Here is a 230,686-nt window from a genome sequence, read left to right as displayed (position 1 = left end):
GGCAGGCGCTCCTGGAGGAGCCGCGCGACGAACCGACCGCGCCACCGGTCGCCCGGGGCGCGATCGTCGGCCGGGAGCTGGAGGCAGAGGTGCTGACCGACGCCCTCGCCGTGCACGGCGACCGGCTGGTCACCGTGGCCGGCCTGGGCGGGGTCGGCAAGACCCGGCTGGTCCTGGAGGTCGCGAGACGGCTGCACCTCGCCCCGGGGTGGTCGGTGCGCTGGATCGACTGCGGCCGGCAGCCCGCCGCCGGACTCGAACGCCGCGCCGACCTCGCCCGCGCGATCGGGGAGCGGCCCACCCTGCTGGTGCTCGACGGCGCCGGCACCGGCGTGGACACCGCCCTGCTCGACGAACTGTTCCACCGCTGCCCCGGCCTGCGCGTGCTGATCACCGCCCGGGTGGCGCAGCCGCTGCCCGGCGGGCAGGTGATTCCGCTCGCCCCGCTGCCCACCCCCGGTCCGGAACTCGACCACGACCCGGTGGCGCTGGCCGAGGTGGGCGCCGTACGGCTGCTGCTCTCCCACCTGCGCCGACTGCGGCCCGGCTTCCGACTGGAGCCCGAGGAGGCCCCGGCCGTGGCCTCGATATGCCGTCAGCTCGACGGGCTGCCGGGGGCGTTGGAGCTGGTGGCGGGCTGGTCGACGGTGCTCTCCCCGCGCCAGCTGGTGGCGCGGCTGACCGACGGGCCGTTCCATCTCGCGCCGCCCCCGGCGGGGTTCGGCGGCAGGGCGGACGTGGGGGCGGCGCTCGGAGCCGCACTGGACCGGCTGACGCCGGCCCAGCGGGACCTGCTGGAGCGGCTCGCGGCCACCCCGGGGGACTGGTCGGGCGAGGACGCCGTCGAGCTGAGCGGCAGGCCGCCGCAGGAGTGCCTGGCGGCGGTGCACGAGCTGCTGGCGAGCGGACTGATCCGCGGCGTCCCGGCCCGTGACGGCGTCCGGTTCACCGTGCTGAACCTCTGCCGGCGGCTGTGCGGCACCGGCGTGTACGCGGAGCTGGCGGCGGCGAGCTGAAACCGGACCCGCGGTCTCCCGCGAGGCCGCGCCCGCCGTCCCGTACGCCCGCTGCGGCCTGGGCCGATACTGCCCGCATCCTGCCGGACGAGCTGCCGGTGCGGTGTCCGGAACCTCCTTAGCGTTCTGTCCACGGCCGGGCGAGCCGGACCCGTACCGCGGAGGTCCGACCCGACCGGGCACCTGGAGTCCCGCCCCTGGCCGGGGCTCCCCACCACCTACCGACACAGAGGGTTTGCGCCGTGGAGCAGCATGCCGTGGAGCAGCACGGAAAGGCCGAGCCGACCGGTCTGGACGTCGTCGTGACGACCATGGCCTCGGACTCGCACACCTGGAACCTGGTCTTCCTCCAGCTGCTGCTGGAGGAGCTCGGCCACAGGGTCACCAACCTGGGCGCGTGCGTGCCGGACGAGCTGCTGGTCGCCGAGTGCCGTCGGATCGAGCCGGACCTCATCGTCCTGAGCAGTGTCAACGGGCACGGCTACAACGACGGACTGCGGGTGGTCGAGGCGCTGCGCGCCCGCCCCGAACTGGCCCGCACGCCGACCGTGATCGGCGGCAAGCTCGGGATCTCCGGGTCCGGCACGCCGGCCCGGCAGCGGGCGCTGCTGGCGGCGGGCTTCGACGGGGTCTTCGAAGAGGGCGGCTCGGTGCTGGAGTTCCAGTCCTTCGTCGGTTCGCTGCCCGGCGCCGCGTCGCGCACGCTGCCCGCCGTGGCCGACGGGTCCAGGGCCGCGCTGCCCGCCGGGTCCGGGGTGTTGCTGTGACCGGCTACGGGGGCGGGGCGGGGGGCGCTCCCGCCGTGCGACCGGAAGTCCCTGCCTCCCCTGCCGCCTTTGCTGCACCTATCGCCCCTGCCTCCCCTGCCTCCCCTGCCGCCTCCGCCGCGCCCGCCGCCCCGGCGTCCGGCTTCGGCGCCTTCGTCGCCCGGTCCCGCGCTGCCGGTGCCCTGGTCGTCCAGCCCCGGATGGGCATGGCCGATCCGCTGCGGATGCGCGACGGCCTGCGGGCCACCCGGGACGCGGACGCCGTCTCAGTCGGCACCATCACGCTCGACAGCTACACCCGCACCGGCGACCTCGAAGCCGTCCGGCGCGCGCTCGCCGAGGGCGTCGCCCTGAACGGCTACCCGATCGCCACCCACCCCGCCGACACCACCCGCGCGGTCCTGCACGGCATCGCGGACGCCCACTTCCCGGTACAGGTCCGGCACGGTTCGGCGATGCCCGAGCACATCGTCCGGGCGCTGCTGGCGGTCGGCCTGGACGCCACCGAGGGCGGCCCGGTCTCGTACTGCATGCCGTACAGCCGTACGCCGCTGCGGGAAGCGGTCACCGCCTGGCAGCGCAGCTGCGAACTGCTGGCCTCCACGCGTGAGTACGGCGCCTCGCCCCACCTGGAGACCTTCGGCGGCTGCCTGATGGGCCAGCTCTGTCCGCCGAGCCTGCTGATCGCGGTCAGCGTGCTGGAGGCGCTGTTCTTCCGGCAGCACGGGCTGACCTCGGTCTCGCTCAGTTACGCCCAGCAGGCCGATCCGCGCCAGGACGAGGAGGCGCTCACCGTACTCGGGAGGCTGGCCGGCGAACTGCTGCCGGACGTCGACCACCACGTCGTGCTCTACGCCTACATGGGCGTCTTCCCGCGCTCACCCGGCGGGGCCCGCCTGCTGCTGCAGGACGCGGCCCGGCTGGCGGTACGGGCCGGCGCGGCCCGGTTGATCGTCAAGACCACGGCCGAGGCCCACCGCATACCGACCGTCGCCGAGAACCTCCGCGCCCTGGAGACGGCGGCCGCGGCCGCCGCCGACGAACGCGCCCGCCCGGCGCTGACCGCCGGCGCGCCCGGCCCGCACGCCGCCGACACCGGCATCGAGGCGGAGGCGCGGGCCCTGATCGGCGCCGTGCTGGAGCTGGACGCGGACGTCGGCCGGGCGCTGGTACGGGCCTTCGCCGCCGGCTACCTGGACGTCCCCTACTGCCTGCACCCCGACAACGCCGGCCGGGCCCGCACCTCGCTCGCGCCCGACGGCCGCCTGCTCTGGTCGAGCGTCGGCTCGATGCCGATCGCCGGACTCGCGGACGGCGGTGGCCCGCGTCCGCCGATCCTCGGTTCGGCCGGGCTGATCTCGGCGCTCTCCCACGTCCAGCGGACCTACGACGACCGCGCCGCCGACCCGGCCCGCGCACCCCTGCCTGCGCCACCCGTGCCCGTTCCGCCACGTACGACGTCCACGCCACGACGAGAGTTGGGACTGACCACACCATGACCACCGACGGGCCCACGGCCCCCGCCGCCTCCGCCTCCTCCTACGCCTGCGCACCGATCCCGGATCCCGGGCGCCACCTGACCGCCCCGACCACGCGCAGCGCGCTCCGGATCCAGCACCAGCTCCTCTTCGCAGCCCGCGAATTCCTGCGCGGTGCCGGCTTCACCGAGTTGCTCCCGCCGATCATCGGGCCCGTCACCGACCCCGGCTCGCGCGGCTCCAAACAGGTCGACGTCGACTTCTACGGACACCGCTACAAGCTGATGACGAGCGCCATCCTCTACAAGCAGGCCTCGCTGCTCGCCTTCGACAAGATCTTCTGCATCGCCCCCAACGTCCGGCTGGAGCCGCTGGAGACCGCAGGCACCAGCCGCCACCTGGCCGAGTTCCACCAGCTCGACGTGGAGATGGCGGGTGCCACCAGGGACGACGCCGTACGGCTCGTCGAGGAGCTGGTGGTGCACATGGTCGACAGCGCGGTCCGTGAGCTGCCGAAGGAGTTCGCCGAACTGGGCCGGGACGTCGACGCCTTCACCGAACTGCTGAAGGGCTCGTTCGGCCGCATGCGGCACGCCGAGGCCGTCGCCGAACTCCAGGGGCTCGGCCACCCGCAGAGCCCGGACGCAGAACTCGACTGGGACGGCGAGGCGTTGCTGTCCGCACGGCGGGACCGGCCGTTCTTCGTCACCGACTACCCCAAGGGCTCACGCGGCTTCTACGACCGGGAGGATCCCGAACAGCCCGGCCTGCTGCGCAACTTCGACCTGGTCGCAGCAGAGGGCTACGGCGAGCTGTGCAGCGGCAGCCAGCGCACCAACGACTACGCGGAGATCGTCACCCGGATGCGGGAGACCGGCGAGAACCCGCAGAAGTACCGCTGGTACCTCGACCTGGTCCGCGAGGGGGTGCCCGGCAGCGCCGGCTTCGGCATCGGCGTCGAGCGGCTCACCCGCTACGTCGCCGGGCTGGACGCCGTCTGGCAGGCCAGCGCCTTCCCGAAGCTCGCCGGGGTGGTGTCGCCGTGAGCGACCTCTCGGCACCCGGCTTCCCCGAGGAGGAGGTCCGGCGGCGCGCCCGGGCCGGCGCGGCGGCGGCGTTCCCCCCGCCCGGCGAGTACGGCCGGGTCCTGTTCGGTGCGGAGCACGGCGGCGCCCGGTGGTCGGACGGCGGGCACGACCCGCTCGACACGCTGCGGATCACCCCGCCGGTCCTCATGCCGCAACGGCTCGCCCGGCTGATCGACCTCGGCCGCGAACCCGACTACCGGGACGTGGAACTCACCACCGCCATGGGCGGCTTCACCTCCGCGCTGCCGGTGTACGTGTCGGCGCTCGGCTCCACCCGTGCGGCCGGCGGCGATCTCGGTCTCGCCCTCAGCCGGCAGGCGGGCGCGCTCGGCATCCCCATGGTGATCGGCGAGAACGTGGTCCCGGTGAACGGCTACGGCAGACAGGGCGAGCCGGCCGATCGGGCGCTCCTCGGCCGGCTCCGCGCCTACGCCGAGCAGCTCCCGGACGGGCGGGGCGGGGTCGCCGTGCAGCAGTCCACCGAGGACGCCGACGCCGAGGTGTGGAACCTCCTCTACAGCGACCCGGCGGCGCTGCCGCTCCTCGAATCCGGGCGGCTCGCCTTCGAACTCAAGCTGGGGCAGGGGGCCAAGCCGGGCCTCGGCGGGATGACCGTACTGGACGCGGAAGCCGCCGCCCGGGTCGGCGACCGGTACGGGCTGGACGACGTGTTCGGCGACGGCCGGGTGCTGCGCTCCAGTACGCCCGGCACCTTCACGGCGGAGATCCTGCGCCAGCAGGTCCGGCTGATGCGCAACAACTTCCCCCGGGCCCGGGTCTGGGTGAAGCTGCATCCGGGCCGGGACGTCGCCGAGGCCGCCCGGGTGGCCGCCGAGGCCGGGGCGGACGCCGTCACGGTGGACGGCGCCGAAGGCGGCACCGGCTGGGCGCCGGAGGCCTTCCCGGCCCAGGTCGGCCTGCCGCTCGGGGAGTGCCTGCGCCGGCTGGCGGCCGCCGGGCCGCCGCCCTGCCTGCTGGTCTCCGGACGGATGTGGGAGGGCGGCCGCGCGGTGAAGAGCCTGGCGCTGGGCGCCCGCGCGGTGGGGCTGGGCCGGGCGGCCCTGCTCGCCACGGCCGAGGACCCGCAGACCGGGCTGATCCGGTTCACGGAGTGCCTCGCGCTCGAACTCCGAATGCTGATCAGCGCCCTCGGGAAATATGCTCCGGCCGCGCTCGACCGGGACGACGTATGGGCCCCGCATTTCCCTGGAATTCCCGCCGCCGGATAGAATCGAATAGCAGAGAAGGCTTTTCCCGCAGCCCGTCCAGGTGCCTTTGTGTGCCTTTACGGGCTGTCGTGTCTGCACGTCATCCGCATGATTCGAGCGGCAGTTGAAACTGCCGATCGCCTTCCGGGCAATCTGCCGATCGGCCCGGAACGGCGGGCCTATCGTCGAGACCACTACCCGCAGCGTCGTTAATTCATCGGGGTTGGATGATGGAATCTCGCGGTTTGCCCTTCATATCCGTCGCACGCCGGTTCCCGGACCGCCCGGCCCTGAGGCTGGGCGCCCGGACCGTCGCCTACCGGGAGCTGGACGAGCTGAGCGGCGCCCTCGCCGCCCGGATCGCCGCCCGGACCGCGCCCGGCGCGACGGTGGCCGTCACCGGCAGGAACCGGCTCGACCACGTGGTCGGCCTGCTCGCCGCGCTCCGCGCCGGCGCCACCTACCTGCCGCTGGACCGGGAGGCTCCGCAGGAGCGCAACCGCTGGATCCGTGCCGACGCCGGCGCCGCCCTCGCCTACGCCGACGGCGAACTCGACCCGGCCACGGACCCGGCCCCGGCCACGGCCCCGGCCACAGGCCCGTCCACGAGCCCGGCCGACGCCCCGGACCGGCAGGGCCGCGACTGCGCCGCGGGTTACCTCGTCTACACCTCGGGCACCACCGGCCGCCCCAAGGGCGTGCACGTCCCCCTCGCCGCGCTGACCGCCCACCTGGCCGCCGCCGTCGAGTCCTTCGGCCTCACCGAGGACGACGTGGTGCTGCACCTCGCCCGCCCGACCGTGGACGTGGCCGTCGAGCAGGTGCTCACCGCACTCTCGGTCGGCGCCTGCGTCGTCGTACCGGAGGAGCAGCTCCTCGCTCCCGCGGCCCTGCTGGAGCTACTGGACGCCGAGCGGGTCACCGTCGCCAACCTCGCCGCCGGCTACTTCCAGGAGGTGGTGGCCGCGCTGCGCGAGGACGCCCGCCCGCCGCGCACCCTCCGCCTGATGATCTCCGGCAGCGACAGGCTCTACCCGGCCGCCGCGGCCCGCTGGCGGGCCGGCACCGGGGTGCCGCTGCTCAACGCCTACGGGCCCACCGAGACCGTCGTCACCGCCACCGTCCACGAGCCGGCCGCCCCCGCCGCCGGCGGGGCCGAAGCCGGGGCCGAGGCCGACACGGTGCCCATCGGCCGGCCGCTCGGCGGACGCCGCGCGTACGTGCTGGACGACCGGCTGCGGCCGGTGGCGCCCGGCGACTCCGGCGAGCTGTACCTCGGCGGCCCGGTGCAGGCCTCCGGCTACCACGGCCGCCCGGGCCTGACCGCGGGCCGGTTCGTCGCGGACCCCTTCGCGCCGGAGCCGGGCGCCCGCATGTACCGCACCGGTGACGTCGTCCGGCGGTCCGGCACCTACGCCCCGCTGGAGTTCGTCGGCCGTACGGACCACCAGGTGAAGGTCCGCGGCTTCCGGGTGGAGCCCGGCGAGATCGAACAGGTCCTGGCCGGGTACCCCGGCGTTGCCGCAGCGGTCGTGGTGGCGTACGAGGGCCGGCTCGCCGCGTACGTGACCGGCTCCGGCAGCGCCGCCGACGCTCCCGATCCGGCCGTGCTGCGCGCCCACCTGGCCGAGCGGCTCCCCGAGCACATGGTCCCCTCGACCGTCACCCCGCTGGACGCCCTCCCGCTGACCGCCGGCGGCAAGGTGGACCGGGCGGCGCTGCCCGAGCCCCGGGCCGACGCCGCTGCGCCGCCCGCCGCCCGCCGAGCCCCTCGCACCCCCGCCGAGCAGCTGATCGCCGCCGTCTGGGCCGACGTACTCGGGGTGCCCGAGGTAGGCGCCGACGACAACTTCTTCCACCTGGGCGGCGATTCGCTCACCGCAGTGCGCGTGGTCGGCCGCGTCTTCGACGTGTTCGGCATGATCTCCCCGTACACGATCTTCGACGCGCCGACCCTCGCCGAGTTCGCCGCCGCGGTCACCGCGGCCTCGGACGACGGCGAACGACCGGCCCTGGCCCGGGCCGGTGCCACCGAGGCGCCGCTCGCGAACTTCCAGCGCGGACTGTGGTTCCTGGACCAGTGGAACCCCGGCGCGCCCACCTACATCGTGCCCTGGGTGTTCCGCTTCGCCGGACCCGTCGACCCCGAGCTGCTCCGCCGGGCCCTGGCCGGCGTGGTCGACCGGCACGAAGCGCTGCGCACCACCTTCGAGCTGGGCGAGGACGGCCCCCGGCAGGTGGTCCACCCGTCCGTGGACCTGCCGTTCACCGTCGAGGAGACCACCGCCGCAGCACTGGACGACCTGCTCGCCGAGGCCGCGCTGGTGCCCTTCGACCTGGAGAACGGGCCGCTGCTGCGCGCCCACCTCTACCGCACCGGCGGGACGTCCACCCTGCTGCTGCTCTGCCACCACATCGTCTGGGACGAGGGATCGCTCCCCGTCCTGGAGACCGAACTGGCTGCCCTGTACGCCTCCCTGGCCACCGGCCGGCCCGCCGGCCTTCCCGAACTCGCGATCCAGTACGCCGACTACAGCACCTGGCAGCAACAGGACGCCACCGCAGAGCGGCAACTCGACCACTGGCGCGAACACCTGCGCGACGCACCCACCGAGCCCCCGCTCCCCACCGACCGGCCCCGCCCCGAACTCCAGTCCTTCCGCGGCGCGTTCCACCGGTTCGCGATGCCCCGGCCGGTCGCCGAGGCCGTCCGGGCGCTGGCCCGCAGCGAGGACGCGACCCCGTTCATGGTGCTGCTCGCCGGGCTCGCGCTCACCCTCCACCGGCGGACCGGCCTGCGCGACCTCGTGCTCGGCTCCCCGGTGAGCGTCCGCGGCCGCGCCGAACTCGACGCCCTGATCGGATACTTCGTCAACCTGCTGCCCCTGCGCGTCCGGCTCGACGAGGGAATGGACTTCCGCGACCTGGTCCGCCACGTCCGCGAGGTGGCCATCGACGGCTACCGGCACCAGGAGGCGCCGTTCGACGCCATCGCGGGCGCCGTCATGGAGGAGCGCCCCGACGACCGGACCGAGGACCGCAACCCGCTGTGCCAGGTGCTGCTGGAACTGCACCCGCTGGACGACCGCCCGCTGACCATCGGCGGCACCCCGGTCACCCGCGAGCTGCACTCCAACCCGGTCTCCCGCTTCGACCTGTCGATCTCCGTCGACGACCGGGGCACCGGCTTCACCGGCCGCTTCGAGTACGACTCCGACCTGTTCGACCCCGCCACCATGGCCGAGCTGTGCGAGGCCTGGCTCGGCACCCTCGCCACCGCCGTCGAGGCGCCCGTACACGCGCTGTTCGAGGACCGGGCCGCCCGCGCCCCGCATGCCCCCGCCCTGGTCTGCGGCGAGGACCGCCTCGACTACGGCACCCTGAACGAGCGCGCCAACCGCCTCGCCCACCACCTCGGGGCCTTGGGCATCGGCCGCGGCGACACCGTCGCCGTCCTGGTCGAGCGCGGACCGGACCTGGTGGTCGCCCTGCTCGCCGCGCTGAAGGCCGGCGCCGCCTACACCCTGCTCGACCCGGACTTCCCCGCCGAACGGCTGGCGGCCGCGGTCACCGAGAGCGGCGCCGCGCTGCTGATCACCCACCGCGAGGCGAGCCCGCCGTTCCCCGTCGCCCGCCACCTCGACCTGGACGCCGCGGCGGCCGCCGTCGCGGGCCGCCCCGGCCACGACCCGGGCCTGCCGGTCACCGGCACCGACCTCGCCTGCGTGATGTTCACCTCCGGCTCCACCGGCCGCCCCAAGGGTGTCGCCGTCCCGCACCGTGCCCTCACCGCCACCTACCTCGGCCAGGACTACGCCCGCTTCGGACCCGACGAGGTCTGGCTGCAGTGCTCACCGGTCTCCTGGGACGCCTTCGCCCTGGAGCTGTACGGCGCGCTGGCCTTCGGCGGTGTGTGCGTGCTCCAGCCCGGCCAGCGGCCCGACCCGCAGGCCGTCACCGAACTCACCCGCCGGCACGGCGTCACCCAACTCCAGCTCTCGGCAAGCCTGTTCAACTTCCTGCTGGAGGAGTTCCCGGAGACCTACGACGACCTCAAGGTGGCCTTCACGGCCGGCGAGCGGGCCTCCGTCACCCACGTCGGGAAGGCGCTCGACCAGTACCCGGACCTGGTCGTCGCCAACGGCTACGGCCCGGTCGAGAGCCTCGGCCTCACCACCTGCCACCGCGCCACCCCCGAGGACGCCGCCGGCGCCTCCATCCCGATCGGCCACCCGCTGCACGGCAAAGCCGTCCACGTCCTCGACGCGCGGCTGCGGCCCGTCCCGGAGGGCGCCACCGGCGAGCTGTACGCGGCCGGCGGCGGACTCGCCCTCGGCTACGTCGGCCGGCCCGGGCTGACCGCCGAGCGGTTCGTCGCGTCCCCGTTCGGCCCGCCCGGCGAACGCCTCTACCGCACCGGCGACCTCGGCCACCGGACGGCGGCGGGTGTGCTGGAGATCACCGGCCGGATCGACGACCAGGTGAAGATCCGCGGCTTCCGCGTCGAACCCGGCGAGATCGAGGACGCCCTCACCCGCCACCCGTCCGTGGGCGAGGCCGCCGTCAGCGTCCACGAGCCCGCCCCCGGCGACCGGCGGCTCGCCGCCTACGTCACCGCCGCCGCCGGTGCGACCCGGGCGCCCGACCCGGACGCCCTGCTCGACCACCTGGCCGGGCTGCTGCCCGAGCACATGGTGCCGGCCACGCTCGACGTGCTGGACGCGCTGCCGCTCAACCAGAACGGCAAGGTCGACCGCCGGGCCCTGCCCGCCCCGGCCGATCGCCCGCCAGCCGGCTCTGCCGACCCGCTGACCCGCGACCAGCGGCTGGTCGCCGACGCCGTGCGCGACGTCCTGAAGCTGGCCGAAGACCTCGGCCCGGACGCCGACTTCTTCCGGATCGGGGGCAACTCGCTGGCCGCCGTACGGGTCGCCATGCGCCTCTCCCAGGAGACCGGCATCCGGGTTCCGCCGCAGGTGGTCTTCCGCGGCCGGACCGTCGGGGCCATCGCCGAACGGCTGGCCCCGCGATGACGCGACCGGCATCCCGCCCACCCGCCAGCCCGCCCGTACGACCGAAGGGAACGAGGCCGTGAGCCCGTCCGCCGACCTGCCCGCCACCGCGACCGCCGACCCGGGTGCCGTCCCGCCCGCCGGTGTGCTCCGTACCGCCCCGGTCACGGGCCTCCAGCGCGGCCTGTGGTTCCTCGACCGGTGGAACCCGCGGGCCGCCACCTACACCACCCCCTGGACGTACGACGTCACCGGACCGCTCGACCTCGTCCTGCTCCAGCGGGCCCTGGACGGCGTGACCGCCCGGCACGAAACGCTGCGCACCACCTTCGCCCTGCACCCCGAGGGCCCGCGCCAGTACGTCCACGCCGACCTCGCCGTACCGCTCGCCGTCACAGACCTCCGCGCACTACCCGAGGACGAACGGGCCGACCGTGCGGAGCAGCTGATCGCCGCGCGCGCGGCCGAGCCGTTCGAGCTGGCCACCGGACCCCTCCTGCGCGCCGAGGCGTTCCGGCTCGCCGACGACCGCACCACGCTCCTGTTCGTGGTCCACCACATCGTCTGGGACGGCTGGTCGGCGGAACTCTTCGACCACGAACTCGCCGAGCTCTACCGTGCGTCCGCCGAGCGCCGGGCCCCCGTCCTGCCTACGCTCACCACCCAGTACGCCGACTGGGCCGACGAGGAACAGCACACCTCCTACGAGGAGCACCTCGCCCACTGGAAGCAGACCCTCGACGGCGCACCCACCCTGCTGGAGCTGCCCGGCGACCGGCCCAGACCCGCCGAGCGCAGCCACCGCGGCGCCACCGAGCCGTTCGACCTCACCCACGGCACCGCCGCCCGGGTCAGGGAACTCGCCGAACGGGAGGGCGTCACCCCGTACACCGTCCAACTGGCCGCCTTCGCCCTGCTGACGGGCCGCTGGACCGGCAGCGACGACCTCCTCGTCGGCACCCCCGTCACCACCCGCAACCGCCCCGAACTGGCCGACCTGCTCGGCTACTTCGTCAACCTGCTGCCCCTGCGCGTCCGGCTCGCCCCCGACGCCACCTTCCGCGGGCTGCTCGCCGACCTCCAGGACGGCGCCTTCGACGCCTTCGGCTACCTCGACGTCCCCTTCGACCAACTGGTCGACCTGCTCGGAGCCACCCGCACCCCGCAACACCCGCCGCTGGTCCAGGTGGTGTTCGGCGCCCACACCGAGGACACCACGCCGCTCGCGCTCGGCACCGGGGTCACCGCCCTGCGCACCGTCCGCTCCAACGGCACCAGCAAGTTCGACCTGACCTGGTCCGTCTTCGAGGACACCGCCGGCGGCGTCCTGCGCGGCGAAGCCGAGTACAGCACCGACCTCTTCGACGCCGGCACCGTACGCCGCCTCGCCGCCGACTACGCCGACCTGCTGGACGCCGCCCTCGCCGACCCGGACGCCACCGTGCTCCGGCTCACCACGGCCGGGCCGCCGCACCGCCCCGCACGGCTCGCCCCGGGCCACTGCCTGCACCACCTCTTCGAGCGCGCCGCCGACGCGTACGGGCACCGGCCCGCCGTGAGCGATCCGGACGGCACCCTCGACTACGCCGAACTCGACCGCCGCGCCAACCGGCTGGCCCACACCCTCATCACCCGCGGCGTCCGCCCCGGCGACCGGGTCGGGCTGCTGCTGGAACGCACCACCGCCGTGCCCGTCGCGATCCTGGCCGTGCTCAAGACCGGGGCCGCCTACGTACCGGTCGACCTGGCCGCCCCGGCCGACCGGGCGGCCCTGGTCTTCGGCGACACCGCCGTCACCCTGGTCCTCACCGACCGGCCCGACCGCGCACCCGACGGCCCCTGGCAGACCCTCGACCTCGACGCCCACGCAGGCGAGATCGCCGCCCACCCGGCCGTCCGGCCCCCCGCCGCCGGCCGCCCCGGCGACATCGCCTACCTCATCTTCACCTCCGGCTCCACCGGTCGCCCCAAGGGCGTCGCCGTCGCCCACGAACACGTCAGCCGCCTCCTCGACTCCGGCCGGGAACACTTCGGCTTCGGCCCGGACACGGTCTGGACGCTCTTCCACAGCTACGCCTTCGACTGGACGGTCTGGGAGCTGTGGGGCGCCCTGCTGCACGGCGCCCGCCTCGTCGTCGTACCCCACCTCACCAGCCGCTCGCCCGACGAGTTCGCCGGCCTCCTCGACGAGGAACGGGTCACCCACCTCTGCCTCACCCCCTCGGCGCTGCGCCAGCTCGAACCGGCACTGCGCCGCCACCCCCGCGCCCTGCCCGCGCTGCGCTGGATCATGCTCGGCGGGGAGGCGCTCGATCCCGGCGTGGTCCGGCGCTGGCACGACCTCGACCCGCTGCCGTCCGCCCGGCTCTGCAACCTCTACGGCATCACCGAGACCACCGTGCACGTCACGACGCACGACGTCGCCGAAGGCGGCGCGGGCTTCGAACGCAGCCTCGTCGGCGAACCGATGCCGCACCTCACCGCTCTCGTCCTCGACGACTGGCTGCGCCCCAGCCCGCCCGGTGTCCCCGGCGAGCTGTACATCGGCGGCGGCAGCCTCGCGCACGGCTACTGGAGCCGCCCCGGCCTCACCGCCGGCCGCTTCGTCGCCGACCCGTACGGGCCGCCCGGCGCCCGGCTCTACCGGACCGGCGACGTCGCCAGACGGCTGCCCGACGGCGGCCTGGAGTACGTCGGCCGGGCGGACCTCCAGGTGAAGCTGCGCGGCTTCCGGATCGAGCTCGGCGAGATCGAGAACGCCGTCGCCGCACACCCCGAGGTGGACGCCTGCGCGGTCACGGTGCACGACGACCGGCTCGCCGCGTACGTCACCGGAAGCTGCCGGGCGCAACCGGCGGACCTGCGGGCCTTCCTCGGCCGCTCGCTGCCCGAGTACATGATCCCGGCGAGCGTCACCGTGCTGGACGCGCTGCCGCTCACCGTCAACGGCAAGGTCGACCGGGCAGCGCTGCCCGACCCCGACCGGGCCGCGCCCGGCACGGCCAGCCGGCACGTCGAGCCGCGCACACCGGAGGAGGAGCTGTTCGCCGGAGCCTGGAGGGAGGTGCTCGGTGTCGGCGGGATCGGCGTCCACGACGACTTCTTCCACCTCGGCGGGGACTCCATCCGCGCCGTCCAGCTCGCCGGGGCCCTGCATGACAGGGGCTGGCAGGTCACCCTGCGGGACGTCTTCAACGCACCGACCGTCGCCGAACTCCTGCCGCTGGCCCGGCCGGTGGCCGCCGACCCCGCCGCGGACCGGCCGTTCGCGCTGATCGCCGAGGAGGACCGGGCCGAGCTGCCGCCGGGGATCGCCGACGCCTACCCGATGGTCTCGATGCAGCTCTCCATGGTCTTCCACATGGAGGTCGCCGGCGGCACCGACAGCTACCACAACGTCAACTCCTACCGGATCACCGGCGACCTCGACGAGAGCGCGCTGCGGCGCTCGGTCGAGGAGGCCATGGCCCGGCACGCCGTCCTGCGCACGGGCCTGGACCTGTCCGGATACGGCGAACCGCTCCAGCTGGTGCACGGCACACTGCCCGCACCCGTCGAGTTCGCGGACCTGCGGGGAGCCGGCCCGGCCGAGCAGGACGACACGGTCCGCGCGGTCTTCGAACACCACCGGGACCGGCCCTTCGACCTCGCCGAACCGCCGCTGTTCCGGATCACCGTCCAGCGGCTGGCGGACGACGCCTTCCAGCTCACCATCTCCGAACACCACGCCATCCTCGACGGCTGGAGCTTCACCTCGCTGCTCACCGAGATCCTCGAACGGCACACCGCACTCACCGCCGACCCGGCCTCCGCGTCCGTCCCGCCGCCGCGCACCGCCTTCCGGGACTTCGTCGCCGTGGAACGCGAGGCAGCCGCCGACCGGGACTCCCTCGCGTACTGGCGGAGCCGGCTCGACGGCGCCACCGGTCAGCTGTGGCCGGGCAGCGAGGACGTCCACGAACTGCCGCGCACGGTGGAGCGGGTGCTGCCGGACGCTCCCGGGCAGCTGCGCACGGTCGCCGACGCGCTCGGCGTGCCGGTCAAGTCGGTCGCGCTCGCCGCCCACCTGTACGCGCTGGCCCGGATCACCGGGCGCCGCCGGGTCACCACCGGGCTGGCGATGAACGGCCGGCTGGAACGGCTGGGCGGTACGGAGGTGTACGGGCTGTTCCTCAACACCGTGCCGCTGGTCGCGGAGCCGGACGGGGACGACCTGGCCGCGCTGGTACGGCACGTGCACCGGGAGGAGCTGGACATGATGCCGCACCGCCGGGTGCCCTTCGCCCGGCTGGCCCGCATGATGGCCGACACCGCGCTGGACAGCCAGTTCGGCTACCTGCGGTTCCATGCGCTGGGGCGGCTGAGCGCCGCCCGGATCGAGGACGGCCGGATCGGCTGCGAGCCGACGCTGCGGCACGAGCCGAACAGCTTCGCCTTCGGCGCATCGCTGATCCAGGACCCGGTGTCGCAGCGGGTGCTGCTGGCGGTGGACCACCGGCGGACGCTGGTGGACGACGCCACGGCGGACCGGTTCATCGACCACTACGCGGAAGCCTTGGCCCGCCTCGCGGCCTCCGCCACCTGACCGTGCCGCGCCCCCGCCCGAACCGCTCCACCGACCGGCCGCGGGCGCCCGTACCGGGGCCCTCCGCACCCGCCGCCGACCGCCCCGGGGCCAACGCCCCGGGCCCCGCAGGGCCGACCGCCGGGGGCACTGCTCCTACGCCGCCGGGCCCGCAGGGCCGGTCCGGCTAACCGGCCGGTGCGGAACCGCGGGGCACCGGGCCATCGCGCCTGCGGGCGGCGGCGTCCGACCCCTGAGGGGACCGGGTTGCGGAACCCGTCCGGGAGGCCCGTGCCGGGGCCTCCGGCCGACACTGCGGGGACGGACTCGGGCGGGCCCGGGGACGTGGAGCCGGTACCGCGGGCCGTCCCGCCGGCGGCGGGTGGCGCCGGGCCCTGGGGCCGGCGGCGCAGGGGCGGTACCGCCCCGTCAATGCGGGGACGCCGGGTCCGTCCGGGCGGTCCGGGTGGGGCCCGACCGGGGGGTCGCCCCTCGGGTGGAACCTGGCGGTTCCGTGCGGGGTGCTGCTCCGGCGTCCGTGGGCACCGCGCCTGCGGGTGGTTGGTGCCGATCCCGGCCGGGGGCGGGTCCGGGCAACCGGTCCCGCCCCCGGGGGACGGATCCGCAGGCCGCGCCGCCCGCTCCGGCCGGGGTCGGTCGGTACCACCCCGCACTGCGCAATGCCGGGTACGTCCGGCCGGGTCGGGCCCGTGGCAGCGGGCCACCGCTGCGGCGGTGGCCACCCGCCGCCGTCCGGCCGGGCCCGCCCGTGCGGAGTACGTACCAGCAGGCCGCCCGCCTGTGGATACGGGCGCGGAGTTCGTGCCCCCATACAGCTTGATTCGTCCAGTTCATACCAAACCGAGACGCTAGGAGTGCCTCGCATGACCACCTTTGCCGAGCCGTCCACCACCTCCGCCTCCCCCTCCACCGTCACCGCCGACCTGCTGGCCCGGCTGCGCGGCGTCGTCGACGCCCATCCCGGGCGGGTCGCCGTGCACGCCGTGGACGGGCGCCTCGACTTCGCCGAGCTGGACCGGCGGTCCGCCGGGCTGGCGCGCGCTTTGCGGGGGGCAGGAGTACGGCGGGGGAACCGGGTCGGGGTTCACCTCGCCCGGACCTCCGACCTGCCGGTCGCGCTGCTCGCCGCCTGGCGGGCCGGCGCCGCGTACGTTCCCCTCGACCCGGCCTACCCCGCCGAGCGGATAGCCTTCATGGCCTCCGACGCCCGCCTCGCCGCCGTCGTCAGCGCCGACGCCGAGCCTCCCGTACCGGCCGGCGTACCGGTGCTCCGGCCCGGCGCCCACGCCGACGGGGACCGGTCGCCCGAGTTCGCCCCGCACCCGCTCGACTCCGCCTACGTCATCTACACCTCCGGCTCCACCGGCCGCCCCAAGGGGGTGGAGGTCCCGCACGGCGCCGTCGCCGACCTCGCCGCCGCCCTGGAAATCAGCGGCGCCTACCGCCCGGAGCCCGGCGTCGTCGCCTGGAACGCCAGCGTCTCCTTCGACGCCTCCGTCCAGCAGTGGATCCGGATCTGCCGGGGCGACACGCTGGTGGTGATCGACGACACGCAGCGGGCCGAACCGGCCCGCCTCGTGCGGCTGCTCGCCGAACACGGCGTCACCGACCTCGACCTGACCCCCTCGCACTGGCAGCTGCTCCGCGAGCCGCTGGCCGGCGCCCGCGTCCCACGCCTGTTCATGGGCGGCGAGCCGGTCCCCACCCGGACCTGGAGCGAACTGGCCGATGCCGGGATCGACGCCCTCAACCTCTACGGGCCCACCGAGTGCACCGTCGACGCCGTCACCACCCCGATCACCGGCCCCGGCCCGCACCTGGGCGAACCGCTGCCCGGCGTACGCGCCTACCTGCTGGACGCCCGCCTCGCCCCCGTGACGGCGTCCGGCGCGGTCGGCGAGCTGTACCTGGCCGGGTCCGGCCTCGCGCACGGCTACCCGGGCCACCCCGGCCTGACCGCGGGCCGGTTCCTCGCCGACCCGTTCGCGCCGGAGCCGGGCGCCCGCATGTACCGCACCGGCGACCAGGTGCGCCGCTCCGCCGACGGCCTGCTGGAGTACGTCGGCCGGGTGGACCGCCAGATCAAACTGCGCGGCTTCCGGATCGAGCTCGGCGAGGTCGAGCACGCGCTGGGCGCCCTCGCCGGTGTCACCGCTGCCGCGGTCACCCTGCACGAGGCCGCGCCCGGGGACCACCGGCTGGCCGGCTACGTCACCGGAGCGGCCGTCCGCCCCGCCGACCTGCTGTCCGAGCTGCGCCGTACCCTGCCCGCCCACCTGGTGCCGTCCACCGTGACCGTCCTGGACGCCCTGCCGCTCACCCCGAACGGCAAGGTCGACCACGCCTCGCTGCCCGCCCCGGCGGCGGCGCCGGCCGCGGCCGAACCGATGACCGTGCGGGGCGGGGTCGACGAGCAGGTCGCCGAGGTGTGGCGCACCGTGCTCGGCGTGCCGGACGTCGAGCAGAGCGACGACTTCCTCTCCCTCGGCGGCCACTCGCTCGCCGCCCTGCGCGTCGTCCACCTGCTGCGCCGCAAGCTCAACGTCGAGCTCCAGCTCCGCGACCTGCTGGACGCGGCCGACCTGGCCGGCTTCACCGCCGCGGTCCGGCGCGCCGCCGCGGCCGGCCCGGCCGCCGCCCGCCCCGCCCTCACCGCCCGCCGCGAGGCCGTCCGATGACCACCGCCACCACTCCCGCCGCGCGGACCGCGCGCCCCCGGGTCGAAGGGGACTGGCTGTTCGTCCCCGCACCCCAAACCCACCGCCCGGTAAGGCTGTTCTGCTTCCCGCACGCCGGCGGTGACGCCACCGCCTACACGCCGCTCGCCCGAGCCCTGGCCCCCGTGGCCGAGGTCTGGGCGCTGCGCCCGCCGGCCCGGGGCGGCCGCAGCCGGCACCCCATGCCGCCCGACTTCGACAGCCTGGCGGCCGCTGTCACGGAGGCGATGGCCCCGCACCTGACCGGCGGCGACGGCGGCCGGTTCGCCTTCTACGGGCAGAGCTTCGGCGCGCTGCTCGCCTACGAGGTCGCCCGCGCGCTGCCCGCCGACCGCCGTCCCGAGCTGGTGGTGGCCGTGGGCGCGCCGAGCCCCGCCGAGTGGAGCGAGCGCGAGACACGGGACCTGGACGCGACCGAACTCCTCACGCTCACCGGGCTGGAGGAGTCGGTCCGGGCCCACCCGGACCTGGTCGAGCTCGCCCTCGGCGCCATTCGCGCCGACCTCGCCGTCAGCGCCACCTACCGCCACCGGCCGCACGCGCCGATCGGCTCCGCGATCCACGCACTGGCCGGCGCCGACGACCCGATGCTCGCCACCACCGGTCTCACCGGCTGGGCCGCCCACACCCGCGGCGCCTTCGACCACCGCGTCGTCCCCGGCGGGCACCTGCTCGCCACCGTCGACCGGCCCGGACCGGCCGACCTCCTGACGTCCCTCCTGGCCTCCGGCCCGACTTCTCACCCGAGCTGTCACCCGAGCTCTCGCCCCACCTCTGGCCCGACCTCTGGCCCGACCTCTCTCCCGGCGGACCGCCCGGTGCCCGCCGCGCCCCGCCCCGCCTCCAGGGAGCAGTGATGCTGACCACCGCCACCGCCACCGCCGGTACCGCCACCGTCACCACCGGCACCGGGGACCTCACCGACCCCGACCTGTGGGCCCGGCCCGGCACTCCCGCCCTGATCGCCGAGCTGCGCCGCGAGGCGCCCGTACACCGCACCGAGACCGTCGACGACGGTCCGGTGTGGTCGGTGCTGACCTACCGGGAATCGGCGGACGTACTGCGCAACGCGGCCGTGTTCAGCTCGGAGTCCGGCTCGCTGCTCGGCGCGGGGGAGGGCAACGTGCCGGTCGGCTCGGGCCGGATGATGGCCCTCACCGACCCGCCCCGCCACCGCGAACTGCGCGCCCCCGCCAACCCGTTCTTCTCCAAGGGCGGGGTGCGCGGCGCCGCCCGATCGATCGCCGAACGGGCCGGCGAGCTCTTCGACCGGGCCGTCGAGCAGGGCGACGTGGACCTCGTCGACGTGGTCTCGGCCCTCCCGCTCGCGGTCATGTGCGATCTGCTGGACGTGCCCGAGAAGGACCGCGACATGGTGGTCAGGGTCTGCGACGTGGCCTTCCTCGGCCGCACCCCGGAGGAACGCCGCGCCGGACACCAGAGGTTGATCCCCTACCTGATGCACCAGGTGATGCTGCGCCGCGCCGACCCGCGCGACGACCTGATCTCCATGATGGCCACCTACAAGGTCGGCGGCCGGCTGCTGCCGATCGAGGACGTCGTGCTCAACCTGGACAACATCGTGGTGGGCGGCGTCCAGACGGTCCGCCACACGGCCGCCATGGGCCTGCACACGCTGGTCCAGCGCCCCGACCTGTGGCGCAAGCTCCAACAGGGCGAGGTGTCCATGGACTCCGCCGTGGATGAACTCCTGCGCTGGACCTCCGTGGGGCTGCACACGCTGCGCACCGCCACCCGGGACATCGAGCTCGGCGGACGGCAGATCCGCCGCGGCGACCGGGTCGCGGTGTGGGTGTGGTCCGCCGACCGGGACCCGGAGGCCTTCGAGCGGCCCGAGGAGATCCTGCTCGACCGCTCGCCCAACAAGCACCTCGCGCTGGGCCTCGGCGCCCACTACTGCATCGGCGCCCCGCTGGCCAAGGCCGAGCTGGGCGCCCTCTATTCGGCCGCGCTGGAGAAGGCCGCCGCCATCGAGCCGACCGGGCCCGTCACCTACAACCGCTCGATCATCAACTTCGGCCTCGACCACTTCCCGGTCCGCCTGACCCCCCGCTGAGCCGGGATCCGGCAGTGCCGCAACTGCCGCTCACCTGCCGGAGCTTGTGCCGCTCGGGCCGGTACGGCGCCCATACCTTCGAATCGCACCCCAGAGCACCTCTCACGCTACGGAGACCACCATGAGCAACCCGTTCGAGGACGACAACTCCGGCTACCTGGTCCTGGTCAACGACGAGAACCAGCACTCGCTCTGGCCGGTCTGGATCGACGTGCCGGCCGGCTGGACCACCGTCCACGGCGAGGCCCCCCGCCAGGAGTGCCTCGACTGGATCGAGACCAACTGGACCGACATCCGCCCCGCGAGCCTGCTCGCCACCCTCGACCAGCGGTGAGTGACGCCATGCCGAACTGGGAGCTGAACCCCGGCCGCCCCGCCCTCACCCGCGTGCCGGCCACCACCGACCTCGCCGAGGCGTGCGCCTGGCTGCGCGAGAACGAGACCGCGCTGACCGCCGCCCTGCACGAGCACGGCACGATCTTCCTGCGCGGACTGCCGGTGGCCCAGGCCGCCGACGTCGCCGCCGTCCGCGACGTGCTCCTCCCCGAGCCCACTCCGTACCGGGAGAAGGCCACCCCGCGCAGCGACTTCGGCGACGGCGTTTTCTCGTCCACCGACCTGCCGCCCGCGCAGTCGATCCGGATGCACAACGAGAACAGCTACACCCTGACCTTCCCCGGCCGGCTGCTGTTCGCCTGCCTGACAGCCCCCGCGGCGGGCGGCGCCACCCCCACCGCCGACGTCCGCAAGGTCCTCGCCGCTCTCCCCGCCCACCTGGCCGAGCGGGGCCGGTCCTCCGGCTGGACCCTCACCCGCAACTACTCGGACTACATCTCGCTCGGCTGGCGCACCGCCTTCGGCACCGAGGACCGCGCCGACGTCGAGCGGTACTGCCGGGAGAACGGCATCGCCTGGGAGTGGCAGCCGGACGGCAACCTGCGGACCAGCCAGGTGCGTTCGGCCACGATCCACCACCCGCAGACCGGCCAGGAGGTCTGGTTCAACCACCTGGCCTTCTGGAACGAGTGGTCCCTCGACCCGGACATCCGCGAGGCCATGGTCGAGGAGTTCGGACCCGAAGGCCTGCCGTTCAACACCGGTTTCGGCGACGGCGAACCGCTGTCCAGGGAGGACGCGGACGCCCTCAACGCCGCCTACGACGCCGCCACCGTCCGCGAGGCCTGGCAGGTCGGCGACGTGATGCTGGTCGACAACGTGCTCTGCGCACACGGCCGCGACCCCTTCGGCGGCGACCGGAAGATCGCCGTCGCGATGGGCCGCCCCGTCGACCTCTCCGACTGCCGTCCCACGGTGCGCCCGACGACCGCAGTCCCCGCCTGACCATCCACGCCGTGACGTGAGCAGAGGAAGCACCGTGATCCCGGTTTCGTACGCACAACAGCGTCTCTGGCTGATCGACCAGATCGAAGGGCCGACCGCGCTCTACAACCTGCCGTTCGCGGTCCGCCTGCGCGGCACGCTCGACACCGACGCCCTGCGCGCCGCGACGGCGGACGTGGTCGCCCGGCACGAGGCCCTGCGCACGGTGTTCCCGGTGGCCGGGGGAGTCCCGGTGCAGCGGATCCTGCCGTCCGCGGAGGCGGAGATCGCCTTCGAGACGGTGGACTGCGCCCCCGGCGAGTACCCCGCCCTGCGGGACCGGGCCGCCGCCCGCACCTTCGACCTGAGTGCCGAACTGCCCATCCGGGTCACGGTCTTCTCGCTCACCCCCGCCGAGCTCAGGCCCGCCGAGCTCACCCCCACCCAGCTCAGGCCCGGTCGGCCCGCCACCGGCCGGTCCGCCACCGCGTCCCCCGCCGAGCACGTGCTGCTCGTCGTGCTGCACCACATCGCCGGCGACGGCTGGTCGCTCGGCCCGCTCCTGCGCGACCTCGCCACCGCCTACGCCGCCCGCCGCGCCGGCCGCACCCCCGACTGGGAGCCGCTGCCGGTTCAGTACGCCGACTACACGCTCTGGCAGCGCGAACTGCTCGGCGACGAGAGCGACCCCGGCAGCGTGCTGAGCCGGCAACTCGACTACTGGCGCGAGGCCTTGGCCGGCCTGCCCGAGGAGCTGGAGCTGCCCACGGACCGCCCCCGGCCGCCCGCCCCGACCGGGGCCGCCGACGCCGTCCCGTTCGGCTACGGCCCCGAACTGCACGCCGCCCTGGCGGGCCTGGCCCGCCGGCACCGCGCCACCCTGTTCTCCGTCCTCCAGGCCGGTCTCGCCGCACTGTTCACCCGGCTCGGCGCGGGCACCGACATCCCCCTCGGCACCGGCGTCGCCGGCCGTTCCGACGAGGCGCTGAGCGACCTGGTCGGCTTCTTCGTCAACACCCTCGTCCTGCGCACCGACACCTCCGGGGACCCGTCCTTCACCGAACTCCTCGGCCGGGCCCGGGAAGCCCAGCTCGACGCCTTCGCCCACCAGGACGTGCCCTTCGAGCGGCTGGTCGAGGAGGTCAACCCGGCCCGCTCCCTCGGCCGCCACCCCCTCTTCCAGACCCTCCTCGTGCTTCAGAACCACGAGGAGGGCGAACTCGGCCTGCCCGGACTGCAGGCGCAGCCCGAGGAACTCGGCCTGCGTGTCGCCAAGTTCGACCTCAACATCGGCATCACCGAGCGCCACAGCCCCGAACGCGCCCCCGCCGGACTCACCGGATCCGTCGAATACGCCGCCGACCTCTACGACCGCGCCACCGTCACCACCCTGTTCGAGCGCCTGGGCCGGCTGCTGGCCGCCGCGGCCGCCGACCCCGACGCGCCGATCGGCGCCCTCGACATCCTCACCCCCGAGGAGCGCGGCCGCCTGCGCGACGAGTGGAACGCCACCGCCGCGCCCGTCCCCACCGGCTCGCTGCCCGAACTGTTCCAGGCCCAGGCCGCCCGCACCCCGGACGCGGTCGCGCTCGCCCACGACGGCGCCGACGTCTCCTACGCCGAGCTCGACGCCCGCGCCAACCGGCTGGCACACCACCTCGCCGCCTGCGGCGTCGGCCCCGAGTCCCCGGTCGCCCTGCTGATGGAACGCTCGGTCGACCTGGTCGTCGCCACCCTGGCCGTCCTCAAGGCCGGCGGCGCCTACGTACCCCTGCACGCGAGCCTGCCCCCGGAGCGGATGGCCGCACTCCTCGCCGACACCGGCGCCCCAGTCCTGCTCACCGACCGCACCGACCCGGGCTTCGCACACGACGCCGTCGTGGTGCGCCCCGGCGACGAGGAGGACGCCCCGGAGCACGCCCCCGGCGTCCCCGTCCACCCCGACCGGCTCGCCTACGTGATGTTCACCTCGGGCTCCACCGGCACCCCCAAGGGCGTCGCCGTCCGCCACCGCGACATCGTCGGCCTCGCCGCCGACCGCCGCTGGCAGGACGGCAGGCACCGGCGGGTCCTGCTGCACTCCCCGCACGCCTTCGACGCCGCCACCTACGAACTGTGGACACCGCTGCTGGCCGGCGGCACGGTGGTCGTCGCCCCGCCCGGCAACCTGGACGCCGCCGCCCTGCACGCCGTCGCGACCCGGCACGAGGTCACCGCCGTCTTCCTCACGAAGGCCCTCTTCGACCTGGTCGCCGAGCAGGCCCCGGAGACCTTCCGCACCCTGCGCACCGTCTGCACCGGCGGCGAGGCCGCCTCCGGCACCCTCATGCGGCGTGTCCTCGACCACTGCCCCGACCTGCTGCTCGCCCACGTCTACGGGCCGACCGAAGCCACCACCTTCGCCACGCACCACCCCCTCGCCCCCGCCGACCTGAGCGGCCCCCGGCCGCCGATCGGCGCCCCGCTCGACAACATGCGCGCCCACGTCCTCGACACCCGGCTGCAGCCCGTACCGCCCGGCGTCCCCGGCGAGCTGTACGTCGCCGGCGCCGGCCTGGCCCGCGGCTACTGGCGCCGGCCCGCTCTGACCGCCGAGCGCTTCGTCGCCGACCCGTACGCGCCGGGCGAGCGCATGTACCGCACCGGAGACCTGGTACGCCGCCGGGCCGACGGCGCCATCGAGTTCCTCGGCAGGATCGACGGCCAGGTCAAGCTGCGCGGCTTCCGCATCGAGCCGGGCGAGATCGAGGCCGTGCTCTCCCGCCACCCCGCCGTCCGCCAGGTCATCGTGGTCCCCCGGGAGGACCGCCCCGGCGACACCCGGCTCGTCGGCTACTGCTCGGTGCGCGGCCCCGCCCTCGACGGGAACCCCGGACTCGACGCCGAACTGAGGCAGTTCGCCGCCGCCACCCTCCCCGCCTACATGGTCCCGTCAGCCGTCGTCGTCCTGCCCGCCCTGCCGCTCAACGCCAACGGCAAGGTCGACCGGCGCGCCCTGCCCGCCCCCGCACTGGCCGCCGACACCACCGGCCGACCCCCGCGCGACGAACGCGAACGCGCCCTGTGCACCCTCTTCGGCGAGATCCTCGGCATCGACGACATCACCATCGACGACGACTTCTTCGAACTCGGCGGCCACTCGCTGCTGGCGACCCGCCTGGTCGGCCGGGCGCGCACCGAACTGGGCGCCGAACTGGCCATCGGCGACCTCTTCCAGGCCCCGACCGTCGCCGCCCTCGCCGACCGGCTCGCCACCGACCCGGCCCGCCCCGCGCTGCGGCCCGAACCCCGGCCCGATCACCTGCCCGTCTCCTTCGCCCAGCGCCGGCTGTGGTTCCTCGGCCAGGCCGAAGGCCCCGCCGCCACCTACAACGTCACCCTCGCGCTCCGCCTCACCGGTCCGCTCGACGCGGCAGCACTCGAAGGCGCCCTCGGCGACGTCGTCGCCCGCCACGAGAGCCTCCGTACGGTCTTCGGCGCCCAGGACGGCGTCCCCCACCAGCGGATCCTGCCCGCGCCCCCGGCCCCGCTGCTCACCGTCACCGACCGCCCGGTGCAGGAGCTGACCGGCCACACCTTCGACCTCGCCCGCGACGTCCCGCTGCACGCCTACCTGCGCCCCGAGGCCCCCGACGAGCACGTCCTGCTCCTCGTGATGCACCACATCGCCAGCGACGGATGGTCCTTGCGGCCGCTCTTCCAAGACCTCGCCGACGCCTACACCGCCCGGCTCGGCGGCGAGGCACCGATGTGGGAGCCGCTGCCCGTCCAGTACGCCGACTACACGCTCTGGCAGTACCGGCTGCTCGGCGCCGACACCGACCCGCAGTCCCAGCTCTCCCGCCAGCTCGACCACTGGAGGCAGGCGCTCGCCGGCCTGCCGGACGAACTGCCGCTGCCGCTGGACCGCCCCCGCCCGGCCGCCCCGAGCCACCGCGGCGACGTCGTGCCGCTGGAGCTGGACGCGGACCTGCACGCACGGCTCGCCGAGCTGGCCGCCGGGCACGGGGCCACCCTGTTCATGGTGCTCCAGGCCGCCTACGCCACCTTGCTGCACCGCTTCGGCGCCGGCGAGGACCTGCCGATCGGCACCCCGCTGGCCGGCCGCCTCGACCCGGCCCTCGACGAACTGGTCGGCTTCTTCGCCAACACCCTCGTCCTGCGCACCGACCTCACCGGCCGGCCCACCTTCGCCGAACTGCTGACCCGCGTACGGGAAGCCGACCTGGCCGCCTACGCCCACCAGGACGTGCCCTTCGAGCGGCTCGTCGAGGAGCTCAACCCGGTCCGCACCCTCGCCCGGCACCCGCTCTTCCAGGTGATGATCGCCTTCGACAACACCGCCGGCGGCGGCCCCGAGTTCCCCGGCACCCGCACCGCCTACGAGCCGCTCGGGCTGCCCACCACTGCCTTCGACCTCACCCTCAACCTCTCCGAGCGCCACCACCCGGGCGGCGCCCCCGCCGGCATCGAGGGCGGCCTGGAGTTCGCCACCGACCTGTTCGACCGGGCCACCGCGCAGCGCCTCGCCGACGCGCTGCTGCGCCTGCTGGCCCAGGCCGCCGCAGACCCCGACCGGCCGGTCGCCGAACTCGACGTACTGGGCGAGGCGGGCCGGACAGCGCTGGCCGCATGGCACGACACCGCCCGGCCGGGTGCGGCGGACGTCCTCCTCCCGGAGGCCTTCGCCGCCCAGGCCGCCGCGACCCCCGACGCCACCGCGCTCGTCTTCGGGGAGACCCGGCTGACGTACGCCGAGCTGGACGCCCGTGCCGACCGCCTCGCCCACGGCCTGACCGCCTCCGGGGCGGGCGCCGAGGACGTGGTCGCGCTCGCCCTGCCCCGCTCCGCCGAGTCCCTGGTCGCCGTCCTCGCCGTACTCAAGGCCGGTGCGGCCTTCCTCCCGCTGGACGCCGACCACCCGCGCGAGCGGATCGCCCACATGCTGGCCGACGCCCGCCCCGCGGCCGTCCTCACCACCACCGGATGGCCGCTGCCCGAGGTCCTCGACGGGCTCGCCGGTGCCACCGTCCTGGACGTCGACGAACAGGGGCGGGCCGAGCGGCCCGCCGGTGCCCCGCCCGTCCGCGTCACCGCCGCCAACGCCGCCTACGTCATCTACACCTCGGGCTCCACGGGCCGCCCCAAGGGCGTCGTGGTCCGCCACGGCGGCCTCGCCAACCTGTTCGCCTTCCACCGCGACGAGACCGTCGCCGCCGCCCGACGGGCCCACCCGGGGCGCAGGTTCAGGTTCGCCCAGGCCGCCTCGCTCTCCTTCGACACCGCCATGGAGGCGCTGCTGTGGATGGTGGCCGGCCACGAACTCCACCTCCTCGACGACGACGTGCGCCGCGACGCCGCCGCGATCGTCCGCCACGCCGAACACACCGGCGCCGACGTCCTCGACGTCACCCCGGGCCAGGCCGAGCGGCTGGTCGAGGAGGGTCTGTTCGACCGCTGCCCGCCGGCCCTCCTGATGGTCGGCGGCGAGGCCCTCGGCCAGACCCTCTCGGCCGCCCTCACCGCCGCCGCGGACACCGTCGTGCTCAACATGTACGGCCCCACCGAGTGCACCGTCGACGCGCTGTACCACCGGCTCTCCGGCGACCCGCGCCCGCTCATCGGCCGCCCGCTGCCCAACGTCCGCGCGCACGTCCTGGACACCGGCCTGCGGCCCGTCCCGCCCGGCGTCCCCGGCGAGCTGTACCTCAGCGGCGCGGGCCTCGCCCGCGGCTATCTGGGCCGGCCCGCGCTGACCGCCGAGCGGTTCGTCGCCGACCCGTTCGCGCCGGGGGAGCGGATGTACCGCACCGGCGACCTCGCCCGCCGCCGCCCCGACGGCCGCGTCGAGTACCTGGGCCGCACCGACCACCAGGTCAAGGTCCGCGGCTTCCGCATCGAACCCGGCGAGATCGAAACCGTCCTGGCCGCCCACCCCGACGTCCTCCAGGCCGCGGTCCTGCCCCACCAGGACGGCACGGACGGCCCGGCCGGCACCCGACTGGTCGCCTACCTCGTGGCGCGCACCCCGCTCGATGCGGCCGCGCTGCGCGCCCACGCGGCCGCCGCGCTGCCCGACTACATGGTCCCGGCAGCCTTCACCACGCTCGACGCACTGCCGCTCAACGTCAACGGCAAGCTCGACCGGTCCGCGCTGCCCGCGCCCGACTTCGCTGCGGCCACCGGCGGCCGGGCCGCCCGTACGGCGCGCGAGGAGATCCTCTGCGGCCTGTTCGGCGAGATCCTCGGCCTCACGGGACCGGTCTCGGTCGACGACGACTTCTTCGCCCTCGGTGGGCACTCCCTGCTCGCCACCCGGCTGCTCAGCCGGGTCCGCGCGGTGCTCGGCGCCGAACTCGGCATCCGGGACGTCTTCGAGACGCCGACGGTGGCGGGCCTGGCCCAGCGGCTGGACGGTGCCGCGGCCCGCCTCGCGCTGACCGTCCGTGAACGCCCCGAACGCCTGCCGCTCTCATCCGCCCAGCAGCGGCTCTGGCTGATCGACCGGATGGAGGGCCCCAGCGCGCTCTACAACATGCCTCTCGCCCTGCGCCTCACCGGTCCTCTCGACGCGGCCGCCCTGGAACTCGCCCTCGGCGACCTCGTCGCCCGCCACGAGATCCTGCGCACGCTGATCGCCGAGCACGACGGCGAGCCGCACCAGCTGGTCCTCCCTGCGGCCGGCGCGGACCTTCCCGTCGAACTGCGCGACTGCGCACCGGAGTCGGTGGACGCGGAAGTGGACCGGGCCGCCCGCCGCCCCTTCGACCTGGCCGCCGAACCGCCCGTACGCGTCACCCTCCTGCGGGTCGGCGCCGAGGAGCACGTCCTCGTCGTCGCCCTCCACCACATCGTCGGCGACGGCTGGTCGATGGGCCCGCTGCTGCGAGACCTGGCGGACGCGTACGCCGCCCGCCTGGACGGCTCGGCGCCCGACTGGCGGCCGCTGCCGGTCCAGTACGCCGACTACGCGCTCTGGCAGCGCGAACTGCTCGGCGACGAGGCCGACCCCGACAGCCTGGTCTCGCGCCAGCTCGCCTACTGGCGCGACACGCTCGCCGATCTCCCGGAGGAGCTCACCCTCCCCGTCGATCGGCCGCGCGGAGTCCGCGCCGACCACCGGGGCGACCGGGTCGCCCTGCCCATCGACGCCGAACTGCACCGCGCGCTCGCCGGGCTGGCCCGCGAGCACCGCGTCACGATGTTCATGACCTTCCAGGCCGCGCTGGCGGCGCTGCTCACCCGGCTCGGAGCCGGTACCGACGTGCCGATCGGCTCGGTGGTCGCGGGCCGCTCGGACGAGGCCCTGGACGATCTCGTCGGCTTCTTCGTCAACACCCTCGTCCTGCGCACCGACACCTCCGGAGACCCGACCTTCGCCGAACTCCTCGGCCGCGTCCGGGAGACCGGACTGGGCGCCTACGCCCACCAGGACGTGCCCTTCGAGCGGCTGGTCGAGGAACTCAACCCGGCCCGCTCCCTGGCCCGCCACCCGCTCTTCCAGGTGGCGTTGGTGCTGCAGTCCGGCACCGGTGGCGAGCCGGAGCTGTCCGCGCTGCGCGCCGAGGCGCTGCCGGCGGACACCGGAGTCGCCAAGTTCGACCTCAACGTGACGCTGGAGGAGTTCTTCGGACCGGACGGCGAGCCCGCCGGACTGGACTGCGCGATCGACTACGCCACCGACCTGTTCGACCGGGAGACCGTCGAGGCCGTCGCCGCCCGCTTCGGCCGGCTGCTGACGGAGATGACGGCCCGGCCCGAGCGGCGGATCGGCCGCGCCGACCTGCTCGCCGACGGCGAGCGCGCCGTACTCCTCGGCGGCCACCGGCCGCTGCCCGCCGAACTGCCCCTGGTTCCGGACGCCTTCGCCGCACAGGTGGCGGCCACACCCGAGCTGACGGCCCTGGTCTTCGGGGAGACCCGGCTGACGTACGCCGAGCTGGACGCACGCGCGAACCGCCTCGCCCACGGCCTGACCGCCGCCGGCATCGGCCCCGAGGACGTGGTCGCGCTGGCCCTGCCCCGCTCGGCCGAGACGGTCGTCGCCCAGCTCGCCGTACTCAAGGCCGGTGCCGCCTTCCTCCCGCTGGACGCCGAGTACCCGCTGGAGCGCACCGCCCACATGCTGGCCGACGCCCGCCCCGCGGCCGTCCTCACCGACCCGGGATGGCCGCTGCCCGAGGCGCTGGACGGGCTCGCCGGAGCGACCGTCCTGGACGCCGGCGAACAGCACTGGGCCGACCGGCCCGCCGCGGCGCCGCCCGTCCGCGCCACCGCGGCAGACGCCGCCTACGTCATCTACACCTCCGGCTCCACCGGCCGCCCCAAGGGTGTGGTGGTGAGCCACCGGTCCATCGCCGGCCTGCTGGCCGCCCACCGGGCCGAGACCTTCGCCGGGCCCGAGCGGGCCCACGGCCGGATGCGCGCCGCGCTGACCGCCTCGCTCTGCTTCGACGCCTCCTGGAACGGCCTCCTGTGGATGGTCGCCGGCCACGAGCTGCACCTGATCGGCGACGACCTGCGCCGCGACCCCGCCGCCCTGGTCCGGCACCTGCGCACCGCCGGAGTCGACGCCGTCCAGTTCACCCCCACCTACGCCGAACAGCTCATCGCCGAAGGCCTCCTGGACGCCCCCGCCCCGCGCGTGGTGCTGCTCGGCGGCGAACCGATCGGGCAGGCCCTGTGGACCCGCCTGCGCGAGGCTCCGGCGACCACCGGCCACAACCTCTACGGGCCCACCGAGTGCACCGTCGACACCCTCCTCCAGGCGTACGCCGACTCGGAGCGCCCCACCATGGGCCACCCCGTCCTCGGCACCCGCGCCCACGTCCTCGACGCCCACCTGAACCCCGTCCCCGCCGGCGTCCCCGGCGAGCTGTACCTGTCCGGGGACGCCCTGGCCCGCGGCTACCTGGGCCGGCCCGCCCTCACCGCGGAACGCTTCGTCGCCGACCCGTTCACGCCGGGGGAGCGGATGTACCGCACCGGCGACCTGGTCCGCCGCAGCCGCGAGGGCCGGATCGACTACCTGGGCCGCACCGACCACCAGGTCAAGATCCGCGGCTTCCGCATCGAACCCGGCGAGATCGAACAGGCGCTGGCCCTGCACCCGGCCGTCCGCCAGGCGGTGGTCACCCCGCACGAGAGCGCCGACGGCGACCGCCGCCTGGCCGCCCACTGCGCGGTCGCCGCCCCCAGCCCCGAACTCTCCCTCGAACTGCGGCGGTTCGTGGCACAGTCGCTGCCCGCCCACATGGTCCCCGCCGCCGTCGTCACCCTCGACGCGCTGCCGCTGACCGGCAGCGGCAAGGTCGACCGGCGCGCCCTCCCCGCCCCCGACTTCCAGCTCTTCGCCGGCGGCCGCCCCGCCCGCACGGCACGCGAGGAACTCCTGTGCGGCCTGTTCGGCGAAGTCCTCGGCGCGACCGGACAGGTCTCGATCGACGACGACTTCTTCGCCCTCGGCGGGCACTCCCTCCTCGCCATGCAGCTCGTCAGCCGGGTCCGCACCGTGTTCGCCGCCGAGATCGGCGTCCGGGACGTCTTCGAGGCGCCGACGGTGGCCGGCCTCGCCCAGCGGCTCGACGGCGCCGGCGCGCGGCTCGCCCTGACGGCCGGCGAGCGACCGGAAGGCCTGCCGCTCTCCTTCGCCCAGCAGCGGCTGTGGCTGATCGACGGGATGGAGGGCCCCAGCGCCCTCTACAACCTGCCGCTCGCCCTGCGCCTGAACGGCCCGCTCGACCCGGCCGCGCTCGAACTCGCCCTCGGCGACCTGGTCGCCCGGCACGAGATCCTGCGCACGCTCATCACCGAGCAGGACGGCGAGCCCTCACAGCGGATCGTCCCGCCCGCCGAGGCCCGGATCCCCTTCGACCGCCGCCCCGCCCGGCCCGCCGACCCGGCGGCCGCCCTGGCCGAGTGCGCGGCCGTCCCCTTCGACCTCGCCCGCGAACTCCCCCTCCGGGCCCACCTGCTCCCGCTCGCCACCGACGAGCACCTCCTCGTGCTCGTCCTGCACCACATAGCGGGCGACGGCTGGTCGATGGAGCCGCTGCTTCGCGACCTCTCCGCCGCCTACGCCGCCCGCCTGGACGGCGCGGCGCCCGACTGGCAGCCGCTGCCGGTCCAGTACGCCGACTACGCGCTCTGGCAGCGCGAGCTGCTCGGCGACGAGGCCGACCCCGACAGCCTGGCGTCCCGCCAACTCGCCCACTGGCGCGAAGCCCTGGCGGGAATCCCCGAGGAGCTGTCCCTCCCCGTGGACCGCGCCCGGCGGGCGGACAGCAGCCACCGGGGCGACCGCGTCGTCGTTGCGTTCGGCGGCGAACTGCACCGCGCCCTGGCCGGGCTGGCCCGCGAGCACCGCGTCACGATGTTCATGACCCTGCAGGCCGCGCTGGCGGCGCTGCTCACCCGGCTCGGGGCCGGCACCGACGTGCCGATCGGCTCGGTGGTCGCCGGTCGCTCGGACGAGGCCCTGGACGATCTCGTCGGCTTCTTCGTCAACACCCTCGTCCTGCGCACCGACACCTCCGGCGACCCGACCTTCACGGAGCTGCTCCACCGGGTCCGGGAGACCCAGCTCGACGCCCACGCCCACCAGGACGTGCCCTTCGAGCGGCTGGTCGAGGAACTCAACCCGGCCCGCTCCCTGGCCCGCCACCCGCTCTTCCAGGTCATGCTGCTGCTCCAGGGCGCGGGCCGGGCCGGCGGCCCCGGCGAGGCCCCGCTCGACCTGGCAGGCCTGCCGGCCGCCGTCGAACCGGTCGGCGGGTGCGTGGCCAAATTCGACCTCTCCATCGCCATGGGCGAGTCCTTCGACGCCGACGGCGCGCCCGCCGGGCTGGAGTGCGCGATCGACTTCGCCACCGACCTGTTCGACCGTGAGACCGTCGAGGCCGTCGCCGCCCGCTTCGGCCGGCTGCTGACGGCGGTCGCCGCCCGCCCCGACCGGCCCATCGGCCGCGGCGACCTGCTCGGCGCCGGTGAACGCGCCGAACTCCTCGGCGAAGGTGAGGCTTTGCCGCCGGCCGTGCCGCTGCTGTCCACCGCCTTCGAGGCCCGGGCGGCCCGCACCCCCGACGCGATCGCGCTGGTCGCCGGGGACACCCGGCTCAGCTTCGCCGAGCTCAACGCACGCGCCAACGACCTCGCCCACCGCCTGACGGCCGCGGGCGCCGGCCCGGAGACACTGGTCGCCCTGGCCCTGCCGCGCTCCGCGGAGACCGTGATCGCCCTGCTCGCCGTGCTCAAGGCGGGCGCCGCCTCGCTCCCGCTGGACGCGGGACACCCCGCCGACCGTACCGCCGCCATGCTGGCCGATGCCGCGCCCGCCCTGGCCGTGACCGGCGACGGCTGGCCCCTGCCCGAACTCCTCACCGGCCTGCCCGTCCTGGCCGCGGCCCCGGCGGCCGGGAACGACCGCCCCGCCGCCGACAACCCGCCGCCCCGGGCGTCCGCCCCCGACGCCGCCTACGTGATCTACACCTCCGGCTCCACCGGCCGCCCCAAGGGCGTCGTGGTCAGCCACGGCTCGATCGCCGCGCTGCTCGCCTCGCACCGATCCGCGACCGGCCCGATCGGCGCCACCGAAGGCGAGCACGGCCGCAGCCGCGTCGCGCTCACCGCCTCGCTCTGCTTCGACGCCTCGTGGGACGGCCTGCTCTGGCTGATCGCCGGCCACGAACTGCACCTCATCGGCGACGAGGTCCGCCGCGACGCCGCCGCCCTGGTCCGCCACCTGCGGACGGAGTCCGTCGACGTCATCGAGGTCACCCCCTCCTACGCCGAACAGCTCCTCGACGAAGGCCTGCTGGACGCGCCCGCCCCCCGTGTGGTGCTGCTCGGCGGCGAGGCCGTCGGCCAGAGCCTGTGGACCCGCCTGCGCGAGGCCCCCGCGACCACCGCCCACAACCTCTACGGCCCCACCGAGTCCACCGTCGACGCGCTCACCCAGCCCTTCACGGCCACCGGGCGCCCGGGCCTCGGCCGCAGCGTCCTCGGCACCCGCACCCACGTGCTCGACGAGCACCTGAGCCCCGTACCGCCCGGCGTCCCCGGCGAGCTGTACCTGGCCGGCGCCGGCCTCGCCCGCGGCTACCTCGGCCGCCCCTCGCTCACCGCCGAGCGGTTCGTCGCCGACCCGTACGCCGCCGGGGAGCGGATGTACCGCACCGGCGACCTCGTCCGCCGCACCCGAGACGGACGACTCGAATACCTCGGCCGCACCGACCACCAGGTCAAGATCCGCGGCTTTCGCATCGAACCCGGCGAGATCGAGCACGTGCTCACGCGCCACCCCCGGGTCCTCACCGCAACCGTGACGGTCCACGACGACGGCACCACCGGCCCCCGGCTCGTCGCCCACGTCGTTGCGGACGGCCCGCTCGACCAGGCCGAACTGCGCGCCTTCGCCGCCGAGTCGCTGCCCGCCCACATGCTTCCGGCCGCCTACGTCCCGCTCGACGCGCTTCCGCTGACCGCGAGCGGCAAGGTCGACCGGCGCGCCCTCCCCGCCCCCGACTTCACCGTCCCGCCCACCGGTCGGGCACCCAGGACACCGCACGAGGAGCTGCTCAGCGGCCTCTTCGCCGAAGTGCTGGGCCTGCCGGGCCCCGTCTCCGTCGACGACGGCTTCTTCGACCTCGGCGGCCACTCCCTCCTCGCGATGAAGCTGCTCGGCCGGATCCGTACCGCACTGGGCGCCGACCTCGGCATGCGGGCGCTCTTCGAGGCCCCCACCGCGGCCGCCCTCGCACGGCGACTGGCCCGCCACCTCGACCCGGCGGGCACGGCCCCCGCCCCCAGCGCCGACGTCCCCAGCGGCCACAGCGCCCTTGACGTACTCCTCCCGCTGCGCGCGGGCGGCACCAAGGCCCCGCTGTTCTGCGTCCACCCCGCCGCGGGCATCAGCTGGGTCTACTCGGGGCTGCTGCGCCACCTCGATCCCGACCGCCCCGTCCACGGCCTCCAGGCACGCGGGCTGCGCGGGGGCTCCCCGTCCTCCGTCACCGAGATCGCCGAGGACTACGTACGCCAGATCCGCGCCGTCCAGCCCGAGGGCCCGTACCACCTGCTCGGCTGGTCCTTCGGCGCGGTCGTCGCCCACGCCATGGCCGTCGGCCTCCAGGCGGCGGGCGGTCAGGTCGCCCTGCTCGCCCTCCTGGACGGCCTCCCGGCCGACCCCGCCCGGTACCGCGCCGACGCCACCCCGCCCTCCGACGACCCGGTCGACACCCTCGCGGCGCTGCTCGCCTCGCTCGGCCACGACCCGGCCGGCGGACGCGGGCAGGCCGACCTCACCGCACTCCTCGGCGAGGCCGCCGGCGTCCTGCCCGACGTCTTCGAGCAGAACGCCAAGCTGATGGCCGAGCACGTCCCCGACCACTACCGGGGCGACGCCGTCTTCTTCGGCGCCACCCTCGACAAGCCCGCCGACTGGCCCTACGGGGAGGCCTGGCGACCGTACGTCGACGGCCGCGTCGAGCAGCACCGCATCACCTGCACGCACGGCGCCATGACGCAGCAGGAGCCCGTCGCACGGATCGCCGCCGTGCTCGCCGACAAGCTTGGAGAGTGACCCGCCATGACCACAGCCTCCGTGAAGCCGCCGTCGCCCCCGGAGGGCGACGCGCCGCCCGAGGGCCGCTGGGGCCTCTGGGCGCAGGCCAACTTCCGCAAGCTCTGGATCGGTGAGACGACCAGCGGCCTCGGCACGGCCGTCGGCAACGTCGCCCTCGCCCTGGTGGCCGTCGTCACGCTGGAGGCCTCGCCGTTCATGGTCGGCCTGCTGACCGCCTCCGCCTGGGTGCCGTGGCTCTTCCTCGGCCTGGTGGCCGGCGCCTGGGTGGACCGCTGGCCCCGGCTGAAGGTGATGCTGATCTGCGACCTCCTGCTGCTGGTCCTGTTCGCCAGCGTGCCGGTCGCCGGCTGGCTGGGCCTGCTGACCATGGCCCAGCTGGTGGTGGTGGCGCTGCTGGCCGGCGCGGTCAAGGTGTTCCTGTCCACCGCGAACAGCGCCGTGCTGCCCGTCCTGGTCGCCAAGCCCGACCTGCTGGAGGCCAACGTCAAGCTGCGCTCGGGGGACGCGGCCGCCGAGATCGCCGGCCCCGGCCTGGCCGGCCTGCTCTCGCAGGCGTTCGGCGCCGTCAGCGGGCTGCTCGCCGACGCGGTCACCTACCTGGTGGCGGCGGTCTGCGTGGGGTCCATCCGGGCCGAGGAGAAGCCTCCGCCGGTCTGCGAACGGCGCGGGATCCTGCGCGAGATCGGCGAGGGGGTCCGGTTCCTGGCCCGCGACCCCTACCTGCGCACGCTGGCGAGCTTCGCGGCCGTCGGCAACCTCGGCCTCAACGGCATCCAGGCCGTGCAGACCATCTTCCTCGTCCGCAGCGTGGGCGTGACCCCCGGCGGCGTCGGAGCCGTCTTCGCGGTGGTCTCGGTCGGCGGCCTGGCCGGCGCCGCGCTCGCCGGACGGATCGCCCGCCGGTTCGGGACGGCGCGCGGGCTGCTGCTCTGCGAGCTGGTGGGGGCGCCATTCATCCTGCTGCTGCCGATGGCCGGGGACCGGCTGCCCCTGGCGGTCAGCGCGGTGGCCTGGTCGGTCGCGGTCTGCGGGGTGATCGCCGGGAACGTCATCGCCGGCAGCTTCTACCAGGCCTACTGCCCGCCCGCGATGATCGGCCGGATCCGGGCCAGCGCCTCCACCGTCAACTTCAGCGCCATCCCGGTGGGCGCCCTGCTCGGCGGCTGGCTCGGCGAGGTGCTCGGCGCCCGCACCACCCTCTGGATCATGGCGAGCGTGCTGCTCTCCGCCGGCCTGGTCCTGCTGGCCGGCCCCCTGCGCGGCCTGCGCAACTTCCCCGAACGCCCCGCGCTGTCCTGACCGGCCCCGCCCGCGGTTCCCCTCCGTGCCGTCCCCGCCCCGCCCGCACTCCTCCCGGAGCCCTCGATGACCCGCACCGCCCGCCCGCGCCGCTTCCTGATGTGCCGTCCGACCCACTTCGAGGTCAGCTACGCGATCAACCCCTGGATGGACCCGGCCAAGCCGGTCGACACCGGCCTCGCCGTCACCCAGTGGGAGCGGCTGTACGAGCTGTACGCCGACCTCGGCCACCGCGTCGACCTGATCGACCCGCTGCCCGGCCTGCCCGACATGGTCTATGCGGCGAACGGCGCCACCGTCGTCGACGGCAAGGTGCTCGGCGCCCGGTTCCGCAACGCCGAGCGCGCCGCCGAGGCCCCCGCCTACCTGGAGTGGTTCAGGCGCAACGGATTCACCACCCACGACCCGGTCCACGTCAACGAGGGCGAGGGGGACCTGCTGCTGGCGGGCCGTCACCTGCTGGCCGGCCGCGGTTTCCGCAGCGTCAGCGCCGGCCACGCGGAGGCACAGGAGTTCCTCGGCCGCCCGGTGATCGGCCTGGACCTCGTCGACCCGCGCTTCTACCACCTCGACACCGCGCTCAGCGTGCTCGACGACGACGAGGTCATGTACTACCCGGGCGCGTTCTCCGCGGGCAGCAGGCAGGTGCTGCGCCGCCTCTTCCCGGACGCGGTGCTGGTCGAGGAGGCCGACGCGGCGGTGTTCGGGCTCAACCTGATGAGCGACGGGCTGAACGTGGTGCTGCCGGAGGCTGCGACCGGGGTCGCGGCGAGGCTGCGCGAACGGGGCTTCCGGCCGATCGGAGTGGACCTCTCCGAGCTGTTCAAGGGCGGCGGCAGCGTGAAGTGCTGCACCCTGCACCTCCGTGAGGCCGCCTGACCGGCACCCCGCCAACGCCCCGATCAACGGGGCCGATCGACGCACGGTGCTCGTGCGTCGATCGGCTGTTGAACGCGCCTTGCGATGCTCTTCCCATCAGCCCGGAACACTCCGGGAGGAACCGAAAAACCCCCTTCCCGCCTGGGAAGACGTCCCTCAGGAGCATTCATGGCGAACCGCGCGAACAACACCGTTGCCACCCGGGTCTGCCTGGCCGTCGCCGGCCTCGGCCTCGGCACGCTGATCGCCCTGGGCGCGGCCGGCGCGGCGATGGCCGACGACACCACCGGCACCGGCACCGGCCAGGGCGGCGGGACCGTCAGCACCAACCAGGCCCCCGCGCCGACCCCGACCCCGTCCGACGACAAGGACTGGAACAGCACCGGCTCCTGAGCCGCGGCCCCGCCCCCTCGGCTACGCCTCCAGCCCGCAGCTCTCCACCATGGCGAGTGCCGGCTCCTCCAGCAGACAGGCCACCTCGGCGGCCTCCGGAAGCCCCAGCCGGCAGAAGACCTCGTACGCCTGCCGCAACCGCGCCCCCGCCTCGGCCCCGCGCCCGAGGTCCAGCAGCGAACGGCCCAGTACCACCAGCGCTTGAGCCTGGTCCCGTTCGGCCCCCAGCTCCTCGCAGAGCGCCAGCGCCCGCCCGGCGTGGTCGAGCGCCTCGTCGGCCCGGCCGAGCGAGCGCAGACTGTCCGCCAGCCGGTAACGCGCGTGCGCGGCCCGGTCCCGCAGACCGGCCCCCGTCGCCACCGTCAGGCACTCCCGGAACCAGGTCACGGCCTCCTCGTGCCGCCCGAGCCCGTGCAGCGCCAGGCCCAGTACGTACAGGGTGTACGCCCGCCCCGGATCGTCCTGCCGCGTCCGCAGCTCGGCGAGCGCCTCGTGGCAGATCTCCACCGCCTCCTCCGCCCGCCCGCTGCGCACCCGTGCCAGCGCCGCGTTCACGGTCGTCACCAGGGCGCCCGACCGGTGCCCGAGCGCGTTGGCCAGCACCAGGGCCTCGTCGTAGTGGTCCACCGCCTCGTCGTAGCGGCTGAGGAACTGGCAGATCAGGCCGAGGTCGTTGAGCGCCTGACGGAGGATCACCGTGTCGCCGGCGGTCCGCGCCGCGTCCACCGCCTGGCGGGCGGCCGCCTCGGCCGCGTCCAGCCGGGTCGCGGCCAGGGCCACGTTCCCGCGCAGGAAGTGCGCACGTCCCGTGGCCCGTACGTCGCCGTGCCGCACCGCCGCCTCCGCCAGCGCGTCGGCGGTGGCGGCGAACTGCCGGCTCGGAGGGGTGAGGACGAACGGGGTGAGCGCGATCAGCAGGTCGATCGAGGCCCGCAGCGCCGTGCCCTGACCGCCGTCGGACAGGAGCGGCCCGCCTGCCGCGGGCCCCGCGGGGCCCGCGACCGCGTCCGCGGCGACCTGGGCCGCCAGAGCCACGGCGCCGGCCCGCTCCGTCGCCGTCCACTCCCGGGCCGTGTCCCATCCGGTCAGCGCCACACCGGGGGAGCGGGCCGGACCGAGCGCACCAGCCGCCGGGTCGCCCGGTACCGCGTGCTGGAAGGCTGTGCACGCCGTGGCCAGCAGGTGGTCCAGCAGCCGGTCCCGGGCGGCCAACGCCTCACCGCTCTCCGCCGGACCGCCGGACCCCGGACCGCCGGACGCCGTGGCCGCCCCCCGCGCCGGGCGCCGTCGGGCGAAGGAGCGCAGCAGGTCGTGATAGCGGTAGCGCCCGGGGAACGGCGACTCCACCATCGCCACGTCCACCAGGGCCTCCAGCAGGTCCTCGGCGTCGTACTCGTCGAGGTCGAGCAGCGCCGCCGCGGCCGGCAGCCCGATGTCCGGCCCGTCCACCGAGGCGACCAGCCGGAACGCCCGGGCCTGGTCGGCGGTGAGCTGCCGGTAGCTCAGTTCGAAGGCCGCCGCCACCGCGAGGTCGCCGATCCGCAGCTCGTCGATCCGGCGCCGCTCCACCTGGAGCCGGCGGCTGAGCGTCTCCACCGTCCAGCCCGGCCGGGCCGCGAGCCGGGCCGCGACGATCCGGACCGCCAGCGGCAGGTACCCGCAGGCCACCACCAGCTCCAGCGCCGCGTCGCGTTCGGCGTCGAGCCGGTCCGTGCCGATGGTGCGGCCGAGCAGGTCGAGGGCCTCGGAGGGGTGGAACACGTCCAGGTCGACGTGGACGGCGGCCGGCAGTCCCGCGGGCCGTGTGCGCCCCGTGGTGAGGACCGCGCAGCCGACCGTTCCCGGCAGCAGCGGCCGGATCTGCGCCGTGTCCTTGGCATTGTCGAGCACCAGCAGCAGGCGCCGCCCGTCGACGACGGACCGGAAGAGCGCCGAGCGGGCGTCCAGGCCGTCCGGCACCGCGTCGCCGGGGACCCCCAGGGCGACGAGGAAGCCGCTGAGCACCGCTTCCGGATCGGCGGGCACCGGGTCGGAGCCGCGCAGGTCCGCGTAGAGCTGGCCGTCCGGGTAGGACTCCCGGACGCGGTGTGCCACGTGCAGGGCGAGCGCCGTCTTGCCGACCCCGCCCATGCCGACGACGGTGGCGATCACCAGTGCCTGCGCCGCGGGGGTGCCGAGTGCCTCGTCGAGCACCCGCACCGGGGCCGTACGTCCGGTGAAGTCGGCGGCGTCCGGTGGGAGCTGGGCCGGTCTTGGTGCCGCCGCCGGTCTGGGGGGCGCCTCCCGCCCCTTGTCCGCCTGGTCCCGGCCCGCTACGGGCGCCGCGGGGCCGGATCCCTGGCCGGATGGCTGCCCGGTGTCGTGCCCGGAGTCCTCGACGGCGCGGATCTCCCGGGGCTCGTCGGCGGGCGGCGATGCCGGCGGGCTCGGTTCCGGGGCGGCCAGCGCCGGATCGCCCTCCAGGATCCTGCGGTGCAGGTGCTCCAGGTCCGACCCCGGCGCGACGCCCAGTTCCGCGAGGAACAGCTGCCGCACTCCGCGGTACACCGCCAGCGCGTCCGCCTGCCGTCCGGCCTGGTAGAGCGCCCGCATCAGCAACCCGTACGCCCGCTCGTGCAGCGGGTGCTCGGTGGTGAGGGAGGTCAGCTCGGGGATGCAGCGCGAGTAGCGGCCGAGCGTCAGGTCCAGCCCGATCCGTTCCTCCAGCAGGGTCAGGCGCAGTTCCTCCAGCCGCTGGCGGTGCCGCTCCGCGAACGGGCCGGGGACCCCGGCCAGCGGTTCGCCCTGCCACAGCTCCAGCGCCTGGTTGAGCAGGTCGCGGGCGCGCAGCGGATCGGTCCGCGCGGTGCGCTCCGCCTCGGCGGCCAGCGACTCCGCCTCCGCGGAGTCGACGGCCAGCTTCGGCAGGACCAGCCGGTAGCCGTCGCCCATGGACACCAGCACGCTCGACGCGGGCCGTTCGCCCCCGGCCGCCGCGTCGCCTTCCTCCGCTTTGCCGCCCGCGTCCAGCACCTTGCGCCACCGCCACGCGTACGTGCGCACCGTGGTCATCGCTGCGCTCGGCGGCGCCTCACCCCACAGCGCGGAGATGAGGTCGGTCGCACTCGCCGAGTGCCCCGGCCGCAGCAGGAGGACGGCCAGCATCGCCTGCTGCTGCGGGCTCCCGATCTTGAGCGCGGTAGCGCCCCGGTGAGCCCGCATCAGACCGAGTAACGAGAAACGGAGATCGCCCAAGTTCTGCCCCCAGCCCCCAGAACACGGTGCCCGCCCCCGCAAGGCGCCCATGTCTCGATTTGTGTCACCTTTTTAACCACAGCGTCGTACTCGGTGTCGAGAGTCCGTTGAGCCTGTGGTGATCAGGTGTTGAACCTTGCGGTAGAGAATCGCACCGTGCCGCGGGCACGCCGGAGACCGTCCGGGCTCGCGCCCGCCCCCTCGGTCGCCGGTGGCGCCGGGCCCGACCATACATTCGGAGGCGGACGTCCGTGAACACCCCATTGCTGTACCGGCTGCTCGACACCGACCCCGCCGCCGGGCCGGCGGAACTGCTGCACCGCGCCCGGACCGGCCGCCATCTGCCCCATCTGGTGCTCTCCGCGCTGGCGGGCGACGGCGTCCGGATGGGCGAGGCCGCCCGGGCCGAGCTCGGCCGCGCGCGCGACCGCGTCGCCCGGTACGCCCGCCTGGCCGCCGGCCTCGCCCGTTCCACCGGCGTCCACGCCATCCGGGGCCTCCCGCTCGCCGGGTACTACCCGGCCGGTCTGCTGCGCCCGCTGGACACCCTCGATCTGGTCGCCCCCGACGAGGCGGCGCTGTGGCAGGCCGTCATCCGGCTGGCCACCGACCACCCGGTGGAGCACATCGACGTCTCCCTGTTCGGTGAGCGCCCCCACCACACCGCGGTCACGCTCCACTGGCCCGCCGAGGACCCCCTCGTCGACCCCTGGTACCGCGTCCACGTCTCCACCGCGGCCCTCCCCGGCGACGGGCGGGGCGTGCCCGTCCGGCCCTTCCTGGTCGCCGATGCCCATGTGGAGTGCTTGATCGCACTGGCCGAGTCCCGCCTCGGAGGGCCGGGCCTGCCGCCCGGCGCGCTCACCCTCCTCGACGTCGCCGCCCTCACCGGCCGGCCCTTCGAGGCCGCCGAGACCGCCGCGGTCGTCGCCGCCTACCGGCTGGCCCCGGAGGTCGCGGCCCTCCTCGACCACGCCGCCGAGCACGTCCCGCTGGGCCCGCTCGCGGCCGTCCGCGCCGCGCTCGCCCCGGAGCTGGCCGCCGAGCACCGCCGCCGCGGCGGGGCCCCCGCCGCCCGGCGCGTCCCGGCCCGGCACGGCGCCCTGCTCCGCCGCACCGCCATCCGCCACAGCTGGGGCGAGGCCCGCCTCCTCGGCCACACCCCCGACACTTCCCTCCTCCTCACCCCCGTCGCCGACTACCTCCTCGCTCCGGCCGCCGACGCCGTCGCCGACCCGGCCACCCGCACCGCCGCCCTCGACGCCCTCCACCACTGGGACGCCCTCTGCTGACGCGAGGAATTCCGTATTCCGCCCGGCGGGCCCCGCGGCTCCACCAGGTTTCCCCGCCGCGGCCTTCATCACATTTCCGAACCCGCCCACCAGCTCCGCTAACATGTTCGAGCGAACAATGATCAGGTTGAAATATGAACATCGGCTGAAAAATTGATATCTGCGGTTTTGCGAGTGTTTTCGCGAAAGGGCGGCGGAGCCGAGTCCGCCGCGTGGCGTCGGCCACGCGTCGTGCTGTGGGCCGCGGCGGGCGCGGTGGGCCTCGGATTCCTCATCGCGCTGGAGATCGCCGCGCGCGGCTACGGCGTGCGGGGGCCGATCACCGACCAGGCGCGCGAGGTGGTGTTCGCCCCCAAGTCGGGGACGGTGCTGTACGCCAGCATGGCCTTGATGCTGGTGGTGCTGACCTGGCGCCAGCGCCTCATCGCGATCGGCGCCGCGGTCGGCATCGACCTCGTCTTCTGGCTCGTGCGGTGGACGGTCGGCGCCGAGATGATGTACGGCAACGGCGCCCTGCTCGTCACCCTGGGCTGCGCCGTCATCGCGCTCACGCGCCGCACCGGACGTGAACGGATCCTGCTGCTCCAGGGCGTGGGCCTGGCCCTGCTGCTCGTGACAGGCCGCAAGACCGGCTACACCTGGCTGCTGATCACGTCCAAGACCCGCCCGACGGTGCTCGACCAGTACGTGGCGACCGCCGACCAGGCGCTGGGCAACCCGTCATGGGTGGCGGGCCGGATCGTCGAGGCCACCGGGGCCGCCGGCTTCCGCGTCCTCGAATTCGTCTACATCCAGCTCGCGGTGATGGCGGTCCTCGTCGCGCTGTACCAGCTGCGCAACGTGGCGGTCGAGCGCCGCTTCCCGCGCCACCACCTGGTGCGCACCTTCCTGGCCATCGGACTGCTCGGGCCGGGCATCTACATGGTCTTCCCGGTGGTCGGGCCGATCTTCGCGTACGGCGCCGACGGCGGGCAGTGGGCGCTGGCCGAGCTGTGGCCGAACACGCCGCCGCCCGTAGCCGTTCCGCAGCCGATGCCCTTCGACGAGTTCACCCCGCGCAATTGCATGCCCAGCCTGCACACGGCATGGGCGACCGCGATCTTCATACATTCCCGCAAGGCCCCGCGGGCCCTGCGATGGGCGGGCACGTTCTGGCTGATCGCGACGCTCGGCGCGACGCTGGGATTCGGTTACCACTACGGCGCGGACATCGTCGCCGGCGTGGTCTTCACCCTGACCATCGACATCGCGCTGCGCACCCTCGACCACGGCTGGGACCGGAAGGGGATCCGCCTGGTCGCCCACGGCGCCGCGGTCTTCGTCGCGCTCCTGCTGTCGTACCGCTTCCTGTCCCTGGAAATGGCGGGACACCCGTGGGTGTCCGGGCCGCTGGTCGTCCTGTCGATGGTCTCGGTGATCTACGGCTACGTACGGATCACCAAGCGGTGGGAACGCCGGGCCGCGACGGTCTCCGTGCCGCAGCCGCGCCGCGAACCGCAGCCCGAACTGGTCTGAGGACGCCGCGCGTGCCCCGGTACGGCCGGGGCGCGCGCGGCAGGACGGACGTGCCCGGCGGGCGGGCCGGCCGGCGGGTCAGACGATGCCCTCGGCGATCTCGGCCTGCTCCCGGGCGTTGCCGTACGCCGACGGGGTCCCGTACGAGCGCCGGGCGGCGTACCACCAGGCGCTGGCCAGGACCAGGACCACGGCCAGGGCGATCACCGCGTAGTTCATCGAGTCGATGGTCACCGGCGACTTCTGCGGCAGGCAGAACAGCACGGTGACGACGGCCACCCACACGACGGCGATCCAGCCGATCGGCTTGCTCCAGCGGCCCAGGTTCCACGGGCCGGGCTGGAACCGGTTCCCGGCGCGCAGCCGCAAGTAGATCGGGATCGCGTAGGCCGGGGTGATGCCGATGACGTTGATGGCGGTCACGGCCCCGTAGGCGGTCGCGGAGTAGAGCGACGGGAGCGCCAGCACGGCCGCGACGGCGACCGAGAGCCACACGGCCGGGACCGGCGTCTGCGTACGGCTGCTCACCTTGCGCCACAGGGCGGAGCCGGGCAGGGCGTTGTCGCGGCTGAAGGCGAAGACCATCCGGCTCGCGGCGGCGACCTCGGCGTTCCCGCAGAAGAGCTGCGCGACGATGACGACGAGGAGCAGGGCGGTGGCGCCGCCGGAGCCCAGCGCGTCGATGAAGATCTGGGCCGGCGGTACACCGGTGGCGGTTCCCTGCACGGCCGCGTAGTCCTGGATGGCGAAGGTCAGGCCCGCGAGCAGCGCGAAGCCGGCGACCCAGGAGACCCAGATGGCCCGGACGATGCCCCGGGCGGCGGAGACGGAGGCGTTGGAGGTCTCCTCCGAGAGGTGCGCGGAGGCGTCGTAGCCGGAAAAGGTGTACTGGGCGAGCAGCAGGCCGACCGCCGCCACGTAGAACGGGTTGGCCCAGCCGGTGTCGTTGACGAACTCGGTGAAGACGAACGACGGCGACTGGTGCTGGTCGGGTATGAAGGCCAGGGCGCCCACGATCAGGGCGACGCCGCCCAGGTGCCACCAGACGCTGACGGAGTTGAGCACGCTGACGAGGCGGACGCCGAAGAGGTTGAGCGCGGCGTGCAGCAGCAGGATGCACAGGAAGATCACGAACGTCAGGCCCGGGGTGGGCACGACGCCGTACTGGAGGTTGAGGAAGGCGCCGGTGAAGAGCGCGGCGCCGTAGTCGATGCCGGCGATGGCGCCCAGCAGGCCGAGCAGGTTCAGCCAGCCCGTGTACCAGCCCCAGCGGCGCCCGCCGAGTCGGTCGGCCATGTAGTAGAGCGCTCCCGAGGTGGGGTACGCGCTGGTCACCTCGGCCAGGGCGAGACCCACGCAGAGCACGAACAGGCCGACGCCGGCCCAGCCCCACAGCATCACGGCCGGACCCCCCGTGCCCAGGCCGAAACCGTAGAGGGTCATGCAGCCGGACAGGACGGATATGACCGAGAAGCTGATGGCGAAGTTGCCGAAGCCGCCCATCCGGCGGGCGAGGACCGGCTGGTAGCCGAGTTCCCTGAGCCGTTCCTCCTCGTCCTGCCGGGGCGGGGCCTTGCTGTCCGGGCGGACGGTCGGCGCGGTTCGGGACATGGGGGAGTACCTCCGGGGGTCGTGGGGAACGGGGACGGTGAGCGGGGGTGGCGTGCTGGAGTGGCCTGCGGGAGTGGCGAGCGGGGCCGGGACTGCGGAAGTCAGTCCCGGACCGCCAGGCTGCGGGCCCTGGCCCGCAGGAAGACCTCCATGGCCAGTTCCTGGTCGGCCGGGTCGCGGGTCCGGTAGGCCCACGGCAGGGTGGTCCAGTACCGGTCGATCGCGTCGAAGACCTGAACCGCCTCGCCGAAGCGGTGGGCTCCCCACAGCGCGTGGGCGAGGTGGTTGAGGTCGAGCTGGGAGGCGCGGCGCAGGTCGCTGTAGCGGAACCAGGTGTCCAGGGCGTGGCCGGCGTCGCGCACGGCGTCCTCGGCGACCCAGTGGAGGTCGAGCGCCTTCTCCTGGCCGCGCTCGCGGCGGTACCGCTCGACGCTCAGATAGAGCGGCAGGAGGTGGACGGCCGACTCGGGCGGGGCCGAAGCGGACGCCCAGTGGACGAAGTTGGCGGCCTCGGTCAGCGGTCCGGGCGTACCCGCGCACACGAACTGGAGCATCCGGTGGTACGCCTCGCGGTTGTGCGGGTCGCGCTTGTCGACCTGGGCGAGGATGCCCCAGGGGCCGCGGGGCAGCATCAGGGCGGGCGGCTGCTGACGGTGCTCGTCCATCGCACGGTGCTCGTCGAGCAGGGCCAGCGCGAGCAGGCAGACCCACGGCACGGGGTCGGCGGGGCTCAGCTCGGCGGCGTCCCGGCAGGCGGCCCACGCCTCCTGCCACAGCTCGTGCGTGCGGGGGTGGCGCGCGCGGTGGGCGCGGACGGCGCGTTCGACGACGACACGGGTGTGCATGACGGACGCGGCGACGCTGCGCGGTTCCTCGGAGCGCCACGCCTGGACCACGTCCGATCCGGCGGCGACCGCGGCGAGCACCTGGGTGCGCTGGGTCCACAGCCCCCAGCCGTCCGTCCGGTCCAATAAGTGCGCCATCGCCAGCCACCGGCCGGTGCGCAGGTCCTGCACGGCCACACGCAGGTCGTTGTCGTGGCCGGCGGGGTGGTAGACGGGCCGGAAGTCGCTGCCCGCCATCACCTCGTCCCGGTCGACGGGTAGCCGGGACGGGCGCGTCTTGCGGTGGTCGTCGTCATCGGTCCTCGCATCGCATGGCCTTCGCGCCTGGTGATCGGCGATCACTATAGAGTGACTATGAGCGTTCGAGTCATGAAACTTTTTCGAATGCAATGATCAAGCCACATACAAGAGATGAATTCGCGTCAGCTGTGTCGCCGCCCGGGCGGAAGGATCTTGACGGGGCCGCGTCCGCTGGTGAAGGCTTCCGCGAGACGATCGCGCATGCCGACACCAGGGACGGAGTGGTGATGACGGGCCCGGTGCTCGCCGTGGACCAGGGCACCTCGGGAACCAAGGCCCTCGTCGTCTGTCCCGTACGGGGCGTCATGGGCTCCGCCTCCGCCCCCGTACGCCCCCGGTACCTGCCGGGCGGCCGCGTGGAGGTGGACCCCCGCGAGCTGCTGGCTTCGGTCGTCGACGCGGGACGCGCGGCCCTGGCCGCCGCCGGGGAACCGGTCGCCGCGGTGGGCCTGGCCAACCAGGGCGAGACCGTCCTCGCCTGGGACCCGGCGAACGGCGAGCCGCTGACCGAAGCGATCGTCTGGCAGGACCGCCGCGCCGAGCAGCTCTGCACCGAACTGGCGCCGCACGCGGCGTCGTTGCAGGAGCGGACAGGACTTCCCCTCGACCCGTATTTCGCCGCGCCGAAGATGGCCTGGATACGTCGCAACCTCACCCGGCGGGGCGTCGTGACGACCAGCGACGCATGGCTGGTGCACCGGCTCACCGGCGCCTTCGTCACCGACGCGGCGACCGCCGGCCGCACCCAGCTCCTCGACCTCGACACCGTCGACTGGTCGCCCGCAGCCCTGGACGCCTTCGGCCTCACCGGGGAACCGCTGCCGGAAGTCGTCGGCGCGGACACCCGCGTCGGCACCACCACCGCGTTCGGGCCCCCGCTGCCGCTGACCGGGCTGCTCGTCGACCAGCAGGCCGCACTGCTCGCCCAGCGCGTCACCGAACCCGGAACCGCCAAATGCACCTACGGCACCGGGGCGTTCCTCCTCGCGCAGACAGGCCCGCGCCCCCGCCGCAGCACCACCGGGCTCGTCGGCTGCGTCGCCTGGCAGCTCCGCGGCGAGACCAGCTACTGCCTGGACGGCCAGGTCTACACGGCCGCGTCCGCCGTCCGCTGGCTCACCGACCTCGGCGTGATCTCCGGCGCCCAGGACATCGACACCGTGGGCGCGACCGTGCCCGACGCCGGCGGCGTCACCTTCGTCCCCGCGCTCGCCGGCCTCGCCGCCCCCTGGTGGCGCGGCGACCTGCGCGGCTCGGTCACCGGCCTCGGCCTCGACACGACCGCCGGCCACCTCGTGCACGCCCTGTGCGACGGCATAGCCGCACAGGTGGCCGAGCTCGCCGACGCCGTCGCCACCGACCTGGGCGCGCCCCTGTCCACCCTCCGCGTCGACGGCGGACTCACCCGGTCCGCCCTGCTCATGCAGGCGCAGGCCGACCTGCTGCAGATCCCCGTCGAGGTGTCCGCTCTGCCGGACGCCACCGCGCTCGGCGTGGGCGCCGTCGCCCGGCTCGGCCTCGACCCCTCCCTCCGCGTGCACGACGCCGTCCCGGAGTGGAAGCCGTCCGCCGTCTATGAACCGAAGGCCGGCGCCGGGCACGCCGCCGAACGCCGCGCACGGTTCCGCACGGCGGTGGCCGCCCTGCTCGGCGGCCCGGCATGACCGTCACCCGGCACGGCCCGCTGCCCGGCGGCGGAGACCCGTACGACGTGACGGTCGTCGGCGCCGGCGTGGTGGGCTCGGCCATCGCCCGCGAACTGGCCCGGCTGCCCCTGCGCACCGCCCTGATCGACGCGTCCGACGATGTCGGCAACGGCACCTCCAAGGCCAACACCGCCATCCTGCACACCGGTTTCGACGCCGTGCCCGGTTCCCTGGAATCCCGGCTCGTCCGGGAGGGACAGCGCATGCTGGCCTCCTACGCCGCCGACAGCGGCATCCCGGTCGAGCCGGTCGGGGCCCTGCTCGTGGCCTGGACCGAGGAGCAGCTCGCGGCCCTGCCGGGACTCGCCGACAAGGCGGTGCGCAACGGCTACCGCTCGGCCCGGATCCTCCCGGCCCCCGAGGTGCGCGCCCGTGAACCGGAGCTCGGCCCCGGTGTGCTGGGAGCCCTCCACGTACCGGACGAGTCCCTCATCTGTCCCTGGACGACCACCCTCGCCCACGCGACGCAGGCCGTGCGCGCCGGCGTCCACCTGCACCTCAACTGCCGGGTGCGATCGGTCACTCCGGGTGAACCGCACACCCTCACCACCAACCGGGGCCCGTTGCGCACCCGCCACCTGGTCAACGCGGCGGGCCTGTACGCCGACGAGATCGACCGGTTCCTCGGGCACGCCGACTTCACCGTCACACCCCGCCGCGGCCAGCTCATCGTCTTCGACGAACTCGCCTGCGGCCTCGTACGCCACATCCTGCTGCCGGTGCCGGACGCCCGCGGCAAGGGCGTGCTGGTCACACCGACCGTCTACGGGAACGTCATGCTCGGGCCCACCGCCGAGGACCTGGACGACAAGACGGACACCGGCTCGACCGCCGAAGGACTCGCGCTGCTGCGGGAGAAGGGCCGGCGGATCCTGCCGGCGCTCCTCGACGAGGAGGTCACCGCCGTCTACGCGGGGCTGCGCGCGGCCACCGGCCAGGAGGACTACGCCATCCGCCCGCATCCCGACCAGCGGTACGTGAGCGTCGGCGGCATCCGGTCCACCGGCCTGAGCGCCTCGATGGCGATCGCCGCACACGTCGTCGAGCTGCTCGCCGAAGGCGGCCTGCCCCTCACCGGCGCCCGCGAGCCGGAGCCGGTGCGGATGCCGAACCTCGGCGAGGCGTTCCCCCGCCCGTACCGCGACGCCGCGATGATCGCGGCGGACCCGGAGTACGGCCGGATCGTCTGCCACTGCGAGCGCGTGACCCGCGGCGAGATCCGCGACGCGCTCGCCGCGACCGTACCGCCCGGCTCGCCCGACGGCCTGCGGCGGCGCACCCGCGCCCGGGGCGGCCGCTGCCAGGGCTTCCACTGCGGGGCCGCCGTCCGCGCCCTGTTCGAGGAGGCCCGCCGGTGAACCGTACGGACGCGCGGGGCGACGTACGGGTCGACGTACTGGTCGTCGGCGCCGGCCCCGCCGGACTGGCCGCGGCCACCCGGCTGGCGCAAGCGGGCGCCGGCCGGGTCGAGGTCCTGGAACGCGAGCAGCACGCGGGCGGCATGCCGCGCCACCTCCACCACGGCGGCTTCGGCAGGCCACCGCGCCCCTGGCTGGACGGGCCCCGGTACGCGCAGCGGTCGGTACGGGCGGCCGTCGCCGCCGGTGCCGCGGTCCGCACCGGCGTCACCGCCACCGGGTGGGCCGGCCCGCTCTCCCTGGAGACGACGAGCCCGACGGGCCTGGAGAGGATCACGGCCCGGGCCGTCGTCCTCGCCACCGGCGCCCGCGAACGCCCCCGCAGCGCCCGGCTCGTCCCCGGCTCCCGCCCGCAGGGCGTGCTGACCACCGGGGAACTGCTCCGCTCGGTCCACGAGCACGCACTGCCCGTCGGCCGCCGGGCCGTGGTGGTGGGCGCCGAGCCCGTGGCCCGCCACGCGGCCGCCGTGCTGCGCGGGGCGGGCACGGACGTGGTGGCGATGGTCACGCAAGCCCCGCGCGCCGCCGCCGTGCCGGGAGTCCCGCTGCTCACGCACACGACCGTCGGCGAACTGCGCGGCCGCGGCCGGCTGACCGGCCTGGCCATCCACCACCGCGACGGCCGCACGGGCCTGCTCACCTGCGACACCGTGGTCTTCACCGGCGACTGGATCCCCGACCACGAACTGGCCCGCCGCGGCGGTGTCCCCCTCGACCCCGGCACCCGCGGCCCCCGCGTGGACGCCTCCTTCCGCACGGCGGCGCCCGGCGTCTTCGCCGTCGGCAACGCCCTCCGCGGCATCGAAAGCGCGGCCGCCGCGGCCGAGGAGGGAGCCGCCGCGGCGGCCCCCGTACTCGCCCACCTCGCGGGCGCCCCCTGGCCGCAGCCCGGCCCGCCGCTGGAGGTCCGGGCCCCGCTCCTGTGGGTGACCCCGAACCGGATCACGGACACCGCCGGGCGGCCGCTGCTGCTGCGCTCCGGGGAAACCGTCACCGCCCCCGTGGTCACCGCGACCCAGGACGGCCGGCCGCTGTGGCGCCGCCGCTTCCCCGGCCCGGCGACCCCGTCCCGTTCCCTGCTCCTTCCGCCGCACTGGACGGCCCGCGTCGACCGCACCGGCGGCCCGGTGGTGCTGGCCTTCGGCTGACCCGCACAGAGCCGACGGCGTCAGGTTCTGTCTGTTCCTCCGAAGGTCACCTCGACGGCGGATGGGCCGCTGAGCCGGGGGCAGGCGCTCACTGCCGTCACACGCCGCGATTCGGCCCCGCGGGCCGCACGAGAAACCGGAGGTACCAGGTGTCCAGTACGACCTTCACCCCGGGCGCGCTGCCTGCGGGTCTGATCGCCCTCCCGGGTGTGTACCGGCCACAGGCGGACACCCGGTTCCTCGCCGAGGCACTCGCCCACGAGGACCTGGGCCCCGGCCGGGACGTACTGGAGATCGGTACGGGCACCGGCGCACTCGCCCTGCACGCCGCGGACCGGGGCGCCCGGGTCACCGCGGTGGACGTCTCCTGGCCCGCCCTGCTCACGGCCCGCCTGAACGCGCTGCGCCGGCGACTGCCCCTGCGCCTCATGCACGGCGACTTCGCCGCCCGCACCGCCGGGCACCGCTTCGACCTGGTCATCGCGAACCCGCCGTACGTCCCCGCCCCCGGGAACGGGCTGCCCACGCGCGGGCCGGAGCGGGCCTGGGACGCGGGCCCCGACGGCCGCGCCGTCATCGACCGGATCTGCGCGAGGGCCCCGGCGCTGCTGCGGTCCGGCGGATCCCTGCTCATGGTGCACTCGGGGATGTGCGGACCCGAGGAGACCGTCGACCGGTTGTCCGGGGCGGGCCTGACCGCCGAGGTCACCGCGAGGACGGCAGTGCCGTGGGGCCCGGTCCTGCGGTCACGGCGGGCCTGGCTGGAGCGGCGGGCGCTGGCGGCCCCGCACGAGGAGTGGGAAGAGCTGGTGATCATCCGTGCCGTGTCCGCCTGACAGCGCCACGCCCCCCGCCCGGCGGGTGTCCGTGGACCCGCAGGGGCCCGTCCTGGTCGAGGGCCCGGTCGAGATCGCACTCGACGACGGGACCGTCGTCCGGTCCGACCGGTTCGTGGTCGCGGTGTGCACCTGCCGCCGCAGCCGCACCTACCCGTGGTGCGACACCAGCCACCGACCCCGCGAACGGGCCGCTTCGCCGAACGAGGAGGGGAACCCCTGATGACAGCAGGCAACCGGAACATGGCGACGGCGACGGGCACGCCGACGGCGACGGCGACGGCCACGGCGACGGCCACGGCCACGAAGCCGGCGCCCGCCGCCCCGGCCACCGGGCCCGGTCTGGTCGAGGCACGCGGCGAGCTGTCCTCCGCCGTGATCCGGGCCCTTCGGTCGGGCGGCCCACCGGCCTACGCCCCCGGATCCGTGCTGCGGGCCGACCCGTGGGGCGAGGACCTGCAACTCGCCCTCTACCTCCTCTACGAACTCCACTACGCGGGCTTCGACCGGGTCGACGACGAACGGGAATGGGACCCGGACCTGCTGCGGCTCCGGCAGGCCATGGAAGCCCGCTTCCTGCACGCCCTGCGCACCGAGCTCGCCGACGGGCCCCGGACGGTGCAGGACGCCTTCGCCCCGCTGCTCGTCGAGCCCGTGGACCTCTCCGGAAGCCTCAGCCACCAGCTGCAGACCGACGGCGAGCTGTGGCAGCTGCGCGAATACGCCGCCCTGCGCTCCCTCTACCACCTCAAGGAGGCCGACCCGCACGCCTGGGTCATCCCCCGGCTGACCGGCCGCGCCAAGGCCGCGATGGTCGCCATCGAGTACGACGAGTTCGGCGCCGGCCGAGCCGACCGCATCCACGCACGGCTCTTCGCCGATCTGATGGCCGACCTCCGGCTGGATCCCTCCTACGGCCGGTACCTGGACCAGGCGCCGGCCCCTCTGCTCGCCACCGTCAACCTGATGTCCCTCTTCGGCCTGCACCGGGCGCTGCGCGGCGCCCTCGTCGGCCACTTCGCATGCGTCGAGGTCACCTCCTCACCCGGCTCCCGCCGCCTCGCCCGCGCCATGCGGCGCTGCGGGGCGGGGCCCGCCGCCGAACGCTTCTACACCGAGCACGTGGAGGCCGACGCCGTCCACGAACAGGTCGTCCGCCGCGAGGTGATCGGCGGCCTGCTGGCCGACGAACCGGAACTGGAAGCCGACGTCGCCTTCGGCTGCGCGGCCACCGTCCTGGTGGAAGACCGGCTCGCCGACCACATCCGGCGGTCCTGGGACCGGGGCGGCAGCGCACTGCGCACCCCCCTGCCGGACCTGTGACGGACTGAGGGGACGGATGCCACAGCGACGGAGGATGCCACTGCGAGGGAGGATGTCACCGTGACGGAGGACGCCACTGCGAGGGAGGATCTCACCGTGACGGAGCTGGACGCCTTCACCGACGTGCTCGACCACCCGATGTACGTGGTCACGGCGGCGGACGGGGACCGGCGGGCCGGCTGCCTGGTGGGCTTCGCCTCGCAGTGCTCCATCGACCCGCCCCGCTTCATGGTGTGGCTCTCCAAGGCCAACCACACCTACACGGTCGCCCGGACGGCCTCCCACCTCGCGGTCCACGCCCTGCGCGACGACCAGAAGGACGTCGCCGAACTCTTCGGCGGCCGGACCGGGGACGACACCGACAAGTTCGCGCACCTCGCATGGCATCGGACGCCGCACGCCCCCGCGCCCGTCCTGGACGACGCCGGTGCCTGGTTCGTCGGCCGGATCGAAACGCGCGTCGACGGCGGAGACCACGTCGGATTCCTCCTCGAGCCCGTGGGCGCCGGCCGGCCGGGCCCCGAACGGCCGTCCCTGCTGCTCCTCGGCGACGTCGTGGACCTCACGCCCGGCCACCCGGCCTGACAGGCGCAAAGCCGCCGCCACGCCTCCGCGGATCCGCGCGGCCGGCGCCGTCGCACGCGCGGACGCACCGCCCTCCTTTTGCGGCCCCCACCGACCGCGCCGAGACTGAACCCGCGTGTGATCGGCCAACCGACGAACGGACGATGGGAGAAGACATGTCCGCATACGGGAACGGATTCGCCTGCACAGCCGGTGCAGAGGACTTCACCGCCACGGCCCACCGGGCCGGCAAGGGCGGGCGCCGGGTCACGGTGAAGGGCACGTGCGCGTGCCGGACCCCCGGCTACCGGCTCCAACTGGCCCTGGCGTCACCGCCGCTCGTGCCGGTCCCCGAGGAACTCCACCTGGAGCTGACCGAGGTCGCGCCCTCCGGGACCGTCGCCCAGGTCATCACGCCCACGGACGTCGAAGGCGAGTTCGAGATCACCGACGAGGTCGAACGGGTCCTCATCCGCAACCGGAACATCACCGTGCTGCTCAAGGAGGGATGAGTTTGAGCCGCCGGACCTGGGCCCTGCATCGCTGACATCCGGTCAGGCGGGGCGACCGCCTCGCCTCCCGGGGTACCGAATTCGCCCGCACGGGTGAAAATGGTGGCTGGGTGCGGACGTGTGGGGGGCGGCATGCCGGTGTTGCTCGTACGAGAGAACGGCCGGGCGCGCGGCTGGCCGGCCTACCTGGGGGCGGTCGGCCTGGGCGCGGCGGCGCTGGCCCTGGCCACGGTATGGACCAGCGGGGCGTGGGCCACGGGCATCGGCGCCGCCGTCACCACCTTCTCCGGGCTCGTCGCCGAGCGGCTGCAGCCGCAGCGCGGGGCGGCCGCAGGAGCGGACACCGCCCGGAACGGAGCCGACGCACTGCTGCGCACCGCCCAGGGCCGGATCCCCTCACTGCGGCAGGTGGACCGCCCCGAACTGGCCGGCGCCCACCACGCGGACGGGCACCCCGCCGACGGCAGCCGAACGCCGGGCGCGGCCCCCGCGTACATCCGTCGCGACGTCGAACCCCAGCTGCGCGAGGCCCTCGGCCGGGCCGGATTCGTCCTGCTGGTGGGGGAGTCCACCGCCGGCAAGTCCCGGCTCGCGCACGAAGTGGCCCGGGCGCTCTTCCCCCGGCACGCTTTCGTCCGCCCACTGGACAGGGCCGGGCTCCCGCAGGCGCTGCGCGTGGCCGGCGCCCGGCGGCGGTCCGTGCTGTGGCTGGACGACCTGGAGGAGTTCCTCGGCGCGGGCGGACTCACCACCGCCATGCTGGCCGCCCTGTCGACCCCGGTGCCGGGCCGCCGGGTGGTGCTGGCGACCATGCGCACACAGGAGTTCCGGCGCTTCGACGCCCCCGAGGAGAGCCGTCTGACGGGCTCCGACCGCGGCGCCTGGCGCACCCAGCGGGACGTGCTCCGGCAGGCGGAGGTGGTACGGCTGGCCCGGCACTGGTCGGCCGGGGAGCGCCGGCGGGCCGCCGCCCACGCGGAAGACCCGAGGATCGTCGCGGCACTGCGGGCCGGCGAGCGCTTCGGCATCGCGGAAGTCCTCGCGGCCGGACCCGAATTATTGGCGACCTGGCACAACGCCTGGACCCCCGGCGCCAATCCGCGCGGCGCGGCCGTGGTCGCGGCCGCCGTGGACTGCAGGCGGGCCGGCCTGCGCAGCCCGGTGAGCCGCGACCGGCTGCGCGAACTGCACCGGCCCTACCTGGTGGAGCGCGGCGGCGGCGACCTCCAGCCGGAACCCTTCGACGACGCGGTGAACTGGGCCTGCACCGCCGTCTACGCCACCAGCGGCCTGCTCATCGGCAACTACACCCAGGGGTACACGGCCTTCGACTACCTCCTCAACGCCCCTGGCCTGGCACCGGTCCCGGAGCACCTGTGGCAGTCCCTCGTCGCCAGGGTCACGGCCGCCGAGGCCTACGACATGGGCCTGCTGGCCCACCAGGAAGGACGGCCCAGGCGGGCCGCCGAAGCGCTCTCCCGGGCCCGGCTGGGCGCAGTCCCCGGCGCCGACTTCCTGCTCGCCATCACGGTCGGGGACGCCGGCCGGCCGCGCCGGGCCGCGGCCGACCTCGCCGGGATCACCCGGCGTCGCGAGGACCGGCTGGGCCCCGGCCACCCCGACACCCTCGCCGCCCGCCACCAGCTGGCCTTCTTCACCGGCGAAGCCGGCAACCCGCACGCCGCGGCCGGGCGGTTCGCCGCCCTGGCCGCGGACGCGGCGTCCGTCCTGGGAGCCGAGCACCCGGACACCCTCGCCGCCCGCCACGAACTGGCCTACTTCACCGGCGAGTCGGGCGCCCCGGCCGAGGCGGCCCGCCAGCTGGCCCGGCTGCTCGCCGACCGGCTGCGGCTACAGGGCCCGGACGATCCCCAGGTGCTGGCCACCCGGCGCAGCCTGATCTGGTACCGGGCCGGCGAACCCGCCCGCACCGAGGCCGACCTGGCCGAGCTGCTCGCAGACGCCGAACGCTGCCTCGGCCCCGACGACCCGCACACCCTCGCCGTCCGCAGCAGCCGCGCCGCCCTCGCGGCCCGGGCGGGCCGCACCGCCGAGGCAACGGTGGCCTGGGAGTCGCTGGTGGCCGACCGTACCCGGGTCATGGGCCCCGACCACCCGCACACGATCTACGCCCGGCTGGAATGGGCCCGCGCCCTGACCTCCTCGGCCCGCTCCGACGAGGCCCGCGCCCTGCTGACCCGGACCCTCGGCGACGCCCGGGCCCTGCTGGAGCCGGGCCACCGCCATCTGCGCCTGGCCCGGGAGCTGCTGGCCGGCCTCCCGCCGCCGGGCCGGCAGCCGGCATAGCGCGCGGCCCGCCTCGGGCACTCCGGCGCACGGGGACCGTACGATGATCCCGTGACCCACACCTGCCGGCCGACGAACCGACGCCCCTCGGCGCGCGGTGCCGCCCTGCTGGTGTTGGTGCTGGCGGTGCTGGCCGGGATCCTGGGCATGCACGCCCTGGGGCCGGACCCGGCACGTGCCGCCGTACCGCCGGGCGCCCACCATGCGACGGCCGTGGACCACGGCGCGCCCGCCGTCGAGCCGGCGGGCGCGGACTGCTCGCACCCCGACGGCGGATCGGGCCATTCCGGCCACGCGGACGCCACCTGCGCCGCCGCCGGTATCGCCTCGGCGTACACGCCCCCCGCGCTCGTCGAGGCGCTGACCGGCGTGCCCGCGGTGTCCCCGGCGGATGCCGTCGAGCCGCCGGCCGTGGCCGCCGCCCGGGCTCCGCCCGATCTGGCCGAACTACAGCTGCTGCGGATCTAGAGCCGCCCGCACGGCCCGTCCCCCCTGGCATCCGCCGGAGGCCGGCCGTGCCAGGTCGCGTCCCTCTCCATCCGTTCTACCCGCATGCCCGAGAACCGGGCCGCGGATCAAGGAGCAGCACCACCATGACCAGCAAGCGTTCCCTCGTCCGCCGCGCCGCCTTCCGCCGCGCCGCCGCCGTCGTCTCGGCAGGAGCTGCCGCCGTCGTGCTCGCCGCCTGCGGTGGCGGCGACGGTACGAGCGGCCACGACGGCCACGCCACCACGTCGCCCACGGCGTCCCCGTCGGCCCCCGCGTCGGCCCCGGCCCCGTCCGGCCAGGGTCAGCACAACGCGGCCGACGTCGCCTTCGCCAAGGGGATGATCCCCCACCACCGCCAGGCCGTGGAGATGGCCGACCTGGCCCCCTCCCGCGCCCGTTCGGCCGAGGTGAAGAAGCTCGCCGAGGACATCAGGAAGGCACAGGACCCCGAAATCAAGACCCTGTCCGGGTGGCTGACCTCCTGGGGTGAGCAGGTGCCCGCCGAGGGCGCCACGGACCACTCCGCACACGGCACGGCCGGGATGATGACTTCGGAGCAGATGGACAAGCTGAAGACCGCCTCGGGTACGGCGTTCGACACGGCCTTCATGGAGCTGATGGTCGAGCACCACGAAGGGGCGGTGGCGATGGCGAAGACGGAGCAGGCGCAGGGCGCCTTCCCCGGCGCCAAGGCGATGGCGGAGGCGATCGTCACCTCCCAGTCCGCCGAGATCGCCCAGATGAACAAGCTCCTGGGCCGGAGCTGACCCGTACAGCCGCCGGACCGGCCGGGGCGCACGACCGCCCCGGCCGGTCCGGCCCGTACGGCGCGGAACCGTTCTCCGAAACCGTTGCTTTCCTCGGGGGTAGGGCACAGATGAATGCGGACAGGATCCTGGTGGTCGGGGGCTACGGCGCTGTGGGGGTGACGGTGGCCGACACGCTCGACGGCTGGTTCCCCGGACGGGTCGTCGTCGCCGGGCGCGACGAGGCCAGAGCACGCGCGCTCGGTGGAGTACGCGCCGACGTGACCGACCCGGACGGGTTCCGGCGGACGCTGCAGGAGCTGGGGGACGTGGCGGCCGTCGTGCTGTGCGTGGAGCCGCCCGACAGCCGCGTCGCACGCGCCTGCCTGGAACGCGGCGTACACCTCGTCGACATCGGTGCCACCGGGCGGCTGCTCGAAGGGACCGCGGACCTGCACGACTTGGCGGCCGGGTCCGGGGCCACGGCCGTACTCAGCGTGGGCGTCGCCCCCGGTCTGACCAACCTCCTCGCCCGCCGGGCGCACGAGGCCGTCGGCGGGGCCGACCGCATCGACCTCACGGTCATGCTCGGCGCCGGTGAGCGGCACGGCGCCGACGCCGTGCGCTGGACGGTCGAGGGCCTGGCCGAACCACTGGCCGGAGCTCCGCTGCGGACCACGCTGCCCGGCCACGGCACGCGCACCGCGCACCCGTTCCCCTTCTCCGACCAGCACACGCTGCCCCGCACGCTCGGCGTGGAGCAGGTGACCACCCGGCTGTGCCTGGACTCCAAGCCGCTGACCTCCGCGCTGTTCGGCTTGCGGCCGGCCGCTCGCAGGCCCGCCGTGCGGCGGGCCCTGACCGCCTCCTTCAGCCGTGTCCACCTGGGAGGCGACGGCTTCGCCGTCCGCGCCGACGCCCGGCGCGGCGACCTCCACGCGGCCTGCGCCGTCACCGGCCGGGCGCAGAGCCGCTTCACCGCGCTGGTCGCGTCGTACGTCACCCGGGAACTGCTCGCCGGCTCCCCGGCCCCGGGGGTCCGCCACATCGAGCAACTGCCCGCGCTGGCGGGCCTCCCGGAGACCCTCGCCGCGCACGGCCTGGCCGTGTGGCGGCTCGGGGAGGCGCCCCCGGCCTGATCCGCCGGCCGGCCGCCCGATGGCCGGCCGGCGGGCTGTTGCCTGCCGCGTCCGCTCCCCTACAGTGCGTGATGCCGAAACCGGTCCGTGACGACGCACAGCCGCCGAACAGGAGCAGACCCGTGGCCACCCACGCCCGCCCCGGCCCCCTCCCGATCCCGTCCCCGGCCGGCCGCCCGGTCCCCGAGCTGGATCCCGCCCTCGTACAGGACTGGCAGGCCGGGGGAGGGGAGCTCATCGACCTGTTCGCCCGGGCCCGCGCACGGCTCGGCGGCATCGCCGCGTTCCGGCTCGGCCCCCGCCCGACCGTCCTGGTCACCGCTCCCGACGCCGTCCAGCACGTCCTCGCTCAGCGGCCCGACCTGTACGTGAAGCGCTCGCACCGCGCCCGGCTGCTGCTCGGCGACGGCGTCCTGTCCGCGACCGGCGACGCCTGGCAACGCCAACGGCGGCTGCTCCAGTCCCAGTTCACCGGCCGCGGGATGCGCCGCTACGAGCAGCGGATCTCCGGCGCCGCGCGGACCGCCGCGGCCCGCTGGGCGCAGTACGCCCGCAGCGGGCAGGTCTTCGACGTCGGCGAGGAGATGCGCCGCTTCGCGCTGGACACCATCTGGCGCTCCCTCACCGGACATCCCCTCGATCCCGATACGGAACGGGAACTCGCCGCCGTGCAGGCCGTCGTGGCCGCACTCCCCACTCTGCCCGCCGACGGCGCCACCGCCCAGGGCGCCGTGGCCGTCGAACTGGCCCGGATCGACGCCGTGTCGAGCCGCGCCGTCGAAGCCGCCCGCTCCGCCGGCGCGGGACCCCACGGCCCCGGTCTGCTGCAGGTCCTGCTGGACGCTGCCGGGACCTCCCCCGAGTACACCGACCGGCTGATCCGGGACGAGCTGGTCACCCTGCTGGTCGCCGGGCACGAGACCACCGCCGGCACCCTGACCTGGCTGTACCTCCTGCTCGACCGCCACCCGCACGCCCGCGGGCGGGCCCTCGCCGCCGGCGCGGAAGGCTCCCCCGAACGGAGCCGGGCGCTACAGGCCCTCGTCCACGAAACGCTGCGCTTCTACCCGTCCGCGTGGATCCTGCCCCGCCACGCGGCCGCGGACGACGTCCTCGCCGGGTACGCGGTCGAAGCAGGCACCGACGTCCTGGTCTGCCCGTACCTCACGCACCGGGACCCCGGGGTCTGGGAGGATCCCGGCCGGTTCGACCCGGACCGCTTCGTCACTCCCGGCCGGCGGCCCACCCGCCCGGGCGGCTACGCCCCGTTCGGCCTCGGCCCCAGGGCCTGCCTGGGCCTGCAGTTCGCCCTGCGGGAGTCGACCGTCCTCCTCGAACACCTGCTGCCCGCCCACGTCCCGCACTTCCGCTCGGTCCCGGCCAAGGCCGCCTACGGCCTCACCGTCCGCCCCGACGGCCCGACTCCCGCCACCCTCGCCGACGTTCCGTGACCCGGGGGGTGTCTCACCCTGCCCGGTCGGCCGGAACGGCCTTGCGGAGCTCGCCCGGGGTCTTCCCCGACCAGCGGAGCACCGCTCGGCGCAGCACCCGGACGTCGCTGTAGCCGACCCGGCCGGCAACCGCCGGGAGCGGCAGGTCCGTGCTGCGCAGCAGGTCCAGGGTGTGTTCGTGTCGTACGCTCTCGGTCTGCTCGCGCCATGTCGTGCCGTGCTCGGCGAGCCGCCGCTGGAGCGTACGGGGGCTCATCGCCAGACGGCAGGCCACGTTCTCCAGGCTCACGGTGCCGTCCCGGAACGCCGCGGTCAGAACGGCCCGGAAGCGGTCGAGCCAGCCGAGTACGGGCCGGGAAGCCGCCAGGACCAGCTCCGCGTGGTGCGCCAGGATCCGGTCCACCCCAGGCTGGGCCCTGGGCAACGGCGCTCGTACGTCGTCCTCCGTGAAGGAGATCGAGTTGTACGGCGCACCGAAGTGGATCCGGTCGGTGCCGAACAGCCGGGCCAGCTCCCGGGCCCGGCGGGGCGGCCGGTGGGTCACCGTGACCCGGGAGGGAACGATGTCGCGTCCGGTCGCCCACCTGGCCCGCGTCAGGAACAGCGAGAGGGCGAAGAGGTCGACCGCCTCGACCACGTCCGGTCCCCAACCGCCCGTCGCGTGGCGGACCGTGAAACGCCCCCTGCCCTCCTCGACGACCAGCTTCTCCGCAGCCGGATCGCCGATCACGGCGATGAGGTTCACGGCCTGTGTGAGCGACTCCCGCAGGGTGGACCCGCTGGTGATGAGGTAGTCCCAGAGTCCGAAGGTGCCGATCGGGGCCTCTTCGAGGATCAGTGGGCCGATGAGGGTGCCGGGTTCGCCCAGGACCAGGTTCTCCCACACGGTCAGGAGCGACGAGGTCGAGACCCTGGCCATGTCGTTGCCGAGCACGTCGGCGCCGAGGTCGGGCAGGCGGGCGAGCCCGCCCGTACGGGCGTCGGCCACGGCTGCGACGAGGGACCGCGTGAGGTGGGCCGAAACGGTGCCGTTGATCGCGGACGGATACATAGGAACAGGGAGGTTATCAGCCGCCTCGAACGGCCCTTCGGCGTGAACGCGTCGTGGCCCTTCCGAGCCGGCCGCGGCGGCCGGAAAACACGTGGACCGCCCCGGCGCCCTTACGGGACTGACCTCCGGCGCTACCGGCCGACGGCGGTCACGCGGCCGCACTGCCCGACGTGAAGGCACCCACGACGAGATCGCCATACGCGATCACCGGGGGCGCCCCCTTCTTGCCGAGGCCGCAGCGCGCATACCACACCACGGAGTTCGCCCCCTGTCCGGCTCAACTCCTGCGCTCACGGAGCGGAGGTGTCCGCCCACGGCGAGATCATCAGTACAGGGCCTGCCACGTATCCCTGCCGAAACCGGTCGCAGCCAGCAGCAGTTCAAGCACGGGTTCCCCCGTCCGGTCGGCAAAGCAGTTTGCTCCCTTGGCGTCCGATGACTTCTCATGATCTCGGAAGCCGTACGGGGAGGGTGGGATCATGAAATGGCGATGGAACAGGAAGCACCGAACGCAGAAGGGGTTCGGCGGAGCGGAGGCTCCGGAGAGCCGGGTACTGCGGCACTGGGGCCTTCAGGGCGTGGCGTGGTGGCCGTGGCTGCGCCGCTCGCCGGTGGCCGTCGACCTGCTCGCATGGTGGGGGCACGGGGAGGCCTACCGGGCCCTGGTCGGCGAGGATGCGTACCGGGAGCGGGGGCGCGAGCTGTTGTCCCGGGCGTCCCCCCGTGACTGTGCGGCGGCGGGCATGGGGTGCGAACGGCGCATCGACCGGGCGTGCCGCACTCCGGAGATCTGCGCTCTGGAGCCGGCCGCGCCGGCCCGTCGCGAGGGCCCGATGCCGGGAGCGTGCAGCGGTTTCTACGGGGACACCTGGCTGAGGGTGAGGTTCAGCCCTGACGACCGGCATCGTGCGGTGTCCTGTCGTGAGGACGAGAAGTGGGCATCTCGCTTGTGGGTGGACGGCGTCCAGGTGGAAGCGGAAGTGGCCCTGGACTTCGGGGGCTACTGGCTGGGGAACCGGTTCTACGTGGTGCAGGCCATGGGCCCGCACGACCATCCGATGCAGAGCTGGGGCCCGGGAGGGGGCGCGATCGCCTCGCTGCTGATCCACGATATCGATCGGGGCGCCTCTCACCTGCTCGTGCCGGAAGACACCGAGGCGTGGACCGATCCCCTCGTCGTCCTGACCGGGGACGAGTTGAGGGTCTACGCGGACCGGGCGGCCCATGACGCCGATGAACCCGGCCGTGTGCTCCGCCTCGGCGAGGCCGTCGTCGACGACGGCACGGAGCCCGGGACCGACGGCTACTGAAGGAGGGCAGCCGGAATACGCCGGAAAGGTGCCGTAGGGAAGCCGAGCCGGGTGGCCCCGGACTTGTTCCGCACCCGCTTCACGTCGTCTTCCAGCAGCGCCCCCTCTCCACCATGTTCAGCCACGACGCGCTGCTGGGTGTGAAGTGCAGGTGGAGCCGCGGGTGCGCCGGCAGCCAGTTCTTCCCGTCCGGTGTCGTGTGGGTGGCGTAGTTGTCGAGGATCAGATGGACCTGGAGGTCTGCGGGCACTTCCTTGTCGAGCTTGGTCACGAACTTCTCGACCTCGGCGGCCCGGTGGCGGCGGTGGAGTGATCCGATGACTTGCCGGTGGCGACTTCCAGGGTCGCGTAGAGGGTGGTGGTGCCGGCGCGGATGTAGTCCTGGCTGCGGCGTTCTGGAACCCTGGGCATCATCGGCAGGACCGGCTTGGACCGGTCCAGGGCCTGGATCTGCGACTTCTCGTCCAACAGAGGACCAGGGGCCTTCTCCGGCGGGTCGAGGCCGAGCGCGACGACGTCGCGGGCCTTGTCGATCAACAGCGGGGTCCCCTCAGACAGCTTGAACGTCTGTGACCGGTGCGGGGCCAGGGCGAACGCCGCCAGATCCATGGGACCGTCCACTGCGACATGCCCGTGGCCGCGGACATCGACCGGGTCGACCAGTGCGTCGCGTTCTTCGGCTCCTCTTCGAGCGTCTTGACGATCACCCGCTCGACATCCGCGTCCGTGATCTTCCGTGGGATACCCGATCCGCAGCCGCCGCGACACCTCCATGACCGAGTGCCCCTCTGCGCACTCCAGCACGATCCGCGACCGCTGAGAAGACAACGGCGGAATCTTCGGACCAGGACGACTCATACCCAACTCACGACACACCTCAGACCCAGGTCACTGGCGCAGGGCAGGCACGGACGCTGCCGGTGTGCTGGCAGCTGCCGCTCCGCTGCCGGATGTGGAGCTGAACTGGCGGTGGCGCGAGGGGTTGCAAGACGTTAAAGGGGAGCGCCACCGACCGGTGCTTGCCGCTCAGCCGACTCGTGCAACCCTGCCGTTGTACGCTTCCCAGCCGCCGACACCAGAGCCTGTATCACTGCTTGGTCGGCACTCATCTCGGGGTGCCACTGCACGCCCAGGGCGAAGTGGTGCCGGATGCTTTCGATGGCCTCCACTGTGCCGTCTTCGGCGTAGGCCGCGACCGCCAGGCCTGCGCCGAGGAGGTCGGCTGCCTGGTGATGGTGGGTGGCCACTTGCCTGGTTCCGGGCAGGAATGCGGCCAGACGGGTGCCCGGCACAGTGGTGATGGCATGCGGCGCGAAGAACCCGAGATGGGCGTTGTGGGCGTCGTGCCCGACCTTCTCGGGCAGGTGCTGGATCAACGTGCCGCCCGTGTGAACGTTCATCAGCTGCATGCCCCGGCAAATTCCGAGGACGGGAATGTCGCGGTCCAGACTGTTCTTGAGGAGTGCGCACTCCCACCGGTCGCGGGCCGGGACCGGAGTGCCCGCAAGCGGGTGGGGCTCGGCCCCGTAAAGGGCGGGATCCAGGTCCTCACCTCCGGCGAGGATGACGCCGTCCAAACGCGCGACGACGTCGGCCGCCGCGCCCGGCGCATCGGGCGGCAGCAGGACGGCCCGGCCTCCGGCAGCCTGAACGCATGTGGCGTACGCCGCGGGGAGCAGTGCGGCGGGCAGCTCCCACTCTCCCCATCGCGCGTCGGTGAGGTAAGTGGTGATTCCGACAAGTGGCTTGCGCACGCAGCGCCCCTTTCCCATGCATCAGTCAGATCACTGACCGTCCGCCTGAACTCCGGAGCCGGCGACAGCTGCGGGCAGCGCTGCGCGGTGGGGCGGCAGGGCTCCGTTGCACGGCACGGCACTGCGGGTGCACGGGCGCACCTCGCGGCGTGGGAAAGGGGACGGCCACGGCAGGGAGCGAGACGGATCACGCTTTGCCCGGTGGCAGAATCCTGCTGGCGTTCCTCCTTAAGCACAAGAAATGACATCTTCCCGTCAGGTAAGCCAGGCTTAACCCATGCAGATGCCAGACCCCCGCTTGCTCGCCACCTTGGAGTCCGTGGTGCGCCACGGCTCGTTCGCCGCCGCCGCCGGCGAACTCGGCTACAGCGCCCCCGCCGTCTCGCAGCAGATCGCCGAACTCGAACGCCGCGCAGGACTGCGAGTATTGGAGCGCCGTCCCGTGCGCCCCACGCCCGCCGGCCAGGTCCTCCTCGATGCCGAACAAGGGGTACGCTCCGCGCTGGCCGCAGCTGCCCTGGAACTCGACGCCCTGCGCGCCGGCACCTCCGGCCGGATCCGGCTCGGCGCTTTCGCCTCGGCCGCCACGAGTATCGTCCCGAAGGCTCTCGCGCAGTTGCAAACGTCGTACCCCGACGTCCGGGTCAGCCTCTCGCAGCTGGAGCCCGAGGCCGGCTACGGCCGGATCAAACGGGGAGACGCCGACCTTGCCCTGACTTATGACTACGACTTCATTCCCCAGCCGCCGCCGCGCACGCTGCGCCGGACCCTGGTTGCACGGGACCCCGTCGTGGCGGTGCTTCCCGCCGGCCACGAGCTGGCCAGCCGTAAGGTCATCGACTTGGCGAGCCTGGCCGGCGAGACGTGGGTCGCCGCGCCCGAGGCCGCGCTGCGGCTGGAGCTGCTTGCCCAGATGGCCAAGACATCAGGCTTCGAGGCCCGACTGGAGTACGAGGGCGACGACTTCAACACCATCCTGGGCTTCGTCGCCGCGGGCCTGTGTGTCGCGGTACTGCCCCGCCTGGCCCTGCCCCGCGGTGTGGCCAATGTTGTCGCGAGACCGCTGGCCAACCCGGAGCTGACACGGTTCATCTACACCGTACGCCTCGACACCCGCCACGCCCCCGAAGCACTGCTGGCGCTCGAACGCATGCTGACAGCGCAGGTCCGGGCAGTCATTGCCTGAGCCCCCGACCAGCCGTTCTGCGGTGCACTCACACATTCGATCATTTGTGGATGCATACATCGTGGCGCCCGTCGCCCAGGTCGAGTGCTGCCAAACAACCGCCCTCGGGAGGCTCCTGGGGTGCTGACCGCTGTCGTGTGGTGACGCGACACAGAAACCTCTTTCCGCATGAGAGCTGCCGTGATTCGACGTTGCGACATCGTGGCGCTGACTGATCACCGGTGTCGTGGCCGCGAACATGGCAGCCCGGCGTGCACGTCGCCCTCCGACATGCACGCCTCCGCGGTGGAGGAACACCGCCGACAGCCGATTACGCCGGTGGGCGGTCGAGCTGGACCGGTCGACGTGATCGATCAGGACTGGCCATGGGCATGAAGACCCGATCTCCGCCGGCCACGACCGAGTCGAGCCATGTGCCCGCCACGACGAGTACTCCCGCCGTGCCCGGCCGTCCGTGCCGGCTCGCAACCCGAGGCCCAAGCACGCGCAGGAAACGGGTGGCGGCTGTGAGCGGGCGCATCATGAGGGTGAGGCGTCGGATGCGGCCATCGTCGTCGAGCTCGAGATACTGGGTCTCCTCCAACCGCAGGCGACCGACGTGACCCGCGGCGCGCAGAACCGCGTGCTGCCCGTCCTGGAACTGCGCCTCGTAGCGGATGCCGGTGAACACTTCGAACACGCTCGTCAGGAGTTCCTCGAGCTCACGGTGCCCCCGAAACGTGAACCGGTCCGTCAGTGGCGAAACGAGCTCAACGTCCTCGGACATAGCGGCCACTGCCGCTCTCGCATCCCCCGCCTCGCAGGCCATTCGCCAAGCTGCGACGTGATCAGTCATGCCATCCCCGCAAGGCGCTCGGCAACGGCGAGAGTGCCGGGCGCGGCGCGCCCGCCCGGGCCCGGCTGGACCGGGACCCCCTCCGGCTGAACCGCTCCACTGCAGGTACGACACGTGATCGACACCTCCAGGACCTCTCCGCAGTGGTGCCGAAACACGATCGGTGGCCCTTCCGGCGCGTGCCAGCGGTCGCCCCACTGGGTGAGTGCCAAAAGCACGGTCACGAGCTCCCGTCCTGATGTGGTGAGCAAGTAACGGAACCGCTGGGGACGCGCGGAGTACTCGACCCGTTCCAGCACATCGCCGTTCACGAATTTCTCGAGCCGATCCTTCAGCAGTGCGCGGGACACGCCAAGGTCGCGGACCAGCTCCTCAAAAGTGTCAATGCCGAGAGAGATGTCGCGCAAGACCAGTGGCGACCACCAGTCACCCATGACATCCAGGGAGCGCGACAGCGACCAGTGGAACGCTGTGAATGAAGGACGAGGCATGGCCCGCAACCTAGTGCATTCATATTCTGAACGCACTCGCCAAGCCGTTCGGAGGCTGCTGCGCTGGGCCGGCTCTTGGAATTGCCATCACCCCCACGGGCGCGTGCACTTTGCGTGCGACCGGTGGTCTGCCGTGGGCTGCATCGGGCGGCAGCTGCCTCATGGTGTGATAGCGCTTTCGGCGAGGGGGATGCCGGCACTTCGCTGGCGGGGACGCCAATCGTCCTGCCAGCGCCCACGATCAGTCCGTGAATAGTGCCGCCCGACTCGTGTGGTGATCAAGTGGGAGTTTCCGAGTAATACCGTTGGAGAAAAATGACTGTTTATGGCCGTGTTATGTTTGCCGGGCTCCAGCGGCGGTGGGCCTCGGATCGGTATTCGGGGCGCGCCCCTGACGGAGCTACAGCGGTTGGGTGGTAACCGTGCGCGGCTCCCTCCGTCGCACGTCTGCGGACCGGGCCGAAGCAGGTTTGCGGGGCGGTATCCGCGCGGAAACCAGAATGCGGGACGACCGCCTACCGTGCCTGAGTGGCCCGCTGAAGCAATGCCCGACGCCCTACCCCGATTCTGGGTGGGTGATAATGACGAAACGAAATGACTGGAATGACTCGCCATCAATACCGCTGCTCAGTCCGTTGGTCGGACATGGACGTCTACGGGCACGTCAACAACGCCGTCTTCCTCACCTATCTCGAGGAAGCGCGCAGCGACATACTCGGCAGCCAGGCCCTAATTGCCGGTGTGGACACCTTCACGGCGGGCTGCGTGAGCGCGAAGCACGAGATCGAGTACAAGGCGCCCTTGGAGTGGCGTGACACGCCCGTCACCGTCGAGGTCTGGGTTACCGGCCTCAGGGCGGTGTCCTTCAGCCTTGCCTACGAGGTGAAGGACGAAGGGACCCTGTACGCGAGGGCCGCCTCCACGATGGTTCCCTACGACCTGGAGGGCAAGCGCCCGCGGCGCCTCACCGAGGCTGAACGCGCCTACCTCACAGGATTTCTGACGCAGCAATGACCGCCTGACCGAGCCGGCCGGAGTCATGACCACATGGGCGACGACCGCCGGCCACGCCCGAGGGGCCCGCTGAACAAGCGCCATCGCCGTCCCGTGATGCCGGGCAGGGAAGAACGACGTAATGAAATGACTCGAATGACGCCCGGCTGCTCGGACTCCTCCGATGAGGCAGGAAGTCCGACCTGCCTCACTCACACAAGAAAGAAGCAAGTGAAGAATCGCTTTGTCCCCTTCTGTGCTGTGTTTCTGTTGAGTCTGAGTGCGTGTTCCGCAAATGGTCAGGGAATTCAACCCACCGAGACGCCGTCGAGCACAAATCAGTCGGTACAATTCCCGAACACCGATGCAGGTTTCCGAAAGCTGATCATAGCTGCACGTTTTGATAAGGATGTGGTGGCTTCGCTGGAGCCGAACGCCGCTGACTATGCGGTGGTCTTCGAGCCGGAGTTCGCGGCCGAAGCCGAGAAGATGTATGAACGGTGGATCTGGTCCAAGCCCCTCGCCACACTTGACGTCGACCCTGAAAAGACCGAGATCAAGGTGGCGAAGGCTACCACGGACGCCCTCAGGGATTGGCCGAATGAGGCTACTGAAGAATTCCCCGGCGGATACGAGAGGGTGGCCCCTCACTTCAAACCGGGAACGACGATCTACCAGTGGGAGTATCTGGAGCCGGGCGAAGTTCTCGGTAAGGCGTACGACGGAATGGCCCACGTCAATGGGCGCTGGGTATGGTTCCCGAAGCCGTGGCGCGTCCTCGACTAAGGGCTGTCCCGTAATCCCCGGTGGATCGGCGCGCGGCGTCAGACGCGGTGCATCGCAAGGCGGAGGAGCGTGCTGTACTGGGCGTATCCGGGCGTTCCGACAACGCGGCGAGGTGCCGTGGCTGTCGTCGTGCGACCGCCGGGGATTACGGGACAGCCCTTAGCCTGACCCGAGAACGTGTCCACGTGGTGAGGCGTCATTGGTGTCGGTCCGGGGCGGGGACGTCCTACGCGCTGGGCAGTGGTTGCGCCTGGCGGGCGCCCGGACCGTGGGCGGCGACGGAGGAATCACGGCAGGCAGCGTCCAGAGGTCACGATGTGGCGGTGAGGGGAGGCAGCCCGCGCTGTGCGCTGCGCGTTGATCAGGCACCTCATCGACTCCATGGCCCGGGCGGCCGTTCCGTGGACGGGCCCGGTTGGCGGCGGTCGGGTCACGCGCCGCTGGTGCGGCAGGCTGGGGTATGGCCCGCTGCCCGTTGATGTCGCCTGCGGCGGTGCCGAGCTGGTTGAGCCTGTTTTGTCAGGCCGGCTCCGCCCTGGTCGTCGACTGCAGCGCGGTTCCGGGCACCCGTGGAGAGGCGAGGGACGGGGGATCTACCGCCCGCGCGCGGTAAGCATGGCTTATCCAAGACAAAGGTGTCTTTACTTGCGCTTACTTCTGTGCGATTGCAGGATTCTGCCGCGGGCAGGAGCGTGAGTCGCACGTGCCACCTGCCGCCACCTCTTCGTCGAGCAGGCCCGTGGTTCCCCTGTGTGATGCCTGCTCCCGAGTCCGAATATGTCACCCCCTCACAGGCCGAGGCGCACCCGACACCCGGGCGGAGCCGGAACAGACAGAGAGCACCGGCGAGCGCCCTGCGTGCAAGAAGGGACAACGAATGCACCCACCACTACGGTCGACCGTTCCCGCCCTGTCGGCCGTCAGCCGCGGGGGAGTCGCCGCCGGTGACGGCAACCACCTTGGGGGAGTGGTGACTTGGGTTTGGTCCTCTTCATCGGAGCGGACGGGTGCAGGCGCCCCGTGAGTGCGCCGGGACCAGTTCTGACGGACAGCGTCGGCGGCAGGAGTCGGGGCAACCAGTGAGTCCTGCCTGTAGCCGAGAGTAGTCATCGACGCCTGGTGGGCTGCGCCCAGTCCGTCTCGTGACGGGGGGCCGAACCAGCAGGCGAGGAGACGGCTTGCCGTGCCGGCTGCCGGATTGATGCTATCTGTCGCCGAATTCTCCAAACAGTTGAGCGTTTGACCTCTGCTGTTCACGCTTTACCTGTCAAGTGCCCGGAGGCACGGCCTCGGGCCCCACCGATTCAGAAGCGAGTCGAGCATGGTGCGTGTCCGTTCATCCTTGGCACAGTTGCCCGCCTATGTCCCGGGCCGCAAATTGCCCGGCGCGGTAGTGCTGGCCAGCAACGAATCCCCGTACGGGCTGTTGCCCGGTGTAGCCGCAACGCTTACGGAGCTGGCCGGCGGCATGTCGCGCTACCCCGACCTCAGCGCCACCGCACTCGTGCAGGCGATAGCCGGGCACCACGAGGTCGAGCCGGAGCGGATCGCGGTGGGCGCCGGATCCTCGGAGGTCTGCGGGCAGCTGCTGCACTCGGTCGTCGGCTTCGGCGACGAGGTCGTCTTCGGATGGCGGTCCTTCGAGGCGTATCCGATTCTCACGGCGGTGGCAGGCGGTGTGGCGGTACGGGTCCCGCTGCGCGACCATGCGCTGGACCTTGACGCCATGGCCGCGGCGATCACCGACCGGACCCGGCTGGTCTTCGTCTGCAACCCGAACAACCCCACCTCGACCGCAGTCGGAGAGTGGGCACTGCTCGACTTCGCGGACCGTGTCCCGGAAGACGTGCTGATCGTCGTCGACGAGGCCTATCGTGAGTACGCGGATCCGGCGCTGGTCCCCGATGCCCTGGCCCTGCTCGGCGACCGCCCGAACGTGGTGGTTCTGCGGACGTTCTCCAAGGCCTACGGACTGGCGGGACTGCGCGTCGGCTACTGCGTGGCGCCGCCGTGGATCGCCGCTCATGTGCGCAAGACGCAGGTACCGTTCAGCGTCAGCGCCCTCGCCCAGGAGGCCGCCGTCGTCGCCCTCGACGAGCGCGCGGAAGTCGCCCGGCGGGCCGCCCTCACTGTCGTCGAACGGGCGCGCGTGACCATGACGTTGCGCGCGCTGGGCTTCGAAGTCCCCGACTCTCAGGCCAACTTCGTGTGGCTGCCGCTCGCGGACGAGAGCGCTGACTTCGCCGTCCACTGCCTTGGGGGGCACGTAGTGGTCCGCCCGTTCCTCGGGGAGGGTGTCCGGGTGACGATCGGACTGCCGCAGGAGAACGAGGCTTTCCTCGATCTCGCTGCGACCTGGAGAGGCTGAAGGCCGTGCGCCCCAGTCCTTATGAGCGGCATCGCGAACTGCTTCAGCAAGCCGTGCGGGCCCTCGCCGCCGGTGAATGCCGGCGGCCCTTCACGGAGGCGACCGGACAGGATGCTGCCGACGCGGGCATGAGATCGGTCCGAACAGCTGTGAAGGTCTTCGGCTCACTGCTGGGACGGCCCTTCGAGCTCGACCAGCCCGGCGAGCTGGGCCGGGTGTGCACCGAGTCCTCGCCATACGGGATCGGCATGGGCATCGGTTACCCGCGATGCGACCCCGCAGCTCTGGTGGCGGCTGCCGCCCAGGCGACGGCCGGGTGGCGCGTCGCCGGCCCCCACCGGCGCGCCGGGCTGGCCGTGGAGATGCTGCGCCGGCTGAACACCCGCAGCCATGAGCTGGCCCTTGCGGTGCATCACACCACGGGGCAGCCGCCGCAGGCGGCGTTCCGGTCCGCGGGGCCGCGCGCCCAGGACCGTGCGCTGGAGGCCGTGGCCCTTGCCTTCGCGGAGTCGGAGCGCGTTCCAGCGGACCTGAGCTGGGAGAGCGGTCACGGGACCCAAGGGAGCGGGCAACCGTCGCCGATGCGGGGCACCAGCACCCTGGTGCCCCGCGGTGTGTCGCTGCTCATCGGTTGCCCCGACTATCCGCTCTGGAACGGCTACCCGGGTCTGTTCGCCAGCCTGGTGACCGGCAATCCGGTGATCGTCGCCCCGCATCCGCGTTCCGTGCTGCCGCTGGCCATCACCGTGCGCGTCGCCCGGCAGGTGCTGGCGGAGGACGGCCTCCCACCGGACATCGTGACCCTCGCGGTGGCGGAACCAGCGGAACGGCTGCACGAGAGGCTGGCCACGGACCCGGGGGTGCGCATCGTCGACTTCACCGGACCGGCGCAGTTCGCCGGCTGGCTGAAGGAACACGCCCGCCAAGCCGCCACGTTCGTCGACCGGACCGGCCTGAACACGGTGATCGTCGACTCCACCGGTGACTACCGGGATCTCGTGCGCGGCCTGGCCCACTCCCTGTGCCGGTGCAGCGGAACGGTCCGCACCACGCCGCAGAACATCCTGGTGCCGACGACGGGCATCGCGACCGATGAGGGGCGCAAGAGTCTGGGGGACTTCGGCGCCGACCTGGGCGAGGCCGTGGACCGGCTGCTCGGGCATCCCGCACGTGTGGCCAGGCTGCTGGGCGCGATCGCCAGCGATACGGTGCGGGCGGGGCTGGCGGAGGCCACGCGGTACGGCACCGTGCTCCATGCCTCCGGAGCGCTGCGCCATCCGAATCATCCGGCCGCCGATGTGCGCAGCCCCCTGCTGGTCCGGCTGGCGGCGCAGGACGAACGGATCTACGCCAGGGAGTGGCCGGGGCCCGTCTCATTCCTTGTCGGTACCGACTCGACGTCGCACAGTCTGGCTCTCTTCCGCCGCACAGTGGGCCGGCACGGGGCGTCGTACGCCACGGTGCACTCGACCGACCCGCTGGTGCTGGCGGTCGCCGAGACGGCAGCACTGGACGCCGGGGTGCACCTGGTGCAGAACCTCGCGGACGACTTCCCCGCGGACCCCTCCTCGGCAGGCGCGGATTTGCCCTGCGAGGGCGCCCACTTCGTCACCGGGCGGTTCCGGGTGGTGCGGTCTCGGCAGCATGCGGCCGGGACGGCCCCGGCTCCTGTCGTGGAGGCAGCGCCGAGACCGACCCCCATCGGGGCTGCGGAGTCGCCTCGGGCTCCGGCGCCGGACGCGGGTTCCGCTGCCGCGCTGGTCGACGTCTGAGTCACCGGGCAGTCAGGCAGTCCAGTGCGTTCCGCGTCCCCGCACCTCGTCGAAGACCAGCCAGGTGCGGGTCGAGCGCACCCCCGGTACTGCCTGGATGCGCTCCAGGACGACCTGGCGCAGCACCGAGTTGTCCGGAGTGCGGACCAGCACCAGGACGTCGAAGTCGCCCGCAACGAGGGTGACATGCTCGACGTAGGGGATCTCGCGCAGTTTCCGGGAGGTGTCCCGCCACGCATTCTGGTCGATCGTCAGCGTCACGTACGCGCTCGTGCCGAGGCCGGCCCGCTGCGGATTCAGCTGCGTGCTGAAGCCCGTGATGACCTCCTCGGCCATGAGCCTGTTGATGCGCGTGTACGCGTTGGCACGCGAGATGTGCAGCTTGTCCGCGAGTGCCTTGATCGACACCCGGCCGTCGTCGATGAGCCCCGCCAGGATGTGCCGGTCGGTCTCGTCGAGTCGAACGGCAGTTCGTCCGGTCATCGACTCCGAGGGTGAGTTTTGCTCGGACACTTTGCCCTCCCAGAGCGCTTGATTCAGCAGTCCGTCGCCGGTTTGCCGCAAACCTTGAACACATATTCAGCAGTGGTGACGATACTCGCGTCAAGTGTCCAGAGAAAGTGAGTGCCCTCCATGTCCGTGAAGAGCCTCCGCCAGACCGTCCAGGGCCTCCTGCCGTCCCTCGAGCCGGTGCGGTTCGTGGCCGTGGACGGCGCGCCGGTGGCCAAGCCCACCGCCGACTACACCGAGCCTCCGCCCGAGGCGCTGCGCGAGGCGTACCGGCGGATGGTCCTGGGGCGCCGCTTCGACACCCAGGCCACCGCGCTCACCAAGCAGGGGCGGCTCGCGGTCTACCCGTCCAGCCGGGGCCAGGAGGCCTGCCAGATCGCAGCCGTACTCGCGCTGCGCCCGGACGACTGGCTGTTCCCGACCTACCGCGACTCCGTGGCCCTGGTCACCCGGGGCATCGACCCGCTCGAGGTGCTGACGCTGCTGCGCGGCGACTGGCACTGCGGATACGACCCGGCCGCCACCCGCGTCGCCCCCCAGTGCACCCCGCTGGCCACCCAGGTGCTGCACGCCACCGGCATGGCGGAGGCGTTGCGCCGCACGGGCGGGGACGGTGTGGCGATGGCCCTCGTCGGAGACGGCGCTACGAGTGAGGGGGACTTTCACGAGGCGCTGAACTTCGCGGCCGTCTTCCGTGCGCCGGTCGTCTTCTTCGTCCAGAACAACAAGTACGCGATCTCCGTGCCGCTGGCCCGGCAGTCCGCGGCACCCGCCCTCGCGTACAAGGGCATCGGACACGGGATGCGTTCCGAACAGGTCGACGGCAATGATCTGGTCGCCGTGCTGGCGGTGCTGACCGCGGCGGTCGAGCACGCCCGTGCCGGGCACGGACCGGTCCTGGTCGAGGCGCACACCTACCGCATGGACGCACACACCAACGCCGACGACGCGACCCGCTACCGGGACGAGGCGGAGGTCGAACGATGGAGCGCCGCCGATCCGGTCAGCCGTCTTGAAACGTATCTGAGGGCCCGCGGCGCCCTCACCGACCAGGACGTAGCGGCGGTGCGGGAGGAGGCGGAGACCCTGGCCACCGAGCTGCGCGCGGGCATGAACGAGGAGTCCGTGCCCGACCTGCTGGAGCTCTTCGACCACGTCTACGCCGAGCCGACTCCGCAACTGCGCGAACAGCGCGCCCTGCTTGCGGCCGAACTGGCCGCAGACGCCGCTTCCCCCGCACTCGACACCCAGGAGAACTGACGGCCATGGCCAAGGTCACGATGGCGCAGGCGCTGAACACCGCACTGCGCGACGCACTGCGCGAGGACGAGCGGGTGCTCGTCTTCGGCGAAGACGTCGGTCCGCTCGGCGGCGTCTTCCGGATCACCGACGGGCTGACCCGCGACTTCGGCGAGCAGCGATGCTTCGACACCCCGCTGGCCGAGGCCGGCATCGTAGGACTGGCCGTCGGCATGGCGATGGGCGGCTTCCGGCCCGTGGTGGAGATGCAGTTCGACGCCTTCGCCTATCCGGCGTTCGAACAGATCGCCTCACACGTCGCCAAGCTCCGCAACCGGACCCGGGGGCGGCTCGCGCTGCCGATGGTGATCCGTATCCCCTATGCGGGCGGCATCGGGGGAGTCGAGCACCACTGCGACTCCAGCGAGGCGTACTACGCGCACACCCCGGGCCTGAAAGTGGTCACCCCGGCGACGGCCGAGGACGCGTACTGGCTGCTGCGGGACGCCGTGGCCGACCCCGACCCGGTGGTCTTCCTGGAGCCGAAGAAGCTGTACTGGTCGAAGGAGGAAGCCGACCTGGAGCGGCGCGGAGCGCTGCCGTTCGGGCGGGCGGCGATCCGACGGGAGGGCCGCGACGCCACGGTCGTCGCGTACGGGCCCTCGGTTCCGGTGGCCCTGGCCGCGGCCGAAGCGGCGGCGGCCGATGGCATCGAGCTGGAGGTCGTGGATCTGCGGACGGTGGTGCCCTTCGACGACGAGACGGTCACGGCATCGGTTCGCCGGACCGGGCGCTGCCTGGTCGTACAGGAGGCCCAGGGCTTCGCCGGCGTAGGGGCGGAGATCGCCGCACGGGTGCAGGAGCGCTGTTTCCACTCGCTGGCGGCGCCGGTCCTGAGGGTGGCCGGCTTCGACATCCCGTACCCGCCGCCGAAGCTGGAGCACGCGCATCTGCCGGGCGTCGACCGGATCCTCGACGCCGTCGATCGTCTCCAGTTCGGCGACGAGCCGGACACCCGGCATCTGCTGAAGGGAACGGCCGCATGAGCACCGCAGCGCTTCGGGAGCAGCTGTTCCGGCTGCCCGATCTCGGCGAGGGGCTGACCGAGGCCGAGATCGTCGAGTGGAAGGTCGCGGTCGGCGACACGGTGACGATCGACCAGATCGTCATCGAGGTCGAGACGGCCAAGGCCGCGGTCGAGGTACCGGTCCCGTACGCGGGGACGGTGCTGCGGCTGCACGCGGAGGCGGGCACGGCGCTGGAGGTGGGGAAGCCGCTGATCACGGTGGGTGCGCCGGCCTCCGACCGGTCCGGCGGTAAGGGGGAGGGCCCGGGGGGCCGGCCTTCCGGCGAACCTCCAGCCGATTCGATGTCGGCCGATCCCGCGGTTGAGCGATACCGGGAGGAGGAGCAGGCCGGGTCCGGCAACGTCCTGATCGGCTACGGCACCGGCCATGGTCCGGCACCGCGCCGCCGCCGCCGACGCGGGGGCGCCGCGACGGGAGGCGGCACTGCTGCCGAGGCGGCGCCGTCCGGAGAGCTGCACGCTCCCCGCGTCATATCCCCCCTCGTACGCAGGATGGCGCGGGAGCACGGGATCGACTTCGCCGGGTTGGCGCCTTCGGGTCCCGCAGGGGTCGTGCTCAGACGAGATGTCGAGCAGGCCGTGGGGCGGGCCGGTCAGCCGGCGACGGGCCCCGATACCGCGCCGGTCACCCCGGACCGGCAGCAGTCGGCGGACCGCGCACCGCACGCTCGGCCGGCGCCGGCCGGCCCTGAGCGCATCCCGTTGCGCGGCGTCCGTCGCGCGGTCGCGGACAAGCTCTCCCGCAGCCGCACCGAGATCCCCGACGCCACCACCTGGGTCGACGTGGACGCGACGAGCCTGCTCCAGGCCCGGAAGGCCATGCAGGCCGCAGACCCCGGCCGCCCCATCGGGCTGCTGGCCCTGCTGGCCCGTATCTGCGTCGCCGGACTGCACCGCTTCCCGGAGCTGAACTCCACCGTCGACACCGAGCGGCGGGAGATCGTCCGCTTCCATGAGGTGCACCTCGGTTTCGCCGCCCAGACCGAACGCGGCCTGGTGGTCCCCGTCGTCCGCGACGCACAGCGCATGACGACCGCACAACTGGCCGCCGAGCTCGCCCGGTTGACCGGGCTGGCCCGCGACGGGGCCCTGCCGCCCGACCGCCTGACCGGCGGGACCTTCACCCTCAACAACTACGGCGTGTTCGGTGTCGACGGGTCCACGCCCATCATCAACCACCCTGAGGCCGCTCTGCTCGGCGCGGGCCGCATCGTGGACAAACCCTGGGTGGTGGACGGCGAGCTCGCCGTCCGCAAGGTCATGCAGCTCTCCCTCAGCTTCGACCACCGGGTCTGCGACGGCGGTGTGGCCGGCGGGTTCCTGCGCTTCGTGGCCGACTGCGTGGAACGCCCGGCGATCCTGCTCGCCGACGTCTGATCCACCCCCGCTTCCCCCGCGTCCGCCCGGGCGCCTTGCACCCATCAACCTACCGAACGTTCGGCCAGGAGCTCTCAGTGACCACCGACCAGCATCCCGACTTCTTCGTCCGCCACGCGGGCCTGCTCGACCAGGCGGTGGAGTGTGCCGCCGACCGCACCTACTGGACGCCGTACCCGGAAACCCCCAGCGCCTCTGCGTACGGAGCCCAGGCATCCGAGCTGGGCGAGGCCGCCTTCCGCGGCCTCCTCGGCCGGCCCTTCCGCATCGAAGGGCATCCGGCCACCGGCACCGTGCCCGCCACCGAGGTTTCGCCCTACGGCTTCCCGCTCGGAGTCAGTTACCCGTACCTGGCGCCCGATGTGGCCGTCGCGACGGCCAAGTCAGCCGCGGTGACATGGCGCGCCGCGAGCCCGGACACCCGGGCCGGCGTCGCCGCCGAGATCCTCGCCCGGCTGAACGAGGCGAGCTTCGAGATCGCGCACGCCGTGCAGCACACCACCGGCCAGCCCTTCATGATGGCGTTCCAGGCCGGCGGTCCGCACGCCCAGGACCGGGGCCTCGAAGCGGTCGCCCACGCATGGAACGAGCAGACCCGCCATCCGGTCGCGGCCCGCTGGAGCAAGCCGCAGCGCAAGGGCGGCCCACTCGTCATGGACAAGACCTTCACCACCGTGGGACGCGGTGTGGCAGTACTGATCGCCTGCAACACCTTCCCCACCTGGAACGGCTATCCGGGACTGTTCGCGAGTCTGGTCACCGGCAACCCGGTGGTCGTCAAGCCTCATCGACGTGCCGTGCTGCCCCTGGCGATCACCGTGCGGATCGCCCGTGAGGTGCTGGCGGAGGCCGGCTTCGATCCGGATGTGGTACTGCTCGCCGCCGCGAAGCCCGAGGAGCGCACCGCTCCCGCCCTGGCCACCCACCCCGATGTGCGCATCGTGGACTTCACCGGCTCCAGCGAGTTCGGTGACTGGCTGGAGACCAACGCCCGCCAGGCCGTCGTCCACACCGAGAAGTCCGGACTCAACACCGTCGTCGTGGACTCCACGGACGACTACGCGGGGCTGCTGCGCAACCTTGCCTTCTCCCTGTCGCTCTACAGCGGCCAGATGTGTACCACCCCGCAGAACTTCCTCGTCCCCCGCGACGGCTTCCCGACCGACCAGGGGCGGCGTACGGCCGACGAGTTCGCCGCCGACCTGGGCGCCGCCCTGGACAGGCTGCTCGGCGACCCGGCCCGTGCGGCCGCCACCCTCGGCGCGATCGTGAACGACGGTGTGCTGAAGCGCGTGGCGGAGGCGGCGGAACTCGACCGTACCGCCCATCCGTCGAGGCGACTCGCCCACCCGGACTTTCCGGATGCGGCCGTCCGTTCCCCGCTGGTGGTCCGGCTCGAGGCCGAGGCCGACGAAGAGACCTACACCAGCGAGTGGTTCGGTCCGGTCTCCTTCGTCATCGGTACCGACTCCACCGCGCACGGCCTGCGTCTCCTGCACGACACCGTACGGCGCCACGGCGCGCTGACCGCCTCCGTGTACGCCACCGACGCGGGTGTGCTGGAGGCGGCACGGGCAACCGCGCTGGAGGCGGGCGTACACCTGTCGGAGAACCTGACCGGCGCGGTCTTCGTCAACCAGTCCGCCGCCTTCAGCGACTTCCACGGCACCGCGGCCAACCCCGCGGCCAATGCCGCCCTCACCGACCCGGCGTTCGTCACCGGACGCTTCTCGGTCGTCCAGGCCCGGCGCCACGCACCCGCAGAGGAGCACGTCGATGCGTGACGAGGTCTATCTGATCGACGGAGCCCGCACTCCGCTCGGTCGCCACCGAGGCGCCCTGGCCTCCGTACGCCCCGACGACCTTGCCGCCCTCGTGGTCGGCGAGGCGGTACGGCGCTCGGGCATCCGGGCCGACACCGTGGACGAGGTGATCCTCGGCGCCGCGAACCAGGCGGGCGAGGACAACCGGGACGTGGCCCGGATGGCGGTCCTGCTGGCCGGACTGCCGGACACCGTGCCCGGATACACCGTCAACCGACTGTGCGCGTCCGGGCTGACGGCCGTCGCCTCGGCCGCCCAGGCGATTCGTGCGGGAGAGGCCGACCTGGTCGTCGCGGGCGGAGTGGAGTCCATGACCCGTGCCCCCTGGGTGATGGCCAAGCCCGGCACGCCCTGGGCCCGGCCCGGCGAGGTCCACGACACCTCCCTCGGCTGGCGCTTCACCAACCCGCGCTTCCCCGCCGCGACCGCCCTGTCCATGGGCGAGACCGCGGAGGAGGTCGCCGCCCTGGACGGCATCACCCGCCTTGAGGCGGACACTTTCGCGCTGCGCAGCCATCGCCGGGCGGAGGCCGCCCAGAGGGCGGGCCGCTTCAAGGAGGAGATCGTGCCGGTGCGGGCGGCGGACGGCGAGGTGACCCAGGACGAGGGGCCTCGGCCCTCCACCTCGTTGGAGAAGCTCGGCGGACTGCGCACGTCCTTCCGCAGCGACGGGATCGTCACCGCGGGCAACTCCTCGCCGCTGTCCGACGGGGCCGCGGCCCTGGTGGTGGCGAGTGGCGCGGCGGTCCGACGGTACGGGCTCACTCCCCGGGCCCGCGTCGTCACCGCCGCCTCGGCCGGGGTCGAGCCCCGCCTGATGGGGCTCGGGCCCGTGCCGGCCGCCTTGAGGGCGCTCGACCGGGCGGGCTGGCGGGCCGACGACCTCGACGCCGTCGAGGTGAACGAGGCCTTCGCCGCCCAAGCGCTGGCGGTCGTCCGCCGCCTGCAGCTCGACGAGGACCGCGTCAACGCCGACGGCGGCGCCATCGCCCTCGGACACCCGCTCGGCTGCTCCGGCGCCCGCATCCTGCTCACCCTGCTCGGACGCATGGAACGCGAGGACGCCCGACGGGGACTGGCGACCATGTGTGTGGGGGTCGGCCAGGGCGTGGCGATGCTCGTGGAGCGCGTATGAGCACGCGGGAGGACACGGCGTACGAGACCCTGCGGGTCGAGGAGCGCGCGGACCGGCTCGTCGTGACCCTGCACCGGCCCGAGGCGCGCAACGCCATCAGCAGCGGCATGATCGCCGAGCTGCACCGCGTGTGCGAGGACCTGGAGCGCGAGCCGAGACTGCTGCTGCTCACCGGGCACGGCGGGGTCTTCGCCGGCGGCGCCGACATCGCCGAACTGCGGCGGCGTGGCCGGGAGGAGGCGCTGCAGGGAATCAACAGCCGTCTGTTCGAGCGGGTGCGCAGGCTGCCCATGCCCACCGTGGCCGCGGTGGACGGCTGGGCGCTGGGCGGCGGCGCCGAGCTGGCGTACGCCTGCGACATCCGGATCACCGGGCCGAACGCCGTCTTCGGCAACCCCGAACCGGGCCTGGGCATCCTCGCCGCCGCCGGGGCCTGCTGGCGGCTGCGGGAGCTGCTCGGCGAGTCGGTGGCCAAACAGGTCCTGCTCGCCGGGCGGAACCTCGACGCACCTGCCGCGCTCGCCTGTGGGCTGGTCATGGACGTCGTAACGGCCGAGCGGCTGATCGCCGAGGCACACACCCTGCTCGACCGTATGGCCCGCTCCTCGGCGCTCGCCCTGCGGCTCACCAAGCTCGTCACGGACGCCCCGGGTGCCCATCCGGTGGCTGACGACCTCGCCCAGGCCGTGCTGTTCGAGGGCCGCGACAAGGAGGAGCGCATGACGCGATTCCTGGAGAAGAACGAGAAGAACGGAGGCCGGGCATGACTTCGGCATCAGCACCACCCGCCGTCGTGGGGGTGATCGGCGGCGGCCGGATGGGGACCGGTATCGCCCAGTCCTTCGCGGCCGCAGGGTCGTCCGTGGTCGTCGTGGAACACGACGAAGCGGCCGCGACCGTCGCGCTGAACCGCATCGCCGACGGGCTGCGGCGGGCCGCCGAGCGCGGGGGGCCCGGCGGATCCGTCACCGGTCACGTACCGGACCGGGTCACCGCCGTGACCTCGATCGCCGAACTACCCGCCGACGCCGATCTCGTCGTAGAGGCGGTACCGGAGGACGCCGCGCTCAAGGCCCGGCTGCTCGCCGCCGCCGAGCGGGCCGTGGGGGAGCGGTGCGTACTCGCCACCAACACCAGTTCCCTGCCGGTCACCGAACTCGCGGCGGCCCTGAAGCGGCCGGGACGCTTCCTGGGCATGCACTTCTTCAACCCGGTGCCCGTCTCCGCGCTCGTCGAACTGGTCCTCACTCCCGACACCACCGGGGAGACCCTGACGGCGGCGGTCGGCTGGACACACGCCCTGGGCAAGCAGAAGGTCGTCGTCCAGGACTCGCCGGGATTCGCCAGCAGCCGTCTCGGCCTGGCCCTCGGTCTGGAGGCGGTCCGCATGGTCGAGGAGGGGGTCGCCGAGCCGGAGGCCATCGACACGGCCATGCGCCTGGGATACCGGCACCCGATGGGGCCGCTGCGCCTCACCGACGTGGTGGGTCTCGACGTACGGCTGGCCATCGCCGACCACCTGCACAGGACGCTCGGCGAGCGGTTCGCCCCGCCGGCATTGCTGCGGGAGAAGGTCGACCGCGGCGAGCTGGGCCGCAAGACAGGTCAGGGGTTCTATCCATGGCCGTGACCGACGGTGCGCCCACCGACGCCCAGGAGCCGGGCCGCCCCGTCCCTTATGGGGTCGCCTACGACGTTACCGACGCCGTGGCCGTCATCGAACTGCGCGGTCCCGGGAGCGGCAACGCTCTCGACATCCACATGCGCAGCGCGCTCCTCATGGCGGCACGCCGCCTGACCACGGACACCGCACGCGGTGTACGGGCGGCCCTGATCACCGCCCGAGGAAGCCACTTCTGCGTCGGCCAGGACCTCAAGGAGCACGCCCGGCTGCTGAACACCGCGCCCGAGGCGGCCTTCGCGAACCTTCCCAACGACTACAACCCGCTGCTGAAGGAGCTGCACGGGCTGCCGGTCCCGCTCGTCGTGGCCGTCGAGGGCGCGTGCGTCGGGGCCGGGCTCGGCATCGCGCTCTGCGCCGATGTACGTGTCGCCGCCGAAGGAGCCCGCTTCGCGACCGCCTTCACCGGCCTCGGCCTGGCCTCCGACTCCGGGGTCGCCCGCGGCCTCGCCCGCCAGCTCGGTCCTTCGCGGACCGCCGGACTCATGCTCCTCGGAGACCGCTTCTCCGCCCAGGACGCCGAACGCTGGGGCTTGGTCCACCGCGTCGTGGCGGACGGCTCGGCCACGGCTGAAGGGCTGGCCGTCGCCCGCTCCCTCGCAGACGGACCCACCGCCGCACACCGAGAGATCAAGGCACTGCTGCGGTCCGCGGCCACCGCCCCCCTGCCGGCCGCGCTGGAGCGCGAAGCCGTGATCCAGCGCCGGCTCGGCGCCACCGAGGACCACCACGAAGCCGTCACCGCCTTCCTCGAACGCCGCAGCCCCGCCTTCCGCGGCCAATAACCCACTCACCGAGTACGACGGGACACGCACACCCCATGAACACCCCCACCCTCACACCAACCGGGCCCCAGGGCCCCGAGGCCACCTTCGAGGAGACCATCGCCCGCGACCAGCGCATCGAGCCCCGGGACTGGATGCCCGACGGCTACCGCACCACACTGATCCGGCAGATCGCCCAGCATGCCCACTCCGAGATCATCGGCATGCAGCCCGAGGGCGAGTGGATCACCCGGGCGCCCTCGCTGCGCCGCAAGGCCATCCTCTTCGCCAAGGTGCAGGACGAGGCCGGGCACGGGCTGTACCTCTACTCCGCGGCCGAGACCCTCGGGGCGGACCGCACGGACATGACGGCGCGTCTGATCGACGGCCGCCAGAAGTACTCGTCCATCTTCAACTACCCGACCCACACCTTCGCCGACGTCGGCGTGATCGGCTGGTTCGTGGACGGCGCGGCGATCTGCAACCAGGTACCCCTGTGCCGTACGTCGTACGGCCCGTACGGGCGCGCCATGGTGCGCGTGTGCAAGGAGGAGTCCTTCCACCAGCGGCAGGGGTACGAACTCCTGCTGACGATGATGCGCGGCACCGACGAGCAGCGGGAGATGGTGCAGGACGCGGTGAACCGCTGGTGGTGGCCGTCGCTGATGATGTTCGGCCCGCCGGACGCCGACTCGCCCAACTCCGCGCGGTCCATGGCCTGGAAGATCAAACGGCACTCCAACGACGAACTGCGACAGCGGTTCGTCGACATGACCGTGCCGCAGGCCCAGAAGCTCGGCGTCACCCTGCCCGACCCCGTCCTGCGGTGGAACGAGGAACGCGGGCACCACGACTTCGGCGCCCCCGACTGGGACGAGCTGACGCGCGTGGTCTCCGGCGACGGGCCGTGCAACGCCGAGCGGATCGCCCGGCGCCGGGCCGCCCACGAGGAGGGCGCCTGGGTGCGGGAGGCGGCCTCGGCCCATGCCGCCAAGCAGGCGACCCGGGTGCGGGAAGGAGCGGCGGCATGAGCGGCACCGACCGGACTTCCGCCGGCGGACCCGTCCGCATACGGGACGAGTGGCCGCTGTACGAGGTGTTCGTCCGGGGCAAGCGCGGACTGAACCATGTCCACGTGGGCTCCCTGCGCGCGCCCGACGACGCGATGGCCCTTGTCCACGCCCGCGACCTGTACACCCGGCGCAACGAGGGCGTGAGCGTCTGGGCCGTGCGATCCGACTCCATCGCCGCCTCCACCCCCGCCGAGAAGGACCCCTTCTTCGCGCCCAGCGGCGACAAGGTCTACCGGCACCCGACCTTCTACGACATCCCCGACGACGTACCCCACATCTAGGAGCGGCCGCAAATGAGTGACGAGGACCTGTACGTCGACCACGACGACGCGCAGTGGGCGTTCGGCACCGGTTTCACCGACCCCCTGCACGGCATCGACCAGAGGGTGCCGGACGGCGTCGACGCCGGAGACCTGGCCGCCTGCTGCCTGGCCCTGGGCGACGACGCCCTGGTGTCCGCCCAGCGGCTCGCCGAGTGGTGCACACGCGCCCCGGAACTGGAGGAGGAACTCGCCCTGGCCAACATCGGCCTCGACCTGCTCGGCCAGGCCCGGCTGCTGTACGCCAGGACGGGACGGGCCGACGGTACGGGCCGCGGCGAGGACGCGTACGCCTACTTCCGTGATCCAGACGACTTCCGCAACCTACGGCTGGCCGAACTGCCCGGCGGCGACTTCGCCTTCACGATCACACGGCTGCTCGTGCTGTCCGCCTGGCGGCTGGCCGTCTTCGAGGAGCTCACCGGCGCTCCTGATCCGGTGCTCGCCGCCATCGCCGCCAAGAGCGTGAAGGAGCTCTCCTACCATTGCCACTACGCCGCCGTGTGGACCGTGCGCTTCGGCGACGGGACTCACGAGTCCCGTAACCGCCTCAGAACGGCCCTGCTCGACATCGCGCCCTGGCTGGCAGAACCACTGACCGACCGGACCGCAGCCGGTCTGGGTGCCGAGTCCGCGGTGGTCGCCGATCGGACACTGCGGCGCCTCGCGGACGTCCTGGTGCGAGCGGGATTCGACCCCTCCGAGGTCCTGCCTCTCGGCCCGGCGTCCGCCCCCGCCATACCCGGCTCCGGCCGCGACGGTGACCGTACCGAACACCTGGCGCCGCTCCTCACCGAACTCCAGAGCATCGCCCGCGCACACCCGCAGGCGCAATGGTGACGCTCGCGGATGCCGGCGAGCGCCGCCGAAAGGCGGCGCACCGCGCCTGGAGTACCGTCTGCGAGATCCCCGATCCCGAACTGCCCATGCTGACCCTCGCCGACCTCGGAGTGCTCCGCGGCGTCGAGGTGGAGCAGGACGGTACGGTGGTCGTGCGGCTCACCCCGACCTACTCCGGCTGTCCCGCCGTGGCCGAGATGCGGGCCGAAGCCGCCAACCGGCTGCAGGCGGCCGGCTTTCCCGCCGTCCGGGTCGTCACCGTGCTGGACCCGCCCTGGACCACCGACTGGATCACATCCCAGGGCCGCCACAAGCTCGCCGAACACGGCATCGCACCACCGGGGCCTCGGCGCCGCAGCGAATCCGGGCCGGTGTGGCTGTCCCTCGGGCCCGCCCCGTCAGATGTGCCCTGCCCGCGCTGCGCCTCGGTCGACACCGAGGAGATCTCCCGGTTCGCCGCAACCGCCTGCCTGGCGCTCCGTCGCTGCGGCACCTGCCTGGAGCCCTTCGAGCACCTCAAGGACCTTTGATGACGACCCCCTCCCGTCCCCCCGGCACAGCGCGGACCCGTCTGCGTCCCGCCTTCCACGCCCTGCGCGTCGCAGCGGTCGAGGGGCTGTGCTCCGACGCCGCCGCGCTCACCCTCGCGATACCGGACCGCCTGGCCGAGGAGTTCGCGTTCCTCCCCGGCCAGTGCCTCACCGTGCGCCGGGAGATCGACGGCCGCGACGAGCGCCGCTCCTACTCCATCTGCTCCCCCGTCGGGGAGCCACCGCGCATCGGCATCCGCGTCGTACCCGGCGGCCTGTTCTCTTCCTGGCTCGTCCACGGTGTGCGCCCGGGAGACATCCTTGAGGTGATGGGGCCGGCTGGTGCTTTCACCCCCGACCTCACCGCAGCCGGACAACCCGGTGATTCCGGTCAACCCGGTGGCCTCGGCCACTACGTGCTCATCGCCGCCGGATCCGGGATCACACCGATGCTGTCGATCGCCGCCTCCGTACTCGGCGCCGACGGCTCATCCCGCATCACCCTCCTCTACGGCAACCGGCGCACCGATACGGTCATGTTCGCGGACGAACTGGCAGACCTGAAAGACCAGTACCCGGCCCGCTTCCAGCTCGTTCACGTGTTGTCCCGCGAGCCGCGCGAGGCCGAAATGCTCACCGGCCGCCTCGATGCGGCGCGGCTCACCGCCCTGCTCGCTGCCCTGGTCGACACCGACGGCGTCGACCAATGGTGGCTCTGCGGTCCGCACGGCATGGTCCGTGACTCCAGCGCCATCCTGGCCGGGCTCGGCGTCCCGGCCGACCGAATCCACCAGGAACTGTTCCACGCCGATGAAGAGCCGCCCGCCGCCCGCCACGAGGTCTCGGCGATCGGTCTCACCACGAGCGAAGTCACCGTCGTCCTGGATGGCAGGGCCACCACGTTTCCGGCCCCCCGGGACCGGACCGTGCTCGACGCTGCCCAACAGCTCCGCCCCGACCTGCCGTTCGCCTGCCGAGGCGGCGTCTGCGGGACGTGCCGCGCCCTGGTGACCCAAGGCCGGGGGGACATGCGCCGCAACTACGCCCTGGAGCCCGCGGAGGTGGCCGCGGGATACGTCTTGACCTGCCAGACCCGCCCCGCATCGGACGAGCTCACCGTGGACTTCGACATGTGAGCGCGAACATGTCGACAACGTTCGGTTTTCTCGACGATGAACGATCGGAAACCTGCGCTGGAAAAGGCGCATGCCGTTCGGCACAGTAAGCCCGGGTCGATCAATGGCCTTTCCCGAACGGACGTTCGGTAGAGCGCGGGGGAAGCCAGATTGCCGCCTTGGTCCCCGACGCGGGAGACCGCGCGAACCCGGGCCGTCCGCAACGTTCGTTGACCGACGGCGTGCGCCTATCGAAATCTTCAGCGGACCGGCAGTAACGGACCGCACTGAATCATTTTATGGAAAGTGAGAGCAAGGCGTGAGTGAGCAGTCGCTCGTAAAGCCCGCAGCGCCATCCGGACCGGCCCGGCCCAATGTCGACGCTGGAGACGCCGGTTACAGCAAGTCGTTGAAGTCCCGGCACGTCAGCATGATCGCCATCGGCGGTGCCATCGGCACCGGCCTCTTCCTCGGTGCCGGCGGCCGCCTCGCCGAGGCCGGCCCGTCGTTGTTCGTCGCGTACGCGGTCTGCGGCGTCTTCGCCTTCCTCGTCGTCCGCGCGCTCGGCGAACTCGTCCTGTACCGGCCTTCGTCCGGCGCCTTCGTGTCGTACGCCCGGGAGTTCCTCGGCGAGAAGGGCGCCTACACCGCAGGCTGGATGTACTTCCTGAACTGGGCCACGACCGGTATCGCCGACATCACCGCGGTGGCCACCTACACCCACTACTGGGGCATGTTCTCCGACATACCCCAATGGGTGATCGCGCTGATCGCCCTTGCGGTCGTCCTCGCGGTCAACCTGATCTCGGTGCGGATCTTCGGCGAGCTGGAGTTCTGGTTCGCAATCGTCAAGGTCGGCGCCCTCGTCGTCTTCATGTGTATCGGCATCTTCCTGCTGGTGACCCAACACCCCGTCGACGGTCACCACCCCGGTCTGTCCGTGATCAGCGACAACGGAGGCGTCTTCCCCAACGGTCTGCTGCCCATGCTCCTGATCACCCAGGGCGTCATCTTCGCCTACGCCGCAGTCGAGCTGGTCGGCGTTACCGCGGGTGAGACCGAGAACCCCGAGAAGATCATGCCCAAGGCGATCAACTCGATCATGTGGCGCGTGGCGCTCTTCTACGTCGGCTCGGTCATCCTGCTCTCGATGCTGCTGCCGTGGAACAAGTACGTCGCCGGCGAGAGCCCCTTCGTGACCGTGCTGTCCAACATCGGTGTCCCCGCCGCGGGCGGCGTGATGAACCTTGTCGTCCTCACCGCGGCCATGTCCTCGCTCAACTCCGGCCTCTACTCGACCGGCCGCATCCTGCGGTCCATGGCGATGTCCGGCTCGGCACCGAGGTTCACGAGTGCGATGAGCCGCAGCCAGGTTCCCTACGGTGGCATCCTGCTCACCACCGGTATCTGTGTGCTCGGCGTCGGTCTCAACTTCGTCGTGCCGGCGGAGGCGTTCGAGATCGTCCTGAACTTCGCGGCGATCGGCGTCCTGGCCACGTGGGGCATGATCATGATCTGCCACCTGCTCTTCTGGCGGAAGACGCAGCAGGGCGAGCTGACGCGTCCTGGCTACAGGCTGCCCGGCTCGCCGTGGACCGAGATCGTGACCCTCGGCTTCCTGGCCTCCGTCCTGGTGTTGATGTACGCCGACGGCGGCGCCGCACGCACCACCGTGCTGTGTCTTCCGCTGATCGTCGGGGCCCTCGTCGCCGGGTGGTTCGGCGTGCGCGGCCGGGTGGCCGGCATGCGCAAGGCAGCCGAGGACGCCGAAGCCAGGCCATGACCTCGACGACGCCACATCCGGAACGGCTCGCCCAGGCACCAGTGGCGTGACATCACCTGCCTGAAACGGGCCGTGCCGGCGACCTGCCCAGGACGCATTCAAGCGTGACCTCGTAGCGCTTTTCAATGGCCCGGTGGTCGCCTTACGATCCGACCGCGCCCAAGGGATTCCTGGCCACCGCGCACCCCTCGATACGGCACCCAGCCCAGAACCGGCGGCGCTGATCCTTGCAATCCGCCGCCGTCAGCCCGAGTGGACCGCGAGGCGTAGGGTGACATCACACTCTGCGCGTCCGGAACAAGCTCTCCCACGAGAAAGCCAGCTGTTTCAGGCGCTGTCATGTTCGATCTTCACCGGCTCAGACTTCTCAGGGAGCTCAAGCACCGCGGCACGCTGGCCGCCGTTGCCGCTGCCTTGTCCTACAGTCCATCGACCATTTCTCAGCAGTTGTCGCTGCTGGAATCCGAGGTCGGCGTCCAGCTACTGGAACACGTCGGTCGGCGGGTACGCCTCACCCAACAGGCGGAGATCCTCGTAGCCCACACCGAGGCTGTCCTGGAGCGGCTGGAACGCGCAGAGACCGACATTGCGACATCTTTGACCGATTTGACCGGAACGCTCCGCATCGCTTCCTTTCAGAGTGCGGCGCTTGCCCTGGTCCCCACCGCGCTGAACCTGCTGCATGCCGCTCATCCGCTGCTGCGTGTCCATCTCACTCAGATGGAGCGGGAAAGTGCCATTTCTGCTCTGCTGGCGCGTGACTTCGATCTGATCATCGACGTGGAGTACCCCGGTATCCCCGGTCCTCGGCCCGCGGAGGTGGAACAGGAGGAGTTGTGTGAGGACACCCTGCATCTGGCTCATCCGGCCATTGGGGGCGTGGCCGACCCCATGGAAGCGCTCCTCAGCCTGGCAAAACTGCCGTGGATCATGGAGCCCGAGGGAACCATCGCTCGCCGCTGGTCGATGGCACTGTGCCGCGAAGCAGGCTTCGAACCGGACATCCGGTACGAGTCCACCGATCACTTCCTGCATCTGCGGCTCGCCGAACAGGGTCATGCGGCCGCGCTGCTGCCGGGCTTGGCATGGCACGGCCGTCCCCCGACCGTCCCCATACAGCCACTGCCACGGGCTCATCACAGGCGCAGACTGCTCACTGCCGTGCGTCGCGGAGGCGGCCAGCACCCCACCATCAAAGCCGCCCGGCAGGCACTGCTCCAGGCTGCTGAGCAGCTGGTGCTGTGACCGCATGAGCCGCTGGGCCCCTGCTCTCGTCAGGCCAGACGTCCAAGTAAGTCTTCGACCGCGTCGATGAGCGGATCGCCTTCCGTGCCTGTGCGCCGAATGAGACCCAGTTCGACGTGAGGGAGTTCTGGCGTGCCGCCGTATGCGGCGGTGCCGGGTTCCACGCAAGCGGGCGGTAGAGCCGCAGCGCCGAGGCCGGCCCGGACGGCGGCTTGCACGGCGGCCAGGCTGGTGCTTTCGAAAACAACACGCCATGGACGCCCGTTGGCTTCCAGCGCGTACAGCACCGGCGTGCGCCAGCGGCACGGCGGGGAGAACAGCACGGGCGGTAGGCCGGGCAGGTAGGACGGATCACACAGGGCGATATGGATACGTCCGGAGGACCAAAGGCCTCCCTCATGTACGGCCCGGGAGCGCTGACCACTTCCAGCGTCGCTTCGGGGTCAAGGCGCGCAAAATCGGCAAGGGCCTGGGGGAACGGTGCAGCGGCGAGGTCTTCGATCAGTCCCACCCCGCAATGCCCCGTAGATCGCGGTCGAAGGCCATAACCGCACGTTGTACGGTCCCCTTTCCATCGGGTAGGTCCATCTGAAGGAGCGAATCATTAGCGTCAGTCCCATGCACTACTTCCACGTCGATGTGTTCAGCTCTCGCCCCTTCGGCGGCAACAGCCTCACCGTCTTCCCCGATGCCGCCCAGCTCAGCAGCGGCCAGATGGCGGCCATCACGCGGGAAATGCGCCACTTCGAATCGATCTTCCTGACAGGTGAGGACGCGGGAGACAGAGCTTGGCGCGCCCGCGTCTTCGACCTCGTCGAGGAACTCGACTTCGCCGGCCACCCTGTCATCGGGGCCGCTTGTGTCCTGCACGCGCTGCATGGCAGTGGCGACAGTGAGACGTGGAAGATGAAATTGACATCCCGCACGGTGGAAATCACCACACATCGGCGTGGGCCTGGGCGGTACGCGAGCGTGCTGGATCAGGGCGCTCCCTCCTTCCTCGGCCGGCCGGACCGCAAGGACCTGGCGTCTTGGTTTTCGCTGAATGAAGAAGATCTGGATGCGGATCTCCCGCCCGAGGTGGTCTCCACCGGTCTGCGCTACTTGGTGCTGCCGGTACGCAGCGGCGCACTCGAACGGGCCCGGATCGCTTTCGATCTCGACACGCCGCTTTCCAGTCTCGGCGCACAGTTCGCCTATCTCCTCGATGCCGACACCATGGAGTCACGGCACTGGAACAACGACGGCATCGTCGAGGATGTGGCGACCGGAAGCGGAGCCGGATGTGCCGCCGCCTATCTGCGCCGCCACGGCCGCATCCGCGACGGGGAAAAGGTGGTCCTCAGACAGGGCCGGTTCACTGGCCGTCCCAGCCAGATGACGATCAGCGCGCACGGCCCAAGTGGGGACGTCCGCTCGGTACAGGTCGGCGGCGAAGTCTCGTTCGTCGCGAATGGACGTTTGGAGGAGCTGCCAGCATGATCGGCTTGCTGGAATCCTTCGGGTCCGACAGCCGTCGTCTGGTCGCTGCCGGGTGGACCAGTCCGGGGGAGCGGGCGAGGTATGCAACCCTATTTTCTTGCGGAGTCGGTCACGACTTCTCTGTGACGGCTCGGCCGGTAGAGCGTTGGCGATGTCCGGGTTCTTGCAGCACGCGTCCGTCTCGCCGACCTGAACACACTTGCCTACGCGCTGGTGGAGGCAGAGCGCTTTTGCGAAGCGACAGTCGTCTTCCAAGCCCTCGCAGGCGTGGTGACGTCGTGGCCGCGGCGACACCAGGAGATGCCGTGCAGCGATATACCAAAGTGGCCGAACCTGCCAGACGGTGCCAGGCGGTCTGAATGCCGCCAGTTTGGATCCTCAGGTCGGAAACGCCTCTGCCGGACCCAGCGAGTGACACTGGCACAGCAAACGAAATCCGCATCTCGTCACAGAGGATGACCCATGCTCAGATTCCTAGCCGCCGAGGCCGATCCGACGTCCATCAGAGCAGGACAACACGGGCCTGACTCGGATGCCGAATTCCGTGATGGCTGGTCAGCTGCACAGACTGGATCAATACACTCATGAACGCTGAACTTCCTACCGGATATGAGATATCCACAGACCCTGCCCGCCTCGATCCTGCGCTGATCCACCAGTGGCTGTCACAGGACTCCTACTGGGCCGTTGGTCGATCCAGGGAAAAGCAGGACATGGCGATCGCCTGTTCCCTCAACTTCGGCGTCTACGACAGCGTCTCAGGCGCCCAGGTCGGTTTTGCCCGTGTTGTCACCGACTCGGCCACCTTCGCCTGGTTGTGTGACGTCTACATCGCACGCGACGTACGTGGCAAGGGCCTGGGAACCGCTCTGGCCACTGCGATCCGGGACCATCTTTCTCCTTACGGCCTGCGCCGAATCCTGCTGGCCACGGCGGACGCGCACGCGGTCTACGCCAAGGTGGGCTTCGCATCACTGGAGAAACCGGAGAAGTGGATGACTCTAGGGGAGCAGTGAGCCCCCAAGCACCTCGGCGCAACGGGCCTCCAGCCGCGATGCGGGGAACGCGAGACCGGACCAAGGCAGGCGGTACGAGCTGCCGCAATGCGGTGCGCGGGGAAGCCAAGCGCCTCGACGTAGTTGCGGTTCGACGGATTCGGAACACCGCTCCGCCGACTCGTCCCCACATGCTGCGACGCTCTTCGGCGTGTGGTCCTATGAGACCGGCCGGGATCAGGGGGATAGATGCCGGAAGACCAGTCGGGCCTGTATCAGGCAGGCGAAACGGTGCTGTTGGTCAAGGTGCCCGAAGCCGAGCCGCTCGTGGGCCAATGGCGCCAACGGTTCGACTCCTCGGCCGGAGCAAGGCTTCCGGCGCACGTGACGGTGCTCTATCCATTTCTGGACCATGGCCGCATCGATGCCGACGTGCTCGGCGCGCTCGAGTTGGTCATTGGGGCCCACTGCGCCTTCGACGTTCGGTTCGAAGGCTTCGGGCGGTTCCCCGACGTGCTCTTCCTGGTGCCGACGCCGGAGGGTCCGCTGCGGGCTCTTACTCAAGCCGTCTGCGAACGATGGCCGGAGGTCCCGCCCTATGGGGGCCGGTTCGTCGAGGTCGTCCCGCACCTGACGGTGGCCCATGGTCAGGAGCGGAGCGTATGTGACGAGGCCGAGGCCGCCCTCACCGGCCGTCTGCCGGTCACCGCCCGCGTCTCGGCGGTTCAGCTTTTGGTTTGCGACGGCGAGTCCTGGCATGAACGGGCGGCCTTCCCGCTGCGCGGCCGGGTGGCACCCCCCGGGCCGCCCTCCACGGGCGCGGCGTCCACGCGCCCGGAGCGCATCCTGCGGGAGCGGACATAGGCGTGAGCCCCGCGGGCGAACGGCTCAACTCCGCGCAGGGCCTCGTAGGGCGGAGAACAGCCGCCACAGATGTACCTGCTCCTGGAGACGCTGGACGGTGCGGAGGAGGTGCGGGTGCCGGCGGCGACCAGGGGCTACACCTGGGCTCCGCGCTCAAGCGGTTTCGGCGTGCCACCGCTGTGGTCCCGGCTCCAGCGGTCCTCGGTACAGGCGCGTGGCCCGGACGGCATCCGGGCGTGGCCGTGGTCGATCCGGAGCGGACCGGCACGCACGTCAGGAGTCAGCCGTGGCGATGGTAGGACTGTCCTGGATTACCGAGGACTCGCTGTACGCCGCTCACCATCCCCGGCGCCGCACACCTCACCTTCATGGACGGCCCCCTGTGCCTGCCGCCTGTTCCTTCGATGGTCGGCTCTCTGGGCCGCATCGAGAGCCCGCACGCTCTCGCCGCAACCACTCTCGCCTTCTTGAACGCCACCCTGCGGCACGAACCCGGTGACCTGGCCGGCGTTCTGTCAGCCTACGGCGACCTCAGCGTCTCAGGTCCGACAGCGCCCGGCGTGTAGCGGGCGAGAGGGAGCCCCCCGATCAGTGGAAATCGGGGGGTCGCAAGTCGATGCGTTCGGTTTCTCCCTGCTACTACAGCTCTTGGTCTTCCTTGAGTGCGTCGTTGTACTGCTGCTCACTGACGCGGGCGACCCTGTTGGTGGCACCCCCGGCCGTCACCTCGGGGTGGTCTCCGTTGGAGGCCCGCACCCAAACCACCCCGTTATTGAGGCCTTCGACCCTGAGGGTACTGACGGTCTTCACTGCCACCCCATTGACGTCCCCGCGGACCGTCAGGATGTCGGCGGACTCCACGTAGATCGAGTTATTGCTGCCGCTGACGGTGACGGTCCCGCAATCCCCCTCGATGAAGAAACTGCTGGAGTCAGCTTCGATGGTCGTGTCGCGTCCCCGGCAGTCGGCGGACTGCACATTATTGGTGCCGGTGAGCTGAAGCGGCTTGGCCGTGCTGGACGGAGGCGAACCGGAAGCCCCGCCGGCACTACTGTCGGCGGCGGCACCTGTGCTGGGGGCTCCGGTGGTCTGCAACGATGACGACGCCCCCTCGGCCGGCGTCGTGACGTCGACTGCGCAACCGGTCATGACCGAGAGTGCAAGGGTCATGACAGCAGCGGGCAGCAGTTTCGAGACATGCATGGCGATGTGTTCCTTGTGGTGGTAACTGCGGGCCCGGAATGCCGAGGCGCTTTGTTGATCAAAACTTCACAGAGGAGAAGTCGTTTCACTTGGCGAGTCGGCCGCAGTTGATGAGGGCTGCGGCGATGGGACGAAGGCCAGGAAGTGGGCCTTCCGGTTGAACTCCAGCCGGGTCCCTGCCCCCTTGGGCTGGGTCCGGAGCGAGGCGTGCAGCGCCTCCAGGATGTGCCCGCCGACGCCGAGGGCCGGGACCGCTGGTTCGTCACGCAGCCCGGGGACAGCGTCACGCTCCCCCCGGTACTCATCGGCAGCATGTCCGTGCAAGGTCACCCTGGCGATGTTTCGCCCGGCACCGCCGGGCGTCTGCGGCCGATGAAGAGAACCACTGCCCCTGCGGTCAGTGCTGAAGCTGAGGCAAGGCCCAACCACAACCTGGTCTGCCGCTGGACCTCGAGCTCAACCGATTCTTCGTGCACCCAGAATTCCGCATTCCACGCTTCGTCCCGAAGTTCCCATTCGCGTTGCACGTCCGCAGCCTGATCCGCCTCGCGCAACCTGCGATCCGCCAACGCGCGATTTAGGTACCCGTAGTTCTCGGTCTCGTTGACGCGTGTGTGAACCTGCATGGCCAGGGCGCCGACAAGACCGCCGACGACCAGTAGCGCCACACCGATCAATCCCGCCGAGGCTTTGCTTGGCACCACTGGGCGTCGGTGACCGAGCATGAGGATTACGGCGCCTGCGATCAGTGACGAAGCCGCGATCGCGCCGAACCACAACCTGCTGTGCTTCTGGTCGTCCAATACAGCCAGTTCAAACTTGGAGGACCGAGTCCAAGACCGAGCCTCCTGAAGCAAGTGATGCCGATGAAGGTTGACGGCCTCATTCGCCTCGAGCATGTAACGGTCCGCCAGGTCGAGATTGCGGTCCGCGCGGGCCGCGGCTTCCTGGACGTGCATGTCAACGTATTTGGTCAGGGCGCCGAGGAGAACTGCCGCGAACAGCAACATGACACCGGATATAAAAAACTTGCGACTCACCGTCAAACCTCAAATGTCGGTTTCGGGCATGCCCCTCTGGCTTCCTGGAGGATGGCGAAGCTGTGTTCAATCCTCCATGTGTAAGGGGTCCTTTCAGAACAGGGCCGGCCCCGGCGCGGTGGGTTGCCAAGTCCCCCATCCTCCCTATGGCGCCGCAGGCATCAGGAGAGACTGCTCGCCAACGCGGCTCTCACTTTCCATGGGTAATGTGGTGCGGTCCGTACTGCCGTCGGGCAGGTCAACGGGATTGCAAGCGGACAGGGTTGGTGTCGCGCGATCGCTCGCGTTGCGGACCGGGGCGCAATCAGGCTCCGCAAGACCACCGGCCGTTGAGTGATTGATCGACTCGAAGCTACTCTGCCGATCGGCCAGCACTTTTTCTAGCGCAAGTTTCCGATCATTCATCGTCGAGGAAATCGAACGTTAGCCTCAAGTCAGGTTCAGGCGCTGACGGTTTCCGTGAGCGGTCCGTCGCGACCGCCACGTTACTCACGTTGATCCCCAGCTTCGAAGAGTTCCACGGATGTCACGGGGGTGGGCACGAAGCCGGTTGTCACCCCGGCGACGCCACCGACCGTGACGAGTGGGTCCGCCACCTTGTCGCCCTACAACCAGCTCGGCCGCACCTGGCCTCCAGCACCATGCGGCAGCCCGCCGTGCCCACACGCCCGCTGGGGGAAGAGCAGCCCCTACGTGACGGCCTCCCACCTGCGACAGGGAAGATCCCAATCGTGGCGAGGCTTGATCTGTGGCGCGAACGCGGCCGACCCGGCGTTCCTGGCGCTTCAGCCGTGACCACCTCCAGTTCCTTGACAATCGCGACGGGGCACCCCGCGGGAAAGCAGCCGATGCCCGAGCCCGCGCCGGATCACCAATGCACGCTGCCACGGTGAGAGCCGGCCTCGGCCCTGGCCTACGGGCTGGTGTATCCCGTTGATGCGGCTGCCGTGATACGTCGGTGGTGGGCGGTCGAGAGGCAGGTTATGCGGGACAACCTGCCGCCGTACTGCGGATGTTCAGGTAGAAGTCGATGAGTTTGACCGTGGCGAAGGCTGTGGCCCCGATGCGCAGAGCGTTGACCCCGAACCAGGCCCAGGCAAGTGTGTCGACGCGCGCCGGGTCGTTGATCGGAGGCCCGAAATACAGCATGCCGTTGATTTGCGTGACGGCGACGAGGGTGAGCACGGCCATGGCGAGATGGCCGCAGGTGGCGAGTCGCAGGCGAGTCTGGTTCGCGGGCGACAGACCGCTCCGCTTCAGCCAGAGAAAGGCCAGCGAGCCCAGGGCCGGGACAGCCACGATCGCATAGTAGAAGACCGGGTTGGTGACCGAATGGTACGGGTCCCACAAAGCCTGGGCTTCCACAGCATGTGCGCCGATCATCATGTTCGGGACATCGACGATCTCCTCATAGAGGAAGCCGAAGAAGAACCACGCGTGGCACAGAACCGCTGTGCCCGCAGCGGGGCCTATACGGGCATGCAAGGGGAACGCCTCCTGGATGGAAGAATGAAGCCGACCCCCATCAAATAGTCAAACTCTTTGCATATCAACTTGCTTGAAGACCCGCGCGTAGGGAGGGGGGCGACCTCCCTCGCCTGCTGACGGGGGAACTGACCGACCTCAGCACGGCGATCAACTTGATAGGCGGCGCTGCGGTAAGCCGGGCCGGCAACAACCAGACAGACCTGGTTGGCTTGCAATGGCCAGCACATCAGGGGCCCATGAGCGCGGGTCAGGTCGTCGGCCGCCGTGCTGACGACCGCCGCCATCAGCGCCGTGGCCTCCCGGATGGAGGCTCGGGGGTATGCGCGTCGTGAAATGGATCCGACGACAGACGCAGGGTGCTGCTGCCCGGCCTCTCGGTGCTGGCCCGGCAGGTGTCGGAGGCCCGCACGGGGGCCTAGCGGCGTCTGTACGAGGCGGTGGCCCGCCGCGCGCCGAGCCGATGATGCGCTCGCGCCGACGCCGGCTGAGCTTGCTGGTGGTGCCGTAGAACAAGCGGGTCGCGGAGCTTGAGCGGTGGCTGCGTACGCCGCCGACGAAGTCGACGAGGACCGCGATGGTGCGGGCGATGGAGCGGGTGGAGGTGATTTCCGCGTTCGCGCTGGGGCGGGTGAACCTGTCGAGGGTGCCGGTGAACCGGCTGTCCACGCTGGCCCGGTACGGGTAGCTGAGCAAGGCGCAGACGAGCGAGCGGGCGCCGGAGCCTCGGGCGCACGGCCTTGTTGACGGCGGTGGTGCGTCAGCCGGAAGCGCAGGCGGTCGATGACGCGCTGGACTGGTTTGGCACTGGGATTCACCGCCGTCGCAGCCGTAGGCATCGGCTCCATCGCCACCGCTATCGCCTGAGCGGGAGTGCCCGCCGGGGGTGAACAACGGTGTCGAGGCACCCGTGAGCAGGCCACTCACCGCTCAAGAGAGTGCTGGCCATGTAGGGTCTCAGTCTCCGCGGCATACGCCGAAGTTGTGAGCTGTGGCTTCTCGCGCTGTCTCACGTCGTATCATGCGGCTGGAGTCTCAGATCCGTGGCATTTTTTCCCCGACACACCGGCAGCTGATGGGCTCGTGGTCTGCGCCGCTCAGTGGTCGCACCAGACCACGGTCGGACATTGTGGTCTAACCTCGCGACGTATGATCACGGTTGCCAGCTGGAACGTTCTGCACCGCGTCCACGCCGAGAACTGGGGCGAGGACGTCCTGAGGGGTTGCCCGGACGAGTCGGAGCGGATCGCCGCGGTTACGGCGTTGCTGGTGGGACGAGACGAGCACGTCATCGCCCTGCAGGAGGTCAGTGGTGACCAACTGACCAGCCTCCGCCTTGCCCTGACTGGCCGAACCATCCACGCGTTGAGGTACCCGCGCGTCCCAGTACCGCGCCACGGGAGCTGCTCGCTGCGGGAGCCCGAGGAGTACCTCGTGCTCCTGATCGACGGACCGAGCCGGGAGGTCGCTGCCGAGTCCTTCGAGGACGACCTGGGGAAGGGTGCGCTCGCCGTCGAGACCGCCGGAATGCTGATCGTCGCCACGCACGTGAGCGGCGATCAGCGGCGCACGCGCCAGCTGGCAAGCCTGGCCGAATTGGCCACCTCTCCGCGGGGATGCGCAGCAGTGCTTCTCGGGGACTTCAACACCGATCGTGCCACCGTAGCATCGGCTCTGGGTACTGGCTTCGCCGTCGGGGACCTTCCACCAGACGGCCTACCGACACGGCCGCGCACGTCAGGTTCGAAGTCCCAGTGGATCGACCACGTGGTCGTGCGGGGCGCTGAGGTCAGCAACGCAGCGGTCGAGAGCACAGAGGGCCTCTCCGACCACAATCTGGTCCGCGCAACCGTCACCATGTGAGCTACCCGCCCCGACCCTGGGCAACGAGCTGGGGAAGAGACCCGACAGCGACTAACGGCCCGTTGCTCGACAGGCCCGCCCATCTCCCAGGAGAAGGTACTGACCGCCATGCCCGGCGGGGCAGCTCGCACCGAAGCCGAGACGGAAGACCTGCGGCTCGCCCTGCGCCAGTACCGGCACATCACCTTGCGGCTACAGCGCATGTGAGCGTCCCTGTTCCGATCGGCCCCTGACAGCCGGTGGGGACGGCCCATCCTCCCCGATGAGCTGCCTCGCCGGCCTCTCGTCGTCACCGCACGAACGAAGCGAGCGGTCCCGGACTCCACCGCCCGGCGTGCTGCGGCCTGACCGCTTACCACGCTGAATGGTCACCGCCAACCAAGGAGACGCCTGTCCATGACACAGGTAGGCATGTACAGCACCCGCCGCAAGTACTCTCACGATCGCGAGGTGAAGCGGCATGCTGTGGAAGCACCAGTCGGGGGGCTTCCTCCACGACGCGGTCGCGGACACCGGCAGCCGGGCGCACTCCGAGCTGAGCTGAACCCGGGCCGTGTCCTGTGGAGCAGGTCAATCGAAAATGAATAGTTTGTTCCGATGTGAGTGTCGAAGCTGAAGGTGAAGAAGGCCCGGGACGGCGTCGGCTGGCCCGGGCGGTACTGACGGGCATGGCCGCCGTGGGCGCCGGGCTGATGGCCGGCTCCTCCCACGTGCCCATGGCCCCGCGCATCAGGGGAGGGGCCGGATCGCGGCCCACCACCCCCGAGACGGCGCTCCGTGAACTGGTGGCGGGAAACGGGCGGTGGCGGACCTACCACGAGCGCCACCCCGACCAGACGCGGACCGTGCGGCGCACACTCGTCGCCGGACAGCACCCGTTCGCCGTCGTCCTCGGCTGCGTCGACTCCCGGGTTCCGCCGGAACTGGTCTTCGACCAGGGCCTCGGCGACCTGCTGACCGTCCGCTCGGCGGGCGAGGTCCTGGACGAGGCGGTCCTCGGGAGCGTCGCCTACGGCGTCCTCGAACTGCGGATCCCGCTGATCGTCATCCTGGGGCACCAGTCGTGCGGGGCCGTGGCCGCGGCCGTGCGGGCCGCGGAGGGCGGACCACCGCTCCCCGGCCACATGCAGTACCTGGTCGACCAGATCCGCCCCGCCATCGACCGCGGTCTGCGGGGTGCCGCACGCATCGACGCCGCGATCACCGCCAATGTCCGGCTGGTGCGCGAGCGGCTGGCCGCCGAGCCCGAGATGGCCGCCAGGGTCGCCGCCGGTGCGCTGGCCGTCGTGGGAGCCCGGTACGAACTCACCAGCCAGCGGGTGCGCCGGGTCCGCTGAACCCCGAGCGCCCCGAACCGAAACCCCGTTCGTCAATCGCGGGGGCCCCTTCCGCACGTCCAGGTGATACTTCCCCGCCCGGGCCCCTTTCGGCGTCCAGGGCGCCCGGGGGGCTGGAGAGTGGGTTCATGATCATCGAGTCTTCCCCCGCCCCGGACGCCACCCCCGACCCTGCGGACGGGCACGCCCCGGACCCCGCCCGCCGCCCCTCGCGCCGCACCCTCATCGCCGGGGCCGCCGCGGTCGCGGGAGCCGGCGCCCTCACGGCCGCCACCGCGTCCGCCGGGACGCCGCAGACCCCGTCCGGCCCGGCCCGTCCCGACTGGCTGACCTGCCTCACCGTCGCCCGGGCGGTCCTCGTACGGGACGACGACGACCAGCCCCTGGTGCCCGGTTACACCGACGTCCTCCTCAGGAACGGCCTGCCGCGCTCCCGGATGCCCCGCAGGAAGGTGCTGGTCGTCGGCGCCGGGCCGGCCGGCCTGACCGCCGCCCACCTGCTGCGCGAGGCGGGCCACGAGGTCACCGTCATCGAGGCCAACGGCAACCGCGTCGGCGGCCGGATCAAGACCTTCCGCACCGGCGGACACGAGAAGTCCGCCGCGGCCTTCGCCGACCCCAAGCAGTACGCCGAAGCCGGCGCCATGCGGATCCCCGACAGCCACCCGCTGGTCACCGGCCTGATCGACAGCCTCGGCCTCAAGCGCAGGCGCTTCCACCTGGTCGATGTCGACGGCTCCGGCCGCCCCGCCTACCGCACCTGGATCTTCGTCAACGGCATCCGCGTCCGCCGCGCCGACTACGCGCGCAGCCCGCAGACCCTCAACCGCTCCTTCGGAGTGCCGGCGGCCTACGAGTCGATCCCCGCCGCGCAGATCGTCCGCAGCGCCTTCGCCCCCGTACGCAAGGAGATCGACGGCAAGAAGGACAAGGAACTCGTCGAGGGCTGGGCCCGCGTCATCCAGCGCTACGGCCACATGTCGATGTACCGCTACCTCACCGAGGAGGCGAAGCTCGACGAGCGCACCATCGACCTGATCGGAACCGTCGAGAACCTCACCTCCCGCCTCCACCTCGCCTTCGTGCACAGCTTCATCGGAGCCTCGCTCATCAGCCCCGACACCGCCTTCTTCGAACTGCCCGGCGGCACCGCCACGCTGGCCGACGCGCTCTACGCCCGTGTCGAGGACATCGTGCGGCTCGACCGCCGCGCCACCCGGATCACCCACGGGGAGGGACGCGTCACCGTCGACACCGTCTCGGAGGGCCGCGACGGCCGCCCCGTGCAGCGCGAGACCTTCACCGGCGACACCGCGATCATCACCGTCCCCTTCTCCGGGCTGCGCCACATCCCGGTCACTCCCGCGCTCTCCTACGGCAAGCGGCGCGCGATCACCGAGCTGCACTACGACGCGGCCACCAAGGTGCTGCTGGAGTTCAGTCGCCGCTGGTGGGAGTTCGACGAGGCCGACTGGAAGCGCGAACTGGAAGCCGTGCAGCCCGGCCTGTACCGCAAGTACCAGCTCGGGCAGACCCCGGAGGACGGAGCGCTGCTGGGCGCCCACTCCTCCGTACCGCGCAGCGGCATCTCCGGTGCCCAGCGGGCCCACTACGCGGCCTGCCGCAGCCTCAGCCGCGACCAGCCCGAGGCCGCCGGGGTCATCGGCGGCGGCTCGGCCACCGACAACCCCAACCGCTTCATGTTCCAGCCCTCCTACCCCGTCGAGGGCAGCCCGGGCGGGGTCGTGCTCGCCTCCTACAGCTGGTCGGACGACGCCCTGAAGTGGGACTCCCTGGACGACGACGAGCGCTACCCCCGCGCCCTGGCCGGCGTCCAGGAGGTGTTCGGGCAGCGGATCGAGGTGTTCTACACGGGCGTCGGACGCACCCAGTCCTGGATGCGCGACCCGTACGCGTACGGCGAGGCCTCCGTGCTGCTGCCCGGCCAGCACACCGAACTCTTCCCGCACGTGCGCGGGGCGGAGGGGAACCTGCACTTCGCGGGCTGCCACACCTCCGTCAAGCCGGCGTGGATCGAAGGCGCCCTGGAATCCGCGGTGCGCACCGCCCTGGAGGTCCACACGTCGGCGTGACCGACGGCCGGACGGTCTGACGGCCTCGTGCCTCAGTTCTCGGCGAGTACGACCACGCAGTCGTGCTCGCCGAAACGGACCCGCTGCCGCTTGTCGGGATTGAGCCGGACGCCGTACGCGGGAGCCGTCGAGGTCTGGCCGCGCAGCCGGTAGCCGACCGCGCACTCGCGGCGGCGGCGCGCCGACTCGACCACCGTGGCGAAGGCCACCTCCCGGTCGGTCCGGACGTAGTCCGCCACCGGGCGCAGGTAGAACTCGCTCCCCTCCGCCCTGAACAACTCCTCGAAGACGTCCGCGAGATGTCCGCTCTCGGAGATCTGGGTCATCAGGAGGCTGATCAGACGGCCGCTGACGATGAAGTCGGCGCCGGCGCGGGCGGGGGCGAGCAGCCGGTTGCCGTCGTCGGACATCTCGGTGGTCAGCGGGAGTTCGCAGCCCGCCGCATCCCCGATCGCCCGCAGGTGCAGCAGCGTCACCAGGGTCCTGTCGTCCGTGCCGCTCCCGGGCTCCGCGGCGCGGGCGGGCGGGTCGGCGTCGGGGGGTGCGGCGGCCGGGGCCGCGCCCTCGCGTTCCCTCTCGCCGATCACGATCACGCTGTCGTACGAGGGCACGTCCAGCTTCGCCAGGACGTCCGGGTCGGTGATGTCCCCGCTGTGGAAGGACACGTCGAGACGGCTGCGCGCCGCCGCGACCTCGGCGGCGGTCCGCCGCGTCGCCGCGTCGCCGAACGCCACGACGTCCAGGGTGGTGCCGGGGCTGACGAACTCGTCGAGCTGCTCGACGACGAGCGGAGCGCGCCGGTTCCAGCCGAGGAGGAGGAGCCGTTCGGCGCAGCGTGACCGGGGGCGGGCGGTGACGATCGCGTCCTCGTCGACCCAGGGGCCGGCCGGCTCCGGCACGGCCGTGTCGTCGTCCTCGGAGACCAGGATGATCCGGTCGCCCGCGTCGATCTCCGTACCGGTGTCCGGGTTGAGCACGACGCGGCCGTCCGCGTGCAGCAGGCCGACCACCGAGGACGTGGTGAACGCGAGCAGGGCTTCGCCGAAGGTGCGTCCGGCGAGACCCTCCGCGCCGGCGGTGTAGAACTCGTCGCCGTCGAAGTCCAGCAACTCCTGGTACACGAGGGAGAGTCCGGGCTGGCGTGCGGTCTGCACGAGGAGCCGGGCGATGATCTCGTCGGCGCACAGCACGTGTCCGCCGGGTCCGGCCGCCAGCCTGGCCGTGAGGTGGTTGCGGGCGTCGCGGACCGCGGCTACCACCACCGTGTCGCGCGGCCGGGGGAGCGCGGCGTCGAGGGCGAGCAGGGTCTTCACCACGTGGGCGTCGCCCGCGTCCCCGTCGGGAGGCAGCACCAGGACCGCCTTCGACGTCTGCGGGCTCACCCGGGCCAGCACGGTCGGGTCGGTGGTGGGCCCGCTGCGGCAGATGATCCGCGTGGCGCCCGTCCCGGTACGGGTCCCCGTACGGTCTCCCCGGCCGCCGAGGCTCGTGGCGATCTCGTCCTCCATGTCGACCTTGTCCTTCGGGGCGAGGACGGCGACGGCGCGGCGGCGCTGGTTGGCGTTGGCCGCGACGAGCTCCGCGACCACCGGCAAGATCTGGTCGGACCAGCCCAGGACGACGGTGTGCCCCGCCTCCAGGACCGTCGAGTGTCCGCGCCGCAGCGACATGATGCGCTGGTTGATGCCGGTGGTGATCAGACTGACCAGCGTCGAAACGAACAGCAGGGCCACCAGGGCGAGCGTCACCGAGGCGAGCACGTAGAGCGGGGAACCGACCGCGCCTCCGACCTTGAGGGTCTGTCCGACGCTGACCCATACGGCCGTGAGCCGCCCCGAGAGGGTCGTGGGGGCGGCCCGGTCGGCCCAGACGAGGACCGCGCTCGCCGGGACGACGACCGCCAGGCAGGCCACCGCCAGCCACCCGATGAGCGGGGCGGTTCCCCCGGCCACCAGGTTGTCGAACCGGTACCGCAGGCGCAGCCGCAGGGACGTGGTGTGCTGCTGTGCCATGCGTACTCCCTCGTCTTCCGGGCTGCTAACCCGCGGGAGGCCCAGGAGTTACGGGCGGACCCGGTCGGAAGCGGACCCGGCCGGAAGCGGACCCTGCGTGCAGCGGGCCGGCCCTGAGCGGTCACGGGCGCAGGGCCGATGACCTCGCCGGTGGTGGTCACCCTGCCGATGCGCGGGAAGATCTTGCCGAAGGTGTGGGCGTGGGAGCCGGGGTCGGTGTCGGCGGTGGCGTCCTCCGGGAAGACCAGGTCGTAGCTGAGTTCCCACGCCGTACGGGCGGTGGACTCGACGCCGACGCTGGTGGAGATGCCGGCCAGGACGATGCGGTGGATGCCGCGGCGTCGGAGCTGGAGGTCCAGCTCGGTGCCGGTGAAGGCGCCCCAGTGGCGTTTGGTGACGACCACGTCGCCGAGGGCGGCGAGTTCGGCGGGGATCTCGGAGAACGCGGCGGGCGGCGCCGCGGCCGGACCCGGCCGGTCCGCATGGGCGGTGGGGAGGTCCCCGCCGTCGGGCGACCAGGCCGCCTTGACCAGGACCACCGGCAGCCGGCGGGCGCGGAACGCCGCGGCCAGCGCCACTCCCCGCCCCAGGACCTCCGGGGCGGGCCTGGTGGTGGGCAGGGCCAGGATGCCGGTCTGCAGGTCGATGAGGACCAGGGCGGTGTCCCCGCCGAGGACGAGGTCGGTCGGGTCGGCGGACATGCGCTCTCCTTCGGGGCCGGGTGCGGTGGGGCCGTCGGCGCTCGGTCTGAGGTGAAAGCCTGTCAGACGGGGCCGTTCCCGCCCCGGCTGACCACCGGCATGTCGCGTACGGCCGGGGATCGCCCCGACACTCCCGTAGAATGCGAACATGAGTACGAATGTGGCGGAGGTGCGCCCCCCGCTGTCGACGGCACTGACCGGCGCGGAGCTGCTGCGCTGGTACTGGACCCTGGCCGAACTGAGCGGGCTGGCACGGCAGATGGGGGTGCCGGCCCGCGGCGGGAAGGCCGCCGTCACCGCCCGGCTCGCCGCCGCGCTCGACGGCCTGCCCGAGCCCGTGTCCGCGGCGCCCGCCGCACCCCGCCGCGCGGGAAGGCAGCTCGCCGCCCCCGTCGACGGGACGACGGTGATCCCGGCGGGGCAGCGCTGCAGCCAGGTGCTGCGGGAGTACTTCGTCCGCGAGATCGGCCCGGGCTTCCACTTCGACGCCTTCATGCGGGAGTACGTCGCAGGCCACGCGGGGCACACCCTCGCCGAAGCCGTCGAGCACTGGCACGCGACCCGTGCCCGGGCGGCCGAATCCCAGGAGGTCGGTGACCAGTTCGAGTTCAACCGCTTCCTGCGCGACTGGCACGCAGACCACCCCGGCGGCGCCCGTGCGGACGCCATGGCCGCCTGGCGGGCCCACCGGGCCCGCCCCCGCGACCGGGACACTCCCCATGGCCGCCCGTAGCGCAGGTCGACGACCCCGGTGCCGAAGGTGCGGCTGCTCTCCGGGATGATCTTCCGCATACCGCCTCCGCCGGTGCCGCGGACATACTGATGGCCGTGAAGACCGAACCCGAGACCGACGCAAACGGCCCCTCCGACGACGGCACCGTCCTGTTCCACGTCGACGGCCGGACCGGCGTGGTCACCCTCAACCGCCCCCGGGCCCTCAACGCCCTCACCCACCCCATGGTGCTGCGGATCGCCGAGGCCCTCGACGCCTGGGCGGACGACTCCGCCGTCAGCCAGGTCCTGATCCGCGGAGCCGGCGAGCGCGGGCTGTGCGCGGGCGGCGACATCCGGGCCATCCACGACGATGCCAAGGCCGGCACCACCGCATCCGCCGGCTTCTGGCGCGACGAGTACCGGCTCAACGCCCGCATCGCCCGCTACCCCAAGCCGTACGTCGCCCTCATGGACGGCATCGTCATGGGCGGCGGCGTGGGGGTCTCCTCCCACGGCAGCGTCCGCGTCGTCACCGAACGCTCCCGCGTCGCCATGCCGGAGACCGGCATCGGCTTCGTCCCGGACGTCGGCGGAACCTGGCTGCTCGGCCGCGCCCCCGGCCGGCTCGGCACCCATCTCGCCCTCACCGGCGCCGCCGTGGGCGCCGCCGACGCGCTGCTCTGCGGGCTCGCCGACCACTTCGTACCCGCCGAGCGGCTCCCGGAGCTGACCGCCGCACTGGCCACCGCCCCCGCCGGCGAGGTGCTGCCGCGGTACGCCGCCACGCCCGCCCCCGGGGTCCTCGCCGACGGGCGGCCCTGGATCGACCACTGCTACGCGGCCGCCACGGTCGAGGAGATCGTCGAGCGGCTGCTGAGCCATGGCGAGCCGGCCGCGAAGGAGGCCGCCGAGACGCTTCTGGCCAAGTCCCCGACCGCCCTGAAGGTCACCCTCGCCGCGGTGCGCCGGGCCGCCGCCCTCCACACGCTGGAGCGGGTTCTTGCCCAGGAGTTCCGCGTCTCCTGCAACGCACTCGCCGCGCCCGACCTGGTGGAGGGCATCCGGGCCCAGGTCGTCGACAAGGACCGCACCCCGCGCTGGTCCCCGCCGACCCTGGCCGAGGTCGCCGAAGCCGACGTGGAACGCTTCTTCGCCCCCCTCGGCGAAGACCGCGAACTGCGTCTTTCCTAAGGGCTGTCCCGTAATCCCCGGTGGATCAGCGCGCGGCGTCAGACGCGGTGCATCGCAAGGCGGAGGAGCGTGCTGATACTGGGCGTATCCGGGCGTTCCGACAACGCGGCGAGGTACCGTGGCTGTCGTCGTGCGCCCGCCGGGGATCACGGGACAGCCCTTGGGTCGTCAGGCGCGGGCGAGACGGGCCTGGAGGCCGTCCAGGATCCGCTGGAGGCCGTAGTCGAAGTTCTCGTCGCGGAGCGCACGCGGGCTCCGCTCGCTCTGTCCGCTCCGGGCGGTCCGCGAGAGCTGGGCCGCCTCGCCGCTCGTCGCGCCGACGATGTACGAGACGACGGCCCTCATCGCGGGGACCGCCTCGCTCGCCGGGAAGCCGGCCGTCTGGAAGAGCGCCAGCATCCGCTCCGACATGCGCAGCAGGTTCGGGCCGAAGCGCGCCGGCCCCGCCTGCCCGAGCACCGATGCCACCCAGGGGTGGCGCAGGGTCATCGCGCGCAGGCTGTGGCCGCTGCGCGAGACGGCCTCGCGCCAGTCGCCCGGCGCGTCGGCGGCGGGCACCACCAGCTCGCCGCAGACCTCGTCCAGGACCAGCTCGATCACCTCGTCCTTGCCGGTGACGTGCCGGTACAGCGAGGTGGCGGCCGCGCCCATCTCGCCGCCGAGCTTGCGCATGCTCAGCGCCTCCATCCCGTCGGCGTCGAGCAGCCGCAGCGCCGCCGCGACGATCTGGGCCCGGCTCAGCGCCGGCTGCCGCTCCTTGCGGCGCGGACCCGTCCAGGCGGGGGCGACGGCGGGCGCGACGGGGTCGTGGTGCTGCTCGTCTGCTGACATGGCGGCAGCCTAGCGGTCGGTGCGAACGCCGTACGCACCCTGCGCACGGCGTCCCGCTGCGCGTCGTCCCCCGCCGCGCCGTCCTGCCCCCGTCGCCCCGCTACGCGTCGGCCCCGACGTACTCCCGCAGGTGACGGGCGGTCAGCGTGTCCGCCCCGGCCACCAGGTCCGCCGGAGTGCCCTCGAAGACGACCCGGCCGCCGGAGTGACCGCCGCCGGGGCCGATGTCGATCAGCCAGTCGGCGTGCGCCATCACCGCCTGGTGGTGCTCGATGACGATCACGGAGTTGCCGTCGTCGACGAGCCGGTCCAGCAGAGCCAGCAGCTTGTCGACATCGGCCATGTGCAGGCCGGTCGTCGGCTCGTCCAGGATGTACGTCGAGGACTTCTCCGCCATGCTGATCGCGAGCTTGAGCCGCTGCCGCTCCCCGCCCGACAGGGTGTTGAGGGGCTGGCCGAGCCGCACGTACGAGAGGCCGACGTCGGCCAGCCGTCCGAGGACGGCCCTGGCCTGGCCGGTGGAGAAGAACTCGAACGCCTCCGCCACCGGCATGTTCAGCACCTCGCTGATGTTCTTGCCGCGCAGCCGGTACGTCAGCACCTCGGGCGTGAACCGCTTGCCCTCGCACTCCTCGCACACCGTGGCCACCCCGGCCATCATCGCCAGGTCCGTGTAGACGAGCCCGAGGCCGTTGCACTTCGGGCAGGCACCCTCCGAATTCGCGCTGAACAGCGCCGCCTTGACGCCGTTGGCCTTGGCGAAGGCGGTCCGGATCGGGCCCAGCAGACCGGTGTAGGTGGCCGGGTTGGACCGGCGCGAACCGCGGATGGGCGACTGGTCGGCCACCACGACCCCCTCCCGCCCGGACAGGTAGCCGTGGATCAGCGAGCTCTTCCCGGATCCCGCGACACCGGTCACCACCGTGAGCACGCCGAGCGGCACGTCCACGCTGACGTCCTTCAGGTTGTGCAGGTCGGCGCCCTTCACCGACAGGTGGCCGCGAGGGCTGCGCACCGACTCCCGCAGTCGCGCCCGGTGACCGAGGTGGCGCCCGGTGAGGGTGCCGGAGGTGCGCAGCCCGGCCACGTCCCCGCTGTAGCAGAGCTGCCCGCCCGCCGTGCCGGCGCCCGGGCCGAGGTCGACGACGTGGTCGGCCATGGCGATGACCTCGGGCTTGTGCTCCACGACCAGCACGGTGTTGCCCTTGTCGCGCAGCCGCAGCAGCAGGTCGTTCATGCGCTGGATGTCGTGGGGGTGCAGGCCGGTGGTGGGCTCGTCGAAGACGTACGTGACGTCCGTGAGGGAGGAGCCCAGGTGCCGCACCATCTTCACGCGCTGGGCCTCGCCGCCGGACAGCGTGCCCGAGGGGCGGTCCAAGCTGAGGTAGCCCAGACCGATCTCGACGAGGGAGTCGAGCAGGCCCCGGAGGTTGGCCAGCATCGGGGCCACGCCGGGGTCGTCGATCCGGCGTACGAAGCCGGCGAGTTCGCTGATCTGCATCGACGCGCACTCGGCGATGTTCACGCCGTGGATGCGCGAGGACAGTGCGGCCGCCGAGAGGCGGGTGCCCCCGCAGTCGGGGCAGGCGGTGAAGACCACCGCACGGTCCACGAAGGCCCGGATGTGGGGCTGCATGGACTCGCGGTCCTTGGCCAGGTAGAGGCGGGTGATCTTGGTGATCAGGCCCTCGTAGGTGAAGCCGTTGGAGCCCGCCTTCACCTTCACCGCGCTTCTGTGCAGGAAGTCGGCCCACTCCTGCTCGGTGAAGTCCTTGAGCTTGGTGTCGGGGGAGTAGAAGCCGGAGTTCGCCATGTTCTGCCAGTACCAGGAATCGACGGCGAAGCCGGGGACGGTGATCGCGCCCTCGTTGAGCGAGAGTTCGCGGTCGACCAGCTGGTCCACGTCGATGTCGGAGACCTCGCCGACGCCTTCGCAGCGCGGGCACATCCCCTCGGGGTTGTTGAAGCTGAACGCGCTGGACGTGCCGATGTGGGGCGTGCCGACGCGGGAGTAGATGATCCGCAGCATCGTGTAGGCGTCGGTGGCGGTGCCCACGGTGGAGCGGGAGCCCGCGCCCATCCGCTCCTGGTCGACCACGATGGCGGCGCTCAGGTTGTGCAGGCCGTCCACGTCGGGCCGACCGAGGCTCGGCATGAAGGACTGGATGAAGGCGGTGTACGTCTCGTTGATCATCCGCTGCGACTCGGCGGCGATGGTGCCGAAGACGAGGGAGGACTTCCCGGAGCCGGAGACACCGGTGAAGACCGTCAGGCGACGCTTGGGGATGTCCAGCGATATGTCGGCGAGGTTGTTCTCGCGGGCTCCCCGTACCTGGATGACCTGGTGGTTGTCGGCGGCGATGTGCACGGAACTCCTCGAGGTGCGGCGCGGCGGCTTACTCTCTGAGCTTTACTCTATACACTGTACTCTATACGATGTAGCCAATTGTCGGCGAAGACTCGGAGGCGGGGACATGTCGAAGGACCGCAGCGGCGCGGGAGATCCCGTCCGCACGCTGGAGCTGCTGTGGCGGGAGCCCGGGCATTCGGCGCAGCCCGCCCGCCGCGGTCCGCGGCAGGGCCTCAGCGTGGACGCCGTCGTCCGGGCCGCGACCGCACTCGCCGACGAGGAAGGACTGGCCGCGCTGACCATGCGGGCGCTGGCGCAGCGGCTCGGCGTGACGCCGATGACCGTCTACACGTACGTCCCCGGCAAGGCGGAGCTGCTCGACCTGATGCTCGACGACGCGTACCTGCACATGGAACGCCGGCCGGCCGACCCGGGGGAGCCCTGGCAGGTCCATGTCGCCCGAGTGGCCGAGGACAACCGGGACCTGATGCTCCGCCACCCCTGGATCGCCGACCTGGCCGTCACCCGCCCGCCGCTGGGCCCGGGGGTGATCGGGAAGTACGAGTACGAGCTGGCGGCCTTCGAGGGCATCGGACTCACCGACACCGAGATGGATGCCGCCCTGGCCCACTTGCTCGGCTTCGTCCACGCCAACGCCCTGGCCGCCGCCGACGACGCCGACCACAACAGCCGTCAGAGCCAGGAGGACTGGTGGGCCGTCAGCGCCCCGCTGCTGGAGCGCGCCCTCGACCCCGAGCGCTACCCGCTCGCCGGCCGCGTCGGCAGCGCGGTCGCCGGCTACCACCCCGAGACGATCTGGTCCTTCGGCCTGCAGTGCGTCCTGGACGGCCTCGCCCACCGCCTGGCCTCCCGCCCCACGCCGCAGACCGCGGACCGGCCCGAGGCCGTCTAGCGGTAGCCCGTGGTGTCCGCCGGGTGGCCGGGGTCCTGGACCTCGACCAGGTAACGCCAGGCGTCCGGACGGCTGCCGTCCAGGTCCGTGAAGCCGTACACCTGTGCCAGCCGGCCGCTGGAGAGGGACTGGCCGTTCCAGCGGGAGACCTCCGGGTCCGCGGCGAGGGCCGCGACCGCGCGGCCCACGTACGCGGGGGTCTCGGAGATCGCGAAGTGCGGGGTCTTGGCCAGCGCCTCCCGCCAGGTCTCCTCCGTCACGCCGTAGGCGTCGAGCATCATCTCCGAGCGCAGCCAGCCCGGGGTCAGCGCCACCGCCGTGGCCCCGCGCGGGCCCAGCTCGTGCCCGAGCGCGAACGCCATCCGCAGCACGGCGGACTTGGCGATGTCGTAGAAGAAGGAGACCCGGTAGCGGGTGGCGTTGTAGTCGGCGGTGCCGTCCGTCATCTCCACCACCAGACCGCCCGGCTCGCGCAGCAGCAACGGCACCGCGAAATGGCTGGTGATGGCGTGCGTCTCCACCGCCAGCCGCAGCAGTCGCAGCCCCTTGTCCAGGTCGTGCTCCCAGACCGTGCTGTCCCACTCGAAGAGCAGCTCCCCGCCCCAGATGTCGTTGACCAGGACGTCGAGACGGCCCTGTTCCGCGTCGATCCGCGCCACCAGGGCCTCGACCTGCGCCGGCACCAGATGGTCGGCGACCACCGCGATGCCCCGGCCGCCCGCCGCGGTGACCAGTTCGGCGGTCTCCTCGATCGTCTCGGGCCGGTCGTACTCCGAACGCCGGCCCCTGGTGCTGCGCCCCGACACGTACACGGTGGCGCCCTGCGCCCCCAACTGGACCGCGATGCCGCGGCCCGCACCCCGCGTCGCCCCCGCGACGAGGGCCACCCTGCCTTCGAGACCTTCGAGAGTCATGCGCCGACCCTACGACGGCTGCCGCGTCCGCAGGCCGCGGACACGGAGACGAGCGCCAGCGACAGCAGCAGCCCGAGCGCCGCCGCACCCAGCGCCGCGCCCGGTCCCCACATCGTCCAGGCCGCCCCGAACAGCAGGGACCCGGCGAACCGGGCCAGCGCCTGCGCCGTCTGGAGCACCGCCAGCCCCGTCGTGCGCAGTTCCGGCGGGAGCAGCGGCCCGGCCGCGGCCATCAGCACCCCGTCGGTGGCCGCGTAGAACAGGCCGAGCGCCGCGAGTACACCGGCGACCAGCAGTGCCCCGGCCGGCAGCGGCGCCAGGAGCAGCAGGCAGGCGCCGAGCAGAGTTGTGTGCCCGCCGAGGAAGACCCGGCCGCGCCCGACCCGGTCGGCGAGCCGGCCCACAGGCACCGCGGCCAGCAGGAACACGGCCGCCGTGCCGACGGGCAGGAGCGGGAACCACACGGCCGACAGGTCCAGCCGGCGCTGCAACAGGAGGTAGAGGAAGGCGTCGCCGACGGTGAACAGGCCGAGCACGGCGGCCGTGAGGCACAACCGCCGCAGGCCGGCGATCCGCAGGAGGGAGCGCACGGGCGGCGGCTCCGGCGGCGACGGCCGCGCGACCGCGGGCGCGGGGGCCTCCCGTACGAACAGGGCGAGCACCACCACGCCCAGGACGGCGACGCAGCAGCTCACGGTGAACACCGCCGCGTACCCGTCCACCGCGACCCACAGCACCCCGAAGGCTGCCAGCGGCCCCAGCAGCGCACCCGCCGTGTCGAGCGCCCGGTGCACCCCGAAGGCGCGGCCCTGCATCCCGGGCGGCACCGACAGCGAGATCAGGGCGTCCCGGGGCGCGGTGCGCAGCCCCTTGCCGGTCCGGTCGGCGGCGAGCACCGCCGCCACCGACCAGGGGGCGGTGACGGCGAGCAGGGCCGCCTTGCACGCCGCGGAGAGCGCGTACCCGGTGCCGGCGACGAGCTTGTGGCGGCGGGTCCGGTCGGAGATCCGGCCGCCGACGAGGCGCAGCAGCGCGGTGGCGCCCTGGTGGAGACCGTCCAGGGCGCCGAAGGCGAGCGGGGACATGCCGAGTCCCGCCATCAGGTACAGCGGCAGGACGGCGGTGACCATTTCCGCGGAAACGTCCGTGAGCAGACTGACCAGTCCGAGCGCGAACACCGTGCCGGGCACGGCCCGCAAGGGGCCCTTGGGGGCCGGGGTGTCCGCGCAGACGTCCGCGGCCCGGCTGGTCGACAGGTACACGGATGCCTCCGGGGCCGGGTCAGAACCAGTTGACGGTGAGCGGGAAGGCGGCCGTGACGGTCGTGCCCGTGGAGTCGGTCGCCGTCGCGGTGACCTGCACCGTGCCGACGGACCACGGCCTGCCGCTGATCCGGCCGCTGGTCGTGTCGAGGGTCAGGCCCCAGGGCAGCCCGGTGGCCGCGTACCGGACCGGTGGCTTGCCGCCGGTGGCGCTGAGTTGGACGGTGCAGGACTGGTTGAACTTGCAGGTCTGGGGGCCCGGGTCGGCCAGCTTCAGACCGCCCGGGGTCGGGGTGGGCGTGGGAGTCGGCGTCGGCGTCGGCGTCGGAGTGGATGTGGGTGTGGGTGTGGGCTCGGTCGAGGTGTCGAACACCTCGCTGATCGGCTGGACGTTCGCCGCGTTGCCGGCGTGCGTCGCCGTGCCGAAGAGGTCCTCGAGGGTCCGCAGCAGGTGGTGGTGGTTGAAGGCCGTGGCGTACTTGCCCGTCTTGACCTTCGCGCCGTGGAAGACGGTCGCGATCTGGTTCGACCCCAGGTAGTTGTCCTCGTCCCAGGTGAGCACCAGCAGGCTGTTGTTGGCCTTCGCCCACTGCGCGTAGGCGTCGAGGTTGTTCCTGGTCCAGGTGTCCCCGGTGCCGACGGAACACGAGTGCATGTCGTTGCACTGGTTGGGGACCACGAAGGACAGGTCGGGCAGCGCCGCGAAGTTGTTCTGCGGGAACTGCGTCCACGTCTTGCCCGTGTTCAGCGGCACGTTCTTGAAGGCGAACCACGGGTTGTGCTTCTGCGCGTACTGGCCGTTCGTGCACGCCGTGGAACCCTCGCCCGGCAGGTCCTCGTTGTACGTCGCGAAGGTCTTGCCGGCCGCGATCAGCTCCTGGCCGAGGTTCGGCGCCGTCATCGACTGCGGGGTGTAGCAGCCGTCCCCCGTGATGCCCTGCGTGGAGCCGGAGAAGAGGTTGAAGTAGTTCGGCTGGCTGGGGTGGGTGAGCGCCTTCATGCCGGTCAGGCTCGCGCCGCCGTTCGCCAGCTGGTTGATGTACGGGGCGTTCGCGCTGCCGATGATCTCCCCGTACTGCTTGTTCTCGTACACGACCACCACGACGTGGTCGTAGGAGGGCAGGGCCGCTGCCGCGGCCGCCGGAGCGGCCGAACGGTGCTCGGCGGCCTGGGAGTTGGCCACGGTGAAGGCGCCGAGCAGGCCGAGCGTGCCGATGCCGGCGACGGCCGCGGACCACAGGGCGCGGCGTCTCGTGCGCGCCGCCGGTGAGGGTGGGTGCGTGGGCATGGGGTTCTCCTTGTCGTTGTCGTCGGCGTCGTACGGGCCGGGGATCGGGCGGGTCATCCCTCGCGCCGGGCCGCGCCGGCCACGGCGATGTTCAGGAACCGCGGTACGGGCAGCCCCCGCCCGCGGAAGTCCTCCGCGACGGCGGACCGCACCGCCGCCAGCCGTGCCTCGAGCAGCAGCACCAGCACGCTCCGCCCGGGCCGCTGCCCGGGCGGCCAGGCGCTCAGGGCCCCGGCCCGGCGGGCGCAGGACACCGCACGCACCAGCTCCCGGGGACGGTCCGCGGCCTCGCCGCGCACGGCCATCAGCACCAGCCGTGCCCCCGAGGCCGCCGGGTCGAAGGCAACGTACCGCTGCCGCCGGCGCGGTTGCGGCTTCGGCTGCGGGTGGACGCCCAGCAGCAGGGCCCGGCCGGGCCGGGCGAAGAACACCGCCCGGCGCAGACCGTCGTCCCCCTCCGGCAACGCCTCGGCCAGCAGACGGGCGAGGAGCGCCCGGTCCGGCTGCTCCTGCGCCCCCGAGTGGACGTCGGCCACCGCCAGCGCCACCGCGCAGTCGGCCGGTTCCGCCGTCGCCAGTCCGGCGGCCGCCGCGAGCGAGCCCTGCACGTGCAGGTCCGTCCCGCCGCGGCCGTACCCGGCGCGCGCCAGGGCGCGCAGTACGGTGTACGGCCGGACGGCCCAGGCGGGAGCGTCGGGCAGCGGCCCGGACAGGGTCAGCGGCAGGTCGCAGCTGTCCGCCGGATGACCGAGGGAACTGAGCCGTACCAGGCCGTCGTCGCGGGGGGCCGCCGCTGCTGCGGTCGGCCAGCCGGCCGCGGCCACGAGCCCGGGGGAACCGAGCCGGAAGGCGTACGGTGCGCTCCACACCGCGGCGGGGGGCCGGCCGTGCGCGGCCTCCAGGGCGTACGCGACCAGGCGGAACAGCGGATCGGCGGTGGCCCGCCGAGCCAGGTCGCCTCCGGCGCGGTCGGCCGGCCCACGCGCGGCGGAGCCCGCGGCAGGGGCCGGCGCCGGGGCCGCCGGGGCCGCTGCGCCCGCCGGGACGGAGGGGCCGGACGCCGGGGTCATGGGGCGTCCTTCCGGGCCAGCAGCCGGTAGGCGTTGCCGCCGTCCGTACGGCGGGCGGCCGCCGTACGGAGGGTGTCCAGCGCCGCCGCGGCCGCGAAGCAGGGCAGCGCCGCCAGCCGCACGGCATGGGCCAGGGCCCGGGTCCGGCGCGTGGCCGGCGGGCCCCACGGCCGGTCCGGGTCGGGGGCCAGGCGCGTCGCCGTGAGGGCCACCGCGCCGAAGAAGTCGTTTCCCTGGTGGGCCGGCCCGTGTTCCTCGGCGACGACAGTGAACCCGCGGTCGGCCAGAGCCTCGCGCAGGTTCGCGGCGGGGGCGAGGTGCTGGTGCTGCGGCTGGAACCAGGGCAGCCAGGCCGGGCCGAGGACCCGCGCCATCCGCGACTCCGGGTCGGGCAGCTCGATCGCCAGGAACCCGCCGGGGGCGAGCACGGCGGCCGCCGCGTCCAGTTCGGCCAGCGGATCCCGGGTGTGCTCCAGGTAGTGGTACATGCTGACCACCTCGTACTGGCCCGCCAGCTTCGGGGCGAACTCCGGGAACTGGCCCTGGTATCCGGTCTCCACCCAGCCGCGCCGCTCCGCCTCCCGGACCCCGTCGCCCATGTCCAGCCCGTCGAAGCGGGTCCGCGGCCACACGGCCCGCGCCGCGTTGCAGAAGTGTCCGTGCCCGGTGCCGACGTCCAGCCAGGACACCGGGTCCGCGTGGGGGAGGAGCATCTCGGCGCGCCCCCGGTAGGCGGCGCCCAGTCTGCCGAAGACGGTGCCGGCTCCCTCACCGCCGCTTCCGTCGTAGAAGTCGCGGTAGTAGAACTCCAGCCCCTCCGGGGTCAGCCGGGGGTTCTGGAAGACGTGCCCGCAGTCCCCGCACTGCTCCAGGGTGAACCGGCCGGGCTTGCCCTGGAGCAGGTCGGGCACCCGGACGCGGACCGAGAGCCGGGCGGAGCCGCACCACGGGCAGTCCGGACGGCGTGCCTCCAGGAAGCGGTCGGTGCCCCCGGCCAGGTCCTTGCGGTAGGCGGCCGCCCGCGCGCCGTCGGGTGCGTCGTCCCGCCCGGCCGCCCGGGCCGTACGCAGGCCCGCCCTGAGGGAGCGCACCGGCCTCGCGGCGGTGGCCCGGACCAGATCGGCCGGCCGCAGCGGCGAGCCGGACCCGCCCAGCACCAGGTACGGCTGGAGCCAGTACAGCCCGGCCGCGGCCGCACCCCACCGGCCCTGGCGTACGGCGACACCCGCCAGCAGCGCCAGCCCGCCCAGCTGGGCGGCGGCCAGCGCGCCGGGCGGCAGCCCCTGGGCCCGCAGCTCCGCGGCGCGCGCCGGCCCGCCGGAGTCACCGGGGCCCCCACAGCTCAGGCCAGGGGCGACGGCCAGCCCCGTCGCGTCGGAGGCGTACTCCTTCAGACGGCGCGCCAGCGCCAGCAGTTCCGCCGGGTCCGGGCACGGACCGCCCGGATCCACCCCGGCCCGGTCCAGCACCTCCTCGGTGACGAGGACGGCGAACCCGGCCCCGCGCCCCTCGCCCAGCCGGTCCCACCGGTAGCGCGCGGGGTCGACCAGACGCAGCAGCCCCAGCGCCCGTTCGGCGGGCAGGTCCGCGGGCAGCAGGTCCAGCACCCGCAGCCCTTCCCCCTCCGCGTACGCGCAGGCGGCCAGGAAGGTCGCCGGATCGGGCTCGACCCCGCCGGCGGTCAGCAGCCGCCACCCGGCGGGCCGCGGCACCCCGGCCGACGTGGGCGGGACCACCGGCAGCACGGGCAGGGCACGCAGCCGGAGCGCGGCCCGTACGGTGCCCGCGCCGAGGGCGGCCAGTAACACCGCGGAGGTCCAGCGGACCCCGGAGAGCGGAGGGTGCGTCATGTCAGCTTCTCCAACCGGTCGGCCGCGGCGGCGGCCCCGCCCGCCGCGGCGAATGAGGCCTGAATCCGCCGGGCGGCCCGGCGGGGGCCGGGGTCGTCCAGTACGGAGGTGAGCGCGTCGCGCAGTTCCTCGGCCCGCGTCCTGCCGAACCGCACCCGGATCCCCGCCCCGGCCTCGACGACCTGACGGGCCACGATCGGCTGGTCGTCCCGGATGGGAGCGACGACCAGGGGCAGCCCGTGCGCGAGGGCCTCGCAGACGGTGTTGTGCCCGGCGTGGCAGACCACCGCGTCCAGGTGCGGCAGCAGCGCCAGCTGCGGGACGCTCTCCTGCAGCAGCACGTGCTCCGGCACCTCCCCGACCATGGCGGCGGGCGCCGCCAGCACCAACTGCACCTCGTCGGCCAGGCGTTCGGCGGCTCCCAGTACCGCGTCGTAGAACCGGGACCCGGCCTGCTGGTTGAGGGTGCCGAGGGAGACCAGCACCCGCCGCCGCCCCGGGTCCAGGCGCTGCCAGGGGAAACCGGGCGGGGCCGGGCGTGCCCCGAACGCCGGACCGACGTACGCGTGGTGCGGGGGGAACTCTCCGGTCGTTCCCACCAGTTCGGGGGTGGAGAAGACCAGTACCAGGCGCTCGGAGAACCGCGGGTCCCATCCCCGCCGCTCCCCGCCCGCGCCGTACTCCGCGAGCAGGCCGGAGATCTGCCCGGCCACCCACTCCCCGACCTTCGGGAAGTCGGCGAAGGGACGGGTCAGTTCGGCCGAGGTGCTGGCGGACGTCACCCAGGGGACGCCGAGCCGGCGGGCGGCCAGCGGCCCGGCCAGCGCCTGCTGGTCCGCGACCACCACGTCCGGTCCGAAGGTGCGCACGGCCCGCTCCACGCCCGGCACCATCGCCCGGGCCAGCGGCACCAGCGCCTCCTCCCACAGGAACCGCAACGCGCCCACCCCGCGCAGGTCGCGCCAGCGCTCATGGAGCTCCGTGTACACGCCGCCCGCCTCCTCGCCGGCGGGCAGGATCCGGGCCTGCGCGGGCAGCAGCCGGGCGAGCGCCGCGGCCGGCCCGGTCCAGGCGGTCTCATGGCCCCTGGCGGTGAGTTCGGCTCCCACGGCCACGGTCGGATTGACGTGCCCCGCGAGCGGCGGCACCGTGAACAGCACCCTCACGGGACCAGAGCTCCCACCTGCGGCCGGACCGCCGTCGCCGTCGGCGTGGGCGGCGCTGCCACTGTCGCGGCGACATGGGCGAGCACGGCTTCCCGCAGGACCCCGCTGCTCTCCTTGAGGACGTCGTGCCCCAGGTCCGGCAGGATCCGCAGCTCGCACCGGGCTGCGTGGCGGGCCGGCTCGCGCGCCCCGGGCACCAGCTCGGAGTGCTCCCCGCACACGATCAGGGCCGGGCAGTCCAGCCGGGCGTAGTCGGCCGGTGTGAAGGGGCGGCTCGCGGCGACGTCGTCGATGAGCGACGTGCGGTTGAGGAGGGCGTCGGCGATCGCCGTCAGGTTGGCGGCCTTGCGCAGGCGCAGCGTGCGCAGCTCGGCGGGTACCGGGCTGTCCTCCAGGCCGAGGGCGGCGGCCGACAGTGTGTCCACCATGTTCTCCACCCAGCCTCCGCCGAGCGGGGGTTCGAGGAGGGTGAGCCCGCTGACGAGGCCGGGCCGGGCCAGCGCGGCGTGCAGGGCGAGGGTCCCGCCGTAGCTGTTGCCGACCAGGTGCACGCGGCGGTGCCCCAGGCCGAGGGCGGCGAGCAGCGCGAACAGGTCGCGTACGGCGGTGCGGCTGTCGTAGCCGGTGGCCGGGCGTTCGGTCCTGCCGTGGCCGCGCAGGTCGTAGAGGACGACCTCGTGACCGGACCTGGCCACCGGTACGGCCAGCGGGCAGTAGAAGGAGGAGAGGTTGTCCACGACCAGACCGTGCAGGAACACCACGACGGGACGGTCGGGCGCGTCGGCGCCGGCGGCGGCCGGGAGCCGCTGGACGTGGAAGCGCAGGGAGTTCGCGAGGACGACGGCCATGGCGGGCTCAGCCGGCCGACGCGGACGGGCCGCCCGCCGAGACCCGGGCCAGGGACGTCCGGGTGATCCGGGCGATGTGGGTGACGAGTTCGCCGACGGACATGGCCAGGATGGCGTCCATGTCCTTCTCCGCAAGGAAGCCCATCAGGTCCACGTCGGCGCCGTAGCGATGGTGGAGCAGCTCGGCGAGGGCGACGAACTCCACGCTCTCCAGGGCGAGGTCCTCGTTGAACGTGGTCTTCATCGTGACCTCCTCCGCGAGCAGGTACTCGTCGCCGACGATCTCCACGAGCATGCCGGTGATCTCGGCGAGGATGTCAGGTGCCATGACGGGTCTCCGTGAGGTGGAAGGGGGCGGCGGGCGTCGCCGCCGCGGGGTGCGGGGTCCAGGCGACGACGTGGTCGGGCGGTGTGCCGGCACCGGTCGTGCCGGGGGGCGGCGTGCCGGGGAGCAGGGTGGTGCGGACCGGGTACGGGGTGCCGGCGGGGGACGTCACGACCAGCCCGCCGGCGTCCGGATCGCCTGCCACCCGCCAGTCCCGGGGCCGGCCGCCCAGCCCGGTGCCGGCCGCCTTCGCGGCGGCCTCCTTGGCGCACCACAGCGCGGTCAGCGCGGCCCGCAGGCCGGTGTCCCCGTGGTCGGCGGGCTGTCCGGCGAGCCGTTCGGCGAGCCTTTCGGCGAGACGGAGTTCGTCCGGTCCGAGGGCGATCCGGACCAGCGCGTCCGGGTCGGCGGTCACCGACTCGACGTCGATGCCGACCGGGCGGCCGGGGTGGGCGAGGGCGACCGCGATCCGGTCCTTGTGGGAGATCGACAGCCGGAAGCCGCGGGTCAGCGGCCCCCCGGCCACCGGCCGGCCGGCGGGGTCGTTGCCGACCGGCACCTCGGCCGGGAACACCGGCCCGGCCCCGCCGTCCCACAGCAGCCCGCGCAGCGCGTCCTTGGCCGCGATCCGGCCCAGCAGCCAGGGCGCCCGGGCCCGCGGCGCGAGCCGCTCGTAGGCCTCCCGCTCGGCGGCGCCGAGGTAGCGGCGCATCACCAGCTCCTGCGAAGCGGGGTCGCTCCAGCGGCGCCGGGCCAGGCACCAGCCCTCGGGCCGCGGTTCGCCGATGCCGCAGACCTCGGGGGTGAACTTCATCGGCCACACCCGCTCGTCGGCGCCGAAGCGGCGGTACGTCCACCCCTCGATCCGGGCCCACACCCCGCCGCCGGGCCGGCACAGTTCGACGTCCCCGCGTACGGTGACGTCCTGCACGGCACGGATCCGGGCGGTCGCGGAGATCAGCTCCGGCGGGGCCGGAGGCGGGCCGTGGAACCCGATCCGGTCCACGGTGGCCGGGAACACCAGCCGGTCCACCGGCAGCCGCAGCTGCATCCAGTGCCCGAAGAGCTGCCCGGCCGCGTCGAGGAGCGCGCCCGGGTCGGGCAGTGCCCGCAGCACGCCGTGGATGCCGTCCGCGCCGACGGTCCGGACCTCGTGGACCCCGGCGAAACGCGGCCCGTGGAACATCCACCGGTCCCGGTAGAGGGCCGCGGCGCTCACCGGGGCCGGCCCGGCGTCGCGCAGCGGCCTGCCGTCGGGGGAGGGCGGCGCCCCGTACCCGTCGCCGAACAGCACGACCGCCGAGGCGTATTCGCCGAGCGTGGCGCGCATCCGACCGGGCCCGTCCGGGCGGACGGAGATCCGGACGTCGACGGCAGGCTCGACGGCGAGCCACCGCAGGGCCCGTACGTCCTCGTAGCCGACGACGGCGAGGCCGGCCGGGGCGTACCGCCGGGCGGCGTCGGCGGCCAGCTCCAACATGGTGGTCATGGGCACGACGGGGAACCGGTCGGAGTCCTCGGCCCAGTCGTCCGGCTGCAGGTACACGCAGTGGTCGCGCACGTAGGGCAGCGCGGCGAGGGAGAGCCGCAGCGTCTGCGACCCGCCGGCGGCCGGCGCCGGCCCGCCCCCGTGGCCGGCCCGGACCCCACGACCCGGTCCCGTTCCGGTACCGGCCTCCGGCTCCGCTCCCACGCCCGGACCCGTGCCGGTCCCGGCCTCCGGTTCGCCTCCCAGACCCGGCCCCGTGCGAGTCCCGGCTCCTGGCTCGGGCCGCCTGCGGCCCGGTCCCGTGCCGGTCCCGGCCTCGGGTTCGCCTCCCAGGCCCGGCCCCGTGCCAGTCCCGGCTCCTGGCGGCCGCGTCCGGCCCGGTCCGGCGGTCGGCTCGGGCACAGCACTCCGGTCCGGCGCGGCCCCGGGCCTCCGGCTCGGTCCTGGCGCGGTTCCCGAGGCCGCCCATGCCTCGGTGACGGCGCGGGCGGCCGCGTCGGTGTCGGCGAGTACGGCGTCCAGCGCGGACAGCAGCACCGGCCGGTCCACCGGCGGCGCCGCCGGTGCCGGTGCCGGTGCCGGTGCGAGCATGCCGGCCAGGGAGGCCCGGGCCGCCTCCCCGAGCCGGACCAACGGCGACCCCAGGTCCAGGGGGACGGCGCGGCCCGCACCGGCGCCCGCGGGGCGGTCCGGTGCGGCGGCTCCCAGCCGGCTCTGCTCGTCGCCGGCCCGGGCCGTCTCCGGCCGGAGGTCCGCGCGGCACGCGGCCCCCTGTGGCACGGGTGCGCCGGCCTTCGTGGAGCCGGGCCCGGCCCCGACCGGGGCCGGGCCTCCTCCACCGCCTGCTGAGCCCCGAGCCCCGGGGCCGTCGCCGGGCCCGGCCCCCGCCTTGGGCCCCGTCGAGCCTCCCGCAGGGAACACCGCGTGGCCTTCCGTCCAGAGGGCGGCCCGGGTGCGGTCGAGGGCCGCGAGACCGCCCAGCCGGGGTGAGGAGGTGGACACCGACAGGTGGGGGCGGTCGCGGAGGGTGTCCTCGACGAAGCCGTGCAAACTCCCCGGCCCCAGGGTGACGAAGGTCCGCACGTCCTGCTCCTCGTACAGGGCGACGGTGAGTTCGCGGAAGCGGACCGGCTCCAGCAGGTGCCGCACCACCAGGTCCCGCACGTCCTGCGGCGCCGACGGGAACGGCGCGCACGTCGTCGCCGACCACACCGGGAGGGCCGCGGGCCCGAGCGGCAGCCGGCCGAAGGCCGCACGGACCTGGCCGAGGTACGGCTCCCACATCGGGGTGTGGAAGCCCGAACGGAACGGCAGCTCCTGGCCGAGGACCCCGGCGGCGCGCAGACGGGCGACGACGGCCGCCACCTGGTCCGGATCGCCGCAGACCACCGACTGGTGCGGGCAGTTGTCATGGCTGACCACCACCCGGTCCATGCCGTGCAGCGCGGCCTGCGCCCTTGGCGCGCCGCAGCCCAGCGCCGCGTACACGAGGTCCGGGACGCGCAGATCACCCGGCCGCAGCGAGTCCAGGAAGGTGTCGGCGGCCTCCTGCGGATACATGCCGGCGGCCACCATCGCCGCCCACTCGCCCAGGCTGTGGCCCGCCAGTACGTCGGCCTCGAGGCCGAGGAGCGGCAGGACCCGGGCGAAGAACCGGCCGGTCGCGATCGCGTCCAGGGCCCGTTCCACGAGCGACGCACCCCGGGTGAGCCGGGGCGGCGCCAGCGCGAACCGCTCCGCGACGTCGTCGACCACCGGCGCGAACTCCGGCTCCAGACCGGGAAACAGGAACGCCACCCGGCCGCCCAGCGGTTCCGGCGCGAACCACACGTCGCCGCGCCCCCGCCACGCACGGCCGCGCGCCACCACCTTCGCCGCCAGCGCGAGCCGCTGCGGCGTCGGCCCGGCCACCGCGACCCGGCAGGGCCCCTCGCCGCCCGACCCCGGGGAGGCCGCCGCCAGCCGCGCCGACAGCTCCGCCGGGGTGTCCGCCCCGATCAGGAGTACGTCACCGGGCGCGGCCGGGCCCACCGGCGCGGCCGCGCCGCCCAGCGGCAGGAACCGCCGGACCGGCAGCCGGGGTCGTGCGGCGGCGGGGGCCTCCTCCAGCACCACGTGCGCGTTGATCCCGCCGAAGCCGAAGGCGTTGACCCCGGCCCGGCGGGGGGCCGGACCGCGCTCCCACGGCTGCGCCGCGGTCACCGGCCGCATCCGGGTCCGGGCCAGGTCCGGGTGCGGCTCCTCCAGGTGCAGCGTCGGCGGCAGCACCCCCTCGTGCACCGCGAGCGCGGCCTTGATCAGCCCGGCCATGCCGGAGGCCTGCATCGTGTGCCCGAGCATCGACTTCACCGAACCGAAGCCGATCCCCGGCCCGTCCGGCCCGGGCGGGCCGAACACCTGCGCCAGGGTGTCCAGTTCCGCGGCGTCACCGACCGGCGTGCCCGTGCCGTGCGCCTCCAGCAGCCCCAGCGCGCCCCCCTCCCGCGGATCCAGGCCGGCTTCCCGCCAGGCCCGCTCCAGCGCCCGTACCTGGCCCGCCACCAGCGGGCTCATCAGGCTCGCCGCGCGGCCGTCCCCGGCCACGCCCGTCCCGCGGACCACCGCGTACACGCGGTCGCCGTCCCGCTCGGCGTCCGCCAGCCGCTTGAGGAGGACCACCCCGGTGCCCTCGGACAGGAGGGTCCCGTCGGCCCTGCGGTCGAAGGGCCGGATGCGTTCGCTCGGGCTGAGCGCCCGCAGCTGGGTGAAGACGCTCCACAGCGTCGCGATGTGGCAGTGGTGCACCGCCCCTGCGACCACCGCGTCGCAGCGCCCGGCCGCCAGCAGTCCCACGGCCTGGTCCACCGCCAGCAGGGAGGAGGCGCAGGCCGCGTCGAGGGTGTAGGCGGGCCCGCGCAGGTCCAGCCGGTTCGCGGTCCGGGCCGCGGTGAAGCTGGGGACCAGTCCGATCGACGCGTCGGGCCGTTCGGGACCGAGCGCGTCCTGGAACGCCGACCGCACGGCCGCGATCCGCCGCTCGCCCAGCTCCGGCGCCAGCTCACGCAGGGTCTGCGCCAACTGGTGCGCCGTACGCACCCGTTGGTCGAGACGGGCGGTGGCCACCCCCATGAACCCGCCCCGGCCCAGTACCACCCCGACGCGCGAGCGGTCGGCCGGCAGCCGGTCCTCGCCGCCGGCGTCGGCGATCGCCTCGGCCGTCGCGTGCAGGGCCAGCATCTGGTCCGGCTCGGCGCCGTCCACGGCGGCCGGCATGATTCCGAAGCGGGTCGGGTCGAAAGCGGCGAGGCCGTCGACGAAGCCGCCGCGCCGGCAGTAGAAGCGGTCACCCGCCGCAGGTCCGGTGGCCGCCTCCGGATCGAAGTAGACGGCCGGGTCCCAGCGTTCGGGCGGGACCTCGCCGATGGAATCCGTACCCGCGAGGAGATTGCGGCGGTAGGCGGCCAGATCGGCGGCTCCGGGGAACACGGCGCCCATGCCGACGATCGCGGCGTCGGTCGGGCGGGGGCCGGTGTTCTGCCGTCGCTCACTCACCGCCGCGGACCTCGGCCGCCGCCGGTGCCATCAGGACGACCTGGACGTCGTTCCCGCGGGCCAGTTCGTCGAGGAAGGCGGAAGTGCCCGCGTCCGGCGCGAGGAGCGGTACACCGCGGTGGGCGTAGGCGCGCTCCAGCTCCGGGGTGACCATGCCGCCCGACTCGGCCGACCAGGGCCCCCAGTCGACGGACAGCACCCGCCCGGGGAAGGACTCCGCCCAGGTGTGCGCGAGCCCGTCGAGGGCGTCGTTGGCCGCGGCGTAGTCGCTCTGCCCGCGGTTCCCGTACACCCCCGCGACACTCCCGAACAGAGCGAGGAAGCGGGGTGCGGGCCACGACCCGTGCTCGGCGGCCGCGGCGGCCAGGTGCCGGGCGCCGGCCACCTTCGTGGTGAACACCTCGGCGAAGTCAGCAGGCCGCTTGTCGCGCAGCAGCCCGTCGCGCAGGACCCCGGCGCCGTGCACGATGCCGTCCAGCCGCCCGTGGCGCTCCCGTACGTCGGCCACGACCGCCCGTACGGAGTGCTCGTCGGTGACGTCCGCGCAGTGGTAGCGGACGGAGGCCGCCACCGCGGCGAGGGCGGTGAGGGTGGCCCGTACCTCGCGCTCGGCGAGGATCCGCGAGGCCGCGGCCTCGATTTCCGCGGGCTTGCGCAGGCCGGAGGCGATCAGGGCGGCGCGCAGCGCGACGCGGTCCTGTGCCTGTCCGAACCCGTCCTCGGCGGTGGGAGGCCGGGGCGTACGCCCGACGACTTCGATGTGGCAGCCGGTGGCGCGGGCCAGGGCGAGCGCGGTGCGGGCGGTGATCCCGCGGGCCCCGCCCGTGAGGAGGACCACCGAGCCCGGGTCCAGGAAGGCCGGCGGGGAGCCGGGCCCTTCGGCGGCGGGCAGGGGAGCGGGCACCGGGCGGCGGGCGGCGCGGGCACCGTCGAGGGTGTAGCCGACGGAGGCAGGGCCGTCCGTGTCGGCCGTGGCGAGCTCGCGGACGAGTTGTGCGGCGACGCGCTCCGGGTCCTCCTTGGGGTGGACGTCCACCGAGCGCACCAGCGCGGCGGGGAATTCGAGGGCGGCGCTGCGGGCGAAACCGTGCAGGCCGGCTCCGCCGGGGCCGCCGGAGGCCGCGACGAGCAGGAGCCGCGGGGTCCCGCCGGTCAGGGCGTCGCGCAGGCTCCGGAAGACTGCGGGCAGAACCGGTTCGGTCCCCGCCCGCAGCGAGGACAGCTCCACGATCCCGTCCAGCCCGGCACCGTCCCCGGCCTCCTGCACGATCTGCGGCTCGGCGCCCAGGGCCTCCAGGGCGTCGGCGAGGGCGGACGCGAGACCCTGGTCGTCCTCGACGATCCCGATCCGCAGACCGTCCAGGGACGCCGGGTCGCCGTCGGCAGGCGGGACGGGGCACAGGTCCACGCGGAGTCGGGTGACCGGTGGGGTGCCGGGGGGCGGGGTCGGCGCGGGTGCGGTGGGCTGCGGCTCGGCGGTCGGGGCGCCGGGGGCGTGGCCGACGACCCAGTCCACAATTCCGCGCAGGGTTTTGATCCGGGACAGCTCCTCGACCGCGGACTCGGCGGAGCCGCCCGGGTCCTGGGGGAGGCCGATCCGGTCGGCGAGGGCTCCGATGATCTCCACGCGCTTGATGGAGTCGATGGAGAGGTCGGCCTCCAGGTCCAGCTCGGGGTCGAGCATGTCCAGGGGGTATCCGGTCCGGACGTGGACGATCTCCAGGACCGCGTCCATGACGTCCTCGGCGGAGCGGGGGGCGGGAGCGGGGGCCTCGGTGGGTCCGGGGGCTTCGGCGGGGACGGGCGCGCGCGGGGGCGTCTGCACGGGCGCCGAACGGTGCCCGGGGCCGGACAGTGCGTCGGCGGTGCGTTCGGCGCCCTGCGGGGATCGCCCCGACACCCTCCCGGCCCCACCGGAACCGCCTTGGCCGTCGGGCAGCCGCGAGGAGCCCACATAGGCCAGCAGGACGTCGCGTTGTGCTTCCACAAGGGCGCGGGCGCCCCGCAAATACTCCAGTACCGCCTCTTCGCGGCCCTTCCCTTCGTCCGCCATCGCCGTCTCCTTCTCCGTGGCCGGGTGGGCCTGGACTCGTCGGGCCGGGCGGAGGCCGCCGGGGACCGGGGTGCCGTTCGACGTGCGGACCAGGTGGCCGTCGACCAGCCAGCCCGGGCGGCGTGGGGCCCGGTCGGGGAGGCGGGAGGTGCGCCCTCGGAACAGCGCGTCCGGCGCCACCGGTACGCCCGCCGCCGCCAGTTCGGCCAGCGCCGTCACCAGCCGGACCAGGCCGTGCTCGCCCGGCACGTCCAGGGGGACCACCGTGTGCGGGCGCTCGCGGAGGATCCGGCCGACGAGTCCGGTCAGGACCCGGCCGGGCCCCGCCTCCACGAAGGTCCTGACGCCGGCCGCGTACATGGCCTCCACCTGCTCCACGAACCTGACCGGCTCCGCGACCTGGCGCGCGGCAAGGCTTCGTACTCCTTCGGCCGTCGCCGGATACCGCTCGGCCGTTGTGTTGGACCAGACCGGGATGCCCGGAGCGGTCACCGCCGTCCCGTTCAGTTCGGCGGCCAGGTCGGCCGCCGCCCCGGCCACCACCTCGCTGTGGAACGCGCAGGCCACCGGGAGCGGCTCCGCCGACAGGCCTGCCTCCCGCAGCGCGGTCACCGCCGCGGCGACGGCCGACGAGGGGCCCGAGACGACGCACTGCCGGGGTGCGTTGTGGTTCGCGACTACGCATCCCGCACGGGCGGCGAGGTCCCGGACCTCCTCCGGTGCGGCCGACACCGCCGCCATCGCCCCCGGGTCCGCGCCGGCCGCCGCCAGGATCGCCCCGGCGCGGCGTTCGCTCAGCCGCAGCAGGCTCGGCATGTCGTAGGCCCCGGCCGCCCACAGCGCGGTGAGCTCCCCGTACGAATGCCCTGCCACGCAGTCCGGCCGTACGCCGAGCCGGCCGAGCAGCAGGTGCGCCGCGGCCCCCGCCAGGCCGAGGGCCGGCTGGGCCACCCGGGTGTCCGTGACCGCGGCCCGCTGCGCCGCCCGCCCTTCGGCGGTGAACGCGGCCGGCGGGAACATCGCCGACACCACCTTCGGGGGAGCCGTGTCCAGCAGGACGCGCAGAGCGGGGAAGGCGGTGAACAGCCGGCCGAGCATGCCGGGTCGTTGGCTGCCCTGTCCGGGGAAGAGGAAGGCCACCCCGCCCGGCTCCGTTCCCTCCGCCCGTACGTGGACCCCGTCGCAAGGGGTGAAGGACCGGGCCCGTTCCAGCCGGGCCGCCAGCTCGTCCAGGTCGGCGGCCACGACCGCCACCGCCACCGGGCCGGTCCCGTCCGCGGCGGTCTCGGCGGCGAGGTCCCGCAGGGTCCAGGGGCGCCCGGCCGTGTCGTTCTGCTCCAGGCGCGCCGCGAGCCGTGCCAACGCGCGGGCCGCCGACCGCCGGTCCGTGCCGCGGAAGCAGAACAGCTCGGCCGGCCACTCCTCCAGGCCGTGCCGGGGCTCGTCCGCGCCCCCGTAACCGGCGAGCACCGCGTGGTAGTTGGTACCGCCGAAGCCGAAGGCGCTCACCCCGGCGACGCGCCGCCGCGCCGGCACGGCCCAGGGGCGGGCCTCGTCGTCGAAGGAGAAGGGGCTGGTCTCCGGCCGCCAGGCAGGGTTCGGGGTGTCGATGTGGAGGGTGGGCGGCCGTACGCCCGCGTGCACGGCCCGGGCGGCCTTGATCAGGCCGGCGAGTCCGGCCGCGCATTTGGTGTGCCCGAGCTGTGATTTCACCGAACCCAGCGCGCAGGCTCCGGCCGTGGCCCCGGACGCGGTGAACAGATCGCTCAGGACGCCCAGTTCGGTGCTGTCGCCCACCACCGTGCCGGTGCCGTGCGCCTCGACGAGACCGACGTCGGCCGGGGCGATGCCCGCCCGCGCGTAGGCCCGTTCCAGAGCCCGTCGCTGGCCCTCGGGGCGGGGGGCGGTCAGGCCGAGGGACCGGCCGTCACTGGCGGCTCCCACCGCCTTGATCACGGCGTACACCCGGTCGCCGTCGCGCTCGGCGTCAGCCAGCCGCTTCAGCACGACGGCACCGACGCCCTCGCCGAGGGCGATCCCGTCGGCGGCCGCGTCGAAGGGCCGGCAGCGGCCGCCGGGGGACAGGGCGCGGACGGAGGCGAACATCAGGTAGTCGTTGATGCCGTTGTGCACGTCGGCGCCGCCGCACAGCACCATGTCGCTGTCCCCGTCGCGCAGTTGGCGGCAGGCGAGGTCGAGGGCGGCGAGGGAGGAGGCGCAGGCGGCGTCGACGGTGCAGTTCGCGCCGCCCAGGTCGAGGCGGTTGGCGACCCGGCCGGCGATGACGTTGGCGAGGATCCCGGGGAAGGAGTCCTCGGTGAGTCGCGGCAGCTGCTCGTCCAGGTCGGCGGGGAGGTCCCCGAGGTAGGCCGGGTGCAGGGCGCGCAGCCCGTAGGCGCCCGCCAGTTCGGTGCCGGCCTCCGCGCCGAAGACCACCGATGTCCGGGAGCGGTCGAAGGCGCGGTCCTTGCCGTAGCCGGCGTCGCCGAAGGCCCGTGCGGAGATCTCCAGGGCCAGCAGCTGTACCGGTTCGATGGCGGAGAGGGAGGCGGGCGGTATGCCGTGCGCGAGCGCGTCGAAGGGCACCGGGCCCAGGAAGCCGCCCCAGCGGGAGGGCGTGCGCTCCCCGGCCCGGGCCGGATCGGCGTCGTAGTAGAGCGCCGGGTCCCAGCGATCGGGCGGCACCTCGGTGACCGCGTCCGTCCCGGCGAGGACCATCGCCCAGTAGGCGGCGAGGTCCGGCGCACCCGGGTAGGCGCAGGCCATGCCCACGATGGCGACGTCGAGCGGGTCCGCGCCTTCGGGCGGGCGTCCGGCCGCCGTCAGTTCCTCGGCGCGCCGTTCCAGCCACGCCGTGGCTCCCTCGGTGACCTGGCCGTGCAGCGCCGCGACCGTGGTGGTCCGCGTGCGCAGGGTCGCCGCCTGGCCGAGCATGAACAGCCCGTCCGCCGCCTGGAGTTCCTCGGCGACGGGCTCCGGTGCGCCACCGCCGGGGGGCCGCCGCAGGCCCTTGCTCGCTATCCGCAGCCGGCCCAGGTTGAGCCGCTCCAGCTCCTCCCACATCGCGCGCGGTTCGACGCCGCTCTCCGCGAGCCGCCGCCGGGTCGCCTCGAACGTCGCGGCGTACGGGGTGGACGCGCAGCGGGTGGCGTGCCCCGGCGCGGTGTGCAGCAGCACGGTGTCCGTGCACTCCACCGCCGCCCGCTGGAAGCCGGGCAGCACCGCGCCGGCCGCCACGGCCTCCTGGGTGAACAGGTACGCGGTGCCCATCAGCACCCCGACCCGGGCGCCCCGCGCGGCGAGTGGAGCGGCGGCCGCCACGGCCATCGCGGCGGACCGCTCGTCGTGGATCCCGCCCGCGAACAGCACGTCCAGGGAGGCCGGGTCGGGGCAGGAGCGCAGCAGCAGATCGATCTGCTCCTCCCACAGGGGGAACGAGGCGCGCGGTCCGACGTGTCCGCCGCACTCCAGGCCCTCGAAGACGAACCGCCGCGCCCCTTCCGCGAGATACCGCTCCAGCAGGCCCGGTGAGGGCACGTGCAGGTGGGTGCGGGTCCCGGCCGTCTCCAGCGGGGCGGCCTGCGCCGGGGTGCCGCCGGCGATGACCGCGTACGGGGGCCGGGCCTCGGCCACCGCCGCGAGCTGCTCCCGTCGCAGCTCGGGCGGGGCGAAGCCGAGCAGGCCCACGCCCCACGGGAGGTCCCCGAGCCGCTCGGCGGTCTCGGCGAGGAGGCGGCGTACGTCCGGGCCCTCCATCACGGCCAGCGCGAGGTAGGGGACCCCGCCGGCGGTGGCGACGGCCTCGGCGAAGGCCGCCTGGTCGCTCACCCGGGTCATCGGTCCCTGTGCGACGGGCAGCGGCTGCCGGAGGGGCTCGGCCCGCACGGCGGCCCTCAGATGCCCGGTGACGGCCTCCCGTACGGCCTGCAGCACGCCGCCGGTGGTCCGGTGCCGGGCGGCCAGCCGGGCCGCGGACGCCCCGTCCTGCCCGACGGGCAGGAGCTGCGTGCGCAGGTTCCGGGCGCCGAGCAGGGCGGGCGCCGGACCCTCGGGCGGGGTCAGGTCGGGTCGTGCGAACACCCGGTGCCCGTCGAGGAGCCGGGTCTGCGACCCGTCCATCGCCCGCAGTGCCGCCGCCACGTCGTACGGCAGGTCGGCCTCGCCCTCGGCGGTCAGGGCCAGTTGTACGTCGAGCAGCACCCCGGCGGCCCCGCCCGCGACGGCCGCGGCCGCCGTGTGCGGCCCGATCCCGCCGAGGGCCAGTACGGGCAGGGTGATCGCGGGGTCCCCGAGGAGCTGCTGGAGCAGTACGAAGGTGGTGCTCGCGCCGACCCGGCCGCCGGCCTCGTGCCCCTTGGCGACGAGGGAGTGCGCGCCCGCGGCCACGGCGGCGGCGGCTTCCGCCGGGCCGGTGACCTCGGCCCAGATGCGGGGCCGGCCCGCGGCGGCGGCCCAGTCGGCCACCTGACGGGCGGTGAACTCCGCGGGGTCGGCGAGCAGCACCGTGTCCACCTCCGCGGGGAGGTCCCCGGGGCCGAGGGGGCAGTGGGCGGGGATCCGCACTCCGTAGCGGCCCGCGCCGGGGCCGTAGGAGGCGCTGGCGAGGCGGCGGCCCGTCTCGGCGAGCGCGCGGCGGGCGGCGCTCGCGTCCCGCCCGAGATCGAGCAGCCCGAGGGCCCCGGCCCGCTCGGCGGCGGTCACGATCCCCGGGCGGGGCTCCTCGAAGGGGCAGACCGCGACGACCAGGTCGCGGACGGCGGGTGGCTGTGGGGGATGGGGGATCACGAGCGCTCCTCTTCCAGTGCTGTGTGACATGACGCGAGGCAGGACGGAAGAACGGGAGAACGAGCGGGCCGGCGGGCGGCGGGCGGGGAGAGCGGCACGGCCGGGAGACGCGGCGGGCTTGAACGATGGTCAAACACCCGGACGCCGCGTTGCATGGTGCGGGGCCCGCTGTGCACTGTCAACAGCCATACGGAGTAAGGCGCTTCGCATTATCAGCACCCCCACCCCGCCCGGCGTGCCCCGCGGGCGGACTGACGCCCCGCCCCCGCCGGGCCGGTGACCTGCGGCGATCGGCGCCGGGCCGGGGCCGGTCCGGCCGCACGGGCCGGCGTGCGGCGAAGGCGGGGGCATGCCGCACCGGTATGCCTGGCCGCCCACCGGGCATGAACGTCACGCCCGGCGCGGAAAGTTGTTCACCGGACGAGCCCTTACAGGTACAGCCCCGCGCGGTTACCGTCCGGTCATGACGCCCACCCTCGCACAGCTCCGGTACCTCGTCGCCGTCGCTGACTGCCGGTCCATCACCGGCGCCGCGGCCTCGGTCTTCGTCGCCCAGTCCGCCCTGTCCCGGGCCGTCCAGGCCATGGAACGGGACCTGGGCGTCGAACTCCTCGCCCGCCGGGGAAGGGGGGTGGACCTCACACCGGAGGGGGCCCGGGTCGTCCGGTTGGCCCGTACCGTGCTCAATGCGGTGGAGGCCATCGACGACATAGGGATCTCCCACGGCAAGGACACCGGGTCGGTGCTCACGCTCGTCAGCACGCCCACCCTCGCCCTGGACCTGGCCGCCGACCTGATCGTCGCCTTCACCGAACGCCATCCGAACGTCGACGTACGGCTCCAGCAGCACAGCAGCCGGGAGGCACTGGTCGAGGCACTGAACCAGGGGCGGTCGGAACTGGCCCTGGTCGACCTGCCCGTCGACAAGGAGCTCTCCACCCATTTCATCCAGGAACGCGAAGTGGTGCTGATCTCGCCGGCCGGCTCCCGGCTGCCCGACCCGGTGCCGTTCCGCGTGCTCGACGGACTGCCCATGGTGCTGCCCACCCCGGGGACCGGCCGGCGCACCGAGATGGAGGCCATGTTCAGCTGCCTCGGGGTGCGGCCCGTCCCCTCCCTGGAAGTCGACGAACGCCTCGCCTGGGTGACGGGTGTGACGGACGGCCGCGGTTCCCTCATCTGGTACCGGGACGTGGTGTTGAGGGCGTTCGGGAACCGGGCCGAGATCCGCTCCTTCACCCCGCCCCTGCTGCGCCCGGTGGGCATCGCCCACGCCCGGCGGCCGCTCAGCCGCGCCGCTCGCGCGTTCATCGCGCAGGCCGGGCACAAGGCCCCGGTCCGGGAGCCCGTGCGCTGACGGCGTGCGCAGACTGCTTGGGCCGGCGGCGCCGTGCGCCCCATGCCCGCGCGGCATTGAACGATGCTCGAACGGGAGGGGGTCGGGCCTGGCACCGGGCCGTGCCTGCCCCCACATTGTGCGCATGTCCCCACTCCTGACAGCTCCACGGGCCGCCGCCCTCGCCACCGCCGCCCTCGCCACCGCCGCCCTCACCACCGCGGCCCTCGCCACGCTCCTGCCCGCGGCGGCCTGGACGACCAGTGCCACCGCCTCCACCGCAGCCACGGCCCCGGCCGACCCCGCGGTGGCGGCCGCCGCCTCCCTGGCGCCGGAGAAGAAGTGCACCCTGCCCGGCGGACTGGCCGAGCTCAGCGGCCTCGCCATGAGCCGCAGACACCCCGGCGTCTTCTACGCCGTCAACGACAGCGGCAACACGAACCAGGTGTTCGCCGTCGACTGCAGCACCACGACCGGCCGGCTGGCCGCCACCCTCACCGTCTCGGGCGTCGGCAACACCGACTGGGAGGGGCTGGCACTCGGCACGGACGCCTCCGGCGCCCCGGCGATCCTCGTCGGCGACATCGGGGACAACCTCGGCGGGCGCACCGAGATCGCCGTCCACGGCTTCTCCGAGCCGGAGCCGCTCGCCGACGCCACCGTCACACCGGTGACCTACCGCTTCTCCTACTCCGACGGCAGACACGACGCCGAGTCCCTGCTCGCCGACCCGGTGTCCGGCCGGATGTACGTGGCGAGCAAACTCGTCGGAGCCGCGGGCCGCCTTCACCGGGCCCCGCTGCCGCCGCTGACCGGCCAGGTCAACACCCTTACGGCCGTCGGGTCCGCGCCCGTGTTCGCCACCGACGGCGCCTCCTCCCCGTCGGGCGCCTCCTACGTCCTGCGCAGTGGCGGGCCACTGGGCGCCAACACGGCATCCGTCCACGACACGGCCGGGGCCAAGCTCGCGGACGTCGCCCTCCCGGCCAGTCGCAGGGCGAGACGGTGACGTACGCCGACTGCGCCGGTCTGCTCGTCGGGTCGGAGAACGACCCCCGGATCTGGCGGGTGCCGCTGCCCCCGGAGGCGATGCCGGGCTGCGGCATCACCCCGACGCCCACTCCCACACCGACCCCGACGCCCCCCTCCGGTGACCTGAGGCTCACCGACCCCGGGCCGCAGACGTGCAAGTTCAACCAGCCCTGCACCATCCGGCTCACCACCACCGGCGGGAAGCCCCCGGTCCGGTACGCCGCCACCGGCCTGCCCTGGGGGCTGACCCTCGACAACACTGCGGGGCACATCACCGGCCTGCCCTGGGGCGGCGGCACGACCCGGATCACCGCCACCGTGACCGACTCCACCGGAGCCACCGCGGGCGCGGCCTTCGCCCTGACCCTCAACTGGTTCTGAGGGGACGGGGACGGTGGGCGGACTTGTCCAACTCGCATGCTGAGCCGCACTGTTGACCGTGTTCCGTCCACCAGGTCAGGAGATCCGGCTTGTCGTCGCACACCGCACCCGTCCCGCACGTCCCGGTCGGCCCGGACGCCCCGTACGCGATCGACCCAGCCGGCGGCTGCCCCCACGCCCTCAACGCCCGGCTGCGCGCCGAGCACGGTACGGTCGCGCAGGTCGTGCTCCCCGGCGGGGTCCCCGGAGCGGTCGTACTCGGCCACGACACGCTGAAGGAGTTCCTCGCCCACCCCGAAGTGGCCAAGGACGCCCGCCATTTCCCGGCCCTGCACGACGGCAGCATCCCCCGGGAGTGGCCCCTGCGGGCCTTCGCCAACGCCCGGGGCATGCACACCGCCGACGAGGACGACCACCGCCGGCTCCGCGCGCTCGTCGGCAAGGCGTTCACCGCCCGCCAGGTGGAACGCCTGCGCCCGCGCGTCGAGGCGCTCACCGCCGAACTCCTCGCCGACCTGGACCGGGCGGCGGCCGCGTCCCCCGACGGGACCGCCGACCTGCGCGAGCACTTCGCGCTCCCGCTCCCGATGGGCGTCATCTGCGAGCTGCTCGGCGTGGACCCGGAACACCGGGGCCGCCTGCACCACCTGTCCAACACGGTGATCATCGCGACCGACACCACCCCGGCCGAGGCGATGGCCGCCGTACGGGAACTCGTCGACCTCATGGGCACCATAGCGGCGACCCGCCGGGCGAACCCCGGCGAGGACCTCACCAGCGCCCTGATCGCCGCCCGCGAGGACGACGGCGACCGGCTCAGCGAGGCCGAACTCACCGGCACCATGCGGCTGGTGCTCGTCGCGGGCCACGAGACCACCCTCAATCTCATCAGCAATGCCGTCCGCGCCCTGTGCACGCACCGCGACCAGCTCGCCCTCGTCCTGGAGGGCAGGGCGACCTGGTCGGACGTCGTGGACGAGACGCTGCGCTGGGACGGTCCCGTCAGCTGGTTCCCCTTCCGCTATCCCACTCGCGACCTGACCGTCGACGGCACCGTCATCCCGCGGGGCACCCCGGTCCTCGCCGGCTACACCGCGGCCGGCCGCGACAAGGGCTTCCACGGCCCGGACGCCGACCGTTTCGACGTCACCCGCCCCACCGCCGCCCGCAACCTCTCCTTCGGACACGGCGCCCACTACTGCGTGGGCGCCCCGCTCGCCCGCCTGGAGGCCACCACCGCTCTGGAACGGCTGTTCACGCGTTTCCCGGACCTCGACCTCGCCACCCCCGAGGCCGAACTCCCGCACCAGCGCAGCTTCATCGGCAACAGCGTCGAGACGCTGCCGGTCCGCCTGAGCCCCCTGACCCCCTGACCCCTGAGCCCTGACCCCCTGAGCCCTGAGCCCCAGCCTCCTCAGCCCAGGCTGAGGGGGCGCTCCGGGGCCAGGTGGCCGGCGATCGCCCGGAGCACGTCCGTACTGGCGTTCTCAACGGTGCTGCCGAGACCCTGCGTCGCCACCGTCGCGATGGCGAGCTTCCTGGAGGGCAGGTAGGCGACCGTGCCCGCGTAGCCCGCGAAGGACGGGTTCTGCAGGATCCAGGTGTTCACCACGGGCAGCCCGAGGGCGAACGAGGCGTCTCCCTTGACCTTGACGACGGGCGTGAGCTGGAGCTCGTGCGACTCGGGCGTGAGCAGTTCCCCCTCGCCGATCGCCGCGAAGGACTTCGCCATGTCCTCCAGCGTCCCGGTCATCACCGCCCCCTCCGCCACCGTCCACGACGGATCCCAGTAGGTGGAGTCCTCGAACACGCCCCGCTCGTTGTCGAAGCCGTGCAGCACCGGCGCGGGGATCTCGGCCTTGGAGGAGATGGCGGTCCGGGTCAGGCCCATCGGTTCGAGGACGTTCTCACGCATCACCTCTCCCAGAGGCCGCCGCTCCACCTTGGAGATGATGTCACCCAGCAGCACCCAGTTGGCGTGCGAGTAGGCGAAGCCCGAACCGGGCGGCCGGGCCATGGGCCGCGAGACCGCGATCCGTACGAGCTCCTCACCGGTCCAGTGCCGGAAGGGGTTCTCGTAGAGGTCGGCGATGAAGGCCTTGTCCGTGACGTAGTCCGCGTATCCGGAGGAGGCGGACGCCAGCATCTTCAGCGTGATCTCGTCGGCGTGCGGAAGGTCCGGGCGCCAGCGGGAGAGCTTGTCGTCGAGCGCGACCTTGCCCTCGTCGACCAGCTTGAGCAGCTCGGTCGTCATATAGGGGATGGCGACCGAACCGATGCGGAACCGCATGTCCGTCGTCGCCGGGATGCCCGTCATCGTCTCCCCGGCCGCGGCGGTCGCGACGCGTTCCCCGTCGACCCACACCCCGGCCATCGCCGCGGTGAGCCTGTACTTCTTCAGCGCGTCGGAGACCTGCCGCGCGGTGAACTCCTCGGTGTCGCCCGGCAGGCACGAGCCGCCCCGGGAGATCTGGCCCGACGGGCACGGCGGGGCGGCGCTCTCGGCGAGGCCGGCGGCGGCGCCGCCCGCCAGCGAAGCGGCCAGCATGAGACCGCCCAGACAGGCGAGGGCGAAGGTCCTGGAGTGTCGCACGGCGTGCCTCCATGCGGGTCGAGGGCGAAGGTCCCCCGCCTCGCGAGGGCAGGCCTCGTCCCGGCAGGCTAACCGGCGGCCCCGTCCGCCGCATGCGGGAGCCGTCGCACGGGTGACCTGCGCGGGGACTCAGCCCAGGGCCCGGACGTGCACCTCCACCCGGTGCCACCCGGTCGCCCCGTCCGGCACGGTCCCGGCACGGACCCCCGTCTGGACGGCGCCCGTCCCGTCCGTCGCGCGGACCTCCAGCGCGTGCGGCCCGGCCGTCGCCTCCCACGGCCACACCCACTGCCGCCAGGTGTCCACGCCGTCCGCGTCCCCGAGCCGCGCCTCCTGCCACGGGCCCCCGTCGACCCGTACCTCGACCTGCCGGATCCCCCGGTGCTGCGCCCACGCCACCCCCGCCACCGCCACCCGGCCGGGTCGCAGGGCGGCGTACGGGCGCGGGGTGTCGATCCTCGACTGCGTCTTGACCGGGGCCTGCTGCGCCCAGGACCTGCGCACCCAGTAGGCGTCGTACGCGGCGAAGGTGGTCAGCCGCAGCTCGGTCAGCCATTTGCAGGCCGAGACGTAGCCGTACAGGCCCGGTACGACCATCCGGACGGGGAAGCCGTGCGCGAAGGGCAGCGGCTCGCCGTTCATCCCCACGGCCAGCAGCGCCGCCCGGCCGTCCATCACCGTCTCGACGGGCGTGCCCAGCGTCATGCCGTCGACCGAGCGGGCCACGAGCTGGTCGGCCGGGCCGCCGCGGGACGGCGGCCGTACCCCGGCCTCGCGGAGCAGGTCCGCGAGGCGTACGCCGAGCCAGCGGGCGTTGCCCGCGTACGGGCCGCCGACCTCGTTCGACACGCAGCAGAGCGTGACGTCGTGTTCGACGAGGGGCCGGGCGAGCAGCTCGCGCAGGCCGAGGGTGAGGGGACGCGACACCCCCTCGCCGTGGATGCGCAGCCGCCAGGTGCCGGCGTCCACGCGGGGCACGACCAGGGCGGTGTCCACCCGGTAGAAGTCCCGGGCGGGGGTGAGGAAGGGGGCGAGTCCTGGCACCCGCAGGTTCGCGCCGGCCGGCACCGGCGGCGCGGGCACGGTGGGCGGGGGGAGGACCAGGCGGGCCCTGGAGGCGGTGGCTCCGGCCGAGCCCTGGGCACCGAGGCGCCGTCCGGCGAGACCGGCCGCGGACGACACCGCAAGGACGCCGACGACCAGCCGGCCGAAGCCGCGCCGGTCCATCGCCCGGGCGCCGCCCGGCGGCGCCCGGACCGGCCGCGGTCGCGTGGCCTCCGTGACCAGCAGCGCCAGCACACCGGCCGCGGTCAGTCCGCCCGCGAGCGAGGGCAGCGCGTCCTGCCAGGAGGCCTCCGGCCGGCTGAGCGCTGCCGCCGCTCCCAGCAGCCCGAACCCGCCCGCGACCGCGATACCGGCCGACAGTCGGCGTACGGCGAGCAGCCCGGCCCCGGCGGCGACCGCGGCGAGGACCGCGACGATGCCGAGCGTCAGTACCGCCTTGTCGGTGGTGCCGAACAGGGCGATGGCCCACTCCCGGACCGCCTGCGGCGTCAGGTCGACCGCCGCCGCGCCGACGGCGGCCACCGGGGAGGCCTCTGGCCGGGCCGCGGCCGTGACCAGCTCCGCCACGGCGAGGCCGGCGAACGCGGCGACGATCCCGCAGACGGCGCCCACCGGCCGGCGCGGCCTCCCGGAACCGTTCGGGTCTGCCCTCACACCGCCAGTGTGCCCCCGGCCCCGGGGCGGCGGGCGGCGCCACGGGGGACCGGCGCCCTTCGCGGGGTGACGGCGCCGGTCACACGGGCGTGCTCAGTGCACGGGCGTGCTCAGTGCACGGGCGTGCTCAGTGCACGGGCGCCGGCGGCACCCAGCGCCCGGTGCGCGGCGCCTTCACCCCGTAGTCGCCCTTCAGCTCCGCCGGGATGGCGTGGTGCATGACCCGGCCCCGGGTCAGGGAGGCCAGCTCGAAGCCGGAGAGCAGGGAGCCCGCCTTGTCGAGGGCCCACTCCGCGTACGGGCTGCTGTCCTCGATGGTCTCCAGCAGCCCGAGGAACACCGGCACCGCCTTGGCCGCCGTGTCCCAGGCCGTGCGCGGGATCTCCAGCCAGTCGCCGATGGTGTCCCCGACGAGGAACCGGACGGTGGCGGGGACCATCGGGTCGAAGAAGGTGCCCGGGACCACGTCCTCGTACATGCGCATCAGCTGGGCGTTGAGGCGGACCCCCTCGGGGGAGGGGCCGAGGTTGCGCAGGAGGTAGAGGTCGCAGTAGTCGCGTGCCTCGGCGAGGGTCTGCGGCACCGCCGACATGTCGCAGCCGAGCATGGCGCCCACGACCCGCCAGGCGTAGAAGTAGGCCTCGGCGCCGTCCTCGCTCATGTGGATGCCGAGCCGGTGCATCGCGTCGAGGACGAGGAGCGAGAAGCAAATCTGCCCCCCGATCATGTCCTCCTGGCAGATGGGCACCCCGTCCTTCTCGACGTCCCAGTGGCCGCCGTGGCGCAGGTGGTGGCGGACGGCCGCGTGCAGCAGGCGCACCTTCTGCGCGGCGGGGATGAACTTGCTGCCCTCCGCGAAGGAGTTGGTCTGCATGAGGTAGGTGACGAACTGCCCGGTGTTGGCCATCCGCCGCGAGGGGTACGCCATGGAGTGCGTCGAGGCGAGCAGCCGGGACAGCCGGGGGATGGCGTAGGTCGCGGGCATGGCCGCGAAGGACAGGCCGGTGTTGATGTGGGCCGCGTTGTCCATGAAGAACAGCCGGGCCTGCTCCATCACGTCCCAGTCCACCCAGCTCGGAGGCATGGCGGTCGCCTCGAAGTAGGCGCGCGCGGACTGCGGGAGCTGCTCGGGGAGTTTGTCGCCGGTGGTGGTGAAGAACCGCATGAGGGTGTTGAGGTCGCCGACCTCCTTGCGGCGGAACATCTCGGCGACGGTCTCGTCGGCGAGCGGATCGCCCTGCGTGCTCAGGGCGTCGAGCGCGGCGTGGTCGTAGCGGGCGCGCGCCGGGGCGGTCTTGGTGGCGTTGGCGTTCACGTCGGTCGTCCTTGTCGTGTCTTCGGGTGCGGGACAGTCCGCCCGGTCCGGGGGCTGCCGCCGCTGCGGGAGCGCGGCGGCGGCGCGGCGAGGAGGGCGGTGGTGGCAGGCGCGGTCGCGCGGCTACAGGGAGCGGTCGGCGGCGGTCGCGGCCAGCCCGCTCAGGGCGGACCGGGCTTCCGAGGGCATCGCGGCGAGGTCGAGAGCGGCTTCGGCCCGGCCGATGCGCTCGCGGATCATGCCCTCGACGCGCTGCCGGGCCCCGCACCGCTCCATCAGCTCGCGGACCGACGAGGCCTCCTCCTCGCCAAGCTCCGGGTTGCCGACCAGCTTCGTGAGCAGCCGGCGGTCGTCGGGCCCGGCCGCGGCCACGGTCAGCGCGAGCAGCGCCGTGGGTTTGGCGTCCCGCAGGTCGTCCAGGTTTGACTTGCCGGTCCGTGCCGGGTCGCCGAAGGTCCCCAGCAGGTCGTCGCGCAGCTGGAAGGCCTCGCCCAGCGGGAGGCCGTAGCCGGAGAAGGCGTCCAGCAGGGCGTTGGAGCCGCCGCCGAGGGTGGCGCCCAGGTGCAGCGGCCGCTCCACCGTGTACTTGGCCGTCTTGAAGCGGGCGACCTCCAGGGACTCCGCCACCAGCGGTTCCCGGTCCGCTCCCGCCTGGGTGCGCAGCACCTCCAGGAACTCGCCGGCCATCGTCTCGCGCAGCAGGGTGGACCAGAGCGGAACGGTCCGGGCCAGGTAGGCCCCCGGCAGCCCACAGGAGGTGAAGACGTGCCCGGCGTACCCCATCAGCAGGTCGCCGAGGATCATGGCGAGGGCGGTGGAGCGCTGCCCGTTCGCGGCGAAGGCGGCGTGCGCGGTGAGCTGCCCGTGCCGCATCCGGCTGTCGTCGATGATGTCGTCGTGGGTGCAGGCCGCCGCGTGGACGAGTTCCATCGCGGCCGCGGCCCGGATCACCCCCTCGCAGTCCGGCTGGCCGGCCGCCCGCCACCCCCAGTACAGGAACGCGGCCCGGATCCGCTTGCCGCGGGCCAGGGACCGGCGTAACTGCTCCGAGAGCGGGGTGAGTTCGGCGTGCAGCCCGAGCAGGGCCCGCTCCTCCTCGTCGGCCAGCCGGACCAGCACCTCGTCGATGCGTTCCTTGAAGCCGGTGTGGTCATGCACAGGGGCGGCCCTCGGAGGCGATCTGCTCCGCGGCGCGCCGGGCGATGGTCTCCAGGTAGTTCTCGTCGGCCATGCCCGCCCGGCGGGTGGCCAGTTCTCCGCGCTTGCGCAGCTCCACCACCCCGTCGGTGAGCAGTTCGCGCAGGTCGGCGCGGCGCAGTGCGTCCTGTGCGCGGTCGGCGGTCTGCCGCAGCTGGTCGAGGGCCAGGTCGGCCACCCCGGCGGCGAGCAGCGTCAGCAGTTCCAGGGATGCGGCGGCGGAGCCGGCGCCCGCGGGCCGCTCCTGCTGCTGCCGCTCCTGTTCCCCCTGGTGCGCGGTCTGGTCGTGTTCGGTCTGGGACATGCTCGGGTGCACTCCTGGTCGCGTCTCGTGGCATCGGAAGGGGCGGCCCGGATCGCTCCGGTGGCCGCCCCTGGTCTTCTCCGGGCCAGTCAACCGAGTGCCGTCCCCGCGCGACGAACCGCGGCGGGAGATCTCCCTCGCACGAGCGCGGACTTTCCTCCTGGAGGGTGATCATCTCCGTATCGGACGATCACCACCGCCCCGGTGGTGTAGGTCAGCCGGTGGCTGCCGCCGGGAGGGCCGCCGCCACGGCCGTGGCCAGCCGGTACGGGTCCCCGCTCGGCCGGTCCGGGTGCCGGGTGGTCCGCCCGGCCCACTCCTCCTCGAAGGCGTGCCAGTCGATCTCCCGCGGCGCGGCCCTGCCGACCAGCGCCTCGTCCAGCGTCACGAAGTAGGCCGCCCACCGCCGGGCGTACAACTCGGAGATCAGACCGCTCCATTCCCGGTTCGCGTAGTCGTGCAGGAAACCGCCCTCGCTGGTGCTGCGCCGGCCCCACACGCTCAGCAGCGAGCGGGCGTCGTACTCGTACCGGCCCTGCTCGGCCCGGTCGGCGCCCTGCGAGCGGGCCCGGGACAGCCACGTCCCGAGGAGGAGGTTCGGGTCGGATCCGGTCACCTGGTCGAGCAGCCGCATCCCGTCCTGCCATTCGGCCGTCAGCGTGCGGAAGCGGGCCAGGTCCCCGGCCTCGTAGGCCGCCTTGATCTTCGGCAGCAGTACCCGCGAGTGGTTGGCGAGGGCCTGCCGCGCGGTGTCCACCAGGTCGAAGCGGTAGGCGCTGGAGCCGCGCAGCGCCGGAGCCACCCTCAGCAGGTGGTCCAGGGCCCTGCGCACCGAACCGGCCGGATAGCGCATCGACTTGGGGCTCCAGTACGCCGCGCCCGCCGCGGACAGGCTGGGCCGGGCGCTGAACAGGCTGTCCTGCGACTCCGACCACAGCCCCGAGGAGGTGCTGTACGGGCCCTTGCGCAGCTCCTCCCAGGCGGCGGCGGCCTCGGCGTCGGGGCGGCCGTAGCGGCGGGCCGCGAAGCCGGCGAACCACGTGCGCTGGTCGATCGGCCCGGCATCCCAGGCGAGGTCGGTGAAGAGGTCGAACGCCGCCGGATTGGTCCCGGTGGCCTCCGGCAGGTAGGCGATCCCGGCCAGCGCGCTGTTGCTCTTGGCCCGCCAGGGGCCGAAGCGTTCCAGCCACACCGAGGTGTTCGCGCCGATCGTCGTGTGTCCGCCGAAGTTGTAGATGGTGCCCATCGCGTACGGGACGCCGCCCCAACGGCTTTCGCGGTCCAGCCGGTTGTACCGGTCGGACAGCCCGTCGAGAATCAGCAGCTTGGAGGTGTCGACCCCGGCCAGCAGTTCCGCCGTCGGGTCGTCCTGCCAGCCCAGCACGGCCCACAGCGCCCCCGGGTGGGCGGCGTGCAGCGCCGCCTGGATGGCGCCCGCCGCCGTGCCGACGTCGACGGAGCCGGTCTGGCCGCCCTCGTGCAGCGGGCTCATCCGGTACATCGAGCTGTCCCCGAACGCCGCGCGCTGTTCCGCGTAGTAGGCGGCGGCCAGCTTCGCGAAGACGGGCGATGCGGGGTCCAGCCAGTCCGGGCGGTCGAAGCCCGCCCAGTCGCCCTGCGCGACCGTGGCCGCCCCGGCGTTGCGGGCGGCGAAGCCGGGCGGCACGGTGCCGAAGTAGCCGGGCAGCACCGGGGTCATGCCGAGGCCGCGCAGCTGTTCGGCGATCCGGCCGCCGAGCTCGGCGCGTTCGCGCATCAGCCGCTCGGTGACCGGGCCGCCGAAGCCGCTGAGGTTCTGCAGCAGCCACCAGCTCTGGTGGCCGGGGCCGGGGATCCACTGCCGCAGCTCCTCGGCGGAGTATCCGAACCGCTGGAGCGCCCGGTAGTACGGGTACTCCGCCCCGACCTGCACGAACACCTCGTTGATGCCGTGCAGGGCGAGGAGGTCGATCTGCCGCTGGTGCTCCTCGAAGGTGCGGTAGGGGCCCGAGTACCCGTCGTCGGTGTCGTTGAGGGCGTACCGGTGCGGGACCTGCGCGCTGCGCGTGACCGGTGACGGTACGGCCGGCAGCCGGGCGGGCAGCATGCCGATGCTGTCGCCGGGCCAGCCGATGTCGGCGCCGGCGACGTGCTGGAGGTACCAGCCGACGCCCGTGAGCAGGGTGGCTCCTGTGCTGCCGCGCACGGTGACGGCCCCGGCGGTCCCGGACACCGTGAAGGTGTCGGCGCCGGCGGCCGGGTCGGGCACCAGGGTGAACTGCCCGGCGTGCCACGGCAGCAGTCGCTGCAGGGCGGCGCGCGCGGGCGCCGTGTCGAAGGTTCCGGCGCGGCGGGGCGCGCCGGTGTGCGCATGTGCCCCCTCCAGGGGGCGTACGTCGGCGCGTGCGGGCGATCCCGCGCCCGGGGCGGTGGCCCCGGGCGCGGGTCCCGCGCAAACCACGGCCAGCAGCGCCGCGGGGAGCGCGGCGAGGGCGACCGGGCGGGTGGCGGGCAGGCGGCGCCCGCTTCGTGGCATCGGGTTGCTCATCCGTTCGCTCGGGTCGTCAGACCGGCAGGGACCAGGCCTGGTCGACCCGGTGCTCTCCGCAGGGGGTCAGCCGCAGCCGTTCGGCCGGGGCGTCGGGCGTGGCGGCCCGGGCGGGCGCGGTCAGGCACAGACCGCTCGCCTCCTCCACGAGGGTCCCGTCACGGCGGTGGGACCAGTCCTGGCCGGGCTGCCCGCCGTGCCGGGGCGCGCAGTCGGCCAGCTCCACGAGGCCGTTCTCGCCCGCGGACAGGCATGCGCCGGCCAGCCGCAGGCGGGCGTCGTCGCCGAGGAGCCACCGCTGGTCGGGGGCTCCGGTGCAGCCCGCCATCACGACGGCGCCGACGCCGCTGGTGTTGGCCCCGTCGGCGCACCGGGCGCCGTCACCGACGATCTGCCCGGTCGGCACCGCCTCGGAGCAGCTGCGCGGGCTGAGCCGCCACACGGCGGTGTCGTGGCCGGCGAGCTTGCCGGTCAGCGCGTCGGAGACCTCGGCGCGCGCACCGCTCCACAGGTCCTCGGTGTCGGCCGTGCAGTCGTTCAGGCCGATCTCGTCGAGCGGGACCCTGATGTCCCGGGTGTTCGCCGAGCGGTTGAGCACGGCCACCGCCCGGTCGCCGTTCGCGAGCGGACGGACCAGGATCTCGAAGGTGGCGTTGGAGGAGACCACGGCACCCTGACGGCCCATCGGGTCCTGGTCCAGCGCGATCAGCCGGGTGTTGCCGAGGGCGGCGAGTCCGGCGGGGGTCAGCTTCGAGACGTCGGAGGACAGGATGAAGGGCGCCGCCATCATGGACCAGAGGGCGACCTGGCTGCGGCTCTCGGCGGCCGTGAGGCCGGGGGAGCCGGCGATCAGGAAGTCGGGGTCGTTCCAGTTGCCGGGTCCGGCGTACCGGCCGAGCCAGCGGTTGTAGCCGTAGTTGCCCAGCACCGAACTCCACCGGGAGGTGGCGGGCGAGGCCGGGTCGTAGACCTTGATGTCCTTGCCCTCGCGCCACAGCTGGCCGGTCTCGCCGACCCAGCCGAGCACCTTGTGCCAGTCGGAGCCGCCCCACTCGCCCTGCTGGAAGTAGGCGGGCGCGGAGGCCGACAGGACCATGTCCCGGCCGCTCTCGCGCAGCGCCTGCGCGACGGCGTTGTAGGCGTCCCGGTAGGCCTGCTCCTTCGTGCGGCCCTCCGGCACCCACAGGTTGCAGCCGTCCATCTTGACGTAGTCGACCTTCCAGGACGCGAACTGCCGCGCGTCCTGGGCGTAGTGGTCGGGTCCGCCGCCCGCGGGGGCGCCGCTGCCGGGGTACTTCTCGCACGTGAGGGAGCCGGCGTCCTGGTAGATGCCGAACTTCAGGCCCTTGGCGTGCAGGTACTCGCCGAGCCACGCCATGCCGTGCGGGAACTTGGCGGTGTCGACCACCAGATTGCCCCGTGCGTCGCGGCTCTTGGTCATCCAGCAGTCGTCGACGGTCACCGTGTCGTAGCCCTTGGCGGCGAGCCCCGTCGACACGAGGGCGTCGGCGTTGGCGACCACCGTGGCCTCGTCGATGTCGCACATGTAGTGCGCCCAGTTGTTCCAGCCCATGGGAGGGGTGAGCGCGAGCGGGGTGTCCGAGGTGGCCCGGGGCTCGGCCGCCACCGGGGCGGGCGAGAGCGCGAGGGCGAACAGGGCGGCCGCGGTCAGACAGGGGAGCGCTGCGCGCAGGCGAGGCGGCACTGGGTCTCCTTGACGGGTGGGCAGTCGTGCGACCAGTGCAGCGAGGCGCCTACTCAGTGTCAACACAAGTCGCCGGTTGTCGTGTGACGACCAGCAATATGGCTGCAATTGGTGTCACACGAAAGAGGTGATACGTCGTATGATACGGTGTATCTATGCCGAGGAGATCCGACGCCCTGGACCGTGCGACCCCCGGGGCCATCGCCGTCGCCGCCCTGCGGATCCTCGACGAGGTGGGGCCGCAGGGCCTCAGCTTCCGCACCCTCGCCGACCAGCTCGACGTCTCCCACGCCACCGTCCAGCGCCGCTGCGCGGACCTCGCCGGACTGCTCGACCTGTGCACCGAGCACCTGGCCGCACAGCTCCCCGAGATCCCCGCCGGCACGGACTGGGCCGAAGCCGCCGAGCAGCGGTTCCGCGCACTGTACCTGCTGCTCACCGCCCATCCCGGACTGCTCGTGCTGCGCGGCGGCCGGCCCTGGCTCGGCCGGCAGCTGCTGGCCCGCCTCGTCGAGCCGGCCCTCGCCGACAGCGTCGCCGCGGGGATGACGGTCACCGAGGCGATCACCGCCTACCGCCGCATGTACCTGCTCACCCTGGGCAGCGCGGCCTTCGTGGACCACCGGGATCCGGCCGGCGCCACCGCCGCCTCGCGCGCCGCCCTGGCCGCGCTCGATCCCGAGGAGTTCCCCGTGCTCTCCGGCGGACTGCCCGACGTACTGCCGGCCCTGACGGACCACGAGGTGTACTACGGCGCCCTGCGCCAGCTGATCGAAGCCGCCCGGCCCGCCACCTGATGGGGAGACCGACCATGGAACGTCCGCAGCATCCGCAGCACGCACGCCCTCCGCAGCAGCTCGACTACGCCGCCGTGCGCGCCGCCGCGGCGCGGATCGCCGGCGGGGTACGGCCCGTCACGGTGGCGCCGGCGGCCGACGGCGTCTGGTACGCCCTGGAGTACCTCCAGCACACCGGCACCTTCAAGGCGCGCGGCGCCCGCAACTTCCTCGCCGCCCACCACGAGGCCGGCGCCCTCCCTGCCGCCGGTGTCACCATCGCCTCCGGCGGCAACGCCGGGCTCGCCTGCGCCTGGGCGGCCCGCGCGCTGTGCGTGCCCGCGACGGTCTTCCTGCCCGCCAACGCCCCGCGCGTGAAGGTGGAACGGCTGCGCGGCTACGGGGCCGACGTCCGGCTCGTCGGCGACCGGTACGCCGAAGCGCAGGCCGCCTGCCAGGAGTTCGCCGCCACGAGCGGCGCGCTGAGCAGCCATGCGTACGACCACCCGCTCATCGCGGCCGGCGCCGGGACCCTGCTCGACGAGATCCGCGAGACCCTGCCCGGGCTGGACACCGTGGTCGTCGCGGTGGGCGGCGGCGGACTGTTCGCGGGAGTGGCCACGGCCGCGCGCGAGCACGGCGTACGGGTGGTCGCGGCGGAACCGGAGAACTGCCGGGCCCTGAACGCGGCCCTGGCGGCGGGCCGGGTCGTCGACGTCACCGTGGACTCGGTCGCGGCCGACTCCCTGGGGGCGACCCGCGTCTCGGCCGACGCGCTGGCGGCCGCGCAGGAGAAGAACGTGACCTCGGTCCTGGTCGCGGACGAGGCGATCACGGCGGCGCGGCGCGCCGTGTGGGAGGAGCACCGGATCGTGGTGGAGGCGGGCGCGGCCACCGCGCTGGCGGCGCTGTCCGGCGCGCCGGAGCCGCTGGGGAAGCGGGTCGCCGTCATCCTCTGCGGGGCCAACACGGATCCCGGGGACCTGACGGATCCCGTGGCCTGAGGCCCCAGCCCTGAGGCCCCCAGCCCCGAGGCCTGGCCAGTGGGCCATCGGATGTCGTACGGCTGCCGTTCCGGGCGTCAGGCGCCGCTCCCGCCCTCGCCCGCCTCGCTCTCCCGGACGACGACCACCGTGCTGCCGGAGTACTGCACGACCTGCTGGCTCACCGATCCCAGCAACGCGCCCTTGAATCCGCCGTACCCGCGGGTCCCGACCACCATCAGGTCCGCCTCCTTCGAGGCGTCCACCAGGACCTGCGCCGGCGGACCCTGCTCGACGCGGCGGAAGACCGGCACGCCGGCGGAGGCGCCGACCGCCGCGGTGACGGTGTCCGAGAGCTTGCGGCGGGCCGTCTCCTCGGCCGTCACCGCCTCCTGCTCGGCGAACTGGGCCTCCGCCATGCCGATGGCGAACGGATTGCGGTTCCACTCCCAGGCCATGACGGCGTGCACGCGGCCGCCGACCGACCGGGCGTGCTCCACGGCCCAGCGCACCGCCTCCTTGGAGTGGTCGGAACCGTCCACCCCGACGACGATCAGAGGCTCGATGGTGTGCTCGTTCACGGTGGGTTCCTCTCGTTCCGCCCGGAAGGCCGATCTTCTCCCTGTATACACGGAACGCACTGGCTGTCTCGAACGACGATCGTTGCGGCGGGTGACGACTTTCGAGGACAGCGCGTGCCCCCCGTCCCTTGCGAGGGTGTGAGCGTCCAGGCGATCGCCGCCGGACGCGAAGCGACTTGGAGGAACGGGCGTGGCTCAGCGCAAGGGTTGTCTGATCGGCTGCGGAGTGGCGCTGGTGCTGGGCATCGGCGTCCTCGCCGCGGTGGTCTTCGGCATGGGGAAGTTCCTCGACATGGCCGAGAAGACCGTGGTCGACCCCGCGGTCTACGAGGGCGTGAAGGTCGGCGACCCGGAGGGCGACGTCCGGGCGAAGCTCCCGTCGGGGGAGAGCTTCGTCAAGGCCGCCCTCAAGGAGGGTGGACCGGTAGAGCCCGAGGGCAGCAGCTGCGCCTGGTACATATCCGGCGGCGACACCGAGCTGGGCGCGGAGACGGTGCTCCGCTTCTGCTTCAAGGACGGCAAGCTCGCGGAGAAGACCCAGTACCCCATGAAGTGAAGCCGCGCCGCGCCGCTGCGCACGGCTGTGCCGGGCTGTGCCCCGCCCCACCCCGCTCTGCCCGGGCCGCGCCCGTGCGGGTCAGCCGCCCGGGGCGGGCGCCGCGAGTCCCGCCGCGTTGCGGATGTCCCGGGGTGCCCGCCCGTCCCACCGCCGTACCGCCCGGCGCAGCGCGCGGATGTCGCTGTACCCGACCCGGGCGGCGATCAGCTGGAGCGGCAGATCGGTGGTGCGCAGCAGCTCCATCGTCCTTTCCTGGCGCACGGACTCGACCTCCTCGCGCCAGGTCGTGCCGAGTTCCCGCAGGCGCCGCTGCAGCGTGCGCGGGCTCATCGCGAGCCGCCCCGCCACGTACTCCAGGTTCACGGTGTCCTCCCGGAAGGCGCCGGCGAGGACCATCCGGAAGCTGTCCTGCCAGAGCATCACCGGCTGGGCGGCAGCCAGGGTCAGCCGGGCCTGGTGTGCCAGGAGGCGGTCCAGGCCCGGCTGCGCCTTGGGCAGCGGCGTGCGTACGTCGTCGTCGTGGAAGGTGATCGAGTTGTACGGGGCCCCGAAGTCGATGCGGGTGGTGCCGAACAGCTCCACGAGCCGGCGGTACTCGCGGGGCGCGCCGTGCGTGACGCAGACGCGCAGCGGGGCGAGCGGCCGGCCGGTGGCGGCCCGCGCCCTGGTCAGGAACATGGCCAGCGCGAACCAGTCGATGGCCTCCACCACGTCCGGTCCCCAACTGCCCGTGGCGTGGCGGATGGTGAAGGTGCGGCCGTCCTCCTCGATGAGGAGCTTCTCGTTGGCCGGGTCGGCGATGACGGCGTTGTACTCCACCACCTGCCTCAGGGACTCCCGCAGGCTGGGCCCGCTCGTGACCAGGTAGTCCCACAGGCCGAACGTGCCGATCGGAGCCTCGTCGGTGAGCAGCGCGCCGACCGCCGTCCCCGCCTCGGAGAGCGTCAGCGCCTCCCACACGGCGAGCGCCGACGGGGTCGAGACCCGGGCCAGGTCGTTGCCGAGCACCTCGGGGCCCAGGTCGTGGAACCGGGCGAACCTGTCCATGCCGGCGCCCGACCGGCGCAGGGCGTCGACGACGAAGCGGGCGAGGTGCACGGAGACGGTTCCGCGGGCGTTGTGAGACTGCATAGGGCGGGTGACGCTACCAGCCGCTCCGGCGAACTTCCCCACGCACCGTGCAGCTTGGCGCAGGCGTGCCACCCGGGCGGCGCGAAACACTTTCTCCCTGGCGGGAAACCGGTTCCCCGATGGCGCCGGAGGTCCCCTCGCTGACGCGTGAAGGTCCTTACGGCCGTCCGCGGGACCTGCCTACGGTGGCGTCGACCACGGCATGACCGACCGAGTCGAAGGATCCGACGTGACGTTCTCCCCTGCCCACTGGCAGAGCCGCCTCGACGCGTTACGCGCCGCCCACCACGTACCCGGCGCCACCCTCGCGGTGTTCGCCGACGGGCGGATCCACGAGCTGGCGAGCGGCCTGCTGCACCGCGGAACAGGGGTGGAGGCCACCACCGACTCGGTGTTCCAGCTCGGCTCCATAGCCAAGATCTACACCGCCACCCTGGTCATGCAGCTCGTCGGCGCCGGCCAACTGGACCTGGACACGCCCGTGTCCGAGATCCTGCCGGAGTTCACCCCGGCCGGCGCCCCGGGCGCGGCCAAGGCGATCACGGTGCGCCGGCTGCTCAGCCACACCAGCGGCCTCACCTGTGACTTCACCTACGACAGCGGGCGCGGCGACGACTGCCTGGCCGCCTACGTGCGGGCCGCCCGGAACGTGGCGCTCGACTGCCCGCCCGGCACCGCCGTCTCCTACAGCAGCGTCGGCTACAACGTCCTCGGCCGCATCGTCGAGGTCGTCACCGGACGCACCTGGGACCAGGCCCTGAAGGAGCGGATCGTCGCCCCCCTGGGCCTGACCCACACCATGACCCTGCCCGAGGAGGCGCTGGCCTTCCGTACGGCGATGGGCCACCTGCCGGGCGACGGGCCGGAGCCCGAACCGGCTCCCGCCTGGGACATGATGCCCCGGTCGGCAGGGCCGTACGGGCGTGTCCTGGCGAGCGCCGCCGACGTGCTGCGGCTGGCCAAGATGCACCTCGACGGCGGCGCCACCGCGGACGGCACCCAGGTCCTGGGCGCCCGCGCCGTCGCGGCGATGCAGCGGTGGGAGGTCGACGTCCCCGACCGGTGGACGGTGAGCGCGGACGGCTGGGGGCTGGGCTGGTCGCTGTACGACTGGAACGGAGTCCCGGGGTACGGCCACGACGGCGCCTCCACCGGCCAGTACGGCTACCTCCGCGTCGTGCCCGGCGCCGACGTCATCGTCGTCCTGCTCACCAACGGCGGCGGCGCCCGCCGCCTCTACGCCGACCTGTTCCGCGAGCTCCTCGCGGAGCTCGCCGAGGTCCGCACGCCCCCCTCCTTCGCGCCGCCCGCACACCCGCCGACCGTCGACATGACCCCGCTGCTGGGAACCTACCGGCGCGAGGGCGTCGTTATCACGGTCACCGCCGCCTCCGGCGGCTCCCCGCACCTGCGGTACGAGTTCGTCGACGGCATGCGGGACTTCTCGCCGCCCCTGGAGCTGGACCTCGTCCCGCTCAGCGCGACGGTGTTCGCCGCGGCCGGCACCGGCGCCTCCTTCAGCGAGGACTGGATGCCGGTCGTCTTCGCCGCCCTCGTCGACGGCACCCCCTGCTGCTACATCGGCATGCGCTGCGCCCCCAGGACGGCCGCCGGCTAGGCGGCGGCGAGACGGAGGGCCGCGAGCGGGCCGGCGATCCCCGCGGCGGCGCGGGCCGGCAGCCGGGCGGTCCGGACGTCGATCCAGGCGAGTACGCGGGTCTGCTCGTCCGCGTCGCACAGCGAGAGGTGGAACAGCAGCTGCCGCCAGGCGTACGAGGTCTGCGCGGGCGTGGCGGCCCGGCGGACCGCGGCGCAGAAGGCTCCGCGAGCCGCGCCACCCCACCCGCCCCGCGGGCTGACGTCCGCGTACCGTACGAGGGTGGCCAGGTTGAACGTGGTCAGGATCCGGGCCTGTTCGATGACGGCGGCGTCGACGGCCGGCGACCCGCCCGGGCGCCCCGCGCGTTCGACGCACAGTGTCGCGAAGCCCTCGTGGTCGCCGGCGGCCACCAGACGCAGCACTTCCGCGTAGTCGATGCCGTGGTAGCGCTCGTACACCGTGCCGCGCAGCAGCTCTGCGGGGGCCTGTGCGGCCGGTAGCAGGTCGGGGGAGGGCCTTCCGCTGTACCTGTGGGCGAACGGCTCGGTGAGGAGCGGGACGGGCAGTCCGGCGAGCGGGACGAGCCCGGACAGCGCACGGGCGAGCAGGTTGGGCAGCCCGGCGCCGGGAAAGTACTCCACGCAGACCTCGGCGAACATGCGCAGCGTCGCGCGGGCCCGCACCGCAGGGTCGGGACCCCAGGGAGCCACCGCTCGCAACCAGGGCAGGGAGGCGATCCGCTCGTGGTGTTCGCGGCTCCACCACAGCGCGTACCGGCGTGGGCGCCCGGCGCTGTACGCGGCGGCGACCAGACTGCCGAGGGCCTCGTCGGCGTACCCCTGTGCGGGGTGTGCGGCGACCAGCCGGCCGGCGACCTCGCCGAGCACTTCGGCGGACGGGACGGCGCCGGTCTCCAGCAACGTCCTCAGGGGAGCGGTGAGCGCCGCGGCGACCGGCTCGCGGACCGACGGAGGGATCCCAGCCGCGATGGGAAGCCCGGTGGACCGCGCCTCCTCGGCGGTCACCGGCCCGGTCAGGGTCCGCGCTTCCGTCGTCCCGCGGGCGACGTCGAGCGGGGCGAGCCGGCGCAGCAGGAGCGCGGCCAGATCGTGGTGAGCGGGCAGGGCCGCCTGCCGGGCCTGTTCCCGCCGCAGCCGGGTGTGCTCGGCGGAACCCGGTCGGCCGCGCCTGGCGGCCATCGAGGCGACGGCGTGGCGCACCAGGCCCGCGAGGCGGGGCGGCAGTTCGCGTCCCGTTACCGTCGCCTCGAGCCCGCGGAGCAGGACCGCCGTGTTCGACTTCGGGTTCAGGTGCTTGGTGCAGCGGGTGTGCGCCGCGGCCAGTTCCCGGTACCGGGCGAGCAGCGCCGCGCCGGACGCCCGGGTCACGGCCTGCGGATCGGCTTCGATGCGCAGCCAGTGGCCGAGCAGCTCGTCCTCGAAGGGCCGCCAGACGGTGAGCGCCTCGCGTTGCGCCTCGACGGCGGGGTGCGGCGCACGGCGCGCGAGCGTGCCGGCCGCCTCGCCGACGGTCAGCCGGTGCACGGCGTCCGGATCGGGGACCGGCCGCTCGACGGGATACGGAGCGAACCGGACCTCGTGGGCGAAGGGCCGCAGTTCCTCGACGAGTTCGGCCGCGGCGGCGTCCTCCCCGGTACGCCGCAGCCAGGCGACGCACAACAGCGCGGCCTGCTCCGGCGCGCGCACCTCGTACCGCCCGCTGCCGAGCAGCGACTCCAGCCAGGCGAGGCCGTCGTCGGTGAGGCAGTGGGCGAAGAGGTCCGCGTCGGAGATCCCCGACGCCGGGAGCCCGACGGTGGGCGGTTGCTGTCCAGTGTTCTCGTTCATGGCCGGCGTGGCAGGTCCTGCCCCTGCGCCCTCCGACTGTGCAGGTCGGTGCTCTGGCTGCTGAGCTACACGCCGTTCGAGGCGAACCTAGACGCTCGATCGCGAGTCGCACAAGCGGAGCTCGGGCTCCCAAGGGAAGGGGGTTCGGGCGGTGGAGGTAAAGCGCATTAGTGCGGGCCGGCCGAAAGAGGCGACAAGGAGTCAACATCGCCGTGCGCGAAGCTTCCCCGTCGGATCTGCACCAGGATCGGAGGGCTTTGTACTAAAGCGCATCAGTCCAGCTCGAAGGTGTGGGATCGCGGTCCGTCGGAGCCCGCTCCGCCCCGTCGTGGGATTCGGTACCCGTCGGCATCGGCCAATGCCGACTCGGCGTCATTGACGAGGTCTTGCTTTCCCGCGACCGTGGGCACCGCCTCCGGCGACGAGGCCGGACTTCTGCGAAGGCGGCGACGATGACCCGTTCGAACCCGATCCGTACGGCTGTTGCCGCGCTGGCGGCCGGCGCGCTGGTGTCGACCGCCGCGTGCGGACTCGGCGGCGCCGGCGCCGGGACCGCCAAGGAAGCCGAGAGAACGGGAAAGGTGGCCGGCGAGATCACCTTCCGGACCCTCCAGCTGAAGCCCGCCTTCACCGGCTACGTACAGGCCGTCATCGACGCCTTCGAGGAGAAGTACCCGGAGGTGGAGGTCCACTGGGAGGACGTGCCGGGTGACGGCTACAACGAGAAGCTCGTCGCGGACGCCCAGGCCGGCGCCCTCCCGGACGTGGTCAACCTCTCCACCGACTCCTTCCAGCTCCTCGGCGACCGGGGCCTGCTCGCCGACGTCGCGAAGCTCGACGGGGACACGGCCAGGGAGTACGTACCGGGCGCCTGGGAGCAGTTCAAACTGCCCGGGAAGGGTGACAGCGTCTACGCCTACCCCTGGTACGTGACTCCGGAGATCCTCACCTACAACAGGGAGCTCTTCGAGAGGTCCGGCCTGGATCCGGCCGTACCGCCCACCAGCGTGGAGCAGTTCTTCGACTACGCCGAGCAGATCGCCGCCCGGTCCGGCGGCCGGTACTCCGCCTTCATGGCCGACCCCGAGGGACGCTTACCGGGCGACTGGCAGAAGATGGGCGTTCCCCTCCTCAGCCCCGGGAAGGACCGGTTCACCTTCGACACCGACAAGGCCGTCGAATGGGTGGAGCGGATGAAGGACCTGTACGCCAAGGGCGCCATGCCCAAGGAGTCCCTGCTCAAGTCCGACGACGTCAACCAGCTCTACGGCGGCGGCAAACTCGTCTTCGGCCCGGGCTCCCCCGGATTCGTCAAGGACATCAAGCTGAACGCCCCGCAGGTCTACGCCAAGACGCAGGTCGCGGGAGCCGTCACCGGCCGGCTCGGCCACATCGGCATCTACGCCCAGTCCCTCGGCATCCGCAAGGACACGCAACACCTCGACGCGGCGGCCGAGTTCGCGAAATGGGTCACCAACGGCCCGAACCAGGTGGAGTTCTCCAGGAAGGCCACCATCTACCCCTCCAACGCGCAGGGCCTCGCCGACCCGTTCTTCTCCGACAGGGGCGACGGCAAGGACGCCGAGACGCTCGCCCGGGCCGTCGGCGCCGACCAGCTGAAGACCGCCGCCCTCGACGCCAACACCCCCGTGCAGTGGACCAACCAGGTCGGGGACGCCGTCGTACGCGAGGTGCAGAAGGCCATCAAGGGCGAGCAGGACGCCCGGACGGCGGTGAAGAAGGCCGAGGAAGCGGCGAACCGGCTCCTCGCCGACGCGGCCCGCCCGTGACGGCCGACAGCGACACCGGGCTGCCCCACCGCACCTGGTGGACCCCGTACCTCTTCCTCGCCCCCGGCCTGGCGATGGTGCTGCTGTTCAGCCTGTGGCCGTTCGTCAACACCGTCGTCCTCTCCTTCACCGACGCCCGCATCCTGCGCGGCGGCGGCTTCGTCGGCCTCGACAACTACCGGCGCGCCTTCGCCGACCCCGACTTCCTCGTCGCCACCGGCAACAGCGTGCTCTACCTCCTGGTGGTCGTCCCCTGCCTGGTCCTCCTGCCACTGGCCCTCGCCGTCCTCGTCCAGGCCAAGCTCCCCGGCATCGGCTTCTTCCGCTCGGCCTTCTACACCCCGGTGATCGCCTCCGCAGTGGTCGTCGGGCTGATCTGGCAGTGGGTCCTGCGCAGTGACGGCCTCGTCAACACCGTCTTCCGGCGGCTCCACCTGGTCTCCGAGCCGGTCCCGTTCCTGACGGACAGCACGATGCTGCTGGTCTCCGCGATGGTCGTGACCGTGTGGAAGGGCCTCGGCTACTACATGGTCTTCTATCTGGCCGCCCTCGGGAACGTTCCCGCCTCCCTCCACGAGGCCGCCGCGATCGACGGTGCCGGTCCCGTCCGGCGCTTCTTCAGCATCACCGTCCCCCAGGTGAAACCGATGATGCTGCTCGTCGGTACCCTCTCCGCCATCTCGGCGCTGCGCGTCTTCACCGAGATCTACATCCTCGGCGGGGAGAGCGGCGGACCCGGCGGCGGAGCCCGCACGCTGCCGTTCCTCATCCGCCAGGTGGGCCTCGGCTTCGCCGGCGAGACCGGTTACGCCTCCGCCATATCCATCCTGCTGCTCCTCCTCACGCTGGTCTTCAGCCTGCTGGGCCGCCGCCTGACGAAGGGGGACGAGGCATGAGCCGCCCGACCTCGGCCTCGGCACCGGCCTCGGACTCGGCCTCCGCATCCCCGCCGCCCGGCCGCGCGCGCCGCCGGCTCGGCCTGGCCGCCCGTTACGGCACGCTGCTGCTCATGCTCGTGGTCATGCTGGGCCCGATCGTCTGGCAGTTCCTGACCTCCGTCCGCGGCCGCACCGAGAACGTGTACGACGGCGTACTGCCCACGCGGCCCACCCTCGACAACTACGTCCGCGTCGCCGAGTCCTTCCCGCTGCTCCAGTACGTCGGCAACACCCTCGTCGTCGCGGTCCTCGCGATCACCTCGAACCTGCTCTTCGCCGCGATGGGCGGTTACGCCCTCTCCCGCGCCGCCTGGAAAGGGCGCGAGGTCGTCTTCACCGTCCTCGTCGCCACCCTGATGTTCCCCTTCGAGTCCGTGATGATCTCGATGTTCCTCACGGTCCGTGAGATGGGTCTGGTCGACACCCTCATCGGGGTCTGGCTGCCCGGCGCGGTCTCCGTCCTCAACATCATGATCATGCGTGCGGCCTTCCTCGCCGTGCCCAAGGAGGTCGAGGAGGCCGCCGTCCTGGACGGAGCGGGCGAGTGGGCCCGCTTCACCCGTGTCTTCGTCCCCTCCGCCAGGGGCGCCCTGGCCGTCGTCTGCATCACCAGCTTCATGGGCGCCTGGGACGACTTCCTCTGGCCGCTGCTCGTCCTCACCGACAGCGACCACTACACCCTCCAGCTCGGCCTGAAGACCCTGGCCGGCGCCACCACCGTCAACGACCAGCGGCTCATCGCCGCAGGCGCGATGGCCGCGCTGCTGCCGATGATGCTCCTCTTCTTCGCTCTCCAGCGTTTCTTCTTCAAGGGCGTGGGCGAGGGAGCCGTCAAGCTGTGAGCCGGACCGTCCGACCGACCGGCAGGCCCTCCGTACCGACCGACCACCACCTCCGGGAGCAGGAGCAGCTGTCATGCATGACGACCGCAGCATTACCGAGCACCGCCTCCGCCGGGTGCTCCAAGAGCGCATCAGGCCCGCCGTCCACTCCAGCCCGCTCCCGCTGACCGTCGAGCGCTGGGACGCGCCGGGTGAGCCCGTCCCCGTCGCCGACGGCCTGGCGGCGCCCTACGAGCCCTGCGCGCCCGGCGACGCATGGGGTCCGGCCTGGGGCACCACCTGGTTCAGGGTCACCGGGACCGTCCCCGCCGGATGGGCCGGCCGGACCGTGGAAGCCGTCCTCGACCTCGGCTTCGACCGGATGATGCCCGGCTTCCAGTGCGAGGGCCTGGTCCACCGGGCCGACGGCGGGGAAGTCAAGGCGCTCAACCCGTACAACGACTGGGTGCGCGTGGCCGACCGCGCCGAGGGCGGCGAGCGGATCGAATGGTACGTCGAGGCCGCCGCCAACCCGGTCCTCGTCGACCACCGCGCCACCTACGAGGGCGACCTGCGCACCAGCGGCGACCAGCCCCTCTACCGCCTCGCCCGGATGGACCTCACCCTCTTCGAGACGGAGGTCTGGGAACTGGTCCAGGACCTCGAAGTGCTCTACGAGCTGATGACGCAGCTCGCCGCCGACGACGCCCGCCGGTACGAGATCCTGCGCGCCCTCGGCGCCGCCCTCGACGCGGTCGACCTCACCGACGTGCCCGGCACGGCGGCCGCCGCCCGCGCACGCCTCGCCGGGGTCCTCGCCGCCCCCGCCAACGCCTCCGCGCACCGCATCAGCGCGGTCGGCCACGCCCACATCGACTCCGCGTGGCTGTGGCCGCTGCGCGAGACGGTGCGCAAGGTCGCGCGCACCACCTCCAACATGGTCAACCTCATGGACGAACACCCCGAGTTCGTCTTCGCGATGTCGCAGGCGCAGCAGCTCGACTGGATCAAGACCCACCGGCCCGAGCTCTTCGAGCGGATCAAGAAGAAGGTCGCGGACGGCCAGTTCGTGCCGGTGGGCGGCATGTGGGTGGAGTCCGACACCAACATGGTCGGCGGCGAGGCGATGGCCCGCCAGTTCCTCTACGGCAAGAAGTTCTTCCTGGACGAGTTCGGCATCGACACGCACAACGTCTGGCTTCCCGACTCCTTCGGCTACACCGCCGCCATGCCGCAGATCGTCAAGCTCTCCGGCTCCCGGTGGTTCCTGACCCAGAAGATCTGCTGGTCCCAGGTGAACAAGTTCCCCCACCACACCTTCTGGTGGGAGGGCATCGACGGCAGCCGCGTCTTCACGCACTTCCCGCCCGTCGACACCTACAACTCCGACCTCGGCGGCGCCCAGATGGCGCACGCCGCACGCAACTACCGCGAGAAGGGGCGTGGTTCACGCTCCCTGGCCCCCTTCGGGTGGGGCGACGGCGGCGGCGGACCCACCCGCGAGCACCTCGCCCGCGCCCGGCGCCAGCGTGACCTCGAAGGCTCCCCGCGCATCGAGATCGAGCGGCCCGACGCCTTCTTCGACAAGGCCCGCGCCGAGTACGAGGACGCGCCCGTCTGGGCCGGCGAGCTCTACCTGGAGCTGCACCGCGGCACCTACACCTCCCAGGCCAAGACCAAGCAGGGCAACCGGCGCAGCGAATCCCTTCTGCGCGAGGCCGAGTTGTGGGCGACGACCGCCGCCGTCCGGGTGGCGGGGTACGCCTATCCGTACGAGGACCTGGAGCGGATCTGGAAGACGGTGCTGCTGCACCAGTTCCACGACATCCTGCCGGGCTCCTCCATCGCCTGGGTGCACCGCGAGGCCCGCGAGACGTACGCGAAGGTGGCCGGGGAGCTCCGGGGGATCACCCTCGCCGCGCAGCAGGCCCTGGCGGGGGAGGGCGCCGAGGAACTGGTCTTCAACTGCGCCCCCCACGCCCGCAACGGCATCCCGGCGGGCGGAGCGGGCCGCCCTGAGCGCCCGTCGGAGCCGGTCACGGTCGAGGAGCGGCACGGCGGCGGACACGTCCTGGCCAACGGCCGGCTGCTGGTGGAGATCGACGGCCGCGGCCTGATCGTCTCCGTCTACGACCTACAGGCGCGCCGCGAGGCGGTCGCCCCGGGGGCCGCCGCGAACCTGCTCCAGATCCACCCCGACTTCCCCAACATGTGGGACGCCTGGGACGTCGACGAGTTCTACCGCAACAACGTCACCGACCTCGACGGGCTGGACGGCCTGGAGGTCACCGAGAGCGGGCCGCGCTCGGCGACCGTAAGGGCCACCCGCTCCTTCGGCCGGTCCACCGCGGTCCAGCAGATCACTCTGCGGGCCGGGGCCAGGACGGTCGACATCGTCACGGACGTCGACTGGCGCGAGACGGAGAAGTTCCTCAAGGCCGCCTTCCCGCTGGACGTGAAGGCCGAACGGACCGCTTCCGAAACGCAGTTCGGGCACGTGTACCGGCCGACCCACACCAACACCTCCTGGGAGGCGGCCAAGTTCGAGATCTGCGCCCACCGCTGGATCCACGCGGAGGAGCCCGGCTGGGGGGTGGCCCTGCTCAACGACTCCACGTACGGGCACGACGTGACCCGCGACGTACGGGCCGACGGCGGGCAGACCACCACCGTACGGCTCTCCCTGCTGCGGGCCCCCCGCTACCCGGACCCGGAGACCGACCAGGGCGCCCACACCCTGCGGTTCTCGCTCGCGCCCGGCGCGGGGATCGGGGACGCGGTGCGCGAGGGCCACGCGCTGAACCTGCCCGAACGCACCGTGGCGGGCGCCGGCCCGGTCGCCCCGCTGCTGGCGGTGGACTCGGACGCGGTGGTGGTCGAGGCGGTCAAGCTCGCCGAGGACCGCGGCGGTGACGTGATCGTCCGCCTCTACGAGTCCCGCGGCGGCCGCGCCACGGCCACCCTCACGGCGGGCTTCCCCGTCGCGGAGGCGGTCGAGAGCGACCTGCTGGAACGGCCCCTCACGGGCACGGCGGTCACGCCCCCGGCCCCGGGGGCGGACGGCGCGATCACCCTGACCCTGCGCCCCTTCCAGATCGTTACGCTCCGCCTCCGCCGCCCCTGATCCCGTACCCGTGGGACGCCTCCTGGACCGGTCACCGCCCGAGGCGTCCGTCGCTCGATGTCCGGCGGGAGGTCCGGCCCGGCCCCTGCAGCAGGGCGAGCCCCTGGACGGTATCGGGGCGCCGGGCCGGAACAGGTGCCGGTCCCGGGGTCCTCGAACCGGTCGAGCCCACAGCGAGCTGCAGCAGGCCGCGCGGTGGACGGCGTCGATCCGGCGGCGGTAGCCGTCCCACAGGACGTCACCCGCGCGCGCCGCCGCCCAGGTCCGGTACGTAGGTGCGGCGCCCGCGCGCGAGAGCGTCCGGTACCGGGACCCGCCGTCGGCCGCGTCCTCCGGCGAGGTCGCGGTGTGCTGGTCCGCCAGCCGGCCGAGCCTGCGGCGTGAACTCCGCCACAGGGGCGCCCCCGGGGGCCGGGAACTCCGGGGAGAAGGAGTCCCCTCGGTTATGCACCTAGTTGCAAAACCCGGCCCGCCTCGCTAGAACAGGTTCATCACCCCCGCGCGAGGAGGCGCCCCCATGAGTTCCCAGAGCCGGTACCCGCACCTGCTGAGCCCCCTGGACCTCGGCTTCACCACCCTGCCGAACCGCGTGATCATGGGGTCGATGCACACCGGCCTCGAAGAGCACCAGGGCGGCTTCGAGCGCCTCGCCGCCTTCTACGCCGAGCGCGCCCGCGGTGGCGCCGGCCTCATCGTCACCGGCGGCATAGCCCCCAACGACGCCGGCCGCCCCTTCGAGGGGGGCTCCCGCCTCACCACCGAGGACGAGGCCGCCGAGCACCGGGTGATCACCGACGCCGTGCACGCCGAGGGCGGGAAGATCGCGATGCAGATCCTCCACTTCGGCCGCTACGCCTACCACAAGGACCTGGTCGCGCCCAGCGCCATCCAGGCCCCCATCAGCCCCTTCGTCCCCAACGAGCTCTCCGACGCCGAGGTGGAGCGCACCGTCGAGGACTTCGTCCGGGCCGCCCGCCTCGCCAAGCTCGCCGGCTACGACGGCGTCGAGATCATGGGCTCCGAGGGCTACCTGATCAACGAGTTCATCGCCGCCGCGACGAACAAGCGCACCGACCGCTGGGGCGGCGCCTACGAGAACCGCGTCCGCTTCCCGCTGGAGATCGTCCGCCGCACCCGCCAGGCCGTCGGCGAGGACTTCATCCTGGTCTACCGCCTCTCCATGCTCGACCTGATCCCCGGCGGCTCCACCCTCGACGAGGTCGTCCACCTGGCCAAGGAGATCGAGGCGGCCGGCGCCACCATCATCAACACCGGCATCGGCTGGCACGAGGCCCGCATTCCCACCATCGCCACCTCCGTCCCGCGCGGCGCCTACACCTGGGTCACCAAGCGGCTGATGGGCGCGGTCTCCGTGCCCCTGGTCACCAGCAACCGCATCAACACTCCGGAGATCGCCGAGGAGCTGCTCGCCGACGGCCGCGCCGACCTCGTCTCCCTGGCCCGTCCCTTCCTCGCCGACGCCGACTTCGTCGCCAAGGCCGCGGCCGGCCGCCCCGAGACCATCAACACCTGCATCGGCTGCAACCAGGCCTGCCTCGACCACACCTTCAGCGGCAAGATCACCAGCTGCCTGGTCAACCCGCGCGCATGCCACGAGACCGAGCTCGTGCTCTCGCCCACCAAGCTGAAGAAGCGCGTCGCCGTCGTCGGCGCCGGCCCGGCCGGCCTCGCCTGCGCGGTGTCCGCCGCCGAACGCGGCCACGCCGTCACCCTCTTCGAGGCCTCCGGACACATCGGCGGCCAGCTCGACATCGCCCGCCGCATCCCGGGCAAGGAGGAGTTCGAGGAGACCATCCGCTACTTCGGCACCCAGCTCGCCGCACACGACATCGACGTCCGCCTGGACACCCGCGCCGACGTCGAGACCCTCCAGGGCTACGACGAGGTCGTCGTCGCCACCGGCGTCACTCCTCGCACCCCCGACATCGAGGGCGTGGACCACGCCAACGTGGTCACCTACCTCGACGTGCTGCGCGACGGCGCCCCCGTCGGCGAGCGCGTCGCCGTCGTCGGCGCCGGCGGCATCGGCTTCGACGTCGCCGAGTACCTCACCGACAGCGGCGAGGGCGCCTCCCAGGACCCGGACGTCTACTTCCGCCACTGGGGCGTGGACACCGCGTACACCGGGCCCGGCGGGCTCACCGCCCCCGAGCGGCCCGCGCCCCCGCGCCAGGTCCACCTCCTCCAGCGCAAGGCCACCAAGGTCGGTGCCGGCCTCGGCACCACCACCGGCTGGATCCACCGCGCGGAGCTCAAGCACCGCGGGGTCGTCTCGGTCGCCGGAGCCGCCTACGACCGCATCGACGACGACGGCCTGCACATCACCGTCGGTGACGAGCAGCGCCTCGTACCCGCCGACACCGTCGTCCTGTGCACCGGCCAGGAGCCGCGCCGGGACCTGTACGAGGCCCTGCGCGCGGCCGGTATCGACGCCCACCTGATCGGCGGCGCCGACGTGGCGGCCGAGCTCGACGCCAAGCGGGCCATCCGCCAGGGCACGGAACTGGCAGCGAAGCTCTGACCGAAAGGGGATTGTGGCGGTCCGTGCGGGCCGCCACAATCTCCCGGTGACGTTCTCTCCCGCAGACGCAGACAAGATCCTCGCCGACCACTTCGCCCCCTGGGTGCTCGCCCTCGGACTGACCGTCCAGGAGACCGGCGAGCGGCACGCCGTCCTGCGGCTGCCCTGGTCCGCGGAGCTCGCCCGCGACGGCGGCGGCCTCTCCGGGCAGGCCATGATGGCCGCCGCCGACACCGCCACCGTCATCGCGATCTCCGCCGCGCGCGGCGGGTACGGCCCGATGACCACCGTCCAGCAGTCGACGAGCTTCCAGCGTCCGGTGGTCGGCGCCGACATGCTGATCCACGTACGGGTCACCAAGCTCGGCAAGCGCATGGCCTTCGCCGACATCACACTGACGCCCGACGGCGCCGGCGAACCGGCCGCCACGGCCTCCACGGTCTACGCCCTGCTCGGCTGACCGCCGCCGCGCGCGGCGGGCGCCGGCCTGGGAACATGGCACCCTCCCCGGCGGGCGCACCCGGGTCCGGATGTTCAACACCCTCGAAGGGCACGGCCTCGGCAAGCTCCTCGTCGGCCCGGCGCTGAAAGCCGCGCGCAAGGACGCCCCCGACTTCGGCCGCCGGATCAAGGCGGCCGCGGAGGCGTCCCTCACGAACTGACCTTCCGGCCCGGGTCAGAACCGCCCGGGAGCCCCGGGGAAGGGCACCGGCTTCGCCGGCCCGGACCCGCGCTTCCCGGCGGCCGCCGACGGGTTCTGGCAGGTCACGTCCTGGGCGGGGAGCCGGCCCGTGGTCAGGTACGCGTCGATGGGGGCGTTGGCGCAGGAGGCGGGGTCGAAGAGGTACACGCCGTGGCCCTCACCGCCGCCCGCCAGCACCATCCGCGAGCCCTTGAGCGCCCGGTGCAGGCCCTGGCCGCTGGTGAGCGGGGTCTGGGAGTCCCACTCGTTCTGCACCGTCAGCACGTTCGCCTTCTTGTGCATCGGCGTCGCCGACTCCACGGGCCGGTCCCAGAAGGCGCACGGTTTGATGTTGGACGCGAAGTCCCCGTACAGCGGGTACTTCACCTTGTCCTTCGCCGCGTCCCGCTCGTACTGCTCCGTGTAGCGCGGCCAGCTGCCGGTGTCCCCGCAGACCACGGCCCAGAAGACGGCCGTGCCGTTGTCCGAGGCGGGCTCCTCGGCCGTCCGGCCCAGCAGCTTCGCCCTCAGCCCCTGCACGTCCGTGCCCGCCGCCTGCGGCTTGCCCTCGGCGGCCGCCTTCAGGGCGGCGACCAGCGGCGTGGCCTGCGCCGGGTAGAAGAACACCCCTCGCGCGGACCGGATCATGTCTCCGGTGACCTTCGAACCCTCGAAGTCGATGGGCTCCCGGTCGGCGCGCTCCACCAGGGCCCAGAACGTGTCGGAGACCGCCTTCGGGTCGTCGCCCAGCCCGAACTCCCCCGACCGCTCCGCCGCCCACCGCGTCCACCGCGCGAAGGCCGGCTCGGCCTCGGTGGCCCACACCTGGATCATCCCGCGCCAGATCCGCTGGGGGTCCACACCGCTGTCGAGCACGAAGCGGTCGGTGCGCTCCGGGTACATCTGCGAGTACACCGCGCCGAGGTAGGTCCCGTACGAGTAGCCCAGGTACGAGATTTTCTGCTCGCCCAGCACCGCGCGGATGGTGTCCATGTCGCGCGCCGTGTTGCGGGTGGTGATGTACGGCAGCACCGCGCCGGACTTCTCACGGCACTTGTCGGCGACGGTGCGCGCCCACGTCACGTCGGAGGAGAAGGTCTCAGGACGGTAGGGGCGGTCGAAGCTCTGCTCGGCGTCTTCCAGCCCGCAGGTGATGGGGCTGCTGGCACCGACCCCGCGCGGGTCGAAGCCGATCAGGTCGTAGCTCTCCCGCACCTCCTTGGGCATCAGCCCGTGCATCAGCAGCGGCAGATCGAGCCCCGGACCGCCGGGTCCGCCCGGGTTCAGCAGCATGGCGCCGTGCCGCTTGGCGGGGTTCTCGCTCTTCATCCGGGATATCGCGATGTCGATCGTACGGCCGTCGGGACGCCTGTAGTCGAGCGGGACCTTGATCGTGGCGCACTCGTACGAGGCCGGCTGCTCGGGGCTGCACCGCTGCCATGCGGGCTTCTGCCGGAGGTGCTCGGCCGTGGGAGCCGCGGCCGCCTGCGTCGAGGCCAGCAGGGGGACGGTGCCGGCGATGAGTCCGGCGGTGGCGAGCAGCGGTGCGAGGCGTTTCAGGCGCACGAAGCCGTTCCTTTCGGAGAAGTCGCTTACGCCCCAACCTTGTTGTACGGAAGGGCCCGGCCGAATCATCCCGAAGGGTCGTGCCGTGTGCTTCTCACGAATGAGCCGATATCAGGACACTGGCCGACGCGCCGTCGCCGTGGCGGGTGCCAACTCAACCGCCTGCGGCAGGAGTCGGCTGGTGGCCGGTGTGCTCGGAGGAGCCCGAGTGCTCGGAGGAGGGGCCGCCGTGCTCGGTCCCGGTCTCCACGGAGCCGCCGAGTCGTTCCCGGAGCGCGTTCAGGGCGTCCGCCGACCGGGTGGTGACGACCCACCGGTCGCCCACCAGGTAGACCCCGCCGTACGCCCGGGCCTCGTCCAGCCAGGCGCGTAGCCCCTCCTGGGCGGCGAACGTGGCCATGCGGAAGGCGCCCTGCCCGGTCTCGCAGCCTCCCTGCCGCAACTCGTCCGCCTCCACGCTCACTTCGGCGGTGCAGCCGATGGCCGTGGCGATCTCCTCGATCGAGGTGCCCGGAGCGGCCGGGGTGGCCGGGCCGGCCGCCTTCGCCGAGCCGGCGGGCGCGGTCGTATCGCCTGCGCACCCTCCGCACAGCAGCACGGCGGCGGCGCACGCCGCGGCGACGGCCGCGAACGGCGGGCGGATCCGGTGGGCGGGGCGGGCGGTGGACGGCATGGGAACCTCGCGGGCTGATCGGGAAAAGGGGTCGTGGTGCCCGGGAGGGGAGGGGCCCGGGCACCACGCGCTTTTCGGGGGTGTCGTGCTGTTCAGTGGAACTGGAAGTCCGGGAAGCCCTCGGGGGTGGGCTCCGCGGCCTCAGCCGGTGGCCGTCACCTTCTTGCCCTTGTCGGAGACCGCGAACCAGACGCCCTGCTTGCCCTGTCCGTTGATGTCACCGGGCTCCTTGTCGCCGGTGAACGTGTACACCGGCCAGCAGTCGATCGTCAGCTGTTCGGTGCCGTCGGGCCGCTTGAACGTGCCCACCAATTCGGCGGGAATTCCCTTCACCAATTCCTTGTCGACGGCCTTGGCGGGCTTCCACGTGTTCAGGCAGGCACCGAGGCAGTTGGTCTTCATCGGCCAGGCGCTGTCCTTGTCGAAGCGGTAGAGCGTGCGGCCCTCCGCGTCCGAGAGAATGGGGCCGAGCTTGGTGTTCCGGTTGACGCTGACGGGGTCGGCCTTCGCCGGCTCCTGCTCGCCGGCCTGGCCCGCGCCTGCGCCGGCGTCCGCGCCGGCGTCCGCACCGCCACCCGCGCTCGGGTCGGCGCCCGACCCGGAGGCCGCACCGCCGCCTGCCTTCGCAGGCTTCCCGTCGGGTGCCAGCACGTGCCAGGTTCCGCCGACCCCCTCGCCGAGGGTGTCGCCCGCCTTGGTGTCCTTCGCGTAGCGGTACACGGGCCAGCCGGCCAGCGTCAACTGCTTGGTGCCGTCGGCCCGTTCGACCGATCCGAGCAGGCTCTTGTCGATGCCCTCACCGGCCGAGGCGTCGTCCGCGGAGACTGCCGGCCAAGCCTTGGCGCAGTCCCCCTCACAGTTGGACTTCGGGGGCTTGGGGGTGTCCTTGTCGAACCGGTAGAGCGTGAAGCCCGCGCTGTCGGTGACCGTCGATCCCAGCTCCGCGGAGGCCTTCACCTTCAGCTCCCCGGCCGGGCCGGCCTTGACGGCGTCGGCCGCGGGGACTGCGCCCGACCCGCCCCCGTACCCGTCGTAGCCGGACCCCGCCTGTTTGCTGTCGCCCACCGGCTGGACCGAATCCCCCTTTCCCGCGGAATTTTCGCCGCTGCCACATGCGGCGGTCAGCATCAATACCGCGACGGCCGACCCGGCGAATACTCCACGACGCATTTTCTTCACGATCTCTCCTTCAGGTCAGGATTCGCGTTCTCGTGCCTTGGGTAATTTCTACGGGGCCGGTGGAGGAGAATGCCGATATCCTTGAGAATTTGTCAGATCGCGCCAACATTGAACCCGGGGGAGATGGTTCAGTCCTGGATGCGCAGCGCGAGCGCGGGACAGCGCCGCACCGCACGCAGCGCCTTCTGCCGCAGCTGTGCGGGCACGGGCATGGACGCCTGGGAGGGGTAACCGTCCGCGTCGAGCCGCACGACGTCGGGGAGGATGTCCACGCAGAGCCCGTGGCCCCTGCACAGGGTCCAGTCCACCACCAGCCTCTCCTCCGGGGTCTCGTCCTTCGGCAGGGGCAGTGCCCCCACCACCCGCCGGCCGCAGCCGCTGCCGAGGGCGTGGTCGCGGAACTCGTCCGGGAACGCCGCGAGCGCCGAGGCCACGAAGGCCGCGGTGCCGTCCGGATGGCTGCACGCGCCGCGGCGCCGCACCACCTTCATCCGGGCTTCGATGGTTTCCAGCGCCGTTCTGCCCCCGCCCCTGACGGCGTCGTCCAGTACGTCGGCCAGCGCGGGCAGCCCCCGGAAGCAGGGGCCGCACTGGCCGGCCGTCTCGTCCGCCATCCACCGCGTCACCTTCGCCACCTCGCCGGCCGGACAGGTGTCCTCCGGCAGGGGCAGCACCGCCCCCGCCCCCAGTACCGCGTCGAAGGCCGCGAGGGAGCCCCGGGAGAGGTCGGCGATGCGCGCGGACCCCGGATCCAGCCACTTGCCGTGGTAGCCGCCCACCAGGACGCCTTGGCCGGGATCCAGGCCGCACAGCTCCAGGACGTAGGCCAGCGGGGTTCCGAGGGGCGCCTCGACGACCGTGTTGCCGGCGATGGTCAGCATCACGGTGCCGGGCTCGGACGGCAGGCCGACCGAGCGGTAGTCCAGCGCGCCGAGCCGTGCCGCGACGGCGAGCTGGGCGTAGGTCTCGGTGTTCGAGAACAGGGTGGGCATGCCGCCCAGGCCCCGCTCGCTGGTCCGGATCTTCTGTCCGGAAGGCAGCGTCGGTCCCCCGTTCAGGCCGTTGACCATGGAGGTGCTCTCTCCGGTCACGAAGCGTTCGGGCAGAGCCTGCACGCGGACCTGGCGGCCGGCGGGGCCGCGTTCCGCGATGGCCGCGCGGAGTGACTGCTCCACGTCGGGCCGTGTGACGCCGATGACGACGTCGTCGGCGCCGACCGCGGCGGCGGCCAGCAGGGCTCCGTCGAGCACCAGGTGCGGGACGTGCAGCAGCAGCGCCTTGTCCTTGAGGCAACTGGGCTCGCCCTCACTGGCGTTGACGACGACCGCCGTTCCCGTGTCACGGCCTTCGGCAGCGCGCATGACGGCGCGCAGCTTCCGGGCGAAGGGGAACCCGGCCCCGCCTCGACCGCGTAGGTCGATGTTCTCCGCGAGGTCGACGAGCTCGTCGGGCCGGTAGCGCGGCATCTGGCCGTGGGTGGTCAGGTGCGCCACGCGGTCGAGCCGGGGGGCCTGGTCGAGGCCGGCCAGGAGTCTGGGAGCGCCCACGCAGCCGAGGCTGGGGCGCGGGAAGCCGCTCACAGCCGCCACTCACGGGTGGCGAACTGGTCCCCGTCGATGCCGGTGGCGGAGCCCATGCCCAGGCCGGCGTCCATGTAGGAGCCGGCCGGGTCGGCCGCGTACACGGCCGTGAGTGCGGGGCTGTCGTCCTGTGGCGGCGCGGCCGGCCCGGTGAACTTCTCCCGGGAGCCTGATGCCCGGGCACGCGATTCCCGCCGCGGCCGGGGAACGGCGGCCACGACGGGCTGCTGCGGAGCGCTGATCGGGCCGGGTGGACCTGACGGCTCCTCGGCCATCCTCGCCTTGACCCGGAAAGCGAGGATGCCGGCGACACCGAGCAGGCAGAGCGCGTACGCCACCGTGACATAGAGGTCTGCCGCGCGCCCCGCCTTCAGCCCGTGGACCAGCGAGGCACCCCACGCCGGATAGGCGGCGAAGTGCAGGGCCCGCCACCACAGGGACCGGCCCTTGGTGGCGAACACGCTGCGCACCGCACCGGAGACCGCCACGGCGACGAAGAGGTATCCGGCAAGGCTCCCGAGCCCGATCAGCACGGGCTGTTCGATGTCCGTGAACGGCACCGCCGCGGCGGACGCGCTCGTCCGCTGCTCCGCGACCTTGACCCAGATGTGCAGAGCCAGGAAACCGAGGCCGGACACCGCGAGCCCGCGGTGCACACCCTGGGCCAGCAGCCGGTGACCCGACTTGAGCAGCAGCCTGTCGGTGGAGACCAGTCCCCACAGGACGGTCGAGGTGAGCGAGACGAGCGAGAGCACGCCCGCCCCGAAGTCGAGGAAGTCCCAGAGCTGGGAGAAGGCGCCCGCGCGGGCGGCCACGGTGACGGAGACGATGGCCGCGCCGACGGCGCAGATCGCGCCCGGACTCATCCGGCCGGGCGTGGGCAGGAGTGAGGGCCGCCGAACGGCCCTCCGTCCGGCGGCCGGAGCCGATGCCGCGTGTCGGCTCTTACGGCGGGCCCTGTGTGGGCGAGGCATGTGCGGCTGGGACAAGGGCATCCAGGTCTCCTGTGCGCCTGGGTTCCGAGCGATCCACCTGGCGCTCGGGACCCGGGGGTCGTTGTCGTCTCTGCCCGGCCGCGCTTTTAAACTCCGCGCCGGCCGAGGGAACTTGGGGCCGGAGTGCAGCAGCATCGTGGAGCTGCACATCAGCTCCACAGGATTTATCGAAACGTGATAATTTCTCGCAGCGCGTCTCCGGCTCATCGAACAACACCGGAAGATTCCCCTCCAGCGGAGGTTGCGACAGGCCACCGCGCCGCCCGCCACCTACGCGTCCCGGAGAGCAAAATCAGAGCAAAATCCCGGGAGTGTGGGTGGTCGGACCTCTCCAGGAGGGAGTACGAGGGCAGCAACTCTCGTGTCAGATACGGAAGTTGACGCGAGGCGCAACCTCGGCGGGTCTGCCGCTCTTCCCCGGGCAGGCCTCACCCCGGCACGAACGAGGAAAACGATGTGCGAACTTCTGAACCGCATCTGGTCCCGCCCCCGAGGCGAGTGGACGCGCGTCCTGCGCAGGGAACTTCCCGCACTGGCCGCCGAGATAGTGGAGGAGCTTCTGCATGGAATTCCGGAATTTTCCGCACTTATCGATGACAACGATGCCATCGATGCAGAGTTGTTCCGGCAGCGGGTGGAAGAGGCACTCCTCACCACTCTCGGCTACAAGGAGCGATCCCGGGAACAAACGGACGAGTGCCAGGATCTGGCGGAGAACCAGGTCGAAACCGAGCTCGCCACCGAGCTCGAAACCGCGGGCCGGGAGACGGCCGGCAGCAGGGAGGCGGCGTACGAGTGCGAGATAACGCACGAGGGCCGACGGGACGACGTCCGCGAGGAGGCCCGCCCCGGGTCCCGCGACGGGATCCGCGAGACGGGCCGGGAGCGCCTCCGGGTGACCAAGCGTGAAGAATCCGAGGAGGAGGCCGTTGAAGGCAACCGGCCGGGCGAGCAGGCCCGCCAGGAGCTGTTCAGGACCCTCACCGACGACCGCGTCGCGTCCGACAACTCCCTCACCGAACTCGCCGAGGCGGCCGGATGGCCCCTCCCGCTGGCCGTACGGGCCATTGTGCCGGCCACGCCCGGCGAGGCGCAGCAGCTCGCGGGCGTCATGGAGGACGCCCTCGTCGGGATGTTCGCGGGCCGGCCGTGCCTGCTGGTCCCGAGCCCTGACCCGGAGGTCCGCGTACCGCTGGAGCACCTGCTGCGCGGCCGGTTCGCGGCCGTGGGTCACGCCGTCCCGCTCCGGGACACGGCATCGTCCCTGCGCTGGGCGCTGCGTCTGGCTGCGCTGACGCCCAGCCGGCCCGGCCTGGAGGCCAGGGCCGTCTTCGTCGACGACCACCTCTCGACCCTGCTCCTGCTCCAGGACGAACCCCTCGCCCATGCACTGGCCGCCCGCTGGCTGCGGCCCCTCGCGGACCTGACCCCGCGGCAGAGCGAGCGGCTGGAGGTGACCCTGCTCGCCTGGCTCGAGGGCGGCGGGGCACCCGAGGCCGCCAAGGCCCTCAGTGTGCACCCGCAGACCGTGCGGTACCGCATGCGCCAGCTGGAGAAGCTCTTCGGAACCGGCCTGCGTGATCCGCGGACCCGGTTCGAGCTGGAGATGGCCCTGCGCAGCCGCCGCCTGATGGCCCAGGTGCGGCGCCAGCACTCACGCGTGACCCGCAGGACGGCCCGTGTGATCCAGGCGGACTTCACCCCGCTCGTCGTCGGCCGCATGGCCCGCGTCAACGGCCTCTGAGACACAACGCGCCCGGCCCGGCCCCGTCGTAACGGGGCCGGCCCGGGCGTTTTCGTGTGCCCGTGCGCACCACCCACCCCACCGTCCACTCCACCGCCCGCCGCACCGTTCACAGCCCGCCGTCCATCGCCGGCCGTCTCCGTGCCAGGGGACGGCCGGGACGGGCGTGACGGGCGGGACCGGCGGTGCATGGCGGTGCCAGTGGTGCATGTCGGTACCGGACGGTGCCGTCAGAGGAGCCGACGGGTCCGGCCGGACGGGGGCGGGCGCACGTGCCCCCGGTCCCGCCCTCCGTAACGGGGCCGGGGGCCTGGAACACAAAAGAGGTGTTGGTCCGAAGCAGGCTTCGGACCAACACCTTTCCCGGGGCGGGCGCGGGGTGAGGAAGGGGGGAGCGCCCGACCCCGGGAGCAGAGGGGGATAGAACCCCGCGGTAAGCGTCAGCGGCAGCTGCGCCCGTCGTTGATGCAGCTCACGGCCTTGTTCATCAGGCCGTTCGACATCACGTTGATGAAGTCGCCGTGGTCGGTCACGGGCTTGTGGAGCTGCTCGGGGAAGCTGTCCACGGCGAACCGCTGGCCCGGCGCCACGCCGTACACGATGCGCTGCACCAGCTGCGGAATGGCGGTGAAGCCCTTCTGGCAGCGGCCGTTGCGGTCGGGGAAGGCCACGTGCGTGCGGTGGTTGGCGCTGTCGGTGTTCCGGCCGTCCCAGCAGCTCTGGAAGGTGAAGGTGCGTACCACGTCACTGCCCTTGGGGCAGATCGGGTACTTGTCCTTCAGCTGGCGGTTCTCGAAGCCGGTGCAGCTCCAGGAGGCGTTGGCGTTGGCGTTGCCGTTGGAGAAGGCCTTGGCGTCACCGGTGATGATGCGCATGAAGCGGGGCATGGCCGTGACCTTGCCGGCGGGGCTTCCCTTGAAGTCGATCGTCACCTGCTTGGGCTTCAGGATCGTGCCGACGTTGCCGTCCTGGCCGCCGCCGGGCGCCTTCGCGTCCCGTTCGGCCTTGCCGTCGCGCAGCCGCAGCACGGGCCAGTAGTACGTGGACTGGTCGCCGTTGTTGCACGTGGTGCCGGCCTTGGCGAGGCTGTCGTTGGTGGAGAAGGCATCGGTGGACACGTTGCCCACGTAGTCGTGCATGTGGTGGGCGCCGTTGGAGACGCCGGGTGCGACGATGACGTTGTCGGGGTTGAAGTGGCCGTTGTCGTTGCGCCCGCACTGGACGCTGAAGGAGCCGTTGGAGGCGCCGCCCTGGGCCTTGGGCTTGTTGACGTTCGGGCGGACCTTGGTGATGTTCACGAAGTCGCTCTTCGCCGGGCCGCTCTTGCTGCCGGCCGCGGCGGACTTGGCGTCGGCCCCGGCGTTCAGTGCTGCCGCGCCGGCCCCGCCGTCTTCCTCGGCGGGGGCCTTCTTCATCTCGCAGGAGCTCAACTGAGCGATGTCCTTGGGTGGTTCAGCCACCCGGTCGATCGCGTCGGACACGCCCTTGATGGTCTCGTCCCGCTGTCCCTTGAGCTCGCCGAGGAGAGCGTCGCCCTGTGCCTCGCCGGCAGCGAGCCGCCGGTAGGCGTCCGCCACCTGGTCGTCCAGCTTCGCCAGGTTCGCGTCGACCTCGGCCTTGGCCTGCTCGGGTACGGCGGTGAGCTTGTCCCCGACGTCCGGACAGTCGATGGTGGTCATCAACTGCGCCTTGCGGTTGCCGTCCTGGCCCGCGGACGCGTTGCCGGCGATGACGGCGACGCCGCCGCCGCCCAGCACGAGCGCGGAGACCACTCCCACGAGCTTGGTCGTCAACCGGGGGCGCTTATGGCCCTTTTGCCTCATGCGATCACTTCACTTCGTCGGTGGAACATTGTCGGAGAGCCCGTCGAAGTCGACCAGCCCGGTGTCCTCGAGGACCGTGATGTGGTCCAGCACCGTGGCGTTGGCGGACGTGGCGAGGGCTCGCACCATGGAGTTGCGGGTCTGCGCCCGGATCCCGGCCAGCAGGCCGAACACCTTTCCGTGTGCTCGGCGCAACAGCTGGGTGAACAGCCGTTCGTACTCGTCTCCCTTTGCACGGTTCATCTGGCCCAGCCAGTCCTGCTGCTGAGCGGAAGGCTGGTTGGGCAGGTCGATGCCGAGGGCCTGGCCGACCTGGATGACCTGCCGGTCCAGTTCGGTGTGGCCGTCGACGAGGTGGTCCCCGGCCGTTCGGATCGCGGGGCGTGTCCCGCGCTGCTGGGCCTGCCGCCCGGCGGGCAGCTCCCACAGCCCGGCGAGGCGGACCTTGCGGACGAAGTCCCGGTCCGCGGCCGTCAACGGCCCGTAGGCCGTGCTCACCGTGCCGAGGCCGTCGTCGTCGCCGGCCGCCGGTGCGGCGACAGCGGCCGTGGCCCGGCTGCCGAACTTGTCCACGGGGACCAGCAGGGCGATCAGGGTGAGGGCGAGCGCGGTGATGACTACGCCGCTCGCGATCGAATACCTGGTGGCCATGGACCAGCCTCGAGTGGTTCTCCGCCGCAATGACAGCAATGTGCCTCCTTGCTCCGTGGGGCCGGGAAGGTGGCGGGGCAGGGAGGTTCCGCAAGCGTCGTGCGGTGCAACACCCGCATTCCCGGGGGTGTCACGGGACGGTAGTGCCCGGCGCGACGCCCCTGCCGGAGGACATCACCATCGGACAAACACTCTGGCGCTTTCCGGAAAGGCTGATATCTTGCCGCGCCGGCGCCTAAGCGAAGGGCGGCTGCGACGGAGGCGCTCCGTAGCGGGCGGCGATCGCCGTCGCGCGCGCGTGCAGGGTGTCGCGCAGCCACTGCGGGGCCAGGACCTCCGTGCTCGGGGCGAGCTGCCACAGAGCCCATTCGGCGTGCCTGCGGTCCTGGAAGCCGAGCTCCAGCCGCAGCCGGCCGTCCGCGTCCGCGTCGGCCTCCTCGGCGAGGACGGCCACCGCGCTGCCCACCAGCTCCTCCCGCCGCGCCGCGTCCACCCGTACCAGTACGGCGACCTGGTCCGCGCCGGCCCGGAACCGCCTGCTGCGCTCCTGCCAGGCCAGGTCCAGATCGACCCGCTCCGGTCGCCGGGCCGGTTCGGCCAGCTCCTGTGCCGCCAGGACCCGCGACAGCCGGTAGGTGCGGTCCGCGCCCGCCCGCGTGGCCAGCAGGTAGCCCTGGCCGCGCACCGTGACCAGGCCGACCGGGTCCACCGTGCGCCACTCGGGTGCCTGGCCCGCGGCCGCGTAGTGGATGCGCAGCCGGTGCCCGTCGAACACCGCGCGCCGGATCTCCGCCACCACGGCATCGGGCAGTTCCTCGGTGACCAGCCGCCTCGCGAGGGCGTCGGTCTCCGGGTCGATCAGCAGCCGCCGCGCCGCCCCGGCCGCGGCGGCCCGCTGGCTCTCGGGCAGCGCGTCGACCACCTTGCGCATGGCCGAGGCGAGCGCCGAGCCGAGGCCGAACGCCTGCGCGCCGCGCCGCGATCCGGCGACCAGCAGGGCGAGCGCCTCGTCGTGGTTCAGCCCGGTGAGCTCGGTGCGGAAGCCGGGCAGCAAGGTGAAGCCGCCGTGCCGGCCGCGCTCGGCGTAGACGGGGACGCCGGCCGCGGACAGCGCGTCGATGTCGCGCAGCACCGTACGGGTGGACACCTCCAGCTCTTCGGCCAGCGTGGTCGCCGACATCCGGCCGTGCTGCCGCAGCAGCAGTACAAGGGAGACCAACCGATCGGCGCGCACCCGAAAACGCTACCGGAATACACGACACTCGATGTCGTGATTGGTTGCGAGGCTTCACCACGAGACAGCACGTCGCACACGAGAGGTGAACCCGCATGTCACACGCCATCGTCAATCCGGACGGCCTGCACGACCCGGCCCCGTTCGGCTACAGCCACACTGCCACCGTCCCCGCCGGTACGGAACTGGTGCTCGTCGCCGGTCAGTACGGGTCGGGCCCGGACGGCGCGGTCGTATCGGCCGATTTCGCCGAGCAGGTGGAGCGGACGTTCCACAACGTCGGCGTGGCCCTCGCCGCCCACGGCCTCGACCTCGGCCACGTCGTCCAGCTCCGGACGTACGTCGTGAACCACGACGTCACCATGCTCGGGCCGATCGCCGCGGCCGTGCAGGAGCGCTGGGGCGGCAAGCCGCCCACGCAGACCCTCATCGGTGTCGCGGCCCTCGCCACGCCGGACATGCTGTTCGAGGTCGAAGCCGTCGCCGCCCGCCCCTGACCCCTGGGCCCGGGCCCGGAGCGTCCCGGGCCCGGGACACCGCGTTACGGATCAGGCGGACGAAGCCGCCAGCACCGCCTCACGCGCCCGCGGGGCGCGCTCGGGCTGCGCGGCCGGGGCCTGCGGGTCCGGCGCCGCCGTGGGGGTGTCCGTCAGGAGGGCGATGAGGGAGGTACGGGCGCGGGCCACGCGGGAGCGGACCGTGCCGATCGGGCACCCGACGGCCTCGGCCGCCTCCGCGTAGGGCAGGCCCAGCAACTGCGTCAGGACGAAGGCCTCCCGGCGTTCCGAAGGGATCGCGGCCAGCAGCTCGGCCAGCGCGATGCCGTCCTCGAAGCCCGGTACGCCGTACGGCTGGGCCTGCTCGGCGGCCGTCTGCCAGTCGCAGCGGTCCGACAGCCTCGGCCGGGCCGCGGCGTGGCGGAGGCTGTCCACGACGGTGCGCCGGGCAATGGACAGCAGCCAGGTACGCGCGGAGGAACGGCCCTCGAACCGGTGGAGGCCGGCCAGCGCGCGCAGGAACACGTCCTGGGTGAGGTCGTCGGCCGCCTGGGTGTCGGCGCTCAGGTAGGCGACGTAGCGCCAGACGTCGCGGTGGAGGGCGCGCACGAAGCGGTCGGTCTTCGCGCGGTCGCCGTCGCGGGCGGCGAGCGCCAGCCGGGTCACCGCCGCGTCGGAGTCCTCCGTGTGCCGGGCGGGACGCTCGCCGGTGGTACAGCAGTGGGTGGTCAGGGCAGGAGTCATCGCCAAAGGTCCTTATGCGCAAGGGGAGTCCGGCACCGCGCGAGCGGCGGGGCCGGTGAAGGGCACGGCCTGCCCGGGGGCACGGCCGAGGGCCCGAGGCGCGGCGTCCACGTGTCACATGCGGGGGACGAGGTGCACGAGGTGCATCAATGGCATGCGAGGGGTGCGCGAGATGGTCGCGAACGTGGATGCGGCTCGGGTGACCAGCTGTCAGAGGACAGCGGTCACCGTCGGCGGACCCCTTGAGGTGATGGCATGGACGAGGAACAGTCGGCGCGGTGCGCGCGGCCGGCGCCGCCGGCGCACCCGCAGGCGCGGCCGGTGCCCGACGGCTGCCGGACGCAGCAGCAGACGCAGCGGGACCCACAGCCGCGCGGCCACGGCACGCAGCACCCGGAAGAGGGCGCGCTCGCCGTGGGCGAGCCACAGACCGCACAGCACGGCGGCCAGCAGGTGGGCGATCAGCATCCCGGCCGGTGACATGAACGCCGCCGGCACGGCCGCGGATCCGTGACCACCACCCGCCATGTGCATGGCGGACGGGGCGGACGCGGCATCCGCCGCCCCGTGCACGGCGTGGTGCGCGTGCACGACCGCCTCGGCCTCCGCCCCCGCGGCCGCGGACTCCGGGTCCGGCGCCGCCAAGGACTGGGCCAGGGAGAACCCCGAGTGGAGCACGGCCTGCACGGCGACGGCGGCTCCCGTGACGGGGAGGATCCCGCGCTCACGGCCGGCGAGGGACCAGGCCGTCGCCGCGGCCGCGCCGAACCCGACGGGCAGCGCCCACCAGGGCACCGCTGTATCCGACATGAGCATGTGCCCGGTCGCCGCGAGCAGCACGCAGAGGGCTGCGAACATCGCAGCCCTCAGGGCGCGTAAACAGCGGACGACCGGCTCCATGGCGGGGCTCATCCTCGCACCGGCCTCCCGAGCCGCACACCGGGGTGCGCACTTCCGGACAAGTTTCCGCGACCCGACCGTGCCACAGCCGGACCGCCTGCCTCGTGTGGTGCAGGGCACAGCGGAGCGCGGGAACCCGCCCGCCGTTCCACCCGACTGACTACCCGTTCGATCGAGGAGTTCAACGTCCTTGGAAGGGAGACTTCGTGGCGTCGGAGGGAACGGCGACGGCATCGCCGGCGGAGCAGGACGGCGAGGCGGGCGGACGACTGACGGCGCTCCTCACCTGCGCCATGGCGTTCTCGATGCTGCAACTGTTCCTGCTCGGAGCGCTCGGCCCGCGCCTGGTGGACGAACTGGGCGTATCCCCGGCCCTGCTGGGTGTGACCACCACGATCGGCTTCGGCACGGCCGCCGCCCTGTCCCCGGCGGGCGGCCGGATCGTGGACCGGATCGGCCCCCGGCGCTCGCTCGCCGCACTGCTGCTGCTCTCCGCGGCCGCACTCGCCCTGATCGGCGCCGCCCCCGGCGCCGGCCTGCTGCTCGGCGCCGTCGCACTGGGCGGCGTACCGCAGGCGCTGGCCAACCCGGCCACCAACAAGGCCGTTCTGCGCGCCGTCCCGCCCGCCCGGCGGGGCGCCGTCACCGGCCTCAAGCAGTCCGGCGTGCAGCTGGGCGCCTTCGCGGCCGGAGCGCCGCTGGCGGTGCTCGCCGGCGGGATCGGCTGGCGGGGCGCGGTGTGGACGGGCGCGGCGGCCGCCCTGCTCACCGGGCTGTGGGCGCTGCGGGTCCTGCCCGTGGACCCCCCGCCGCCGCCCGCGGGACCCCGGACGGAACTCGTCCCGCGCGCGATGGTGGCCTGGCTGGCCGCCTTCTCGCTGTTCCTCGGCGCGGGCATCGCCTCCGTGAACACCTACCTCGCCCTTTTCGGCGCGCAGCGCCTGGGCATGGGACCGACGACCGCGGGCGCCCTGGTCGCCGTACTGGGAGTGGCCGGGATCGCCGGCCGGGTGGGCTGGTCCAAGGCCGCCCGGCCCGGACGCGCCGAATGGCTGCCGGGCTGGCTCGCGCTCGGCGCGCTGGGCGCCGCCGCCCTGCTGGGAGCCGCCCTCGTGCTGGGCCCGCTGGCGTGGGTCGGCGCGGTGGCCGTCGGTGTGTTCGCCGTCTCCGGCAACGCCGTCTCCATGGTGCTGGTCCTCCAGCGGGCCGCCCCCGGCCGGGCCGGACAGGACTCCGCGCTGGTCGCGGCCGGGTTCTTCGCCGGATTCGCCCTGGGCCCGCCGCTGTTCGGGCTGCTCGCGCAGAGCGGGCGGTACGGACCGGGCTGGCTCCTGGTGGCGGCGGAGTTCGCGGTGGCGGCGGCCGTCGCGTTCCTCTGGGCGGGACGCGACCGGGCCCGGCGCGGAGGCACGGCGTGAGCGCGGCGACCGGCCGGGCACTTGCGGCGGTCATGGAACGGGTCGCGGTGACCGCTGCGGAGGTGGGACACCGCTTCCCGCTGCACGCCGACCCGGCCGACGGGCGGTGGACCACGACCGGCCGCGGGTCCTGGACCGGAGGCTTCTGGGCCGGTCTGCTCTGGCTGCGGGCGCGGTACACCGGTGCCGAGTCCGACCGGCGGGCCGCCGCCGCGTGCACGGCCCGGCTCGCACCGTGGGTCGGGGCCGACACCGCCACCCGCGGCCTCATCTTCTGGTACGGGACCGCCGCGGCCGGCGACGACGCCGGAGCCGCCGAGATCCGCGCCCGGGCCGCCCGGGCGTGCCTGGCGTCCTGCGACCCGGAACTCGGCATCCTGCCCTGGGGCGACGCCCTGGGCGGACCCCGCCTGCTCGCCCGCGTGGACGCCGTCCCCGGCACGGTGCCGCTCCTCGCGGGCGCCGGACCGGCCGGTGCGGCCGCGGCGGCCGCCCACCTCCACCGGCATCTGGACCTCTGCCTCGGCCGGACCGGCGGCGCGGACGACGACGCATCCGGCTGGTTCCGGCCCGCCCTGCGCTTCGAGACGGCCACCGCCCGGTGGCGGCCCTGCGAGGATCCGCCGCCGGGCTGGAGCCGGGGACAGGCCTGGCTGCTCCTGGCGGTCGCCGACGCCATGCTGCGTCCGTCCGGCGCCGCGGGCGACCCCGCACGTCTCACCGACGCGGCCGCCCTGCTGCTCACGCGCGGCGAACTGCTGACCGGCCGGCCGGTCCCACCGGCCGACACCGCCCTGCCGGACGGCCCCCGCGACACCTCGGCCGCCGCGATCACGGCGGTCGCCCTGCTGAAACTGGCCCGGACCCCCGGCCCCCGCGCGGAGCAGTACGCGCTTCGGGGCGCGGAGATCGTCGACCACCTCATCCGGTCCCACCTCACCGGCGAGGGCGGCGGCCGCCCGGCCGGCATGCTGCTGGACGGCTGCTACGACGCGACCGCGCGGCCGGCGGTCCGCCACGAGCTCGTCTGGGGCGACTTCTTCCTGGCCCTCGGCCTGGCCGCCCTCCACGGGCTGGTCGACATCACCCGCGTCTAGTGCTGTGACCGGGAACGTTCACCGGGTTGCTCGTGGTGCTGGTTGGAAATGCTTTCCCGGACCAGTGGCGAGGCGGGATGGCGCAACCGGTCCGGGTTCGCGGGCTGAGCGAGCAGGAGGGGCAGAGACTTCAGCACATCGTCCGGCGGGGCAGTACCAGCTCGGTGCGGTTCCGGCGGGCGATGATGCTGCTGGCAGTCCGGTCCCGGTTCGACTCTTCCAAGGTCGCCAACCGGACGCTGGACCACGTCATCCGGCACGCCCTCCTGAAGGGGCGGGTGGACATGGAACAGGACCGCATGACGAAGGGCAGCCCGCACCTGATCGGTGCGAAGCACGTCGCTGACATCACGCGCGGCGTCATGTTCGGCACGGGCCGCACCAGCAAGGCGAAGGAGGCGGCTCTTGAAGACAACCAGGTGGTCGCCGCCGTCCTGGACTTCCTCGACTGCATCACGGAGGCGTTCCCGGGACCTTGCCGCCGTCGCCGACGGCACCCTGTCCCCGCAGGTGCTGCGCGAGAATTCGCTTCTCGGCTCCGTCGGCATGCTCCGCGTACTGGCCGCGGTGTTCCACAACCTGCGGACGGCGGGCGTGGAGGCCGAGGCCATCACCGGGCACTTCCGAAGCCTCGCCCCCGCCATGGGCGCGCCGGTGCAGGAGGTATCGATCTGGCGAAAGGACCCGAAGACGTCGGAGTCCTTCGAGGTCGGCGCGTACGCGCCGGTAATGCGTCAGCAGAACATCTCGTACATCGTGGAGGCCGTAACCAGTTGGTACAAGAAGCGCTGAACTTCCGCCTCAGCCCTGTGCCCGCCCGGTCCCTGACCGGGCGGGCGCCGTTATGTGTGGGGTGACCCGGAACCACGTCGTCATCGGCTTCGAGGCGTACGTCACCCCCAAGTATCAGCGTGAAGTGTCTGCACGCCGGTGGGTGGTGTCGTGCCTGGGGCCGGTGGTCCCGGAGGCCTTCGCCGGCCGTGACCGAGATACGCGCCAAAGGGGCAATGGGATGATCTTGAAGTCCTGAGAGCTCCGCGGCCGCTACCCCGCCACCCGTGGCCGGAGGACCCGGCTGCGGCCGAGCCGACCCGGCGGCTCGACGCGCCCGAGTAGCGGCAGGCTGCCCCGCACCGCCTGCCGCCGGCTGCATCGACGGGCGCTCCCCGGCCGGGGAGCGCCACGGGCAGCCCGGGGTCAGCCGCCACCCGAGTTGGCCGAGGCCGAACCGCCGGAGAACCAGGTCGAGTGGGACCGAGGCAGATCGCGCGTGCGGCGCTCGGTGCGCAGCTCCACCACGATCGCAGCCGGGCCGAGCAGGGCCTCCAGTGCGTCGGCGAGCCGCTGCGCATCGCCGCCGAACGGGAGCGGGGCGAGCCGCTCCCGGCCGCCCCGCAGGACGAGTTCCAGCGCGAGCGTGGAGACGGCCGGCTTGCGGTCCCCCTGGTACGGCTCCACCACCTCGTGCGTCAGCCGCACCTCGCGCAGGGTGTCGACGGGCAGCCAGTCGTCCGGCCCGGCGGCCCGGACCAACCGCAGGGACGCGGGCACCCCTGTCGGCGCGAACTCCACCCGCAGGATGTCCCGGGCCTGGAAAAAGGCCATCGCAAGCCAGCCGAGCAGGTACTCCAGCCCGGCGATCACCCCCACCACCACGAACACGGTCGACGCCCGCGCCCCAGCCAGCGCCATGCACAAGGCGACGAGCAGGGTCGGCACGCCCAGAGCTAGCGGAATCAACAGCGCCGACTGGGCCGAGGTCAGCGCGTTCCACGCCGGCCCGGCCGGGCCGGCATGCAGGACCAGTTCCGTCGAGTCGGGGCCTTGTCTCAACAAGGGATCGGTGGCCATGCCTCCAGCGTAGGACCGGTCCGCAAGAGCGCCTCGACCCCATTCGGGCCGTTGACGCAAGGCTTCTGACGGCCCGTATCCCTCAGCCGGCGGGCGCGGCGGGCTCTCAGAGCTCGAACCACGGGTCGGGCCACTGCTCGGCGACGGCCATCAGCGGCTAGAGGGTGGCGTCGTCCAGGGGCTGGACGGTGCGTTCGTGATCGGGTCCTGGTGGGGGAGAAAGGAGCGTGGGGCGGGTTCTTCTCGTTGTGGCGGGCGGCGTTCTCGGCGTCCGGCAGGGCCGTTGCCCTGGGTTCACGTCATGGAGACGACGACCTTGCCGGCCTTCGCGCGGCCTTTCTCGACGCACTCCATGGCCTGAAGGGTCTCGTCGAAGGGGAAGACCTGGTCGACGACGGGGCGGATCTTCCCGGCGTCGATGAGGGGGGTGAGTTCGCGCAGCTGGTCGCCACTGGCCTTCATGAACAGGAAGGAGTACGTGACACCGAGACGCTTGGCCTGGCGCCGGATCTTGGCGCTGAGCGCGGCGATGCCCAGGCGGAGCACCGGGTTCGAGCCGAGTTCGCGGGCGGTGGCCGGGTCGGGCGGGCCCGCCACGGAGATGGCCAGGCCGCCGGGCTTGAGGATGCGCAGGGACTTGGCGAGGTTCTCGCCGCCGAGGGAGTCCAGGACGAGGTCGTAGCCGGTGAGGAGTTCGGAGAAGTCCTGGGTGCGGTAGTCGATGACCTCGTCCGCGCCGAGGTCCTTGACGAGGTCGATCTTGGCGGTGCTCGCGGTGGCGGCCACGTGCGCGCCCAGTGCCTTGGCCAGTTGGATGGTGATGGATCCCAGGCCGCCGGCGCCCGCGTGGATGAGGACCTTCTGGCCCGGCTGGACGTTCGCCCGCTCGACCAGGGCCTGCCAGGCGGTCAGCGCGACCAGGGGGAGGGAGGCGGCCTCGGTCATGGTGAGCGTGGCGGGCTTGGCCGCCAGGTCGTCCTGGTGGACGGCGAGGAGTTCGGCGAAGGTGCCGATGCGGTCCTTGCCGGGCCGCGCCCAGACCTCGTCGCCCACCGCGAAGCGGGTGACGGACGATCCGACGCGGACGACGGTCCCGGCGAGGTCGTTGCCCAGGACGAGCGGGAGACGGTAGGGCAGGATCTGCTTGAGGTCACCGTCGCGGATCTTCATGTCCAGTGGGTTGACACTCGCCGCGTCGATCCTGACCAGGACGTCGTCGGCGCCCACCTCGGGGTCGGGTATCTCGGCGGCACGCATGTTGGAGGCGTCACCGTACTTCTCGACCATGAAGGCCTTCATCGTCATCTCCGTTCGTGTGGTCTCCCGTCCAAGCGGGAGGGGTGTTCTGTCCGTGAGGGTTTTGTCTCGTTACGAGGCAGTTTGTGATGTCTTCTGGTCCGCGCGCTCCGCGTCGGCACGGCAGTGGCCAGTGCCTGCGCGGAGAGCCCTGCGCGGCGGCCGTGTTTCCGGGCTCAGGCCACCGGCACGGCCGGGGCGATGACGCTGCCCGCGTCGCCGCCCTGAGGCGGCCCAGCGAGCCCGCGACGCCCTCGTGCGGTACACCGAGCGGCATGGCGCTGACCTTGCCGAGGCGCGCGTACTGCTCATCGGTGAGCTGGACGTCGAGGGCTGCGAGGTAGCTGTCGGCGCTGTCGAGGAAGGTGCCCGCCGGCCTCGGCGAACCGGTCGAAGATCCGGCGGGCCTCGTCGGGCTCGGCGCCGGCGCCCCAGCCGGTGCCGAAGTTCGCGGTGCCGAGCGCGTACTCGGAGACGCGCAGTCCGGTCCTGTGGTCGAAGGCCCTATAACGCATGAGAAGTCCCTGCGCAAGGGGGCCTGGAAGGCCGTCGTGCCGTGGCGGAGGGGGTGAGCGTCAGCCCGCGTTCGGCTGGGGCGCCGCGGACAGGCTCTGCTTGACGTACCTGCTGGTCTCGTCGGCGAGGATCTCGGGCAGGCCGGTCTCGATGCCGTAAAGGGCCTGGGCCGCGACGTCGGCGGCGGCGACCTTCTGATCGGCGGGCACGGCGGCGGCCATGTCGGTGTCCATGTAGCCGACGTGCAGCGCCGAGACGGTGATCCCGCGGGGCGCCAGTTCCTCGCGACTCGCGTCGCTCAGCGCCCAGGCGGCGGCCTTGGAAGCCGCGTAGGAGCCGAGGCCTGCCGGGTGGAACCAGGACAGGGCGGACAGGACGTTGAGTACGGCGCCGCCGCCGTTGCCCTCGATGACGGGAGCGAAGGCCCGTGTGGCGACGAGCGGGCCGAAGAAGTTGGTCTCCATCTCGCGACGTACCTCGTCCAGGTCGCCGCCGACCAGCGTCGCGCCGGTGGAGATGCCCGCGTTGTTGATCAGAAGCGTCGCGTCCGACGCGATGCGGGCGGCCTCCCGTATCGACTCCTGGTCCGTCACGTCGAGGCGCAGTGGGCGGACGCCCGGCAGGTCGACCGTTTCGGGACGGCGGGCCGCCGCGTAGACCTTGGCGCCATGCTCCACGAGCTGGGCGGCCAGGTGCCGCCCGAGGCCCCGGTTGGCGCCGGTGACCACCGCGACCGCGTTCTTGAGTTCCATGCTCGCTCCTGTCCTTCGCGGGCGCCGTCGGAGCACCCGCGTCAATTAGATTACAACCGCAATCTAAACACGTGGACTAGGATAGATGTCAATCGACATCCAAACTGGTTCGTGCAGGAGGTGGCCATGGGCCGCGTATCGCAGGCGCAGGCGGAGGAAAATCGCATGCGGGTGGTGGACACCGCGTCGCGGCTGTTCCGGGAGCAGGGCACCCACGTCAGCGTCGCCGATCTCATGAAGGCGGCCGGCCTCACCCACGGCGCCTTCTACAAGCAGTTCGCCTCCAAGGAAGCGCTCGTCGATGAGGCCACCGCCCACGTCTTCGATGAGATCGCACGGCGTAATGCGGCCGGGCTCGAGCGGCACGACGGGCAGCGGGATGCCGCTCAGCGGGTCCTGATCGACGCCTACCTCTCCGTCGAACACCGTGACAACGCGGCGGACGGCTGCCCGGTCGCGGCTCTCGCCACCGATATCGCGCGCGGACCCGAAGGCCGCGAGGCGCGCCGTACCTACGCGGAGGGCGTGGCCGACTTCGCCGCGTTCCTCGCCCCCGCCGAGGCCGTCGGGGGCGGCGAGGGCGTCGGGGGCGGCCTCGCCCGGCTGTGCACCCTGGTCGGTGCTCTGGTCCTGTCCCGGGCCACCCAGGGCTCCCCGCTCTCCGAGGAGATCCTCGCCGCCGCGCACGCGGCCCTGACGGAAGCCGGCTGACCGGGGGCCCGGCATCGGGCGCCGCGCGGTGTGTGTGCACCGGCCGCACCCGCGAGGTGACGCGGAGTCCGGAGTCCGAGGCTTCCGTGCTCGCGGCCTGATCGGTCTGGCGTAGTTCCGTGCTCCCTACGGCAGTTGTCGTGCAAATGCGACACCTATCGTGCTCAGGCTCACTCCCGCGTCATCCTGACGACCGCTCACCTCGACCACACGCCCGAACACTGTGAGCCCGACAATCTCCGCGCGATGTGCCAGGGCTGCCACCTGCACTACGACCAGGACCACCACGCCCGCACCCGGGCCGAAGCCCGCCTTGCAGCGCTCGAAGCCTCCGGACAGTTCACGTTCGAGATGTAGCCAACCCGACCATGATCCAGTGCTTGGCGCTAATGGCTGTACCGATGTTCCCCAAGGCCGGGACCCTCAGCAGCCGCCTTCCGCGTCCGACCGGTCGGACGCGGACGACGTCAAGGTGCTTGTGTCCGGCAAGCGCGGTGCGACTCGGCTGGGCTTCGCCGTCCTGCTGAAGTTACTGGAATCCCACCCTCAGAAGGGGACTGGAGTCCTCCGCGGCGGGCCTGCCCGCGTCCCTCGCCCGCAGTGCGGGCGCGGGCGTCCTGAAGTGATCCACCACCCCGGTGCCCGGGCGGGCGCGCCCGCCCGGGCACCGGGGTGAGTTCCTCCTCCCGTCGGTCTACGGGGTCCAGTCGCCCAGCCAGTCCGAGACCTCCTGGGACGCGGCCTGGGAGTCGGTCAGATGGGGCCGGTCGGTGCTCTTCGGGCCGGCGCCCGGGCCGGTGTTCATGTACTCGGCGAAGCGGTCGTCCTTCCAGGAGAACCCGCCCATGTCGGACCAGGGCGTGCTCTTGATCGCGGCACTGAGGGTGGAGTTGCGGACGGTGACCTGGGGGTCGACCGTCTTGTCACCACCGGGATGCCAGTTCCGGCCGAGCTGGAAGGAGGACGCGGCCACGTCGCCGTTGACCGTGGAGCGGTTGATGAGGATGCCCTTGCGCCCCGCCGGGGTGCTCGGGGCGGTGATGTAGCCGGCCGAGGTGCCGTTCCAGCGCTTCTTGAGGGTGATGACCGACTGGTCGATCACCGCGGTGGCACGGCCGAAGATGAAGTCGACGTTGCCGACGACGTAGGAGTTGGTGACGTAGACGCGGCCGGGCTTGTCCGGCGCCGCGGTTTCCATCTCCAGGGTGTCCTGGTCGCCGGTTACGATGACGCCGTCCAGCACGATCTTGTCCGCGGCCGTGAGCAGGGCGACCGCCTGGTGACCCTCCAGGGACTGGTTCGCGGCCTCGTCGAAGTCGTTGGAGATGCTGAGGTTGCGCAGCTGGGAGTCGTCCGACCGAACGGCGACCGTGGCGCTGCCCGGTGTGCCGTAGGTGCCCGAACCGTCCGGCTTGCGCGTGCCGGCCGCGTTGCCGTACACGATCACCGTGTCCTTGCGGCTCGCGCCCGAGCCCTGGATGGTGACGTGCGGCTTGTTCGCCGGAACGTTCACCAGTTCGCGGTACGTGCCCGGCTTGACCGAGATGACCACGCGGGAGGGATTGCCGACGGGTACGGCGTCCACCGCGGCCTGGACCGTCTTGTACGTGCCGGATCCGTCCTTGGCCACGGTGAGGGTGGTCGCCGCCGCAGAAGAGGGCGCCGTCGCCCTGCCGATGGCGGCGCGCGGGCCGGCGCCGGACTTCACCTTCGAGGGGACGTCGGCGGCCGCGTCGAGGGAGTAGGGGTAGTACGTCGTGGGGTCGAAGGCCGTGCCACCGCTCTCGTTGCGACCGGTGGTGTTCACGAAGACGTTGCCGCGCTGCACGAGAGCGGCCGTCCCGTCTTTGATGACCGGGTTGTTCATCCCCTCGAAGTAGCTGTTCTCCAGCACCATCTTCGTCCCGCCACGCGCGTAGTTGCCGTAGGAGGAGGTGATGGACGAGTCCGGGTCGTCCTGCAGGAAGTTGTTGTAGAGGTGGGCGTGTGCCACGTTGTCCGTCGACGGGTTGCGCTGCTCGGTCTCGTGGAACCAGTTGTGGTGGATCGTGATGTCGGCGGTGACGTGGTCGGTCCAGCCGATGCCGAAGGCCTTGTTTTCGTTCTTCAGCTGGTTCCAGGACACCGTCACGTATGTGGTGTCCTTGCGGCTGTCGATCAGTCCGTCGGCCATGTTCCGCAGGTTGTTGTGGTCGATCCACACGTGATGGGCGCCGTCCATCTGGATGGCGTCCCAGTCGTGGTCCTTGTCGTTCCACGTGCCGGCGTAGGAGTCACGGATCGTCAGGTTCCTGATGATCACGTTGTGGACGCCCTGGCCCAGGAAGAACCCTCCGCCGACGATGTGTCCCGAGGTGCCTGCGCCGACGATGGTCTTATCCGAGGCGACCTTGATCTCCTTGCCCTTGGGGTTCATGGTGATCGTGCCCGCCACGACGATGACGTACGGCTTCGGGGCGGTCGCGTACTTCTCCAGGTCGGCCAGTGTTTTCACGGTGACGATCGCGCCGTCCCGGCCGCCGTAGGTGCCGTTCTGTCCCAGCGCGTTGACCGAGGCGAAGCCGTCCGCGACCTCACGGGCCCAGGCCGGGCCCGTTGTGGCGGCCGCGGCCTTCGGCCGGGCGTCCTCGCCGAACACTCCGAAGGCTCCGCCGTACGACACGCCCACTGCGGTGGCCGTCGCCAACGGGATGCCGACGGTCAGGCCGAGCCTGCGCCTGCGGTGCCGTGCCTTGTGCTGAGTGGTGTCCATTTTCACTGTCCTCGGGGATGGCTGGGGGGTGTACACGAGCCAGTTGCCGCCGCAGGCGAAAAGGTTGCCGCACTCCCGCCGATTCCCACACGCGCGGGAGGAGTCCCCGGACACGGAATTCGACGTCAAGCTGGCCCGGATCGAGTACGCCGGTCAACGAGCGGCCGGACCGCACGTTCGCCTTCGACGAGTTCGGCCCGCTGGGCATCCGCCCCACCGCCGGCTCCTGCTGGCAGAAGCAGGGCAGCCCCGACCGGCTGCCGGCCACCTACCGCCGCACCCACGGCATCACCTACTTCCACGGCTCTACTCGGTCGGTGACGACAAGGTGTGGGGTGTCAACCGGCGCCGCAAGGGCATCGACCACACCTGGGCCGCCCTGCGATCGATCCGCGCTGCCCGTCCGGACGGCGCCCCGATCTACGTGGTCCTGGACAACCTCTCCGCCCACCTGAACTGGCGAATCCGCAGGTGGGCGACGAAGAGCGAGGTCGAGCTGCGCTGGCGCTCACCTGCTACGGCAGCCCCGCCGGCACCGATTTCATCCGGAAGATCGACCACCCGGGCGCCCCGCCGATGCTGCTGGTCGGCACCCGCGGCGACCCGGCCACCCCGTACGAGTGGACGAAGCAGACCGCCGAACGGCTCGGATCGGGAGTGGTCCTCCATACGAGGGCGAGGGACACACCGGTTATCTGTTCTCGTCCTGCGTGCGCGGCTACGTGAACCACTTCCTGCTCGACGGGCAGCTGCCGGCCGGGAACCGGACCTGCCCGGACGAGGGCTGACGAGGGCCTGGGAGGCCGGCCCGCCCGGGTTCGGGCGGCGGGTGCCTCTGCCCCTCCCGCTCCGTCAGCTTCCGGACCCTGACCGGTGGTGCCATCCCGCCTCCCCTGCTGGTTGGAAGCGACATCACTTCCAACCAGCACAACGAGCAACCCGGCGAACCTATGCGGTCACAGCACTAGGTCGTGTCGTCAACGTCCCGCCCGGCCGGCGGGGCCTGGCACGGCCCCCTCAGTGCTCGCAGAGGGAGAACTCCCTTTCGAAGAGCTGTTCGTTGTGCTCGTCGACGAAGAACTTGCGTTCCTGCATGAGCTGTTCGCGGTAGTCCTTGGCCTGTTCCAGGGTCATCGTCGAGGTCTCGGACCAGGGCTGCTGCGGCGGTACATCGGACGTCGACACGATCCTCTGCGACGGGTCGACCAGGAAGAACGCGAGGATCTTGCGGTGTCCCGGGCGGGTGGGATCCGCGAGGCGGAACGAGTCGACGCGGTGTTGCAGGATGTTCGGGAACGCCAGGCAGCGGCCCGCCGGGGTCGACGTCGATCCCAGCATCTGGTTCAGCGCGTCTTCGTCCTCCAGGCCGTAGACCTCGCGCAGGCCGTTGTCGTCGTTCTGTTCGTAGTGCGGGTCGTCGAGGGCCGCCCGGAAGCCCAGCCGGCTCTCGGTGATGTTCTCGCTGTCCCAGTAGTAGAGGGCGGTCGAGACGATCCGCTCGTTCAGCATCCCCTCGACGTGCCAGGAGCCGCCGGAGTACTCGGGCTTGTCCGGGGTGAGGTGAATGGTGGCGAGCTTGACGATGACCTGGAGACCGCGTCCGCGCAGATCGACCCGGGCGGATTCCCCGGGCAGCTCGGGCGCGGTGAAGGCGGGGGCGTCCGGGACGACCGGCCGGCGGTTCTCCCACCACTGCTCGTAGGCCTCTTCCCACACGCTGCGGGCTTCCTGGTAGGCCGCGTCGTCACTGTAGGAGGACTGGTGCGGGTACTCCGGCTCCGAGTCGTACCACCCGTAGGGATCGGCCGCGATCCGCAGGGGCCGCGGGTGCCGAAGGTCCGTGAGCACGTTCTCCAGCAGCGGGAGCATGCGCGCGAACACGTCGGGGAGGACCGAGACGAGGTCGGCATGGGTCTCGGGGTGGACGTTGTTGACGTACGAACGGAAGGCCACATCGCCGCCGTCACTGACGTCGACGTCCGTGGGCAGCCACTGGAACCTCTCCGAGAACTCGTACTTCGAGTAGCGGTCCGACGGGTTCTGCCAAGCACTCTCGGGAGCCCCGCTCGCCTCCCGCACCAGGCAGAACAGTGAGGGATGGACCAGGTCCAGCACCTGGCCGTCGGATCCGGGATGCCAGTCCTTCTCCGCTTCCGGGACCTCCTCCAGCACCCGGACCGCCTCGCGCAGCCGGGACCTGAGCGTGTCGTCGACGAGTGTGTCCGACTGCCAGACCCCGTCGACGGCGGACACCTCGACGCCCGTTCGCCCGTCCCGGAGCGCTGCGTAGTGCCGGAGTTCGTCCAGCACGTAGCGGACCTGCGCCTCGGTGAGGCCTTGGGCGACCGCTTCCCGCGTCCACCTGGCGACGATGCCGGCGTCGTTCATCTTCTCGAACCACCCGGGCTTCGCCCGGATGAGCGCGCTGCACTGCATCATCTGGAGTTCCCGCAGTGTTCGGGGTGTGGCGAACGATATGGAACGCGAAGCGGTGAAGGGCAGCGGGAAGGCAGACATGCCGGTCAATTCTCTCGGTCCTCCGAGTCGGTGTGCGGTGGCCGGAAGAATACTTCAGCGGACTGACACCGCCGTCCGGCCGGCCGCTGCTACGCGCAGCCGTAGCCGCGCAGGACGCGGCGCGCCACCGAGGTGATGTGGAGTTCGTCCGGTCCGTCGAGGATGCGGGCGGCGCGCCCGGTGCGGAACAGGCCCGGGAGCGGGGTGTCCGGGCCGAGTCCAGCGGCGCCGTGTACCTGGATCGCGCAGTCCGCGACCTGCTGGAGCATGCGCGCGGCGGCGACCTTGGCGAGCCCCACCTCCGTACGCGCGTCCTGCCCGGCGGCGATGAGCGCCACAGCCTCCCGGACGAGGGGACGCGTGGTGCGCAGGGCCAGCAGGGCGTCGAAGACATGGGCCTGCACCAGCTGCTGGTCGGCGAGCGGCCCGCGCGATCCGCCGTGCGTGGCGGCCCGCTCACACATCAGGTCGAAGGCCCGTTGGGCCTGGCCGAGCCAGCGCAGGCAGCGCAGCGTACGGCCGAGCAGGAGCCGCTCACCGGCGATGGCCAAGGCCTCGCCGGGCTCGCCGAGGAGGTGGTCGGCCGGGACGCGCACCCCGTCCAGGGCTATCTCGTACTGGCCCGCCACTCCCAGCACGGGTAGTTCGCGCACCACGCGGAAGCCGGCGGAGCCGGTGGGTACGAGCAGCAGGGACAGCCCCTCGCGGTCCCCGTCCGCACCGGAGGTACGGACCATGACGGTCACCAGGTCGGCGCCCGCGGCCCCCGAGGTGAACCACTTGCGGCCGGTGACCCGCCAGCCGCCGTCCGCAAGCCGCTCGGCGCGGGTGGCGGTCCGGAACGGGGCGGTACCGGGCACCCCCGGCTCGGTCATCGCGTAGCAGGTGCGGATCCCGCCGGCGACCAGCCGCTTCAGGTACGCCTCGCGGACACCGGGCCGCCCGTGCCGGGCCAGCATCCGCACGTCGAGCAGCGGGGCGGATCCCAGCGCGGCAGGACCGTGGTCGCTGGCCCCCTCGGCCTCGGCCAGCTCGGCGTACGCGGCGAAGGACAGCCCGCCACCGCCCAGTTCGGCGGGGAGCGGCAGTGCCCAGAGCCCCTCGGCCCGGGCCTCGGCGCGCAGTACGGCCAGCGCCTCGGCGGCCGCGGGCCCACCCCCGTCCAGCACGGACTCCCGGGGGAACACCCGGTCCCGGACGAACCGGGCGATCCGTTCCCCGGGCGCGACCGCGTCCGCATCCTGTCGTGCGGCTCCGCCACCGTCCGTACGGAGATCTTCCACTATTCGCCTCCTCTTTCCCGGGAACTTCCGGGACGCGTGCGGTCCGCCGGAAAGTTTCGGCAACCCCCGCGAACTCGCGGGAACTCGCACGAACGGCCGACCGACTGTCTGTTCGTGGAACTGGTCGGGTGCGCAGGCTCCCGGGTTCCCGGATCCCGCAAGACCCCGGCCGCGGCCACCGCCGCGCCAGGAGAGGAGAGGCATGGCGTCACCGGCAACCACGCAGACGGTCCGGCCGCTCGACACACTGCGCTTCGACGCCTCGGGCCCGCCGCAGATCACGAGCGTCGTCACCGACCACCTGCGGCTGCTCGGCGCACGGGCGGACCGCCCCGTCCACGTGGACGCGCCCGCCGTCGGCACCACGCTCACCGGCGGCGACTTCGCACCGGCGCACGCGGCCGCCACCTGGGCGGATCCCGCGAGCGGGCTCGCCGATGAGGTCACGGTGCAGGCCGCCACCGGCATCATGGCCGTGCACGGACGGCGCGACGGCACCCCGCGCGGGCTGGCCGTCGACTACGCCGCCACGGCCACCGCCGTCCTCGCGGTCCAGGGACTGCTCGCGAACCTCGTGGGCCAGGCCCGAGGCGCGGCACCCGCGCCGGTCACCACCGGGGCGGACCGGGCCGGACTGCTCGCCGTGTCCCAGTACCTCGCGGCCGCCGGCGCCGACGAGGGCGAGGCGGCCGAAATCGCCGCCGGGGGACCGCCGTTCACCTCCGCCGACGGGGTCGTCTTCGAACTGGAGACGCTCGATCCGGGAGCCTGGGCCGCCTTCTGGAAGGCGCTGGAGGCACCTGCGGACGCCCTCCGCACCGGCTGGCGGCCCTTCCAGTTCCGCTACGCCACCGCCTGCGCCCCCCTGCCGGCAGCCCTCCACACCACGGCTCGGTCCCACGGCTGGGACCGGATCCGCCGGGCCGCGGCCGCCTCCGGTGCCGAAGTGTGCGCGCTGCGCTCCCTCGCGGACCGAGCCGCCGAGCACGACGGCGCCGCCCCGTGGTTCCTCACGCCGTCGACGGCCCGGGCCGCCGGGAGCGCCGGGGGCGTCCGAGCCGCGGGTGGCGCCGGCGGGCCGGCACCGCTGCCGGCCGGTCCCCGCCGGGAGTCCGCCGGACCCCTGGCCGGGCTGACCGTGCTGGAGGCCGGCCGCCGTATCCAGGCGCCGCTCGCCGCGCACCTGCTCGGGCTGCTCGGCGCCGACGTGATCCGCATCGAACCGCCGGGCGGCGACCCGCTGCGCGGCATGCCCCCCGCCTGTTCCGGGATCTCCGCCCGCTGGCTCGCCCTCAACCGCGGCAAGCGGGCCGTCGAGATCGACATCAAGGCGGAGGCGGACCGGGGGCGGCTGCGGGACATGGCCGCGCACGCCGACGTCTTCCTCCACAACTGGGCGCCGGGCAAGGCCGCCGCCCTCGGCCTCGACGCCGACGACCTCGCACGGGTCAACCCCGCGCTCGTCCACGCGTACACCAGCGGCTGGGCCGGCCGGCTCGACGACGCCCCCATGGGAACGGACTTCATGGTCCAGGCCCGTACGGGGGTCGGCGAGGCCGCCCGCCCCGACGGTGAGATGCCCGCGCCCTCGCTGATGACCCTGCTCGACGTCCTGGGCGGACTGCTGGGCGCCGAGGCCGTCCTCGCCGGCCTGCTCCTGCGCGAACGCACCGGCCTCGGCGTACGGGTCGACTCCTCCCTGCTCGGCGCGGCCGACACGCTGACCGGCCCCGCCCTGCGCCGGGCGGCCCGCGGGCACAACCCCCGCCGGCCGGCCGGGTTCCGGTACCCGCTGGCCACGGCCGACGGCTGGATCGCACCCGCGGACGCCGATGCCCGGGCCGCCGCCGGCCACGACCTGCGCGCCCTGCCCACGGCCGAGGCCCTGTCCCGGCTGCGCGGGCACGGCCTGACCGCGACCGCCGTCACCACCGAGCTGTCCGACCTGCACCACGACCCGCGATTCGCCGGATCGATCAGCCGCGACGCGCACGGCGCCCCCGCAGTCCCCGACCCCTGGAGCTTCGTATGACCGCCGACAGGCTCGTACTGCGTGACCTGCTGCCCGCCGAACTCCGCCGCGCCTGGGTGGTCGACGGCACCTGCCCCGACCTCGACCTCTACAGCCTCTTCCGCGCACGCCAGATCGCAGACCTGCACCGCACCGCCGTCGTCGACGCCAAGGGCAAGCTCTGCTACACCGCCCTCGACCGCAAGGTCCGATGTCTGGCCACGGGCCTGAGGGACCTCGGGATCGGCCCGGGCGACGTGGTCGGCGTACAACTGCCCGACGGCCGGGCCGCCGTCATCGCCGACCTGGCGCTGGCCGCCCTCGGAGCGGTCCCGCTGCCGTTCCCCGTGGGCCGGGGCGTGCTGGAGGCCGAGTGCCTGCTGCGCCGCGCCGAGGCCGTCGCCGTTATCGCGGCGACCGAGCACCGCGCGTTGCGGCCCGCGGCCGACCTGCGCACCTTGGCCGGGGCACTGCCGCGCCTGCGGCACGTCATAGCCGCGGGCCGGCCGGGCACCATCCCTGATGGAACGATTCCGCTGACGCAGCTGCTGCGCAGCGACCCCGGGGGCTTCGTCCCCGCCCGCCCGGACCCCGACAGCGCCGCGCGCATCCTCGTCTCGTCCGGTTCCGAGGCCGAGCCCAAGATGGTCGCCTACTCGCACAACGCGCTGGCCGGCGGCCGCGGCAACTTCCTGGCCTCCCTCATCCCCGACGGCACCCCGCCGCGCTGTCTCTTCCTCGTCCCGCTCGCCTCCGCCTTCGGATCCAACGGCACCGCCGTCACCCTCGCCCGGCACGGCGGCACCCTCGTGCTGCTCGACCACTTCACCGCGGACGCCGCGCTGGCCGCGGTGCGCGAACACCGGCCGACGCACGTCCTCGGCGTGCCCACCATGATCCGCATGATGCTCGAACGCCTCGACGGGACGGGCGGAGAACTGCCGTCGCCCACCGCGCTGGTCCTCGGCGGCGCGCCGCTCGACGAGACCACGGCGGCCGCCGCCGCGCAGGCCTTCGGCTGCCCCGTCGTCAACCTCTACGGCTCCGCCGACGGCGTCAACTGCCACACCGGACTGGGCAGTACGGTGCCGCCCACCGACGGCTCGGGTGTCGTCGCCGGCCACCCCGACCCCCGGGTCGCCGAGATCCGCATCGCCGACCCCGAGACGCACGCGCCGCTCCCCGACGGCGCCCTCGGAGAGATCCTCTCGCGCGGCCCGATGACCCCGCTGTGCTACGTCGGCGCCCCCGAGCTGGACGCCCGCTATCGCACGCCCGACGGCTGGGTCCGCACCGGTGACCTCGGCCACCTCGACGCCGACGGCGTCCTGCACGTCGTCGGCCGCCTGAAGGACATCGTCATCCGCGGCGGAGCCAACATCAGCCCCGCCGAGGTGGAGCGCGAACTCACCGCGCACCCCCAGGTCCGGGACGTGGCCTGTGTCGGCGTCCCCGATCCGCTGATGGGGGAGCGGCTCGCGGCCTGCGTCGTGGCCCGCGGGGCACACGCCCCCACCCTCGCCTCCCTCGGCGAACACCTCACGGGGCGCGGCCTGGAGCGGCGCAAACACCCCGAGCGGCTGCTCGTCGTCCCGGAACTCCCCCTGACCGCGGCCGGCAAACCCGACCGCGCGGCCCTCCGCAAGCGCCTGACCGAGAGCGGCGCCCTCGTCTAGGTCGTGTCGTCAAAGTCCCGCCTGGCCGGCGGCGCCTGGTGCACACGCTCAGGCGGGTCGCCCATCCGGCGGCGGTCCGCCGCCGGATGGGCGTCGAGGGCGGCCGGCCGGATCTCGATCTCCACGGCGCCGTCGCCGCAGCGCAGGGACACGGCCCGCTCCTCTCGGAGCAGCGCAGGGCCGAAGCCGGCGCGCAGGCGCTGCGCGAGGGCGCCGTAGGGCTCCTTCGAAGCGTGCGTGGGTCCAGTCCTGGAGGAAGGGTTGCTCGGCCGGCGCCTCCGCCTCCATGACGCCCGCGGCCGGCCGCACCGCGCCCCGGCCCAGGTGTTCCTCGTCGTCCTCGTCGTCCTCGTCCAGCCCGTCGCGGTCGTAGGGGCCGTGGCGCCGGGGAGGAAGGGCTGCGGCCCACGGTCCCGATCTTCCGGGCGACGGTCACAGTGTCCCCTTCCCACGCGGGGCCGTGGACCACGTACCGGCCGGCGTCACAGAGCAGCTGCGCCCTCGCCCGCTCGAAGGTCTTCGGCGGCGCCGCGCCCTCCCACACCGTCCGTTCCCGGCCGCGTCGCGCAGGGAGCACCAGCTCGCCCCGGCAGTCGACGGACCCGGCGAACGAGTCGCCCGGGTCCGGGCCCGTGGGGTCAGGAGGAACCCATGGCCTTCTTCAGTTCCGCCGCGGCGTTGCGGTAGACCGGCAGCAGATCGAGGTCGTCCCCCGGATAGTTGACGATCTTCACCTGCTTGGCACCGGAGTCCGGCAGCACCGCGCCGGTGGACATGTGTGCGTTGTCCAGCACCAGTGACGGCTTCTTCGCCGCGAGTTCGGCGAGCTGAGCCGGGGTCACGGCCTCCGGCCCGTACGTGCCCACCGTGGTCGCGCCCGCGAGCTTCGCCGACCACGCCGTGAAGACCTGCGTCACGGCGGACGGGCTGCGGCCGCCCGGCCATCCGGCTTGCAGCTCCTTGTTCAGCTTCGTGTACTCGGCGTCGAAGCCGGTCTTCCACTGCGCGGCGGCATCCGCCGTGCCGAACAGCCCCGCCAGGCGGCCCACTTCGGCGGACACCTTGTCGGGGTCGTTGTCGAGCTCCACCTCGACGAGCTTCGCCTTGGACCCCGCCGCCTCCTTGATCTTGGCGGCATACGGCTCGAACGGCGCGTACAGCACGAAGTCGGCCTTGGCCACGGCGGCGAGGTCCGAGGGCTTGGGGTCGTAGTCGGGGGCGTGGTGGACGGACTGCGGCACGATGACCTGGATGTCCTCCGCGCCGGCGGCCTTCGCGAAGGCGCCCTCCCACGTGGTCGTCACGACCACGGTCGGCTTCCCGGTGCGCGGCAGCTCCGGTCCTTCGCCGGACGTGGACGAGGTGTCGTTCCCGCAGCCGGCGGTCAGGAAGAGGGCCGCGCTCAGTGCGAGGACGGCAGGGATGCGGACGCGGGTGCGCGCCATGAGCTGATTCTCCGTTCGGGTATGAAATGCACCGCGAGGACCAGTGCCCCCGCGGTCAGGACGAGGACCGGGCCGGGCGGCCAGTCCAGCCACAGGGCCAGCAGGAACCCCGTCAGGTTCACCGCGACGCCGATGCCGACCGCCCACAGGGTGATCGACTTCAGCGAACTGCCCAGGCGGCGCGCGGCGAGTGCGGGCAGCAGCGTCAGCGCGTCGACGAGCAGCGCGCCGGTGAGTTTGATGGCCCCGGCGACCGCGACGGCGACCAGGACCAGGAGCACGGCCGTCAGCACCCGCACGGGGACGCCGGAGCACAGGGCGAGTTCGCGGTCGTACAGCAGCAGCCCGATCTCGCGCCGCCGCCACCAGAACAGGCCGGGCACGGCGACGGCGAGGACGCCGAGGACGACGAGGTCGGGCGTGCCGACGGACAGGATCGACCCCCACAGCAGGGCGAAGGCGCCGGAGGCGTTGACCCCCGCCACGGCCAGCAGCAGCAGCGCCGCCGCGATGGCCAGGCTCATCAGCAGCCCCATCGCCCCCGAGAGGCCGTCCGGGGTACGGGCGAGCGGGGCCACGCCCGCGCCGGCCAGCGCGCACGCCACCAGCGCGCACAGCACGGGGTCGAGTCCGGTGAGCAGGCCCACGGCGATGCCCAGCAGGGCCACGTGCATCATCGCGAACCGCACCGGCATGATGTCGAGCCCGACGATGACGACACCGATGACCGGCAGTCCGACGGCGGCCAGCAGAAGTGCCGCTCCCGCCCGTTGAACGGGCAGCAGCTGCAGCAGTTCACCGAGGTCCGCGGTGGCCAGGGTGGTCACCGGACCACCCGCAACCGGCCCGCGGCCATCTCCAGTACGCGGTCGCAGCGGTCCGCAAGGGCCCGGTCGTGCGTCACCACGATCAGCGTCACCGGCAGGGCGGTGAGCACGTCCGCGGCCTGCGCCTGCCCGTCGAAGTCGAGGGCGGCCGTCGGCTCGTCCGCCAGGAGCAGCTCGGCGCCCGCCGCCACGCACCCGATCGCCCGGGCCAGGTACATGCGTTGCAGCTGACCGCCGGAGAGGGTGTGCAGGGGCCTCCCGGTCAGCGCGCCCACCCCGAGCCGGTCCGCCGCCTCGGCCGCTTCCGCCGGGGCGTGGCTGCCGGCCAGCAGCTCACTGCCGAGCAGGGGGAACCGCCCGGCGGCGGGCTTCTGCGGGATCCAGGCGCAGGCCCGGCGCCGCCACGCCCACTCGGCGGGGGAGCGGCCCTCCCGGCCGCCGACCAGGATCGAGCCCGCCATCTGGCGGTGCAGACCGAGGACGGCGCGCAGGAGGGTGGACTTGCCCGAGCCGTTGGTCCCGGTCAGCGCCACACGCTCACCGGCGGCGATCTCCAGGTCCACGTCGGCGACGGCCTCCACCCGGCCGTGCCGGCAGACGACCCCCCGCATGCGTACGTCCAACCCGCCCATCACACGCCCCTCGATCGTCTTCGACTGCGCGGGACGGCGCGGCTCCGCCTCCCACGTGCCAGTAGTCGGACGCGGGGCGTCCGGGGTTCCCGCTGGCCCGAACCGATTGCGCCGGGCCGCGCGCGGGTGCCCTTTCGGGCCTGCCGTCCGCGTGCCGGTCCGATCCCGGCATGCCCATTCGGTAGGTTTCCTACGGGTTTCTTGAGGTTCATCCGGGTTCTGGCGGAAGGTGGACGCGATGGGCAGCCCTCAGCAGGTGGCGCACGTGCGCAGGAACGTGTGGACCCTGCCGGCCGACGACCTGACGCTCGCCCACTACGCGGCGGCCGTCGCCGAGATGAAGGCACGGGACCCCGACGACCCCACCGGCTGGACCTACCAGGCGGCCGTCCACGGGACGGACACGACCCCCACGAGGCCCCTGTGGAACGGCTGCAAGCACGGCTCGTGGTACTTCCTCGCCTGGCACCGCATGTACCTCTGGTACTTCGAGCGGATCGTCCGCGCCACCGTCGTGCAACTGGGCGGCCCGGCCGACTGGGCGCTGCCGTTCTGGGACTACGACGCCGACCGGGAGCAGGCCCGCATCCCCCCGGCCTTCCGCGACGAGGAGGGCGGCGCCAACCCGCTGTTCGCCGAGCGGGCGAACGGGATCAACCAGGGGGAACCCCTGCCCTTCGAGATCACCTCCGCGGCCTACGCGATGGGGCGCACCCGGTTCGTCGGCGAAGCCGAGTTCGGCGGGGGCATCACGCCGAACGGCAGCACCTTCTGGAACCGCAAGGGCGCCCTGGAGGACACCCCGCACAACGCCGTGCACAGCCACATCGGCCGCTGGATGGGCAGGACCGGCACGGCCGCGCTGGATCCCGTCTTCTGGCTCCACCACGCCAACATCGATCGCCTGTGGTTCCTCTGGTCGAGCCGTACGGGGCACGACCATCCCGACGATCCGCGCTGGATCACCCAGGAGTACAAGTTCTTCGACGCGGACGGCAGCCAGCAGAGCCTGGCGGCCTCCGACATCCTCGACATCGCCGGCCGGCTGGGCTACACGTACGAGCAGCCCGTGCCGATCTCCCCTCCGGTGCCGCTCCCGCCGTCCATGACGAGGTCCCCCGTGCCCCAGATGCCGAGCGGTCCCGTCGACTCGGGGCCGACCCCGCCCAGGCGGCGCGAGATGGCCGGTTCGTCGGAGCGGCCCGTGCTGCTCGTCGGCCGCACGGCGAGCATCGCCGTACCGATCGACCGGCGGACCACCGGACCCCTCGGCGCGGCACTCGGCGTCGCCGCCCCCGACAACGACCGACGCGTGTACCTCAACGTCGAGGACATCGAAGGCGAAAGCAACCCCGACACGGTCTACGGCATCTACGTCAACCTGCCCGAAGGCGCCTCGCGCGAACAGGCGGAGGGACACCGCGTCGGCAACCTGTCGTTCTTCGGCATCGAGCGGGCCCAGGACCCCCGGGGCGACGAGCACCCCCACGGCCTGCGGGTGAGCGTCGAGATCACTCCGCTCGTGCGCAGGCTCCAGGCGGACGGGGCCTGGGACGAGGCCCGTCTGAACGTGACGTTCCGTCCGCTCGGACGGGGGGACGCCGCGGACGCGGAGGGCGAGGACCCGCCGGTCGAGATCGGGCGCGTCAGCCTCAGCTACACCTGATGGCGCCGCTGGGCGAGGTGCGGGCGCGGCCCCCGCGGACGGCGCCCGCGCCGCGCCGGCCACGGCCGCGCCTCTGCCTCCCCTTCGAACTGGCAGCCGTCGCCGCCTGGATCGCCGTGATCGCGCTGACCGTGACCGGGGCGGGGGCGGCGGGCGATGCGCCGCACCACCACACGGCACCGTCGCACGCGGCCCACGCACCCCACGCGGTGCCCGGCCCCGGAGTCTTCGGCGGCCTGCCGATGTGGGCGCTGATGTGCGTCGCGATGATGCTGCCCGCGACGCTCCCGGCGCTCGCCCACGTGGGCGCGAACAGCCTGCGGAGGCGCCGGCAGCGCGCGATGGCCGGCTTCGCCGCCGTCTACCTGGCGGTGTGGACCGGCTACGGCGCGCTGCTCCTCGCGCTCGCCCCGCTGTGGTCGCGGCTGCCCGCCGACGCCGTCCTGGCCTGCGCGCTCGCGCTCGCGTCCGGCTGGCAGCTGACGGTCCACAAGCGCCGCGCCCTGCGCGACTGCCACCGCTCCTCCCCGCTGCCGCTCAGCGGCCTGCCCGCCCTGGCGGGCACCGGCCGCTTCGGGCTGCGCCACGGCGGCGCCTGTCTGCGGTCGTGCTGGGCGCTGATGCTGGTGATGGCCGTCGCCGGCGGGGGTCCGGGCATGCTCGGCTGGATGGCGGCACTCACCGGCATCGTCACCGCGGAGCGGTTCGCCCGTACGCCGAGGCGCTCGGCGAGCCTCGCCGCCGCGGCCCTCGCGGGGGCCGCGCTGGCGGTCGCCCTCACACCGGCCCTGAGCTGAGGTGCCTCAGGCAGGCAGGTCCTGGAGGTTCAGCTGCCAGGACACGCCGAAGCGGTCGTTCACCCAGCCGAACCGGGCGCTGAAGCCGTACGAGCCCACGGGCATCAGCTCCTTGCCCCCGTCGGCGAGGGCCGCGTAGAGGCGGTCGAGCTCGGCCGGGGACCCGCACTCCACGAAGAGCGAGACCGCCGGGGTGAAGCCGAACTCGTGCTTGACGTAACTGTCGATGCACATGAACCGCTGTCCGGCGAGCGAGAACGTGGCGCGCAGCACGGTGCCCTCCTCGCCGGGACCGTCGGCGCCGTAGCGGGTGATGTCGATGACCTCGGAGTCGTCGAACAGGGAGGAGTAGAAGGTCAGCGCCTCCTCCGCCCTGCCCTCGAACATCAGGAACGTGGTGATCTTCTGGGGTGCCGAGGCCATCGAGGCTTTCCTCCGGGTGACGGGGCGTGTGCTGCGGGGCGAGGCCAGGACACGGCGCCGACCATGCCGGGATAGCGGCGGCTACACAGGGTGTCCGTCGGCGTCGGTGTGGTCCTTCTGGGTGGAGAACTTGTTCAGGAACACGTCGTACCGGCCGTCGGGGCGGCGGGTCAGCGTCGCCCCGTCCTGCCAGACGCCGTTCTCGGGCCACCACGGGCTGCCGAACGGGTCGCCCTGGTTCTGGTGGATGTTGTGCACTCCCAGACCGGTGTCGAAGGGCTCCCCGAAGACCAGCACCGGACGGCCGACGACCAGCATCGGCTCGAAGGCCAGCGCGGCGTCGAGATTGGTCCCCGACGACCACGGCCGGGAGGTCTTCACCAGCCGTTCGAGCAGCTCCCGCACCCGGTCGGGCAGCCACGAGGGCCAGACCGGCCCGCCCCGCAGCCCCGGATGCCGGATGTAGTCGAGGGCGCCGGACCCGGCGGTACGGGCCAGCTCGTGGTACCCGGGGGCCGCCGCGGCCACCGGGCCGAGCGCGGAGGCGTCCACCGTGAACACCTTCCACTGCACACCGGTCGCCGATTGGTGACTGTCCACGTCGACGGCGCACTTGTAGCGGCCGTCCGGCGTGTCGACCCGGAGATTGACGTGGAACCACGCCCCCTCCGTGTCGGGGGTGTCCCGGAAGTGCTGGTGCAGGGTCCCGGAGAGGACCCCGTAGTGCGCGAAGGGCATGGTCCCCAGTGAAGCACCGGGCCGCACGACGGGCACCGCGACGCGCGACAGCGGCAGGTGCCAGCCAGGAGGGTGGTTGTGGCCGGCGGACGAGAGGGACCCGGAGCGGGGGCCGGCCCGGCCCCCTACTGTCGAGGACGCGCGGTCCGTTCGGGCCGTGCACGGTGTTCACACAAGAGGTCGAACCTTCATGAGTCTCAGCATCCGCAACCAGATCGCAGGCACCGTCACCGCCGACGCCGTCGAGGCGCTGGGCCTGGCCGCCGGCTCGCCCGTCGTGGCCCTGATCAAGTCGACCGAGATCTCCCTCGCCACCACCTGATCCGCCCTCAGATGCCCGGTGACGTCGTGAGGGGTGTGCGGATTGCGCCTGCGGAATGTATCAGTCGGAAAAGACGGCAAGTGAGCCTGAGCCCCAGGACTGACCTGGCAAATGCCGTACTTGCCGGTGGCTTTGTTCGTTTGCCCGGGCCGATGTCGGTGCGCCGGGATAAGGTCCCCTCAAGTCCCGCACATGCGAGGTCCTCAAGGGGGAGATCAGTCATGAGCAGCACGGATAGCGCCAAGCACGAGGGATTCACGGCCGAGGAGCGGGCCGCGATGAAGGACCACGCCCAAGAGCTGAAGACGGCGGCGCGCCGCAGTTCGCGCGCGGACAAGGCGGCGGCCGCCGAGCAGGACGTGCTCGCGAAGATCGCCGAGATGCAGGACTCCGACCGGATCATGGCCGAGCGCGTCCACGCCGTCGTCACGGCCTGCGCCCCGTCGCTCGCGCCGAAGCTCTGGTACGGGATGCCGTCCTACGCCCTGGACGGGAAGGTCGTGGTCTTCTTCCAGAGCGCGGAGAAGTTCAAGGCCCGTTACGCGACCCTCGGGTTCAGTGACCTGGCGAAGCTGGACGAGGACACGATGTGGGCGGCCGGCTTCGCCCTGACCGAGGTGACGCCCGAGGTTGAGGAGCGGATCGCCGGGCTCGTGAAGCGGGCGGTGGGCTGAGCGGGACTGCGGAGACCGGCCCGGTCCGCCGTCGTCACGACGGCGGACCGGGAGCCCCGGTGGCGTTTCCGTCAGTAGGTGGGGCAGATGTTGGCCTGGACGGTGGCGAGGATGAGTGCGCTCTTGGTCGGGCCGAAGCCATTGGGGTGGTCGGGGCCGATGAAGCGCTGCTCGACCTGGGCAACGCGCCTGGTGGGGTCCTTCTCGTCCTTCATGGCGGCGCACTGGTCGCGTCCGCGGCTGATGGCCTTGTCGTCGTTGCCGTTCACGATCTCGGGGTCTATGCCGTTGAGGGTGGCGAGGTAGATGACGCGCTTGTCGCCCGTGGGCTCGGGCGGTACGCCGGCGGCGTCCGCTGCGCCGGTGGTGGTGGGCGAGGCCGTCGGCGTGGTGGCGACGGGCGTGGGTTCGGCGTCGCTCTCGGGCTCGCTGGTGCAGCCGGTGACGGCGAGGAGTGCGACGGAGGCCAGCAGCGTGGCGATCTGGGGTGTGCGCATCCGGACATGGTGGCGCCGGGCACCGCGGAGAGTGTGCCCTGTGACGCAGCTGTGACGCGCGCAGTCCCGGAGGCAGGCGTGCGAGCGCCTATCGGGTCGGCTCGGGGACGGTCAGTACCACCGTGCGGCCGTCGGGGTCGGTCAGTGTGTGCCGACCGGGCGTCCGGCCCTCCGTGTCGCGCGCCGGCGCCGTCAGGCCGAGGCGCAGGTAGCCGGTCTCCGGGCGGCGCGTGGCCGGGTAGAGCTCCAGCACGCCTCCGTCGGCGAAGGCCGCCGCGTAGTGGTCCGGCCCGTCGCCGTGCTTCTCCGGTACGAGGTCCAGGCCGAGGCCGGCATAGAACGCGCGGCACTCCTCCAGCCGGGTCGTGCAGATCACGAGCAGGTCGATGGTCATGAGGCGCCGCCCGCGGGATCGGCGGGTGTGTGGTGGTGCACGGTGAAGTTCGGCATCCCTTCCCTTCCGTCGAGTGTGATCTTCCGTCAACTCCGGCCGGGCGGGGTGACGGAGCGGATGCGGAAGCTCCTGGGGCCGTACGTTGTCGCCGCGGACGCCGACTTCCGTGACGGCGCGCTGTTTTTCCGGACCACCGACGGCCACGACGCGGGGATCGACGTGTCAACGAGGTCTGCCCCGCCGTCAGCCGCTGCCCTCCGGGACGGTTCTTCGACGCCTCGGCCCACCTCGTGGACCGTCTCGGGGCGAGCATGGTTCCCACGGACCGGCCGGTGATCCCGGCCGCGCCCTCGAAGCCTGCCTCACGGTCAGGGGCGGGCCGGGGGCATGTCGTAGGTGACCCACATGGTGCGCGTGGCCACCTGGTCGTACTTGGCCCTCGCCCGGTGGTTGTCGTCCGCGGTGATCCAGCGGACCACACTCCAGCCCCGTTCGGCCGCGAGCTCGCGCAGCGCGCCCAGCAGCAGGTCGGCGGCGCCCGAGCCGCGGTGTTCCGGCGCCACGAACAGGTCGTCGAGGAAGCAGCCGACCGTCGCCGAGAGGGGCCGGGCGAAGGGGCGGAAGTGGGCCAGGCCGAGGAGCCGGCCCGCGGTGTCCTCGGCCACCAGGGCGCTGACCTCGTGGGCCGGGTCGGCCACCCACGACCAGGCCGTGGCCGCCGCCTCCTCGGTCTGCTCCACCTCGTAGAAGTCGGCGTAGCCGCGGTACAGGGTGCGCCACTGCGCGAAGTCCCCGGGCCGTACGGCGCGCACGGTGATGTCGGACATGGGGCTGGACTCCTGTGGTCGAAGGGTGCGAAGTATCGATCATGCTGGAGTCCCGCCGGGGAGGCAGCTGCCGCGGTGTCGAAACGGGGACGGCCGCATCGCCACCGTGGACGATGGCGCGGCGGCCGGGTCAGCCCTCGGGCGTGCTGATGTTGACGAGCCAGGTGATGCCGAACCGGTCCGTGCACATGCCGAAGACGTCGCCCCACATCTGCTTCTCCAGCGGCACCGAGACCGTGCCACCACCGGAGAGGCGGTCCCAGTAGCCGCGCAGCTCGGCGGCGTCCTCCCCGCTCACGCTCACCGAGATGTTGTTGCCGGGGTCGTGCTGCCTCCCGGGAGGGTTGTCGGCGCCCATGAGCGTGAAGCCGCCGGCGGTCTCCAGCATGCCGTGCATGATCTTGTCGGCGGCGGCGACGGCAGCGTCGTCGCCGGCGTCCGCGCCGCCGAAGTCGCCGTACGTGTTCAGCGACAGCGTGCCGCCGAAGACCTCCTTGTAGAACTCCATGGCCTGCCGGGCGTCGCCGTCGAAGTTGATGTACGGGTTGAGGCGTGAGGGCATGACATGTCCCCTTCGTGGTGATATGCGGTCGTTTTCAGGTTAGGTGAGGCGGGAGCGGCGCGCCGGCAACCGTGGTGGACTCGGCGACGCCCCGTCACCAAGCTGTGAAGCTTCGGCGGGACCCTGGTGCCAGGCCCGCCGGTACCGGCCCGGCCCAGCCCGCGCTCGCCGCACCTCATCTGGGGGAACACCATGAGCATCGTTCGCAGAACCGCCGTCGCCCTCACCGCCCTGTCGGCACTGGTACTGACCGCCTGCGGGCCCACCGGGGACGACGCGGCGGCCGGCACCGGTGGGCCGTCCGCCGGCGCGACCACGAGCGCGTCCCCGTCCGGTTCCGCGTCGCCGTCGAAGTCCGCGACACCGCCGGCGACGCCGGCCAAGCCGTCGAAGTCCGCCGGTTCCCCCGGCGCGAGCGCGTCGGCCGATCCGGACTTCGACGTCTTCCCGTGCAGCACCTACGACGTGACGTTCACCGCGACCCTGGCGGAGCCCACGACCAGCAGCTACCTGCTGAAGATCACCAACAAGGGGACGAAGGCGTGCAGGGCGCTCGGGCACCCGGTCGTGACCTTCGGCGCTCTGGACGGGCAGGCCACGGAGCGGGGCAAGGCCCCCGGCATCGAGGACGCGATCCGGCTCGACCCGGGCGAGTCGGCCTACGCCGGTCTCATGGGCGGCGCCGCCGACGGCACCGGCAAGACCGTCGACTCGATTGCCATGACCATGAGCACCGAGTCGGATCTGGCACAGACCCCGCTCAAGGCGGCGACCCCCGGCCTGTACGTGTCCTCCACCAAGAACTCCGTGACCCCCTGGATGGACAACGCGGAAGACGCCCTGAGCCTCTGATCCTGTAACCCTGACGGGTGACCCTGACCGTGCTGCGCCGGGGGGCGGGCCTGACGACCGCCCACTGCGCGGCACGCTCCGCACCGGCACGCCCGCCGCTGCGGAGCGTTCGCGCGACTCGGTCGAAGTCAACGCGCGGTTCCGGGAATCCCCACATCGGGGGATCCGCTCCCCGTCGCCCGCGTGTGCGCGCCGACCGCTCCTGCGCAGGTGCTACACAGCGGCATCCACCCGGAGCAGACCCGAGGAGCGGACGGATGATGCAGAGCCCGGCGGGCCACCGCCGCACGGAAGGCGGAGCCGCCGTAACGGACGCGCACGCGGACACGGAGGCGGACGGCGCCGCGGCCCAGGCCGCGCTCGCCGGCGCGACCGGGATGGTGATGGCCCTCGTGCCCTGCACGGCCGAGAGTGCCCGGCGTGTCCTCGGCGACGCGGCGCGCGCGGCGGGCGTCACGCTCCGGCTCATGGCGCGCACCGTCATCGCGACGCGCGCCTGCCCCGCGGACGTGGACCCGGACTGCGAGCGGGCGTTGCGCGCGGCAATCGGGCACGCCCGGAGCCGGCAGCCCCCTTCACCGCCCGCCCCGGGAACGCTCCTCCCGGCCCCGGACGTCCTGCGCGGACACCTGAACCACCTGAGGGCCCTGCGCCGCCGTACGCTGGCCGCGCCCGACGAACCGGCGCTGCGCGCCGCGCTCGACGACGCCGCGTACACGCTGTGCGTGCTGATGGGACAGCGCAACGCCCACAGCGCCCTGCTCGCCGCCGAGGAGCGCGTGGCCGCTCACCGGCTTCCCCCTCACGTGGCCCCGGGCGGCCCCGCTTGATCCGCTTGATCCGCGTGGTCCGAGCCACCGCCGCCCAGTGCCGCCACGGCCGTCAGCAGCCGGTCCCAGAACAGGTCCGCCCGTAGCCCGACGGCGACCCGGGCGTTCGCCGGCAGCCCCAGCGTGCCGTGCAGGTCCACCACGGTCGCCCCGCGCGTGTGGCGGCCGTGGAGTTCCACGGCCACGTGCGCGTCCACGCAGGTGACCAGCTGCGGGTCGATGACCCGGGCGACCGCGACCGGGTCGTGCACCGGGGGCGCGGGGAAATCCCACAGGCGCCGGTAGGTGCCCGCGAAGAAGCCCAGCAGCTCGGCGCAGATCCGCCCGAGGTCAGTGTCCAGGGCCTCGAAACGGGCGACGACCTCGGGCGTCGCGAGGGCCTGATGGGTGACGTTCAGGCCGCACATGGTCACCGGGACGCCGCTGCGGAAGACGATGTCCGCGGCCTCCGGGTCGGTGTGGATGTTGAACTCGGCGGCCGGGGTCCGGTTCCCCCGGTCCGTGGACCCGCCCATCAGCACGATCTCCCTGATCCGCCCCGCCAGCTCGGGGTAGCGGGTCAGCAGCAGGGCGATGTTCGTCAGGGGTGCGGTCGGCACCAGGGTGACCGGCTCCGGGTGCCCGGCCAGGATCCGCCGCAGCAGCTCCACCGCGTGCTCGGGCTCGGCCGCCAGGGACGGCTCGGGGAAGCGGGGGCCGTCCAGCCCCGACACCCCGTGCACGTCCTCGGCGACCCGCAGCGGCTCCACCAGCGGTCCCGCGCACCCCGCGGCGACCGGAACGCCGGTGATGCCGGCGGCGGTGCACACCCGCAGGGCGTTCAGCGTGGTCTTCTCCACGGTCTGGTTGCCCGCCACCGTGGTGACGGCCAGCAGGTCCACCCCCGGGTCGCCCGCGGCGAGGAGGATCGCCAGGGCGTCGTCATGCCCCGGATCGCAGTCGATGACGATGGGAACGGGAACGCTCAAGGCCGGACACCTCTCCTCGGTCCGCGGCCGCCGCGGCGCGGGCCGCCGGCTCCAGTGTGCGCACCGGGAAGCCGGCGCACAGCGCCATCGTCAGCCCTTGTCCCATACGACGACGTCGAACGTGCCGCGCGTGTCGGAGGCCTGGCCTATAGTCCGTTTCGTCCGTTTGTGTTAGGAGTGGGTCCGGTGGGGCACCCGTCCTGCGACGGGACCGAGTGCCGGGGCGGCGATCGGAGGAGCGGTGCGATGACCACGAACAGCCGTGACGTGTTCGGCGTGCCCTGCTGGGTGAACCTCACGGCCCCCGGTCTCGCGGAGGCTGAGGAGTTCTACGCCGGGGTGCTGGGCTGGACGTTCCGTGCCACCCGGCTCGGCGAGAACTTCCGCGTCGCACTCCTGGACGGCCGCCCCGTCGCCTCCGTCGGCGCGTTCGCCCCGGAGTTCGGCGTGCCGACCGCGTGGACGCCGTACTTCGCCGTCGACGACGCGGAGGTGACCTCCGCCCGCGTCCGCGAGCGGGGCGCGACGATGGCGGTCGGGCCGCTCGCCTTCGCCACCGGGAGGGCGGCGCTGGCCGCCGACCCGTCGGGAGCGGTCTTCGGCTTCTGGGAGGGCGAGGTCGTCCAGGAGTGGCACGCCGGGCAGGAGGACGCGGCCGCGTGGGTCGAGCTCCGCACCCGCGACGCGTTCGCCGCCGCGGTGTTCTACGGGGAGGTCCTCGACTGGGGCTGCGACCGGCCCGGATGCTGCGACGTCGCTTACGAACACGACCACGTGGTGGTGCGCCGCGGCAGCCAGACCGTCGCGCGGATCGACGCCGGAGCCGTGGAGAACGCCCCCGAGCCGCAGGTCCGGCCCCGCTGGCACGTCCATTTCGCCGTGGCCGACCTCGACGGCGCCGTCGACCGTGCGGTCCGCCGCGGTGGAGCGGCCGTGACCCCCGTACGGTATTCCCCGACGGACCGCCGGGTCACGCTCCGGGACCGGACCGGGGCCCTCTTCACCGTCAGCGAGGAAACCGACTGAACCGGGCCCGGTCCGCGGACCCCGCCAGGACCCGTCCGGCATCGCGGCGAAGGCGCGCCGGAGGGGGCGCTGGTCGGAGCTCCCGCGGCTTTCTCGTCGTCGACGAGGACTGACTCCGCGGCAGTCGGGCGATCCGGCCGCGGACCAGCCCCGCGGCCGGCAGTACGCCGTCCGGAACCGGAGGAGACGCGGGCCCGGGTGCGGACGGGGCGGCCGGTGCAGGGGGCCGGCCGCGGCGGGGGAAAGGGTGGCGGACGCGGGCCGGCTCCGGAGTCCGAGGGATCGGGCGGCCCCGGCGGCCGCCGCCGGCTTCCCGGGTCAGTCCGACGACGGGGTCAGCACCACGAAGTCCGCGCCCGCCGGGTCCAGGCAGACGGCCAGCCGGCCGACGCCCTCGGCGTCCTCCGGCCCCATCTGCACGCTGCCGCCGTTCCCGGTGACGGCGGCGACCGCGGCGTCGCAGTCCGTGACGGCGAAGACCGGGTGCCAGTACGGCTTCCCGCCCGCCGTGGCGAGCTGCTCCGCGGGCAGTTCCATCACGCCGCCGTGCATGCGTTCGGCCACCTGACCGGCGGGGGTGACCAGGGCGTACGTACCTCCGCCGCCCGGCAGTTCCATGTCGCTGTACCACCAGCCGAAGACCCCGCCGTAGAAGTCCTTGGCGGCCGCCGCGTCGCTCGTGCAGAGCTCCGTCCACGACAGCGAGCCCGGCTCGTCCACCAACTCGACGCCCTTGCTGGTTCCCGGCTGCCATACGGCGAACTGGCCTCCCAGCGGGTCGCTGTACTGGGCCATCCGCCCCCACTCGTCGAGGTCCCTGGGAGGCACCCGCACCGTGCCGCCGGCGCGCTCGACGGCTCGGGTGGTGGCGTCCGCGTCGGGGACGCTGTAGTAGATCATCCAGGCCGGCCGGGCACCCTCCTCGGTGAGCTTGCCGAGCCCGGCGACGATCTTCCCGTCCTTGCGGAACATCCCGCCCTCCATGTCCTCCCCCTCACCCATGGACTCGTAGTCCCAGCCGAGCACGGCGCCGTAGAACGCCGCCGCGGCGGGCACGTCGGGCACGCCGAGGTCGATCCAACAGGGGGAGCCGGCGGCGAAATCAGTGGTGATCATGGTGTTCCTCCCGCGCGGCGCGCTACCGGAGCCGCGCTACTGGAGCTTGGACAGGTCGACCGTGTCGGCGGGTGCCGGGGGCTTGGGCCGGACGGGCTCGTCGAAGGCGGAGAAGGTGGCCTCCACGCGCTCGCCGGAGGCTTTGGCGCCCTGGATGCGCAGGAGGTAGGGCTCGTCCTGCGTCGACACCTGGTAGGTGCCCGTGTCACCGTCGCGCTTGCCGGTGACCGTGATGGCCGGACGGCCGTCGACGGTGGTGGTCGAGCCCTTCGTCAGCTGCTCGTTCACCGGTTTCGAGGAGAACTCCCTCTTGAAGTAGTCGAGATCGCAGAACTGGGCGAAGTCGCGCAGCATGATGTTGTCCGTGGTGCCGTGCAGGTAGCGGCCCTTGATGAGCGCGATCGCGTCCTCGGCCGCGCCGCCCGGTACCTGGGCGCGCAGCAGCTCGTCGTCGAGCTTCATCCACACGTCGTTGCCGCGTTTGACGACGGCGGCCTTGCCGGAGCCGCCGGGAGGCGTGACGGTGCCGACGCAGTTGCCCGCCTCGTCGAACCGGATGTCCAGAGCGGTGGTGCCGGCCCCCTCGGTCACCTTGGCCACCATGCGCATGGACGTGACCTCCGACATGGCCTTGCGGGAGGCGTCGGCGATGGCCTGCGCGCTCTTGTCGGCCATGCCGTTGTCGTCGGCCAGAGCGGCGCCCGTGCCGACGCCCGTGAACATGATCAGACATACGGTTCCTGCAGCCGCACGGCGGACCGCCGCTGCTGCCAGGGGTGCGGACATCGGGCGTCACCTCCCTCGGACCGCCGCCGGGTGGCACCAGGTGTCACGCCGCCCTCCGGCGAGGCCGGTCACCGGTTCAGCGTAGATCCGCACCACGGCCACCGCAGCCCGGGCACCCGCCGCCCGCCGGGCGCCGGTGCGCGGCCTCGCCCCCGGCGCCGTTGTGCCGCCTCAGCCGCCGACGATCCTGGCGACCTTGCGGACGTCCTCGACCAGCCTGGCCTGCAGGAGCGACTCCGCTTCGTCGACCGGTCCGTCCCCGCCGGCCATGACGGCGGCCGTGAACGCGGCCAGCGCGTTGCGCACCTGGTCGTCCGCGGGCATCGCCAGCTCGGTCAGCCGGTCCTGCTGCTGGAGCCGGACCACGGGCTTGAGCACCTCCGGCGGGGTGTACGCCCGCTCCACCGAGATCCGTCCCGCGCCGCCCCACAGCGCGTAGCGCGACCGGTAGGAGTGGCGGAAGCCGAACTCCAGCTGCGCCGCGACGCCGTCGGGGGCGCACAGCAGCGCCGTGCCCGCCACGTCCACGCCGGTCGCGTCGTCCACCCGCAGGGTGGCCGCCAGCACCTCCGGCACGCCGGACAGGTACATCTGCGCCGTGCGCAGCGGATAGACGCCGACGTCCAGCAGCGCGCCGCCGCCGAGCGAGGGGGCGTACCGGAACCCCGTGGGGTCCAGCGGCGGTACACCGAAGGACCCGGAGAGCACTTCCAGCCCGCCGATGGCGCCCGACTCTACGAGCGAGCGGACCCCGGCGTGCTGGGAGTGGTGCAGGAACATGAAGTTCTCGGCGAGGATCCGGCGGTGCCGCCGAGCCAGCTCCATCAGCTCGGCGGCCTCCGCGTGGGTCGTGCACAGCGGCTTCTCGCACAGCACGTGCTTGCCGGCCCGCAACGCCTCGGCCACCTGCTCGAAGTGGAGCGCGGGCGGGAGCGGGACGTACACCGCGTCGATGTCGTCCCGCTCCAGCAGCGTCCGGTAGCCCTTGACCCCGGCGCACCCGAACCGGGCCGCCGCCCGCTGCGCCTTGGCGGCGTCCCGGCTGGCCACCGCGACGAGCTCGGCCGACTCGGCCGCCGCGATGGCCGGCAGCATCCGGCGCAGCGCGATGTCCGCACAGCCGAGCACACCCATGCGGACCCGGCGGCCGCCGTCCCCGTCCCGCCCGGTGGGGACAGGGCTCACAGCGAGGCCAGTGCGTCGTGGAGCGCGCCGATCACCTTGTCCTGCACCGCCGGGTCCAGCGAGGGGTACATGGGCAGCGAGAAGATCTCGTCGGCCGCCGACTCGGTGACGGGCAGGGACCCCTTGGCGTATCCGAGGTGGGCGAAGCCCGTCATGGTGTGGACCGGCCACGGATAGCTGATGTTCAGCTGGATGTCGTAGGCCTTCAGCGCCTCGATGATCGCGTCACGCCGCGGATGGCGGACCACGTAGACGTAGTGGACGTGGTCGTTGCCCGGCGCCGTCGACGGCAGGACCAGACCGGTGCCGGCGAGCCCCTCGGCGTACCGGCGGGCCACCGCGCGCCGGCCCTCGACGTAGGCGTCGAGCCGGCGCAGTTTGCGGCGCAGGATCTCCGCGTGCAGCTCGTCCAGGCGGCTGTTGTGCCCCGGGGTCTGGACGACGTAGTACCGCTCCTCCATTCCGTAGTACCGCAGCCGCCGCAGCGCGGCGTCCACGGCCGGGTCCGAGGTGATGACGGCGCCGCCGTCGCCGTAGGCCCCGAGCACCTTGGTGGGATAGAAGGAGAACCCGGCCGCGGCCCCCCAGGTGCCGGCGAGCCGTCCGCCCCGGCGGGCGCCGTGGGCCTGCGCGCAGTCCTCGAAGACCACCAGGCCGTGCTCGTCCGCCACGGCCTGGAGCGCGGTCATGTCCACGCACTGGCCGTACAGATGGACCGGCAGCAGACACCTGGTGCGCTCGGTGACGGCCGCGGACACCTGCTCGACGTCCATCAGATAGGTGTCGGGGTGGACGTCGACGAAGACGGGCGTCGCCCCCACGGAGTCGATGGCCACCACCGTGGGCGCGGCGGTGTTCGAGACCGTGATCACCTCGTCGCCGGGGCCCACGCCGATCGCCTGGAGGCCCAGCTTGATCGCGTTGGTGCCGTTGTCGACACCCACCGCGTGCCCGACCCCGTGGTAGGCGGCGAACTCCTCCTCGAAGCCGCGCCCGCTGGCGCCGAGCACGAGCTGCCCCGACCGCAGCACGGTCTCGACGGCGTCGTGGATGTCCTCCCGCTCGTTCTCGTACTCGCGCAGGTAGTCCCATACGTAAGTGGTCATGGCTGAGTCACCGTCTCCGCTCGTCTCCGGCACGTGCCTGGCTGGGGTCCTACTGCCGTACACCGACGAACAGACCGCGGCCGGTCGGGTCGCCGGGTAGGTACTCGACGGTGCACCCCGCGTCGGCGAACGCCGCGAGGTACTCGTCCTTGGTGAAGAGGGTGAGGACGTCGACCTCGGTGAACTCCCGGATGCCGGAGCTGTCGCCGACCAGGAAACGCACCTCCATCCGGGTCGCGCGGCCCTGGAGGGTCGAGTGCGAGATCCGCGCCACCGTGCGGCCGTTCTCCCGGCCGAGGTCGCCCGCGACGTAGCCCTCGACATGGTTCTCCGGGAACCACCACGGCTCGATGACGAGCACCCCGCCGGGGCGTACGTGCCGGGCCATCGACCGCACCGCGTCCCGCATGTCGGCGACGGTGCCGAGGTAGCCGATGGCGCAGAACATGCACACGACCGCGTCGAAGGTGCGGCCGAGGCCGAAGGCGCGCATGTCGCCGGGGTGGACTGTCACCGCCGGCAGCCGCCGGTGGGCCAGCTCCCGCATCGGGGCGGCGATCTCCAGGCCCTCGGTGTGTCTGAACAGCGTTCCGAAGGTCTCCAGATGGGCTCCGGTCCCGCAGGCCACGTCGAGCAGGGAGTCCGCCTCCGGGCACCGCGCCCGTACGAGGTCCGTGACGTGGGCCGCCTCGGCCGGCCAGTCCTTGCCCCGGCTGCGGTAGAAGATCTCGTAGACCTCCGCCAGCTCCTGTCCGTACATCTCTCTCCAGTCGGTGTCGGGTCGGGGTCGGTGCCGGGCTCACTCGTCGACCATGGCGACCGCCCTGGTCCAGCCGGCGCCCGCGCCCGCGATCTTCACGGGGAAGCAGACGACGGTGAACCCGTACGGGGCGGGCAGGGCGTCGAGGTTCGCCAGACGCTCGATCTGGCAGTACTCCCGGTCGCGGCCGGCGAAGTGGGCCGGCCACAGCGCCGAACGGTCACCGGTGCGCCGGTAGCGCTCGATGATGTCGGTGAACGGGGCGTCCAGGCTGAACGCGTCCGTCCCGATCACCCGCACCCCCAGATCCAGCAGCAGGTGCACGGCCGGCCCGTCCAGCCCGGCGAACTCGGTGAAGTACTCCGGGGTGCCCGCCCGCGCCGAGGCCCCGGTGCGCAGCAGGACGATGTCCATCGGCGCCGGGGTGCGGCCGATCCGCTCGAACTCCTTCTCCAGCCGCGCGGCCCCGACGACACCGGTCGCCGCGTCGGTGAGGTCGAGCACGATCCCGGGCCTGCAGAACCAGTCCAGCGGCATCCGGTCGATGTGCCGGGGCACTCCGTCGCCGTACCCGGCCCTGGAGCCGTAGTGCGACGGCGCGTCGACGTGCGTGCCGGTGTGCGAGGTCAGGGTGATCCGGTCGAGCGAGAGGAACTCCCCGTCGGGCAGTTCCTCCGGGGAGAACTCCAGCCCGAAGTGCGTACGCATCTCCGCGCTCATGTGCTCCGCACCCTGACGGGGCGTCAACACCTCGTGCACCACCGGATCCGGCTCGTACGCCGTGGCGTCCACCGCCGACGACAGGTCGATCAACCGCACACGGACCTCCTACGCACCGAACCGCTCGCACCGACGAGCAGATCGTGCTCGGTGCCGACGGAGAAGCGCTAAAGCCTCACTCGGCTTCCGCGCGTCACGTTCGAGCCGATGTCGAAGGGCGTCGTGAATCGTTCGCGGGTGCGCCCGTTCGCCCCGAACGGGACCAGCGTGAGGAGGACGCGGTGGCAATGCGGACGGGAACCTCGTCGTCGTTCGATTCCCTCTATGCCGAAGTGCAACAGTTCTACGCAGATCACATGCACCTGCTCGACGCCGGGGACGGCGAGGGCTGGGCGCGGACCTTCACCGAGGACGGATCGTTCGCGCCGCCCTCGCTGCCCGAGCCCGTCGTCGGCCGGGCCGCCCTGGCCGAGGGGGTCGACAAGGCCGCCGCGGCGCTGGCCGAGGCCGGCGAGGTGCACCGGCACCTGCTCGGCATGGTGTCGGTCCGGCCGCGCGAGGACGGCTCCCTGAGCGTCCGTTCGTACGCGCAGATCATCGCCACGGCCCGGGGCGGCAGCCCCCGGCTGCACCTGATGTGCGTGTGCGACGACGTGCTCGTCCGGGTCGACGGCGAACTGAAGGTGCGCGAACGCCGCGTCACCCGTGACGACCGGCGCCCGTGACCGCGGCGCCGCCGGGACCCGCCATGACCACGGGAAACATCGAGGAAGGGAGGACGCGGTGGTGACCGCGCATGAGGTCGGCAGGGCGACCGGGCGCCGTACGGTCGCCGTACTGGGCGCGACCGGCACCATCGGACGGCAGGTGGCCGCGGCGTTCACGCGCGCGGGACACGAGGTGCTCGGCGTGGCCCGGCGCCCCGCGCCGCACACCGCCCGGCATCCCTTCGTCCCTCTGGACGTGGCGGAGGCGGATCCCCGTGACATCGCCGACCTCCTCGCCGAACGGAACGTGGAGGTCGTCGTCAACGCCACGGGCGGATGGGTGGTGACCGAGGAGGCCATGCACCACGCCCACGTGCGGCTGGTGGAGCGGATGCTCGCCGGCGTCGCGAAGCTGCCCACCCGCCCCCGCGTCGTCCACGTCGGCAGCATCCACGAGTACGGATTCGTGTCCCCGGACCCCGACGGCATCGACGAGTCGGTGCCGCCGGAGCCGACCACCCCGTACGCCCGGACGAAACTGGCCGGGTCGCAGGCCGTACTGGAGGCGGCCCGGACCGGGGACGTCGACGGGGTCGTGCTGCGCCCGGTCAACGTGTGCGGTCCGCACCCGTCGGAGGCGAGCTTCCTGGGCACCGTGCTGAACCGGCTGCGCGCACTGACGCCGGGGGAGCGGCTGGAGCTGGTCATCGCGGACGCGGCACGCGACTACGTCGACGTGCGCGACGTCGCCTCGGCGGTCCTGGTGGCCGCGGACGCGGCCGCCTCCGGCACCGTGTTCAACATCGGACGCGGTGAGGCGCCCACCATGCGCGAACTGGTCACCACCCTGGTCGAGGCGGCGGGATTCCCGCCCGGCACGGTCAAGGAGACCGGCGGGGCGGTGGAGAGCAAGGGCGGCGGCTGGACCAAGGCCGACATCCGGCGCGCGGAACGGGTCCTGGGCTGGCGCCCGGCCATCGGGCTGCGCGCCTCCCTGCACGACATGTGGAAGGCGGCGGGCTGAGCCCCAGCCGCCACCCCGGGCGCCCGTCGGCGGACGCCCGATTCCCCACGAGCGGAGAGAGGTACGAGTGATGAGCGAACTGACCCTGCCGGTACTGGTCGAGATCTTCCGGGAGTGCGCGGGCGAGGCGGACGGCGCCGATCTGGACGGCGAGGACGTCGGTGACGTCGAGCTGAACGTCCTCGGCTACGACTCGCTCGCCCTGCTGGAGGCGATCAGCCAGGTCGAGCGGAGGTACTCCATCGGCATGCCGGACGCGGAGACCCGCATCAAGACGCTGAACCAGTTCCTCGAGCAGGCCAACGAACAACTGGTGCAGCGGACCTGAACCCCGCCGCCCCGTCCGCCGGATCAGCCGGCGGACGGGACGCCGACGAAGAGCCCGCGGCCGGCGGGCGCGACGGGGACGTAGTCGACGCGGAAACCGGCGGCCCCGAACGCCGCCTCGTACCGCTCCCGTGAGAACAGGCCGATCAGGTGCGTCTCGTGGAAGTGCCGGACGCCCGACGCCCCGTCCGCGACGAGATAATGCACGTTCATCCGGGAAGCGTCCCCCTCCCGTACGGAGTGGGAGACCCGGGACACGGTCCGCCCCCCGACGGTCGCGGTGGCCCCGGCGACATGGCCGTGCAGGTACGTCTCGGGAAACCACCACGGATCGACGGCCAGCACCCCGTCGGGCGCCAGGTGCCGTGCGAACCGGCGCAGCGCGCCGACCAGCGCGTCCTGCGTCAGCAGGTAGCCGATCGAGCCGAACATGCACGTGATGACGTCATAGGTGCGGCCCAGTTCGAAGTTCCGCATGTCGCCCACGTGCACGGGCACGTGCGGCAGCGCCGCCTGCGCGAAGCGGGCCATCGGCTCGGACAGCTCCAGCCCGGCCACCTCGTCGAACAGCTCGTCGAAGCGGCGCAGATGGGCCCCGGTCCCGCAGGCCACGTCGAGCAGGCTCGCCGCGTCCGGCTTGTGCGCCCGCACCTGCCGCTCCACTTCGGCCGCCTCCTCGAGGTAGTCCTTGCCGCGGCTGCGATGGATGAGCTCGTAGATCTCGGCCAGTTCGGCTCCGTACACGGCGACCTCGTTCGACGGGCACCCGGCGGTGACAGCGCGACGGGTACGGCGGAAGGGACAGGGGTCCGGCGGGACCGATGGTCGGGCCGGCCGCTAGAGGAACGCCGGAGACCGGCTGGACGCACGGGCCCCCGGGGCCGCTCGCGGGGCCGGGCCCCGCTGTCGAGCAGGGTTCGAATCCCCCCTGCCAGGGTCGGGGCACCACGGACCCGCGGCACAGGTTGGAGTCCCCACCGTGAGCACAGGAACGAGCACAGACCGGACCGCCGACGCGCGCGCCGGCTCTCCGCCGGCAGAGGTCGCCGAGCTGCTGGACGTACTGCGCGGCTACCTGGACCTGGCACCCCAGCTCAGTCTGACGCCCCGCGCGTTCACCTCGCCCGAGCTCTACGAGCTCGAACGCACCCGCGTCTTCGGACGCTCCTGGGTGCTCGTCGCGCACCGCGACGAACTCGCCGAGCCGAACAGCTACGTCTCGGTCGACATCGCGGGCGAGCAGATCCTGGTCACCCGCGACGCGGACGGCGCGCTCCACGGGATGTCACCGATCTGCCGGCACCGGATGATGCCGCTCGTCGAACCCGGCGCCACCGGACGGGCCGACTCCTTCACCTGTCCGTACCACCTGTGGCGGTACGGGCTCGACGGCCGCCTCATCGGCGCCACCCACATGCGGCGGAACCCGGACTTCGACCCGAAGGACTGCAGACTCCCCGCCTTCGCCGTCGAGGAGTGGCACGGCTTCGTGTACGTGAACCTCGACGCGGCCGCGGCCCCCCTCGCCCCCGAACTGAAGCGGATCTCCGGCGACCTGACCAACTACCGGCTCGACGAGATGGCGCAGCTCGGCTCCTGGAGCGAGGAGTGGGCGTGCAACTGGAAGGTCGCCGTCGAGAACGCCCACGAGAACTACCACGTCATGGGCTTCCACCCGGAGACCCTCCAGCAGTCGACGCCCGGCGGGTCCGACACGGACGTGCGGGTCGACTCCCCGTGGGCGCTGCGCCTGCTCGTCCCGTTCACCGAGCCGCAGGAGGCCTACGCCCTGCCGCTGACGGACACGGAGAAGGCCCACCTGTACGGCATCTTCGTCTTCCCCGCGGCGAGTCTGGCCGCGGCGGGCGAGATGGTCATCTGGCTCAGCCTCATCCCGCAGACGATCGACCGGACGCTGGTCCGCGGCGGCATCCTCGTGCCGCGCGCCGCGCTGGAGGGCGCCGACCTCGACGAGATGCGCCGGCAGGCCGAGACGTACGCGGGAATGATCAACAGCGAGGACCGCAACGGCCTGGAGGCCGTCCAGCGCGCGGTGGGGTCCCGCTTCGCCGCACGCGGCCACCTGAGCCCCAAGGAACCCGGCGTCGTGGCCTTCTACCAGAACCTGGCACGGGCCCTGCTGCGCGCCGACGACGACTGGCCGGGGGGCCTGTGAGCCCGCCCGCCGGGCCCGTCCGCCCGCGCACGCCGTGACGATTCGCCCCTTTGCCCATCCGCCACTCAAGGAAGAGGACACCCATCGTGCTCAGTTGTCGGATCTGCGGCGGTCGGCTGCACGAGTTCATCGACTTCGGACAGCAACCGCTCTCCAGCGGGCTCCTCGAACCCGAATACCTCGGCGACGAGTTCTTCTTCCGGCTGGCCGTCGGCGTCTGCGGCGACTGCACCATGGTCCAGCTCACCGAGGAGGTGCCGCGCCACCTGATGTTCAACAGCCACTACCCGTACCTGTCGTCCGGATCCTCCGTCATGCGCGGGCACTTCGAGGAGACCGCCCGGCACTTCCTGGCGACCGAACTCACCGGGAAGGACGCCTTCCTCGTCGAACTGGGCTGCAACGACGGCGTCATGCTCCGCGCCCTGGCCGAGGCCGGGGTCCGCCACCTCGGCGTCGAACCCTCGCAGAGCGTGGCCGACATCGCGCGCCGCCAGGGCATCCGCGTCGCCACCGAGTTCTTCCAGGAATCGACGGCCGCCGACATCCGCAAGGAGGAGGGCCACGCCCAGGTCATCTTCGCGGCCAACACCATCTGCCACATCCCCTACCTGGACTCCATCTTCCGGGGAGTGGACGAACTGCTCGCACCGGACGGGGTGTTCGTCTTCGAGGACCCCTATCTCGCCGACATCGTCGACCTCGCCTCCTTCGACCAGATCTACGACGAGCACTACTACTTCTTCTCCGTCTCCTCCGTGAGCGCCATGGTCGAGCGGTTCGGCTTCGAACTGGTCGACGTGGAACGGCTCTCCGTGCACGGCGGCGAGGTCCGCTACACCATCGCCCGCGCCGGACGGCGCACCCCCGCGCCCGCGGTCGCCGAGCTGCTGGGGCAGGAACGCGCGCGCGGACTGTCGGAGCTCGCGACCCTCCAGGGCTTCGTGACCCGTGTGGAGCGGGCCCGGGACGAGCTGGTCGCGCTGCTGCGCAGGCTGCGCGACGAAGGCCGCACGGTCGTCGGGTACGGGGCCACGGCCAAGAGCGCCACCGTCGCCAACTACTGCGGCATCGGGCCCGACCTGATCTCCTTCATCTCCGACACCACCCCGAACAAGCAGGGACGGCTGACACCGGGCTCGCACATCCCGGTGCGGTCCCGGGCCGACTTCGAGAACCCCTACCCCGACTACGCCCTGCTGTTCGCCTGGAACCACGCCGAGGAGATCATCGCCAAGGAACAGCAGTTCCGGGCCTCGGGCGGCAAGTGGATCCGCTACGTGCCGGACGTCCGCGTGCTGTGAGCGCGCCCGCGCCCACAGCACGCGAACACGCCGGCCGAGGAAGGGTGCCCGATGCGGGTCCTGTTCACCACACACACAGCGAAGTCCCATCTGTTCGCACAGGTCTCGCTGGCCTGGGCACTGCGGGCGGCCGGCCACGAGGTCCACATGGCCGGCCAGCCCGACCTCGCCGACGACATCACCCGCACCGGCCTGACCGCCGTGACGGCCGGAGCCGCGCTCGACCTGGCGGCCCAGATGGAGTCGTACGAACAAAACGAGCACGACGGGTCCGGCGACGGCACGGCGCAGGACCCGGGAGCCTGGGAGGGGACCGGCGGCGCGGACGACTACCGGGCGATCGCCGAGCGGTACGAGTACTGGACGGACATGACCGAGATCCGCCCACAGAAGCTGTCGTACGAGTACATGCACGGCGTTTTCACCGCCATGACCACCCAGGTGTTCCAGCAGTACTCCGCACCCGCGATGATCGACGACCTGGTGCGCCACGCCCGGTGGTGGCGGCCGGACCTGGTCGTCTGGGACCCGCTGACCTTCGCGGGTCCCGTCGCGGCCCGGGCCGTCGGCGCGGCCCACGTCCGGCTCCTGTTCGGCCTGGACCTCATCGGGCGGATGCGCCGCCCCTACCTCGACGCGCTGCGCCGGCTGCCGCCGGCGCAGCGCGAGGACCCCATGGAGGAGTGGCTGGGCGACACCGTGCGGCGCTACGGCGGGGAGTTCGGCGAGGACCTCGTCGTCGGGCAGCGCACCATCGACCCCCTCCCGCCCGCCCTGCGCTTCCTGGACGGGCCGGACCGCGTACCCATGCGCTGCGCGCCCCACAACGGCAGCTCCGTCCTCCCGGACTGGCTGCGCGAGCCGCAGGAGCGCAGGCGCGTCTGCCTCACGCTCGGCGTCTCGCACCGTGAGCTGCTCGGCGCCGACCGGCTCCCGCTCGGGGAGGTGCTCGCGGCCCTCGCCGGTGTCGACGCCGAGGTGGTGGCCACCCTGAACGCGGCCCAGCTCGCGTCCGTCACCGAAGTTCCGGACAACGTCCGCGTCGTGGACTTCGTACCCCTGGAGACCCTGCTCCCCAGCTGCTCCGCAGTGATCCACCACGGCGGAGCGGGCACCTTCAACACCGCGCTGAGCTGCGGAGTGCCCCAGCTGATCCTGCCCGACGGGGTATGGGACACCGACCACAAGGCCCGCCTGCTGGAGGAGCGCGGAGCCGGGATCCGGGTCGCGCAGCCCGAGAAGGCCGACACCGCAACGCTGCACGGCATGATCACGCGGCTGCTGGAGGAGCCCTCCTTCGGCCGGGCGGCCGCCCGGCTGCGCGACGAGTCGAGGGACATGCCCGCGCCCAGCGCCGTCGTACCCGTCCTCGAAGAGCTCGCCGCCGGGCGACGACCGCACCAACGACAGGGAGAGTGGCAGTGAAGGACCTATCGCGCCGCGGATTCATCGCGGGCGGCGTCGCGGCCGGAGGCGCCGCGGCGCTGACCGCCGCCGGCACGGGAACGGCCGCGGCGGACACGACGGCCGCCGGCTGCTTCCCGGCGCCCCCGGCCAAGGACATCCGCCCGGGCGACCCCCGCTACGCGGAGCTGACGGCCAGGGGTTACAACGGGCGGTTCTCCGGCCGCCCGGAGTCCGTACGCCTCGTCCACCGCGCCGACCAGGTGGTCGCCGCCGTGGACGACGCCCTGCGCGCCGGCCGGCGGATCGCCGTCCGCAGCGGCGGACACTGCTTCGAGGGCTTCGTCGACGACCCGGCCGTCCAGGTCGTCGTCGACGTCTCCGAGATGAAGTCCGTCCACTACGACCCCCGGCACAAGGCCTTCGCCATCGAGTCCGGCGCGACGCTCGGTGAGGTCTACCGCACCCTCTACCTCGGCTGGGGAGTGACCGTCCCGGCGGGCGCCTGCCCCGGCGTCGGCGCCGGGGGACACATCGTGGGCGGCGGGTACGGGGGGCTGTCGCGCCACCACGGCTTCGTCGCCGACCACCTGTACGGCGTCGAGGTCGTCGTGGCCGACCGCCCCGGCCGGGCCCGCCTGGTCACCGCCACCCGTGACCCCGCCGACCCCCACCACGACCTGTGGTGGGCCCACACCGGCGGCGGAGGCGGCAACTTCGGCATCGTCACCCGCTATCTGATGCGCTCTCCCGGCGCGCGCGGCGACGACCCGACGACCCTGCTGCCCAAGCCCCCGGCGACGATCCGCTCCGTCACCATCGGCTGGTCGTGGGCGGACATGACCGAGGCGGCCTTCGTACGGATCCTGCGCAACCACGGCACCTGGCACGAGCGGGAGTCCGCCGCGAACTCCCGCTACGCACCCCTCAGCGCCTGGCTGATCCTCAACCACCGGGCGAACGGGCGCTTCACCCTCGTGGCCAACGTGGACGGCTCACTGCCGCACGGCGCGCAGCTGCTCGACGAGTACGTCGCGGCGATCACCGCCGGCACCGGAGTGCGCCACGAGGCCGAACAGGCCACCGCGCTGTGGATGAAGTCCACCCTGACCACCGACCCCTACGCCGGCGGCGGGTACCCCTTCAAGTCCAAGGCCGCGCTCCTGCGCAAGGCCTGGACGGAGACCCAGATCCGGACCCTGCACCGCTGTCTGACGAGCTCCGGCGGCGAGCACCAGGGCTCGGCCGTGTACCTGTCCACCCTCGGCGGCAGGATCAACACGGTCCCGGCGTCCGCGACGGCGATCCCGCACCGCGACAGCCTCTTCAGCGCCTCCTACGAGACCTCCTGGTGGCCCGGGATCTCCGGCGACGAGCAACTGGCCTGGGTGCGCGAGCTCTACCGGGACCTGTACGCGGACACCGGAGGCGTCCCCGTGCCCGACGCCGCGAACGGCGGGGCCTACATCAACTACCCGGACGTCGACCTCGCCGACCCCCGGTGGAACACCTCCGGCGTGCCCTGGCACACCTTCTACTACCGGGACAACTACCCCCGGCTCCAGCAGGTCAAGGCCCGCTGGGACCCGGCGGACGTGTTCCGCCACGCGCTGTCCGTCCGGCCGCCGGGCCGCTGACGCGCCGGCGGCGCCCGCGGCCCGCGCTCCCGCGGCCCCTCAGACGAAGGACTCCAGGCGCCCGACGAGCGCGGCGGGGGACGGCATCGCCGCCGCCTCGTCGCGCACCTCGGCCGCGGCCGCCCGCATCCCCTCGTCCTCCAGCAGGGCCCGGAACTCCGCCGTGCCGACGACTCCCGCCGACGTCCCGATCGCGATGCCCCGCTCGACGAGCGCGCGCTCGTTGTCCTTCTGGTCCGGGCTGAGCGGCATCACGCACTGGGGCACGCCCATGGCCATCGCGACCGCCGACGTACCCGACCCGCCGTGGTGGATCAGCCCGTGGCAGGTCCGCAGCAGCGGACCCAGGGCGAGCCAGTCCACCGTCCTCACGTTCGGCGGCAGTTCGCCCAGCAGCGACGGATCACCGCCGCCGAGGGTGACGACGAACTCCGCGTCCGTGCCGGCCGCCGAGGCGACGAGCGGCGCCAGCACGGCGAGCCCGCCCCACAGGCCGGCGATGGACCCGAGCGTGACGGCGATCCTGGGCCGTCGCGGCGGCTCCAGGAGCCAGCCGGGCAGCTCGCCGTTGCCGTTGAAGGGCACGTACCGGAACGGGACGTCGTCCTCCGCCCGCACCCGCTCCGGAAGGAGCTCCAGCAGGCTCGGCGGTATCGAGTTGAGCCGGAAGCCGGGCGCCTGCACCGGTGCGACGTCGTGCCGCACGTAGTGCTCCTTCATGTGATCGCGCATCAGGCCGGCGATGAGCGGCGCGCTGTCGGCCGGACCGGTGACCACCGACACGGCGGGCACGCCGAGCGCCCCCGCCACCAGCGGTCCTGCGCCCTGGAGCGGCGAGTGGACGATCAGGTCCGGCGACCAGCCGCGGGCGACCTCCAGCAGCCGGTCCACGGTGACGCCCGAGACCCTGGCGAAGAGCGCGGCGACGAACTCGTCCCCGCCGTCGACGCTGAAGTCGATCTCCTCGGGCCGGAACACCGTCGCATAGTCGAGCCCGGGGGTCACATCGACGACGTTGACGCCCGCCGCGGCCACCGCGCCGACGTCACCGCCCTGGGCGAACAGCACGTCGTGACCTGCCGCGGTCAGCGCGTGCGCCAGGGGCACCGACGGGAAGATGTGCCCCAGCCCTGGGGAGTTGACGAACAGTACGCGCATGGGGACTCCTCGCCTCATGAAAGGGGTGGGGTGCTGGTGTCACGCTCCCCCCGCGTCCTTGAAGGCTCACGGAGCCTTGTTGAACACGCCCTTCGAGCGTCTTTCGACACCCGGCTGCCAGGGTCGGTGCCCCCAGCGAGCCGAAGGGCTGCCTTGTCAGATGGAGATCATCGGGAACGGGTTCCTCGCACGACATCTCGCACCGCTCTCGGCCGGGCATCCCGGAGTGACGGTGCTGGCCGCGGGCGTGCCCACGCATCCGCTGCCCGACGCCGAGCACCGGCGTGAGGCCGCCCTCGTCGAAGACGCGATCCGGCACTGCCTGCGCAGGGACCGGATGCTCGTCTTCTTCTCCACCGTCAGCATGTACGGCGGCCCGGGAGGCCCCGGCGACGAGGACGGCCCGCAGGTCGCCTCCACCCGCTACGGGCAGCACAAGCTCGACCTCGAACGGTTGGTCAAGGCCTCCGGGGTGCGCCACCTCGTCCTGCGGCTCGGCTACGTACTGGGCCCGGACGAACCCGGCTTCCGCCTCCTGACGGCGCTCGTCACCCAGGTCCTGGCCGGCCGGGTGCGCGTCCAGCGCGGAGCCCGCCGGGACATGATCCACGTGGCCGACTTCACCACCGTGGTGGACGCCCTGCTCCGTACCGGGGTGTGCGACGAGACCGTGAACGTCGCGTCCGGGGACTGCGTCGAGGTCGCCGACGTCGTGCGCCACCTCGAACAGCGCCTCGGGGTCACGGCCCACTGGCAGGTCACCGACGACAGCATCGAGCACTGCCCCTCGGTACGGAAACTGCGGCGGCTGGTGCCCGGGCTCGAACGGCTGGGATTCGGGCCGGGATACTACCGGTCCGCCATCGACCGATATCTGGCGGCGACGCGTCCCGCGGACGTCATCCGGAGGGAAAGGACGGAAGCGCCATGACGGCGGGAGACCTCACCGAACCGCGCACACCCGAGGGCCACGCACTGCTGGAGGTACTCGACCGGCACCTGCCGGACCTCGCGGCCGGCGCCGCGGAGCACGACCGTAACGCCGCCTTCCCGCTGGACGCGGTCCGCCGCATGGGCGCCGACGGCGTCCTCGGCGCGACCGTGCCAAGGGAGTTCGGCGGACTGGGCGTCACCAGCGTCCACGACGTGTGCCTCGCCGTGAAGCGCATCGCCGAGGCCGACGCCGCCGTCGCCCTGTCGCTGCACATGCAGTTCAGCCGCGGGATCACCATGTCGTACGAGCGCGAGCACGCAGCCGGCACGGGGCGCGCCCTGGCCGAGCGGCTGCTCCGGCTCATGGGCACCGAACGGGCCCTGATCAGCGGCGCCCTCAAGGACGCCGGCGTCACCACCGTGCTGGTGCCCGCGGACGACGGCGGCTGGCGGCTCACCGGCCGCAAGATCCTGGTCAGCATGGCCCCGTTCGCAACGCACCTCGTCGTCGCGGCGCAGACCCGCCCCGCCTCGGGGCCCGCACGGATCGCCTCCGCCTTCCTGCCCGCCGACACCCCCGGCCTGAAGGCGCCGGACACCTGGGACGGCATGGGCATGCGGGCCTCCGCCAGCACCGAGGTCGTCTTCGAGGACTGCCCCGTCCCCGCGGCCGACGTCTTCCTGCGCGGACCGGTCGGCGTACGCAACGACGCCGCGATGGCGGGCCAGACCGTCAGCTCCATCGGACTGCTCGGCGTGTACGCCGGGATCGCGCAGGCGGCACGCGACTTCGCCGTCGCCGGCATCGCCCGGCGCGGCGGACAGCCGGCGGCCGCCGTCCGCACCCTGGTGGCGGAGCTCGACGTGAAGCTGTACACGCTCCGCACGGCGCTCGCGGCGGCCCTGACCAGCGCCGACCACCACGCGCACCGCACGACGGTCGACCCCGACGAGCGCGGCCGGCTGATGATGGCGCCCTTCCAGTACGCGAAGCTCGTCGTCAACCGCACCGCGGCCGACATCGTCGAGGACAGCATGACCCTCATGGGCGGGGCGTCCTTCACCACGAGCCACCCCCTGTCGCGCCACTACCGCGATGTCCGCGCCGGCTGGTTCATGCAGCCCTTCACCTACGCCGACGCCGTCGACCACCTGAGCGCGCACGCGCTCGGCACCGACCTGGAGGGCAGCACGTCGTGAGCGGTACGAGGAACGGGACCGACGGCGGCGCCGACCGGGAGCAGAGGCCGGCGGACGACGGGCCCGTGGAGGAACGGCCCGTCGACGCCCTCGTGCGGATGTCGAACCTGGTGACCCCCATGGCCCTGCGGGTCGCGGCCACCCTGCGCCTGGTGGACCACCTGCGCCGGGGCGTCACCAGCCCCGAGGCCCTCGCCCGGGCGACCGGAGCGGACGCCGACGCCCTGTCGCGGCTCATGCGGCACCTGGCCGCCGCCGGCGTGCTGGAGGAGACCGCACCGGGCCGCTACGCGCCGACCCGCCTCGGCGACCTGCTCGCCGAGGACGACCCGTCACGGCAGCGCTCCTGGCTCGACCTGGACCAGGCCGTCGGCCGCGCGGACCTGACCTTCCTCGACCTGCGCGAGGCCGTCCGCACCGGGCGGCCGCAGTACGAGGACCGCTACGGCAAACCGTTCTGGACGGATCTGTCGGAGGACGCGGAACTCGGAGCGTCCTTCGACACCCTGATGACGACCCGGGAGGACGCCGCCTTCGCCGCGCCCGTCTGCGCGTACGACTGGAGCCGGGCCCGGCACGTGCTCGACGTGGGCGGCGCACCGGGCGGCCTGCTCAGCGCGATCGTGCGGGCCGCGCCCGGCGCGCGCGGCACCCTGCTGGACCTGCCGGGAGCGGCGCAGCGGACGCGCGAGCGCATCGCCGCGGCCGGTCTGGACGACCGCATCGACGTCGTCGCCGGCGACTTCTTCGACGAACTGCCCGTCTCCGCCGACGCCGTCGTGCTGTCGTTCGTCCTCCTCAACTGGTCGGACGCGGACGCCCTGCGGATCCTGGCGCGCTGCCGCGACGCCCTGCGGCCCGGAGGCCGGATCGTCCTGCTGGAGCGGGCCGAGGCGCCGTCCGGCGGCGCGCGGACCTCCGACCTGTACTTCAGCGTGCTCGACATGCGCATGCTCGTGTTCCTCGGAGGCCGAGTCCGCACCGACCGCGAATGGGCCGCCCTGGCCGACGCCGCGGGTCTGCGCATCGTCTCCAGGTCCGGGCCGCTGGTCTCGCCGAGCGTGCCCCTGGACTCCTGCCTGTGGGAGCTGGCCCCGCACTGAGCCCGTACGCGACCACCAGCACCGCCCATCCACGGAACCAGGGGTTCCAGGAGCCGAGAGGGATACCGAAGTGGCAGAACGTATCGTCACGTCGATGGACGTGCAGCTGTGGAGCGAGGACTTCGGCGACCCCGCCGACCCCACCGTGCTGCTGGTGACCGGCGGGAACCTCACCGCGATGAGCTGGCCCGCCGAATTCGTCGAACGGCTCGTCGCCGACGGGTTGCACGTGATCCGCTACGACCACTGGGGGGTGGGCCGCTCCACCGGCTGGGACCCGGCCGAGCGCCCGTACAGCTACCTCCGGCTGGCCGCCGACGCCGTCGCGGTGCTCGACGGCTGGGACGTCGAGCGGGCCCACTTCGTCGGCATGTCGATGGGCACGGTCCTGTGCCAGCTGGTCGCGCTCGACCATCCGGGGAGGATGCTCAGCATGTCGATGATGCTCGGCGGCGCACTCGACGTGGACTTCCCCGGCAACATCCGCCGCGCCTTCGCCGGCGAGCCGTCCGCCGACGGACTGCCCCTGCCCCAGGAACGCTTCCTCGAGGCGCTCGCCGTCATGAACGAGGAAGTGGACGGCCCGGAGGCGGAACTGGAGCGGCGGGTGCGCCGGTGGAAGCTGTTCTCCGGAGACGAGGCCGCCTTCGACGAGGCCGACTTCCGGCGGTGGGAACAGCAGGCCATCGACCACTCCGGCGCCCTCACCGAGCCCCAGGTGCACTACGCGGTGCAGCCGCCGCCCCGGGAGCGCGCGCCCGAGCTGCGCGACGTACGGGTCCCCACCCTGGTGATCCAGGCCATGCAGGACCCGATCGCGCCCCCGCCCCACGGACGCCACCTCGCCGGTCTGATCCCGGGCGCGGAACTGGTCGAGATCGAGGGCATGGGCCACGCGCTGCCGCGCTCGGTGCACCGGCCGCTCGCCGAGGCCGTGCTGAGGCACGTGCGCCGGGTCGGATGACCGGCCGTCCGCCTCAGTCGGCGAGCTCGAACCGGGGCTCCTCGGTCCGGGTGCGCTTGACCTCGTAGAAGCCCGGAACACCGGCCATCAGCAGCAGACCGTCCCACAACCGGCCGGCCGTCTCCCCCGTGGGCGCGGGGGAGACGACCGGACCGAAGAAGCCGACCCGTTCGCCGCCCGGCCGGACGACCGACACCACCGGGGTGCCGATGTCGCCGCCGGCCAGCGCGACGGCCTGCGCGTGCGAGGACCGGACGGCCCCGTCGTACTCCGTGGAGCCGGCGACTTCCGCGATCTCCTCCGGCAGCCCGGCATCGGCCAGGGCCCCCGCCAGGTTCCCCCAGTCGCCCTGGAGGTGGAAGCGGGTGCCCATCGCCGTGAAGAGGTCACCGAGCGCCTGCTGGCCGAACCGCTCCTCGACCGCGGCGCAGACCCGCACCGGCGCCCACATGTAGTCCTCCCACTCGCCCTCGGGGTTGTCGTCCCGGTGCTCGTTGAGCACCGACAGGCTCATCACCCGCCAGTGGACGGTCACCGGCCGCACCTTGGTGACCTCCACCAGCCACCGCGAGGTGATCCACGTGTACGGGCAGACGGGGTCGAACCAGAAGTCCACGGTCCGCTGTTCGGTCATCGATCGGCGCTCCTCACACGGCTCTCTCTAGCGGCGCCAGCCGTCCGGCTCCGGCCACGGCTCGCCGAGCTGGCGGTACGTGCTCTGGTACTCCGGCCAGTCCCGGTGGTCCCTGATCCTGCCGTCGACGACGCGCAGCAAGTGGATCTGTTCCCCGGAGAAGCGGCGGCCGGTCGGCGCGATGCCGACCATGGGGCCGACCTGACGGCCGTAGAGCACCAGGTAGGCCCGCACCCAGTCGCCCCGCTCCTCGATCCTGACCTCCTCCAGATGCGCTTCCTCTGAGAAGGTCTTCCGCACCCAGGCTACCGCCATGGCGAACGCGTCGGGCCCTTCACCGAGCCCGTGCTCGATCGTGGCCGGATTCAGATACTCCGGGTGGATGAACTCGTGGACGTCGTCGGTCCTGCCGGTGTTGTACGCCGCGATCATCCGCCGCACGGCTTCGATGTTCCGACTCACTGGGGTGCCTCCGGCTCTCGGTGTGCTCGTTGCCGACGAGCATCCCAACACCCTGATCGGCAGCGGATCGACGTTCGCTCGAGCCGGCCCTCCACGGCGCCTCCACTTCCTCTCCACGGCCGCTCGACCCCCGACCGGCCACGGCCGCCGCCGGTCCAGACGCTGTTGAGCGGGCTGCGAGACCCGACGCCCACGTTGGACGACGCCACATCGTCAGAGCCCGACGCCGGACCTGAAAAGAGGCGTGAGATGCAACCGAACGACCTTGAGCCCAGCGGGAGCGGGGTGGTCACCTTCATCAACAGATTCACCGTGCACGCCTCGCCCGAGGAGTTCGAGAAGGCCTTCGCCGAGACCGGACGGCACCTGGCCGGCCGGGACGGATTCCTGCGGTACACGCTGCACCGCCACGCCGAGGACCCGACCCGCTGGGTCAACATCGCACACTGGCGCGACGCGCGGGCCTTCCGTGCCGCCGTGGGCGCCCCCTCCTTCCCCCAGCACGTCGCCCGGCTGCGGGAACTGAGCACCAGCGAGCCCGGTCTGTACGTCCCCCGGCAGTACGTGCCGGCGGAGCGGGCGGCGACGGAGGGCCTGTGATGGACGCCTCCCCGGGCCGCCGCGTCGTCATCACCGGCATCGGGGTCGTCGCCCCGGGAGCCGTGGGGCGCAAGCCCTTCTGGGACGCCCTGGCCGCCGGGCGCACCGCCACCAGGAGGATCACCTTCTTCGACCCCGGCCCCTACCGCTCGCAGATCGCCGCCGAGGTCGACTTCGACCCGGTGGGCGAGGGACTGACCCCGCAGCAGGTCCGGCGGATGGACCGCGCCGCGCAGTTCGCCGTGGTGAGCGCCCGCGAGGGCGTCGCCGACAGCGGGCTGGACCCCGCGGGGCTCGACCCCGCGCGCACCGGCGTCGCCATCGGCAGCGCCGTGGGCTGCACCATGAGCCTGGAGGACGAGTACTCCGTCGTCAGCGACGGCGGCCGCCACTGGAACGTGGACGCCTCCTACGCCGGACGCCACCTCTTCGACTACTTCGTGCCGCACTCGATCGCGGCCGAGGTCGCCCGCGACGTCGGCGCCGAAGGACCCGTGTCGCTCATCTCGACCGGCTGCACCTCCGGACTGGACTCGGTCGGGCACGCGGTGGAGCTGATCCGGGAGGGCACGGTGGACGTCATGGTGGCCGGCGCCACCGACGCCCCGATCTCGCCCATCACCGTGGCCTGCTTCGACGCGATCAAGGCGACCACACCGCGCAACGACGAACCCGGCCTGGCCTCACGGCCCTTCGACCGGACCAGGAACGGCTTCGTCCTCGGCGAGGGCGCCGCGGTCTTCGTCCTGGAGGACGCCGAGCACGCCCGCCGGCGCGGCGCGTACGTGTACGCCGAGATCAGCGGCTTCGCCTCCCGCTCCAACGCCTTCCACATGACCGGACTGCGCCCGGACGGACGGGAGATGGCCGAGGCGATCCGCGTGGCGATGCTGCGGGCCGGGGTCGCCCCGGGGGACATCGACTACGTCAACGCGCACGGCTCGGGCACCCTCCAGAACGACCGCCACGAGACGGCGGCCTTCAAGAGGGCGCTGGGCGAGGACGCCTACCGGGTGCCCGTCAGCGGCATCAAATCGATGATCGGCCACTCGCTGGGGGCGATCGGCTCGCTGGAGATCGCGGCCTGCGCCCTCACCATCGAGCACGACACCATTCCGCCCACCGCCAACCTGCACGAACCCGACCCCGAATGCGACCTGGACTACGTGCCGTTGACCGCGCGCCGACAGCCCGTGGACACCGTACTGACCGTGGGCAGCGGCTTCGGCGGCTTCCAGAGCGCCATGGTGCTGCGCAGCCCGGAGAGGGCGGCGTCATGACGTCCACCGCTGTGATCACGGGCATGGGCGTGATCGCGCCGACCGGCCTGGGCGCGGAGTCCCACTGGAGCCGCACGCTGGCCGGACGGGCCGCGATCGGCCGGATCAGCCACTTCGACGCCGAGCGCTACCCGAGCCGGCTGGCCGGCGAGATCGCCGGCTTCGATCCGCGCGAACACGGCATCCCCAGCCGGCTGCTGCCGCAGACCGACCACATGACCCGGCTGTCCCTGGTCGCCGCCGAATGGGCGATCAAGGACGCCGGGGTGGACCTCGCGGCGATGCCCGAGTACGGCGTGGGCGTGGTCACGGCCAGTTCGGCCGGCGGGTTCGCCTTCGGCCACCGGGAACTGCACAACCTCTGGAGCAAGGGACCGGAGCACGTCAGCGCCTACCAGTCCTTCGCCTGGTTCTACGCCGTCAACACCGGCCAGATATCCATCCGGCACGGCCTGCGCGGCCCGGGCGGCGTGGTCGTCACCGAACAGGCCGGCGGCCTGGACGCCCTGGCCAAGGCCCGCCGCCAACTGCGCGACGGCGTCCCGATGGTGATCGCGGGCGGCGTCGACGGCTCCCCCTCGCCCTGGGGCTGGGTCGCCCAGTTGGCCGGTGGCCGCATGAGCACCGCCGACGATCCCGAGCGGGCGTACCTGCCCTTCGACCAGGACGCCGCCGGCCACGTACCGGGCGAGGGCGGCGCGCTGTTCGTCCTGGAGACCCCGGAGTCGGCACGCGCCCGGGGCGTGCGGTCCTGGTACGCGGAGATCGCCGGCCAGGCGTCCACCTTCGACCCGGCGCCCGGCAGCGGCCGCCCGTCCACCCTGCGGCGGGCCGCCGAACTCGCCCTCGACGAGGCGGGACTGGAACCGGGCGACATCGACGTCGTGTTCGCTGACGCCGCGGGCGTTCCCGACCTGGACCGCGCCGAGGCGCAGGCCGTCCGCGAGCTCTTCGGCCCGCAGGGGGTCCCCGTGACCGCGCCCAAGACGATGACCGGACGGCTCGGCGCCGGCGGGGCGGCACTGGACCTGGCGACGGCCGTGCTGTCCATCCGGGACGGGGTGATCCCGCCGACGGCCAACGTGCGCCGT

General features: G+C 72.9%; 179 protein-coding genes, 1 tRNA gene and 5 pseudogenes (2 of these 185 only partly in view). 108 read left to right on the top strand and 77 right to left on the bottom strand.

Going from position 1 to position 230,686, the window contains the following annotated elements; all coding sequences use genetic code 11:
* From AB0F82_RS02850 to AB0F82_RS02775, 16 genes are all read left to right on the top strand, one after another.
* A protein-coding gene (locus AB0F82_RS02850; RefSeq protein ID WP_362623118.1) for a helix-turn-helix domain-containing protein crosses the window boundary here: on the top strand, window positions 1–1,016 show its 3' portion. It extends 241 nt beyond the left edge of the window; 1,016 of the gene's 1,257 nt are visible here — the last part of the coding sequence; the start codon falls outside the window, past its left edge; the stop codon is at window positions 1,014–1,016.
* 242 nt (window positions 1,017–1,258) lie between these two features.
* Window positions 1,259–1,783 carry a cobalamin B12-binding domain-containing protein gene (locus tag AB0F82_RS02845; RefSeq protein ID WP_362623115.1) on the top strand — a complete coding sequence of 175 codons (525 nt, stop codon included), beginning with the start codon at window positions 1,259–1,261 and terminating at the stop codon, window positions 1,781–1,783.
* An 80-nt stretch (window positions 1,784–1,863) separates the two neighbouring features.
* Window positions 1,864–3,282, top strand: a complete 1,419-nt coding sequence (locus AB0F82_RS02840) for a methylaspartate mutase (RefSeq protein ID WP_362623435.1) — start codon at window positions 1,864–1,866, stop codon at window positions 3,280–3,282.
* Window positions 3,279–4,307 carry an asparagine synthetase A gene (locus tag AB0F82_RS02835; protein ID WP_362623112.1) on the top strand — a complete coding sequence of 343 codons (1,029 nt, stop codon included), beginning with the start codon at window positions 3,279–3,281 and terminating at the stop codon, window positions 4,305–4,307. Before AB0F82_RS02840 ends, AB0F82_RS02835 begins: the two co-directional genes overlap by 4 nt.
* Window positions 4,304–5,578: a glutamate synthase-related protein gene (locus tag AB0F82_RS02830; RefSeq protein ID WP_362623110.1), complete on the top strand. Its 1,275-nt coding sequence runs from the start codon at window positions 4,304–4,306 to the stop codon at window positions 5,576–5,578. The genes AB0F82_RS02835 and AB0F82_RS02830 overlap by 4 nt, the downstream gene beginning before the upstream one ends.
* Before the next feature lie 209 nt (window positions 5,579–5,787).
* Window positions 5,788–10,590: an amino acid adenylation domain-containing protein gene (locus tag AB0F82_RS02825; RefSeq protein WP_436842024.1), complete on the top strand. Its 4,803-nt coding sequence runs from the start codon at window positions 5,788–5,790 to the stop codon at window positions 10,588–10,590.
* A 58-nt stretch (window positions 10,591–10,648) separates the two neighbouring features.
* The gene (locus tag AB0F82_RS02820; RefSeq protein WP_362623104.1) at window positions 10,649–15,154 is read left to right on the top strand and encodes an amino acid adenylation domain-containing protein; all 4,506 of its coding nucleotides are present in this window, start codon (window positions 10,649–10,651) and stop codon (window positions 15,152–15,154) included.
* An 863-nt stretch (window positions 15,155–16,017) separates the two neighbouring features.
* Window positions 16,018–17,832 (top strand): non-ribosomal peptide synthetase, encoded by a 1,815-nt coding sequence (locus AB0F82_RS02815; protein ID WP_362623102.1) that lies wholly within the window; start codon window positions 16,018–16,020, stop codon window positions 17,830–17,832.
* Window positions 17,829–18,728: a thioesterase II family protein gene (locus AB0F82_RS02810; protein WP_362623100.1), complete on the top strand. Its 900-nt coding sequence runs from the start codon at window positions 17,829–17,831 to the stop codon at window positions 18,726–18,728. The genes AB0F82_RS02815 and AB0F82_RS02810 overlap by 4 nt, the downstream gene beginning before the upstream one ends.
* Window positions 18,728–19,948 carry a cytochrome P450 gene (locus AB0F82_RS02805; RefSeq protein ID WP_362623097.1) on the top strand — a complete coding sequence of 407 codons (1,221 nt, stop codon included), beginning with the start codon at window positions 18,728–18,730 and terminating at the stop codon, window positions 19,946–19,948. The genes AB0F82_RS02810 and AB0F82_RS02805 overlap by 1 nt, the downstream gene beginning before the upstream one ends.
* Before the next feature lie 121 nt (window positions 19,949–20,069).
* On the top strand, window positions 20,070–20,282 hold the full coding sequence (locus AB0F82_RS02800) for an MbtH family protein (protein ID WP_030652389.1): 213 nt from the start codon (window positions 20,070–20,072) through the stop codon (window positions 20,280–20,282).
* A gap of 8 nt (window positions 20,283–20,290) precedes the next feature.
* Entirely contained in the window at window positions 20,291–21,289 is a 999-nt protein-coding gene (locus AB0F82_RS02795; protein WP_362623432.1) for a TauD/TfdA family dioxygenase, read from the top strand.
* Between the two features lie 34 nt (window positions 21,290–21,323).
* Complete coding sequence (locus tag AB0F82_RS02790; RefSeq protein ID WP_362623095.1) at window positions 21,324–34,847, top strand: amino acid adenylation domain-containing protein; 13,524 nt, start codon at window positions 21,324–21,326, stop codon at window positions 34,845–34,847.
* A gap of 6 nt (window positions 34,848–34,853) precedes the next feature.
* Window positions 34,854–36,149: an MFS transporter gene (locus AB0F82_RS02785; protein ID WP_362623092.1), complete on the top strand. Its 1,296-nt coding sequence runs from the start codon at window positions 34,854–34,856 to the stop codon at window positions 36,147–36,149.
* A gap of 66 nt (window positions 36,150–36,215) precedes the next feature.
* Entirely contained in the window at window positions 36,216–37,028 is an 813-nt protein-coding gene (ddaH, locus tag AB0F82_RS02780) for a dimethylargininase (RefSeq protein ID WP_362623091.1), read from the top strand.
* Between the two features lie 168 nt (window positions 37,029–37,196).
* On the top strand, window positions 37,197–37,421 hold the full coding sequence (locus AB0F82_RS02775; RefSeq protein WP_362623088.1) for a hypothetical protein: 225 nt from the start codon (window positions 37,197–37,199) through the stop codon (window positions 37,419–37,421).
* Between the two features lie 21 nt (window positions 37,422–37,442).
* Here the strand turns inward: AB0F82_RS02775 and AB0F82_RS02770 are convergent, their stop codons facing one another.
* Window positions 37,443–40,622 (bottom strand): AfsR/SARP family transcriptional regulator, encoded by a 3,180-nt coding sequence (locus AB0F82_RS02770; RefSeq protein ID WP_362623086.1) that lies wholly within the window; start codon window positions 40,620–40,622, stop codon window positions 37,443–37,445.
* A 284-nt stretch (window positions 40,623–40,906) separates the two neighbouring features.
* Between AB0F82_RS02770 and AB0F82_RS02765 the strand changes: the two genes are divergently transcribed.
* Together AB0F82_RS02765 and AB0F82_RS02760 are read left to right on the top strand one after the other, a co-directional pair.
* Window positions 40,907–41,947: a hypothetical protein gene (locus AB0F82_RS02765; protein WP_362623084.1), complete on the top strand. Its 1,041-nt coding sequence runs from the start codon at window positions 40,907–40,909 to the stop codon at window positions 41,945–41,947.
* Between the two features lie 174 nt (window positions 41,948–42,121).
* Complete coding sequence (locus AB0F82_RS02760) at window positions 42,122–43,462, top strand: phosphatase PAP2 family protein (protein ID WP_362623081.1); 1,341 nt, start codon at window positions 42,122–42,124, stop codon at window positions 43,460–43,462.
* A 78-nt stretch (window positions 43,463–43,540) separates the two neighbouring features.
* Here the strand turns inward: AB0F82_RS02760 and AB0F82_RS02755 are convergent, their stop codons facing one another.
* Together AB0F82_RS02755 and AB0F82_RS02750 are read right to left on the bottom strand one after the other, a co-directional pair.
* Window positions 43,541–45,073: an amino acid permease gene (locus AB0F82_RS02755; protein WP_362623078.1), complete on the bottom strand. Its 1,533-nt coding sequence runs from the start codon at window positions 45,071–45,073 to the stop codon at window positions 43,541–43,543.
* A 101-nt stretch (window positions 45,074–45,174) separates the two neighbouring features.
* Window positions 45,175–46,155: a hypothetical protein gene (locus tag AB0F82_RS02750; protein ID WP_356809833.1), complete on the bottom strand. Its 981-nt coding sequence runs from the start codon at window positions 46,153–46,155 to the stop codon at window positions 45,175–45,177.
* A gap of 290 nt (window positions 46,156–46,445) precedes the next feature.
* Between AB0F82_RS02750 and AB0F82_RS02745 the strand changes: the two genes are divergently transcribed.
* From AB0F82_RS02745 to AB0F82_RS02685, 13 genes are all read left to right on the top strand, one after another.
* Window positions 46,446–47,882 carry an FGGY family carbohydrate kinase gene (locus AB0F82_RS02745; protein WP_362623075.1) on the top strand — a complete coding sequence of 479 codons (1,437 nt, stop codon included), beginning with the start codon at window positions 46,446–46,448 and terminating at the stop codon, window positions 47,880–47,882.
* Complete coding sequence (locus AB0F82_RS02740) at window positions 47,879–49,282, top strand: FAD-dependent oxidoreductase (protein WP_362623073.1); 1,404 nt, start codon at window positions 47,879–47,881, stop codon at window positions 49,280–49,282. Before AB0F82_RS02745 ends, AB0F82_RS02740 begins: the two co-directional genes overlap by 4 nt.
* Window positions 49,279–50,490, top strand: a complete 1,212-nt coding sequence (locus AB0F82_RS02735) for an FAD-dependent oxidoreductase (RefSeq protein ID WP_362623071.1) — start codon at window positions 49,279–49,281, stop codon at window positions 50,488–50,490. Before AB0F82_RS02740 ends, AB0F82_RS02735 begins: the two co-directional genes overlap by 4 nt.
* A 149-nt stretch (window positions 50,491–50,639) precedes the next feature.
* Window positions 50,640–51,326, top strand: coding sequence for a HemK2/MTQ2 family protein methyltransferase (locus AB0F82_RS02730; RefSeq protein ID WP_362623069.1), 687 nt, complete (start codon window positions 50,640–50,642; stop codon window positions 51,324–51,326).
* A gap of 31 nt (window positions 51,327–51,357) precedes the next feature.
* Window positions 51,358–51,549 (top strand): CDGSH iron-sulfur domain-containing protein, encoded by a 192-nt coding sequence (locus tag AB0F82_RS02725; protein ID WP_362623066.1) that lies wholly within the window; start codon window positions 51,358–51,360, stop codon window positions 51,547–51,549.
* Window positions 51,549–52,649 carry an iron-containing redox enzyme family protein gene (locus AB0F82_RS02720; RefSeq protein WP_362623064.1) on the top strand — a complete coding sequence of 367 codons (1,101 nt, stop codon included), beginning with the start codon at window positions 51,549–51,551 and terminating at the stop codon, window positions 52,647–52,649. Before AB0F82_RS02725 ends, AB0F82_RS02720 begins: the two co-directional genes overlap by 1 nt.
* A 96-nt stretch (window positions 52,650–52,745) precedes the next feature.
* Window positions 52,746–53,234, top strand: coding sequence for a flavin reductase family protein (locus AB0F82_RS02715; protein ID WP_362623063.1), 489 nt, complete (start codon window positions 52,746–52,748; stop codon window positions 53,232–53,234).
* Between the two features lie 155 nt (window positions 53,235–53,389).
* Window positions 53,390–53,725, top strand: coding sequence for a hypothetical protein (locus tag AB0F82_RS02710; RefSeq protein ID WP_362623061.1), 336 nt, complete (start codon window positions 53,390–53,392; stop codon window positions 53,723–53,725).
* A gap of 132 nt (window positions 53,726–53,857) precedes the next feature.
* Window positions 53,858–56,032: a tetratricopeptide repeat protein gene (locus AB0F82_RS02705; RefSeq protein WP_362623059.1), complete on the top strand. Its 2,175-nt coding sequence runs from the start codon at window positions 53,858–53,860 to the stop codon at window positions 56,030–56,032.
* Window positions 56,033–56,083: 51 nt separating this feature from the next.
* Entirely contained in the window at window positions 56,084–56,500 is a 417-nt protein-coding gene (locus AB0F82_RS02700; protein ID WP_362623057.1) for a DUF6153 family protein, read from the top strand.
* A gap of 125 nt (window positions 56,501–56,625) precedes the next feature.
* Window positions 56,626–57,288 (top strand): DUF305 domain-containing protein, encoded by a 663-nt coding sequence (locus AB0F82_RS02695; protein ID WP_362623055.1) that lies wholly within the window; start codon window positions 56,626–56,628, stop codon window positions 57,286–57,288.
* Between the two features lie 110 nt (window positions 57,289–57,398).
* A complete protein-coding gene (locus AB0F82_RS02690; RefSeq protein WP_362623052.1) occupies window positions 57,399–58,406 on the top strand; it encodes a saccharopine dehydrogenase family protein in 1,008 nt (335 codons plus the stop codon).
* A gap of 122 nt (window positions 58,407–58,528) precedes the next feature.
* A complete protein-coding gene (locus AB0F82_RS02685) occupies window positions 58,529–59,857 on the top strand; it encodes a cytochrome P450 (RefSeq protein WP_362623049.1) in 1,329 nt (442 codons plus the stop codon).
* Between the two features lie 13 nt (window positions 59,858–59,870).
* Here AB0F82_RS02685 and AB0F82_RS02680 read toward each other — a convergent pair whose 3' ends face one another.
* Window positions 59,871–60,908, bottom strand: coding sequence for an AraC family transcriptional regulator (locus tag AB0F82_RS02680; protein WP_362623046.1), 1,038 nt, complete (start codon window positions 60,906–60,908; stop codon window positions 59,871–59,873).
* A 479-nt stretch (window positions 60,909–61,387) separates the two neighbouring features.
* Here AB0F82_RS02680 and AB0F82_RS02675 point away from each other — a divergent pair, with 479 nt between their 5' ends.
* Complete coding sequence (locus AB0F82_RS02675) at window positions 61,388–62,218, top strand: hypothetical protein (protein WP_362623043.1); 831 nt, start codon at window positions 61,388–61,390, stop codon at window positions 62,216–62,218.
* Window positions 62,219–62,297: 79 nt separating this feature from the next.
* On the opposite strand, the gene AB0F82_RS02670 is transcribed toward AB0F82_RS02675, so the two are convergent.
* From AB0F82_RS02670 to AB0F82_RS02660, 3 genes are all read right to left on the bottom strand, one after another.
* Window positions 62,298–62,489 carry a transposase gene (locus tag AB0F82_RS02670; RefSeq protein WP_362623040.1) on the bottom strand — a complete coding sequence of 64 codons (192 nt, stop codon included), beginning with the start codon at window positions 62,487–62,489 and terminating at the stop codon, window positions 62,298–62,300.
* A complete protein-coding gene (locus AB0F82_RS02665) occupies window positions 62,486–62,827 on the bottom strand; it encodes a hypothetical protein (protein ID WP_362623037.1) in 342 nt (113 codons plus the stop codon). Before AB0F82_RS02665 ends, AB0F82_RS02670 begins: the two co-directional genes overlap by 4 nt.
* Before the next feature lie 383 nt (window positions 62,828–63,210).
* Window positions 63,211–63,972, bottom strand: coding sequence for a gamma-glutamyl-gamma-aminobutyrate hydrolase family protein (locus AB0F82_RS02660; RefSeq protein WP_362623034.1), 762 nt, complete (start codon window positions 63,970–63,972; stop codon window positions 63,211–63,213).
* Between the two features lie 277 nt (window positions 63,973–64,249).
* On the opposite strand from AB0F82_RS02660, the gene AB0F82_RS02655 reads away from it, so the two are divergent.
* Entirely contained in the window at window positions 64,250–65,158 is a 909-nt protein-coding gene (locus tag AB0F82_RS02655) for a LysR family transcriptional regulator (protein ID WP_356809795.1), read from the top strand.
* Window positions 65,159–65,468: 310 nt separating this feature from the next.
* On the opposite strand, the gene AB0F82_RS02650 is transcribed toward AB0F82_RS02655, so the two are convergent.
* Both AB0F82_RS02650 and AB0F82_RS02645 read right to left on the bottom strand, forming a co-directional pair.
* Window positions 65,469–65,966 (bottom strand): nuclear transport factor 2 family protein, encoded by a 498-nt coding sequence (locus tag AB0F82_RS02650; protein WP_362623430.1) that lies wholly within the window; start codon window positions 65,964–65,966, stop codon window positions 65,469–65,471.
* Window positions 65,967–65,989: 23 nt separating this feature from the next.
* Entirely contained in the window at window positions 65,990–66,427 is a 438-nt protein-coding gene (locus AB0F82_RS02645; RefSeq protein WP_362623030.1) for a winged helix-turn-helix transcriptional regulator, read from the bottom strand.
* Window positions 66,428–67,078: 651 nt separating this feature from the next.
* Here AB0F82_RS02645 and AB0F82_RS02640 point away from each other — a divergent pair.
* The 4 genes from AB0F82_RS02640 (at window position 67,079) to AB0F82_RS02625 (ending at window position 72,403) form a co-directional block, all read left to right on the top strand.
* The gene (locus AB0F82_RS02640; protein WP_356809789.1) at window positions 67,079–67,498 is read left to right on the top strand and encodes an acyl-CoA thioesterase; all 420 of its coding nucleotides are present in this window, start codon (window positions 67,079–67,081) and stop codon (window positions 67,496–67,498) included.
* 210 nt (window positions 67,499–67,708) lie between these two features.
* Window positions 67,709–68,263: a hypothetical protein gene (locus AB0F82_RS02635; RefSeq protein WP_362623027.1), complete on the top strand. Its 555-nt coding sequence runs from the start codon at window positions 67,709–67,711 to the stop codon at window positions 68,261–68,263.
* Between the two features lie 1,321 nt (window positions 68,264–69,584).
* Window positions 69,585–70,631 carry a histidinol-phosphate transaminase gene (locus tag AB0F82_RS02630; RefSeq protein WP_362623024.1) on the top strand — a complete coding sequence of 349 codons (1,047 nt, stop codon included), beginning with the start codon at window positions 69,585–69,587 and terminating at the stop codon, window positions 70,629–70,631.
* A complete protein-coding gene (locus AB0F82_RS02625) occupies window positions 70,619–72,403 on the top strand; it encodes an aldehyde dehydrogenase family protein (RefSeq protein ID WP_436842023.1) in 1,785 nt (594 codons plus the stop codon). The genes AB0F82_RS02630 and AB0F82_RS02625 overlap by 13 nt, the downstream gene beginning before the upstream one ends.
* 12 nt (window positions 72,404–72,415) lie before the next feature.
* On the opposite strand, the gene AB0F82_RS02620 is transcribed toward AB0F82_RS02625, so the two are convergent.
* Complete coding sequence (locus tag AB0F82_RS02620) at window positions 72,416–72,886, bottom strand: Lrp/AsnC family transcriptional regulator (protein WP_362623019.1); 471 nt, start codon at window positions 72,884–72,886, stop codon at window positions 72,416–72,418.
* A gap of 150 nt (window positions 72,887–73,036) precedes the next feature.
* On the opposite strand from AB0F82_RS02620, the gene pdhA reads away from it, so the two are divergent.
* From pdhA to AB0F82_RS02545, 15 genes are all read left to right on the top strand, one after another.
* Complete coding sequence (gene pdhA / locus AB0F82_RS02615) at window positions 73,037–74,173, top strand: pyruvate dehydrogenase (acetyl-transferring) E1 component subunit alpha (protein WP_362623017.1); 1,137 nt, start codon at window positions 73,037–73,039, stop codon at window positions 74,171–74,173.
* A gap of 5 nt (window positions 74,174–74,178) precedes the next feature.
* Complete coding sequence (locus AB0F82_RS02610) at window positions 74,179–75,198, top strand: alpha-ketoacid dehydrogenase subunit beta (protein ID WP_362623014.1); 1,020 nt, start codon at window positions 74,179–74,181, stop codon at window positions 75,196–75,198.
* A complete protein-coding gene (locus AB0F82_RS02605; RefSeq protein WP_362623011.1) occupies window positions 75,195–76,616 on the top strand; it encodes a dihydrolipoamide acetyltransferase family protein in 1,422 nt (473 codons plus the stop codon). Before AB0F82_RS02610 ends, AB0F82_RS02605 begins: the two co-directional genes overlap by 4 nt.
* Window positions 76,617–76,693: 77 nt before the next feature.
* Complete coding sequence (gene paaN / locus AB0F82_RS02600) at window positions 76,694–78,400, top strand: phenylacetic acid degradation protein PaaN (RefSeq protein ID WP_362623008.1); 1,707 nt, start codon at window positions 76,694–76,696, stop codon at window positions 78,398–78,400.
* Entirely contained in the window at window positions 78,393–79,574 is a 1,182-nt protein-coding gene (locus AB0F82_RS02595; RefSeq protein WP_362623005.1) for a thiolase family protein, read from the top strand. The genes paaN and AB0F82_RS02595 overlap by 8 nt, the downstream gene beginning before the upstream one ends.
* The gene (locus tag AB0F82_RS02590; RefSeq protein ID WP_362623002.1) at window positions 79,571–80,341 is read left to right on the top strand and encodes an enoyl-CoA hydratase/isomerase family protein; all 771 of its coding nucleotides are present in this window, start codon (window positions 79,571–79,573) and stop codon (window positions 80,339–80,341) included. Before AB0F82_RS02595 ends, AB0F82_RS02590 begins: the two co-directional genes overlap by 4 nt.
* Window positions 80,338–81,204 carry a 3-hydroxyacyl-CoA dehydrogenase family protein gene (locus AB0F82_RS02585; RefSeq protein ID WP_362622999.1) on the top strand — a complete coding sequence of 289 codons (867 nt, stop codon included), beginning with the start codon at window positions 80,338–80,340 and terminating at the stop codon, window positions 81,202–81,204. Before AB0F82_RS02590 ends, AB0F82_RS02585 begins: the two co-directional genes overlap by 4 nt.
* Window positions 81,195–82,040: an enoyl-CoA hydratase/isomerase family protein gene (locus AB0F82_RS02580; protein ID WP_356809765.1), complete on the top strand. Its 846-nt coding sequence runs from the start codon at window positions 81,195–81,197 to the stop codon at window positions 82,038–82,040. Before AB0F82_RS02585 ends, AB0F82_RS02580 begins: the two co-directional genes overlap by 10 nt.
* 35 nt (window positions 82,041–82,075) lie before the next feature.
* The gene (gene paaA, locus AB0F82_RS02575; RefSeq protein ID WP_362622996.1) at window positions 82,076–83,050 is read left to right on the top strand and encodes a 1,2-phenylacetyl-CoA epoxidase subunit PaaA; all 975 of its coding nucleotides are present in this window, start codon (window positions 82,076–82,078) and stop codon (window positions 83,048–83,050) included.
* Window positions 83,047–83,373 (top strand): 1,2-phenylacetyl-CoA epoxidase subunit PaaB, encoded by a 327-nt coding sequence (paaB, locus tag AB0F82_RS02570; protein ID WP_362622993.1) that lies wholly within the window; start codon window positions 83,047–83,049, stop codon window positions 83,371–83,373. Before paaA ends, paaB begins: the two co-directional genes overlap by 4 nt.
* Window positions 83,374–83,385: 12 nt before the next feature.
* Window positions 83,386–84,252 (top strand): 1,2-phenylacetyl-CoA epoxidase subunit PaaC, encoded by an 867-nt coding sequence (paaC, locus tag AB0F82_RS02565; protein WP_362622990.1) that lies wholly within the window; start codon window positions 83,386–83,388, stop codon window positions 84,250–84,252.
* Complete coding sequence (gene paaD, locus AB0F82_RS02560; RefSeq protein ID WP_362622987.1) at window positions 84,246–84,782, top strand: 1,2-phenylacetyl-CoA epoxidase subunit PaaD; 537 nt, start codon at window positions 84,246–84,248, stop codon at window positions 84,780–84,782. The genes paaC and paaD overlap by 7 nt, the downstream gene beginning before the upstream one ends.
* Window positions 84,782–85,918: a 1,2-phenylacetyl-CoA epoxidase subunit PaaE gene (paaE, locus tag AB0F82_RS02555; RefSeq protein ID WP_362622984.1), complete on the top strand. Its 1,137-nt coding sequence runs from the start codon at window positions 84,782–84,784 to the stop codon at window positions 85,916–85,918. The genes paaD and paaE overlap by 1 nt, the downstream gene beginning before the upstream one ends.
* Window positions 85,919–86,216: 298 nt before the next feature.
* The gene (locus AB0F82_RS02550) at window positions 86,217–87,680 is read left to right on the top strand and encodes an amino acid permease (RefSeq protein ID WP_436842015.1); all 1,464 of its coding nucleotides are present in this window, start codon (window positions 86,217–86,219) and stop codon (window positions 87,678–87,680) included.
* A gap of 339 nt (window positions 87,681–88,019) precedes the next feature.
* The gene (locus AB0F82_RS02545; RefSeq protein WP_356809751.1) at window positions 88,020–88,925 is read left to right on the top strand and encodes a LysR substrate-binding domain-containing protein; all 906 of its coding nucleotides are present in this window, start codon (window positions 88,020–88,022) and stop codon (window positions 88,923–88,925) included.
* 29 nt (window positions 88,926–88,954) lie between these two features.
* Here AB0F82_RS02545 and AB0F82_RS02540 read toward each other — a convergent pair whose 3' ends face one another.
* The gene (locus AB0F82_RS02540) at window positions 88,955–89,248 is read right to left on the bottom strand and encodes a LysR substrate-binding domain-containing protein (RefSeq protein WP_362622981.1); all 294 of its coding nucleotides are present in this window, start codon (window positions 89,246–89,248) and stop codon (window positions 88,955–88,957) included.
* Between the two features lie 295 nt (window positions 89,249–89,543).
* On the opposite strand from AB0F82_RS02540, the gene AB0F82_RS02535 reads away from it, so the two are divergent.
* The 3 genes from AB0F82_RS02535 to AB0F82_RS02525 all read left to right on the top strand — a co-directional run bounded on the left by AB0F82_RS02535 (window position 89,544) and on the right by AB0F82_RS02525 (window position 92,266).
* Window positions 89,544–90,407, top strand: coding sequence for a PhzF family phenazine biosynthesis protein (locus AB0F82_RS02535; protein WP_362622979.1), 864 nt, complete (start codon window positions 89,544–89,546; stop codon window positions 90,405–90,407).
* Window positions 90,408–90,991: 584 nt separating this feature from the next.
* Window positions 90,992–91,423 (top strand): GNAT family N-acetyltransferase, encoded by a 432-nt coding sequence (locus AB0F82_RS02530; protein WP_356809749.1) that lies wholly within the window; start codon window positions 90,992–90,994, stop codon window positions 91,421–91,423.
* A 228-nt stretch (window positions 91,424–91,651) separates the two neighbouring features.
* Window positions 91,652–92,266 carry a 2'-5' RNA ligase family protein gene (locus AB0F82_RS02525; protein ID WP_362622976.1) on the top strand — a complete coding sequence of 205 codons (615 nt, stop codon included), beginning with the start codon at window positions 91,652–91,654 and terminating at the stop codon, window positions 92,264–92,266.
* A gap of 639 nt (window positions 92,267–92,905) precedes the next feature.
* Here the strand turns inward: AB0F82_RS02525 and AB0F82_RS02520 are convergent.
* From AB0F82_RS02520 to AB0F82_RS02510, 3 genes are all read right to left on the bottom strand, one after another.
* Window positions 92,906–93,469 (bottom strand): DUF3060 domain-containing protein, encoded by a 564-nt coding sequence (locus AB0F82_RS02520; protein WP_362622973.1) that lies wholly within the window; start codon window positions 93,467–93,469, stop codon window positions 92,906–92,908.
* Window positions 93,470–93,795: 326 nt separating this feature from the next.
* Window positions 93,796–94,479 (bottom strand): hypothetical protein, encoded by a 684-nt coding sequence (locus AB0F82_RS02515; RefSeq protein ID WP_362622970.1) that lies wholly within the window; start codon window positions 94,477–94,479, stop codon window positions 93,796–93,798.
* Window positions 94,480–95,490: 1,011 nt separating this feature from the next.
* On the bottom strand, window positions 95,491–95,994 hold the full coding sequence (locus AB0F82_RS02510) for a hypothetical protein (RefSeq protein WP_362622967.1): 504 nt from the start codon (window positions 95,992–95,994) through the stop codon (window positions 95,491–95,493).
* Between the two features lie 1,149 nt (window positions 95,995–97,143).
* On the opposite strand from AB0F82_RS02510, the gene AB0F82_RS02500 reads away from it, so the two are divergent.
* The 3 genes from AB0F82_RS02500 (at window position 97,144) to AB0F82_RS02490 (ending at window position 101,287) form a co-directional block, all read left to right on the top strand.
* Entirely contained in the window at window positions 97,144–97,857 is a 714-nt protein-coding gene (locus tag AB0F82_RS02500) for an endonuclease/exonuclease/phosphatase family protein (RefSeq protein WP_362622965.1), read from the top strand.
* 668 nt (window positions 97,858–98,525) lie between these two features.
* A complete protein-coding gene (locus AB0F82_RS02495) occupies window positions 98,526–99,194 on the top strand; it encodes a carbonic anhydrase (protein ID WP_362623425.1) in 669 nt (222 codons plus the stop codon).
* 128 nt (window positions 99,195–99,322) lie between these two features.
* Window positions 99,323–101,287, top strand: a complete 1,965-nt coding sequence (locus AB0F82_RS02490; protein ID WP_362622962.1) for a flavin monoamine oxidase family protein — start codon at window positions 99,323–99,325, stop codon at window positions 101,285–101,287.
* Between the two features lie 32 nt (window positions 101,288–101,319).
* Here AB0F82_RS02490 and AB0F82_RS02485 read toward each other — a convergent pair whose 3' ends face one another.
* Window positions 101,320–103,299: a CASTOR/POLLUX-related putative ion channel gene (locus AB0F82_RS02485; RefSeq protein ID WP_362622959.1), complete on the bottom strand. Its 1,980-nt coding sequence runs from the start codon at window positions 103,297–103,299 to the stop codon at window positions 101,320–101,322.
* 161 nt (window positions 103,300–103,460) lie between these two features.
* A pseudogene (locus tag AB0F82_RS02480) lies at window positions 103,461–104,000 on the bottom strand (isochorismatase family protein); the annotation flags it as partial.
* A 148-nt stretch (window positions 104,001–104,148) separates the two neighbouring features.
* Between AB0F82_RS02480 and AB0F82_RS02475 the strand changes: the two are divergent.
* Complete coding sequence (locus tag AB0F82_RS02475; RefSeq protein ID WP_362622957.1) at window positions 104,149–104,733, top strand: DUF6434 domain-containing protein; 585 nt, start codon at window positions 104,149–104,151, stop codon at window positions 104,731–104,733.
* A 95-nt stretch (window positions 104,734–104,828) separates the two neighbouring features.
* A complete protein-coding gene (locus tag AB0F82_RS02470; protein WP_362622955.1) occupies window positions 104,829–105,905 on the top strand; it encodes an enoyl-CoA hydratase/isomerase family protein in 1,077 nt (358 codons plus the stop codon).
* Window positions 105,906–106,073: 168 nt separating this feature from the next.
* Here AB0F82_RS02470 and AB0F82_RS02465 read toward each other — a convergent pair whose 3' ends face one another.
* Together AB0F82_RS02465 and AB0F82_RS02460 are read right to left on the bottom strand one after the other, a co-directional pair.
* The gene (locus AB0F82_RS02465; RefSeq protein WP_362622952.1) at window positions 106,074–106,736 is read right to left on the bottom strand and encodes a TetR/AcrR family transcriptional regulator; all 663 of its coding nucleotides are present in this window, start codon (window positions 106,734–106,736) and stop codon (window positions 106,074–106,076) included.
* 100 nt (window positions 106,737–106,836) lie between these two features.
* A complete protein-coding gene (locus tag AB0F82_RS02460; RefSeq protein ID WP_362622950.1) occupies window positions 106,837–109,104 on the bottom strand; it encodes an excinuclease ABC subunit UvrA in 2,268 nt (755 codons plus the stop codon).
* 106 nt (window positions 109,105–109,210) lie between these two features.
* On the opposite strand from AB0F82_RS02460, the gene AB0F82_RS02455 reads away from it, so the two are divergent.
* Window positions 109,211–109,999, top strand: coding sequence for a TetR/AcrR family transcriptional regulator (locus tag AB0F82_RS02455; RefSeq protein ID WP_362622947.1), 789 nt, complete (start codon window positions 109,211–109,213; stop codon window positions 109,997–109,999).
* Here the strand turns inward: AB0F82_RS02455 and AB0F82_RS02450 are convergent.
* From AB0F82_RS02450 to AB0F82_RS02405, 10 genes are read right to left on the bottom strand one after another with little or no spacing between them, the layout of a single operon-like run.
* A complete protein-coding gene (locus AB0F82_RS02450; RefSeq protein ID WP_356809721.1) occupies window positions 109,996–110,913 on the bottom strand; it encodes an SDR family oxidoreductase in 918 nt (305 codons plus the stop codon). The genes AB0F82_RS02455 and AB0F82_RS02450 overlap by 4 nt on opposite strands.
* Window positions 110,910–112,175: an MFS transporter gene (locus tag AB0F82_RS02445; protein WP_362622945.1), complete on the bottom strand. Its 1,266-nt coding sequence runs from the start codon at window positions 112,173–112,175 to the stop codon at window positions 110,910–110,912. Before AB0F82_RS02445 ends, AB0F82_RS02450 begins: the two co-directional genes overlap by 4 nt.
* Before the next feature lie 19 nt (window positions 112,176–112,194).
* Window positions 112,195–113,520 carry an alkaline phosphatase family protein gene (locus AB0F82_RS02440; protein ID WP_362622942.1) on the bottom strand — a complete coding sequence of 442 codons (1,326 nt, stop codon included), beginning with the start codon at window positions 113,518–113,520 and terminating at the stop codon, window positions 112,195–112,197.
* Window positions 113,517–114,533, bottom strand: coding sequence for a galactokinase (locus tag AB0F82_RS02435; protein ID WP_362622940.1), 1,017 nt, complete (start codon window positions 114,531–114,533; stop codon window positions 113,517–113,519). The genes AB0F82_RS02440 and AB0F82_RS02435 overlap by 4 nt, the downstream gene beginning before the upstream one ends.
* A complete protein-coding gene (locus AB0F82_RS02430; RefSeq protein WP_362622937.1) occupies window positions 114,530–116,383 on the bottom strand; it encodes a class I SAM-dependent methyltransferase in 1,854 nt (617 codons plus the stop codon). Before AB0F82_RS02430 ends, AB0F82_RS02435 begins: the two co-directional genes overlap by 4 nt.
* Window positions 116,380–117,543 (bottom strand): glycosyltransferase, encoded by a 1,164-nt coding sequence (locus AB0F82_RS02425; RefSeq protein WP_362623422.1) that lies wholly within the window; start codon window positions 117,541–117,543, stop codon window positions 116,380–116,382. The genes AB0F82_RS02430 and AB0F82_RS02425 overlap by 4 nt, the downstream gene beginning before the upstream one ends.
* Before the next feature lie 2 nt (window positions 117,544–117,545).
* Window positions 117,546–118,397 (bottom strand): alpha/beta fold hydrolase, encoded by an 852-nt coding sequence (locus tag AB0F82_RS02420; protein ID WP_356809709.1) that lies wholly within the window; start codon window positions 118,395–118,397, stop codon window positions 117,546–117,548.
* A 7-nt stretch (window positions 118,398–118,404) separates the two neighbouring features.
* Window positions 118,405–118,725, bottom strand: coding sequence for an acyl carrier protein (locus AB0F82_RS02415; protein ID WP_362622934.1), 321 nt, complete (start codon window positions 118,723–118,725; stop codon window positions 118,405–118,407).
* Window positions 118,715–123,742 (bottom strand): beta-ketoacyl synthase N-terminal-like domain-containing protein, encoded by a 5,028-nt coding sequence (locus AB0F82_RS02410; RefSeq protein WP_362622931.1) that lies wholly within the window; start codon window positions 123,740–123,742, stop codon window positions 118,715–118,717. Before AB0F82_RS02410 ends, AB0F82_RS02415 begins: the two co-directional genes overlap by 11 nt.
* Window positions 123,735–130,580: an SDR family NAD(P)-dependent oxidoreductase gene (locus tag AB0F82_RS02405; protein WP_362622928.1), complete on the bottom strand. Its 6,846-nt coding sequence runs from the start codon at window positions 130,578–130,580 to the stop codon at window positions 123,735–123,737. The genes AB0F82_RS02410 and AB0F82_RS02405 overlap by 8 nt, the downstream gene beginning before the upstream one ends.
* A gap of 463 nt (window positions 130,581–131,043) precedes the next feature.
* Here AB0F82_RS02405 and AB0F82_RS02400 point away from each other — a divergent pair, with 463 nt between their 5' ends.
* The 4 genes from AB0F82_RS02400 (at window position 131,044) to AB0F82_RS02385 (ending at window position 134,702) form a co-directional block, all read left to right on the top strand.
* Window positions 131,044–131,937, top strand: coding sequence for a LysR family transcriptional regulator (locus AB0F82_RS02400; RefSeq protein WP_030820748.1), 894 nt, complete (start codon window positions 131,044–131,046; stop codon window positions 131,935–131,937).
* A gap of 124 nt (window positions 131,938–132,061) precedes the next feature.
* Window positions 132,062–132,925: a hypothetical protein gene (locus AB0F82_RS02395; protein ID WP_362622925.1), complete on the top strand. Its 864-nt coding sequence runs from the start codon at window positions 132,062–132,064 to the stop codon at window positions 132,923–132,925.
* Window positions 132,922–133,329 carry a putative Ig domain-containing protein gene (locus AB0F82_RS02390; protein ID WP_362622922.1) on the top strand — a complete coding sequence of 136 codons (408 nt, stop codon included), beginning with the start codon at window positions 132,922–132,924 and terminating at the stop codon, window positions 133,327–133,329. The genes AB0F82_RS02395 and AB0F82_RS02390 overlap by 4 nt, the downstream gene beginning before the upstream one ends.
* An 89-nt stretch (window positions 133,330–133,418) precedes the next feature.
* Window positions 133,419–134,702, top strand: coding sequence for a cytochrome P450 family protein (locus tag AB0F82_RS02385; protein WP_362622919.1), 1,284 nt, complete (start codon window positions 133,419–133,421; stop codon window positions 134,700–134,702).
* A 41-nt stretch (window positions 134,703–134,743) separates the two neighbouring features.
* Here the strand turns inward: AB0F82_RS02385 and AB0F82_RS02380 are convergent, their stop codons facing one another.
* From AB0F82_RS02380 to AB0F82_RS02350, 7 genes are all read right to left on the bottom strand, one after another.
* Window positions 134,744–135,922, bottom strand: a complete 1,179-nt coding sequence (locus AB0F82_RS02380) for a serine hydrolase domain-containing protein (RefSeq protein WP_362622916.1) — start codon at window positions 135,920–135,922, stop codon at window positions 134,744–134,746.
* Window positions 135,923–136,051: 129 nt separating this feature from the next.
* Complete coding sequence (locus AB0F82_RS02375; protein ID WP_362622914.1) at window positions 136,052–137,641, bottom strand: molybdopterin-dependent oxidoreductase; 1,590 nt, start codon at window positions 137,639–137,641, stop codon at window positions 136,052–136,054.
* Window positions 137,642–137,768: 127 nt separating this feature from the next.
* Complete coding sequence (locus AB0F82_RS02370) at window positions 137,769–138,956, bottom strand: oxygenase MpaB family protein (protein ID WP_362622911.1); 1,188 nt, start codon at window positions 138,954–138,956, stop codon at window positions 137,769–137,771.
* A 123-nt stretch (window positions 138,957–139,079) separates the two neighbouring features.
* The gene (locus AB0F82_RS02365) at window positions 139,080–140,114 is read right to left on the bottom strand and encodes a polyprenyl synthetase family protein (RefSeq protein ID WP_362622908.1); all 1,035 of its coding nucleotides are present in this window, start codon (window positions 140,112–140,114) and stop codon (window positions 139,080–139,082) included.
* Window positions 140,107–140,457 carry a hypothetical protein gene (locus AB0F82_RS02360; protein WP_362622905.1) on the bottom strand — a complete coding sequence of 117 codons (351 nt, stop codon included), beginning with the start codon at window positions 140,455–140,457 and terminating at the stop codon, window positions 140,107–140,109. Before AB0F82_RS02360 ends, AB0F82_RS02365 begins: the two co-directional genes overlap by 8 nt.
* Window positions 140,458–140,671: 214 nt before the next feature.
* Entirely contained in the window at window positions 140,672–142,972 is a 2,301-nt protein-coding gene (locus AB0F82_RS02355) for an alpha-N-acetylglucosaminidase (protein ID WP_362622902.1), read from the bottom strand.
* Window positions 142,973–143,000: 28 nt separating this feature from the next.
* Window positions 143,001–144,689 carry a ricin-type beta-trefoil lectin domain protein gene (locus AB0F82_RS02350; protein WP_362622899.1) on the bottom strand — a complete coding sequence of 563 codons (1,689 nt, stop codon included), beginning with the start codon at window positions 144,687–144,689 and terminating at the stop codon, window positions 143,001–143,003.
* A gap of 155 nt (window positions 144,690–144,844) precedes the next feature.
* On the opposite strand from AB0F82_RS02350, the gene AB0F82_RS02345 reads away from it, so the two are divergent.
* Window positions 144,845–145,486, top strand: coding sequence for a TetR/AcrR family transcriptional regulator (locus tag AB0F82_RS02345; protein ID WP_362622896.1), 642 nt, complete (start codon window positions 144,845–144,847; stop codon window positions 145,484–145,486).
* A gap of 14 nt (window positions 145,487–145,500) precedes the next feature.
* Window positions 145,501–146,469: a serine/threonine dehydratase gene (locus AB0F82_RS02340; RefSeq protein WP_362622893.1), complete on the top strand. Its 969-nt coding sequence runs from the start codon at window positions 145,501–145,503 to the stop codon at window positions 146,467–146,469.
* 77 nt (window positions 146,470–146,546) lie between these two features.
* On the opposite strand, the gene AB0F82_RS02335 is transcribed toward AB0F82_RS02340, so the two are convergent.
* Window positions 146,547–147,029: a universal stress protein gene (locus AB0F82_RS02335; protein WP_362622890.1), complete on the bottom strand. Its 483-nt coding sequence runs from the start codon at window positions 147,027–147,029 to the stop codon at window positions 146,547–146,549.
* A 190-nt stretch (window positions 147,030–147,219) separates the two neighbouring features.
* Between AB0F82_RS02335 and AB0F82_RS02330 the strand changes: the two genes are divergently transcribed.
* Window positions 147,220–147,585: a hypothetical protein gene (locus AB0F82_RS02330; RefSeq protein WP_362622887.1), complete on the top strand. Its 366-nt coding sequence runs from the start codon at window positions 147,220–147,222 to the stop codon at window positions 147,583–147,585.
* Between the two features lie 81 nt (window positions 147,586–147,666).
* Here AB0F82_RS02330 and AB0F82_RS02325 read toward each other — a convergent pair whose 3' ends face one another.
* Window positions 147,667–148,719 (bottom strand): AraC family transcriptional regulator, encoded by a 1,053-nt coding sequence (locus AB0F82_RS02325; protein ID WP_362622884.1) that lies wholly within the window; start codon window positions 148,717–148,719, stop codon window positions 147,667–147,669.
* Between the two features lie 229 nt (window positions 148,720–148,948).
* On the opposite strand from AB0F82_RS02325, the gene AB0F82_RS02320 reads away from it, so the two are divergent.
* Window positions 148,949–150,337, top strand: coding sequence for a serine hydrolase domain-containing protein (locus AB0F82_RS02320; RefSeq protein ID WP_362622881.1), 1,389 nt, complete (start codon window positions 148,949–148,951; stop codon window positions 150,335–150,337).
* Here the strand turns inward: AB0F82_RS02320 and AB0F82_RS02315 are convergent.
* On the bottom strand, window positions 150,334–152,166 hold the full coding sequence (locus tag AB0F82_RS02315; protein WP_362622878.1) for a hypothetical protein: 1,833 nt from the start codon (window positions 152,164–152,166) through the stop codon (window positions 150,334–150,336). The two genes, AB0F82_RS02320 and AB0F82_RS02315, sit on opposite strands and share 4 nt — an antisense overlap.
* Window positions 152,166–152,241, bottom strand: a tRNA-Cys gene (locus tag AB0F82_RS02310). The genes AB0F82_RS02315 and AB0F82_RS02310 overlap by 1 nt, the downstream gene beginning before the upstream one ends.
* Window positions 152,242–152,618: 377 nt before the next feature.
* Here AB0F82_RS02310 and AB0F82_RS02305 point away from each other — a divergent pair.
* From AB0F82_RS02305 to AB0F82_RS02275, 7 genes and pseudogenes are all read left to right on the top strand, one after another.
* Window positions 152,619–153,956 carry an ABC transporter substrate-binding protein gene (locus tag AB0F82_RS02305; RefSeq protein WP_362622875.1) on the top strand — a complete coding sequence of 446 codons (1,338 nt, stop codon included), beginning with the start codon at window positions 152,619–152,621 and terminating at the stop codon, window positions 153,954–153,956.
* Between the two features lie 20 nt (window positions 153,957–153,976).
* Window positions 153,977–154,852 (top strand): carbohydrate ABC transporter permease, encoded by an 876-nt coding sequence (locus AB0F82_RS02300; RefSeq protein ID WP_436842022.1) that lies wholly within the window; start codon window positions 153,977–153,979, stop codon window positions 154,850–154,852.
* A complete protein-coding gene (locus tag AB0F82_RS02295; RefSeq protein WP_362622872.1) occupies window positions 154,849–155,736 on the top strand; it encodes a carbohydrate ABC transporter permease in 888 nt (295 codons plus the stop codon). Before AB0F82_RS02300 ends, AB0F82_RS02295 begins: the two co-directional genes overlap by 4 nt.
* 73 nt (window positions 155,737–155,809) lie before the next feature.
* Window positions 155,810–158,839, top strand: coding sequence for an alpha-mannosidase (locus tag AB0F82_RS02290; RefSeq protein ID WP_362622869.1), 3,030 nt, complete (start codon window positions 155,810–155,812; stop codon window positions 158,837–158,839).
* 517 nt (window positions 158,840–159,356) lie between these two features.
* Window positions 159,357–161,381 (top strand): NADPH-dependent 2,4-dienoyl-CoA reductase, encoded by a 2,025-nt coding sequence (locus AB0F82_RS02285; protein ID WP_362622866.1) that lies wholly within the window; start codon window positions 159,357–159,359, stop codon window positions 161,379–161,381.
* A 46-nt stretch (window positions 161,382–161,427) separates the two neighbouring features.
* Window positions 161,428–161,841 (top strand): PaaI family thioesterase, encoded by a 414-nt coding sequence (locus AB0F82_RS02280; protein ID WP_356814922.1) that lies wholly within the window; start codon window positions 161,428–161,430, stop codon window positions 161,839–161,841.
* A gap of 43 nt (window positions 161,842–161,884) precedes the next feature.
* Window positions 161,885–162,043: pseudogene (locus AB0F82_RS02275) on the top strand (SRPBCC family protein); the annotation flags it as partial.
* 14 nt (window positions 162,044–162,057) lie between these two features.
* On the opposite strand, the gene AB0F82_RS02270 reads toward AB0F82_RS02275, so the two are convergent.
* The 5 genes from AB0F82_RS02270 to AB0F82_RS02250 all read right to left on the bottom strand — a co-directional run bounded on the left by AB0F82_RS02270 (window position 162,058) and on the right by AB0F82_RS02250 (window position 167,927).
* A complete protein-coding gene (locus AB0F82_RS02270) occupies window positions 162,058–163,629 on the bottom strand; it encodes an alpha/beta hydrolase (protein WP_362622862.1) in 1,572 nt (523 codons plus the stop codon).
* A 154-nt stretch (window positions 163,630–163,783) separates the two neighbouring features.
* Entirely contained in the window at window positions 163,784–164,302 is a 519-nt protein-coding gene (locus AB0F82_RS02265) for a hypothetical protein (RefSeq protein ID WP_362622858.1), read from the bottom strand.
* 141 nt (window positions 164,303–164,443) lie between these two features.
* On the bottom strand, window positions 164,444–165,472 hold the full coding sequence (locus AB0F82_RS02260) for an SCO0930 family lipoprotein (RefSeq protein ID WP_356814925.1): 1,029 nt from the start codon (window positions 165,470–165,472) through the stop codon (window positions 164,444–164,446).
* A 137-nt stretch (window positions 165,473–165,609) separates the two neighbouring features.
* Window positions 165,610–167,028, bottom strand: coding sequence for an NADH-ubiquinone oxidoreductase-F iron-sulfur binding region domain-containing protein (locus AB0F82_RS02255; protein ID WP_362622855.1), 1,419 nt, complete (start codon window positions 167,026–167,028; stop codon window positions 165,610–165,612).
* 29 nt (window positions 167,029–167,057) lie between these two features.
* A complete protein-coding gene (locus AB0F82_RS02250) occupies window positions 167,058–167,927 on the bottom strand; it encodes a hypothetical protein (protein ID WP_362622853.1) in 870 nt (289 codons plus the stop codon).
* A 583-nt stretch (window positions 167,928–168,510) separates the two neighbouring features.
* Here AB0F82_RS02250 and AB0F82_RS02245 point away from each other — a divergent pair.
* Window positions 168,511–169,800 (top strand): PucR family transcriptional regulator, encoded by a 1,290-nt coding sequence (locus AB0F82_RS02245; RefSeq protein ID WP_362622851.1) that lies wholly within the window; start codon window positions 168,511–168,513, stop codon window positions 169,798–169,800.
* A 440-nt stretch (window positions 169,801–170,240) separates the two neighbouring features.
* Here AB0F82_RS02245 and AB0F82_RS02240 read toward each other — a convergent pair whose 3' ends face one another.
* The 3 genes from AB0F82_RS02240 to AB0F82_RS02230 form a co-directional block, all read right to left on the bottom strand.
* Window positions 170,241–171,623 (bottom strand): DUF1996 domain-containing protein, encoded by a 1,383-nt coding sequence (locus AB0F82_RS02240; protein ID WP_356814929.1) that lies wholly within the window; start codon window positions 171,621–171,623, stop codon window positions 170,241–170,243.
* A 9-nt stretch (window positions 171,624–171,632) separates the two neighbouring features.
* A complete protein-coding gene (locus tag AB0F82_RS02235; protein WP_037848045.1) occupies window positions 171,633–172,274 on the bottom strand; it encodes a DUF4142 domain-containing protein in 642 nt (213 codons plus the stop codon).
* Window positions 172,275–172,509: 235 nt separating this feature from the next.
* Window positions 172,510–173,508, bottom strand: a complete 999-nt coding sequence (locus tag AB0F82_RS02230) for a helix-turn-helix transcriptional regulator (RefSeq protein ID WP_362622847.1) — start codon at window positions 173,506–173,508, stop codon at window positions 172,510–172,512.
* Window positions 173,509–173,603: 95 nt separating this feature from the next.
* On the opposite strand from AB0F82_RS02230, the gene AB0F82_RS02225 reads away from it, so the two are divergent.
* Complete coding sequence (locus AB0F82_RS02225; protein WP_362622844.1) at window positions 173,604–174,005, top strand: RidA family protein; 402 nt, start codon at window positions 173,604–173,606, stop codon at window positions 174,003–174,005.
* 51 nt (window positions 174,006–174,056) lie between these two features.
* On the opposite strand, the gene AB0F82_RS02220 is transcribed toward AB0F82_RS02225, so the two are convergent.
* Both AB0F82_RS02220 and AB0F82_RS02215 read right to left on the bottom strand, forming a co-directional pair.
* Window positions 174,057–174,749, bottom strand: a complete 693-nt coding sequence (locus AB0F82_RS02220) for a sigma-70 family RNA polymerase sigma factor (RefSeq protein ID WP_356814411.1) — start codon at window positions 174,747–174,749, stop codon at window positions 174,057–174,059.
* A 210-nt stretch (window positions 174,750–174,959) separates the two neighbouring features.
* Window positions 174,960–175,661, bottom strand: a complete 702-nt coding sequence (locus AB0F82_RS02215) for a hypothetical protein (protein WP_362622840.1) — start codon at window positions 175,659–175,661, stop codon at window positions 174,960–174,962.
* Window positions 175,662–175,855: 194 nt separating this feature from the next.
* On the opposite strand from AB0F82_RS02215, the gene AB0F82_RS02210 reads away from it, so the two are divergent.
* The 4 genes and pseudogenes from AB0F82_RS02210 to AB0F82_RS02195 all read left to right on the top strand — a co-directional run bounded on the left by AB0F82_RS02210 (window position 175,856) and on the right by AB0F82_RS02195 (window position 178,956).
* The gene (locus tag AB0F82_RS02210; protein WP_362622837.1) at window positions 175,856–177,067 is read left to right on the top strand and encodes an MFS transporter; all 1,212 of its coding nucleotides are present in this window, start codon (window positions 175,856–175,858) and stop codon (window positions 177,065–177,067) included.
* Complete coding sequence (locus tag AB0F82_RS02205) at window positions 177,064–178,164, top strand: sugar ABC transporter permease (protein WP_362622834.1); 1,101 nt, start codon at window positions 177,064–177,066, stop codon at window positions 178,162–178,164. The genes AB0F82_RS02210 and AB0F82_RS02205 overlap by 4 nt, the downstream gene beginning before the upstream one ends.
* A 77-nt stretch (window positions 178,165–178,241) precedes the next feature.
* Window positions 178,242–178,386 (top strand): annotated as a pseudogene (locus tag AB0F82_RS02200) (IS630 family transposase); the annotation flags it as partial.
* Window positions 178,387–178,569: 183 nt separating this feature from the next.
* Entirely contained in the window at window positions 178,570–178,956 is a 387-nt protein-coding gene (locus AB0F82_RS02195) for a hypothetical protein (RefSeq protein WP_362623449.1), read from the top strand.
* Window positions 178,957–179,361: 405 nt separating this feature from the next.
* On the opposite strand, the gene AB0F82_RS02190 is transcribed toward AB0F82_RS02195, so the two are convergent.
* The 4 genes from AB0F82_RS02190 to AB0F82_RS02175 all read right to left on the bottom strand — a co-directional run bounded on the left by AB0F82_RS02190 (window position 179,362) and on the right by AB0F82_RS02175 (window position 182,579).
* Window positions 179,362–180,015, bottom strand: a complete 654-nt coding sequence (locus tag AB0F82_RS02190; protein WP_362622831.1) for a hypothetical protein — start codon at window positions 180,013–180,015, stop codon at window positions 179,362–179,364.
* Between the two features lie 294 nt (window positions 180,016–180,309).
* Window positions 180,310–181,314: an NADP-dependent oxidoreductase gene (locus tag AB0F82_RS02185; RefSeq protein WP_362622828.1), complete on the bottom strand. Its 1,005-nt coding sequence runs from the start codon at window positions 181,312–181,314 to the stop codon at window positions 180,310–180,312.
* A gap of 305 nt (window positions 181,315–181,619) precedes the next feature.
* Window positions 181,620–181,826 (bottom strand): hypothetical protein, encoded by a 207-nt coding sequence (locus AB0F82_RS02180; protein ID WP_436842013.1) that lies wholly within the window; start codon window positions 181,824–181,826, stop codon window positions 181,620–181,622.
* Window positions 181,827–181,886: 60 nt separating this feature from the next.
* Window positions 181,887–182,579 carry an SDR family oxidoreductase gene (locus AB0F82_RS02175; RefSeq protein ID WP_362622825.1) on the bottom strand — a complete coding sequence of 231 codons (693 nt, stop codon included), beginning with the start codon at window positions 182,577–182,579 and terminating at the stop codon, window positions 181,887–181,889.
* Window positions 182,580–182,705: 126 nt separating this feature from the next.
* Here AB0F82_RS02175 and AB0F82_RS02170 point away from each other — a divergent pair, with 126 nt between their 5' ends.
* Window positions 182,706–183,290, top strand: coding sequence for a TetR/AcrR family transcriptional regulator (locus AB0F82_RS02170; RefSeq protein ID WP_362622823.1), 585 nt, complete (start codon window positions 182,706–182,708; stop codon window positions 183,288–183,290).
* A 694-nt stretch (window positions 183,291–183,984) separates the two neighbouring features.
* On the opposite strand, the gene AB0F82_RS02165 is transcribed toward AB0F82_RS02170, so the two are convergent.
* Entirely contained in the window at window positions 183,985–186,042 is a 2,058-nt protein-coding gene (locus AB0F82_RS02165) for a pectinesterase family protein (protein WP_362622820.1), read from the bottom strand.
* Window positions 186,043–186,139: 97 nt separating this feature from the next.
* Here AB0F82_RS02165 and AB0F82_RS02160 point away from each other — a divergent pair.
* Window positions 186,140–186,589, top strand: a pseudogene (locus tag AB0F82_RS02160) (IS630 family transposase); the annotation flags it as partial.
* Window positions 186,514–186,768, top strand: coding sequence for an alpha/beta hydrolase (locus AB0F82_RS02155; RefSeq protein ID WP_362622817.1), 255 nt, complete (start codon window positions 186,514–186,516; stop codon window positions 186,766–186,768). The pseudogene AB0F82_RS02160 and the gene AB0F82_RS02155, both read left to right, overlap by 76 nt.
* Before the next feature lie 291 nt (window positions 186,769–187,059).
* Here AB0F82_RS02155 and AB0F82_RS02150 read toward each other — a convergent pair whose 3' ends face one another.
* Window positions 187,060–188,568: a DUF4246 domain-containing protein gene (locus AB0F82_RS02150; RefSeq protein WP_362622815.1), complete on the bottom strand. Its 1,509-nt coding sequence runs from the start codon at window positions 188,566–188,568 to the stop codon at window positions 187,060–187,062.
* Window positions 188,569–188,648: 80 nt separating this feature from the next.
* On the bottom strand, window positions 188,649–189,770 hold the full coding sequence (locus AB0F82_RS02145) for an acyl-CoA dehydrogenase family protein (protein WP_362623415.1): 1,122 nt from the start codon (window positions 189,768–189,770) through the stop codon (window positions 188,649–188,651).
* 274 nt (window positions 189,771–190,044) lie between these two features.
* Between AB0F82_RS02145 and AB0F82_RS02140 the strand changes: the two genes are divergently transcribed.
* Both AB0F82_RS02140 and AB0F82_RS02135 read left to right on the top strand, forming a co-directional pair.
* Window positions 190,045–191,874: a CoA transferase gene (locus tag AB0F82_RS02140; protein WP_362622812.1), complete on the top strand. Its 1,830-nt coding sequence runs from the start codon at window positions 190,045–190,047 to the stop codon at window positions 191,872–191,874.
* Window positions 191,871–193,529 carry a class I adenylate-forming enzyme family protein gene (locus tag AB0F82_RS02135; protein WP_362622810.1) on the top strand — a complete coding sequence of 553 codons (1,659 nt, stop codon included), beginning with the start codon at window positions 191,871–191,873 and terminating at the stop codon, window positions 193,527–193,529. The genes AB0F82_RS02140 and AB0F82_RS02135 overlap by 4 nt, the downstream gene beginning before the upstream one ends.
* On the opposite strand, the gene AB0F82_RS02130 is transcribed toward AB0F82_RS02135, so the two are convergent.
* The 4 genes from AB0F82_RS02130 to AB0F82_RS02115 form a co-directional block, all read right to left on the bottom strand.
* Window positions 193,526–193,681: a hypothetical protein gene (locus AB0F82_RS02130; RefSeq protein WP_362622808.1), complete on the bottom strand. Its 156-nt coding sequence runs from the start codon at window positions 193,679–193,681 to the stop codon at window positions 193,526–193,528. The genes AB0F82_RS02135 and AB0F82_RS02130 overlap by 4 nt on opposite strands.
* Window positions 193,682–194,167: 486 nt before the next feature.
* The gene (locus AB0F82_RS02125) at window positions 194,168–194,974 is read right to left on the bottom strand and encodes a metal ABC transporter solute-binding protein, Zn/Mn family (RefSeq protein ID WP_362622806.1); all 807 of its coding nucleotides are present in this window, start codon (window positions 194,972–194,974) and stop codon (window positions 194,168–194,170) included.
* Window positions 194,932–195,801, bottom strand: a complete 870-nt coding sequence (locus tag AB0F82_RS02120; protein ID WP_362622804.1) for a metal ABC transporter permease — start codon at window positions 195,799–195,801, stop codon at window positions 194,932–194,934. The genes AB0F82_RS02125 and AB0F82_RS02120 overlap by 43 nt, the downstream gene beginning before the upstream one ends.
* Window positions 195,798–196,433, bottom strand: coding sequence for an ATP-binding cassette domain-containing protein (locus tag AB0F82_RS02115; protein WP_356814421.1), 636 nt, complete (start codon window positions 196,431–196,433; stop codon window positions 195,798–195,800). Before AB0F82_RS02115 ends, AB0F82_RS02120 begins: the two co-directional genes overlap by 4 nt.
* A 238-nt stretch (window positions 196,434–196,671) precedes the next feature.
* Here AB0F82_RS02115 and AB0F82_RS02110 point away from each other — a divergent pair, with 238 nt between their 5' ends.
* Window positions 196,672–198,099, top strand: a complete 1,428-nt coding sequence (locus AB0F82_RS02110; RefSeq protein WP_362622800.1) for a tyrosinase family protein — start codon at window positions 196,672–196,674, stop codon at window positions 198,097–198,099.
* The gene (locus AB0F82_RS02105) at window positions 198,099–198,896 is read left to right on the top strand and encodes a DUF2182 domain-containing protein (protein WP_362622797.1); all 798 of its coding nucleotides are present in this window, start codon (window positions 198,099–198,101) and stop codon (window positions 198,894–198,896) included. The genes AB0F82_RS02110 and AB0F82_RS02105 overlap by 1 nt, the downstream gene beginning before the upstream one ends.
* 6 nt (window positions 198,897–198,902) lie before the next feature.
* Here the strand turns inward: AB0F82_RS02105 and AB0F82_RS02100 are convergent, their stop codons facing one another.
* Window positions 198,903–199,319: a VOC family protein gene (locus AB0F82_RS02100; RefSeq protein ID WP_362622794.1), complete on the bottom strand. Its 417-nt coding sequence runs from the start codon at window positions 199,317–199,319 to the stop codon at window positions 198,903–198,905.
* Window positions 199,320–199,400: 81 nt separating this feature from the next.
* Entirely contained in the window at window positions 199,401–200,057 is a 657-nt protein-coding gene (locus AB0F82_RS02095; protein ID WP_362622791.1) for a DUF2278 family protein, read from the bottom strand.
* Window positions 200,058–200,253: 196 nt separating this feature from the next.
* Here AB0F82_RS02095 and AB0F82_RS02090 point away from each other — a divergent pair.
* A pseudogene (locus tag AB0F82_RS02090) lies at window positions 200,254–200,379 on the top strand (TOBE domain-containing protein); the annotation flags it as partial.
* Window positions 200,380–200,600: 221 nt separating this feature from the next.
* Complete coding sequence (locus AB0F82_RS02085) at window positions 200,601–201,053, top strand: iron chaperone (RefSeq protein WP_356814427.1); 453 nt, start codon at window positions 200,601–200,603, stop codon at window positions 201,051–201,053.
* A 71-nt stretch (window positions 201,054–201,124) separates the two neighbouring features.
* Here the strand turns inward: AB0F82_RS02085 and AB0F82_RS02080 are convergent, their stop codons facing one another.
* The 4 genes from AB0F82_RS02080 to AB0F82_RS02065 all read right to left on the bottom strand — a co-directional run bounded on the left by AB0F82_RS02080 (window position 201,125) and on the right by AB0F82_RS02065 (window position 203,333).
* Complete coding sequence (locus tag AB0F82_RS02080) at window positions 201,125–201,550, bottom strand: DUF732 domain-containing protein (RefSeq protein ID WP_362622787.1); 426 nt, start codon at window positions 201,548–201,550, stop codon at window positions 201,125–201,127.
* A gap of 88 nt (window positions 201,551–201,638) precedes the next feature.
* Window positions 201,639–201,944, bottom strand: coding sequence for a VOC family protein (locus tag AB0F82_RS02075; protein WP_362622785.1), 306 nt, complete (start codon window positions 201,942–201,944; stop codon window positions 201,639–201,641).
* Window positions 201,945–202,312: 368 nt separating this feature from the next.
* Window positions 202,313–202,771 (bottom strand): GNAT family N-acetyltransferase, encoded by a 459-nt coding sequence (locus tag AB0F82_RS02070; RefSeq protein WP_362622783.1) that lies wholly within the window; start codon window positions 202,769–202,771, stop codon window positions 202,313–202,315.
* 130 nt (window positions 202,772–202,901) lie between these two features.
* Window positions 202,902–203,333 (bottom strand): VOC family protein, encoded by a 432-nt coding sequence (locus tag AB0F82_RS02065; protein ID WP_362622781.1) that lies wholly within the window; start codon window positions 203,331–203,333, stop codon window positions 202,902–202,904.
* Window positions 203,334–203,525: 192 nt separating this feature from the next.
* On the opposite strand from AB0F82_RS02065, the gene AB0F82_RS02060 reads away from it, so the two are divergent.
* Both AB0F82_RS02060 and AB0F82_RS02055 read left to right on the top strand, forming a co-directional pair.
* On the top strand, window positions 203,526–204,185 hold the full coding sequence (locus AB0F82_RS02060; RefSeq protein ID WP_362622779.1) for a DUF4232 domain-containing protein: 660 nt from the start codon (window positions 203,526–203,528) through the stop codon (window positions 204,183–204,185).
* Between the two features lie 257 nt (window positions 204,186–204,442).
* The gene (locus tag AB0F82_RS02055) at window positions 204,443–205,015 is read left to right on the top strand and encodes a DUF5133 domain-containing protein (protein ID WP_362622777.1); all 573 of its coding nucleotides are present in this window, start codon (window positions 204,443–204,445) and stop codon (window positions 205,013–205,015) included.
* Here the strand turns inward: AB0F82_RS02055 and AB0F82_RS02050 are convergent.
* Entirely contained in the window at window positions 204,988–205,983 is a 996-nt protein-coding gene (locus AB0F82_RS02050; protein ID WP_362622774.1) for a nucleoside hydrolase, read from the bottom strand. The genes AB0F82_RS02055 and AB0F82_RS02050 overlap by 28 nt on opposite strands.
* Before the next feature lie 246 nt (window positions 205,984–206,229).
* On the opposite strand from AB0F82_RS02050, the gene AB0F82_RS02045 reads away from it, so the two are divergent.
* Complete coding sequence (locus tag AB0F82_RS02045; protein WP_362622772.1) at window positions 206,230–207,009, top strand: VOC family protein; 780 nt, start codon at window positions 206,230–206,232, stop codon at window positions 207,007–207,009.
* A gap of 318 nt (window positions 207,010–207,327) precedes the next feature.
* Here AB0F82_RS02045 and AB0F82_RS02040 read toward each other — a convergent pair whose 3' ends face one another.
* From AB0F82_RS02040 to AB0F82_RS02015, 6 genes are all read right to left on the bottom strand, one after another.
* On the bottom strand, window positions 207,328–208,125 hold the full coding sequence (locus tag AB0F82_RS02040) for a VOC family protein (RefSeq protein ID WP_362622769.1): 798 nt from the start codon (window positions 208,123–208,125) through the stop codon (window positions 207,328–207,330).
* A 36-nt stretch (window positions 208,126–208,161) separates the two neighbouring features.
* Complete coding sequence (locus AB0F82_RS02035; RefSeq protein WP_362622766.1) at window positions 208,162–208,911, bottom strand: hypothetical protein; 750 nt, start codon at window positions 208,909–208,911, stop codon at window positions 208,162–208,164.
* 171 nt (window positions 208,912–209,082) lie between these two features.
* A complete protein-coding gene (locus tag AB0F82_RS02030; RefSeq protein WP_362622764.1) occupies window positions 209,083–210,096 on the bottom strand; it encodes a Gfo/Idh/MocA family protein in 1,014 nt (337 codons plus the stop codon).
* Window positions 210,093–211,202: a DegT/DnrJ/EryC1/StrS family aminotransferase gene (locus AB0F82_RS02025; protein WP_362622761.1), complete on the bottom strand. Its 1,110-nt coding sequence runs from the start codon at window positions 211,200–211,202 to the stop codon at window positions 210,093–210,095. Before AB0F82_RS02025 ends, AB0F82_RS02030 begins: the two co-directional genes overlap by 4 nt.
* 49 nt (window positions 211,203–211,251) lie before the next feature.
* Window positions 211,252–211,962, bottom strand: a complete 711-nt coding sequence (locus AB0F82_RS02020; RefSeq protein ID WP_362622759.1) for a class I SAM-dependent methyltransferase — start codon at window positions 211,960–211,962, stop codon at window positions 211,252–211,254.
* 39 nt (window positions 211,963–212,001) lie between these two features.
* The gene (locus AB0F82_RS02015) at window positions 212,002–212,781 is read right to left on the bottom strand and encodes a cyclase family protein (protein WP_362622757.1); all 780 of its coding nucleotides are present in this window, start codon (window positions 212,779–212,781) and stop codon (window positions 212,002–212,004) included.
* A 188-nt stretch (window positions 212,782–212,969) separates the two neighbouring features.
* Here AB0F82_RS02015 and AB0F82_RS02010 point away from each other — a divergent pair, with 188 nt between their 5' ends.
* The 3 genes from AB0F82_RS02010 (at window position 212,970) to AB0F82_RS02000 (ending at window position 214,741) form a co-directional block, all read left to right on the top strand.
* Complete coding sequence (locus AB0F82_RS02010) at window positions 212,970–213,407, top strand: nuclear transport factor 2 family protein (protein WP_356814440.1); 438 nt, start codon at window positions 212,970–212,972, stop codon at window positions 213,405–213,407.
* A 58-nt stretch (window positions 213,408–213,465) separates the two neighbouring features.
* Entirely contained in the window at window positions 213,466–214,413 is a 948-nt protein-coding gene (locus AB0F82_RS02005; protein ID WP_362622754.1) for an NAD-dependent epimerase/dehydratase family protein, read from the top strand.
* A 70-nt stretch (window positions 214,414–214,483) separates the two neighbouring features.
* A complete protein-coding gene (locus AB0F82_RS02000) occupies window positions 214,484–214,741 on the top strand; it encodes a phosphopantetheine-binding protein (RefSeq protein ID WP_362622751.1) in 258 nt (85 codons plus the stop codon).
* A gap of 23 nt (window positions 214,742–214,764) precedes the next feature.
* Here the strand turns inward: AB0F82_RS02000 and AB0F82_RS01995 are convergent, their stop codons facing one another.
* Complete coding sequence (locus AB0F82_RS01995; RefSeq protein WP_362622750.1) at window positions 214,765–215,484, bottom strand: class I SAM-dependent methyltransferase; 720 nt, start codon at window positions 215,482–215,484, stop codon at window positions 214,765–214,767.
* Window positions 215,485–215,719: 235 nt separating this feature from the next.
* Here AB0F82_RS01995 and AB0F82_RS01990 point away from each other — a divergent pair, with 235 nt between their 5' ends.
* From AB0F82_RS01990 to AB0F82_RS01975, 4 genes are all read left to right on the top strand, one after another.
* Window positions 215,720–216,916 (top strand): aromatic ring-hydroxylating oxygenase subunit alpha, encoded by a 1,197-nt coding sequence (locus AB0F82_RS01990; RefSeq protein WP_362622747.1) that lies wholly within the window; start codon window positions 215,720–215,722, stop codon window positions 216,914–216,916.
* Between the two features lie 86 nt (window positions 216,917–217,002).
* Complete coding sequence (locus tag AB0F82_RS01985) at window positions 217,003–218,220, top strand: class I SAM-dependent methyltransferase (protein WP_362622744.1); 1,218 nt, start codon at window positions 217,003–217,005, stop codon at window positions 218,218–218,220.
* A 51-nt stretch (window positions 218,221–218,271) separates the two neighbouring features.
* On the top strand, window positions 218,272–219,645 hold the full coding sequence (locus AB0F82_RS01980; protein ID WP_362622741.1) for an activator-dependent family glycosyltransferase: 1,374 nt from the start codon (window positions 218,272–218,274) through the stop codon (window positions 219,643–219,645).
* On the top strand, window positions 219,642–221,261 hold the full coding sequence (locus AB0F82_RS01975) for an FAD-binding oxidoreductase (RefSeq protein WP_356811758.1): 1,620 nt from the start codon (window positions 219,642–219,644) through the stop codon (window positions 221,259–221,261). Before AB0F82_RS01980 ends, AB0F82_RS01975 begins: the two co-directional genes overlap by 4 nt.
* A 39-nt stretch (window positions 221,262–221,300) precedes the next feature.
* Here AB0F82_RS01975 and AB0F82_RS01970 read toward each other — a convergent pair whose 3' ends face one another.
* Window positions 221,301–222,419, bottom strand: a complete 1,119-nt coding sequence (locus tag AB0F82_RS01970) for a nucleotide disphospho-sugar-binding domain-containing protein (protein WP_362622737.1) — start codon at window positions 222,417–222,419, stop codon at window positions 221,301–221,303.
* A 160-nt stretch (window positions 222,420–222,579) separates the two neighbouring features.
* Here AB0F82_RS01970 and AB0F82_RS01965 point away from each other — a divergent pair, with 160 nt between their 5' ends.
* From AB0F82_RS01965 to AB0F82_RS01950, 4 genes are all read left to right on the top strand, one after another.
* A complete protein-coding gene (locus tag AB0F82_RS01965) occupies window positions 222,580–223,350 on the top strand; it encodes an NAD-dependent epimerase/dehydratase family protein (RefSeq protein ID WP_362622734.1) in 771 nt (256 codons plus the stop codon).
* Window positions 223,347–224,552: an acyl-CoA dehydrogenase family protein gene (locus AB0F82_RS01960; RefSeq protein WP_362622731.1), complete on the top strand. Its 1,206-nt coding sequence runs from the start codon at window positions 223,347–223,349 to the stop codon at window positions 224,550–224,552. The genes AB0F82_RS01965 and AB0F82_RS01960 overlap by 4 nt, the downstream gene beginning before the upstream one ends.
* Window positions 224,549–225,655 (top strand): methyltransferase, encoded by a 1,107-nt coding sequence (locus AB0F82_RS01955; RefSeq protein WP_362622728.1) that lies wholly within the window; start codon window positions 224,549–224,551, stop codon window positions 225,653–225,655. Before AB0F82_RS01960 ends, AB0F82_RS01955 begins: the two co-directional genes overlap by 4 nt.
* Before the next feature lie 70 nt (window positions 225,656–225,725).
* Entirely contained in the window at window positions 225,726–226,619 is an 894-nt protein-coding gene (locus AB0F82_RS01950) for an alpha/beta fold hydrolase (protein ID WP_362622725.1), read from the top strand.
* Between the two features lie 13 nt (window positions 226,620–226,632).
* On the opposite strand, the gene AB0F82_RS01945 is transcribed toward AB0F82_RS01950, so the two are convergent.
* Window positions 226,633–227,253 (bottom strand): mycothiol-dependent nitroreductase Rv2466c family protein, encoded by a 621-nt coding sequence (locus AB0F82_RS01945; protein ID WP_356811763.1) that lies wholly within the window; start codon window positions 227,251–227,253, stop codon window positions 226,633–226,635.
* A gap of 27 nt (window positions 227,254–227,280) precedes the next feature.
* A complete protein-coding gene (locus tag AB0F82_RS01940) occupies window positions 227,281–227,715 on the bottom strand; it encodes an ester cyclase (RefSeq protein WP_031147011.1) in 435 nt (144 codons plus the stop codon).
* Between the two features lie 249 nt (window positions 227,716–227,964).
* Here AB0F82_RS01940 and AB0F82_RS01935 point away from each other — a divergent pair, with 249 nt between their 5' ends.
* The 3 genes in view from AB0F82_RS01935 to AB0F82_RS01925 are tightly spaced (each overlapping or abutting the next) and all read left to right on the top strand, a layout consistent with a single transcriptional unit that may run on beyond the window.
* Window positions 227,965–228,315 (top strand): antibiotic biosynthesis monooxygenase family protein, encoded by a 351-nt coding sequence (locus AB0F82_RS01935; protein WP_362622721.1) that lies wholly within the window; start codon window positions 227,965–227,967, stop codon window positions 228,313–228,315.
* The gene (locus tag AB0F82_RS01930) at window positions 228,315–229,595 is read left to right on the top strand and encodes a beta-ketoacyl-[acyl-carrier-protein] synthase family protein (RefSeq protein ID WP_356811764.1); all 1,281 of its coding nucleotides are present in this window, start codon (window positions 228,315–228,317) and stop codon (window positions 229,593–229,595) included. Before AB0F82_RS01935 ends, AB0F82_RS01930 begins: the two co-directional genes overlap by 1 nt.
* Window positions 229,592–230,686: the 5' portion of a ketosynthase chain-length factor gene (locus tag AB0F82_RS01925; RefSeq protein WP_362622718.1), read on the top strand. Its footprint extends 126 nt past the window's final position; 1,095 of the gene's 1,221 nt are visible here — the first part of the coding sequence; it begins with the start codon at window positions 229,592–229,594; its stop codon lies off the right edge, out of view. Before AB0F82_RS01930 ends, AB0F82_RS01925 begins: the two co-directional genes overlap by 4 nt.

The sequence above is a fragment of the Streptomyces virginiae genome (assembly GCF_040638905.1).
GTDB classification, from domain to species: domain Bacteria; phylum Actinomycetota; class Actinomycetes; order Streptomycetales; family Streptomycetaceae; genus Streptomyces; species Streptomyces virginiae_B.
This window is presented reverse-complemented; position numbering and strand designations above follow the sequence as displayed.

Bases quoted from the DNA above. Each gene is read 5' to 3' on its own strand.
- AB0F82_RS02095 (WP_362622791.1), bottom strand. From the start codon at position 200,057: ATGCCCTTCGCGCACTACGGGGTCCTCTCCGGGACCCTGCACCAGCAC.
- AB0F82_RS02345 (WP_362622896.1), top strand. From the start codon at position 144,845: ATGCCGAGGAGATCCGACGCCCTGGACCGTGCGACCCCCGGGGCCATC.
- AB0F82_RS02515 (WP_362622970.1), bottom strand. From the start codon at position 94,479: ATGTTGCTGTTCGCGGCAGTTCTCCTCGGCGCCCTGACCAAATACGTT.
- AB0F82_RS02440 (WP_362622942.1), bottom strand. From the start codon at position 113,520: ATGACCCGCCCGATCCCCGGCCCGTACGACGCCGACGACAACGACAAG.
- AB0F82_RS02260 (WP_356814925.1), bottom strand. From the start codon at position 165,472: ATGCGTCGTGGAGTATTCGCCGGGTCGGCCGTCGCGGTATTGATGCTG.
- AB0F82_RS02065 (WP_362622781.1), bottom strand. From the start codon at position 203,333: ATGCCCTCACGCCTCAACCCGTACATCAACTTCGACGGCGACGCCCGG.
- AB0F82_RS02580 (WP_356809765.1), top strand. From the start codon at position 81,195: ATGGCCGTGACCGACGGTGCGCCCACCGACGCCCAGGAGCCGGGCCGC.
- AB0F82_RS02520 (WP_362622973.1), bottom strand. From the start codon at position 93,469: ATGCATGTCTCGAAACTGCTGCCCGCTGCTGTCATGACCCTTGCACTC.
- AB0F82_RS02165 (WP_362622820.1), bottom strand. From the start codon at position 186,042: ATGGACACCACTCAGCACAAGGCACGGCACCGCAGGCGCAGGCTCGGC.
- AB0F82_RS02455 (WP_362622947.1), top strand. From the start codon at position 109,211: ATGTCGAAGGACCGCAGCGGCGCGGGAGATCCCGTCCGCACGCTGGAG.
- AB0F82_RS02815 (WP_362623102.1), top strand. From the start codon at position 16,018: ATGACCACCTTTGCCGAGCCGTCCACCACCTCCGCCTCCCCCTCCACC.
- AB0F82_RS02180 (WP_436842013.1), bottom strand. From the start codon at position 181,826: ATGCGTTATAGGGCCTTCGACCACAGGACCGGACTGCGCGTCTCCGAG.
- AB0F82_RS02080 (WP_362622787.1), bottom strand. From the start codon at position 201,550: ATGCGCACACCCCAGATCGCCACGCTGCTGGCCTCCGTCGCACTCCTC.
- AB0F82_RS02665 (WP_362623037.1), bottom strand. From the start codon at position 62,827: ATGGATCTGGCGGCGTTCGCCCTGGCCCCGCACCGGTCACAGACGTTC.
- AB0F82_RS02245 (WP_362622851.1), top strand. From the start codon at position 168,511: ATGTGCGAACTTCTGAACCGCATCTGGTCCCGCCCCCGAGGCGAGTGG.
- AB0F82_RS01965 (WP_362622734.1), top strand. From the start codon at position 222,580: ATGGAGATCATCGGGAACGGGTTCCTCGCACGACATCTCGCACCGCTC.
- AB0F82_RS02360 (WP_362622905.1), bottom strand. From the start codon at position 140,457: ATGTCCCAGACCGAACACGACCAGACCGCGCACCAGGGGGAACAGGAG.
- AB0F82_RS02800 (WP_030652389.1), top strand. From the start codon at position 20,070: ATGAGCAACCCGTTCGAGGACGACAACTCCGGCTACCTGGTCCTGGTC.
- AB0F82_RS02430 (WP_362622937.1), bottom strand. From the start codon at position 116,383: ATGACGCACCCTCCGCTCTCCGGGGTCCGCTGGACCTCCGCGGTGTTA.
- paaB (WP_362622993.1), top strand. From the start codon at position 83,047: ATGAGCGGCACCGACCGGACTTCCGCCGGCGGACCCGTCCGCATACGG.
- AB0F82_RS02220 (WP_356814411.1), bottom strand. From the start codon at position 174,749: ATGACTCCTGCCCTGACCACCCACTGCTGTACCACCGGCGAGCGTCCC.
- AB0F82_RS01935 (WP_362622721.1), top strand. From the start codon at position 227,965: ATGCAACCGAACGACCTTGAGCCCAGCGGGAGCGGGGTGGTCACCTTC.
- AB0F82_RS02740 (WP_362623073.1), top strand. From the start codon at position 47,879: ATGACCGTCACCCGGCACGGCCCGCTGCCCGGCGGCGGAGACCCGTAC.
- AB0F82_RS02535 (WP_362622979.1), top strand. From the start codon at position 89,544: ATGCACTACTTCCACGTCGATGTGTTCAGCTCTCGCCCCTTCGGCGGC.
- AB0F82_RS02060 (WP_362622779.1), top strand. From the start codon at position 203,526: ATGAGCATCGTTCGCAGAACCGCCGTCGCCCTCACCGCCCTGTCGGCA.
- AB0F82_RS02620 (WP_362623019.1), bottom strand. From the start codon at position 72,886: ATGACCGGACGAACTGCCGTTCGACTCGACGAGACCGACCGGCACATC.
- AB0F82_RS02190 (WP_362622831.1), bottom strand. From the start codon at position 180,015: ATGGCCACCGATCCCTTGTTGAGACAAGGCCCCGACTCGACGGAACTG.
- AB0F82_RS02265 (WP_362622858.1), bottom strand. From the start codon at position 164,302: ATGCCGTCCACCGCCCGCCCCGCCCACCGGATCCGCCCGCCGTTCGCG.
- AB0F82_RS02610 (WP_362623014.1), top strand. From the start codon at position 74,179: ATGGCCAAGGTCACGATGGCGCAGGCGCTGAACACCGCACTGCGCGAC.
- AB0F82_RS02085 (WP_356814427.1), top strand. From the start codon at position 200,601: ATGAGCAGCACGGATAGCGCCAAGCACGAGGGATTCACGGCCGAGGAG.
- AB0F82_RS02170 (WP_362622823.1), top strand. From the start codon at position 182,706: ATGGGCCGCGTATCGCAGGCGCAGGCGGAGGAAAATCGCATGCGGGTG.
- AB0F82_RS01945 (WP_356811763.1), bottom strand. From the start codon at position 227,253: ATGACCGAACAGCGGACCGTGGACTTCTGGTTCGACCCCGTCTGCCCG.
- AB0F82_RS02295 (WP_362622872.1), top strand. From the start codon at position 154,849: ATGAGCCGCCCGACCTCGGCCTCGGCACCGGCCTCGGACTCGGCCTCC.
- AB0F82_RS02105 (WP_362622797.1), top strand. From the start codon at position 198,099: ATGGCGCCGCTGGGCGAGGTGCGGGCGCGGCCCCCGCGGACGGCGCCC.
- AB0F82_RS02285 (WP_362622866.1), top strand. From the start codon at position 159,357: ATGAGTTCCCAGAGCCGGTACCCGCACCTGCTGAGCCCCCTGGACCTC.
- AB0F82_RS02675 (WP_362623043.1), top strand. From the start codon at position 61,388: ATGAAATGGCGATGGAACAGGAAGCACCGAACGCAGAAGGGGTTCGGC.
- AB0F82_RS02810 (WP_362623100.1), top strand. From the start codon at position 17,829: ATGACCACCGCCACCACTCCCGCCGCGCGGACCGCGCGCCCCCGGGTC.
- AB0F82_RS02695 (WP_362623055.1), top strand. From the start codon at position 56,626: ATGACCAGCAAGCGTTCCCTCGTCCGCCGCGCCGCCTTCCGCCGCGCC.
- AB0F82_RS01930 (WP_356811764.1), top strand. From the start codon at position 228,315: ATGGACGCCTCCCCGGGCCGCCGCGTCGTCATCACCGGCATCGGGGTC.
- AB0F82_RS02185 (WP_362622828.1), bottom strand. From the start codon at position 181,314: ATGAAGGCCTTCATGGTCGAGAAGTACGGTGACGCCTCCAACATGCGT.
- AB0F82_RS02825 (WP_436842024.1), top strand. From the start codon at position 5,788: ATGGAATCTCGCGGTTTGCCCTTCATATCCGTCGCACGCCGGTTCCCG.
- AB0F82_RS02315 (WP_362622878.1), bottom strand. From the start codon at position 152,166: ATGAACGAGAACACTGGACAGCAACCGCCCACCGTCGGGCTCCCGGCG.
- AB0F82_RS02650 (WP_362623430.1), bottom strand. From the start codon at position 65,966: ATGGCCTGCGAGGCGGGGGATGCGAGAGCGGCAGTGGCCGCTATGTCC.
- AB0F82_RS02020 (WP_362622759.1), bottom strand. From the start codon at position 211,962: ATGTACGGACAGGAGCTGGCGGAGGTCTACGAGATCTTCTACCGCAGC.
- ddaH (WP_362623091.1), top strand. From the start codon at position 36,216: ATGACCCGCACCGCCCGCCCGCGCCGCTTCCTGATGTGCCGTCCGACC.
- AB0F82_RS02140 (WP_362622812.1), top strand. From the start codon at position 190,045: ATGGCGTCACCGGCAACCACGCAGACGGTCCGGCCGCTCGACACACTG.
- AB0F82_RS02530 (WP_356809749.1), top strand. From the start codon at position 90,992: ATGAACGCTGAACTTCCTACCGGATATGAGATATCCACAGACCCTGCC.
- AB0F82_RS02000 (WP_362622751.1), top strand. From the start codon at position 214,484: ATGAGCGAACTGACCCTGCCGGTACTGGTCGAGATCTTCCGGGAGTGC.
- AB0F82_RS02305 (WP_362622875.1), top strand. From the start codon at position 152,619: ATGACCCGTTCGAACCCGATCCGTACGGCTGTTGCCGCGCTGGCGGCC.
- AB0F82_RS02010 (WP_356814440.1), top strand. From the start codon at position 212,970: ATGCGGACGGGAACCTCGTCGTCGTTCGATTCCCTCTATGCCGAAGTG.
- AB0F82_RS02045 (WP_362622772.1), top strand. From the start codon at position 206,230: ATGACCACGAACAGCCGTGACGTGTTCGGCGTGCCCTGCTGGGTGAAC.
- AB0F82_RS01960 (WP_362622731.1), top strand. From the start codon at position 223,347: ATGACGGCGGGAGACCTCACCGAACCGCGCACACCCGAGGGCCACGCA.
- AB0F82_RS02590 (WP_362623002.1), top strand. From the start codon at position 79,571: ATGAGCACGCGGGAGGACACGGCGTACGAGACCCTGCGGGTCGAGGAG.
- AB0F82_RS02395 (WP_362622925.1), top strand. From the start codon at position 132,062: ATGTCCCCACTCCTGACAGCTCCACGGGCCGCCGCCCTCGCCACCGCC.
- AB0F82_RS02710 (WP_362623061.1), top strand. From the start codon at position 53,390: ATGTCCGCATACGGGAACGGATTCGCCTGCACAGCCGGTGCAGAGGAC.
- AB0F82_RS02240 (WP_356814929.1), bottom strand. From the start codon at position 171,623: ATGAGGCAAAAGGGCCATAAGCGCCCCCGGTTGACGACCAAGCTCGTG.
- AB0F82_RS02755 (WP_362623078.1), bottom strand. From the start codon at position 45,073: ATGTCCCGAACCGCGCCGACCGTCCGCCCGGACAGCAAGGCCCCGCCC.
- AB0F82_RS02750 (WP_356809833.1), bottom strand. From the start codon at position 46,155: ATGGCGGGCAGCGACTTCCGGCCCGTCTACCACCCCGCCGGCCACGAC.
- AB0F82_RS02025 (WP_362622761.1), bottom strand. From the start codon at position 211,202: ATGACCACTTACGTATGGGACTACCTGCGCGAGTACGAGAACGAGCGG.
- AB0F82_RS02355 (WP_362622902.1), bottom strand. From the start codon at position 142,972: ATGCCACGAAGCGGGCGCCGCCTGCCCGCCACCCGCCCGGTCGCCCTC.
- AB0F82_RS02605 (WP_362623011.1), top strand. From the start codon at position 75,195: ATGAGCACCGCAGCGCTTCGGGAGCAGCTGTTCCGGCTGCCCGATCTC.
- AB0F82_RS02215 (WP_362622840.1), bottom strand. From the start codon at position 175,661: ATGAGCCCCGCCATGGAGCCGGTCGTCCGCTGTTTACGCGCCCTGAGG.
- pdhA (WP_362623017.1), top strand. From the start codon at position 73,037: ATGTCCGTGAAGAGCCTCCGCCAGACCGTCCAGGGCCTCCTGCCGTCC.
- AB0F82_RS02475 (WP_362622957.1), top strand. From the start codon at position 104,149: ATGAGTACGAATGTGGCGGAGGTGCGCCCCCCGCTGTCGACGGCACTG.
- AB0F82_RS02770 (WP_362623086.1), bottom strand. From the start codon at position 40,622: ATGCGGGCTCACCGGGGCGCTACCGCGCTCAAGATCGGGAGCCCGCAG.
- AB0F82_RS02705 (WP_362623059.1), top strand. From the start codon at position 53,858: ATGCCGGTGTTGCTCGTACGAGAGAACGGCCGGGCGCGCGGCTGGCCG.
- AB0F82_RS02495 (WP_362623425.1), top strand. From the start codon at position 98,526: ATGGCCGCCGTGGGCGCCGGGCTGATGGCCGGCTCCTCCCACGTGCCC.
- AB0F82_RS02135 (WP_362622810.1), top strand. From the start codon at position 191,871: ATGACCGCCGACAGGCTCGTACTGCGTGACCTGCTGCCCGCCGAACTC.
- AB0F82_RS02070 (WP_362622783.1), bottom strand. From the start codon at position 202,771: ATGTCCGACATCACCGTGCGCGCCGTACGGCCCGGGGACTTCGCGCAG.
- AB0F82_RS02125 (WP_362622806.1), bottom strand. From the start codon at position 194,974: ATGGCGCGCACCCGCGTCCGCATCCCTGCCGTCCTCGCACTGAGCGCG.
- paaA (WP_362622996.1), top strand. From the start codon at position 82,076: ATGAACACCCCCACCCTCACACCAACCGGGCCCCAGGGCCCCGAGGCC.
- paaD (WP_362622987.1), top strand. From the start codon at position 84,246: ATGGTGACGCTCGCGGATGCCGGCGAGCGCCGCCGAAAGGCGGCGCAC.
- AB0F82_RS02775 (WP_362623088.1), top strand. From the start codon at position 37,197: ATGGCGAACCGCGCGAACAACACCGTTGCCACCCGGGTCTGCCTGGCC.
- AB0F82_RS02585 (WP_362622999.1), top strand. From the start codon at position 80,338: ATGACTTCGGCATCAGCACCACCCGCCGTCGTGGGGGTGATCGGCGGC.
- AB0F82_RS02400 (WP_030820748.1), top strand. From the start codon at position 131,044: ATGACGCCCACCCTCGCACAGCTCCGGTACCTCGTCGCCGTCGCTGAC.
- AB0F82_RS02465 (WP_362622952.1), bottom strand. From the start codon at position 106,736: ATGTCAGCAGACGAGCAGCACCACGACCCCGTCGCGCCCGCCGTCGCC.
- AB0F82_RS02035 (WP_362622766.1), bottom strand. From the start codon at position 208,911: ATGTCCGCACCCCTGGCAGCAGCGGCGGTCCGCCGTGCGGCTGCAGGA.
- AB0F82_RS02100 (WP_362622794.1), bottom strand. From the start codon at position 199,319: ATGGCCTCGGCACCCCAGAAGATCACCACGTTCCTGATGTTCGAGGGC.
- AB0F82_RS02450 (WP_356809721.1), bottom strand. From the start codon at position 110,913: ATGACTCTCGAAGGTCTCGAAGGCAGGGTGGCCCTCGTCGCGGGGGCG.
- AB0F82_RS01980 (WP_362622741.1), top strand. From the start codon at position 218,272: ATGCGGGTCCTGTTCACCACACACACAGCGAAGTCCCATCTGTTCGCA.
- AB0F82_RS02075 (WP_362622785.1), bottom strand. From the start codon at position 201,944: ATGACCATCGACCTGCTCGTGATCTGCACGACCCGGCTGGAGGAGTGC.
- AB0F82_RS02720 (WP_362623064.1), top strand. From the start codon at position 51,549: ATGACAGCAGGCAACCGGAACATGGCGACGGCGACGGGCACGCCGACG.
- AB0F82_RS02250 (WP_362622853.1), bottom strand. From the start codon at position 167,927: ATGAGTCCGGGCGCGATCTGCGCCGTCGGCGCGGCCATCGTCTCCGTC.
- paaE (WP_362622984.1), top strand. From the start codon at position 84,782: ATGACGACCCCCTCCCGTCCCCCCGGCACAGCGCGGACCCGTCTGCGT.
- AB0F82_RS02420 (WP_356809709.1), bottom strand. From the start codon at position 118,397: ATGGCCGTCGTCCTCGCGAACTCCCTGCGCTTCCACGTCCAGCGGCTC.
- AB0F82_RS02115 (WP_356814421.1), bottom strand. From the start codon at position 196,433: ATGGGCGGGTTGGACGTACGCATGCGGGGGGTCGTCTGCCGGCACGGC.
- AB0F82_RS02485 (WP_362622959.1), bottom strand. From the start codon at position 103,299: ATGGCACAGCAGCACACCACGTCCCTGCGGCTGCGCCTGCGGTACCGG.
- AB0F82_RS02500 (WP_362622965.1), top strand. From the start codon at position 97,144: ATGATCACGGTTGCCAGCTGGAACGTTCTGCACCGCGTCCACGCCGAG.
- AB0F82_RS02795 (WP_362623432.1), top strand. From the start codon at position 20,291: ATGCCGAACTGGGAGCTGAACCCCGGCCGCCCCGCCCTCACCCGCGTG.
- AB0F82_RS02805 (WP_362623097.1), top strand. From the start codon at position 18,728: ATGCTGACCACCGCCACCGCCACCGCCGGTACCGCCACCGTCACCACC.
- AB0F82_RS02290 (WP_362622869.1), top strand. From the start codon at position 155,810: ATGCATGACGACCGCAGCATTACCGAGCACCGCCTCCGCCGGGTGCTC.
- AB0F82_RS02525 (WP_362622976.1), top strand. From the start codon at position 91,652: ATGCCGGAAGACCAGTCGGGCCTGTATCAGGCAGGCGAAACGGTGCTG.
- AB0F82_RS02690 (WP_362623052.1), top strand. From the start codon at position 57,399: ATGAATGCGGACAGGATCCTGGTGGTCGGGGGCTACGGCGCTGTGGGG.
- AB0F82_RS02640 (WP_356809789.1), top strand. From the start codon at position 67,079: ATGACTGGAATGACTCGCCATCAATACCGCTGCTCAGTCCGTTGGTCG.
- AB0F82_RS02645 (WP_362623030.1), bottom strand. From the start codon at position 66,427: ATGGGTGACTGGTGGTCGCCACTGGTCTTGCGCGACATCTCTCTCGGC.
- AB0F82_RS02415 (WP_362622934.1), bottom strand. From the start codon at position 118,725: ATGGCACCTGACATCCTCGCCGAGATCACCGGCATGCTCGTGGAGATC.
- AB0F82_RS02630 (WP_362623024.1), top strand. From the start codon at position 69,585: ATGGTGCGTGTCCGTTCATCCTTGGCACAGTTGCCCGCCTATGTCCCG.
- AB0F82_RS02785 (WP_362623092.1), top strand. From the start codon at position 34,854: ATGACCACAGCCTCCGTGAAGCCGCCGTCGCCCCCGGAGGGCGACGCG.
- AB0F82_RS02680 (WP_362623046.1), bottom strand. From the start codon at position 60,908: ATGTATCCGTCCGCGATCAACGGCACCGTTTCGGCCCACCTCACGCGG.
- AB0F82_RS02745 (WP_362623075.1), top strand. From the start codon at position 46,446: ATGACGGGCCCGGTGCTCGCCGTGGACCAGGGCACCTCGGGAACCAAG.
- AB0F82_RS02175 (WP_362622825.1), bottom strand. From the start codon at position 182,579: ATGGAACTCAAGAACGCGGTCGCGGTGGTCACCGGCGCCAACCGGGGC.
- AB0F82_RS02110 (WP_362622800.1), top strand. From the start codon at position 196,672: ATGGGCAGCCCTCAGCAGGTGGCGCACGTGCGCAGGAACGTGTGGACC.
- AB0F82_RS02595 (WP_362623005.1), top strand. From the start codon at position 78,393: ATGCGTGACGAGGTCTATCTGATCGACGGAGCCCGCACTCCGCTCGGT.
- AB0F82_RS02835 (WP_362623112.1), top strand. From the start codon at position 3,279: ATGACCACCGACGGGCCCACGGCCCCCGCCGCCTCCGCCTCCTCCTAC.
- AB0F82_RS02435 (WP_362622940.1), bottom strand. From the start codon at position 114,533: ATGACCCCGGCGTCCGGCCCCTCCGTCCCGGCGGGCGCAGCGGCCCCG.
- AB0F82_RS02655 (WP_356809795.1), top strand. From the start codon at position 64,250: ATGCAGATGCCAGACCCCCGCTTGCTCGCCACCTTGGAGTCCGTGGTG.
- AB0F82_RS02490 (WP_362622962.1), top strand. From the start codon at position 99,323: ATGATCATCGAGTCTTCCCCCGCCCCGGACGCCACCCCCGACCCTGCG.
- AB0F82_RS02225 (WP_362622844.1), top strand. From the start codon at position 173,604: ATGTCACACGCCATCGTCAATCCGGACGGCCTGCACGACCCGGCCCCG.
- AB0F82_RS02545 (WP_356809751.1), top strand. From the start codon at position 88,020: ATGTTCGATCTTCACCGGCTCAGACTTCTCAGGGAGCTCAAGCACCGC.
- AB0F82_RS02055 (WP_362622777.1), top strand. From the start codon at position 204,443: ATGATGCAGAGCCCGGCGGGCCACCGCCGCACGGAAGGCGGAGCCGCC.
- AB0F82_RS02325 (WP_362622884.1), bottom strand. From the start codon at position 148,719: ATGCAGTCTCACAACGCCCGCGGAACCGTCTCCGTGCACCTCGCCCGC.
- AB0F82_RS02040 (WP_362622769.1), bottom strand. From the start codon at position 208,125: ATGATCACCACTGATTTCGCCGCCGGCTCCCCCTGTTGGATCGACCTC.
- AB0F82_RS01970 (WP_362622737.1), bottom strand. From the start codon at position 222,419: ATGCGCGTACTGTTCGTCAACTCCCCAGGGCTGGGGCACATCTTCCCG.
- AB0F82_RS02340 (WP_362622893.1), top strand. From the start codon at position 145,501: ATGGAACGTCCGCAGCATCCGCAGCACGCACGCCCTCCGCAGCAGCTC.
- paaC (WP_362622990.1), top strand. From the start codon at position 83,386: ATGAGTGACGAGGACCTGTACGTCGACCACGACGACGCGCAGTGGGCG.
- AB0F82_RS02235 (WP_037848045.1), bottom strand. From the start codon at position 172,274: ATGGCCACCAGGTATTCGATCGCGAGCGGCGTAGTCATCACCGCGCTC.